The 229,719-nt window shown below is 64.1% G+C and carries 193 protein-coding genes, 1 tRNA gene and 16 pseudogenes (2 of these 210 only partly in view); 137 read left to right on the forward strand and 73 right to left on the reverse strand.

The window, feature by feature from the left end; genetic code table 11:
* Positions 1-571: pseudogene (locus OKW40_RS31010) on the forward strand (transposase) (its annotated part extends 70 nt beyond the left edge of the window); the annotation flags it as partial.
* A 272-nt stretch (positions 572-843) separates the two neighbouring features.
* Here the strand turns inward: OKW40_RS31010 and OKW40_RS31015 are convergent.
* Together OKW40_RS31015 and OKW40_RS31020 are read right to left on the reverse strand one after the other, a co-directional pair.
* The gene (locus OKW40_RS31015) at positions 844-1,461 is read right to left on the reverse strand and encodes a LysE family translocator (RefSeq protein WP_106282940.1); all 618 of its coding nucleotides are present in this window, start codon (positions 1,459-1,461) and stop codon (positions 844-846) included.
* 230 nt (positions 1,462-1,691) lie between these two features.
* Entirely contained in the window at positions 1,692-2,327 is a 636-nt protein-coding gene (locus tag OKW40_RS31020; protein ID WP_429493194.1) for a TetR/AcrR family transcriptional regulator, read from the reverse strand.
* A 93-nt stretch (positions 2,328-2,420) separates the two neighbouring features.
* On the opposite strand from OKW40_RS31020, the gene OKW40_RS31025 reads away from it, so the two are divergent.
* Positions 2,421-3,194: an SDR family oxidoreductase gene (locus OKW40_RS31025; protein ID WP_429493195.1), complete on the forward strand. Its 774-nt coding sequence runs from the start codon at positions 2,421-2,423 to the stop codon at positions 3,192-3,194.
* A 173-nt stretch (positions 3,195-3,367) separates the two neighbouring features.
* On the opposite strand, the gene OKW40_RS31030 is transcribed toward OKW40_RS31025, so the two are convergent.
* The 3 genes and pseudogenes from OKW40_RS31030 to OKW40_RS31040 form a co-directional block, all read right to left on the reverse strand.
* On the reverse strand, positions 3,368-3,547 hold the full coding sequence (locus OKW40_RS31030) for a helix-turn-helix domain-containing protein (protein ID WP_429493196.1): 180 nt from the start codon (positions 3,545-3,547) through the stop codon (positions 3,368-3,370).
* Entirely contained in the window at positions 3,548-3,775 is a 228-nt protein-coding gene (locus OKW40_RS31035) for an AraC family transcriptional regulator (protein ID WP_262413846.1), read from the reverse strand. It lies immediately after the preceding gene.
* Positions 3,752-4,261, reverse strand: a pseudogene (locus tag OKW40_RS31040) (AraC family transcriptional regulator); the annotation flags it as partial. The gene OKW40_RS31035 and the pseudogene OKW40_RS31040, both read right to left, overlap by 24 nt.
* A gap of 168 nt (positions 4,262-4,429) precedes the next feature.
* On the opposite strand from OKW40_RS31040, the pseudogene OKW40_RS31045 reads away from it, so the two are divergent.
* Positions 4,430-5,185 (forward strand): annotated as a pseudogene (locus OKW40_RS31045) (SDR family NAD(P)-dependent oxidoreductase).
* 52 nt (positions 5,186-5,237) lie between these two features.
* Here OKW40_RS31045 and OKW40_RS31050 read toward each other — a convergent pair.
* Positions 5,238-5,759 (reverse strand): LysR family transcriptional regulator, encoded by a 522-nt coding sequence (locus OKW40_RS31050; protein WP_429352731.1) that lies wholly within the window; start codon positions 5,757-5,759, stop codon positions 5,238-5,240.
* A gap of 100 nt (positions 5,760-5,859) precedes the next feature.
* Here OKW40_RS31050 and OKW40_RS31055 point away from each other — a divergent pair, with 100 nt between their 5' ends.
* The 3 genes and pseudogenes from OKW40_RS31055 to OKW40_RS31065 all read left to right on the forward strand — a co-directional run bounded on the left by OKW40_RS31055 (position 5,860) and on the right by OKW40_RS31065 (position 7,968).
* Positions 5,860-6,381 (forward strand): LysE family translocator, encoded by a 522-nt coding sequence (locus OKW40_RS31055; RefSeq protein ID WP_429493197.1) that lies wholly within the window; start codon positions 5,860-5,862, stop codon positions 6,379-6,381.
* Positions 6,378-7,478 carry an NADH:flavin oxidoreductase/NADH oxidase gene (locus OKW40_RS31060; RefSeq protein WP_429493198.1) on the forward strand — a complete coding sequence of 367 codons (1,101 nt, stop codon included), beginning with the start codon at positions 6,378-6,380 and terminating at the stop codon, positions 7,476-7,478. Before OKW40_RS31055 ends, OKW40_RS31060 begins: the two co-directional genes overlap by 4 nt.
* Before the next feature lie 162 nt (positions 7,479-7,640).
* Positions 7,641-7,968 (forward strand): annotated as a pseudogene (locus tag OKW40_RS31065) (cupin domain-containing protein).
* An 85-nt stretch (positions 7,969-8,053) separates the two neighbouring features.
* Here OKW40_RS31065 and OKW40_RS31070 read toward each other — a convergent pair.
* Positions 8,054-8,731, reverse strand: coding sequence for a TetR/AcrR family transcriptional regulator (locus OKW40_RS31070; RefSeq protein WP_187616550.1), 678 nt, complete (start codon positions 8,729-8,731; stop codon positions 8,054-8,056).
* A gap of 311 nt (positions 8,732-9,042) precedes the next feature.
* Between OKW40_RS31070 and OKW40_RS31075 the strand changes: the two genes are divergently transcribed.
* The 24 genes from OKW40_RS31075 (at position 9,043) to OKW40_RS31190 (ending at position 34,650) form a co-directional block, all read left to right on the forward strand.
* The gene (locus OKW40_RS31075) at positions 9,043-9,453 is read left to right on the forward strand and encodes a Zn-ribbon domain-containing OB-fold protein (RefSeq protein ID WP_187616551.1); all 411 of its coding nucleotides are present in this window, start codon (positions 9,043-9,045) and stop codon (positions 9,451-9,453) included.
* Positions 9,450-10,622 (forward strand): thiolase family protein, encoded by a 1,173-nt coding sequence (locus OKW40_RS31080; protein ID WP_429352727.1) that lies wholly within the window; start codon positions 9,450-9,452, stop codon positions 10,620-10,622. The genes OKW40_RS31075 and OKW40_RS31080 overlap by 4 nt, the downstream gene beginning before the upstream one ends.
* A gap of 3 nt (positions 10,623-10,625) precedes the next feature.
* Positions 10,626-11,492 carry an FAD binding domain-containing protein gene (locus tag OKW40_RS31085; RefSeq protein ID WP_429493199.1) on the forward strand — a complete coding sequence of 289 codons (867 nt, stop codon included), beginning with the start codon at positions 10,626-10,628 and terminating at the stop codon, positions 11,490-11,492.
* A 7-nt stretch (positions 11,493-11,499) separates the two neighbouring features.
* Entirely contained in the window at positions 11,500-14,424 is a 2,925-nt protein-coding gene (locus tag OKW40_RS31090; protein ID WP_429493200.1) for a molybdopterin-dependent oxidoreductase, read from the forward strand.
* A 24-nt stretch (positions 14,425-14,448) separates the two neighbouring features.
* Positions 14,449-15,696, forward strand: coding sequence for a CaiB/BaiF CoA transferase family protein (locus tag OKW40_RS31095; RefSeq protein WP_429493201.1), 1,248 nt, complete (start codon positions 14,449-14,451; stop codon positions 15,694-15,696).
* Positions 15,693-17,276: an alpha/beta fold hydrolase gene (locus OKW40_RS31100; RefSeq protein WP_429352723.1), complete on the forward strand. Its 1,584-nt coding sequence runs from the start codon at positions 15,693-15,695 to the stop codon at positions 17,274-17,276. Before OKW40_RS31095 ends, OKW40_RS31100 begins: the two co-directional genes overlap by 4 nt.
* A complete protein-coding gene (locus tag OKW40_RS31105) occupies positions 17,264-17,917 on the forward strand; it encodes an SRPBCC family protein (protein WP_429493202.1) in 654 nt (217 codons plus the stop codon). Before OKW40_RS31100 ends, OKW40_RS31105 begins: the two co-directional genes overlap by 13 nt.
* Before the next feature lie 149 nt (positions 17,918-18,066).
* Positions 18,067-19,353, forward strand: coding sequence for an MFS transporter (locus OKW40_RS31110; RefSeq protein ID WP_187616558.1), 1,287 nt, complete (start codon positions 18,067-18,069; stop codon positions 19,351-19,353).
* Between the two features lie 158 nt (positions 19,354-19,511).
* Positions 19,512-20,657 carry a porin gene (locus tag OKW40_RS31115; protein ID WP_429493203.1) on the forward strand — a complete coding sequence of 382 codons (1,146 nt, stop codon included), beginning with the start codon at positions 19,512-19,514 and terminating at the stop codon, positions 20,655-20,657.
* Between the two features lie 28 nt (positions 20,658-20,685).
* Complete coding sequence (locus OKW40_RS31120) at positions 20,686-21,066, forward strand: BON domain-containing protein (RefSeq protein WP_187616560.1); 381 nt, start codon at positions 20,686-20,688, stop codon at positions 21,064-21,066.
* Between the two features lie 52 nt (positions 21,067-21,118).
* Positions 21,119-22,165 carry an XdhC family protein gene (locus OKW40_RS31125; protein WP_429493972.1) on the forward strand — a complete coding sequence of 349 codons (1,047 nt, stop codon included), beginning with the start codon at positions 21,119-21,121 and terminating at the stop codon, positions 22,163-22,165.
* Positions 22,166-22,185: 20 nt separating this feature from the next.
* Positions 22,186-22,920 (forward strand): dienelactone hydrolase family protein, encoded by a 735-nt coding sequence (locus OKW40_RS31130; protein WP_429352718.1) that lies wholly within the window; start codon positions 22,186-22,188, stop codon positions 22,918-22,920.
* A 140-nt stretch (positions 22,921-23,060) separates the two neighbouring features.
* Entirely contained in the window at positions 23,061-23,342 is a 282-nt protein-coding gene (locus OKW40_RS31135; RefSeq protein ID WP_429493204.1) for a hypothetical protein, read from the forward strand.
* A gap of 250 nt (positions 23,343-23,592) precedes the next feature.
* A complete protein-coding gene (locus OKW40_RS31140; protein WP_429493205.1) occupies positions 23,593-24,948 on the forward strand; it encodes an MFS transporter in 1,356 nt (451 codons plus the stop codon).
* A gap of 35 nt (positions 24,949-24,983) precedes the next feature.
* Positions 24,984-26,201 carry an acyl-CoA dehydrogenase family protein gene (locus OKW40_RS31145; protein WP_184050680.1) on the forward strand — a complete coding sequence of 406 codons (1,218 nt, stop codon included), beginning with the start codon at positions 24,984-24,986 and terminating at the stop codon, positions 26,199-26,201.
* A 20-nt stretch (positions 26,202-26,221) separates the two neighbouring features.
* Positions 26,222-26,743, forward strand: coding sequence for a 4-hydroxyphenylacetate 3-monooxygenase, reductase component (hpaC, locus tag OKW40_RS31150; protein ID WP_429352715.1), 522 nt, complete (start codon positions 26,222-26,224; stop codon positions 26,741-26,743).
* Between the two features lie 2 nt (positions 26,744-26,745).
* Positions 26,746-27,450 (forward strand): EthD family reductase, encoded by a 705-nt coding sequence (locus OKW40_RS31155; protein WP_429493973.1) that lies wholly within the window; start codon positions 26,746-26,748, stop codon positions 27,448-27,450.
* Between the two features lie 50 nt (positions 27,451-27,500).
* A complete protein-coding gene (locus OKW40_RS31160) occupies positions 27,501-28,421 on the forward strand; it encodes a LysR family transcriptional regulator (protein ID WP_184037845.1) in 921 nt (306 codons plus the stop codon).
* Positions 28,422-28,592: 171 nt separating this feature from the next.
* Positions 28,593-29,900 (forward strand): MFS transporter, encoded by a 1,308-nt coding sequence (locus tag OKW40_RS31165; protein ID WP_429352714.1) that lies wholly within the window; start codon positions 28,593-28,595, stop codon positions 29,898-29,900.
* A 136-nt stretch (positions 29,901-30,036) separates the two neighbouring features.
* Positions 30,037-30,939, forward strand: a complete 903-nt coding sequence (locus tag OKW40_RS31170) for a LysR family transcriptional regulator (protein WP_090808166.1) — start codon at positions 30,037-30,039, stop codon at positions 30,937-30,939.
* A gap of 191 nt (positions 30,940-31,130) precedes the next feature.
* Positions 31,131-32,339 (forward strand): CaiB/BaiF CoA transferase family protein, encoded by a 1,209-nt coding sequence (locus OKW40_RS31175; RefSeq protein ID WP_429493206.1) that lies wholly within the window; start codon positions 31,131-31,133, stop codon positions 32,337-32,339.
* Positions 32,336-33,112: an enoyl-CoA hydratase gene (locus tag OKW40_RS31180; RefSeq protein ID WP_187618495.1), complete on the forward strand. Its 777-nt coding sequence runs from the start codon at positions 32,336-32,338 to the stop codon at positions 33,110-33,112. The genes OKW40_RS31175 and OKW40_RS31180 overlap by 4 nt, the downstream gene beginning before the upstream one ends.
* Before the next feature lie 70 nt (positions 33,113-33,182).
* Complete coding sequence (locus OKW40_RS31185) at positions 33,183-33,608, forward strand: hypothetical protein (RefSeq protein WP_429493207.1); 426 nt, start codon at positions 33,183-33,185, stop codon at positions 33,606-33,608.
* 73 nt (positions 33,609-33,681) lie between these two features.
* On the forward strand, positions 33,682-34,650 hold the full coding sequence (locus OKW40_RS31190) for a PDR/VanB family oxidoreductase (RefSeq protein WP_429493208.1): 969 nt from the start codon (positions 33,682-33,684) through the stop codon (positions 34,648-34,650).
* Positions 34,651-34,665: 15 nt separating this feature from the next.
* Here the strand turns inward: OKW40_RS31190 and OKW40_RS31195 are convergent, their stop codons facing one another.
* The gene (locus OKW40_RS31195) at positions 34,666-35,586 is read right to left on the reverse strand and encodes a LysR family transcriptional regulator (RefSeq protein WP_429493209.1); all 921 of its coding nucleotides are present in this window, start codon (positions 35,584-35,586) and stop codon (positions 34,666-34,668) included.
* Positions 35,587-35,761: 175 nt separating this feature from the next.
* Between OKW40_RS31195 and OKW40_RS31200 the strand changes: the two genes are divergently transcribed.
* The 6 genes from OKW40_RS31200 to OKW40_RS31225 are packed head-to-tail and all read left to right on the forward strand — an operon-like array spanning position 35,762 to position 40,401.
* Positions 35,762-37,045, forward strand: a complete 1,284-nt coding sequence (locus tag OKW40_RS31200) for an aromatic ring-hydroxylating oxygenase subunit alpha (RefSeq protein ID WP_429493210.1) — start codon at positions 35,762-35,764, stop codon at positions 37,043-37,045.
* A complete protein-coding gene (locus OKW40_RS31205; protein ID WP_429333124.1) occupies positions 37,042-37,542 on the forward strand; it encodes an aromatic-ring-hydroxylating dioxygenase subunit beta in 501 nt (166 codons plus the stop codon). The genes OKW40_RS31200 and OKW40_RS31205 overlap by 4 nt, the downstream gene beginning before the upstream one ends.
* Positions 37,543-37,595: 53 nt before the next feature.
* On the forward strand, positions 37,596-37,973 hold the full coding sequence (locus OKW40_RS31210) for a hypothetical protein (RefSeq protein ID WP_184073051.1): 378 nt from the start codon (positions 37,596-37,598) through the stop codon (positions 37,971-37,973).
* Positions 37,966-38,496: a nuclear transport factor 2 family protein gene (locus tag OKW40_RS31215; protein WP_429403872.1), complete on the forward strand. Its 531-nt coding sequence runs from the start codon at positions 37,966-37,968 to the stop codon at positions 38,494-38,496. Before OKW40_RS31210 ends, OKW40_RS31215 begins: the two co-directional genes overlap by 8 nt.
* Entirely contained in the window at positions 38,493-39,635 is a 1,143-nt protein-coding gene (locus OKW40_RS31220; protein ID WP_429493211.1) for an amidase, read from the forward strand. The genes OKW40_RS31215 and OKW40_RS31220 overlap by 4 nt, the downstream gene beginning before the upstream one ends.
* Positions 39,636-39,657: 22 nt before the next feature.
* Positions 39,658-40,401: an SDR family NAD(P)-dependent oxidoreductase gene (locus OKW40_RS31225; protein ID WP_429493212.1), complete on the forward strand. Its 744-nt coding sequence runs from the start codon at positions 39,658-39,660 to the stop codon at positions 40,399-40,401.
* Between the two features lie 28 nt (positions 40,402-40,429).
* On the opposite strand, the pseudogene OKW40_RS31230 reads toward OKW40_RS31225, so the two are convergent.
* Positions 40,430-40,759 (reverse strand): annotated as a pseudogene (locus OKW40_RS31230) (response regulator transcription factor); the annotation flags it as partial.
* On the opposite strand from OKW40_RS31230, the pseudogene OKW40_RS31235 reads away from it, so the two are divergent.
* Positions 40,751-40,879 (forward strand): annotated as a pseudogene (locus tag OKW40_RS31235) (4-hydroxyphenylacetate 3-monooxygenase reductase subunit); the annotation flags it as partial. The pseudogenes OKW40_RS31230 and OKW40_RS31235 overlap by 9 nt on opposite strands.
* Before the next feature lie 119 nt (positions 40,880-40,998).
* On the opposite strand, the gene OKW40_RS31240 reads toward OKW40_RS31235, so the two are convergent.
* The 3 genes from OKW40_RS31240 to OKW40_RS31250 form a co-directional block, all read right to left on the reverse strand.
* Positions 40,999-42,645: an NRAMP family divalent metal transporter gene (locus OKW40_RS31240; RefSeq protein ID WP_429493213.1), complete on the reverse strand. Its 1,647-nt coding sequence runs from the start codon at positions 42,643-42,645 to the stop codon at positions 40,999-41,001.
* Positions 42,646-42,691: 46 nt separating this feature from the next.
* Positions 42,692-42,826: a hypothetical protein gene (locus tag OKW40_RS31245; protein WP_018424053.1), complete on the reverse strand. Its 135-nt coding sequence runs from the start codon at positions 42,824-42,826 to the stop codon at positions 42,692-42,694.
* Positions 42,827-43,547: 721 nt separating this feature from the next.
* A complete protein-coding gene (locus OKW40_RS31250) occupies positions 43,548-43,928 on the reverse strand; it encodes a BON domain-containing protein (protein ID WP_187618485.1) in 381 nt (126 codons plus the stop codon).
* Positions 43,929-44,281: 353 nt separating this feature from the next.
* Here OKW40_RS31250 and OKW40_RS31255 point away from each other — a divergent pair, with 353 nt between their 5' ends.
* A complete protein-coding gene (locus OKW40_RS31255; RefSeq protein ID WP_429493214.1) occupies positions 44,282-44,557 on the forward strand; it encodes a hypothetical protein in 276 nt (91 codons plus the stop codon).
* 543 nt (positions 44,558-45,100) lie between these two features.
* Here OKW40_RS31255 and OKW40_RS31260 read toward each other — a convergent pair.
* Complete coding sequence (locus OKW40_RS31260; protein ID WP_429493215.1) at positions 45,101-45,859, reverse strand: SDR family oxidoreductase; 759 nt, start codon at positions 45,857-45,859, stop codon at positions 45,101-45,103.
* Positions 45,860-45,912: 53 nt separating this feature from the next.
* Positions 45,913-46,875, reverse strand: a complete 963-nt coding sequence (locus OKW40_RS31265) for a GlxA family transcriptional regulator (RefSeq protein WP_429493216.1) — start codon at positions 46,873-46,875, stop codon at positions 45,913-45,915.
* Between the two features lie 263 nt (positions 46,876-47,138).
* Between OKW40_RS31265 and OKW40_RS31270 the strand changes: the two genes are divergently transcribed.
* The 5 genes and pseudogenes from OKW40_RS31270 to OKW40_RS31290 all read left to right on the forward strand — a co-directional run.
* Entirely contained in the window at positions 47,139-47,780 is a 642-nt protein-coding gene (locus OKW40_RS31270; RefSeq protein ID WP_429493217.1) for an HD domain-containing protein, read from the forward strand.
* Between the two features lie 67 nt (positions 47,781-47,847).
* Entirely contained in the window at positions 47,848-48,132 is a 285-nt protein-coding gene (locus tag OKW40_RS31275; protein ID WP_090808191.1) for a YlcI/YnfO family protein, read from the forward strand.
* A complete protein-coding gene (locus OKW40_RS31280) occupies positions 48,129-48,437 on the forward strand; it encodes a type II toxin-antitoxin system RelE/ParE family toxin (RefSeq protein WP_187612459.1) in 309 nt (102 codons plus the stop codon). Before OKW40_RS31275 ends, OKW40_RS31280 begins: the two co-directional genes overlap by 4 nt.
* A gap of 21 nt (positions 48,438-48,458) precedes the next feature.
* Positions 48,459-49,379, forward strand: a pseudogene (locus tag OKW40_RS31285) (LysR family transcriptional regulator); the annotation flags it as partial.
* Positions 49,354-49,722, forward strand: a pseudogene (locus tag OKW40_RS31290) (MFS transporter); the annotation flags it as partial. The pseudogenes OKW40_RS31285 and OKW40_RS31290, both read left to right, overlap by 26 nt.
* 393 nt (positions 49,723-50,115) lie before the next feature.
* On the opposite strand, the gene OKW40_RS31295 reads toward OKW40_RS31290, so the two are convergent.
* Positions 50,116-50,847: a GntR family transcriptional regulator gene (locus OKW40_RS31295; protein WP_184037898.1), complete on the reverse strand. Its 732-nt coding sequence runs from the start codon at positions 50,845-50,847 to the stop codon at positions 50,116-50,118.
* Between the two features lie 170 nt (positions 50,848-51,017).
* Between OKW40_RS31295 and OKW40_RS31300 the strand changes: the two genes are divergently transcribed.
* The 4 genes from OKW40_RS31300 (at position 51,018) to OKW40_RS31315 (ending at position 57,513) form a co-directional block, all read left to right on the forward strand.
* A complete protein-coding gene (locus tag OKW40_RS31300; protein WP_429493218.1) occupies positions 51,018-52,238 on the forward strand; it encodes a pyridoxal-phosphate-dependent aminotransferase family protein in 1,221 nt (406 codons plus the stop codon).
* Positions 52,239-52,393: 155 nt separating this feature from the next.
* Positions 52,394-53,680 (forward strand): MFS transporter, encoded by a 1,287-nt coding sequence (locus OKW40_RS31305; RefSeq protein WP_429493219.1) that lies wholly within the window; start codon positions 52,394-52,396, stop codon positions 53,678-53,680.
* A 3-nt stretch (positions 53,681-53,683) separates the two neighbouring features.
* On the forward strand, positions 53,684-54,433 hold the full coding sequence (locus tag OKW40_RS31310) for a 2-keto-4-pentenoate hydratase (RefSeq protein ID WP_429493220.1): 750 nt from the start codon (positions 53,684-53,686) through the stop codon (positions 54,431-54,433).
* A 47-nt stretch (positions 54,434-54,480) separates the two neighbouring features.
* Positions 54,481-57,513, forward strand: coding sequence for an FAD-binding and (Fe-S)-binding domain-containing protein (locus OKW40_RS31315; protein WP_429493221.1), 3,033 nt, complete (start codon positions 54,481-54,483; stop codon positions 57,511-57,513).
* A gap of 39 nt (positions 57,514-57,552) precedes the next feature.
* Here the strand turns inward: OKW40_RS31315 and OKW40_RS31320 are convergent, their stop codons facing one another.
* Positions 57,553-58,428, reverse strand: coding sequence for a helix-turn-helix domain-containing protein (locus OKW40_RS31320; protein WP_429354167.1), 876 nt, complete (start codon positions 58,426-58,428; stop codon positions 57,553-57,555).
* 235 nt (positions 58,429-58,663) lie between these two features.
* Between OKW40_RS31320 and OKW40_RS31325 the strand changes: the two genes are divergently transcribed.
* The 3 genes from OKW40_RS31325 (at position 58,664) to OKW40_RS31335 (ending at position 62,363) form a co-directional block, all read left to right on the forward strand.
* Positions 58,664-59,566, forward strand: a complete 903-nt coding sequence (locus tag OKW40_RS31325) for a DMT family transporter (protein WP_090808208.1) — start codon at positions 58,664-58,666, stop codon at positions 59,564-59,566.
* A 399-nt stretch (positions 59,567-59,965) separates the two neighbouring features.
* Positions 59,966-62,011 carry a hypothetical protein gene (locus OKW40_RS31330; protein ID WP_429493222.1) on the forward strand — a complete coding sequence of 682 codons (2,046 nt, stop codon included), beginning with the start codon at positions 59,966-59,968 and terminating at the stop codon, positions 62,009-62,011.
* 94 nt (positions 62,012-62,105) lie between these two features.
* The gene (locus tag OKW40_RS31335) at positions 62,106-62,363 is read left to right on the forward strand and encodes a hypothetical protein (RefSeq protein WP_184057620.1); all 258 of its coding nucleotides are present in this window, start codon (positions 62,106-62,108) and stop codon (positions 62,361-62,363) included.
* Between the two features lie 108 nt (positions 62,364-62,471).
* Here the strand turns inward: OKW40_RS31335 and OKW40_RS31340 are convergent, their stop codons facing one another.
* The 4 genes from OKW40_RS31340 to OKW40_RS31355 form a co-directional block, all read right to left on the reverse strand.
* A complete protein-coding gene (locus OKW40_RS31340; RefSeq protein WP_184057618.1) occupies positions 62,472-64,202 on the reverse strand; it encodes an FAD-dependent oxidoreductase in 1,731 nt (576 codons plus the stop codon).
* 118 nt (positions 64,203-64,320) lie between these two features.
* The gene (locus OKW40_RS31345; RefSeq protein ID WP_184057616.1) at positions 64,321-65,313 is read right to left on the reverse strand and encodes a DedA family protein/thiosulfate sulfurtransferase GlpE; all 993 of its coding nucleotides are present in this window, start codon (positions 65,311-65,313) and stop codon (positions 64,321-64,323) included.
* Between the two features lie 399 nt (positions 65,314-65,712).
* On the reverse strand, positions 65,713-65,964 hold the full coding sequence (locus OKW40_RS31350) for a hypothetical protein (protein WP_008921056.1): 252 nt from the start codon (positions 65,962-65,964) through the stop codon (positions 65,713-65,715).
* A gap of 460 nt (positions 65,965-66,424) precedes the next feature.
* On the reverse strand, positions 66,425-67,825 hold the full coding sequence (locus OKW40_RS31355) for a GntP family permease (protein WP_018424071.1): 1,401 nt from the start codon (positions 67,823-67,825) through the stop codon (positions 66,425-66,427).
* Between the two features lie 327 nt (positions 67,826-68,152).
* On the opposite strand from OKW40_RS31355, the gene OKW40_RS31360 reads away from it, so the two are divergent.
* Positions 68,153-69,619, forward strand: coding sequence for a sigma-54 interaction domain-containing protein (locus tag OKW40_RS31360; RefSeq protein ID WP_184057614.1), 1,467 nt, complete (start codon positions 68,153-68,155; stop codon positions 69,617-69,619).
* A 99-nt stretch (positions 69,620-69,718) separates the two neighbouring features.
* Positions 69,719-69,982, forward strand: a complete 264-nt coding sequence (locus OKW40_RS31365; protein ID WP_184057612.1) for a hypothetical protein — start codon at positions 69,719-69,721, stop codon at positions 69,980-69,982.
* A gap of 258 nt (positions 69,983-70,240) precedes the next feature.
* On the opposite strand, the gene OKW40_RS31370 is transcribed toward OKW40_RS31365, so the two are convergent.
* On the reverse strand, positions 70,241-70,522 hold the full coding sequence (locus tag OKW40_RS31370) for a hypothetical protein (RefSeq protein ID WP_429493223.1): 282 nt from the start codon (positions 70,520-70,522) through the stop codon (positions 70,241-70,243).
* Here OKW40_RS31370 and OKW40_RS31375 point away from each other — a divergent pair.
* The 5 genes from OKW40_RS31375 to OKW40_RS31395 all read left to right on the forward strand — a co-directional run bounded on the left by OKW40_RS31375 (position 70,522) and on the right by OKW40_RS31395 (position 77,472).
* Complete coding sequence (locus OKW40_RS31375) at positions 70,522-70,725, forward strand: hypothetical protein (RefSeq protein WP_084754379.1); 204 nt, start codon at positions 70,522-70,524, stop codon at positions 70,723-70,725. The two genes, OKW40_RS31370 and OKW40_RS31375, sit on opposite strands and share 1 nt — an antisense overlap.
* Before the next feature lie 143 nt (positions 70,726-70,868).
* Positions 70,869-72,068 carry a serine hydrolase domain-containing protein gene (locus OKW40_RS31380; RefSeq protein ID WP_429493224.1) on the forward strand — a complete coding sequence of 400 codons (1,200 nt, stop codon included), beginning with the start codon at positions 70,869-70,871 and terminating at the stop codon, positions 72,066-72,068.
* A gap of 125 nt (positions 72,069-72,193) precedes the next feature.
* On the forward strand, positions 72,194-72,496 hold the full coding sequence (locus tag OKW40_RS31385; RefSeq protein ID WP_090808223.1) for an H-NS family nucleoid-associated regulatory protein: 303 nt from the start codon (positions 72,194-72,196) through the stop codon (positions 72,494-72,496).
* Between the two features lie 752 nt (positions 72,497-73,248).
* Positions 73,249-74,850, forward strand: a complete 1,602-nt coding sequence (locus tag OKW40_RS31390; protein WP_429493225.1) for a peptide chain release factor 3 — start codon at positions 73,249-73,251, stop codon at positions 74,848-74,850.
* 171 nt (positions 74,851-75,021) lie between these two features.
* Positions 75,022-77,472 carry a GNAT family N-acetyltransferase gene (locus tag OKW40_RS31395; RefSeq protein WP_429493226.1) on the forward strand — a complete coding sequence of 817 codons (2,451 nt, stop codon included), beginning with the start codon at positions 75,022-75,024 and terminating at the stop codon, positions 77,470-77,472.
* Between the two features lie 42 nt (positions 77,473-77,514).
* On the opposite strand, the gene OKW40_RS31400 is transcribed toward OKW40_RS31395, so the two are convergent.
* Together OKW40_RS31400 and OKW40_RS31405 are read right to left on the reverse strand one after the other, a co-directional pair.
* Positions 77,515-78,060 (reverse strand): hypothetical protein, encoded by a 546-nt coding sequence (locus OKW40_RS31400; protein WP_184057604.1) that lies wholly within the window; start codon positions 78,058-78,060, stop codon positions 77,515-77,517.
* A gap of 114 nt (positions 78,061-78,174) precedes the next feature.
* Positions 78,175-78,960: an IclR family transcriptional regulator gene (locus OKW40_RS31405; RefSeq protein ID WP_090808230.1), complete on the reverse strand. Its 786-nt coding sequence runs from the start codon at positions 78,958-78,960 to the stop codon at positions 78,175-78,177.
* A gap of 259 nt (positions 78,961-79,219) precedes the next feature.
* On the opposite strand from OKW40_RS31405, the gene OKW40_RS31410 reads away from it, so the two are divergent.
* From OKW40_RS31410 to OKW40_RS31425, 4 genes and pseudogenes are all read left to right on the forward strand, one after another.
* Entirely contained in the window at positions 79,220-80,260 is a 1,041-nt protein-coding gene (locus OKW40_RS31410) for an aldo/keto reductase (protein WP_429493227.1), read from the forward strand.
* A 7-nt stretch (positions 80,261-80,267) separates the two neighbouring features.
* The gene (locus OKW40_RS31415) at positions 80,268-81,098 is read left to right on the forward strand and encodes an amidohydrolase family protein (RefSeq protein WP_429493228.1); all 831 of its coding nucleotides are present in this window, start codon (positions 80,268-80,270) and stop codon (positions 81,096-81,098) included.
* A gap of 33 nt (positions 81,099-81,131) precedes the next feature.
* Positions 81,132-81,876 (forward strand): annotated as a pseudogene (locus tag OKW40_RS31420) (SDR family oxidoreductase).
* Between the two features lie 52 nt (positions 81,877-81,928).
* Entirely contained in the window at positions 81,929-82,777 is an 849-nt protein-coding gene (locus tag OKW40_RS31425) for an ureidoglycolate lyase (RefSeq protein WP_187612440.1), read from the forward strand.
* Between the two features lie 87 nt (positions 82,778-82,864).
* Here the strand turns inward: OKW40_RS31425 and OKW40_RS31430 are convergent, their stop codons facing one another.
* Positions 82,865-83,299, reverse strand: a complete 435-nt coding sequence (locus OKW40_RS31430) for a PaaI family thioesterase (protein ID WP_429333103.1) — start codon at positions 83,297-83,299, stop codon at positions 82,865-82,867.
* 283 nt (positions 83,300-83,582) lie between these two features.
* Between OKW40_RS31430 and OKW40_RS31435 the strand changes: the two genes are divergently transcribed.
* Entirely contained in the window at positions 83,583-85,205 is a 1,623-nt protein-coding gene (locus tag OKW40_RS31435; RefSeq protein WP_184057594.1) for a methyl-accepting chemotaxis protein, read from the forward strand.
* 133 nt (positions 85,206-85,338) lie between these two features.
* Here the strand turns inward: OKW40_RS31435 and OKW40_RS31440 are convergent, their stop codons facing one another.
* Both OKW40_RS31440 and OKW40_RS31445 read right to left on the reverse strand, forming a co-directional pair.
* Positions 85,339-85,542: a cold-shock protein gene (locus OKW40_RS31440; RefSeq protein ID WP_018424088.1), complete on the reverse strand. Its 204-nt coding sequence runs from the start codon at positions 85,540-85,542 to the stop codon at positions 85,339-85,341.
* A 302-nt stretch (positions 85,543-85,844) separates the two neighbouring features.
* The gene (locus OKW40_RS31445) at positions 85,845-86,978 is read right to left on the reverse strand and encodes an AGE family epimerase/isomerase (RefSeq protein WP_429493229.1); all 1,134 of its coding nucleotides are present in this window, start codon (positions 86,976-86,978) and stop codon (positions 85,845-85,847) included.
* Between the two features lie 274 nt (positions 86,979-87,252).
* Here OKW40_RS31445 and OKW40_RS31450 point away from each other — a divergent pair.
* The 7 genes and pseudogenes from OKW40_RS31450 to OKW40_RS31480 all read left to right on the forward strand — a co-directional run.
* Positions 87,253-87,408: pseudogene (locus OKW40_RS31450) on the forward strand (MgtC/SapB family protein); the annotation flags it as partial.
* Between the two features lie 6 nt (positions 87,409-87,414).
* Positions 87,415-87,564: a hypothetical protein gene (locus OKW40_RS31455; protein ID WP_429493230.1), complete on the forward strand. Its 150-nt coding sequence runs from the start codon at positions 87,415-87,417 to the stop codon at positions 87,562-87,564.
* 151 nt (positions 87,565-87,715) lie between these two features.
* Positions 87,716-89,083, forward strand: a complete 1,368-nt coding sequence (locus OKW40_RS31460; protein ID WP_429493231.1) for a hypothetical protein — start codon at positions 87,716-87,718, stop codon at positions 89,081-89,083.
* A gap of 163 nt (positions 89,084-89,246) precedes the next feature.
* Positions 89,247-89,405, forward strand: coding sequence for a hypothetical protein (locus OKW40_RS31465; protein WP_018424094.1), 159 nt, complete (start codon positions 89,247-89,249; stop codon positions 89,403-89,405).
* A 497-nt stretch (positions 89,406-89,902) separates the two neighbouring features.
* Positions 89,903-90,208, forward strand: a complete 306-nt coding sequence (locus tag OKW40_RS31470; RefSeq protein WP_429352680.1) for a hypothetical protein — start codon at positions 89,903-89,905, stop codon at positions 90,206-90,208.
* A gap of 213 nt (positions 90,209-90,421) precedes the next feature.
* Entirely contained in the window at positions 90,422-91,297 is an 876-nt protein-coding gene (locus tag OKW40_RS31475) for a 3-hydroxyacyl-CoA dehydrogenase family protein (RefSeq protein ID WP_260321026.1), read from the forward strand.
* A 110-nt stretch (positions 91,298-91,407) separates the two neighbouring features.
* The gene (locus OKW40_RS31480; RefSeq protein ID WP_184037964.1) at positions 91,408-92,019 is read left to right on the forward strand and encodes a flavin reductase family protein; all 612 of its coding nucleotides are present in this window, start codon (positions 91,408-91,410) and stop codon (positions 92,017-92,019) included.
* Positions 92,020-92,056: 37 nt separating this feature from the next.
* Here OKW40_RS31480 and OKW40_RS31485 read toward each other — a convergent pair whose 3' ends face one another.
* Positions 92,057-93,496: a polyhydroxyalkanoate depolymerase gene (locus OKW40_RS31485; RefSeq protein WP_429352679.1), complete on the reverse strand. Its 1,440-nt coding sequence runs from the start codon at positions 93,494-93,496 to the stop codon at positions 92,057-92,059.
* A gap of 228 nt (positions 93,497-93,724) precedes the next feature.
* Between OKW40_RS31485 and OKW40_RS31490 the strand changes: the two genes are divergently transcribed.
* A complete protein-coding gene (locus tag OKW40_RS31490) occupies positions 93,725-94,378 on the forward strand; it encodes a glutathione S-transferase family protein (protein WP_429493232.1) in 654 nt (217 codons plus the stop codon).
* A 34-nt stretch (positions 94,379-94,412) separates the two neighbouring features.
* Here the strand turns inward: OKW40_RS31490 and OKW40_RS31495 are convergent, their stop codons facing one another.
* The 3 genes from OKW40_RS31495 to OKW40_RS31505 all read right to left on the reverse strand — a co-directional run bounded on the left by OKW40_RS31495 (position 94,413) and on the right by OKW40_RS31505 (position 99,958).
* Complete coding sequence (locus tag OKW40_RS31495) at positions 94,413-96,386, reverse strand: methyl-accepting chemotaxis protein (protein WP_429493233.1); 1,974 nt, start codon at positions 96,384-96,386, stop codon at positions 94,413-94,415.
* A 192-nt stretch (positions 96,387-96,578) separates the two neighbouring features.
* A complete protein-coding gene (locus OKW40_RS31500; RefSeq protein ID WP_429493234.1) occupies positions 96,579-99,215 on the reverse strand; it encodes a heavy metal translocating P-type ATPase in 2,637 nt (878 codons plus the stop codon).
* Between the two features lie 95 nt (positions 99,216-99,310).
* Positions 99,311-99,958: an FMN-binding negative transcriptional regulator gene (locus tag OKW40_RS31505; protein WP_090808258.1), complete on the reverse strand. Its 648-nt coding sequence runs from the start codon at positions 99,956-99,958 to the stop codon at positions 99,311-99,313.
* Positions 99,959-100,281: 323 nt separating this feature from the next.
* On the opposite strand from OKW40_RS31505, the gene OKW40_RS31510 reads away from it, so the two are divergent.
* From OKW40_RS31510 to OKW40_RS31520, 3 genes are all read left to right on the forward strand, one after another.
* The gene (locus tag OKW40_RS31510) at positions 100,282-101,700 is read left to right on the forward strand and encodes a DUF1254 domain-containing protein (RefSeq protein WP_429493235.1); all 1,419 of its coding nucleotides are present in this window, start codon (positions 100,282-100,284) and stop codon (positions 101,698-101,700) included.
* Positions 101,701-102,140: 440 nt separating this feature from the next.
* Complete coding sequence (gene ltrA, locus OKW40_RS31515) at positions 102,141-103,511, forward strand: group II intron reverse transcriptase/maturase (RefSeq protein WP_429490198.1); 1,371 nt, start codon at positions 102,141-102,143, stop codon at positions 103,509-103,511.
* A 264-nt stretch (positions 103,512-103,775) separates the two neighbouring features.
* On the forward strand, positions 103,776-107,546 hold the full coding sequence (locus OKW40_RS31520) for a DUF748 domain-containing protein (protein WP_429493236.1): 3,771 nt from the start codon (positions 103,776-103,778) through the stop codon (positions 107,544-107,546).
* A 163-nt stretch (positions 107,547-107,709) separates the two neighbouring features.
* Here the strand turns inward: OKW40_RS31520 and acnA are convergent, their stop codons facing one another.
* From acnA to OKW40_RS31550, 6 genes are all read right to left on the reverse strand, one after another.
* On the reverse strand, positions 107,710-110,424 hold the full coding sequence (acnA, locus tag OKW40_RS31525; protein ID WP_429493237.1) for an aconitate hydratase AcnA: 2,715 nt from the start codon (positions 110,422-110,424) through the stop codon (positions 107,710-107,712).
* Between the two features lie 42 nt (positions 110,425-110,466).
* Entirely contained in the window at positions 110,467-111,918 is a 1,452-nt protein-coding gene (locus tag OKW40_RS31530; RefSeq protein WP_184057571.1) for a bifunctional 2-methylcitrate dehydratase/aconitate hydratase, read from the reverse strand.
* A gap of 24 nt (positions 111,919-111,942) precedes the next feature.
* A complete protein-coding gene (locus tag OKW40_RS31535; protein WP_184057569.1) occupies positions 111,943-112,455 on the reverse strand; it encodes a hypothetical protein in 513 nt (170 codons plus the stop codon).
* Positions 112,456-112,556: 101 nt separating this feature from the next.
* A complete protein-coding gene (gene prpC / locus OKW40_RS31540; RefSeq protein ID WP_429352671.1) occupies positions 112,557-113,744 on the reverse strand; it encodes a bifunctional 2-methylcitrate synthase/citrate synthase in 1,188 nt (395 codons plus the stop codon).
* 54 nt (positions 113,745-113,798) lie between these two features.
* Entirely contained in the window at positions 113,799-114,815 is a 1,017-nt protein-coding gene (locus OKW40_RS31545) for an HpcH/HpaI aldolase/citrate lyase family protein (RefSeq protein WP_429352670.1), read from the reverse strand.
* A gap of 191 nt (positions 114,816-115,006) precedes the next feature.
* Entirely contained in the window at positions 115,007-115,990 is a 984-nt protein-coding gene (locus OKW40_RS31550) for a malate dehydrogenase (RefSeq protein WP_429493238.1), read from the reverse strand.
* Positions 115,991-116,529: 539 nt separating this feature from the next.
* Here OKW40_RS31550 and OKW40_RS31555 point away from each other — a divergent pair.
* The 25 genes from OKW40_RS31555 (at position 116,530) to OKW40_RS31675 (ending at position 143,578) form a co-directional block, all read left to right on the forward strand.
* Positions 116,530-117,330: a GntR family transcriptional regulator gene (locus OKW40_RS31555; RefSeq protein WP_184038002.1), complete on the forward strand. Its 801-nt coding sequence runs from the start codon at positions 116,530-116,532 to the stop codon at positions 117,328-117,330.
* A gap of 157 nt (positions 117,331-117,487) precedes the next feature.
* Complete coding sequence (sdhC, locus tag OKW40_RS31560) at positions 117,488-117,904, forward strand: succinate dehydrogenase, cytochrome b556 subunit (RefSeq protein ID WP_090808277.1); 417 nt, start codon at positions 117,488-117,490, stop codon at positions 117,902-117,904.
* A gap of 3 nt (positions 117,905-117,907) precedes the next feature.
* Positions 117,908-118,276: a succinate dehydrogenase, hydrophobic membrane anchor protein gene (gene sdhD / locus OKW40_RS31565; protein WP_184038008.1), complete on the forward strand. Its 369-nt coding sequence runs from the start codon at positions 117,908-117,910 to the stop codon at positions 118,274-118,276.
* A gap of 4 nt (positions 118,277-118,280) precedes the next feature.
* On the forward strand, positions 118,281-120,056 hold the full coding sequence (gene sdhA / locus OKW40_RS31570) for a succinate dehydrogenase flavoprotein subunit (protein WP_429493239.1): 1,776 nt from the start codon (positions 118,281-118,283) through the stop codon (positions 120,054-120,056).
* Positions 120,057-120,082: 26 nt separating this feature from the next.
* Complete coding sequence (locus OKW40_RS31575; RefSeq protein ID WP_090808286.1) at positions 120,083-120,787, forward strand: succinate dehydrogenase iron-sulfur subunit; 705 nt, start codon at positions 120,083-120,085, stop codon at positions 120,785-120,787.
* A gap of 84 nt (positions 120,788-120,871) precedes the next feature.
* Positions 120,872-121,144 carry a succinate dehydrogenase assembly factor 2 gene (locus tag OKW40_RS31580; protein WP_429493240.1) on the forward strand — a complete coding sequence of 91 codons (273 nt, stop codon included), beginning with the start codon at positions 120,872-120,874 and terminating at the stop codon, positions 121,142-121,144.
* A 72-nt stretch (positions 121,145-121,216) separates the two neighbouring features.
* Complete coding sequence (gene gltA / locus OKW40_RS31585; protein WP_184057557.1) at positions 121,217-122,518, forward strand: citrate synthase; 1,302 nt, start codon at positions 121,217-121,219, stop codon at positions 122,516-122,518.
* Positions 122,519-122,837: 319 nt separating this feature from the next.
* Positions 122,838-124,247 (forward strand): 3-isopropylmalate dehydratase large subunit, encoded by a 1,410-nt coding sequence (gene leuC, locus OKW40_RS31590; protein ID WP_090808290.1) that lies wholly within the window; start codon positions 122,838-122,840, stop codon positions 124,245-124,247.
* A gap of 5 nt (positions 124,248-124,252) precedes the next feature.
* Positions 124,253-124,411, forward strand: a complete 159-nt coding sequence (locus OKW40_RS31595; protein WP_184057555.1) for an entericidin A/B family lipoprotein — start codon at positions 124,253-124,255, stop codon at positions 124,409-124,411.
* A gap of 84 nt (positions 124,412-124,495) precedes the next feature.
* Complete coding sequence (gene leuD, locus OKW40_RS31600) at positions 124,496-125,149, forward strand: 3-isopropylmalate dehydratase small subunit (RefSeq protein ID WP_018424120.1); 654 nt, start codon at positions 124,496-124,498, stop codon at positions 125,147-125,149.
* A gap of 90 nt (positions 125,150-125,239) precedes the next feature.
* A complete protein-coding gene (gene leuB, locus OKW40_RS31605) occupies positions 125,240-126,307 on the forward strand; it encodes a 3-isopropylmalate dehydrogenase (protein ID WP_018433950.1) in 1,068 nt (355 codons plus the stop codon).
* A 251-nt stretch (positions 126,308-126,558) separates the two neighbouring features.
* Positions 126,559-127,665 carry an ISAs1 family transposase gene (locus OKW40_RS31610; RefSeq protein ID WP_429493974.1) on the forward strand — a complete coding sequence of 369 codons (1,107 nt, stop codon included), beginning with the start codon at positions 126,559-126,561 and terminating at the stop codon, positions 127,663-127,665.
* A gap of 258 nt (positions 127,666-127,923) precedes the next feature.
* Positions 127,924-129,045 carry an aspartate-semialdehyde dehydrogenase gene (gene asd / locus OKW40_RS31615; RefSeq protein WP_187612203.1) on the forward strand — a complete coding sequence of 374 codons (1,122 nt, stop codon included), beginning with the start codon at positions 127,924-127,926 and terminating at the stop codon, positions 129,043-129,045.
* Positions 129,046-129,183: 138 nt separating this feature from the next.
* A complete protein-coding gene (locus OKW40_RS31620) occupies positions 129,184-131,859 on the forward strand; it encodes a FimV/HubP family polar landmark protein (RefSeq protein ID WP_429493241.1) in 2,676 nt (891 codons plus the stop codon).
* Positions 131,856-132,668: a tRNA pseudouridine(38-40) synthase TruA gene (truA, locus tag OKW40_RS31625; protein ID WP_184057549.1), complete on the forward strand. Its 813-nt coding sequence runs from the start codon at positions 131,856-131,858 to the stop codon at positions 132,666-132,668. The genes OKW40_RS31620 and truA overlap by 4 nt, the downstream gene beginning before the upstream one ends.
* Positions 132,665-133,375, forward strand: a complete 711-nt coding sequence (locus OKW40_RS31630) for a phosphoribosylanthranilate isomerase (protein ID WP_090808304.1) — start codon at positions 132,665-132,667, stop codon at positions 133,373-133,375. The genes truA and OKW40_RS31630 overlap by 4 nt, the downstream gene beginning before the upstream one ends.
* A 60-nt stretch (positions 133,376-133,435) precedes the next feature.
* A complete protein-coding gene (gene trpB, locus OKW40_RS31635) occupies positions 133,436-134,629 on the forward strand; it encodes a tryptophan synthase subunit beta (protein WP_429493242.1) in 1,194 nt (397 codons plus the stop codon).
* Positions 134,630-134,638: 9 nt separating this feature from the next.
* Positions 134,639-135,553: a DNA-methyltransferase gene (locus OKW40_RS31640; RefSeq protein ID WP_184057547.1), complete on the forward strand. Its 915-nt coding sequence runs from the start codon at positions 134,639-134,641 to the stop codon at positions 135,551-135,553.
* Between the two features lie 80 nt (positions 135,554-135,633).
* On the forward strand, positions 135,634-136,446 hold the full coding sequence (gene trpA / locus OKW40_RS31645) for a tryptophan synthase subunit alpha (RefSeq protein ID WP_184036040.1): 813 nt from the start codon (positions 135,634-135,636) through the stop codon (positions 136,444-136,446).
* Between the two features lie 79 nt (positions 136,447-136,525).
* The gene (gene accD, locus OKW40_RS31650) at positions 136,526-137,398 is read left to right on the forward strand and encodes an acetyl-CoA carboxylase, carboxyltransferase subunit beta (protein ID WP_090808311.1); all 873 of its coding nucleotides are present in this window, start codon (positions 136,526-136,528) and stop codon (positions 137,396-137,398) included.
* A 328-nt stretch (positions 137,399-137,726) separates the two neighbouring features.
* The gene (folC, locus tag OKW40_RS31655) at positions 137,727-139,037 is read left to right on the forward strand and encodes a bifunctional tetrahydrofolate synthase/dihydrofolate synthase (protein ID WP_429493243.1); all 1,311 of its coding nucleotides are present in this window, start codon (positions 137,727-137,729) and stop codon (positions 139,035-139,037) included.
* A gap of 29 nt (positions 139,038-139,066) precedes the next feature.
* A complete protein-coding gene (locus OKW40_RS31660) occupies positions 139,067-140,035 on the forward strand; it encodes an SPOR domain-containing protein (RefSeq protein ID WP_429493244.1) in 969 nt (322 codons plus the stop codon).
* Between the two features lie 7 nt (positions 140,036-140,042).
* Entirely contained in the window at positions 140,043-140,594 is a 552-nt protein-coding gene (locus OKW40_RS31665; protein WP_184057541.1) for a CvpA family protein, read from the forward strand.
* 89 nt (positions 140,595-140,683) lie between these two features.
* Positions 140,684-142,234 carry an amidophosphoribosyltransferase gene (gene purF / locus OKW40_RS31670; protein ID WP_090810350.1) on the forward strand — a complete coding sequence of 517 codons (1,551 nt, stop codon included), beginning with the start codon at positions 140,684-140,686 and terminating at the stop codon, positions 142,232-142,234.
* Between the two features lie 147 nt (positions 142,235-142,381).
* Entirely contained in the window at positions 142,382-143,578 is a 1,197-nt protein-coding gene (locus OKW40_RS31675; RefSeq protein WP_429403834.1) for an O-succinylhomoserine sulfhydrylase, read from the forward strand.
* Between the two features lie 112 nt (positions 143,579-143,690).
* Here OKW40_RS31675 and OKW40_RS31680 read toward each other — a convergent pair whose 3' ends face one another.
* Together OKW40_RS31680 and OKW40_RS31685 are read right to left on the reverse strand one after the other, a co-directional pair.
* Positions 143,691-144,479, reverse strand: coding sequence for a helix-turn-helix domain-containing protein (locus OKW40_RS31680; protein ID WP_429493245.1), 789 nt, complete (start codon positions 144,477-144,479; stop codon positions 143,691-143,693).
* 19 nt (positions 144,480-144,498) lie between these two features.
* The gene (locus OKW40_RS31685; protein ID WP_429493246.1) at positions 144,499-144,840 is read right to left on the reverse strand and encodes an FKBP-type peptidyl-prolyl cis-trans isomerase; all 342 of its coding nucleotides are present in this window, start codon (positions 144,838-144,840) and stop codon (positions 144,499-144,501) included.
* 195 nt (positions 144,841-145,035) lie between these two features.
* On the opposite strand from OKW40_RS31685, the gene OKW40_RS31690 reads away from it, so the two are divergent.
* Positions 145,036-145,857 carry a sensor histidine kinase gene (locus OKW40_RS31690; RefSeq protein WP_429493247.1) on the forward strand — a complete coding sequence of 274 codons (822 nt, stop codon included), beginning with the start codon at positions 145,036-145,038 and terminating at the stop codon, positions 145,855-145,857.
* A 91-nt stretch (positions 145,858-145,948) separates the two neighbouring features.
* Positions 145,949-147,292 (forward strand): hemolysin family protein, encoded by a 1,344-nt coding sequence (locus OKW40_RS31695; protein ID WP_184057533.1) that lies wholly within the window; start codon positions 145,949-145,951, stop codon positions 147,290-147,292.
* 40 nt (positions 147,293-147,332) lie between these two features.
* Here the strand turns inward: OKW40_RS31695 and treY are convergent.
* The 8 genes and pseudogenes from treY to OKW40_RS31735 all read right to left on the reverse strand — a co-directional run bounded on the left by treY (position 147,333) and on the right by OKW40_RS31735 (position 167,083).
* Positions 147,333-150,201 (reverse strand): annotated as a pseudogene (gene treY, locus OKW40_RS31700) (malto-oligosyltrehalose synthase).
* Positions 150,198-152,402, reverse strand: a complete 2,205-nt coding sequence (gene malQ, locus OKW40_RS31705) for a 4-alpha-glucanotransferase (RefSeq protein WP_429493248.1) — start codon at positions 152,400-152,402, stop codon at positions 150,198-150,200. Before malQ ends, treY begins: the two are co-directional and overlap by 4 nt.
* Entirely contained in the window at positions 152,399-154,303 is a 1,905-nt protein-coding gene (gene treZ, locus OKW40_RS31710) for a malto-oligosyltrehalose trehalohydrolase (RefSeq protein ID WP_429493249.1), read from the reverse strand. Before treZ ends, malQ begins: the two co-directional genes overlap by 4 nt.
* A gap of 139 nt (positions 154,304-154,442) precedes the next feature.
* Positions 154,443-156,656 carry a glycogen debranching protein GlgX gene (gene glgX, locus OKW40_RS31715; RefSeq protein WP_429493250.1) on the reverse strand — a complete coding sequence of 738 codons (2,214 nt, stop codon included), beginning with the start codon at positions 156,654-156,656 and terminating at the stop codon, positions 154,443-154,445.
* Between the two features lie 115 nt (positions 156,657-156,771).
* A complete protein-coding gene (glgB, locus tag OKW40_RS31720; RefSeq protein WP_429352655.1) occupies positions 156,772-158,982 on the reverse strand; it encodes a 1,4-alpha-glucan branching protein GlgB in 2,211 nt (736 codons plus the stop codon).
* Complete coding sequence (gene treS, locus OKW40_RS31725; RefSeq protein ID WP_429493251.1) at positions 158,975-162,442, reverse strand: maltose alpha-D-glucosyltransferase; 3,468 nt, start codon at positions 162,440-162,442, stop codon at positions 158,975-158,977. The genes glgB and treS overlap by 8 nt, the downstream gene beginning before the upstream one ends.
* Complete coding sequence (locus OKW40_RS31730) at positions 162,439-165,891, reverse strand: maltotransferase domain-containing protein (protein WP_429493252.1); 3,453 nt, start codon at positions 165,889-165,891, stop codon at positions 162,439-162,441. The genes treS and OKW40_RS31730 overlap by 4 nt, the downstream gene beginning before the upstream one ends.
* A 529-nt stretch (positions 165,892-166,420) precedes the next feature.
* On the reverse strand, positions 166,421-167,083 hold the full coding sequence (locus tag OKW40_RS31735; protein ID WP_184057517.1) for a DUF1345 domain-containing protein: 663 nt from the start codon (positions 167,081-167,083) through the stop codon (positions 166,421-166,423).
* A 336-nt stretch (positions 167,084-167,419) separates the two neighbouring features.
* Here OKW40_RS31735 and OKW40_RS31740 point away from each other — a divergent pair, with 336 nt between their 5' ends.
* The 4 genes from OKW40_RS31740 (at position 167,420) to OKW40_RS31755 (ending at position 172,134) form a co-directional block, all read left to right on the forward strand.
* Positions 167,420-168,046: a sugar dehydrogenase complex small subunit gene (locus OKW40_RS31740; protein WP_429493253.1), complete on the forward strand. Its 627-nt coding sequence runs from the start codon at positions 167,420-167,422 to the stop codon at positions 168,044-168,046.
* A gap of 109 nt (positions 168,047-168,155) precedes the next feature.
* Positions 168,156-169,757 carry a GMC family oxidoreductase gene (locus tag OKW40_RS31745; RefSeq protein WP_429493254.1) on the forward strand — a complete coding sequence of 534 codons (1,602 nt, stop codon included), beginning with the start codon at positions 168,156-168,158 and terminating at the stop codon, positions 169,755-169,757.
* Between the two features lie 20 nt (positions 169,758-169,777).
* Positions 169,778-171,208, forward strand: coding sequence for a cytochrome c (locus tag OKW40_RS31750; protein WP_429403827.1), 1,431 nt, complete (start codon positions 169,778-169,780; stop codon positions 171,206-171,208).
* Between the two features lie 188 nt (positions 171,209-171,396).
* Entirely contained in the window at positions 171,397-172,134 is a 738-nt protein-coding gene (locus OKW40_RS31755) for a metallophosphoesterase (RefSeq protein WP_409259238.1), read from the forward strand.
* A gap of 37 nt (positions 172,135-172,171) precedes the next feature.
* Here OKW40_RS31755 and OKW40_RS31760 read toward each other — a convergent pair whose 3' ends face one another.
* Together OKW40_RS31760 and OKW40_RS31765 are read right to left on the reverse strand one after the other, a co-directional pair.
* A complete protein-coding gene (locus OKW40_RS31760) occupies positions 172,172-172,873 on the reverse strand; it encodes an RES family NAD+ phosphorylase (protein WP_090808353.1) in 702 nt (233 codons plus the stop codon).
* The gene (locus OKW40_RS31765) at positions 172,870-173,232 is read right to left on the reverse strand and encodes an MbcA/ParS/Xre antitoxin family protein (RefSeq protein WP_184058011.1); all 363 of its coding nucleotides are present in this window, start codon (positions 173,230-173,232) and stop codon (positions 172,870-172,872) included. Before OKW40_RS31765 ends, OKW40_RS31760 begins: the two co-directional genes overlap by 4 nt.
* Positions 173,233-173,419: 187 nt before the next feature.
* Between OKW40_RS31765 and OKW40_RS31770 the strand changes: the two genes are divergently transcribed.
* Positions 173,420-174,094, forward strand: coding sequence for a hypothetical protein (locus OKW40_RS31770; protein ID WP_429493255.1), 675 nt, complete (start codon positions 173,420-173,422; stop codon positions 174,092-174,094).
* 39 nt (positions 174,095-174,133) lie between these two features.
* Here OKW40_RS31770 and OKW40_RS31775 read toward each other — a convergent pair whose 3' ends face one another.
* Positions 174,134-174,985, reverse strand: coding sequence for a LysR family transcriptional regulator (locus tag OKW40_RS31775; protein ID WP_429493256.1), 852 nt, complete (start codon positions 174,983-174,985; stop codon positions 174,134-174,136).
* 100 nt (positions 174,986-175,085) lie between these two features.
* Between OKW40_RS31775 and OKW40_RS31780 the strand changes: the two genes are divergently transcribed.
* From OKW40_RS31780 to OKW40_RS31805, 6 genes and pseudogenes are all read left to right on the forward strand, one after another.
* Positions 175,086-175,478: a tautomerase family protein gene (locus OKW40_RS31780; protein WP_429493257.1), complete on the forward strand. Its 393-nt coding sequence runs from the start codon at positions 175,086-175,088 to the stop codon at positions 175,476-175,478.
* Between the two features lie 91 nt (positions 175,479-175,569).
* Positions 175,570-175,902, forward strand: coding sequence for an ArsR/SmtB family transcription factor (locus OKW40_RS31785; protein ID WP_018424160.1), 333 nt, complete (start codon positions 175,570-175,572; stop codon positions 175,900-175,902).
* Positions 175,899-176,369, forward strand: a complete 471-nt coding sequence (locus tag OKW40_RS31790) for an ArsI/CadI family heavy metal resistance metalloenzyme (protein WP_184057496.1) — start codon at positions 175,899-175,901, stop codon at positions 176,367-176,369. Before OKW40_RS31785 ends, OKW40_RS31790 begins: the two co-directional genes overlap by 4 nt.
* Positions 176,366-176,887, forward strand: coding sequence for an arsenate reductase ArsC (locus OKW40_RS31795; protein ID WP_429493258.1), 522 nt, complete (start codon positions 176,366-176,368; stop codon positions 176,885-176,887). Before OKW40_RS31790 ends, OKW40_RS31795 begins: the two co-directional genes overlap by 4 nt.
* Positions 176,874-177,971 carry an ACR3 family arsenite efflux transporter gene (gene arsB, locus OKW40_RS31800; protein WP_429493259.1) on the forward strand — a complete coding sequence of 366 codons (1,098 nt, stop codon included), beginning with the start codon at positions 176,874-176,876 and terminating at the stop codon, positions 177,969-177,971. Before OKW40_RS31795 ends, arsB begins: the two co-directional genes overlap by 14 nt.
* Positions 177,968-178,520, forward strand: a pseudogene (locus OKW40_RS31805) (NAD(P)H-dependent oxidoreductase). Before arsB ends, OKW40_RS31805 begins: the two are co-directional and overlap by 4 nt.
* Positions 178,521-178,579: 59 nt before the next feature.
* Here the strand turns inward: OKW40_RS31805 and OKW40_RS31810 are convergent.
* Entirely contained in the window at positions 178,580-178,828 is a 249-nt protein-coding gene (locus OKW40_RS31810; RefSeq protein WP_429493260.1) for a hypothetical protein, read from the reverse strand.
* Between the two features lie 144 nt (positions 178,829-178,972).
* Here OKW40_RS31810 and OKW40_RS31815 point away from each other — a divergent pair, with 144 nt between their 5' ends.
* Together OKW40_RS31815 and OKW40_RS31820 are read left to right on the forward strand one after the other, a co-directional pair.
* Positions 178,973-179,677 (forward strand): SDR family NAD(P)-dependent oxidoreductase, encoded by a 705-nt coding sequence (locus tag OKW40_RS31815; RefSeq protein ID WP_429347847.1) that lies wholly within the window; start codon positions 178,973-178,975, stop codon positions 179,675-179,677.
* 85 nt (positions 179,678-179,762) lie between these two features.
* Positions 179,763-180,608, forward strand: a complete 846-nt coding sequence (locus OKW40_RS31820; RefSeq protein ID WP_429493261.1) for a TOBE domain-containing protein — start codon at positions 179,763-179,765, stop codon at positions 180,606-180,608.
* A gap of 37 nt (positions 180,609-180,645) precedes the next feature.
* Here the strand turns inward: OKW40_RS31820 and OKW40_RS31825 are convergent, their stop codons facing one another.
* The 4 genes from OKW40_RS31825 to OKW40_RS31840 form a co-directional block, all read right to left on the reverse strand.
* A complete protein-coding gene (locus OKW40_RS31825; protein ID WP_187612177.1) occupies positions 180,646-181,356 on the reverse strand; it encodes a sulfate/molybdate ABC transporter ATP-binding protein in 711 nt (236 codons plus the stop codon).
* 1 nt (position 181,357) lies between these two features.
* Positions 181,358-182,032: a molybdate ABC transporter permease subunit gene (gene modB, locus OKW40_RS31830; RefSeq protein WP_184036157.1), complete on the reverse strand. Its 675-nt coding sequence runs from the start codon at positions 182,030-182,032 to the stop codon at positions 181,358-181,360.
* A 22-nt stretch (positions 182,033-182,054) separates the two neighbouring features.
* On the reverse strand, positions 182,055-182,828 hold the full coding sequence (gene modA, locus OKW40_RS31835) for a molybdate ABC transporter substrate-binding protein (protein ID WP_429493262.1): 774 nt from the start codon (positions 182,826-182,828) through the stop codon (positions 182,055-182,057).
* A gap of 190 nt (positions 182,829-183,018) precedes the next feature.
* On the reverse strand, positions 183,019-183,720 hold the full coding sequence (locus OKW40_RS31840) for a phosphatase PAP2 family protein (RefSeq protein ID WP_429352641.1): 702 nt from the start codon (positions 183,718-183,720) through the stop codon (positions 183,019-183,021).
* Between the two features lie 358 nt (positions 183,721-184,078).
* Here OKW40_RS31840 and OKW40_RS31845 point away from each other — a divergent pair, with 358 nt between their 5' ends.
* Together OKW40_RS31845 and OKW40_RS31850 are read left to right on the forward strand one after the other, a co-directional pair.
* On the forward strand, positions 184,079-185,257 hold the full coding sequence (locus tag OKW40_RS31845) for an extracellular catalytic domain type 1 short-chain-length polyhydroxyalkanoate depolymerase (RefSeq protein WP_429333054.1): 1,179 nt from the start codon (positions 184,079-184,081) through the stop codon (positions 185,255-185,257).
* 109 nt (positions 185,258-185,366) lie between these two features.
* Positions 185,367-185,546, forward strand: a complete 180-nt coding sequence (locus OKW40_RS31850) for a DUF3563 family protein (protein WP_090808381.1) — start codon at positions 185,367-185,369, stop codon at positions 185,544-185,546.
* 156 nt (positions 185,547-185,702) lie between these two features.
* Here OKW40_RS31850 and OKW40_RS31855 read toward each other — a convergent pair whose 3' ends face one another.
* The 7 genes and pseudogenes from OKW40_RS31855 to OKW40_RS31885 all read right to left on the reverse strand — a co-directional run bounded on the left by OKW40_RS31855 (position 185,703) and on the right by OKW40_RS31885 (position 190,527).
* The gene (locus OKW40_RS31855) at positions 185,703-186,161 is read right to left on the reverse strand and encodes a TspO/MBR family protein (RefSeq protein WP_429352640.1); all 459 of its coding nucleotides are present in this window, start codon (positions 186,159-186,161) and stop codon (positions 185,703-185,705) included.
* A gap of 57 nt (positions 186,162-186,218) precedes the next feature.
* A pseudogene (locus OKW40_RS31860) lies at positions 186,219-186,694 on the reverse strand (FAD-binding domain-containing protein); the annotation flags it as partial.
* A 209-nt stretch (positions 186,695-186,903) separates the two neighbouring features.
* Positions 186,904-187,323 carry an organic hydroperoxide resistance protein gene (locus tag OKW40_RS31865; RefSeq protein ID WP_184057477.1) on the reverse strand — a complete coding sequence of 140 codons (420 nt, stop codon included), beginning with the start codon at positions 187,321-187,323 and terminating at the stop codon, positions 186,904-186,906.
* Positions 187,324-187,494: 171 nt separating this feature from the next.
* Positions 187,495-187,947 carry a MarR family winged helix-turn-helix transcriptional regulator gene (locus OKW40_RS31870; protein WP_429493263.1) on the reverse strand — a complete coding sequence of 151 codons (453 nt, stop codon included), beginning with the start codon at positions 187,945-187,947 and terminating at the stop codon, positions 187,495-187,497.
* 175 nt (positions 187,948-188,122) lie between these two features.
* Positions 188,123-188,929, reverse strand: coding sequence for a BPSS1780 family membrane protein (locus OKW40_RS31875; RefSeq protein WP_090808390.1), 807 nt, complete (start codon positions 188,927-188,929; stop codon positions 188,123-188,125).
* A complete protein-coding gene (locus tag OKW40_RS31880; protein WP_184057471.1) occupies positions 188,920-189,915 on the reverse strand; it encodes a homoserine kinase in 996 nt (331 codons plus the stop codon). The genes OKW40_RS31875 and OKW40_RS31880 overlap by 10 nt, the downstream gene beginning before the upstream one ends.
* A 216-nt stretch (positions 189,916-190,131) precedes the next feature.
* Positions 190,132-190,527, reverse strand: a complete 396-nt coding sequence (locus OKW40_RS31885) for a hypothetical protein (protein WP_429493264.1) — start codon at positions 190,525-190,527, stop codon at positions 190,132-190,134.
* Positions 190,528-190,718: 191 nt separating this feature from the next.
* Here OKW40_RS31885 and OKW40_RS31890 point away from each other — a divergent pair, with 191 nt between their 5' ends.
* Positions 190,719-192,245 carry an AMP nucleosidase gene (locus OKW40_RS31890; RefSeq protein WP_429493975.1) on the forward strand — a complete coding sequence of 509 codons (1,527 nt, stop codon included), beginning with the start codon at positions 190,719-190,721 and terminating at the stop codon, positions 192,243-192,245.
* Positions 192,246-192,297: 52 nt separating this feature from the next.
* Here OKW40_RS31890 and OKW40_RS31895 read toward each other — a convergent pair.
* The 3 genes and pseudogenes from OKW40_RS31895 to OKW40_RS31905 all read right to left on the reverse strand — a co-directional run.
* Positions 192,298-192,579 (reverse strand): annotated as a pseudogene (locus OKW40_RS31895) (chromate transporter); the annotation flags it as partial.
* A 48-nt stretch (positions 192,580-192,627) separates the two neighbouring features.
* Positions 192,628-192,783: pseudogene (locus OKW40_RS31900) on the reverse strand (chromate transporter); the annotation flags it as partial.
* Positions 192,784-192,982: 199 nt separating this feature from the next.
* On the reverse strand, positions 192,983-193,726 hold the full coding sequence (locus tag OKW40_RS31905; protein ID WP_035471771.1) for a TIGR00730 family Rossman fold protein: 744 nt from the start codon (positions 193,724-193,726) through the stop codon (positions 192,983-192,985).
* A 1-nt stretch (position 193,727) separates the two neighbouring features.
* On the opposite strand from OKW40_RS31905, the gene polA reads away from it, so the two are divergent.
* From polA to OKW40_RS31920, 3 genes are all read left to right on the forward strand, one after another.
* On the forward strand, positions 193,728-196,469 hold the full coding sequence (gene polA, locus OKW40_RS31910; RefSeq protein ID WP_429493265.1) for a DNA polymerase I: 2,742 nt from the start codon (positions 193,728-193,730) through the stop codon (positions 196,467-196,469).
* Between the two features lie 157 nt (positions 196,470-196,626).
* Positions 196,627-197,982, forward strand: a complete 1,356-nt coding sequence (locus OKW40_RS31915) for an NAD(P)/FAD-dependent oxidoreductase (protein ID WP_429493266.1) — start codon at positions 196,627-196,629, stop codon at positions 197,980-197,982.
* Between the two features lie 88 nt (positions 197,983-198,070).
* Complete coding sequence (locus tag OKW40_RS31920; protein ID WP_184057465.1) at positions 198,071-198,943, forward strand: dienelactone hydrolase family protein; 873 nt, start codon at positions 198,071-198,073, stop codon at positions 198,941-198,943.
* Positions 198,944-198,993: 50 nt separating this feature from the next.
* Here the strand turns inward: OKW40_RS31920 and OKW40_RS31925 are convergent, their stop codons facing one another.
* Positions 198,994-199,863 carry a sulfurtransferase gene (locus OKW40_RS31925; protein ID WP_090808405.1) on the reverse strand — a complete coding sequence of 290 codons (870 nt, stop codon included), beginning with the start codon at positions 199,861-199,863 and terminating at the stop codon, positions 198,994-198,996.
* A gap of 125 nt (positions 199,864-199,988) precedes the next feature.
* Positions 199,989-201,095 (reverse strand): aromatic ring-hydroxylating oxygenase subunit alpha, encoded by a 1,107-nt coding sequence (locus OKW40_RS31930; protein WP_429352636.1) that lies wholly within the window; start codon positions 201,093-201,095, stop codon positions 199,989-199,991.
* A gap of 320 nt (positions 201,096-201,415) precedes the next feature.
* Here OKW40_RS31930 and OKW40_RS31935 point away from each other — a divergent pair, with 320 nt between their 5' ends.
* The 4 genes from OKW40_RS31935 (at position 201,416) to folE2 (ending at position 205,649) form a co-directional block, all read left to right on the forward strand.
* Positions 201,416-201,724 (forward strand): exodeoxyribonuclease VII small subunit, encoded by a 309-nt coding sequence (locus tag OKW40_RS31935; protein ID WP_090808406.1) that lies wholly within the window; start codon positions 201,416-201,418, stop codon positions 201,722-201,724.
* Entirely contained in the window at positions 201,721-202,602 is an 882-nt protein-coding gene (locus OKW40_RS31940; protein WP_184057461.1) for a polyprenyl synthetase family protein, read from the forward strand. Before OKW40_RS31935 ends, OKW40_RS31940 begins: the two co-directional genes overlap by 4 nt.
* Before the next feature lie 87 nt (positions 202,603-202,689).
* Complete coding sequence (dxs, locus tag OKW40_RS31945; RefSeq protein WP_429493267.1) at positions 202,690-204,597, forward strand: 1-deoxy-D-xylulose-5-phosphate synthase; 1,908 nt, start codon at positions 202,690-202,692, stop codon at positions 204,595-204,597.
* A 245-nt stretch (positions 204,598-204,842) separates the two neighbouring features.
* Positions 204,843-205,649, forward strand: coding sequence for a GTP cyclohydrolase FolE2 (gene folE2 / locus OKW40_RS31950; protein WP_429493268.1), 807 nt, complete (start codon positions 204,843-204,845; stop codon positions 205,647-205,649).
* Positions 205,650-205,743: 94 nt separating this feature from the next.
* Here the strand turns inward: folE2 and tsaD are convergent, their stop codons facing one another.
* Positions 205,744-206,772, reverse strand: coding sequence for a tRNA (adenosine(37)-N6)-threonylcarbamoyltransferase complex transferase subunit TsaD (gene tsaD, locus OKW40_RS31955; protein WP_184054832.1), 1,029 nt, complete (start codon positions 206,770-206,772; stop codon positions 205,744-205,746).
* 145 nt (positions 206,773-206,917) lie between these two features.
* Between tsaD and OKW40_RS31960 the strand changes: the two genes are divergently transcribed.
* The 7 genes from OKW40_RS31960 (at position 206,918) to OKW40_RS31990 (ending at position 216,068) form a co-directional block, all read left to right on the forward strand.
* Positions 206,918-208,153: an NAD(P)/FAD-dependent oxidoreductase gene (locus OKW40_RS31960; RefSeq protein WP_429493269.1), complete on the forward strand. Its 1,236-nt coding sequence runs from the start codon at positions 206,918-206,920 to the stop codon at positions 208,151-208,153.
* 49 nt (positions 208,154-208,202) lie between these two features.
* Positions 208,203-208,415 (forward strand): 30S ribosomal protein S21, encoded by a 213-nt coding sequence (rpsU, locus tag OKW40_RS31965; RefSeq protein WP_090808416.1) that lies wholly within the window; start codon positions 208,203-208,205, stop codon positions 208,413-208,415.
* A gap of 235 nt (positions 208,416-208,650) precedes the next feature.
* Positions 208,651-209,097: a GatB/YqeY domain-containing protein gene (locus OKW40_RS31970; RefSeq protein ID WP_184057455.1), complete on the forward strand. Its 447-nt coding sequence runs from the start codon at positions 208,651-208,653 to the stop codon at positions 209,095-209,097.
* A gap of 117 nt (positions 209,098-209,214) precedes the next feature.
* Positions 209,215-211,095, forward strand: a complete 1,881-nt coding sequence (gene dnaG, locus OKW40_RS31975; protein ID WP_184057453.1) for a DNA primase — start codon at positions 209,215-209,217, stop codon at positions 211,093-211,095.
* A gap of 91 nt (positions 211,096-211,186) precedes the next feature.
* Entirely contained in the window at positions 211,187-213,577 is a 2,391-nt protein-coding gene (rpoD, locus tag OKW40_RS31980; RefSeq protein WP_184057451.1) for an RNA polymerase sigma factor RpoD, read from the forward strand.
* Between the two features lie 154 nt (positions 213,578-213,731).
* A tRNA-Ile gene (locus tag OKW40_RS31985) sits at positions 213,732-213,819 on the forward strand.
* A 1,106-nt stretch (positions 213,820-214,925) separates the two neighbouring features.
* Positions 214,926-216,068, forward strand: a complete 1,143-nt coding sequence (locus tag OKW40_RS31990) for a porin (RefSeq protein ID WP_429403810.1) — start codon at positions 214,926-214,928, stop codon at positions 216,066-216,068.
* Positions 216,069-216,221: 153 nt separating this feature from the next.
* Here the strand turns inward: OKW40_RS31990 and OKW40_RS31995 are convergent, their stop codons facing one another.
* The gene (locus OKW40_RS31995; RefSeq protein ID WP_429493976.1) at positions 216,222-216,962 is read right to left on the reverse strand and encodes a porin; all 741 of its coding nucleotides are present in this window, start codon (positions 216,960-216,962) and stop codon (positions 216,222-216,224) included.
* Positions 216,963-217,017: 55 nt separating this feature from the next.
* Between OKW40_RS31995 and OKW40_RS32000 the strand changes: the two genes are divergently transcribed.
* Positions 217,018-217,284, forward strand: a complete 267-nt coding sequence (locus tag OKW40_RS32000) for a transposase (RefSeq protein ID WP_429493270.1) — start codon at positions 217,018-217,020, stop codon at positions 217,282-217,284.
* Between the two features lie 18 nt (positions 217,285-217,302).
* Here the strand turns inward: OKW40_RS32000 and OKW40_RS32005 are convergent.
* A pseudogene (locus OKW40_RS32005) lies at positions 217,303-217,969 on the reverse strand (Crp/Fnr family transcriptional regulator); the annotation flags it as partial.
* A gap of 124 nt (positions 217,970-218,093) precedes the next feature.
* Between OKW40_RS32005 and OKW40_RS32010 the strand changes: the two are divergent.
* Complete coding sequence (locus OKW40_RS32010) at positions 218,094-219,728, forward strand: acyl-CoA synthetase (protein ID WP_429493271.1); 1,635 nt, start codon at positions 218,094-218,096, stop codon at positions 219,726-219,728.
* 81 nt (positions 219,729-219,809) lie between these two features.
* On the opposite strand, the gene OKW40_RS32015 is transcribed toward OKW40_RS32010, so the two are convergent.
* On the reverse strand, positions 219,810-220,448 hold the full coding sequence (locus OKW40_RS32015; RefSeq protein ID WP_184057444.1) for a LysE family translocator: 639 nt from the start codon (positions 220,446-220,448) through the stop codon (positions 219,810-219,812).
* 492 nt (positions 220,449-220,940) lie between these two features.
* On the opposite strand from OKW40_RS32015, the gene OKW40_RS32020 reads away from it, so the two are divergent.
* On the forward strand, positions 220,941-221,207 hold the full coding sequence (locus OKW40_RS32020) for an H-NS histone family protein (RefSeq protein ID WP_184057442.1): 267 nt from the start codon (positions 220,941-220,943) through the stop codon (positions 221,205-221,207).
* A gap of 96 nt (positions 221,208-221,303) precedes the next feature.
* Here the strand turns inward: OKW40_RS32020 and pcaG are convergent, their stop codons facing one another.
* Both pcaG and pcaH read right to left on the reverse strand, forming a co-directional pair.
* Complete coding sequence (pcaG, locus tag OKW40_RS32025) at positions 221,304-221,891, reverse strand: protocatechuate 3,4-dioxygenase subunit alpha (protein ID WP_429493272.1); 588 nt, start codon at positions 221,889-221,891, stop codon at positions 221,304-221,306.
* 3 nt (positions 221,892-221,894) lie between these two features.
* Positions 221,895-222,599 carry a protocatechuate 3,4-dioxygenase subunit beta gene (pcaH, locus tag OKW40_RS32030; protein ID WP_429493273.1) on the reverse strand — a complete coding sequence of 235 codons (705 nt, stop codon included), beginning with the start codon at positions 222,597-222,599 and terminating at the stop codon, positions 221,895-221,897.
* A gap of 112 nt (positions 222,600-222,711) precedes the next feature.
* On the opposite strand from pcaH, the gene pcaQ reads away from it, so the two are divergent.
* Positions 222,712-223,665 (forward strand): pca operon transcription factor PcaQ, encoded by a 954-nt coding sequence (gene pcaQ, locus OKW40_RS32035; RefSeq protein ID WP_090808443.1) that lies wholly within the window; start codon positions 222,712-222,714, stop codon positions 223,663-223,665.
* A 162-nt stretch (positions 223,666-223,827) separates the two neighbouring features.
* Positions 223,828-224,955 (forward strand): 4-hydroxyphenylpyruvate dioxygenase family protein, encoded by a 1,128-nt coding sequence (locus OKW40_RS32040; protein WP_429493274.1) that lies wholly within the window; start codon positions 223,828-223,830, stop codon positions 224,953-224,955.
* 57 nt (positions 224,956-225,012) lie between these two features.
* Here the strand turns inward: OKW40_RS32040 and OKW40_RS32045 are convergent, their stop codons facing one another.
* Positions 225,013-225,945, reverse strand: a complete 933-nt coding sequence (locus tag OKW40_RS32045) for a LysR substrate-binding domain-containing protein (protein ID WP_429493275.1) — start codon at positions 225,943-225,945, stop codon at positions 225,013-225,015.
* Positions 225,946-226,069: 124 nt separating this feature from the next.
* Here OKW40_RS32045 and OKW40_RS32050 point away from each other — a divergent pair, with 124 nt between their 5' ends.
* Both OKW40_RS32050 and OKW40_RS32055 read left to right on the forward strand, forming a co-directional pair.
* A complete protein-coding gene (locus OKW40_RS32050; RefSeq protein ID WP_429493276.1) occupies positions 226,070-227,107 on the forward strand; it encodes a DUF1338 domain-containing protein in 1,038 nt (345 codons plus the stop codon).
* Positions 227,108-227,152: 45 nt separating this feature from the next.
* On the forward strand, positions 227,153-229,719 hold the 5' portion of the coding sequence (locus OKW40_RS32055; RefSeq protein WP_429493277.1) for an FAD-binding and (Fe-S)-binding domain-containing protein. Its footprint extends 424 nt past the window's final position; the window shows 2,567 of its 2,991 coding nt (coding positions 1-2,567); its start codon is at positions 227,153-227,155; its stop codon lies off the right edge, out of view.

Below are 229,719 nucleotides of genomic sequence, written 5' to 3' on the forward strand. Positions count from 1 at the left end.
ATGTGGTCACCAACTGCAGTTGCGGATCGCGGCTATTACAAGAGCGAAGAGATACTTGCGTGTCACGAGGCAGGAATAACCGTGTTCGTCCCGAAGACCTTAACATCGAGCGCAACGGCTGATGGCCGCTTCGGCAAGGACGACTTCATCTACAACGCAAAGACGAACGAATATCGGTGCCCGGCAGGCGAGCGGCTCATCTGGCGATTCTCGACCATTGAGCGTGGCCTGAAGATCAGTAAGTACTGGAGTTCAAACTGCCAGCAATGCTCGCTAAAAGCACAATGCACGCCGGGCCCCTCAACGTCGCGTGACGCGCTGGGAGCACGAAGCTGTTCTTGATGAGATGCAGGTGCGACTTGATCATGCGCCCGAGATGATGCGCATCCGGCGACAGACTGTCGAGCATCCATTCGGCACGATCAAGGCATGGATGGGCGCTACTCATTTTCTGACACGGACCATCGAGCGGGTGAGCACGGAGATGAGCCTGCACGTGCTGGCGTACAATATGAAGCGGGTGATCAAACTACTCGGTTCAGAAGCGATTATGAAGGCGATGCGGGCGTGACGCCCGGACGGGCTTGTTGAGCTTCGTGATGCGTGCGGCTGTGATTTGACGTTCGGCTTGCCGCAATCGACAAGCGGCGATCCGCGCCGAGACAGGTTTCGTCAATTCCCAGGGGCCACGCGTTTTGACACGCTCTGGGCCGACCGGTGCCTCATGCGACTTGCATATCGAACTGGCTTCCGCCGCGAAGGCGGACGGCTGTACGCGACCCGCAAGGGACGGTCGCCCACACGCAAAGCGGCCGTTCAGATAGGCTCCGCCGGGCGCTTTTGTTAACGAAATGCCTGCCGGATTCCCAGTGCAATCATGAGCCCTCCACATGTGAGGTCGATCCATGCCTTCGCGCGACGATACGCCGTCGCAATCGCCACGTGCGATAGAACGAGCGCGACTGCTCCGTACCAGCACGTCGCTGATGCACCGACAGTAGCAAGCATTGCGAAGAACGTCGGCATGGAAACGTGGGCGGGCACCGCTGAGGAAAACACTGCCGCATAAAAGGCGATGGACTTCGGGTTCGCGATATTTGTCGCGATACCTTGCAGGAACGCGGCACGAAACAGAGGCGTCTTCGTTGGGTAATGTGCTCCTGACGGGGTTGCCCGTGCCGACACAACGAGCCGCAGCCCGAACCAGATCAGATAGGCCGCGCCAGCAAGCCTTACGCCGGCAGCGAGCCACGGGAAAATAGCGAACACCATTCCGATACCAAGGATGGCGCAAGTCGCCCAGAACAGATTCACCGTCACGATTCCGGCGACAAGCGCGAGCGCATCGGAGCGTCTACCGGCTACCGCCTTGTGAGTGACTGCGACGAAGTTCGGCCCGGGTATAACGGCAGCTGCCGCATAGACAGAAAAGACTGTCGCAATAGCAGACCAATCGACCATTTGTAGCCTCGGTGAATTGTGGTTGTACAAAACGTGGAGTTGCTCCATCGGCCACTATTCTGAAGCAATTCACGACTGACTGCTGTTGGCCGGACTCCGACCCCGGCCGGCCCGGACGGGGTGACCGCAGACCGCTCCGCTGCGGACGCCACCGCTAGGCCCGCGGCCGACCCCGTTGCTTGATTGACTCAGGTACCGCCCATGTCGTGTTTGCCGAAAGTGAACCGCACTCACGAAACCGGGTTCTGGCGATGAGCTTGAGGCCGGGGCCATGCCGACAACGCAACATCAGCCAGCCGCTTCAGTGTTGCCCTGCTTGCCCCGTCACAGGCTTGTGCGGACATGCCTTGCACCACTGCGCCATAAAAGCGTGCGAGCGCTTCGGTGTCGGTGTCAGTGGCAAGCTCACCTTCGGCTACGGCACGGTCGAAGCGTGCCTTGATGGCCTGTAGCCCAAGCTCCCGCCGTGCGGCCACGGTCTGGGCGACGGACTCGCTCTTTTCAGCATGTTGAAGAACAGCAGTCGAAATCATGCAGCCGCGCGGCCTTCCCGGGTCGGTAAAGCGTGCCGCGGCGTCGTGCAGGTAGAACGCTATCGCATCGTAGGCCGGCATGGTTCCGTGCAGCGCTTCCAGCCACTGCTTGTTCTCACGCTCGCTGATATGGTCGAGCGCCTGTCTGTAAAGATCCTCCTTCGAGCCGAACGTTGCGTAGAGGGACGGCGGCGGGACACCCATGGCCCCGGTCAGGTCGGCTATCGAGGTGCCTTCATATCCATGTTCCCAGAACAGCCGCGCGGCGATATCGAGCCCCACTTCGCGATCCAGCAACCTCGGTCTGCCACGTTTCCGGGCGGGTCCGTTCATTTTTGTATCGATTCCTATAAAATGCGTTGACAAGGCTCTTCCGGCGTTATTATTATAACGATCCCTATTCAAATAGTCGAAACGGAGTTGTCAATGTCTGCAAGACTTTCAAACAAGGCAGCCCTTATAACCGGAAGCTCGCGTGGTATCGGCCGTGCTGTAGCACTGGCCATTGCGAGAGAAGGGGCCGCGCTCATCGGCGTGCACTACGGCAGCAATGCCGATGCGGCTTACGACACCATCCGCGAGATCGAGGCTCTCGGATCAAAAGCCATCGCGATCAAGGCGGACTTGAATCGCGGTAAAGAAGCAACGGATAGTATCTGGGAGCAGTTCAAGGCAGCCGCGATCGCCGCCACGGGCGAGCCTTGGCTTGACATTCTCGTCAACAATGCTGGCGTGGCACCGGCAATTCCCCTTTCTCAGACCAGTGAGTCCGTCTTCGACGAGATCATGACGGTCAACTTCAAGGCACCATTCTTCCTGATTCAGGCTGTTGCCGATCACATTCGCGACAATGGACGAATCATTAACGTTTCGACGGGTTTCACGCGTGTCGCGGCTCCGACGCATCCTGCCTACGCCGCGTCGAAAGGTGCCATTGAAACGCTGACGTTGTCGCTTGCCCCTGAGTTCGGTCCGCGCGGCATCACGGTGAATGCGGTCATGCCGGGTGTGACGGAGACTGACATGAATGCGGCGTGGATAACGGTACCGGAGGCGCGCGCCGGCGCGGAGGCTATGTCGGTGTTCTCGCGAGTGGGGCAACCTGCCGATGTGGCTGACGTCATCGCCTTCCTCGCATCGAATGAGGCACGCTGGACTACGGGACAGGTGATCGACGCGACGGGCGGTGCCCGGCTCTAGGCGTTCCCTCCGCCAGATAGAAAGATCGCACCAGCACACCAAGAACGGTGGACGTATCTGTTAGGGATTCTTCTAAACGGGAGGAATCGTGCGACTCGCTCGCATCCCCAAGACACCACCATGGGTGAAGCATCCTGGTGGTGTCTTGGGGATGCGAGTCCTTTTTCTGCCATTTAGGCGTCCGCGCTGACAGCGCTCCTGGTCGCATCGGTGTCTTTGCCCGGCGGTAAACCGAACATTCGTCGGTATTCCCGCGTGAATTGCTGGACGCTTTCATAGCCTACTGAAAACGCCGCGCTGCTGGCTGACACGCCTTCCCACATCATCAGCCTGCGGGCCTGGATCAGGCGCAACTACTTCTGGAATTGCAGCGGCGACAACGAGGTCGCCGCCCGGAAGTGCTGGTAGAACGACGAAGAACTCATGCCGGCCGCTGACGCTAGGCGCTCGATCGGAAGCGATTGTGTGAACTCGGCGCGCAGCAAGGCGACGGCGCGCGCCACGCGCTGGGCGTGGCTTTCCGGCCAGCCGAGCTGGCGAATCACGGAGCCGTGCTTTCCGACCAGCAGCCAGTAGTGCATTTCACGCACGAGTTGCACTTGCAGAACCGGCAGTGCCGTGGGACGCTCGATCAAACGCATCAGGCGCAGCACCGCGTCGGCAACCTCGGAGTCGGACGGTTCGACCCGCACGGATGACCCTTGGGCCACTGGCCCTTACTTCATCTCCACGGCGAGTTCCGCGATGGCCGTCAGGTCCAGATCCAGCACCAGCGAGAAGTACGGTTCGGCGGAGCTGGCGCGCGTGATCTGGCTGACCGTCGGCACGTCGGACGTAATCAGCAGCGAATCGCCTGAGCTGAAGTCGAACGTCTGCGTCCCCATCGTCACTCTCTTGCTTCCTTGCAAGACAAGGCAGGCGAGCGGTCGGGAGATTGCGTAGTCGATCCCGCTCGGCTTCGTCGCCCGGATAGTAGTCAGGCCGGGAATGGGGGTTTGGGCCACGCCGGTCGGGCCAGCATACGCCTCGGCGTAGCGGCGCACCGCGTCAAGTAATATGTCACTCATACCTGCGTATCATGGTCTTTTTTCACATGGCCATCGTAGCGAGTTCAGGCGACTGGAGATACCACCTTCGGAGAAAAAGGCCAAGGACTCCGAGATTTAGGCAAAGGTGGTTGGCGCTCTCAGCAACAAAATGAACGCCTACTTCCACCACCTGCAAAGGAGTTAGCCATGAGCACGGTTTCCCTCGTCACGGGTTCCAGCCGCGGCCTCGGCCGCAATACCGCCCTGTCGATCGCCCGCAAAGGCGGCGACGTCATCATCACCTACCAGAGCCGCGAAGCAGAGGTCACGGCTGTCGTCGCCGAGATCGAGAAGCTGGGTCGCAAGGCGGTTGCCCTGCAACTCGATGCCAGCAACGCATCGACGTTCCCGGCCTTCGCTGAGCGGCTGAAGACCGTGCTGCGCCAGACCTGGCAGCGCGACAGCCTATGACCACCTGATCAACAATGCTGGCCATGGTGACGTTGCGCCGATCGCTGAGATGAGCGAGGTAGCGTTCGACAAACTGGTCAATGTGCACTTTAAGGGCGTGTTCTTCCTCACCCAGAAGCTGCTGTCGCTACTCGCCGATGGCGGCCGCATCGTGAACCTTTCCACTGGTCTGACCCGCGTGTCTGCCGAAGGGTGGTCGGCTTACGCCTCGGTCAAGGGGGCTATCGAAGTGCTCACCGTCTACATGGCGAAGGAATTGGGCCGCCGCAAGATCACGGTCAACGCCGTGGCACCGGGCGCGATCGAGACGGACTTCTTCGGTGGCCTGTGCGTGACACCCCGGAGTTCAACCAGTTCTTCGCGGACATGACCGCCTTGGGCCGCGTCGGCGCGGCTGACGACATCGGGCCGATGATCGCCAGCCTGCTGTCCGGGGACAACCGCTGGGTCAACGCGCAGCGCATCGAAGTGTCTGGCGGACAGGGCATCTGAGCACAAGAATGCCAGGCGCTTGCTGAGTTTCATCGAACGCCTGCTTCGTGAATCAGGTGAGCGGCACTCGCACCCCTTCTAATGCCGCCGCCGCACAGACCACTTCACCTTCGGCTTCGCTCGCGACATATTCGACCAACGACACGTCCACGCGACCGCTATTCACCGCTTCGCTCAGCTCTGGCGACGCCGCGCACACCAACGAAATTTCGACGTGCGGATGCGCGTCGGCGAACGCCTTCATCGCGGGCGCGAGCCGCATCACGAGATCGTAAGGCACGCCCACACGCAAGGCGCCGCGCAACGGCTGGCCGGTCATGTCGGCCCAGATTTCATCGTTCAGCCGCAGCAGCTTGCGCGCCTTCACGAGAAACTGCTCGCCCTGGTGCGACAGTTCCAGGCGGCGTGTCTTGCGAACGAACAGAAGGCAATCCAGCACATCTTCGAGGCGCTTCACCTGCTGGCTCACGGCGCCTTGCGTCATGTGCAGCAGATTCGCGGCGACCGTCATGCTGCCGCTATCGGCGACGGCAACGAAGGTGCGGACCAGATCGAGATCGAGGTTTCGGCTCATCTATGCATTATGGCGCGTAATGTACCGCATCAACATTATTAGCTTTCACGATGCTTCGACGATCCGTACAGTGCAAATTCGCTCATTCGATTTTGCACCGATGACCTCGATTCTGCCGCTTCTGCTCTTCGTCGCCGTCGCGACCGTGACGCCCGGCGGCGCGACCACGCTCGCCATCACCTCAGGCGCACGCTTTGGCTTCGTACGCTCGATACCGCTGATGCTGGGCATCGCGATGGGCCTCGCCTTGCTCGCTGCGCTCGGGCTTGGCGGCCTGCTTCTCACGCTGCCGTCGCTGCAAACGGCGGTGAGGGCGCTCGGCTCGGCGTATCTGCTGTGGCTCGCGTGGCGCATCGCGCGCAGCGGGCCGCCAAACGCGAACAACGGCCCCGCGCGGCCGGTTACGCTCGTCAACGGTTTCCTGCTGCTCTGGCTCAACCCGAAAGGCTGGGCGATGACGGTTGGCGCGGCGGCATCGTCTGACGCCGCGAACCTCGACGACCTCGACCGTGTCGCTGTGGCGGTCAGGAACGAAAAGCGCCTCGTCGACATCAGCGTGTCGCGCGCGGGTTTTACGAAGCACCTCGACGGCGCTAAAACGCGCCGGAAGGAGTTGTTATGAGTCACCCAACGCTGTTCTCGCCGATACAAGTCGGCAACTTGAAATTAGCCAACCGGATCGTGATCGCCCCGATGGCCCAGTACTCGGCCGAAGACGGGCAGATGAGCGATTGGCACCTGATTCACCTCGGCCAGCTGGCGGTTTCAGGTGCGGCGGCGCTAACCATTGAGGGGACGGCGGTCACCCCCGAGGGACGCACCAGCTATGGTGACGTGGGGCTCTTTTCGGACGAGTGCGAAGTCTCCATGGCACGAGTGCTGCAGGGCGTTCGGCGGTGGTCTGATACGCCGATTGGAATCCAGCTCAACCATGCTGGCCGAAAAGGGTCTCGACAAAAATTATGGGACGGCGGCGCACAGATTCCATATGTTCGCGCAAATGGTTGGAACACCTACGGCCCATCCCCGGTCGCTTTTGCGGCCGGCGAGACACCTCCCACCGCCTTGGACCGCGATGGTCTGGCCGCAATTCGCGACGCCTTCGCGGCCGCAGCGCAACGCGCCTCCCGGCTTGAGTTGAATTTCATTCAAATCCTTGGTGGGCACGGCTATCTGCTCCATCAATTCCTCTCGCCTCTCTCAAACCACAGGGACGATGAGTACGGCGGCTCATTGGAAAACCGAATGCGTTTTCCACTCGAGGTTTTCGAAGCCGTGCGAGACGCATTTTCGCATGATCGCCCCGTGACGATGCGGATATCGGCTACTGATTGGGTGGACGGCGGGTGGTCCGTGCAGGACGCGATCGCCTTTGTCCACGCACTGGAGGCTAGAGGCTGTGCCGCGATCAATGTCTCGAGTGGTGGTTCGAACCCAGCCGCGCAAATTCCGATCGGGCCTGGCTATCAGGTTCCCTTCGCGCGGGCAGTGAAGCAGGAGACGACGCTCCCTGTCATCGCCGTCGGCATGATCACTGAGTTCGAACAAGCCGAATCCATTCTCAGCACGGGAGATGCCGATCTGATCGCGCTTGCTCGGGCCGTGCTCTTTGACCCTCGCTGGCCTTGGCACGCTGCGGCTCACTTTGGGGCTCAAGTCAGGGCGCCGAACCAGTATCTTCGCGCTCAACCCAGTCGGCTGCGAAAGGTGTTCGTTTGAATCCGTCTCGTCGAGAAGGGGGCAGTGAATTCGAAGTTCAACAACGTCCCGTTCTTGCAGGTGCCATCTAACGCGAAGACTCCCTAAGTTGAGTCTGGTGGACATGGCTCTGCTTGCGCTCGTGCTGCTCGCCATTTTCGCCTTTCCGACCGGGATATAGTCATGGCAATCCATCCGTTTGCCGAATCGTTCGACCTCGAAGCCGCGTTCGGCGACGTGGTCGAAATACTGGTCACCGAAAGTCGTCACGGAAGTCAACGATCAATACCTGAAAATTGCGAAAGTGCGCGGACATCTGAAGATCGAATACGAAGGCGGACGCGTCGTCGATTTGCAAGCGGGTTCGATGCACGTAGTCCCAAGGGGCACGTTGCGCAATCCGGTGGCCGATAGCGGGTGCTGGATCGTCCTGATCGAGCCCGTGCGGATGAAGCACACGGGCGATGTCGAGTCTCCGTTGACGAGGATAATCGACGAACAGATGTGTTGATCAGGCTGATTGCTGTCTCTATAGGTATCGCGTAAAGGCGGGGCGCCGCCTCGTTCACCGTGGTGTAGGTGTCGCGACGCGTTATTCAATGCGCGTGATAGCGCGTCAGGAACGTGGAGACTGCGCTGCCGATGATCCTTTCAACGTCTTCGTCGGAGATCGCATGATCGATCCGCATTAGACGGGGAAAGTAAAGCGTTTCTCCCAACATGCCGATGAATTCGGCGCGTGCGAGCCGCACGTCGGCAATCTTCAGGCGGCCTTCTTCCACCCGCTTTGTCAACCAGGCGTCCGTTACGTCGCTGAAGAGATCTTTCGCGCGCTGGAAGCGAAGTGCCATGTCGGGAAAGCTTCGCACTTGAGCAATGACCAGCCGCATTGCGGCAATCATGCTGGGCTCGGAAACAAGCTCGTTGTATGCCCGGGCAATCTCGCGCAAGCCCGACTCGACCTCCGGGGGCACGGCGTGATCCTTCCAGCGTGCGAACAACTGATGGAAGAGATGGTCCATCGCATCGCTGAAGAGGATCTCCTTACCGGGAAAGTGCTTGTACAGGGTCGCATATGACACTGCCGCGCGATCGCCGATGGAATCCATCGTGGCCGCGTCATATCCGCTTTCCAGAAACGTTGCAATTGCGACGTCCAGTATCAGCGCGCGCTTTTCCCTGCTAACACGCTGCTGATACCCCTGTACGCCGTCCGGCGCGTGATTCTCTGCCCGCGAGAGGGCCGTCTTCTTTCCTGCCTTCGCTATTGCCACTTATAAGCTCCAAAACTATCGGTCTGCAAGGCATTCTGCCCGCCGTTGGAGAAACTCGCCAGCAAGCGAGGCCGCCGACGATTTTTCGGAATCAGATGGATGAGCAGACTTCGCGGCTCACGCTCTGCACTGACCGGTTGCCGATGCATCGGCAACAGCATATAGCGACGGCGCTCCCGACCAGCAGGCGGCATGTCGATTCTCTCTGAAGGCAACCGCGAGCACCGGGTTTGCCCTACCTTCCTGGCTACCGCTTGCTAGTATAGTGTATTACACACTACACCATTAAAACGTACAGGAGTGGAGTCAGCGTGAACGGTTTCAGACGATTAGGGACAGCCTCAGTTGTAAGAGGCGGGAAGGGCTGGTCATTACTAGGGGTGAAGTGCTCCGATTGCGAAACGCCGATCTATCCGGTACTCACCGTGTGCCCACAATGCGGCGGTCGTGACTTCGTCGCGTCGCCGTTGCCGGCGATCGGCACCCTCTACTGCCACAGCGTGGTGCATATGGGACCACGAGGCGTCGACACGCCCTACACCGTCGGGTATGTGGACCTGAGCGATGGTCTGCGGGTCTTCGGGCGCATCGAAATGCACGTTGGCGCCGTACAGACGGGGCAGCAGCTCGAATTGCGAGTGCAACCAGCAAACAAACAAGCGAGCCAATTCATCTATTTCTTTACCGCGCCCGGTGAAATTTCTCAGCAGGAAAATTCATGAGCGTGACGAACGGTTTGAGGAGTGTGAGCGTCGTTGGCACAGGCATGATTCGTTTTGGACGTTTCCCGGAAGTGAGTCTTTCCCAACTCGCCGCGCCAGCGGTCATCGAGGCACTTGATGAAGCCGGAATCGATCGCCGACGCATCGGCGCAGTCTATTGCGGTACGGTATCCGGTGGTCCGTTGGCTGCCCAACGCATCGCACGGGAGACGGGGCTGACCGGCATCGAAGCGGCGAATTTCGAAAACGCCTGCTCGTCCTCAGCGAGCGCATTTCGGCACGCCTACCTCGCGATTGCCGCAGGTGCGGTGGATTGTGCAGTCGTGGTTGGAGTAGAGCAATTGACTCGTCTCGGAGCCGGGCCACTTGACCTGGGCGATGAGGATGTCGAGGCGGCGAACGGATTGACGATGCCGGCGCTGTATGCAATGCGCGCACAGCGCTACATGCATGAATTCGATTTATCAGCCCGCGATCTCGCGCAGATCGCTGTCAAGGCCAGGGCGAACGGAGCGCTCAACCCCTACGCACAGATCCGCAGCACCATCTCAGTGGATGAAGTGCTCAGCAGCCGGCAGGTGGCCTCGCCGCTGACTTTGCATCAGTGCTGCCCGCTCGGCGACGGCGCAGCCGCAGTGGTGCTTGAAGCCTCCGACCTTCCCATTGCGAATCGGCAAGGCGCCGTGAAGATTCTTGCGTCCCATCTGACGTCGGGCCGTTATATGCAGGGAGGGAGGGATATGACGACTCCCGAAGTCACGATGCGTTGCGCGAGCGAAACCTACGAATCCTGCGGTATCGGCCCTTCCGACATCGATCTCGTCGAGTGTCACGACGCCTTCACCATCGCCGAATTGCTGTACTACGAAGCACTGGGTTTTGCCGCCCACGGAGACGGGGCGGGTTTGATCAGAGACGGTCAAACGGCGCTGAACGGACGGATCCCGTTCAACCCGTCCGGCGGTCTGCTCTGCAGGGGCCATCCGCTTGGAGCGTCAGGGATCGCGCAGATCGTCGAAATAACACGCCAGCTGCAGGGTCGCTGCGGCGCACGGCAGGTCGGGCAAGACGAGCCGCGCGGTCCACGAGTCGGGCTGGCGCACATCACCGGTGGAGGCACCTACGGCTTCGATCACGGTGCGTGCGCGATACACATTCTTGGAAGGTGAGAAATGAAGTCAGCACCCTTTACCTGGCACCGTCCGGAAAGCGTGGCGCGTGCCGTTGAGCTACTCTCCACGCTGGACAACGCACGCATCGTCGCTGGCGGACAGACGCTGATGCCGATGTTGGCCATGCGCTACGCGTATGTGGACCACCTGGTCGACGTGAACGCGATACCTGGCCTCGACGGGATAAAGTTGGAAGGCGACGAGGTCTGCGTCGGCGCATTGGTTCGCCAGCGGGATATCGAGCAATCTCCTTTGATTCAACAATACGCACCGCTGATGGTGGAGGCCTATCGATTGGTCGGCCATATTCAGACGCGCAATCGAGGCACTTTTGTCGGAAGCGTTTGCAATCTCGATCCGGCCTCGGAGCAGCCCGCTCTTGCCGAAATCTTCAATGCGACCATCGTCGCCGTGGGACCCGGTGGAGAGCGGCGCATCCCATTTCAAGAATTCGCGCGCGGCTTCATGACTACTTCGATCGAGCCGGACGAAATGGTGACGCAAATTCGCCTTCGTATCTGGAATCAGCCACACGGATATGCGTTCGAGGAATTCGCGCGCAGACATGGGGACTTCGCAATCGTCGGCGCCGCGGCCATGGTGTCGGTCGACGTAAATCACGCAATCACGCGCGCTGATGCGGTCCTGTGCGGGATGGGCAGCAAACCTTGTCGTCTGCAGCTTGACGACGTCCTCCAGGGACAGCAGCCCAGCGCCGGTCTGGCAAAGGCAGGAGCCAGCAGAGCAAGCTGGATTGACGCCCTTAGCGACACGAGCGCCAGTGCCGCATATCGGAAACGTCTCGCGTGGACCGTGACCGAGCGTGCGCTTGGGCGCGCGTTCGCTCGCGCATTGAACGCAAGCTGAGGGCATCATGGATCAGAAAATCGAAATCGTCGAACAGAGAAAGATTGCCTTCGAACTGAACGGACAGGCAATGACCTGCGACATCGACCCCAGAGTGACGCTCGGCGATTTTCTTCGTCACCAGCTTGGCAAGACGGGCACGCATTACGGCTGCGAGCATGGTGTTTGCGGGGCATGCACGGTACTGGTGGATGGACGTTCCATGCGCTCCTGCCTTCAGCTTTGTGGTCAGGTCGACGGGCGGACGGTCACAACTGTAGAGGGGCTGGCGAATACCGACGGCTCGCTCGGCATCCTGCAGCAGGCGTTTCAGGATCGCCATGCATTGCAGTGCGGATACTGCACGCCAGGCATGTTGACCACGCTAACGGAGTTTCTGCTAGCCAACCCCGACCCGTGCGAGGCCGAAGTTCGCGATGCGATCAGCGGGAACATCTGCCGCTGCACGGGCTACCAGGCCATAGTCGAAGCGGCGCTACTCGCGGCCGCCCGAATGCGCGGCGAGCCCGATCCCGTTTTCGGACTGGTTACCGCATACTCAAAAGACAGCGATCCCCCCTCGGATTCGAGCGTGGGTGCGCGATATGTCGGCAAACCCGTCAAGCGCACCGAAGACCCCGCGCTGCTCAAAGGCGAGGGGCAATTCGTCGACGATATCCACCTTCCCGGAACATTGCATTGCTGTTTCGTGCGATCGTCTCACGCGCACGCCCGCATCAAGCACATCGATACGGAAGCAGCAAAGGCCGTACCGGGCGTACACCATGTGTGGACATTCGCTGACCTGGATGAAGCACATCGGCGGCCAATTCCGGTCTTGGCACCAACGCACATGCTGAATGAGCCGCGCATGTGGTCGCCGTTGGCCGCGGACGAGGTGTGCTACGTCGGCGAGGCGATTGCCGTTGTCATTGCGGAAAGCCGGTACATCGCCGAAGACGCCGCTAACCTGGTGCAGATCGATTACGAGGTACTGCCGGTCGCCAGCGACATCAGGAAGATATTCGACCCGAATGCGCCACGGGCTCACAGCGACGTTCCCACAAACCTCCTCCTCGACATGCCGTTTGCTTTCGGCGAAGTCGACTCGGCCTTCGCGCGCGCCGCGCACGTGGTCAAGCGCGAGATATTCCATCATCGCGGTACTGCGCACCCGATGGAGTGCCGCGCGACCCTCGCGCGGCTAGATGCCGGTACCGGTGATTTGACCGTCTGGAATTCAGGCCAGGCGCCGCACCTCGAGAGACGTCTTCTCGCGCAAGCGCTCGGCTACGACGAAGCGAAGATCCGGGTCATCATGCCGGACGTCGGGGGGGCTTTCGGTCCCAAGGGCATCGCCTATCCGGAAGAGTTGGTCGTGGCCTCGGCGGCACTCAAGCTGGGTGTGCCGGTCAAGTGGACCGAAGATCGGCGCGAGCACTTCCTGTGCATTACCCAGGAGCGCGATCAATTGTGGAATCTCGAGATGGCGCTCGACAAGAACGGAAAGATCCTCGGCGTGCGCGGCTCCGTGGTCCACGATAACGGTGCGTACGTGCCTTGGGGCATTGTCGTGCCGATTATCGCGGTGACCTCGTCGCTGGGTCCGTACGTCGTCCGGGCATTCGACGTGAAGCTGAAAGTGGCGTGCACGAACATGGTGCCCACCACGCCGGTGCGTGGCGCGGGACGGCCCAAAGCGGTATTCGCGATGGAGCGGATGCTCGATGCGGCAGCCGACCAGCTCGGCCTCGCCCGTCTGGAAATTCGACGCCGCAATTTCGTGCAGCCAGACCAGATGCCGTACAAGACTGGCCTGATATTCCGCGACGGTGCGCCGATGGTATATGACTCCGGCGACTATCCGGAGACTCAGGAAAAGGCCGTCGAGCTTGCCGATCTGGATGCGTTTCGCGCCCGTCAGGAGGACGCGCACGCGCAGCATCGGTATCTCGGGATTGGCTTTGCCAACTATGTCGAGGGTTGCGGCCTCGGCCCTTATGAAGGGGCGGAAGTCACGTTGCAAAACGACGGGCGCATACACCTGGACGTCGGTGGTGCCGGTGCGCAAGGACAAGGAATGAAAACCATCTTTGCCCAGATCGCTGCCGATCAGCTCGGCGTCGAGATGGATGCCATTACGGTAGTCGTCGGCGATACGAGCAAGCTCGCAATGGGCATCGGGACATTCGCGAGCCGGATCACCGTCAACGCCGGAAATGCCATCCACATCGCATGCGGCAAGCTCGCTGGAAAAATCAGGGGGCTCGCCGCACACGCCCTTCGTGTTCCGCTGGATCAGATCGAGATCGCACGTGGCACCGCACGCGTGCGAGGTCAGCCGGAAAAGGCGTTGCCGCTTGGGCAAATCGCTCGAATGTCTTATGGGATACCTGGGTTCACGCTACCTGACGGGCTGGATGCGGGCATGACCGTCACGCATTATTTCTCCCCGAAAGCCAGCGTCTACGCCAACGGAACGGCGTTCGCGGAAGTCGAGGTGGATATCGGGACTGGCTACGTAAAGGTCTTGCGCTACGGCGTTGCACACGATTGCGGGACCGTGATCAATCCGATGCTCGTCGAGGGGCAAGTGATTGGCGCTATTTCCCATGGGATCGGAAATACGCTGCTCGAGCGCCACGGCTACGACGAGAATGCCCAGCCGCTTGCGACGAATTTTGCCGAGTTTCTGCTGCCTACCGCACTCGACATGCCATCCCACATAGAGATGGCGCATCTTGTTTCCCCCTCGCCGAACAACCCTCTCGGCGTCAAAGGGGCCGGGGAAGGCGGGACGATTCCTGCATCCGCGGCGATCGTCAGTGCCATTGAGGATGCGCTGAGCCGATGGTCAATTCGTTTTGACGAAACACCCGTGCTGCCTGAAATGATCTTTGATCGTCTGCATGCCGCTGGCGCGTACAGCGACGTCGCCCTCGACACACCTTGAACGAAGAACTTGCTGGATAACGATATGGACTCTGGAAAAACTGGTCCGCTGAGCGGTGTGAGGGTTCTAGACCTCACGCAGTTCCTGTCGGGCCCCTTCGGAACGCAAATCCTCGGTGACCTCGGCGCTGAGATCGTCAAAATTGAGCCGCCCGGCGGCGAGCTCGCGCGCGGCGTACCCCCCCATTTCGTCGAGGGGGACAGCGCTTACTATCTCGCAGTCAATCGCAACAAGAAGAGTGTTGTCATCGACCTCAAGACGGAGAGGGGTACCGAACTCGTTCGGGAGTTGGCCGCGCATTTCGATGTCCTTGTAGAAAACAATCGCCCGGGTGTAATGGAGCGGCTCGGACTTGGTGAGGCGGAGCTTCGCGCGCGCAATCCGCGGCTCGTCTATTGCAGTATCAGCGGGTTCGGACAGACGGGCCCGGACAGTGATCTACCCGCTTACGACATGATCGTGCAGGCGATGTCGGGGGGCATGAGTCTGACCGGGGAGCCCGGCAGGGCGTCCGTTCGCGCCGGCATTCCGATCGGCGACCTGGCGGCCGGCATGTATGGCGTGATGGGCATTCTCGCTGCGCTGGTCGAGCGCCAGACTTCTGGCGAAGGACGGTTCGTCGATGTGTCAATGCTCGACGCGCAAATCGCGATGCTGTGTTATCAAGGTGCTTATTACCTGCTGTCTGGAGACGTGCCGGAACCGCAGGGACGAGGCCACGATTCGATACCGACCTACCGCGCGTTCGAATGTGGCGACGGCGTTTCACTGGTCGTGACCGCCAACACGGAACGCATGTGGGCGGATCTGTGCAAGGCCGTCGGGTTGCCACACCTCGTACACGACCCGCGATTCAAGGATTCGGCCACACGGCTCGTGAACAAGGTGCCGCTATGGGAAATACTGGAGGCGCGCTTCCGTGACGAACCGGCGCAGAGTTGGCTCGAATCGCTGAATTCGGCTTCGATTCCGGCTGCTCTGGTGAAGACAGTTGATAAAGCACTGAATGCCTCCCAGGTCGCGCATCGAGATATGGTCGTCGAGCTTCGCAGTCGAGCGGGATCTCATGTGCGCGTGCCCGGCAATCCAATCAAGTTTGATGATCCGGGGCATGCTGATGCGAGTTACCCACCGCATCTGGGGGAGCACACGAACGTCGTACTCGGGGAGTACATCGGCCTTGATGCCGAGGCACTGAGGACACTTCAGAATCAGGGGGTTGTTCGGCAGTTTGTACCAGGCATGCCATCACCCGGCGTGAAATCGCGATGAACGAGGAGATCGGCATGCATGAAAATCTTCTGCTGAAGATGAAGGGTGATGTTCTGCATATCGCCCTGAACAGTGCTGACGGCAGGAACGAGTTGGATGACGCGATGATGCGAGCGCTCACGCAGGTGATCAGCGATCCTCCCGAGAGTACCGTGGCCATCGTTTTGTCCGGGGAGGGTGAGAACTTCTGCGCAGGGCGAGCCGCATCGCCACCGCCGGCGCTTTCCCCAACGGAAGATCCACGCCCCGCAATCAAGGCACGGGGTGCGGCGCCCATTCTCGCACTCTATGAGGCAATCCGTTCGAGTGAGGTACCTGTTGCCTGTTTCGTCAAAGGGCTCGCTTCGGGTATGGGTTGCGCAATCGTTGCAGCGAGCGACTATGCGGTCGCCGACGTGCGTAGCCAGTTCGAGGCTGATGAACTGGCGAAGCAGTTTGCTCCTGCACTGCTGATGTCCGTTCTCGTCGCGCGTGTCCATGTCAAAGCGATTTCGCGTCTGGTTCTAACGGGCCAGCCCATCGACGCGGCGACCGCTCTGGACTATGGGCTGATCGGCGAAATTGTCGCTCCTTGGGAACTGGACAAAGCGCTGGACGATTTCATCGCCTTCATGAACAGCCGGGCTCCACAGGCATTACGCGGAGTCAAGACCTTCCTGCGCGAGTCGCCCGGTCTGCATTCGCCAAAGCTTGCCACGCTTGCCGCCGACGTTCTGGCGGAATCGATTGCGGCGCGCCTCGACGTGACAGCGCCGTTCGTGCCGTCCCACGAGAAGCGGTTTCTGACCGTCGACGGCGAACGCATTGCCTATATTGACGTCGGCAATGGGCCCGCGGTCGTTTTGCTGCACAGTCTCGGCACATCGAGCGCGCTGTGGGACGACATTCTGCCCGCACTCACCGCGAAATATAGAGTCGTGGCGATAGATGCCCGAGGTCATGGCGACTCGACGAAGCGAAGCGCGTGGAATCCGGACGCTGTCGCCGACGACGTTGTCGCAGTGGCGGAGGCCATCGGCCTCGATTGTTTTGGCCTGGTGGGCATCTCGATGGGGGGACTGACTGCGGTACGCGTTGCCTCGAAGTTGGGTCGACGCGTTGCTGTCATGGTCTTGTCGAGCGCTTACGCAGGCGTTTCAGGACCCGCGGTGGAAAAGCGGCTCGCCGCAGCCGAGGGGATGTTGAATAAACTGCCTATGCATCTCTTTGCGCGCATGTACGTGGAGCAGACCCTCCACAGGAACACCGCGTATCCGAAGCGCGAACGACTTGCCCAGCAGATTGCAGCCATGGCTTCAACGGATTACCTGGAAATATTGCGCGCCATTTCCACGGATGACGTGTCTGGTCTTTTGCGCGACATCGAGGTGCCGACGCTCGTGCTGAACGCCGAACTGGACATGAGCATACCCAGAGCAGTATCGGCGAAGTTGGCACAAGGGATCCCTGGCGCGAAGGAACGAACGCTGGGCGCTGCCGCTCACCTCGCATGTGTCGATACGCCCGATGCGTACGCGGAAGTTTTATTAGGCTTGTTTGAGAAATACACGGATGAAGGTGGGGAAGCATGGAAATCGTAAATCGCTTTTCGGTCGACTCGACTATCGAGAATACCTGGAAGGCACTACTCGACGTGCCGCTGGTCGTGTCCTGCTTTCCCGGTGCGACGCTGACTGACACACTCGGCAAGGATTCGTATAAGGGGCTGATTCGCGTCAAGCTGGGTCCCATCGCGATGGAATTCGCCGGCACGGTCACATTGAGCGCACCGTTGGGAGACGCGTATACGGCGACTGTCACCGCCACATGGCAGGAGACCAAAAACCGGGGATCAGCCACTACGGTGACGACGTTTTCTCTATCGCGACTCAGTGACGTCGCCGGCACTCAGGTCGACGTCCACACCACTGTGAATATGGCGGGGCAGGTGGCGCAGTATGGCCGCGGGGTTGGAATCATCAACGCCGTATCGGAACAGATGGTCCGTCAATTCGCGGCAAATTTGCTGAAGGAACTCGCGGATCGTCCGGCTGCTACAGAGGCATCCTTAGCCAGCGCGGACGCGTTCGCCTCATCGTCCACTGGAGAAAAAAGACCCGTGGCGGCAAGACGCAGCGACAACACTGCGGGCTCAACGAACGAGATTTCGGTGCTCGGCTTGGTGTGGGCAACGGTGGTTGCAAAATGCAGGCAGTGGTTTGCCAGCGCGCATTCATCATAGTTCTCTTCGTTGATTTTTCTTTTCAATTTGGTCGGGTTGGCAAAAGGCAGCAGCTTCTACTGAGCCTTGCGATGCACGGCACACGATGGCATCGAAGTGTTGGCGAGTGCTTCCATAATTATAAGTAGTACGACGAAGGAGATGAGCAGATGGAGACGAACTCGACTCCGTTCGAGTCGACAGACCGCGGGAGCAATGTCGGTGCTTCTGTCGTGGGCAAGGCAGCCTGGATTGTGCTTGCGTCCGCGTTTATAGGGTGGATGTTCGATGCGATGGATCTCTACCTTTTCACCATGATCATGGTGCCGGCCCTTCACGACCTGCTCGGGCCTTCACAAGGCAGCGCCCTGCAGATCGGAGCGCTCATTGTCGGCGCGAAACTGGTTTGCTGGGGCATCGGCGGCATTCTGTTTGGCGTCCTGGCCGACCGATTTGGGCGAGCTCGAGTCATGCTCGGCACGATGCTGATCTACTCGGTATTCACGGCAGCCGGTGCCTTAGCGCAGGACTGGCATCAACTCCTCGCGTTTCAGATGCTTGCGGGTTTTGGAATAGGGGGGGAATGGGCCGCTGGCGCCGCGCTTGTCGTGGAGACCTGGCCGGAAAAACACAGGGCGAAGGCTGTCCAGGTCATGCAGGTTGCCAATGTGGTAGGGCTGATTGCCGCGTCCGCGATTGCGATCCTTCTGTCAGGTGCTGGATGGCGTTGGGTGCTTGGCGTGGGGGCGGTACCGGCAGTTGCGAGCCTTGGCCTGCGGTTCATCACACCGGAATCGGCTAGTTGGGAGCAGTCGCGTGCGACCGGAATTCGTCACGCAGGTCCGAGAATGGGCTCGATCTCCGAGATATTTGGCCGTCAGTTGCGTCGTCGAACCCTGGTGGGCACGCTCATTGCCTCGGCAATGATGATCGGTAGCTGGGGGGCATCCATCCTATTTCCCGCATTGCTGAGAGAGTTCTTCCCATCCGCCGGCAACGCGGAATTCACGAGGCAGACGGGCATCGCGTTCATGGCGACCAACGTCGGCGCGGTACTTGGATTCGCTTCGATTCTGCTCCTCGTCACTTTGATACCGCGTATCTCCAGACGGACCGTCTATGCGGTGTTTTGCGCAGGCGCCTGGATTGCAGGCGTTGCACTTTTTGGCGGTGCGAAAACACTGGGGACGTTTTATGTCGCGATGCTTGGATTCGGCTTTTTCGGATTGGGGGGATTTGGGATAGTCGCGCTGTACCTGACTGAGCTTTTTCCGCTCCATGTTCGCGCCACGGGTCAAGGCTTCGCCTGGAATATGGCACGTCTGTTCACCGCGCTTGGACCGTTGATCGTGTCGTCTGCGTCGGCAAATCTGGGATTTCGTGTGGTGGGAATCGCTCTCGCAACCGTATTCGGAATGGGACTGGCCGCTATATTTTTTGGCCCGGAAACTGGCTGAAAAGACGACGCGGAAATTCGAAGCGCGCCGCTCAACAAGCTTCGCGGATACCGATTAGTGAATGCGCATGATCGTGGATCGGCAATTCGCACGCACTGCGGCCCTTGCGGTGACCACGCTGGGCCCATCCGGCGAAAAAATACAACATTGGAGACAACATGAATTTGAAAGTGATCGTCGCCTCGACGCTCGTTGCTTGGGCGGTCGCGGCACACGCGCAATCATCGGTGACGCTGTATGGCGCCATCGACACCGGATTGCTGTATCAAAGTGCGAATGCGCCCAATTTCCAGTCGAAAGTGAATCTCGGGCACGTGTACGAACTCAAGGACGCGGGGATTTTCACCAGTTTCTGGGGGCTCAAGGGTGCCGAAGACATCGGAGGCGGTTACAAGGTCAACTTCAGGCTTCAGGGGGCATTCACCAGCACCAATGGGAAGTTCGGGCTGTCCGACACGCCCGGCTCCAGCGCAATCTTCAGCCAGCAAGCGACGTTGGGCATCTCAGGTCCTTTCGGCTCGATCGACGCGGGCCGTCAGTTCGTGCCGATGATATTTGCGATGGCCGACACCGACGTACGGGGTGCGCAATTCTTCGGCAGTATCCTCACCGCATGGCTTGGCATGAATCAGGCTGCAGGCTGGCAGGGCACCAGTACAAACGGAGCAATCGGTGCGTTGTACGACTCCAATGCGATTGTTTACCAGTCGCCGAAGTTTCACGGTTTATCGCTCGGTGTCGAGTACGCTCCTGGTGGCGTCGCAGGTCAATTCCAGGGCGGCACGCGCGAGTCTGCCGTGCTCCGGTATTCGAACTACGGCCTGAACCTCTCGGCTGTCTACTACAACGGTCACGACACCAATCCGTTCACGACGACGGCCACCGGCGCGATCATCACGGCGCCATCCACAGGGCTCAATAACAACCGCTTCTACTATTTCGGCGCGATGTACACGTTCCACGACCTGTCAGTGTCGACGTCGTACAGCATCGGCAGGAATCCGGCAAACAGCGGTCAAGTCGACTTCGAGATGATTTCCGGGGGGCTCGGCTACAAGTTCACTCCTTTTCTCAAGCTCACCTCGGGCTTTTATTACCTGAAGGATCGCAACGTTTCATCCAATCAATCGGATTTGTACGCGGTGGGTGCCGAATACAGCTTATCCAAGACCACCATCGCCTACGTGCAGGTTGGCCATGTCAATAACCGGGGCAAGATGAGTCAGACGGTCGCCTATGGCGCGCCGGTTCCTGAGGGTACCTCGAGCACCGCGGCGATGATCGGCATCCGCCACACCTTCTGATCCCGCCACGGCGGAGCTGGAGCATTCAATGAAGAAGAGCAGAGCACGAAAGATCGCTGTTGGGTTACTGGTCGGATCAACATCCATCCACGTCTGGGCGCAAGCCAGCGAGAGCGAAGCGCACAGCGTGTCGGTAGGGACAGTGACCGAAGCTTCTGACAGTTTGACCGCGAAGAGTAACCGGAAGGACAATTTTGCGCTGCGTCGCAAGGTCTACGCGGCGATCGCGCAACACAAGGAAATCAATGCCGGCAATATCAGCGTGATCGTGAGGCGTGGCGCGGTGACGCTCGACGGGACGGTGGCGGATGCCTCCCAGGTCGGCGAGGCGACGGAGATCACGAGGGGCGTTCCCGGCGTGACGTCCGTGACCAACAGGCTGACGGTCAAAAAGCCGTTCGGCAGCTAGTAGGTGCGCAGGCATGACGATGTTTGACCACGTGCCGAAGGAAAATGTGAGCATGAACAGTATCGATTTCGAGGTGCTGGAAGCTGCGATGCGCTGGCTCGATGCAGGCCACCGCATGCTGCTCGTGACGGTGGTGAAGACATGGGGTTCGTCGCCTCGCCCGGAGGGGGCGATGCTTGTCCTGCGCGACGACGGTGACGTGGTGGGCTCCATTTCGGGCGGCTGCATTGAAGATGACCTGATCGACCGGGTGCGTCGGTACGGCGTCGCGCAAAGGACACCGGAAGTGGTGGAATATGGCATTAGCGCCGAGGAGGCGCGTCGCTTCGGGTTGCCTTGCGGCGGCACGATGCAACTCGTGCTCGAACCGATTACGCGGCAAAGTGGTATTCAGGCCCTGCACGAAGCGCTCAGTCGCAGAGACCTGATGGCGCGCACGCTAGACATGACGACGGGTGTCGTCACACTTGGTCCAGCGAGCACGACTGATGGCGTGTACTTCAGCGAGACGCGTCTGACGACGATTCACGGGCCCCGCTACCGTATGCTCGTTATTGGTGCGGGACAGCTCTCGCGTTACTTATGCCAGGTCGCGACAGGACTCGATTATCAGGTGGTGGTGTGCGACCCGCGCGAGGAGTACGTGCACACATGGGATGTGCCCGGTACGAGGCTCGTGCGCACGATGCCCGACGATACGGTCCTGGATATGAAACTCGACGAACGCAGTGCGATGATTACACTTACGCACGATCCAAAGCTCGATGATCTCGCGCTGATGGAAGCGCTGAAGACACCCGCGTTTTACGTCGGCGCGCTTGGCTCGCGGCGCAACAATGCTGCGCGGCGAGAGCGGCTTAAAGAGTTCGATCTGAGCGACGCACAGCTTGCACGATTACGCGGCCCGGCCGGGATCTATATCGGCAGCCGCACGCCACCCGAAATCGCGATATCGATTCTCGCTGAAGTGACGGCGGCGAAGAACAGCGTGTTGCTACCGGCAATCCTCGGGGTCGAGCGTGGGAAGACGGAAAAAGAAGTCACGAATGACACACCGATAAATGCGGGGCATCTCGCTGACGCGCGTTTGGCGGTTTAGCAATCTGGAGTTTTTTCGCAATGCCTTACGAGAAAACAATTGTCCGTACCGACGACGGCGACTGCAACATCCATGTTTTCAGTCCGGTCGGCCCGGGTCCGTGCCCGGGCGTGATCTTTTACATGGACGCAGGCGGGGTCCGTCCGGCTGTTCTGGATATGGCAGGTCGGTTGGCGGATTCCGGCTTTGTGGTCCTGTTCCCCGATCTGTTCTATCGATTTGGATCGTATGGTCCTCTTGTGCCTGCAAATGTGTTCAAGGGCGACGTTATGGCCATCCTCGGCCCCTTGATGGCAACTACGGGGAACGACAAAGCCGCTAGGGACACAGAGGCATTCATCGCGTATCTCGATGGCAGACCGGACGTAAAGGGCAATCGTTACGGCGCTGTGGGATTTTGCATGGGCGGTGGCATGGCAATTACTTCCGCGGCCGCCTATCCCGACCGGTTTGCGGCGGTGGCCAGTTTTCATGGTGGCAATCTCGCGACCGATGCGCCGACCAGTCCTCATCGATTCGCACCGGAGCTCAAAGCCGAGTTGTACATTGCCGCAGCCGATAGCGACGAGCACTATCCTGCAGACATGGCGGAGCGCTTTGAAGCGTCTTTGCAAGAGGTGGGCGTGCGATATCGTGCTGAGACATACAAGTGTGCAGCACATGGCTGGATGATGCCTGACTTCCCGGTGTACAGCCACGAGGCGGCCGAGCGCGGGTGGACCGAATTGTTGACGTTTTTCAGGCGGACGCTATAAACCCCTTCTAGGGTATACCTAGATAACCTTGTAAACAAAACTCCGGTAAGCCTTGCGCTTGCCGGGGTTTTTCATTGTTTACGATTTTCCGATTTTGTACCTATAGTAGGTGTAATCGTGTACCTGAAAAAGTGTAAACAATGTCTTCCGGTTACCGCGTCAAGGCTATTGTTCTCACCTCGGGCGAACGACTTCCGATCTTGCTTGATATGGACGGACACCCGACGCCGCCGCTCGGGACGCCGCCACCGGGCTCCAGTCCTCCGTCACTGGCACTCCTGCCGTTTCGCTTGGCGCAGGCGGGCAATCAGCCAATCACCAGTCGCATGCCCGAGCGCACCGCAACGCTGAAGCCAGCGAAGCACGCGCTGCGCACTTCGATGCACCTCATCCCCATCGCCGTTCCGACGCACACCGCGTGAGCCGTCGCGCATCCCGCCCACCGCTCCCGTAAACCCTCACCGTAGCGCCACCTCCTGGAACTCCTCACCATTCGCGCGTCGCTCGATCCGGGCCTCGCCCATGCACGCCATTCATATCGATCATTTTTGGCCCGAATTTGACCGCGTTTATCGCCGCTCATATCGTGCAGCCATGTCGTCCGGATGTGATTCGCCCCGCTGCGTAGAGCCATCGTCATGCGGGAACCTCAATCTTCGTTCTCCCTGAGCCATGAACTCTGACGCCGTGAATTCCGATCTGAGCGCCCCGCTCGCATCACGCCGATCCGCCGCCGCGACGAGCGGCGTACGACGCGCGGTCACGACCGCTGTGCTGGGTCAAATCCTCGAATGGTATGACTTCTTCCTGTATGGAACGGCCGCCGCGCTGGTGTTCGGCAAGCTGTTCTTCCCCGTCGGCAGCGATCCGCTCACCGGCACCATCGCCGCGTTCGGCGGCTTCACGGTCGGCTTCATCGCGCGGCCGATCGGCGGTGTGCTGTGCGGACATCTCGGTGACCGCTACGGGCGCAAGCTCGTGACGATGCTGACGCTGTTCGCGATGGGCACGGCGACTATGTTGATGGGCGTGCTGCCCACCTACCAGCAGATCGGCCTCGCCGCGCCGGCGCTGCTCGTGTGTCTGCGCATCGTGCAGGGGCTCGCCGCGGGCGGCGAATGGAGCGGCAGCATCCTGCTGATCCATGAGAACGCGCCGCAATCGAAGCGCGGCGCACTCGCCGCATGGAGTCCGTGCGGCGCGGCGCTCGGCTTCGTGCTGTCGACCGGTGCGTTCCTGCTGGTGCAGAACCTGTCGTCTGCCGATTTCCTGAGCTGGGGCTGGCGCATTCCATTCCTCTGCAGCGCCGCGCTCGTCGCACTGGGCTTGTGGATGCGCCGCTCGGTCGGCGAAAGCGCCGCGTTCGCTCGAGCGAAGGCAACGCGTCGCGACACCCGCATGCCGGTGATCGAAGTGTTGCGGCAATGTCCTCGCGAAGTGCTGACGATCTTCGGTTTGCGCTTCGGTGAAGGCGGTGCGTCGTACATCTTCTTCGCGTTCTCGATCGCGTATGGCCAGTTCCTCGGCATCAAGTCGAGCTGGATGCTCGGCGGCCTGACTCTTTCGATGCTGCTGATGATTCCGTTCTCGCTGTTCTTCGGCTACCTGACCGACAAGGTCGGACGCAAGCCCGTGTATCTCGCCGGCGCGATTGCGTTGGTGCTCGTCGCATGGCCGTACTTTGCGCTGCTCGGCTCCGGCGAATACTGGAAAGTGATCACGGCCCTCGTGCTGGCGAACAGCCTCACCCTCGGCATCCTCGAAGGCGCGCAGCCCGCGTTCATCAGCGAACTGTTGCCGGTACATCTGCGCTTCTCGGGGCTTGGCATCGGGCGCGAAATCTCCTCGGTGCTCGGCGGCGGCCTGTCGCCGATGATCGCCACGGCGCTGCTCGCGCACTATCGCAGCGCGACGCCGGTCGCTCTGTATCTCGGCGTGCTCGGTCTGATCACCGTCATCGCGACGCTGCTCGCCCGGGAGACCTATCCGAAAGCGATGCGCATCGAAGCGCATCGGGAAACCGAATGACATCGTTCACATCACTGAATCAAGAGGTAACGCGCATGCACGCCGTTCATACCGCCAGCGCCCGCGCTTGCACCGCCGACGCACCCATCATCGACACGCAGGAGGACTACCCCGAATACACGGGCCCGCTGTCGCTCGATGACCTGATCACCGAAGTCGAGCGTCGCCGCGACGAGTTCGATGCGGTTTCACACGTCCCGCGCGACATGATCGTGAAGATGAAGCGCGCGGGCATCTTCCGCGCGAGCACGCCGAAACGCTTCGGCGGCGACGCGCTGCCGCCGCCACAGTTTCTGGCGATGCTCGAACGCATCGCGATCGCCGATGGTTCGACCGCATGGGTCGCGGCCTTTGGCTCCGCGAACACGTATCTTGCGTCGCTGCCGGTCGAGACTCAGGCCCGCATCTACGCGTCCGGTCCGGACCAGGTTTTCGCGGGCGGCCTGTATCCCCTGCAACCGGCCGAGCGTGCGCCCGGCGGCTACGTCGTGTCGGGTCAATGGCGTTTCGCGAGCGGCTGCAAGGGCGCGGACTGGCTCGGCGTCGGCATCGGTGGCGCGCCGGGCAAGGTCGGCGACGCGAACGCGGGCAAGCCGTTCACGGCCGTGTTTCCGGCGAGCGAAGTCGAGATCGTCGACAACTGGAACGTGGTCGGCATGCAAGGCACCGGGAGCCACGATCTGCGCCTGAAAAACAAGTTCGTCGACGAGCAATGGACCTTCGTGCGCGGCGGCGCGCCGCTGATCGACGAGCCGCTCTACCGCTACCCCGCCGTCGCATATCAGGCACAGGTGCATGCGGCGGTGAACCTCGGGCTCGCGCGCGCGGCGCTCGACCTGCTGGCCGGTATGTCCGGCGTAACCAGAACGACGACCGGCGCGCCGCGTCTTGCCGACCGCGCGTACTATCGCTCGGGTCTCGCGCAGGCAGAAGCGAATCTGCGCAGCGCGCGCGCGTTCTTCTTCGAGTCGGCGCAAACTTCGTGGCGCACGGTCATGGCGGGCGACCCCGTGTCGCCCAGCGAGGCCAATCTGCTGCGGCTCTCCGCGACGCATGCCGCGCATACGTGCGCCGAGGTGGTCATGCAGGCGTACAAGATGGCTGGCATCGGCGCGATCTATCGCGAGAGCCGCATGCAGCGGATGGTGCGCGATTCCATCGTCGTCACGCAGCACGCGTTTCTCGGCGAAGGCACCTACGACGCGTCGGGCGCGCTGTTCGTCGGCATACCGCCGGTCACGCCCTATCCCTGAGCGACGTAGGAGCGACTGTCATGACGCACGACGAAACGCGCACGCACTTCCGCAACGCGATGGCTTGCCTCGGCGCGGCCGTCAACATCATCACGACCGATGGTCCGCGCGGGCGCTGCGGCATCACCGCGAGCGCGGTCTGTTCGGTGACCGATACGCCACCGACCATGCTGGTATGCATCAATCAATCGAGCTATGTGCATGACGTGATGCACGAAAACGCGAACCTGTGCATCAACATCCTTGGCGCGCACTGCCAGGACCTGGCGCGCGTGTTCGCGGGCATGACGGGTTGCCCGATGGACGCGCGTTTCGATCAATGCGCGTGGCAGCCGGGAACGCTCGGCGCTCCGGTGCTTGGCGACGCGCTCGCGAGCCTCGAAGGACAGATCGTCGACAGCAAGACGGTGGGCTCGCACTCGGTGATGTTCGTGCGGATCGAGCGGATCGCCACGCGCGATGACGGCGATGGCCTCGTCTACTTCGGCAGGCAGTTCCACCGGCTTGCGCGTGCCGGTGTCGCGGCTTGCGAGGCGGCATGACGATGCAGGTCTGTCTCTTTCTGATCGGCACGAGCGACGCGCGGCAATCGCTCACGGACCCGCGCGCGCTGCTGCGGGCCGCCACGCAAGTCGCGGGGCTGCGCAAGCTGATCGTGCACGAGCCGATCGCGGGACAGGTCGATGCGCGTATCGCGCCGGCGGCCGATGCGCCGTCGTGCGTGCTGCAGTGGTACTTCGACGAACTCGAGCCGCTCGAAGCCGCGCTCGAACCTGACGGCGCAATCGCCCACGCGTTGCATTCGGCCGCGCGCGCCGAATTCAGCCCGCAAAGCTTCTCGCAGCAGGTGATGGCCGTGCGCATCTTCGCGCCACCGCAGGCTGCGTCGGTCGAAGACAACGCGCAACGCTGCACCTATCTGGTCGCATACGACGGCGTCGCGCAAGACTTCAACGCGTGGCTTACGCACTATCTGGCGCATCATCCGCCGTTGATGCTGCAATTGCCGGCGCTGCGCGAAATGGAGATCTACACGCGCATCGACAGCCGCAGCGGTTTGCCGTTTGCGCGCGCGAGCGCGATGCAACGCAACAAGGTCGTGTTCGACGATGCGAGCGCGCTCACCGATGCGCTCGCGTCGCCGGTGCGCGATGCGATGCGCCGCGACTTCCACGCGCTGCCGCCGTACAGCGGGGCGACGCCGCATTTTGCAATGCGCAGCATCTACGGTAACCTCGCCGCATATTGACCGGCGCGTCGCGCGGCCCAGCGACGTGCCTTAGTTTGCGAGAGCTGCGCATGAACAAGCTGAATCCCGGCATCGCCGATCTGAATCTTCTGCGCGTGTTCCTCGCGATCTGGGACCTGCGCAGTCTGACGGCGGCCGGCGATCGGCTCGGTCTCACGCAACCGGCGGTCAGTCATGCGCTGCGCCGTCTGCGCACTCTGTTCGAAGACCCGCTGTTTTCGCGCACGCCCAATGGCATGGTCCCCACCGATGCCGCGTACCGCCTCTATCCGCCGCTCGCGCAAGCGTTCGCGATCATCAACGAAGCCGTGCAGCAGCTGGCGAAGTTCGAGCCGTCGACCGCGCGACGGGTGTTTCGCGTGTCGATGTCGGACATGTCGGAGTTCTACTTCTTGCCCCCGCTCGCCGCGCTGCTCGATCGCGAAGCGCGCGGCATCCGCATCGAGGTTGCCAATGTGCCGGTCGAGTCGGTCAGCGCGGCGATGCGCGCCGGCGAAGTCGATCTCGCGCTCGGCTATGTGCCGGGTCTCGACGCGGGCTGCGTGAGCCGGACGCTGTTCGTCGACGAGCACGTGTGCGTGGTGCGCGCCGGTCATCCGCTGCGCAAGACGAGGCCGAGCCGCGAAGATCTGAGCGCGCTACGCTACGTGTACGCGAGCACCAATGCGACCGGGCATCGGATGGTCGAGCAATGGCTCGACGAGCTGAACCTGAAGCGCGAGGTCGTGCTGCGGCTGCCGCATTTCGTCGTCGCGCCCGAGATCGTGATGAATACCGATCTTGCCGTGATCTTTCCGAAAAGCATCGCGAAGCGCTTCAACCGCGGCAAGGCGTTCCGGATTCTGCCGCTGCCGTTTCCGCTGCCGCCGATCGAAATCCAGGTGCACTGCCACTCGCAGTTCGCGGCGGACCCCGGCATCGCGTGGCTGCGCGAGACCATCCATACGATGTTTCATCAGCCGGCACGCTGAGCGCCCGTGAGCTTGCCCGCGGGTGCCCGGGCACGCCGGGCATATTAGCTGCACTGATACCCGCCCTGCTTTTCGGCTAATTTGACGCCACTATCTGTCGCCTCGACACTGCGTATCGTGCGAAGCCTTTTCTGAAAGGCCGCCATCCCCCCACTTCAGATGCGAGCAGACATGTCCTCCGTTCAATCCCCGATCGCGGCCGGGCGCGCCACAGCAGAGTCGGATCGCGCACTCAGGAAAATCATCATTGCGTCGGTGGCCGGCAACGCGATGGAGTGGTACGACTTTTTCGTGTACGGCACCGCGGCTGCGCTCGTGCTCGGGCAACTGTTCTTTCCCGCGCACGCGGACCCGTTGATCGGCACGATCGGGGCGTTTGCCGCGTTTGCGATCGGCTTCGTCGCGCGTCCGCTGGGCGGCATCGTGTTCGGGCATATCGGCGACCGCTATGGACGCCGCGCGTCGCTCGTCTGGACGCTGCTGATCATGGGCTTTGCGACCTTCGGCATCGGGCTGTTGCCGACCTATGAGCACGTCGGTCTGGCCGCCCCCGCGGCGCTCGCGGGCTTGCGCTTGCTGCAAGGCATCGCATCAGGTGGCGAATGGGGCGGCGGCGTGCTGATGATCAGCGAGAACGCTCCGCCCGAAAAACGCGGCTATTTCGCGGCGTGGAGTCAGCTCGGCGTGGGCGGCGGCTTCGTGCTGTCGGCGGGCGCGTTCCTCGCGGTGCAAGCGCTGCCGCACGATCAGTTCATGTCATGGGGATGGCGTCTGCCGTTTCTCGCGAGCATCGTGATTTTCGCGCTCGGCGTGTACATCCGTCACAACCTGCCGGAGAGCCGCGACTTCGAGAACGCGGAGAAAGCCGGCAAGACCGCGCATATGCCGGTGCTCGAAGCGATCAAGCGTCACCCGAAAGAGATCCTGATGGCGATGGGTCTGCGGGTCGCGGAAAACGGCGGCGCCTATATCTTTCTCGCGTTCTCGCTCGTGTACGGCAAGTTCGTCGGCATTTCGAATTCGGTGATGCTGACCGGCGTGATGCTCGCGATGGTGGTCGAAATGGGCGCGATGCTCGCGTGGGGCAAGCTGTCGGACCGCATCGGGCGCAAGCCGGTGTATATGATCGGCGCGGTGTCGCTCGTGGTGATGGCGTTTCCGTTCTTCTGGCTGCTCAACACGCAGTCCACGCCGCTGATCTGGCTCGCGCTTTTGCTCGGCACGGCCGTCTGCCACGGCGCGATGATCGGCACGCTGCCAGCGCTCGTCGGCGAACTGTTCAGCACCGAAGTCCGCTATTCCGGCGTGGCGCTCGGTCACGAAGTCGCGTCGATCTTCGCGGGCGGCCTGTCGCCGCTGATCGCGACCGCGCTGCTCGCGCACTACCAGGCCTACTGGCCGGTTGCCGTGTTCCTCATCGTGCTCGGTCTCATCACAGTCGTGACGCTGAAGTTCACGCACGAAACGCGTCAGCCGTAATGCTTCGCCTGCCTGGCGTGCAAGCCTTCGCGCGGTGACGTGTATCGCGCGAAGGCTTCGCTTTGGCCCGCGCAGTCTGAGGTAAAGGAGTGCGGTAACATGGCACTCCCCCAAGACCCGGTCCTCATGTCAGCGCATGAAAGTCGACACCACCACCGTTCGTCTCGTCGTCGCGATGGTCGAAGAGGGCAGCATCTCGCGGGCGGCCAACCGGCTGGGGCTCGCGGTGGCGGCGGCGTCGCGGCGCGTGTCGGATCTCGAGGAGCAACTCGGCACGAAGCTCTTCAGGCGCGTACCGCACGGCGTGGAAATGACCGAGTCGGGTGGCAAGCTGCTCGGCTATCTGCAGCAGGTCGACACGCTGGTGGACCGGCTCGCGAGCGAGGCGCAGGCACTCGTGAGCGGGTTCGACGGACGCATCGTGATCGGCGCGCCGAAAGCCGTGATCATCGAGTTTCTCGCCGCGGATATCGCCGCGATCCGGAATGCGTATCCGGGCATCTCGCTGAAGATCGTCGAAGAGAACAGCCGCATCGTGCAGCAGATGTTGCGCGACAAGATGATCGACATCGGCATCTACGAAAAGAAGAGCGGCTTTCTCGATCTGCCGCAAATGCGCTATCGCGAGGACCGGCTGGTGCTCGTTTATAGCCGCGCACATTTCCATCTTGATCCGCAGCCGATCACGCTCGACGCCTTGCTCGAGCTTCCGCTCGTCAGCCTCGGCAAGGGCTCGGCAATCCTTGCCGCCGTGCAGCGCGCGTTCCACAGCCGCGGCCGCCGCTTCGATTGCGACTATCTGGTCAATGGTTTCGACACGATGCTCGCCGTCGTGCGGCACGGGCTCGGCGTGGGTCTGATGCCGCCCGACGTGCTGCGCAGCTTCCATCCCGAGGACGGCCTCGGCGTCGTCGAGCTCGCGGGTGACTGGCATCAACGTAGCTACGTACTGTCTTGTGTGGAAGGACATGCGCAGGCGCAGACGCTGCGCAACGTCGAAGCCGCGCTCACGGCCGGACGGCGCGTGGCCGGCCGCTGAAGCGCAGGCGCAGCAGTTCCTGCGCTCGACGCCCTCGACTGCAAAGCACCCCTTCGTCTTTTGCGAAACCAGGTATGACCGTCGCATTCTTGCGGCGGCACCCTCGCGTGCGCGACAGTTGACGCACGCCAACACGGTGCTGCAACGGCCGGCCGCGCGACAGCGGCCCGGCAGGAAAAACAGGAGATGACATGACGCAAAGCCACGCACAAACACCATCCAGCGACGACGCGGAAACGAACAACCGGCCTTTGCCGCTACAAGGCATCCGCGTGCTCGACGTCAGCCAGGTGATGGCCGGCCCGTTCGCCTGCATGATGCTCGCCGATCTCGGCGCGGACGTCATCAAGGTCGAACCCCTCGAAGGCGACCAGACGCGCGGCGCCATGGGCTTCAAGATGAAAGGCCCGGACAGCATGGGCTTTCTGAACATGAACCGCAACAAGCGCTCGGTCGCGCTGGACCTGAAGACCGACGAAGGGCGCGAGTTTTTCTACAAGCTGGCCAGGACCGCCGACGTGATCGTCGAGAATTATCGGCCCGGCGTGGTTCAGCGGCTGCGGATCGATTACGAGACGATCCGTGAAATCAACCCGAAGATCGTCTACGCGAGCATCTCGGGCTTCGGTCAGAGCGGCCCGTGGTCGCAGCGCCCCGGCTTCGACCTGATGGCGCAGGCCATGTCCGGCGTCATGAGCGTGACGGGCTACAAAGGCGGCAAGCCCGTGAAGGCCGGCGTGCCGGTGGCGGACATCGGCTGTGCGCTGTTCGCCGTGTACGGCGTGCTTTCCGCTTATATCGGCGCGCAGAAGACCGGGCAAGGGCAACACATCGACGCGTCTCTGTTCGATTCGGCGATGGCCTTCTCGATCTGGGATATGTCGGATTACTGGGGAACGGGTGTCGAGCCGACGCCGCTTGGCACCAGCAACAAGATGAGCGCGCCGTATCAGGCCGTGAAGGCGCGCGACGGTTACTTCGTGATGGGCGCAACCAACCAGAAGCTGTGGTCGCGTCTTTGCGAACTGCTGGAGCGGACCGATCTGCTGACGAATCCCGAGTTCGAGACCGTTTCGCTGCGCCTGAAGAACCGCGAGACGCTGATCGAATCGCTCGAGAAGTCGTTCGGCCAGCGCGACTGCGAGGCATGGATCGAGACGATGCTGGCCGCGGGCATTCCCGCCGGACCGATCCTGTCGTATCCGCAAGCCTTCAGCAGCGAACATGCGCAGTATCGCCGCATGTGCATGGAGATCGACCATCCGGTTGAAGGCAAGGTCAAGAACATCGGCTTTCCGGTCAAGATGCTCGGCACGCCGCAGCGCGTGCGACGCCATCCGCCGCGGCTGGGCGAGCACAACGACGAGCTTTACGCAGAGATCAACGGGGCCGCGAAATGAGCGAAGCGACGAGTGAGAAAGTCAGGCTCGAACGTCTGACGGAGTCGGTCGCGCAGATCGTGATCGACCGCCCCGAGCGGCACAACGCGATGTCGATTCCGATGTACGAGACCTTGCTGGCATTGATCGACCAATGCCGCGCGGACGAAACCGTAGGTTGCATTGTTCTACGCGGCGCGGGCGGCAAGTCCTTTATCTCGGGCACCGACATCGACTACTTCCGCGACTTTACGGCAGGCTCGCAGGGCGTCGAATACGAAGCGCTCGTCGAACAGGTGATCGACGCGGTCGAACGCATTGCGGTGCCCACCGTCGCCGCGATCGACGGTTGGGCCGTGGGTGGCGGACTCGCCATCGCTACCGCGTGTGACTTCCGCATCTGTGCGCAGGGCTCGCGCTTCGGCGCGCCGATCGCAAAGACGTTATCGAACACGCTGTCGTCACGCAATCTCGCGAGGCTCGTGGCGGCATTCGGCGTGCCGCGCGTGAAGAAGATGCTGCTGCTCTCCGATTTCCTCAGCGCCGCCGAAGCGCACGCGTGCGGCTATGTGTATGACGTCACGGCGAAGGAACAGGTCGGCAACGCGGCGTGCGCGCTCGCCGAGCGGCTCGTTGCGCTATCGCCCGTGACGCAGCATGCGGTCAAGGAGAGCTTGCGGCGCATCGTGATCGATCAAAGCCTCGCAGACGAGGATCTCGTCGAGCAGGTGTACGGCAGCCAGCGGTTCCGCGACGCCGTCGCGGCCTTCGGCTCGGGAACGCCGAAAGGCTGAGCGTCCCGGATCGCACGCGCTAGTCGCGTGGCTTCACCACAAAAAATAAACCGCATCTGGAGGACGACACATGAAACGCCCGTCGCTGAAGGCCACCACCACCGTGCTGGTGATGTTGTGCCTGATGTATTTCATCACCTATGTGGATCGCGTCAACATCAGTACGGCAGCGGGGCAGTTCAAGAGCGAGCTCGGCCTCAGCAATACGCTGATCTTCCTTGCCGCGGCGATGTTCTTCAACGAAATGAACGTCGGCCCGATGTGGGCGATTCCGATGGACGTCGCCTACGACCGCTCCGGCACGGCCAGCGGCATCATGAGCGGCACCGGCTTCACTGCGGCGATCGCGAGCCCAGTCATCGCCGGGTTGGTCACCGACCGGTTGCACAGCTGGGATCTGACGTTCGTACTGTCGATCGGCGTGATGCTCTTCGGCATCGGGCGCTTGACACTTCAGCATAAAATAAATCGCATTGATGCAAGCACGGTTTTTTAATCTATTTTGCTTATTCGATGCGGGGCGCTAATCTCGGCATATCGTCCCCCCAGGAATACATCGGAAGGCAATCATGCAAGCGCAAACCCTGAAGGTTCGGGTCGACGCCTTGTGCGAAGAAGCACACGGGGTCCGCTCGTTCAGCATTTCGCGGCTCGATGGGCTGCCGTTCGAGCGCTACGAACCCGGCGCACATATCGACGTCACGAGTCCTTCGGGCGTCACGCGGCAATACTCGTTGTGCGGCGACCCGGAGTGTATCGAGTCGCAGATTTTCGCGGTGAAGAAGGAGGAGCAATCGCGCGGCGGCTCGCGCTCGCTTCATGAAGAGGTGAGCGTCGGCACCGAACTGTCGGTCGGCGCGCCGCGCAACCTTTTTCGTCTCGAAGAAAGCGCGGACGAGCACATCCTGATCGGCGCGGGCATCGGCATTACGCCGTTGCTGTCGATGGCTTATCGGCTCGCCGCGCGGCACGCGCGCTTCACGCTGCACTATTTCGCCCGCAGCGAGGCGCACGCGGCCTTCATGACGCTGCTCACGCGCGAGCCGTTCGCACGGCACGTGAAGCTGCATTTCGGCGTGCAGCCCGAGGAGCTGAAACCCGCGCTCGATGCGTGCCTGCTCGATGCAGGCGCGAACAAGCATGTCTACACGTGCGGTCCCTCGCCGTTCATGGATTTTGTCGTAGCGAGCGCTCAGCAACGCTTGCCCCCGGAAGCGATTCATCTCGAACGCTTCAAGGCGGAGCCGGCTCCCGTGGCCGAAGCGTTGCTCGATAGCTTCGACGTGCAGCTCGCGAGTAGCGGTCAGACGGTGCGAGTCGATGCGAACACGTCGATTGTCGATGCGCTCGCGTCGATCGGTATCGAGGTGGACACATCGTGCGGCGAAGGCGTGTGCGGCACCTGCATGGTGGATGTGGTCAGCGGCGAGCCCGAGCATCGCGATCACTGCCTGAGCAAGGCCGAGCGCGCGAGCAATAGCGTGATCTGCTGCTGTGTGTCGCGCTCGCGCACTCCCGTGCTCGTGCTCGACCTCTGATTCACCTCCGCGCAATCACATCTTCTCGAAGCCCGCGAGGATCTCGGTGATGAGGCCGCGCATCCACGCGATGCCTTCGTCTTCGTGGAAGTGCTCGTGCCAGTGCATCGTCACGGCGGCCTTCGGCAGCGGCACGGGCAGTGCATAGATCCGGAACGCGTCGCCGCGATTGAGGATATGCGCGAGCCGTTCGGGCAGCGTCGCGAACAGATCCGTCGCGGCCAGCACGCCAGGCACCGCGACGAAGTGCGGCAACGCGAACGCGATATTGCGGCCGACGCGTTGCGCGCGCAGCGCGTCGTCGAGCGCATGGTGGCTATGTTCGAGCGAGCGCACCTGGATGTGCGACGCGGCCAGAAACCGGTCGAGCTTCAGCGTGTCACCGCTCGGCAGGTCGCGGCGCTTGCGCGTCATGCACACATACGATTCCTCGAACAGAAGGCTATGCCGCGTGCGCGGCAGCAGCGACGGCAGATTGCCGATCGCGAAGTCCAACCGGCTCGAGCGCAGCGCCTCCTCGATCTCCTCCACCGGCAACGGCTCGACGACCAGCTTCACGCGCGGCGCGGACTTCTGCAGCGCCGCGCACAGGGCGGGCAGATAGGCCATTTCGCCCGCATCCGATAGCGACAGACGAAACGTGCGCGTGCTCGTCGCCGGATCGAAACGTTCCGCGTAACGCAGCGCCTGACGCACGGTGTCGAGCGCGTGGCCGACGATTTCCGCGAGCTCGAGCGCGACGGGGGTCGGCTGCATACCCGCGCGCGTGCGGATAAAGAGCGGATCGTCGAACATCGTGCGCAGACGGCCGAGCGAGTAGCTGACCGCGGGCTGCGTCAGCGCGAGGCGTTCGCCCGCTTTCGTCAGGCTGCGCTCCTCGACGATCGCCTGAAACACTCTCAGCAGATTGAGATCGACGTGGTCGATGGAGGTCATGGCGTCTCTTGTGATATCAGCCGAACTTATTCGGCAACCTGTTTTTAATCGATTTGACGCATGATCGTCGCAAAGCGAGACTGATGTCAACGAGAGGATGCGCTGATGTGTTGCACGCGACTCGTCGCGTCGATGTGCGTCTTCATTCCAACCACGCAACTGTTCCCCGCATACGATGAGTACGCCGATCTATCAAACCATCGACACCAGCGCTTTAGCCAGGCGCGCCGAGGCCGATCGCATCGCGCCTTCCCTCTACTACGATCCCGAGCTGTTCGAAGTCGAACTGGAGCGCATTTTCTACAAGACGTGGATCTGGGTCGCGCATGACAGCGAGCTGCCGAAGCCCGGCGATTTCATCACGACGACGATCGGCCGGCAGCCGGTGATCGTCGTGCGCGACAAGAGCGGCGCGGTCAACGTACTGCAAAACCGCTGCCGGCATCGCGGCGCGACCGTGTGCGAAGAGCACAAGGGCAATGCGAAGGGCTTCACGTGCCCGTATCACAGCTGGTCTTATGCGCTCGACGGCACGCTGCGCGCTCTGCCGTACGGCGACGGTTACGAAGGCGTATGCGAAAAGGGCGATCTGCCGCTGAAGAAGCTGCGCGTGGGCGTCTATCAGGGCCTCATTTTCGCGAGCTTCAACGAAACGATCGAACCGCTCGAAGACTTCCTCGGCGGCGCGAAGCCGTGGATCGACCTGTTCATGAAGCAGGGCGCGGGCTATCCGATCAAGGCCAACGGCGAGCACAAGTTCAAGTTCAAGGGCAACTGGAAGATCCAGCTCGAAAACACGACGGATCTGTACCACTTCCCGGTCGTGCACAAGTCGTGGATGAAGTCGATCGACGACGAAACCGCCGCCGCGATCACCAGCTTCATGACGAGCGACCAGGCGTTCTGCCGCTCGCTCGGCAACGGTCACAGCCTCGCGGTGCTGATGCCCGAGATCGTCGATCTGGACCGCGACGACGGCGCGCCGCTGCCCGAGCGCTTCAGCGAACTCGCCGCGCAACTCGCGCAAAAGCACCCGCCGGAAGAAGTGCGCCGCATCGTGCGCTCGCTGATGGGCGTCGGCTTCAACCTGAACCTGTTCCCGAATCTCGCGCTGTCGATGGCGTTCTTCCGCGTGCTGCGGCCGATTTCCGCCGAGGAAACGGAGATTCGCCACGTCGCGCTCGCGATGGACGGCGGTCCTGAAGAAGCGAACCGCGTGCGCCTGCGCATTCACGAGCACTTCCAGGGCCCGTTCGGCTTCGGCAGTCCCGACGACGCCGAAGCGTGGGAGCGCGTGCAGCGCGGCTCGCATGCGGGACCGGACGTACCGATCCTCGTCAATCGCGGTCTGAATCGCGAAACGACCGCCGCGAACGGCGAGAAAACCGCCCACGCAACCGATGAAACCGGCATGCGCGAAGCCTACAAGCAATGGCGCGCAATGATGGAGCAGGCATGATGGACGACAGAAACGCACTCTTTTCCCACCAGACATTTGCGCGCGCGATCGAGTTCATCTGGCGCGAAGCCGAATTGCTCGATCGACGCGACTATCGCGAGTGGCTTGAGTTGTGGGACCCGGCGGGCCACTACGTGGTGCCGATCGATCCGAACACGACCGATTACGCGGCAACGCTGAACTACGCGTACGACGATCAGCACATGCGCGAGCTGCGCGTGCAGCGCATGACGTCGGGCTATTCGGCATCCGCGTCGGATGCCGCGCGCACGGTGCGCACGGTGTCGCGCTTCACGCTCGCGAGCGATAGCGCGGACATGGTCGAAGTGAAGTCGTCGCAGATCATCATCGCGTACAAGCGCGGCACGTCGACGATCTTCGCGGCCGATCTGACGCACAAGATCAGCATGGCGAGCGGCGAGCCGCGTCTCGTCGAGAAAGTAATCCGCCTGATCGATTCCACCGATGCGCTGAGCGCGATCGGCTTCCTGCTCTGACCGGTCATCATGCCGACACTCGAAGGCTATCAACCGAACCAAGGAACGTTCCCATGAGCGACAACCGAAACCTGCCTTTGCGTGTGCTGTTCTGCTGCGGCGTCTCGCAGAACTTCTTCGACTTGCCGCGCGAACAGATCGGCGAAGTGTGGCAAGCGTACGGCAAGATGCTGAACGCGATCGAAGCGATGGAAAACGTGCGCGTGCTGGGCGTGATGGACGACGATCGGCTCGTGGTCGGCAACGCCGATGGCGCGCCGTGGACGTTCTACATCATGGCCGACGTCGCCGACTTCGATACCGCGGTGGCCGTGTGCAATCTGTATCGGACGACGCCGGTCGGCGACTACAACCTGTGGCGCTACGGCAAGATCGAGGCGCGCGTGGGCCGTGCGCTGACGGTGCCGCCAGCGGTCGCCAACCATGCGTGACGCGATGACCGATCCGGCTATCGACGCGCTGCTCGCGCGCGTCAAAGCGCTAGAAGCACAGAACGCGGTGCGTAAGACGATCGCACGCTACATGGCGCTGTGCGATGTGCCCATGCGCGCGCTCGAAGGCGAGGCGCTCGCCGCGCTGTTCGCCGAAGACGCGATCTGGGAAGGCATCGGCCCGCAGTACGCGAACAAGTTCGGGCGTCTCGAAGGGCCGGCGCAGATCGTCGCGATGCTGCAGCGTTATCTGCCGCCCACGCCGCACTTCGCGACCAATGTCCACTTTCTGACTGCGGAGCACATCGAGGTGAACGGCGACACGGCGAAGGGTCGCTGGATCATGTTGCAGGCTTCGGGTTATGTCGATGCGAAAGCGGAACTGATCGCGGCGCGCCTCGAAGTCGACTTCGTGCCCGCCACTCACGATGCGAGCGCGACATGGCTGATCCGCCATTTCCGTACCGAGCGTCTTTTCGATGCACCGTGGCAAGTCAACCCGGCCCAGGGAGTTTCGGCATGAGCGCATTTCTGCAGACATTCGATCTGAGCGCGACGGACAGCGCCGACGCGCCGACGATCGCGATCAAGGACAGCATCGACGTCGCCGGCTACGCGACGACAGCGGCAAGCCGCGCGCTTGCCGACGCACCGCTTGCATCGGAGCACGCCGAAGTCGTGCGGCGTTTGCTCGACGCCGGCTGGCGCGTCACTGGCAAGACCAACATGCACGAACTCGCATTCGGCATGACCGGCATCAACGACTTTTCCGGCACGCCGGTCAATCCGCAGGACGCGGCACGCATTCCGGGCGGATCGTCGAGCGGGTCCGCGTCGGCGGTCGGGCAGAAGTTCGTGGACGCCGCGCTCGGTACCGACACCGGTGGCTCGGTCCGCGGCCCGGCCGCATGCTGCGGCGTTATCGGCCTGAAGCCGACGTTCGGCCGCGTGTCGCGGCACGGCGTGGCGCCGCGCGTCACGACACTCGACTGCGTCGGACCATTCACGCGCGAGACGGACACGCTGATTCGCGTGATGACGGCGATCGATCCTTCGTTTCGCGCTGACGATGCGCGTCGTGACGTTTCGCAGTTGCGCATTGGCATGGTCGCAGTCGACGCGGATGACGACATCGCCAAAGCAATCGCCGACGCGGTCGGAAAGTCCGAACTCGCCATGCAAGCGATCGAACTCGCGTCGCTGAAGGACGCATTCACGGCCGGCCTCGCGGTGATCAACGCGGAGACATCGCGCGCATTCGGCCATCTGGTGGCAAGCGGCAAGCTCGGCGCCGATATCGAAGCGCGCCTGCGCGCGGCCGCGGCCACGAGCGCCGCCGATCTCGACGCGGCGGAACGCGTGCGCCGCACCTTCACCGACGAAGTGGACCGCGCGCTCGACCGGCTCGACGTACTCGTGCTGCCGACGCTGCCCTCATTGCCGATCACGCTCGAAGCGGCACGCGCCGGCACGTCGGTGATCGGCATGTCGTCGTTGATCCGGCCGTTCAACCTGAGCGGGCATCCGGCGCTGAGCCTGCCCGTTCCGATCGAACGCTCGACGCTGAAGGCGGGCCTGCAAATCATCGGTCGCAAGAACGATGACGAAACGGTGTGCGCGGTCGCCGCGCACCTCGAAGCGCGCCTCGCGCAATCCGTCTGAACGCAATCCAGGAGTCAGCAAGATGTCGAACAGAGTCGCGCTCGTGACGGGCGCCGCGCGCGGACTTGGCGCCGTTGTCGCGCGTCGTTTTCACGACGCAGGCTACAGGGTCGCGCTGGCCGATATCGCGATCGAACCCGCGCAAGCGCTCGCGCATGAACTCAGCAGCGACGGCTCGAGCGCCTGCGCAATCCGGCTCGACGTCACGCGCAAGGCGGACTTCGAGGCGGCGCGCGACGCGTTGCTCGAACGTTGGGTTGGCGTGGACGCGCTCGTCAACAATGCGGGCGCCTCGAAGGTCGTGCCCGTGATGGACATTACCGCCGAGCAGTTCGATCAGGTCATCAACGTGAATCTGCGCAGCGTGCTGTTCGGCTGCCAGGTATTCGGGCAGTACTTCGCGCAGCGCGGCGTGGGCCGCATCGTCAATATCGCGTCGCTGGCGGGGCAGAATGGCGGCTCGGCAACGGGCGCGCACTATGCGGCCGCGAAGGGCGGCGTGCTGACGCTGACCAAGGTCTTCGCGCGCGATCTCGCCGCGTGCGGTGTGACAGTCAACGCGATCTCGCCGGGGCCGCTCGATTTGCCGATCGTTCACGAGAGCGTGGCGGCGGACAAGCTGGCAAAAGTGATCGAAGCGATACCGGTCGGCAAGCTCGGGGCCGCGTCGTATGTTGCCGATGTCGCGGTGATGCTCGCTTCCGGTGACGCTTATTTCGCCAATGGCGCGTGCTGGGACGTCAACGGAGGCCTGTACATGCGCTGATGCGTCTGCAAGGGCCGAGGCGGCCGGGTCATTCCGGCCGCTCGTCCGACGGGCCCCATACTTCGGGCACGCCGCGCACGAGGGTCGGAATCGACGAAGCGCCGAGCTTTTCCTTGATGCTCGCGCGATGCACGTCCACGGTTTTCACACTGATCGACAGGTCCGCCGCAATGACCTTGCTCGGCTTCCCCTCGATCAAACCGTGCAGCACTTCCTTCTCGCGCGACGTGAGCGAGTTGATCCGCTCACGCAGTTCGAGTTGGCGCATGTGTTTCGCGTGACGCTGGGACGCGAGTTTCATCGCGCGTTGAATGCGCTCGAGCATCTGCTGCGAGTTGTACGGCTTCTCGACGAAGTCGGCTCGCACTCGGTCATGTTCGTGAAGACCACGCAGATTCGCGTGCGCGCCGACGGCGACAGCCTGATTTACTTCGACCGGAATTTTCTCCGGGTGCCGCGCGCGTGGAAGGGGCAATGAGTCATTTGAAGCGCTGCCGGCCAGCTCGGGCTCCGGCAGCGCTTACGTTGTCGCTCCGGACATGGCTCCCGTAAAACCTCACCATTGCCCGGACCTCCTGGAACTCCTCACCATTCGCACTACTTCAGCAACGCCATCTGCACGACCTTGACGATCACGAGCGCGATCGCGAGCAGCAGATAGCCGCGCAGCACGCCCATCCATACGCGTTTGGCGAGCGTCAGACGCGGCGGCAGCAGTTCGTCGAGCGGCGGCATGCGCCACGTGTTGCGCGCGTCCTTCGCATAGACCGGAGCCGGCTCGGCCGCGGACTCGCCGCGCAGCTTGCGCATCCCGAAGCTCGCCACATACCCGACGACCGCGAGCAACGTGCCGCCCGCCAGGACTTCGATGATCGTTTCCGCCGCGATGTCCGGATAGATCACCGACGCGGTCAGGACGATCGACAGCATCACGAGCACCCAGATCACCGCGCCGGTAAATAGATTGAGCTTTTTCGAATTGGCCCACGGACCGAGCACCGCGCGATCGTTGCACAGCAGCAGCAGGAACACGGTCGCGCTCGGCAGCAGTACGCCGGCGAGCGTCTGCACCGCTTCTGTCAACAGACCGAGCGGGCTGCCTGGAATCAGCACCAATGCCGCGGCGGCCGCGACGATCGCGAAGTACACGACGTAGAAGCCCTTCGCATCCGACACGCTACGGTGCAGCGAATGGCGGATCTTGAACACGTCGCCGATCGCATAGGCGGTCGATAGCGACACAGCCGCCGCGCCGATCACGCACGCGTCGAACAGCGCGATCGCGAACAGCACGGCCGAGGTACGCCCCGCGTATCTCTCGAGACCAGCGATCACACCGCCCGCGTCCGTGAAGTTGCCGAACCCGGGCCGTCCGTCGAACAACGCCGCGCTGAACGAGATCATCGCGACCGCGCCGATCAGTACGAACACGATGCCGATCCACAGGTCGGCTTTTTCGTAGTTCATGAAGCGCGGCGTGATGCGCTTGTCGACCACATAGCTCTGCTGGAAGAACAGCTGCCACGGAGCAACCGTCGTGCCGACGATGCCGATTACGAGCAGCATCACGTCGGACAGCTTCGAGTGCGCGGGCCAGTTCGGAATGAAGAAGTCGCGCGCGATCTGGCCGACCGGCGGGTGAATCGACACGAGCACCGGCACGAGCAGCAGACTCAACACGCACAGCGCGACCGCGAAACGCTCGAAGCGGCGGAAGTCGCCGGTGCTGACGGCGGCCATCGTCAGCGCCGCGGCGATACACACGCCCGCGATCTTCGAGACGCCGAAGAAGTCGAGCACGAACGTGATGCCGATGAATTCCGTCACGATGGTTAGCGCGTTCAGCATGAACAGATCGACGACGCTGAACGCGCCCCAGAACTTGCCGAAGCGCTCGAAAATAAGCCGCGCGTGGCCCACGCCTGTGACCGCACCGAGCCGCAACACCATCTCCTGATTGACGAACAGCACCGGCACCAGCAACAGCATGGTCCACAGCAACGTAGTGCCGTAGTTCTGGCCGGCCTGCGTGTAGATGCCGAATGCGCCCGCGTCGTTGTCGCCGACCATCACGATCAGACCGGGGCCGAGGATCGCGAGCAGCGTGCGCAGGCGCGCCCACCAGCTCGTGCGTGGCGCGATGTCATGGTGAGCGATCGTGCCGAGCGCGCCCTTGATATCGCCGACGTGTGCCGAATCGAGCACGGCGCTGCGCGCGGAGGAAATGTTCGTCGGAGTAGACATGTCGTTCTCTCCTGGTTGTATTTGTTGAAGGTCGGATCGCGAAACGCTATGCCACGCGCGACATCACGCGACGGCAGAAGGCGATGAACGGATGCGGTGCGTGTAGCACGAGCATGCCGTCGTAATGGGCGCGCGATTCCTGCACACGCGGGAACTGCGAAAGAAGGAGGCCGAATTGCATGAGGGATCTCCGTGCGCCGGTTTCGACGCGCTGGTGGAAAGCCAGCAGACACGGAGGCCGCGTATGTCCGGGCGCGGCGGTGGAGGTCTACTCGCTTTCCTCAGTTGATAGAACGGGGAAGCGGCATAAGGGATAACTGTCACTGTCGGGCATGGCGGCTCCTTGTCGGTGTGTAGCGGGGACTGCGTTCGAGCGTCTGAAGCGTTCGCTACACACGTTCGCTACACACGTGTTTATCCACGCGTTCGCGCGCATTGCGTTGAACTGTTTGCGTTGACTGACAACGCGCGCGCAAACGCGACCGCAAGCGCAAGGCTCGCGATGCGACGCCGTATCGGCGCGGGAACGCGCGTGAACGCGGCGTTCCTGTCATGCGGATACGACGTTACTTTAGGTGCACGGGAAGAAACTGCGGCGCGCACCGTCTGCCAACTGGCAAGACGGCGGCTAATGAAGAGAGCGCGGACGTCCTGCCGGTCAGGCAGCGAATCTGTTCGAAAGTCGGCTACTGCAGGTGTCCAAGGCACGAGCCCCATCGGTGATGATTTTTGAATTCTAGGGTTCGCCTTCCGCCGAGGTCAACCTGTTTCTTAAGCAGAGCAGAAAAAATCTGCGGCGCGCGACGGTGGGCACTTTGAATGACGTGCGGGTCGAGGCCGATATAGGGGGGAAGGTCGAACAGGCGGCACCGATCCGTCCGGCCGATGCCACCACGCCGTGCTCACTGATTGGCGCGCCGTCGCTCGGTCAGCCGGTTATGCACGCTTCTGACGCCGCGAACCGATCGCGCGGCGTTGCCGGCTCGCGCGATTTGCGATTGCCGCGGCACGGTGCCGGTCAGCGTAACGATGCCGTGACGCGCTTCGACACGGATGTTCGCCGAATTGAGGTTCGTGGTGCGCGTGAAAGCGCGGCGGACGTCGCGGACGATTGCGCTGTCGGACCGGTTGTTGTTCCGGTTCGAAGCCGCTGGGACCGACTGGCTTTGCATCGACGCATCGTTCGGCATCTCGCGCGTCTGTGCGTTTGCACAGGTCGCGCAAGTCGCGATGGCCACCGCGAACATTGCACCGAGGATTCTGCTCGCGCCGTTTGTTTTCATTCTTCCTCCTTTGCCGGTTTGTCAGGAACTGCCGTTCGAGCCGCGTGCTGCCAGCGGGGAAGAGGCGGCGCAACGCACTACCGCCTCGCGACGAGTCATCGACCGTCGGCCCCGATTATATTCTGCGGCGCACGCGCCGATACTGATAGGTGAGACGATTCGGGAGCCGCCGAGGTGAGAATATGCGCACCTGTACGCGCACTTCAAAATTGAAGGTGAGGGAATTCGGGAGTCGCCCGGACGGCGCTACAAATTGCGAATGCTTTCCTGAGAAAACTAATATCGCATTCCCAACCTTGCTTCCTTTTCGTCAGGTTCGCCCATGTCGATGCAACGTTTCCGTCAGAGGCGTCATGCGGTCAGGCCGTCTGGCCGGAAGCCGGCGAAGGCGGCGCGCACAAGAGACAAAGGCGCTGCTCGAACCCGAGACGGTCGACGAAGACCGTCGCAATCATCTGATCGCGTTAAGCGATGCCGCACAGGCGCTCGTCCTCGAACTCGCGCAATTGGACGATCAGAACGACGACGAATTTTGCGGCCATCTGCCCGCGCAGGTTAGAACGGCGATCGTCGACGCGATGAAGAACGTCGTCGCGGTGCATGGGCTGAACAACGTGCCAATCGAATGAACGTGGCGCGTGCATCGCGTCAAAGGTGAGGACTTTCGGGAGTCGCGCGCGGGCGGTTCTTTTGCAACTAACCGGCCGGGCCAGGAACGGCACAAACCGCGCGGCAAGAGGCTCGCGGGAATGCGCGCATTTATGCCTGTCAGCCATAGGTGAGGATATTCGGGAGCCGTCGGTGCTGTATCGGGCGACGGCCCGTCGTGCGACGTACAAAACGCGCTTCATGCAGTCGCCAATCATGGCATCCGTCGCGGTGACCGTGCGCCGGCGGTGTAACGTAAGTCGTTGAATGTCCAGGCGATCTGCCGCGTACGCGGCCGGTATCGGCGAAGCGATCCGGCTGCGTTCGATCAAAGGTGAGGGATTTCGGGAGCGGTGTGTGAGCGCCGCAATGCGCTCGCTGAAATGCCTCCTCGAGTCCTCTTTTCACCTCAAAGGTGAGGCTTTTCGGGACAAACGACGACGGTAGCTGACGCCGATCCGCCACTGCTCCGTGCTTGAGGTGAGGATTTTCGGGAGCGCAAATACCCGGCAGCAATAGCCCGTTCAGGCCGATTTCGCGATCTCGCGAATGTCCGCGACCGGCGTCTGCCCGAACGCATCGCAGAGCGCATAGTCGATCAGCTGCGCCGCGCATTGCTCGGGCGTCGACAGTTGGCCGTTGCGCTTCAGCTCGTCGAAGCGCTGGCGCATCGGGAACTGCTCTTCGCCGCTACCGCGAATTTGCGCCTGCATGTCCGTATCGATCACACCCGGCGCGAGGCTGCAGATGCGCAGCGCGCGATTCGCGTCGAGCGCGACGGCGCGCGCGTGATGATCGAGCGCGGCCTTGGTCGCGCAGTAGATGCTCCAGCCCGGATACGCGTTGCGCGCCGCGCCGCTCGAAATGTGCACGATGCGGCGGTCGGTTGCGTCGACGGCCGCGGCGGCGAGCGCGCTCGCGAGCATCAGCGGCGTCGCGACGTTCAGGCTCACCGCGTCCGCGACGCTCGCGGCGTCCTGTCCTTCGATGGGCCCGATCGGCTGCATCATGCCCGCGTTGTTGATCAGCAGCACCGTCTGCGCGCCGCGCACGAAGTTGCTCAGTGCGTCGGTGGCGATCCATTGCGCGACGCGTGCGGGCTCGGCCAGCGGCAGCTCGATCTCTTCGAGCCGCGCGGCAAAGCGCGCCTTCAGCGCGGCATGCCGCGAGCGCGACAGACCCAGCACCGTGACGTTGCGCGCGAGCAGTTGTTCGGCGAGTGCCGCGCCCAGGCCGCGCGTATGGCCGGTGACGATCGCGCGAATCGGAGAAGAGGAGGTCATGTCGTTCCTGGTGATCGTTGACGTGCAGAGTCGACGATTTTCTCACGCCGTATTCACACCGGGCGAAAGCGCTCGCGATACTGCATCGGCGTCACGCCAAGCCGCTTCGTAAACACGATGCGCATGCGGTCGGCGGTGCCGAAGCCGCAATCGTAGGCGATCGTCTTCAGCGCCGCGGCGCTGCTTTCGAGCAGCTTGCGTGCGGCATCCACGCGCGCGCGTTCGACGAATTCATGCGGCGTCACGCCGGTTTCCTGCACGAACACGCGCGCGAAGTTACGCGCGCTCATGCCCGCGACGTCGGCGAGCTGCTTGACGGTGAAGCTGTCATGGATACGCGCCATCACGTGCGCCTGCACTTTCGCGGCGGGCGAGGTGTCGTCGGCGGGCGCGGTCAGATAGGGGCTGAATTGCGACTGACCGCCTTGCCGCTGCGCGAACACGACGAGCCGCTTGGCGACCGCGAGCGCGGTATGCGGACCGTGATCCTCGGCCACCAGCGCGAGCGACAGATCGATGCCGGCCGTCACGCCCGCAGAGGTGACCAGCGGCCCGTCGCGCAGATAGATGCGATCGAAGTCGACCCGCGCGCGCGGAAACTGCGCGGCGAGTTGCGCGGCGTGCTGCCAGTGCGTCGTCACGTGGCGCCCATCGAGCAGGCCCGCGTGACCGAGCGCGAAAGCGCCGGTGCAGATCGAGCCGTAGCGGGCGCAACGTGTCGCGACGTTGGCGAGCCAGTCGAGCAGGCGCGCGTCCGGCACTTCGTTGCGCGGTAGCGCGGGGCCGCCGGCGACGAGCGCGAGATCGAACGGTTCGCGCGACTGCTCGAAGGTCGCGTCCGCCACCAACGTCATCCCGTTCGATGCGCGCAGCGGCGCCGGGTCCGCGGCCAGCAGCTTGACCTCGTAGTGCCGCGTGGGCGCGACGAAGCGGTTCGCTTCGGAGAACACGTCGACGGGACCGGCGACGTCGAGTGCCTGCACTCCTGGGAAGATCGCGATCGCGACGGTGGGCATCGGATGACGTCCTTTGACGGGGAACGTGAAGGGCACGCCGCGGCAGTCAACGCTGTGCGTTTGGCAGTGTTCAACGGCTCGCGGCAATTGTTCGCGGCGCCGCGCTGGCCAATACTGGATCGGTCGGACGCGCGGTCTCACAGGCAGGCGACAGGCATTGACATCACGGCGCGGACCAGCATACCAAAACGCGCTCTGAAGCCGCGGCGCGCGTCCGGTGGATTACTTTCACATTCACGTTCGCATATGAAGGAGTACGCCGCATGACTACGACGATCGCAGGTATCCAGATTCCCGACAGCATGATGGCGCGTGAAGCCACCGAGCTCGTGCGCGACACCGAAACGGAGTTGCTGTATCACCACTCGCGGCGCGTGTTTCTGTTCGGCGCGCTGGCCGGGCAACGCAAGCAGCTGAAGTTCGACCCCGAACTGCTGTACATCGGCGCGATGTTTCACGACATGGGCCTCGTCGCGCCATACAGCAGCGAGCAGGAGCGCTTCGAAGTCGACGGCGCGAATGCCGCGCGTGAATTTCTGCGGCGGCATCGGATCGGCGAGGACGACATCGAGCAGGTGTGGACCGCGATCGCGCTGCACACGACACCAGGCATTCCGCAGCATATGAAGCCGGTGATCGCGCTCGTCACTGCGGGTGTCGAAATGGACGTGCTCGGTCTCGCCTACGACGAATTCAGCGAGCAGCGGCGCGAGGAAGTCACGCATGCGCATCCGCGCGGCGCGCACTTCAAGGAAGGTATCATCGATGCGTTCGCGCACGGCACGATCCACAAGCCGCACACGACGTTCGGCAACGTGAAGGCCGACGTGCTCGCGCTGAAAGACCCGCATTATCATCGCGAGAATTTCTGCACGATGATTCTGGGTTCGGCGTGGAAGTCGTGAAGGGCTGCTTGCGGCAGACATGAGGTAGCGCGATAATGCATCGCTAATGCGATGCATGGAGAGAACGATGAAAAGCGCTACTTTCCCGTCGGTTCGGGTCAAGCCCGAGCTGCGGGCCGCGGCCGAGGACGTGCTGCAGGACGGCGAAAGCCTGTCCAGTTTCGTCGAGCAGGCGATCCGCGACAACATCGCGCGGCGCCTGAATGTGCGTGAATTCGTCGTGCGAGGGCTTGAGTCGCGTGCTGAAGCGAAGCAAAGCGGCGACTACGTATCGGCCGACGACGTGCTCGCCGGTCTCGAAACGCGGCTCCGCGAAGCAAAAACGAAGGCGCGCGCGAAGAAGCACCGATGACGTATCAGGTTCGTTTCACACGCGCAGCGGCGGCGGACCTGCAGAGACTGTACGATTTCATCCTCGAGCGGGACGACGGGGATTTCCCGCTCGCCAAACGCGCGTTGCAAGCCATCCGCGATGGTATCGCCACGCTGCGCACATCGCCGTTCACTTGCCGAAAGGTTCAGCGCGATACGCCGTTTTTGCGCGAGCTGCTGATCCCATTCGGTCGCGCGGGCTACGTCGCGCTGTTCGAGATCGACGACAACCAAACCGTGACCGTGCTGGCGGTGCGCCATCAGCTAGAGGATGATTATCACTGACCGAACTTTCGTCGCCGCGCCATGGTCATCAAAAACCTTCTCCGTAAGCTCGACCTCACCACGCTGCAGCTCTTTCTCGCCGTCTTCGAAGAAGGTACGCTCACGCGTGCCGCCGAGCGCGAGGCGATCGCCGTGTCGGCCGCCAGCAAGCGGCTGGTCGAACTCGAACAGGCGGTCGGCGCGTCGCTATTCCAGCGCAACGCGCGCGGCATGACACTGACGCCGGCCGGCGAAACGCTGTTGCATCACGCGCGCCGGGTGCTGCGCGACATCGAGAGCATCGGCATCGAACTGGCCGGTCATGCTAGCAGCGTGCTCGGCTATGTGCGGATGATGGCGAACCTGTCGGCGATCGTCGAATTTCTGCCTGAAGATCTGCGCGCGTTCCAGTCGTTGCACGAGCGCGTGAAGGTCGATCTCGAGGAGCGGCCGAGCGGCGGCGTCGTCAAAGCCATCGACGAAAGCCTCGCCGATCTCGGCATCTGTTCCGGCGACGCCGATACGCGCGAGCTGCACGTCGAGCACTACCTACGCGATTCGCTCGTGATCGTGATGCGCGACGATCATCCGCTCGCGGCACGCACGAGCATCGCGTTCGCCGAAACGCTCGATGGCGATCACGTCGGCCTGCATTCGGCGAGCTCGATCAACGCGCGCACCCACCTCGCGGCGCCCCAGGCCGGCAAGCCGCTGCGCCTGCGCATCCACGTGCCGGGCTTCGATGCGGTGTGCCGGATGGTTCAGGCTGGCATGGGCGTCGGCGTGCTGCCGCAAAAGGTGTATCAACTGATGGGCCGCCCGCTCGGCCTCGTCGGCATGCCGCTCGACGACGATTGGGCCGAGCGCAGCCTCGTGCTCGTCGCGCGCGACGTCGATGCGTTGTCGCCGGTGAGCCGGCTGCTGTTCGATCATCTGCGCACGGTGCATGGTGGTGGTCGGGCGCCTGTCGGACGCGAGCGGCGAGCGGCGCAAGTTCGTGTTCGGGCTGCTGTTGATGTCGGCGCTCGGCTTCTTCGCCGCGCGATTCTTCGACAAGCAGACCACCTTGCTGGTGGTCGCGCTTGCCATGATGGGCGCGGGCGTGGTCGCGGGCGGTACCGCGTCGATCAACACGCTCGGGCAACTCGGCGGGATCGTGAGCCCGGTGATGGTCGGACGTGTGAAGGATCTGACCGGCAGCACGACGCCGGCGCTTTATGTGACCGGCGCGATGAGCGTGGTGTGCGCGCTGATCGTGCTGTATGGGTTGCCGGAGTCGTTGCGCGGTCGTGAAACGACGCAGTGAAATCGAGGGTGGAGGGCGCGGCCGTTGGCTTGCATCGCGTGAGGTGCCGCGCCGCTGCCCGCTCCCGCATCCGCGCACGATAGGCCTGCCGTATCAAACACTTGGCTGGCCTGTGCGCAGGTTGTCCACAAGCTTGTTCCCAAATTATGTGGACAACTGGACTTCGAGGTCGGCGCGAGTGAAACGGCATCCTTGCGAAGCCCACTCGCCAGTATCACGGACTCCATAGCGACGCTCACTGCCTACGCGTGCACCGCGCGCGGATAGTTCTCATGCTTCAAGCACTTAAGCTCGCTGTGCGAAGGTTGTCCACAGGCTTGCCAACAATTTAGGTGGACAAGTTTTGTTGCCGACGGAGTGGCGAGGAGCGGGATTCGGCATCAGTTGTCCGCATCACGCCTTCAACCCGGAGGCCGAAGCAACCACCTCCTCCTGCACCTGCACCTGCAAAACCGCATCCCGCTTATCGAGCAGATGCTGCCGCAAAATCGCGCTGAGCTTCTTGCCGTCGCGAGCCTCGAGCGCCTTCAGCATTTCATCGTGATCGTGAATCGCGCGGTCCCACTTCGGCGTCTGATAGTTCGAGCGAAAGCGCAGCGCCTGCAGCCGCCGGTTGACCGACACATACGTCTGCCGCAGCGCCGAATTTCTCGCCGCTTCGTTGATCTTGTCGTGGATCGCCTGGTTGCGACTGTAGTAGCCCGGCAGATCGTTCTGCGCACGGCACGCCAGCATCGCGTAATGCAGCGCCTTGATCTCTGCGAGTTCGGCCGCGGTGATGCGCTCGGCCGCGAGTTCGCCGGAAAACGCTTCGAGGCCGCTCATTAGCTCGAAGGTCTCACGCACCTCCGCTTCCGACATCTTCGATACCGACGCGCCCCGGTTCGGCGAAATCTCGATCAGACCTTCGGCAGCCAGCACCTTCAGCGCCTCGCGCAGCGGCGTGCGCGAAATGCCGAGCGTTTCGCACAACTCCCGCTCGTTCAGTTTCTTGCCGGGCTCCAGCGCTCCCTCGACGATAAAGCGGCGAATGTGCTCCACCACCGTGTCGTGCAGGCGCTGACGCTCGACCTTCGGCATCAGCGGGGCAGCGGTCAGACCCGCGTCGAGATCCGAATTTTGCATACAAAAATCCTCAGCTTCACATGGATTGGATTTTATCGGAACCATATCGATTAGTTAATCCATGCGCACACGCGGGTAAACACGGGCCTTAGAGGCCAATTTTCGTCTTGGGAGCGTCACGGTTCATCTGATATAGTTTTTTGCATGCAAAATTCAATTGGAGGACTCTGATGCTGAAGCTAGATTTTCATCCCGCTGGCCGTCACTTCCTGCAGATTCCGGGGCCGAGTCCGGTGCCGGATCGCATCCTTCGCGCGATGAGCTATCCGACCATCGACCATCGCGGACCCGAATTCGGCGAGCTGGGTCTCAAGGTGCTCGACGGCATCAAGAAGATCTTCAAGACGCAGCAGCCGGTCGTCATCTATCCGGCGTCCGGCACGGGCGCATGGGAAGCCGCACTGTCGAATACGCTGAGCCCCGGCGATCACGTGCTGATGTTCGAGACCGGCCACTTCGCGACGTTGTGGAAAAAGATGGCCGAGAAGCTCGGCCTGAAGCCCGAATTCCTGGGGCTGCCAGGCATCGAAGGCTGGCGGCGCGGCGTGCAGCCGCAGATGATCGAAGAGCGTCTGCGCGCCGACACGCAGCATGCGATCAAGGCGGTCTGCGTGGTGCACAACGAAACCTCGACCGGCGTCACGTCCGACATCGCCGCCGTGCGTCGCGCGATCGACGCCGCGGGCCATCCGGCGCTGCTGCTCGTCGACACGATCTCCGGTCTCGCGTGCGCTGATTATCGTCATGACGAATGGGGTGTCGACGTGACCGTGTCGGGCTCGCAAAAGGGCTTGATGCTGCCGCCGGGCATCAGCTTCAACGCGATCTCGCCGAAGGCGATGGCCGCCAGCCAGCACGCGAAGCTGCCGCGCAGCTTCTGGGACTGGGCGGAAATCGTCGAGATGAACAAATCCGGCTACTGGCCGTACACGCCGAACACGAACCTGCTGTACGGGCTGCATGAAGCGATCGAAATGATTCTCGGCGAAGGGCTGGACAACGTGTTCGCGCGTCACGAGCGGCTTGCCGAAGCGACGCGCCGCGCGGTGCGCGCGTGGGGGCTCGAAATCCAGTGCGCCGATCCCGCCGTCTATAGCCCGGTGCTGACGGGCGTGATGACGCCCGACGGTGTCGATGCCGATGCGGTGCGCAAGCTGATCTACGAACGCTTCGACATGTCGCTCGGCACGGGCCTCGGCAAGATGAAAGGCCGCATGTTCCGCATCGGCCATCTTGGCGATTGCAACGATCTGATGCTGCTCGCGACACTGGCTGGCTGCGAAATGGGTCTGCGGCTTGCTGGCGTGCCGCTCAAGGAAAGCGGCATGCCGGCCGCGATGGAGTGGCTGAGCCAGGCACCGAAGACGTCGGGATTGAAGGCCGCGGCCTGATTGTCGGGCGCAGGGAGCGCTTCCCTCATCGAGCCGCGCGCAGAACGCGGCCAGAACAACATGCAATGCGTCCATAGCGGCTCTCGCGGCCGACGGGCGACGGACGCAGCGCGCCACTTCAGGCGCGCCGTCGACACATGCCATGGAGAGAGACGATGAAGCGGTTTCGTTTGACCAGTGCGACCAGTATCGTTCTAGTGATGCTCTGCATCATGTACTTCATCACGTACCTCGATCGCGTGAACGTCAGCACCGCGGCGGCGGGTTTCGGCAAGGAATTCAATCTCACGCATACGCAGGTCGGGCTCGTGTTCTCGGCCTTCGCGTATCCGTATCTGCTGTTTCAGGTGATCGGCGGCTGGGTCAGCGATCGCTTCGGCGCGCGACGCACGCTGCTGTTCTGCGGCGCCATCTGGGGTCTCGCGACGGTGCTCACGGGCTTCGCGGGCGGGCTCGCTTCGTTGCTCGCCGCGCGGCTCGTGCTCGGTTTCGGTGAAGGCGCGACGTTCCCGGCCGCAACGTCGGCGATGTCGCGCTGGGTCGCGAAAGAAAAGCGCGGCTTCGCGCAGGGCATCACGCACGCGGCGTCGCGAGTCGGCAACGCGGTCGCGCCGGCGCTCATCGTGATCGTGATGACCAACTGGGGCTGGCGCGAATCGTTCTTTATCTGCGGCGCGCTGAGTCTGGTGTGGGTGGTCACGTGGGCGGTCACGTTCACCGAGCATCCGAAAGATCATCCGCGCATCACGGCCGAGGAACTCGCGGTGCTGCCCACGCCGAAGCCGAAAGTCTCCGGCCTGCCGTGGGGCAAGCTGTTTCGCCGCATGACGCCGGTCACGATCGTCTACTTCTGCTACGGCTGGACGCTGTGGCTGTTCCTGAGCTGGATTCCGCTGTACTTCCTGCATAACCACAATCTGCAATTGAAGAAGTCGGCGATCTTCGCGTCGGTCGTGTTCTTCGCGGGCGTGATCGGCGACACGCTCGGCGGCATCGTCACCGATGCGATCTTCAAGCGCACCGGCAGCCTCAAACGCGCGCGCAGCTGGATGGTGTCGGTGTGCATGCTGTTCTGCCTGCTGTCGCTGATTCCTCTGATGTTCACGCATGACCTGACGTTGTCGATTGCCTGTCTCGCGTCGGGCTTCTTCTTCGCCGAGATGACGATCGGCCCGATGTGGGCGATCCCGATGGATATCGCGCCGGACTTCGCCGGCACCGCGAGCGGCATGATGAACACGGGCTCGGCGCTCGCCGCGATCATCTCGCCGGTGATGGGCGGCTTTCTGATCGACCGCTTTGGCAACTGGGATCTGCCGTTCGTCGGCAGCATGTTGCTGATGGGCATCGGCGTCGTGCTCGCGTTCCGCATGCAGCCCGAGAGCCGCTTCGAAGTTGGCGCGTCGGAGAAGGCGCACGTTTCCACCCGGATGGGCGTGTAAAACATGACTTCATCATTGAGTCAGCTGCTTGCCGATGCGCGTCGCAATCGCACGGTGCTCGATACGTTGCCGCCGGAGCTGCTTCCTTCCGATGCCGACGCGGCCTACGCAATCCAGCACGAAATCTTGAGCGCGTGCGGCGCGCGAATCGGCGGTTGGAAGATCGGCGCGAAATCGGCGAGCGGACCGATTCAAGGCGCGCCATTGCCCGACACCGATCTGCACGCCGACGGCGCGCGTCTGTCGCGCGAAGGCTTCGCGCCGCTCGGGCTCGAACTCGAAGTCGCGTTCCGTTTCGGCCGGCGTTTCGAGCCGTCCACGAAACCGTACCGCGAGGACGAAGTGCTCGCGGGCATCGGCTCGATCGGCGCGACCATCGAGATCGTCGCGAGCCGCCATGCCGCGTGGCCCGCCATCGACAAACTCGCGCAGCTTGCGGACCTGCAAAATCACGGCGCGCTGATCGTCGGTGAATTCACACGGTATCGCGAGGATTTTCCGTTCGTCGCGCCGTCGCTGCGTTTCGCGTTCAACGGAGGCAATGTCGTCGAAACGACGCCCGCGAATCCGGCCGGCGATCCGCGGCGGCTGTTGACGTGGCTCGTCAATCACGCGAGTTCGCGCGGCATTGCGGTGACGCCGGAGATGGTGATCACCGCCGGTTCGTACACCGGCATGTTCTTTCCGCGCGAGGCGGGCACCGTGAGCGGGCATATCGAAGGACTCGCGCCGGTGCATCTGACGCTGTACTAGGTAATTCGAGCTGCGCGGTTCAGGCGCGCTCCTCACAGGCCGACGAAATGACGAATCCCACTGCGGGCTTGCTCGTCAAGCCGATCCATCTGGTCCCCTCCGCCGCGCGCGCAACGAGTCCGCTCGCGCAGCATCTGCGCAAAGCGCTGCGCGGCGACGTGCTGTTCGATCTCGCCAGCCGCGGCCGCTACGCGACCGATGCGTCGATCTATCAGATCACGCCGGTCGGCGTCGTGGTGCCGCGCGATCAGGACGATCTGCGCATCGCGCTCGAGATCGCGCGCAGCGAGAAAGTACCGCTGCTCGCGCGCGGCGCGGGCACGAGCCAGTGTGGGCAGACGGTCGGCGAAGCGCTGGTGGTCGATACGAGCAAGTGGCTCAACAACATCGTCGCGTTCGATGCCGACGCGCGCACCGTGACGGTCGAGCCCGGCGTCGTGCTCGATCATCTGAACGCGTGGCTGAAGCCGCATGGACTGTGGTTCCCGGTCGATGTATCGACGGCTGCCCAGTGCACGATCGGCGGCATGGCCGGCAACAACTCGTGCGGCTCGCGCTCGATCGAGTACGGCAACATGGTGCACAACGTCGACGCGATCGACGCGATTCTCGCCGACGGCAGCGAAGCGCGCTTCGCGTCGCTGCGCGAGCCGCCGCAAGGTGAGCGCTTGCAGCAGATCGTTGCGGGCGTCACGCGGATCGCGCAGCGCGAGCGTGACGAAATCATCGCGCGCGTGCCGAAGGTGCTGCGCCGCGTCGCGGGCTACAACATCGATCTGTTCGATTGCCAGAATCCGCGCGCCTATACCGATGACGGCAGCGCGAACCTCGCGCATCTGCTGGTCGGCTCGGAAGGCACGCTCGCATTCAGCCGGCAGATCACGTTGAAGCTCGCGCCGCTGCCCGCGCACAAGGCGCTTGGCGTGGTCAACTTTCCGACCTTCCGGCAGTCGATGGCGCTCACGCAGCACATCGTCGAGCTGAAGCCGGTCGCTGTCGAACTCGTCGATCGCACGATGATCGATCTCGCGTTGAGCAATCCCGCGTTTCGGCCGGTGATCGGGAAGGCGCTGGTCGGCGAGCCGCAGGCGATTCTGCTCGTCGAATTCGCGGGCGAGGATCGCGACGCGCAGCTCGCGTCGCTGAAGCAGCTCACGGAGTTGATGGGCGAGTTGGGCCTGCCCGATGCGGTCGTCGAGATGCCGGACGCAAATGCGCAAAAAGCGCTGTGGGAAGTGCGCAAGGCTGGTCTCAACATCATGATGAGCATGAAGGGCGACGGCAAGCCGGTGTCCTTCATCGAAGATTGCGCGGTGCCGCTCGAACATCTGGCCGACTACACGAGCCGGCTGACCGACGTGTTTCATCGCCACGGCACCGAAGGCACGTGGTACGCGCATGCGAGCGTCGGTACGCTGCACGTGCGGCCGATTCTCGACATGCGCCGCGACGGCGCGACGAAGATGCGCGCGATCGCCGAGGAAGCGGCCGCGCTCGTGCGTGAGTACAAGGGCGCGTATTCCGGCGAGCATGGCGATGGGCTATGCCGTGGCGAATGGGTTGCGTGGCAATACGGGCCGCGGCTCAACCAGGCGTTCAGCGAGATCAAGGCGTTGTTCGATCCGGACAACCGCTTCAATCCCGACAGGATCGTGCGTCCGCCGAAGATGGACGACGCGCGCAATTTCCGCTTTGCGCCGGGCTATCGCGAACAGCGCATCGAAACGGCGCTCGACTGGTCGACGTGGAACGTGAAGCGCGACCCGCTGACGGGAGAAGAAAGCGCGCCCGGCAGCGGCGACGATCTGAGCGGCGGCCTCGCGAAAGCGGTCGAGATGTGCAACAACAACGGCCACTGTCGCAAGTTCGACGCGGGCACGATGTGCCCGAGCTATCGCGTGACGAAGGACGAGCAACATTTGACGCGCGGGCGGGCCAACACGTTGCGGCTCGCGATTTCGGGGCAACTCGGCGAAAGCGGGCTCGCGAGCGATGACGTGAAGGAAACGCTCGACCTGTGCGTATCGTGCAAGGGCTGCAAGCGCGATTGCCCGACCGGCGTCGATATGGCGAAGTTCAAGATCGAGGCGCGGGCGGCGCGTGTCAAGACGCATGGGGTGCGGCTGCGCGACAGGCTCGTCGCGTTCATGCCGCGCTATGCGGGCGCGGCGAGCCGCATGCCGAGGCTGCTGGCGCTCGCGGACAACGTGCCGGTGCTGTCGACGTGGTTCAAGCGCTCGCTCGGCTTCGCGACCGAGCGGAGTTTGCCGCGGTTCAAGAAGGCGTTTCTGGCCGATGCGGTGTCCGCGAAGCCTGCACGCAACGCTGCGCAGGCGTGCGCGCTGAAAGAAGTCCTGCTGTTCGTCGATACCTTCAACAACCACCTCGAGCCCGACAACGCGCGCGCCGCGCAACAGGTGCTCGAAGCGGCGGGCTACACGGTCCACTTCAATGCACGCCCGGGAGAGCGTCCCGTGTGTTGCGGCCGCACGTTTCTCGCGGCGGGTCTCGTCGACGAAGCGAAAGAGGAAGCGCGGCGCATGCTCGAGCTGTTCAGGCCGTTCGTCGAACGTGGCGTGCCGGTGGTGGGGTTGGAGCCATCGTGTCTGCTGTCGTTGCGCGATGAATTCCTGCAGTACGGCTTCGGCGAAGAGGCGCAGCGCCTCGCGCAGCACGCGTTTCTATTCGAGGAATTCCTCGTGCGCGAAGAAAAGGCCGGACGATTGCAGCTCGAATTGAAGCCGCTGCCGATGCAGCAGGCACTCGTGCACGGCCACTGCCATCAGAAGGCGTTCGACGCATTCACGCCGGTGCAGACCGTGCTGGAGTGGATTCCCGAATTGAAGGTATCGACGGTCGAATCGTCGTGCTGCGGCATGGCCGGCAGCTTCGGCTATGAAGCGGAGCACTACGCGAGCTCGCAGGCGATGGCCGAGCTGTCGCTGCTACCCGCGGTGCGCAAGCTGGACGCGGCCACGGTGATGGTCGCCGACGGCACTAGCTGCCGGCATCAGATTCACGACGGCGCGGGCGTCGACGCGATCCACGTCGCGCGCGTGCTGGCGATGGCGCTGCGATGACACGGAGCTAACCGCAAAAGCGAAACTCAAACGCGAATCTCAAACACCGATAGCCTGCCGGAACCCACTCGGCGTCACCCCGACAGCCTCGCGAAACCGGTGACTAAAGTGACTCGCGTTTGCATAGCCACACTGCCCGGCGATCTGCGTGAGCGGCAACGTCGTCGTGCGCAGCAGCGTGCGCGCGCGATCGAGCCGCTGCCGCGCGATCCAGGCGGCGGGCGGCAACCCGAACGACTCGCGAAACATCCGCGCAAGATGAAACTCCGACAGCGCCGCGACACCCGACAGCTCCCCAAGCGTCAACGGCTGCGCAAGATGAATGTCGATATAGTCGCGCAGGCGGCGCCGCGTCGCGGCCGACAGCCCGCCTTTCAGCGCCACGTTCGCGCGCCGTACGCCCTGGCCGCGCAATAGCAGGCTCAGCACTTCGTGCGCGGTCTCGTTGGTGCGCAGCAGACCGTCGGGACTTTTCCACTCCTCGTTGACGAGCGACTGACACAGACTCGCAATGCGCGGGTCCTCGAAATAGGTGCGATCGGCGAGCGTCAGTTCGCGCGGTTCGCGGTCGAGCTCCTGCACCGCGCGTCGCGTGAAGTGCTCGGGCAGGAAGTACAGATGCATGAAGTGCATGTGGCCGCGCACCCACCAGCGCGATTCGTGATCGCCGGGCAGTGCGCACAGCCGCGACGGCGCGCCGTAGTGGCCCGGCATTTTCTGGCGCTCGGTGCGATAGCCGCCGTCCAGATAGCACGACAGCGTGTGATGGCCGGGCCGTTCGTAGACGGTCTCGTCCTCCTTCGTGTCGCGAGTCCATAGCGCGATCGCGAGTCCGTCGCCGAGCCACGCGAAGCGGTCCAGATGCGCGTTCGCACTGGCGAGCGTGTGACAGACCGACTGCAGGCCAAAAGGCATGCCGGCGGTGGATATCACGGGGACGGACGGGGTGGGGTTCACGGCGGCGCGCGGAGGTTTTCCGGTGTACGGTGGTGGTTGAGCGGCCAGTATACGGCGCGTCCCGTCAGCCCGCGCATCGGCGCGAAAAAGTGCGCAATTTTGGACAATTGCGGGCGGCGGCGCGGTTCCATAGTCGGGCTTTCTTCCATGCTGCGCGTCATCGCAGTCCGTCATTGCAGTCTGAGGCCCGACCATGAATCTCCTCCTTTATGCCATCACCGTGCTGATCTGGGGCACCACGTGGATCGCAATCAAATGGCAACTCGGCGCGGTGCCGCCACCGGTATCGATTGCATGGCGTTTCTGGATCGCCGCGCTGCTGATGTTCGCACTGGCGCGCATCATGCGCCGCCCGATCTGGCCGCCGCGCGACGCCTGGCGCTACCTCGCCGCGCAGGGTCTCGCGCTGTTCTGCCTGAATTTCCTGTGCTTCTACTACGCCGAACAGCTCGTGCCGAGCGGGCTCGTCGCGGTGGTGTTCTCGACCGCGCCGCTGCTGAACTCGATCAACGGGCGGCTGTTCATGGGCCGGCCTCTGCAGCCGAGCGCGATTGCGGGTGCGTTGCTCGGGCTCGTCGGCATCGTCTGTCTGTTCGTGCAGCAGATGGCCGGGCATCTCGGCGATCACACCGCATGGCTCGGGCTCGGCGTCGCGTTTCTCGGCACGCTGTGCTTCTCGGCCGGCAACCTGCTGTCGAGCCGCATGCAGTCGATGGGCCTGCATCCGTTCGCGACCAACAGCTGGGCGATGCTGATCGGTGCTGCCGTCCTGACGCTCGGTAGTCTGTTCGCCGGCTATTCGTTCGCGGTGGAACCGTCGGCGCGCTATCTCGGTGCGCTCGCGTATCTCGTGGTGTTCGGCTCGGTGATCGGCTTTACGGCGTACCTGATGCTCGTCGGCCGTATGGGCCCGGAGCGGGCCGCCTATTGCACGGTGCTGTTTCCGATCGTCGCGCTCGCGGCATCGACGCTGTTCGAGGGCTATCGATGGTCAGCGCTCGCGGTGGTCGGTCTATTGCTCGTGGTGGCCGGCAATCTGGTGGCGTTCGATCTGACGCGGCGGATTTTCGAGCGTCGCCGGGCGGCGCGGACATGATGAGCGTCTCGCTCAAGGTGAGGATTTACAGGAGCAGAAAAAGCAACTGAATCTCTGATCGGTGAGTCTTTACGGGAACCGGTTTTTACTGGTTTCGTGAAGGAAAGATTGTGTCGGAAACATGATTCGATGCAAATCGAATGAATTGGATGAATCGGCATTCAACAATCATTTTTTCATCAATAAATTTACTATTTTGTATGAGAGGATAAAACGCCAAATCTGATGTGCGCGTCTCGCGCCTCGCAAGGACAGACTGCCGTGAAGCCTTTCTCCCGCGTTGGCTTGGCCGTGGTGTTAATCCACAGCCTGATCTCGCCGAATGTTTCCGCGCAATCCCAATTGAATTACACGACCTCATGGATCGGTAATAGTTTCGGATTTGGCGACGGCAAATGGATGCAGCAGGATATTCAGGCCATTAGCGTCGGCGCCAATGGCACCGTTTATACGAATGCGCCGTGGGACGAAAGCGGGAGTGAAATCGCCGCCTATCGCGCGGGCGACAAGCTCGCGGTGGCCGGTTCGACGCATGGCTGGGGCGCGGCCGGCGGCGACGCGGTGACGGTGAATCACACGTACCTGTACGCGGCGATGTCGATCGGCAACGAGAACAATGCGCTGGTCGGCGCCGACTATCCGCCGGCCAATCAGACCTGGTACGGCATCACGCGACGCACGCTTGCGAATCTCGCGACCGGCGCGCCGTTTTCCGGCGGCATCGGCAATAGCGCGAACGCGACGAAGAACAGTTTCGTCGCGGTCGATACGGTGAAGACTGGCACCGACGCGAGCATTCGCGGCCTCGCCGCAACCGACAGCGAGCTCTACGTGGCCGACACGTACGGCAACCGGATCGCCGTGTACGACGCGCAGTCCATGCAGCCGCTGCGTTCGTGGAGCGTCGCGTCGCCGGCCCGCATCGCGATCGACACCGACTCGACGCTGTGGATCATCAGCGCCTTCGGCACAGCCAATCTGAGCATCCTGCACTACCGCGCCGACGGCACCGCGCTCGCCGGTCCATTGACGCTGCCCGCCGGCACCGTGCCGAGCGACCTCACAGTGACGCCATCCGGCCAACTGCTGGTCGCCGACAACGGCGTTTCGCAGCAGATCCTCGTGTTCAACAAGGGCGCTGGCGGCCAGATGCAGGCGGGCACGTCGATCGGCACGCGCAACGGCATTTTCCACCCGGTGCGCGGCGTGCCCGGCGATACGCGTTTCAACGGCATCACCGGCATCGGCGTCGACGCGGCCGGCAATCTGTACGTCGCGCAAAACGGCGAGGGACCGCGCGCGCTCGGCTCTGCATCCGTAGGGCAGGGCGCAGTGCTGGAGAGCTACGTGTACGGCACGCGCGTGCTCAACTGGCGGCTCTACGGTCTGAGCTTCGTCGATAGCGGCGCGTTCGACCCGGCCACGCCCGCTTCCATCTACACGGGCTCGAAGCGCTTCACGCTCGATTACAGGCAGCCGGTCGGCCACGAATGGTCATATGCGGCGTTCACGCTCGATCGCTTCGATTACCCCGACGATCCCGCCTTTCACGAGCCGCGCGGCGTGCGTGGCGAACCGATGGTGCGCAGATTCGATGGCCAGCGCTTTCTCTATACGCTCGATCCGGGCGCGCACTATCTGAACGTCTATCGCTTCGATGCCGCGCATGGCGAGATCGCGATACCGTCGGGGATGCTCGCGCAGAATCCGCTGCCCGGCGCATGGCCCGCCGCGCAACCGACGTACGGCGAATGGCTATGGCGCGACAGCAATGGCAATGGCGCCGTCGACGCGAGCGAGATCAGCGGCAATCCGTCGACCGGCAGCACGGTCGGCGACGGCTTCTGGTGGGTCGACGAACCCGGCAACGTGTGGCTTGCCACGCCATTGAGCGGCGTGCGCGAGATGCCGCTGCAAGGTCTCGACTCCGCCGGCAATCCGATCTACACGTACGCGAGTGCGAAGATGTTCGCGATGCCCGCGCCATTCACGCGGCTCGCGCGGCTCGTCTACGTCGCAGCGACCGACACGATGTATCTGTCCGGTTTCACGAGTGCGATTCCGTGGGACCCGACGCACTGGAAGGAAGCGGGTCCGGTGCTGGCCCGCTACGACAACTGGAGCAGCGGCAACCCGACGCTGACATACACGGCCTCGTTGCCGTGGAACACGCAAAGCGATCCGCAGACCACCACGGTCGGCGTCGCGGTGGCGGGCAACTATATCTTCGTTGCCGAGCTGTACACCGATCGCATCGACGTCTACGACGCGCGCAACGGCACGGCGGTCGGTTACATGACGCCGGGCGCGAGCGTCGGCGGCACGAGCGGCTGGGTCGACGTGTATCTCGGCATCAGCGCGGTGCAGCGCGATAACGGCGAGTACGTGGTGCTGGTCGAAGACGACGCGCGCGCGAAGCTGCTGATGTATCGCTGGACGCCTTGACGTGGATCGCTGTCGCGCCGAACACGAATAGACGGCGGCGCACGATCGGTATATAACAACTTTACCGATGCACTCAATGGAGCGATGTTCGATCATGACGCAAGACGTTTCTCCCAAGCCGCCCTCCGACGATCGTCCCGAGATCGAGCAGCTCGACGCGGCGCTCAGTCACGTCGATCAACAGGTGTCGTCAGGCGGCATTGCATCGGGCGCCGCGAAAGGCATTGTGTACAGTCTGATCGAAACGCTCGGCGCGCTGGTCGGCGATCCCGATCTGCCGGAGCACGCGCGTTCGGGTTACGAGGGACTGCTGGAGGCCGCGCGCGAGTTGCGCGCGAAGTTGGAGCGCTGAGTGGACCGCTGAACGCGCGGGTCCGCACCGGCGCAGCCATCGTGCCGTCTGTTATACAAAAGCGCACTGTGTAACTCACCGTGCGCTTTTTTTCATGCTCTCTGAGGCTCACGCCCCGAGCGCCACCTCTTCACCGCTCGTCTGCGCCAGCAACTGGTGAATCTGCGCGACCACGGCCGCGCCTTCGCCGACCGCCGCGGCCACGCGTTTCGTCGACCCGGCACGCGCATCGCCTATCGCATAGACTCCTTCGACCGTGGTCCCGAGGTCGCACGCGGTGGCCGAGCCATCCGCGCTGATGCCGGTCAGCACGAAGCCTTTCGCGTCGAGCTGCACGCCGCAGGTACGCAGCCATTCAGTGTTCGGGTCCGCGCCGGTGAACAGAAACAGATGCCGGGTGTCGAAGTGATCGACGCCGCCGGGCAGCGGCCGCTTCAGCGCGACCGACACGAGCCCGTCCTCATCGCCTTCGAGCCGGCCGACTTCCGAATTCGGATGCACGAACACGTTCGGCAGCGAGCGGATGCGGTCGATCAGATAGCGCGACATGGTCGCCTCGAAACCGCTGCGGCGGATCAGTACGTGAACCTTGGCCGCGTGCGTCGCCAGATAGACGATCGCCTGGCCGGCCGAATTGCCGCCGCCAACCAGCACGACCTCCTGGCGCTTGCACAGCTTCGCCTCGACCGGCGACGCCCAGTAGTAGACGCCGCGTCCGTCGAAGCGCTCGAGCCCGTCGAGCGCCGGGCGCCGGTACACGGCGCCGCTCGCGATCACGATCGCCTGCGCGCTGATGTGGCCGCCGCATTTCAGCTCGAGCCGATACGGCGACTGCCCGCAATGCAGCGCTTTCACGTTGACTGGGATCGCCACGTGCGCGCCGAACTTCTGCGCCTGCACGAACGCGCGGCCGGCGAGCGCCTGGCCCGAGATGCCGGTCGGAAAGCCGAGGTAGTTTTCGATGCGCGAGCTCGCGCCCGCCTGGCCGCCCGGCGCGCGGCTGTCGAGCACGATCACCGAAAGCCCTTCGGAGGCCGCGTACACCGCGGCGGCAAGTCCCGCCGGCCCCGCGCCGACGATCGCGACGTCGTACACGTACGTGTCGTCGAGATCGGGCAGCATACCTAAGCGAGTGGCAAGCTCGGGCATGCTCGGATGACGCAGCACCGAGCCGTCCGGGCAGATCACGAGCGGCAGGTCCTCGCGCTGCGCGGCGAACTGCTCGATCAGACGCAGCGCGTCTTCGTCGCGTTCGTCGAGTACCGAATGAGGATGGCCGTTGCGCGACAGGAAGCCTTGCAGCATCACGAGCCGCGCGTCGCTGCTATCGCCGACGAGGATCGGCCCGCCCGCGCCCTTTTCGATCAGCGACACGCGCCGCAGAATCAGCGCGCGCATGATGCGCTCGCCGAGTTCCGCTTCGGCGACGAGCAGCGCGCGCAGGCGGTCGGGCGGAATCAGCAGCGCTTCGACGGCGCCGATCGCGAGGCCGTTCACGAGCGCGGGCTTGCCCGACAGTTGCCCGACCTCGGCCAGAAAATGTCCGGCGCCATGCTCGCCGATCAAGACTTCGCGGCCGATGCCGTCACGCTGATAGACCTTCACGCGTCCTTCGAGCAGAACGAACATGCCGGGCCCGGTGCGCCCGGTCTCGAACAGCAGTTCGCCGGACTTCCAGTGACCGACCTCGCCGAAGCGGCGCAGCCGGTCGATCTCCGCGCAGCTGAGCGCGGGAAACATCTGGTGCATGCGCGTCGACAGCGACGAAAACGGCGCGTCGGCGACGACCCCCTGCTGTCCTTCCACCTCTTGAGTCGAAACGTCCTGAGTCGAAAGCATTGAACCGCTCCTTCGATATTCATTGCACGATTGAACGCGAGGCAACGCGATGCGCGCTCGCACGCCGGGACGAGCCGTGCCGCGCGCGTCAGGCGGACGATGCCGCCGCTGATTACGGCTAAACGGCTTTGGGCGCGATGTCGTCGACCGCGACTTCCGGCGGCGGCATCGCGGGCAGCGCGTCGACCGGCTTGCCCGAATCGCGCCAGGCTTCCATGCCGCCGCGCAGCGGCAGCACGTCGGAGAAGCCGGCTTCGTTGAGCTGCTTGGCCATCCATGCCGCGGAAATCTCGTTCGGGCAGGAGCAGTAGATCACGAGCTTCTGATCGTGCGCGTAGGTGGCGACGATGTCGTCGAGTTGCCGTTCATCGGCGAATTGCGCGCCGGGGATCACGAACGGATCGAGCTTGCGCTTCTCCTCCGAACGGATGTCGAACACGACCGGCGCCCGGTCAGCCGCGAACAGCTTCTCGAGTTCGTCGACCTCGATGCGCGCGGACGCGAGCTTCGCGATCAACTGACGGCGCCGGATCCACCGGTACACCGCGTACAGCACCAGCAACGCGACGACGACGAGCGCCGCCGTGCGCCCGAGCCGCCCGGCAATCGCGAACAGCATGTCGATCTGCCGCGCGAACAGCGCGCCGATGATCAGCCCGGTGCCGGACCACAGCGCGGCGCCGACGCCGTCATAGGTGAGGAAGATGCGGTAGCGCGTGCCCATCGCGCCGGCCATCGGGATCGACACGATCGACAGCCCCGGCACGAACTTCGCGACCGCGAGCACGCGCACGCCCCAGCGGCCGAAGAAGCGCTCGGTCTTTTTCACGCAGGTGTCACGCGACAGCGACAGCCGGCAGATCGTCTTCAGCGTATTGCCGCCGTAGATGCGGCCCGCGACGTACCACGCGCTGTCGCCGATCAGCGTCGCGAAGATCGACAGCACGAGGACCGGCAGCAGTTGCGTGCCGACCGAGCCGGGGTGCATCGCGGCCATCGCTCCGAACAGCACGAGCGACGGCATGGCCGGCACCGGCAGCCCGAGCGCGGCAGCCAGCACATTGAGGAAGACGAGCGCCGGTCCATATTGCGCGACGAGGTCATGTAGCATCGGTTTAACATCCGCGGCCCTTGCGGGCGCAGCGCGGTAAGGAATGCAAAGGGGAATGCAAGGATTATGGACGTATTTTCGAGACGTGCAACCGGCCCGGAAATTGGCCCGTCTTCTGGCTGCGATCAGGTCGCCCTATGTGGCCGCATGCCTCGATACACAAGCGTGGCAACCGCTTGTGACAAGTTGCTGAAGGCCGGGTAAGCGCGCTCGACGAGACGCGAAGACGCTTGCAAAAACCCGTAGGAAAGCGGGGATTGGCGGCGTGAACGGAACAAACGGAAAGCACGGCGACGCGCGCCCAATGCGAATAATCCCGCGCTGACGCGTCGAAGCGCGACGCAACCGGCGCGAGAGGCTGACGAGTCGCGCGACGGTCACACCCGCCGCGCGCCTGTTTCACTGACGATGATTGTGCTGCTCGCCCGGCAACTCGGCGCCATGCGCGCGGATCGCGGCGATCAGCTCCGCGGGCGTGATTTCGTAGCGCACTTCGCGATGTATGCCCGGCTTGCGCTCATCGACCTCGATCAGCAGGATGCCTTTGCCGTCTTCGGTCGATTCGAGGCGCAGCGAGCGAAGTTCGCGCGCCGTTGCGTCGTCGTATTCGGTGAGCAGGGCCATTGACCCGGAGGACCCGGTGATGCGCATCGAAGTTGTCCTTGTTGCGTTGGTGATGGAACCATTGTACGGGGCGGACGGCGTGCCGTCTGCCGCGTCGTCGTGCCGTGTCGCGTCTGCCTCTGTCTCGCCGGGGTTTTAGTCGGGTGTGACGCTGCCGCTAGCGGATTCGCGGTTGCGGAGCGAGCAACCAGTTTAACGCGACTCCTCGTCGCGACGGACGCATTTTTCATGCCCCGCGGTGGCGCGACGTGCGTTCGGGTTTTGTCATGCGGGTGACGCGGGGGCGGGCTAGGAGGCGTTGGGCGCGCGCAAAAAAATAGCCCGTCCGGACAGGGACGGGCCGTTAAACGCCGTTGTTACTCGGGTCAGCCTGCCCTTCTTGCAACATTGGGCGCTGACGACTCCATCCTCGTGCTTCGTTGGCCGGCTGTCGAGGTGGGAGTAATGCGGATCTATCAGATCAAAGTACTGTTTTCCGGTTCGGCGTTCACACGAGGCCGGTCGCGTAATACACCGCGATCACGAAGAACACCGCGAGCGTCTTGATCACGGTGACCGCGAAGATGTCGCGATACGACTGCCGGTGCGTGAGACCCGTCACGGCGAGCAGCGTAATCACCGCGCCGTTGTGCGGTAGCGTATCCATGCCGCCGCTCGCCATCGCGACCACGCGATGCAGTACTTCGAGCGGAATATGCGCGGCTTCCGCACCCTTGATGAACGTATCCGACATCGCGGCGAGCGCAATGCTCATACCGCCCGATGCCGAACCCGTGATGCCCGCCAGCGTGCTGACCGACACCGCGGCGTTGACGAGCGGATTCGGAATGCTTTTCAGCGCGTTGCTGACGACGAGAAAGCCCGGCAGCGCCGCGATCACACCGCCGAAGCCATATTCCGACGCGGTGTTGAGCGACGCCAGCAGCGCGCCCGCCACTGCCGCCTTGGTGCCCACCGCGAAGCGCTGGCTGACGCGACTGAACGCCGTCACGACAACCATCACGATGCCAAGCAGCAGCGCGCCCAGCACGGCCCAAATCCCCACGAGAGCCTTGACGCTCGTTTCGACTGGTGCATGCAGCCCCGGCAGGATGTCCGGGGTGACCGTGAAGGACGGACCGTACCAGGTCGGAATCCAGCGCGTCAGCAGGAAGTTCGCGACGCCGACCATGACGAGCGGCGCGACCGCCAGCAGCGGATGCGGCAGCTGCTTCGACTCGACGCGCTCCGGCTCGTTGACGAGGTCGGTGCCGTAACCCTCGCCGGTCGCCATCGCGGCGCGGCGTCGCCATTCCAGATACGACAGACCGACCACGATGATGAACAGCGAGCCGAGCACGCCGAGCGTCGGCGCGGCCCACGAGGTGGTCTTGAAGAACGTCGTCGGGATGATGTTCTGGATCTGCGGCGTGCCGGGCAGCGAGTCCATCGTGAACGAGAACGCGCCGAGCGCGATCGCGCCGGGCATCAGCCGCTTCGGAATGTTGCTCTGGCGATACAGCTCGGCCGCGAACGGATAGACCGCGAACACGACGACGAACAGCGACACGCCGCCGTAGGTGAGCAGCGCGCACACCGCGACGATCACCGCGTTAGCGCGCGAGCGGCCGATATAGCGGATCGCGGCCGCGACGATGGACTCCGAGAAGCCCGACAGCTCGATCACCTTGCCGAATACGGCGCCGAGCAGAAACACCGGGAAGTACAGCTTCACGAAGCCGACCATCTTGTCCATGAAGATGCTCGTGAAGACCGGCGCGACGGCGGCGGGCTCGGTGAGCAGGACGGCGGCGAGCGCCGCGATCGGCGCGAACAGGATCACGCTGTAGCCGCGATACGCAGCGAACATCAGAAACGCCAGCGCGGCGATAACGATGAGAAAGGTCATTGAGTCTCCATAGCCCGGTTGTTCTACATGTTTGCCGTCCCGATCGAGCGACGGCGCGGCGCGCTCGGAACGCAGGTTCCATGCCATGCCTGCCGTTTTGCTGCTGGCCCGCCGTGGCGCATGGCGCGGCCGCGCAGCGGCGGGCCGAGGCATCGTTGGCGGATTGTACCCAAGCGTCTCCGAAACGGGACTTCCATCCGCTGAAGAACACCTGAAACCAGGGTAACTCATGATGCATAAGGCCTATCGGGTGTCTCAATTTGGAGATAAATTCATCCACCGATTGAGATTGATGCAATCAAAACGATAAGCGGAGACAGCGACAGCATGTTGACCGACTGGACGGGCTTGCCCGCCACCTATGACGACGTGCTTCGTCGGGCGATGGATTCGCTGTTTCGCACGTTCGAAAACTTCAGCGAAGGCACCTTCATCGTCGATGGGCAGGCGCGCGTCGTCTGGATCAACAAGCGGTATGCGGCGCGCTTCGGCTTTGCCGACCCGCAGCAGGCGATCGGCCGCGATTGCGAAGCGGTGATTCCAAACAGTCTGATGCGCGAGGTCGTCAACACCGGCAAGCCGATCCTGCTCGACATCATGGAGACCGATCGCGAGCCGCTCGTCGTCACGCGCCTGCCGCTCAAGGACGATGCCGGCGTGACGATCGGCGCGGTCGGCTTCGCGCTGTTCGACGAGCTGAAAGCGCTGTCGCCCCTCTTTTCGCAGTACTCGCGGTTGCAGCAGGAGCTGATCGCGACGCGTCAGTCGCTTGCGCAGGCGCGCCGCGCGCGCTATACGTTCGGCAGCTTCGTCGGCACGAGCGCGGCGTCGCTCGAAGTGAAGCGCCAGGCGCGGCGCGCGGCGCAGCTCGAAGCGCCGGTGCTGCTGCTGGGTGAAACCGGCACCGGCAAGGAGCTGCTCGCGCATGCGATTCACGGCGGCTCGGCGCGCGCGCACAAGCCGCTCGTCAGCGTCAACGTCGCGGCGATTCCCGACACGCTGCTCGAAGTCGAGTTCTTCGGCGCCGCACCCGGCGCGTACACCGGCGCGGATCGCAGGGGGCGGGTCGGCAAGTTCGAGCTCGCCAACGGCGGCACGCTGTTTCTCGACGAGATCGGCGATATGCCGCTGCCGTTGCAGGGCAAGCTGCTGCGCGTGCTGCAGGACAAGGAATTCGAGCCGCTCGGCTCGAATCGGATCGTGCGCGCGGATGTGCGGATCATCGCGGCGACATCGGCCGATCTGCCGGCGCTCGTCGCGGCCGGGCGTTTTCGCGCGGACCTGTTCTACCGGCTCAACGTGCTGACGATCCATGCGCCGGCGCTGCGCGAGCGTCCGTCCGACATCGAGGCGCTTGCCTACGCGATGCTCGAGGAGCTGGCCGCGCAGGCAGGCGGCGGCAGCCACTTCGAATTGCACGACGACGCGTTGCGCGTGCTGTGCGCGTACGACTGGCCCGGCAACGTGCGCGAACTGCGCAACACATTGGAGCGCGCCGTGATGCTGTCCGACAGCGAGCGCATCGATGCGCGTGTGCTCGCGCCGTTCATCGGCTCGGGGCACGGCGGTGCGATGGCACCGGCGCGGACCCCGACTGTCGCGGCCGCCAGCGTGGACGTGGCCGCCAGCGCCGAACCCACCTCGTGGAGCGACGCGATGGCCGCGTTCGAAAAGCGCTTTCTCTGCGACGCGTTGCGCGCGAACGGCGGCCGCGTCATTGACACTGCGAAACAGATCGGCATGGGCCGCGCGACGCTGTACAAGAAGATCGCCGCGCACGGCATCGACGTTTGACTCGCCGCGCCCGGCCAGCCGCACCACGCCAACTGACGCAGCACGAGAGCAGCGTGGCACAATCGCGAGATCGAAAAACAAGACGTGACCGGGGTCTCCATGAAATGCCATTCCTTCTTCGCGCGCCGCTCGCGCGGCATACTGGCCGTCGCCGCGATCGTCGCGCTTGGCGGTTGCAGCAGCAGCGCGCCGCTGTTCCTGCCGGACGGCCGTGCGACCACGCTCGTGCAATGCCCGGTCGGTTCCGACTCGTGCTCGCAACAGGCGGCCGCCAGTTGCAACGGCGCGTTCGACGTCGTGCGCCAGTCGAGCGAGGGCGGTACGTTGAGCCTGATCTACGCCTGCCGCGCGACCGCGAAGTAAGCACCTGATGCCGTGCCGGTGCAATGCCGGCGCGCGCGGCTGGCCGATCCGTTGGCGGCCTTCGTTTTTTTTCACCTGTTCGCAGTTATTCCCTGCCAGTTCCCGATACGCTCGCTGACCACGCTCGTGCCATTCCGGTTACCACATGGCCGTCATAAATTCATGCGCCTAATGCGTGTCCGATAAGCGGTTTGCATGCGAATTGGGATAAGTAGGCCGCATGCGGCATTTTTACAACGTTGAGTCACCGCGCACCGATTATCCTTTGCGCCCCGACCATGATTTATCTTTACCTTCGGGGCGTCGAACGCAGTCAGTGCGGCAGGCAACGGAACGTGAAATTTGACGGCAGTATTCTTTTTTAAACCGTTGGGATTTAACCCGGCGAGCAGAAATTGCCGGTTTTTTCCGACGCAGAAGAAGTTCAGGAAGGTTTTTCCGCTGCTGGCGGGCATTACTTTGGGCCGCGCGGGCCAACGCGGCTCCATGCTTTCGATTTTTTTGCTTCAACACTAATTCAATAAAATCCGGGGAAAGCAATGAATCATCAGCAACTCGAAAAAGACATCGAGCATCTCGAGCACATAATTTCCCATATTTCCGCAGAAGACCGTATTCCTTTGTCTTACTGGCGTAACCGCCTTCAGCACGTTTCCGGCGCGGTTCTCGTGCCGGCGCAGGCAACCCGCGTCAAACGCCTCGATGCCGCGCTTTGCGCATTGGAAAAACGGCAGAAAGCCTGAATGTCGTCATTGTGTCCGCCAATCGGGATCGGCAATTAGGAAAGCCGTCGTGTGCGCTTTCGCCGGAGAGGTTCTATCTTTCGGTTTGATCGCCCAAAGCGACCGGGCGCGCGCACGTTTTCTTTTACCGACACAGGGTGAACATGCAGATAGCAGGACTTGCCGCGACCCGCCTCGCGACGCTGACCAACGCGATGCAGGGCTATGTGGAGCGGGGCGAAGTGGCGGGGGTGGTGTCGCTCGTATGGCGGCGCGGCGAAATCGGCTACTTCGAACCGGCAGGCCTACGCGACGAAGCCGCGCAATTGCCGATGGAGCGCGACACGCTGTTTCGCATCGCGTCGATGACGAAGCCGGTGACGAGCGCCGCGATCATGATGCTGATCGAGGCAGACCGCCTCGCGCTCGATGCGCCCATCTCGCGGTGGCTACCCGAGCTTGCCGCGCCGCGCGTGCTGCGTGACCCGACCGGCCCGCTCGACCAGACCGACCCGGTACGCGCGCCGATTACGGTGCTCGACCTGCTCACGCATCGCGCGGGCTTCGCGTATCACTTCACGGCGACGGGGCCGCTTGGCGAAGCCTACGCCGCCGCGTTCAACGGCTTCGAGGCGAGCGGCGGCAACAGCGCGTGGCTCGCGCGCATCGCCGCGTTGCCGCTGATGTTCCAGCCCGGCTCGCGCTGGCACTACGGCGTGGCGACCGACGTGCTCGGCGTGCTGATAGAACGCGTGAGCGGCATGACTCTTGGGGAGTTTTTCCGCACGCGCATTTTCGCGCCTCTCGGCATGCGCGATACCGCGTTCTGGGTGCCCGACGCACAGCTTGCGCGCCTCGCCACCGCGTACAACATCGATCCCGGCACGCGGCGTCGTGTGGTCGAGGATCATGCGGCGGCGAGCCGCTGGGCCAATCCGCGACGCTTCCAGAGCGGCGGCGGCGGGTTGGTCTCGACCGCCGAGGATTATCTGCGATTCGCGCAACTGCTGCTCGGGCGCGGCCGCGTCGGCGACACGCGGCTGCTGTCGCATCGCTCGGTCGACCTGATGCGCAGCAATTTCCTGAGCCGCGAGCAGCGCCGCCTGCCTGCCTTCGGTCACGTGATCTGGGCGGGGCAAGGCTTCGGCCTCGGCCTGTCGATCGTCGATGATCCGGCGCAGCAATTGCCGCTCGGCTACCGCTCGCTCGGCTCGTTCGGTTGGCCCGGCGCGTACGGCACCACCTGGTTCGCCGATCCGGTCGAGAACATGATCGGCCTGATGCTGATCCAGCGCCGCTCGATCGACCCCTTCCCGATGGCCATCGACTTCGAACGCCGCGTCTACGATGCGATCGACGATTGAGCGGGGCCGCCGCGCATGCGCTCGGCCGCGCGATTCACTATCCTGTGATTTATTCGTCTGATAGTGTCCGCCAACCATTCATCGCGATTCATCGCAGTGCGTCCAACCGAGGGGGGAACACCGGCATGGCCTCTTACAAACAGCTGACTGCGCAACTCGAAAAACTCCACAAGGAAGTCGCAGCCGCGCGCGAAAAAGAAGTCTCGCAAGCTATCGCCGATATCAAGCAGAAGATTGCCGAATACGACCTGACCGCCGAAGAACTCGGCTTGACGAGCGCCTCGCCGAAGCCGCGCCGCAAGTCGTCGTCGACGACGTCCGTCGCCAAGTACCGCAATCCGAAGACCGGCGAAACCTGGAGCGGCCGTGGGCGCTCGCCGGCCTGGCTCGTCGGCAAAAATCGCGAGCGGTTTCTGATCGAAGGTTGAGCTTCATCGTGGGTGCCGATGCGTCCGTGTTCTCTGAAGTGATGCGTGGTTTGATCCGTTCCGCACCGTTGCAAAGGTCCCGAAAACGCTCACCTTTGCGTGACGCCTGAACGTATACGGCGATATTTACCGATGCATTCGAACCTCGCGGGATGCTTCGGTGAGCCAGGCTTTGTCGCGCGACGCACCTCCGCGGGTGCGAATCGCCATCGTGCCGCCCCGCCCGCGCCGCTCGCCGAAAACCCGCGACAGCCTTTGCTGGCGGGCGTTTCCAGGCGTCGAGCCGGAACCTGTTCATAGCGGCGCGAAGCTTTATCGCCGTTTTCCTGCGCATCGTGTTGGTGGCGCCCGCGACCTGGCAGGTGCGTGCACGCGCTTCGCGATCCTCACCTTTGACCGCAAATCGATATTCGCCGCCGTAAGTCCCGAAAACGCTCACCTTTGCCGGCAGCATGCGCGGCGCGCCGACGCTCGCGCCGTCGCCCCGTCCGGCGCCGGGGCCCTTTCCCCCGGCCGTCGCGCCAGACGTGTATCATTCGCCCCTTGCGCCGTTTTTGCGCCAGCGATTCCCGCATTGTCGAACGCTGGGTCGTGACCCGTTCGCCACCCGTTTTCGGACGCGGCGCGAGCGCCGGCCGATCCGGGCCCGCGCCCGATTCTCGCAGCTCGACGCCGCCGCGCCACGCGCGGCATACCGGCCGCCCACGGCCGCCGGGAACCGCCTGAACCCCTTTCCGTGACCGCCAGACCCGATGTCAGTCTCCGAACTCAAACGCCGCCGCACGTTCGCGGTCATTTCCCACCCGGACGCGGGTAAAACCACGCTCACCGAAAAACTGCTGCTGTTCTCGGGCGCGATCCAGATCGCCGGTACCGTGAAGGGCCGCAAGAGCAACCGCTACGCGACGTCCGATTGGATGGAAATCGAAAAGCAACGCGGCATTTCGGTCGCGAGCTCGGTGATGCAGTTCGAGTACGGCGATTGCGTGATCAACCTGCTCGACACGCCGGGCCACGAAGACTTCTCCGAGGACACCTACCGTGTGCTGACCGCGGTCGACGCCGCCGTGATGGTGATCGACGGCGCGAACGGCGTCGAAGCGCAGACGCTGAAGCTGCTGGAAGTCTGCCGCAGCCGTAAGACGCCGATCGTCACGTTCATCAACAAGCTCGACCGCGAAGTGCGCGAGCCGCTCGAACTGCTCGATGAGATCGAGCAGCACCTCGGCGTGGCGGCGGTGCCTTTCACATGGCCGATCGGCATGGGCAAGGATTTCCAGGGCGTCTACGACGTCCAGCGCGATCAGGTGCGCGTGTTCCGCGCCGGTCAGGACACGGCCGGCGGCGCGGTCGAAACGCTGCAGGCACTGAGCAACGAGGAAGGCGAGCGCCGTTTCGGCCACGCGTGGGGGCGTGCGAAGGAAGAAATCGATCTGATCAGCGGCGCGACGCCCGAGTTCGACCGTGAGCAGTTCCTCGCCGGCCAGCAGTCGCCGGTGCTGTTCGGTTCGGCGATCAACAACTTCGGCGTGAAGGAGATTCTCGACGCGCTGGTCGACCTCGCGCCGCCGCCGTCGATGCGCATGACCGTACAGCGTCCGGTGCAGCCGGAAGAGTCGAAGTTCACCGGCGTCGTGTTCAAGGTGCAGGCGAACATGGACCTCGCGCACCGCGACCGCGTCGCGTTCATCCGCGTGTGTTCGGGACGTTTCGAGCGCGGCATGGCGGTGAAGGTCACGCGCTCGAACAAGACGTTCCGCGCAAACAACGTGGTCACGTTCCTGTCGCAGCGTCGCGAGACGGTGAGCGAGGCGTATCCGGGCGACATCATCGGTATTCCGAACCATGGCACGCTGAGTCTCGGCGATACGCTGACCGAAGGCGAGCAGTTGCAGTTCGTCGGCCTGCCGTTCTTCGCGCCGGAAATTTTCCAGACCGTCGAAGTGGTCGATCCGATGCGCGCGAAGCAGCTCGGCGAAGCGCTGAAGCAGCTCGGCGAGGAAGGCGCGATCCAGGTGTTCCGTCCCGAAGCCGGCGGTCTGATGATTCTCGGCGCGGTCGGGCAACTGCAGTTCGAAGTGGTGTCGCACCGTCTGTCGACGGAATACAAGGTCGTCGTGCGCATGGCGCCGGCGCGTTACCGGCTCTCGCGCTGGGTGACCTGCGACGATGCGGCCGAACTGCGCCGCTTCACCGACTCGTACTCGGCGCGAATCGCGCTCGATGCGTCCGATGCGCCGACCTATCTGGCCTCGCACGTATCGGAGATCGAAGTCGCGCAGAAGGCGTGGCCGAAGATCGTGTTCAACGAGTTGCGCGAGCACTCGGGGGCGCCGTTCAGAAAGGCGATGTAAAACCGCGAGTCCGCTGGTTTCGAAGCAAAAAAGCCGCGTCGTTCGACGCGGCTTTTTACTTTTCCGCCGCAACAACGTCCCGCGCCAGCGCGCGACTTCGCCTATGCTGACGGAACCACCCGCCTCGCCGCGAAGCCGGCTCCAATTCCTGTCCAACCGCATGGAGCGCCCGTGACCGTTCGCAACCTCGACGCCTTGTTTCGCCCGAAATCCGTCGCCGTGATCGGCGCGTCCGAGCGGCTGGGCAGCACCGGCGCGATGGTCTGGGCGCGTGTGCTGGAAGGCGGCTTCGACGGCCCGCTGTGGCCGGTCAATCCGAAGCACGCGACGCTCGGCGTCCATCCGGTGATTGCCGACGTCGGCGATCTGCCGCAGGCGCCCACCGTCGCGGTGATCTGCACGCCACCCGCGACGTGGCCCTCGCTGATCCATAAGCTCGGTGGCATGGGCACGCGCGCCGTAATCATCGTCGGCGAGGTGCGCAGCGATGAAGACCGGCTCGAACTGCGGCACGCGCTGTCGGCGGCGCGGCCGCATCTGTTGCGCATCGTCGGACCCGGCAGTCTCGGCGTGGTGTCGCCGGCGCTCGGCGCGCATCTGGGCGCACCGTCGTGCACGGTCAAGGCGGGCGGCGTCGCGTGGGTGTCGCAGTCGAATGCGCTGACCAACGCAGTGCTCGGCTGGGCACGAGCGCGCGGGCTCGGTTTTTCGCACGCGGTGGCGCTCGGAGCGGAGGCCGACGTCGATGCCGGCGACGTGCTCGATTACCTCGCGAGCGACCCCGGCACCCGCGCGATCCTGCTCGAACTCGACAGCGTGCGGGCGGCGCGCAAGTTCATGTCGGCCGCGCGCGCGGCGGCACGCAACAAGCCGGTGCTCGCGCTGCGCTCCGGCCGCGACGATCCCGCCGACGGTCTCTACACAGCGGCGTTCCGGCGCGCGGGCCTCGTGCGCGTCGACGCGCTCGACGATCTGCTCGACGAAATCGAAACGCTCGGCGTCGGCCGCGTGGCGGCGGGCGCCACCGCCACGCTGATCACTAGCGACCGCGGTCTCGCGACGCTCGCGCGCGACGCGTTCACCGCCGCCGGCGGCCTGCTCGCGCCGTGGCCGGCCGCGGCGTCGGACGCGCTGCGCGAGGCGCTGCCGCTCGCGGTCGGCGGCAATCCGCTGCTGCTCGGCGACGGCGCGCGTCCTGAGCACTTCGGCACCGCGCTGAAGCTGCTCGGCGAGTATCGCGAGACCGGCACCGCCGTCGTGGTGCACGCATCGACGCATGGCGCGCCCGTGGACGACGTCGCGCAGGCGCTGATCGAGCATCAGCGCTTTGCGTATCGCGGGCTGCTCGCGTGCTTTTTCGGCGGTGTCGATGCGACGAGGCGCGACGCGCTGCATGCGCAGGGCATCCCGGTGCACACGACGCCGCAGCGGCTCGCGCGCGCCTTCGCCCGTCTGGTCGATTACCGGCTGGGCCGCGAACTGCTGATGCAAACGCCGGAAGGCCTGCCTGCGCAGATTCCCGAGTCGATCGACGCCGCCCAGGCGCAGGCTCGCGAAGCGTTGGCGGCGGGCGCGAGCGAGCTTGCCGGGGCGGCGGCGGCGCGGTTTCTGTCGCGGTTCGGGTTGCGGGTGGAGGGCGCGCAAGGAGGGGGCGCCCACGCGTCGGGCGCCGATGTGCCGGGCGCCGATGCCGACGGCGCCGCAAAACCCATCGTCGACGTCGCCGTCGAACTGCACGACGACGACAACTTCGGCCCCGTGTTCCGCTTCGCCGCACCGCCGATCGACGGCGTTTCCAGCGGGTTGCACGTGTACGGCCTGCCGCCGCTCAATCCGATGCTCGCGCGCGATATCGTCACGCGTTCGCACTACGCGAGGCTGGTCGCGCCGGAGCCGACGCTCGCGGCGTTGACGGCGGTGTCGCAGGCGGTTTGCGACGTGCGCGAGATCGTCGGCCTGTCGTTGAAGCTCAGGGTCTACCGGGACCGCGTGACGGTGGTCGAGCCCGTGTTGCGGCTCGGCGCGCAGCGCAGCCGTCTCGCGATCGTGCCGTATCCGCGCCGCTTCGAGGAAACGATCGACTGGCAGGGGATGCGTGTAACGGTGCGGCCGATTCGCCCCGAAGACGAAAACGCGCATCGCGAGTTCGTGCAGGCGATGACGCCTGAAGATTTGCGGCTGCGGTTTTTCGCTTCAGTCGGCGCGTTCGACCACTCGCAACTCGCGCGCATGACGCAGATCGACTACGACCGGGAAATGGCGCTGATCGCGACGGTCGACAACGAAGACGGCGTCGCGCAGACGCTCGGCGTGGTGCGTGCGGTGGCCGATCCCGACAACGAGACGGCCGAATTCGCGGTGACCGTGCGCTCGGATCAGAAAGGGCGGCGCCTCGGCCAGTTGCTGATGCAGCGGATCATCGCGTACGCGCGGGCGCGCGACACGCACTGGCTGATCGGTGAAGCGTTGCGCGAGAACACCGCGATGATCGCGCTCGCGAAGGCCAGCGGCTTCACGATCACGCGGACCGATGACCCCGGTGTGGTCGGCTTGCGGATGGCGCTCGACGAAACGGCGGGGGCGGACCCGAAGTCCGCCGCGCAGAACCAGCCGGCGCGTTGAGCGGCTGACGTCGCGAGCCGCTCAACGCATGGCTTCACCGCCTCACGCCGCCAGCTTCTGTGCCGCCTCATCGACCTGCGCGCGCGTGACCGACAGCTCGTCGAGCCATGCCTGCGCATACACGGCGCCGGTTTCGCGTTCGAGCCGCGCGATCGTCGCGGCGCAGCGGTTCGCGTCCTTCAGCGTCGAAATGAACGCTTTCACCGACTCACCGCCCGTGAACGCGTCGAACAGCGGCACGCGAATTTCGTCGGGCAGCGCACGGGTGGTCCATTGGTACGGCTTGCCGTTGAACGTCAGCGACGGCGGCAGCACGCGCTCCTTGCGCACGGCCGGAATCAGGCCGTAGGTGCGCGCCGCTTCGCCGATCTGCTCGGGCGAAAACAGCTCGTCGGGCGTGATGTGGAACTGCTGGATGAAGGTCTCGATGCTTTGCATCGCGGCGGCGCGGTCGTCGCGGCGCTTCTGCGCGTGGGCGACGATGTCGCGCAGTTCGTCGGCTTCTTCGGCGGTGATCGTGAAGCTCGACTGCTTCTGCTGGAGTTCGGAAAAACGCTGGAATTCGGAATCGGTCAGAAGTTTGGCCATTGCTCAATCGATGCGCGCGCATGAGCCCGTCATGCGGCGTTATTTTGGAAGGGCCGCCATTCTAAACCATGTGTGCGTGCGCGCCGCTGCGCAACTTACCGCGCAACTTACCGATCACGCGGCCTGCTCGCGGAACATCGACAGCGCCTGCACCGTGTCGCGCAGCAGCGTGGTGGCCGCTTCGAGCGTCGGCGCGACGTATTCGTCGATCCGCCGCAGATACGGGCAGGTCAGCACCGCGCTCGCCTGTCCCGACGGCGCGAGTATCGGGAACGTCACGTCGGTGACGCCGAAGGTCTGCTGGCTGTCCTTCTGCCAGAAGCCCGCCGCGCGGATGCGCTCGCAGGCCTCCTCCAGCGCGTCGAGATCGAGCGTCACTTCGCCCTTCACCTTCGTGTGCTCCGCCAGCATCTGCTGGCGCTGCTCGACGCTCTGGAACGCGAGCATCACGCGCCCCGAACCGGTGTCGATCAGGCCGACCCGCGAACCGAGCCGCACTGACATGCCCCATGTGCCCGGTCCGTCGACTTGCGCAATCACTAGCAGGTTGCCGCGGTCGTAGACGACGAGGTGGCAAGACTGCTCGGCCGCGTCGGCGAAACGCTGCATCAGCGGCAGCGCTTCTGCGATCAGCCGGTTCATTGGCGGATGACGGTGCGCGAGCGCGAACAGCTTCAGGCTCAGCGAGTAGCGGTCACCAGCCGCCGAGCGCACCACGTACTGGCGCGCGACGAGGCGTTCGAGCATCCGGTACATCTCGCTCGCGTTGCGGCCCAACTGCCGCGTGATTTCGGCGCGCGTGAGTCCTTCCTTCTGCTCGGACAGTAGCTCGAGAATGTCGAGGCCTTTATCCAGCGCGGGGGCGCGATAGCGGTCGTCGTCCTTGTCTTCGGCGTCCATCGTGAGGGTCCGGGAATTCCGTGTGGAGTTTTGATTATCTGGTGTGCGCGGGCGAGTGCGTAGCATTTCGCGAACTGGATGGCCTATGTCCAGGGAAAACCCAGGCATCCGCGCCGCGTAGTTTTCTTGACTTGGAAAAATTCGAATATGAATAATACGTTCATTGGTGAATGAATGCACTTCCCAAGCGGTGCGCGGAGTGTGACCGCCGCACTTCGCCGCCGCATGGTAAAAAGACCAAAAATCTGGAGACACGCTCATGTCGGCATCGATCGTATCGAAAATTGGGCAGCGGCGCCGTATCGGCCGCGGCTCGTTGCAGGTGAGCGGACTGGGGCTCGGCACGGCGCCGCTCGGTGGCCTGTACCGCGACCTGTCCGACGAGGAGGCCCAAGCGACGATCGCCGCCGCCTGGGACGCGGGTATGCGCTACTTCGACACCGCGCCGCATTACGGCAACACCAAGGCCGAGCATCGGCTCGGCGCCGCGCTGCGCCACTATCCGCGCGGCGAGTATGTGCTGTCGACCAAGGTCGGCCGCCGCTTCGTGCCGCGCACGTCGCCATTCGACGACCGCGAAGGCTGGCAGAATCCGCTGCCGTTCGAAGCGATCTACGACTACACGCACGACGGCATTCTGCGTTCGTTCGAGGACAGCCAGCAGCGCCTCGGCATCATCGATATCGACGTCCTGCTCGTGCATGACATCGGTCGCGTCACGCACGGCGACCAGCATCCGCACTACTGGCGGCAACTGACCGAAGGGGGCGGCTTCCGTGCGCTCGAGCGCCTGCGCTCGACGGGCGCAATCAAGGCGCTCGGCCTCGGCGTCAACGAGGGCGCGGTGATCCTCGACGCGATGGCCGAGTGCGATATCGATTGCGCGTTGCTCGCGGGCCGTTATACGCTGCTCGAGCAGACCACCCTCGACGACCTGCTGCCCGCCTGCGAGGCGCGCGGCGTCAGCATCCTGCTCGGCGGCGCGTTTAATTCGGGCATTCTGGCGCGGGGCGTCGAAGGCGATCTGAAGTTCAATTACGGCGCCGCGCCGCCCGAGGTGATCGAGCGCGTCGCGCGTCTGGAGGCGGTATGCCGCGCGCATGACGTGCCGCTCGCCGCCGCCGCGTTGCAGTTTCCGTATGCGCACCCGGCGGTCGCCACCGTGCTGACCGGCGCGCGTAGCGCCGACGAATTGCGCGAGAACGTCGCGTCGTTCGAGCTGCCGATCCCCGCGGCCTTGTGGTCCGCATTGCGCGACGCGGGCCTGCTCGACCCCCGTGCGCCCGCCCCCGAGGACTGATCCGACCATGCCGATCGACGCTCACCAGCACTACTGGGACCCCGCGCGGGGTGACTACGAGTGGCTGACGCCGGAGCTGAAAATCCTCTACCGGCCGTTCGGGCCTGATGATCTGAAGCCGTTGCGCGAACAGGCCGGCATCGAGCGGACCGTGGTCGTGCAGGCCGCGCCGACGCTCGACGAAACCCGCTACCTGCTCGACATCGCGCGTCACGAGCCGTCGATCGCGGGCGTGGTCGGCTGGGTGCCGCTGTTGTTGCCGAACGCGCCCGATCTGATCGAGGTGCTCGCGCGCGAGCCGAAGTTCAAGGGCGTGCGGCCGATGCTTCAGGATCTGCCCGACGACGGCTGGATCGCCAACCCCGATCTCGCGCCGGCGATCGAGGCGCTGATCGCGCACGATCTCGCGTTCGATGCGCTGATCTACGCGCGTCACGTGCAATACGTCGAGATCTTCGTGCAGCGTTTTCCGGCGCTGCGCATGGTGGTCGATCATGGCGCGAAGCCGCCGATCCGCTACGGCCAGGCGGGCTACCCGGTATGGCGCGACGCGATCACGCGGCTCGCCGCGCTGCCGCAGGTGCACTGCAAGCTGTCGGGTCTCGCGACCGAGGCCTCGCCCGGCTGGACCGAGGACACGCTGCGGCCCTACGTCGAGCATCTGCTGAACACGTTCGGTCCCGCGCGGCTGATGTGGGGCAGCGACTGGCCGGTGCTCGAACTGAACGGCGACTATTTGCTCTGGCATTCGGTGGCGACCACGCTCGTCGCGTCGTTGAGCGACGCCGAGCGCGACGCCGTGTTCGGCGAGAACGCCACCGCGTTTTATCGGCTTTGATTTCGTTAGCAGCCCATTCAACTGGAGTCGTAGATGACACAAAGACTGGCCGGCAAAACGGCCCTGATCACCGCAGCGGGACAAGGTATCGGTCTCGCCACCGCCGAACTGTTCGCGCGCGAAGGCGCGCGTGTGATCGCCACCGATATCCGCATCGACGGACTCGCCGGCAAGCCGGTCGAGGCGTGCAAGCTCGACGTGCTCGATGGCGCGGCGATCAAGGCGCTCGCCGCGGAAGTCGGCACGATCGACGTGCTGTTCAACTGCGCGGGCTTCGTACACTCGGGCAATATCCTCGAATGCAGCGAAGAGGACTGGGATTTCGCCTTCGACCTCAACGCGAAGGCCATGTACCGTATGATTCGCGCGTTCTTGCCGGCCATGCTGGAGAAGGGGCGGCGGCTCGATCATCAACATGTCGTCGGCGGCGTCGAGCGTGAAGGGTGTGCCGAATCGCTTCGCGTACGGCGCGTCGAAGGCCGCGGTGGTCGGGCTGACGAAGTCCGTCGCTGCGGATTTCGTCACGCGTGGTGTACGCTGTAACGCGATTTGCCCGGGCACGGTGTCCTCGCCGTCGCTCGAACAGCGAATCGCCGCGCAGGCTCAGGCGCAGGGCGCGTCGCTCGATGCGGTGCAGGCCGCCTTCGTCGCGCGTCAGCCGATGGGCCGCATCGGCAAGCCGGAGGAGATCGCCGCGCTCGCGCTGTATCTCGCGTCCGACGAGTCGTCATTCACGACGGGCCAACTCCATGTAATCGACGGCGGATGGTCGAACTGATTCTGATTGACTGACGAACCGGACACTACTGAACGTAAAGGGAAGTGCAACGATGAAACTGCTTCGTTATGGGCCGAAAGGCCAGGAAAAGCCGGGCCTGCTCGACGCGCAAGGCAAGATTCGCGATTTGTCGAAGGTAGTGGGCGATATCGACGGCGCTGGGCTCGGCGATGAAAGTCTCGCGAAACTGCGCGCGCTCGATCCGGCAACGCTCCCGGTCGTCGAAGGTAATCCGCGCGTTGGACCGTGCGTCGGCAAGATCGGCAAGTTCATCTGCATCGGCCTGAACTATGCGGATCACGCGGCGGAATCGAATCTGCCGGTACCGGCCGAACCGGTCATCTTCAACAAGTGGACGAGCGCGATCAGCGGCCCGAACGACGACATCGAAATCCCGCGCGGTTCGAAGAAGACCGACTGGGAAGTGGAACTCGGCGTCGTGATCGGCAAGGCGGCGAAGTATGTCGACGAAGCAAACGCGCTCGAGCATGTGGCCGGCTACTGCGTCGTCAACGACGTGTCGGAGCGCGAATGGCAGATCGAGCGCGGCGGCACGTGGGACAAGGGCAAGGGCTTCGACACGTTCGGCCCGATCGGCCCGTGGGTCGTCACGCGCGACGAAGTCGCCGATCCCCAGAACCTGAGCCTGTGGCTCGAAGTGGACGGCCATCGCTACCAGAACGGCAGCACGAAGACGATGATCTTCAGTGTCGCGAAGCTGGTGTCGTATGTGTCGCAGTGCATGAGCCTGCAGCCGGGCGACGTTATCTCGACCGGCACGCCGCCGGGCGTGGGCATGGGTGTGAAGCCGAACCCGGTGTTTCTGAAGCCGGGGCAGACGGTGCGTCTGGGTATCGAAGGGCTGGGCGAGCAGACGCAGAAGACTTACGCGGCGGAGTAACGCGCTTTCTCTTTCCGTCATATCGCTGTGAAATGAAAGGCCGTTCCTGTTTTGCGCAGGAGCGGCTTTTTTCATGGCGTCCCGGCTTTAAGCCCCCGCCTCCTGCTCCCCGTTCTCTCCAATCCGATTCACGGTCCCCTGCGCGACCGCCACCAGCTTCTCGCGATTCCCCTCCATCACGAACACGCTGCACTGGCAGGTCGCCTGATGCCTGCCCGCATAGACCACACTGGCGCGCGCGATCAGCGTGCCCTTCACTGCCGGGCGCAGATAATTGATCTTGTACTCACCGGTCACGACTCTCGGACCCAGCGACAGCGCGCCAGCGAACGTCAACGCATTGTCGGCGAGATAGCTGATGACGCCGCCATGTACGAAGCCATGCTGCTGCCGCAGTTCATCCCGAATCGGCAGACATAGGGTGAGCTCGTCGCTGCCGGCGTGCATCAGCTCCGCGCCTAGCAGCATGCTGAACGGCTGGGCGTGCAGTGCGCCGCGCGCCCGGTCGAGTAGGTCGGTCATCGTGGTTCCTTCGTGCAGGGGTCTGGGTAGTGCATCGGTGCAACAAAACATCCGCGCGGCGCGTGCCATGCGGTCCCTACCCACTCTAGGAAGTGCCGCTGCGCTGCGCAAGGTGATTCCTCGCGATGAGCGGCGCATTGTTGCGCAAAACAACCGCAATCGCGACGATCGACGATGAAACCTGCACGTAGAGCGCTTTTTGCCGGAATTGGCCTCAAGCCGCCAATCGGCCTGCCGTTAACCCTGGTGTACCTCCGTTATCCTTTGTTCCCAGGTGTCCACGATGTTCAGCAAGATCAAGGTCGCATCCGGCCTGCTATGTGTTCTGGCCGCGTTCTGCGTCTTCCAGCTCGTCACGGTAGGGTTGGGCTTCTGGTCGCTGACACGCACGCACGACGACGTCGGCGATCTGTCGAACATCGCGCTGAAGCAGGTCGACGCGGTCAATCAGACGACGCAGCGCCTGATGGACGCGCGCATCAACCTGTCGCGTGCCGGCACGCGCATGGTGCGCGGGGGCACCGAGCCCACGGACATCGTGCAGCACGCTCGCGAACAGCTCGCCGCCGCCGATCAGTCTTTCGCGGCCTTCATGAGCGCGCAGAAGACCAGCGACGAAAACAGCGCGCGCGCCGCCGCGCTCGCCGAACGCTACAAGACGCTGCATGGCGCGCTCGCGGAGCTCGCGCAGTATCTCGACTCGAACAACATCCAGGCCTTCCTCGATCAGCCGACGCAGTCGTTTCAGGACGCCTATCTGGCGGAAGTGCACAACTTTGGGCAATTCGGCGACGCCGCGAGCCGCGCGTCGCTCGATTCGATCGATGCGCGCGTGGCGGCGTTTCGCATCGTCAGCGTGGCGATTTTGCTCGTGCTCGTCGCCGGCACGCTCGCCGTCTATACGGCGCTGCGCCGCGGCGTCGTGGCACCGCTCGAGGAAGCGGGCCGCCACTTCGAGCGCATCGCCCAAGGCCGTCTCGATCAACCGATCGCCGCACGCGGCAGCAACGAAATCGGCCGTCTGTTCTCGGGCCTCGCGACGATGCAGGCAAGCGTCGCACGCACCGTCAAGAGCGTGCGCGAGTCGGCCGACTCGATCCATCTTGGCGCCAACGAAATCGCGACCGGCAACGCCGATCTGTCGGCGCGCACCGAAAACCAGGCGGCATCGCTCGAGGAAACGGCATCGAGCATGGAGGAACTCACAGCGACCGTGCGCCAGAACGCCGATCATGCGCGCGAAGCCAATGCGCTCGCCGAGACCGCGCTTGACGCGACGTCGCGCGGCAGTGAAGTCGTCAATCAGGTGGTCGACAAGATGCGCGGCATCGCGCAGAGCTCGGACAAGATCGCCGAGATCATCTCGGTGATCGACGGCATCGCATTCCAAACCAACATCCTCGCGCTGAATGCCGCTGTCGAGGCGGCGCGCGCGGGCGAGCAGGGCCGCGGCTTCGCGGTCGTAGCCGGCGAAGTGCGCGGCCTCGCGCAACGCAGCGCGCAGTCGGCGAAGGAAATCAAGACGCTGATCAGCGAATCGGTCGCGGAGATTCAGGGCGGCTCGACGCTCGTCGAGCGCGCCGGCGAAGCGATGAGTCATGTGTCGGCGTCGATCTCGCGCGTCACGCAGATGATGGCCGAAATCAGCGCGTCGTCGCTCGAGCAGAGCACCGGCATCGAGCAGGTGAATCAGGCGGTCGTGCAGATGGACGAGATGACGCAGCAGAACGCGGCGCTCGTCGAGCAGGCCGCGGCGGCGGCGGCTTCGCTACATCAGCAAACCGAGCAATTGAAACAGGCGGTTTCCGTGTTCGAAATTTCTGAAAGTGTGTTGCGTACGCAACAGCGCGGAGCAATGTCCGTCGCAAACGCAGAATTCGCATTAACCGGAATGCATGCGCTTTAAAGCGGCGACGCTTGAAAACGGACGCAGAAATAGAAAATGGCCCGCGTAAAGCGAGCCATTTTGCATTAGACGCAAGCGCCTGTAGAGGCGCCTATCGTGACGTCCAAGTCTGTCTCAAAGTACCCGAAGGAACTTAGACCGGCTGGATGTTTGCAGCCTGCTTGCCCTTCGGGCCTTGCTTGACTTCGAACGACACTTTCTGGTTTTCCTGCAAGGACTTGAAGCCCGAAGACTGGATTTCCGAGAAGTGTGCAAACAGGTCTTCGCCGCCGTCGTCCGGGGTGATGAAGCCAAAGCCCTTTGCATCGTTAAACCACTTAACAGTACCTGTTGCCATTTTTGATCCAAATAAATGTTGTGTATTGCATCGCGACCGCAATCGCTCCAATGCGAGAGCGAGCGCGAGGGGAGAGTTGTATCACGTCTTTATGACAGACGCCAATCAACCTGCGTCCGGGTATTCCCCGGTTTTGATGTTTTTTCGCACTTTGAGAACGTCTGACGAGAACTTTTTTGCGCCAGGGTTTACCAGCAACATCAAATTTCTCTCGCGACCCGGCGGCGGACATTCGTCCGTGCGTGCCGCACTTTATTGAGGCGATCAAGCGTGGAACTTCATCTATCACTGGCCAAATTCGGCTAAGTTCCCGCTCGAAATTCGGCGTCCACAGGCAGCGCCGCGTAGGCGGTGGCCAGATGATAAGGCGTCGTTGACGGCATGTCCGTACGTGCAATTTCGCCGCTCGATGTCTTGCATTCGAACCAGCCGTGTTCATGCAAAAAGCATCGCTGAAAACGTGCGATGTGTTGTGGCAGCGCCGCGCGCACGGCCGGATCGTCGTGACTGGCGAGCGCGCGCAGATATTCCGTCTGCGCCCAGATCCGCTGGGTCGCGTCGCTGACCTTGCCCGCCTCGTCGAGCGATGCGCACACGCCGCCGTTGTCCGGGTTCACGCCATGCTGCTGCGCGAAGGTGAAGGCGCGCGCCAGCGCGTCGGTTAGCCCTGTGCCGTCGAACAGCGCGCCCGCCTGCCTGACCAGCCAGTACCACTCGAACTGATGTCCCGGCTCCAGACGGTTGCCGCTCGCGCCGATCGGCAATTCGGCGATACAGCCGCTCGGCGCATGCACGAAGTGTCGCGCGACCGCGCCAGCGAGGCGGCGCAACGCGGCGCCGAAGACGTTGTCGCGCGTCGCCTCGCAGGCGGCGAGCCACGCTTCGGTCAGGTGCATCAGCGGATTCTGCAACGGCGTGGCGGTGACCTTCGAAAAGTCGAGGTTGAGCGCGGCGTTGAACAGATCGCCGTCGGCCGCGAAGTTCGACTGGATCAGCGCGGTCGTGCTGTGCACGAGCTTGAGCGCATCGAGGTTGTCGGAGCGCCGCGCGTATTCCGCGCACGCGAACACGACGAACGCGTGCGTGTAGAGGTCCTTGGTCGTGTCGAGCGGCAGGCCGAGCGCGTCGACGCTGTAGAACCATCCGCCGTGATCGGCGTCCCGAAAGGTGCGGGTCAGCGAATCGAACAGCACGCGCGCGTGTTCCATGTCGCCCGCTTGTGCAAACGTGAACAGCTGCCGCGCGCATGCCATCGCCCGATAGCGTTGCGCGGGCAGCGGCTCGCCTCCGGTGGCGTCGAGCGCTTCGTAGGGCAGCTGCAACGCGTGATTGAAGCCGGGCCCGCGCCACATCGGCAGCACCACGTTCGCGAAGTGCTCGCGCAGCGCGGTCGCGGCGGTGGTCGTCGAAGCAGGGGGAGGGGGCGTGCTTGGCATCGTCGGTTGGTTCGGGCGCGCAACGCGCGCAGTGTGTCGAGGCAGCGTTCAGGGCGGCGTTTCAGGATTCGGCTCGCCGAGACTGCTGCGGTGTGCGGCCTAGCATAAAGCAAACGCCTCGCGCTGACAGCTTGGGTCAAGCATCCGAAATTCTCGACGCCGACGCGGGGCGACAGACGCATCAGGCGCGACAGATGCACGAGCCGCATGGAATGGGCAACGCGAGGCGCACTGAGCTGCTGCTGCCGCTCATTTCGGATAAGGAGGAACAACGATGCCCGGTAATCTCGAACTCATCTCCCGTCTCGTGCTGGCCGCGATGCTCGGCAGCGTGATCGGCTACGAGCGGGAGCGGTTGTCGTGGGCGGCGGGCTTGCGCACGCACATGTTGGTCTGCGTGGGCTCGGCGCTCATCATGATCGTGTCCGCGTAATTCGTGATGCAGCAAAGCGACGATGTGAACGAGTGCGACGAAGTGATCATCACGCTGCATCGCGTGTCGAATGCGGAATGCGAGTCGACCTGCGCTCGGCTTCGGCAATGGCAGGGCGTGCGGGAATTCCAGGGCGACGACGCGAGGTCGTGAAAGGCGCGAGGCGCGCGAAAGGGCGCAAATCGACGGGGAATGGCTTCGGCACGGGCGGAGCGCCATGCGACAATGCTGGCTCTAAATATTCCAATGGCAATGACAAGCGGCATCCGGCGCCCCGTTCCTGGCGACGACCGCTTTTTCCTCTATGGCAGATTCCGCAGCATCCCCGCAGTCCATGCGCCCGCGCGTCGCTTCGAAGAAGCAGCGCCAGGGCGCCGTCTCCACCGAAACCGAAAACAAGCTGGCGCGCGCGGCGCGCTCGGCGCAACGCCTCGCGCAACTGAGCGGCGTCGCGCGCGACGACAGCACGCTCGACCTGTTCCCCGACGATCCGACCCGCGCGACGCTCGAGGCGATGAACATCGACGTCCGCCAAGGCACGCTGCACGGCTTCGAACTGCCGGACGTGGTGCTGCAGGCGGTCGGCGTATTCGATGAACCCGGGTCGCTCGACAAAACTGCGCGCCGCGCACCGCGTGCGGCGAAGCTGGATGCGCCGCCGGTGAACGGGCAGTTGAGCGGGTTTGACGTCGAGCCGGTGATGGCGGTTGCGGATGCGTCTGCAAACAAGCCCGCAAACGAGCCCGCGAACGGCGCCCCCGACGGCTCAGCGCCGAACGCCGCAGCAAACACCGACGACAAGCCCGCGGCAACGTCGCGTGAGCCATCCGCGCCGCCCAGCTCGGCGATGGCCGCCGCGACCGTCGCGCGCAGCGTGACCGCGTTGCGCCAGGCGGCCGAAGCGGAGTCGGCTGCGACGGCGGGCGCGGGCAAGCCACAGCAGCGTTTCGCCGCGACGTTCGCGAAAGCCGCGACGGCATCGCGCGATGCCGCAGTTGCTACCGCCCCGGCTTCGCTTGCAACGTCCGCTGCGACCGACGGCAGTAGCATGAGCCAGTCCGCCGACGAGCCCGCGACGCGTACGCAATCCGCCTCGCCAGAGGCCGTGACCACGAAACAGGACGACAGGCTCTCCGCCACCGCGCTGTTGACGACACCCCGGTCCTCGTCCGCAGACAACCACGCCGGATTCGCCACTTCCTCGCGTGACGCGCGCCGCACCGACGCGGCCGCCGCCGCGCTACGCTCGGAGCCGGAACTCGACCGCGCGCGTGCCACCGCGTTCGCCGATACGGTCGATGCGCTCTATGGCGTGATCGCCGATCAACGCCGCGCCGCGACCGATCATTCGCGGCGCGTGAAATGGATGCTGTCGATCGTGGTCGGTGCGCTGCTGGTGACGGTGGCTATCGGCATCGCGCAGACGCTGCTGCTGATGCGCCTCACGCGCGAGACGACGGCGCAGCAACACCGCATCGAACAGATGATGCAGAACCAGCAAGCGGCGATGGTGAGCCTGCTCGACGCGCATGCGGCGACAGCGAACGCCGCATCGGCGCCCGCCGCCACGACCGCCACCGCAGCGCCCCCCGCCGCGCCCCTACAGCCCAGCGCGACGCCGACGCGCGCGAGGCACGCTCGCGCTTCGCACCGGCGGCCGCCGAGTCACTAAATCGGGGACGTTGTCGCGATGCAACGCTTCCCGGCCCAATGACATCGCGGCAACCCGCCGCAGCGAAAATTTGCTGCAGTGCACTAGCTTTTCCCTAGGGAAAACCCCTATAATCACAACTAAGGGAAAACCCTAGCAACGCAGTCACTAACCGGGAGTCGCCATGAGCTACATCTTTGCACTGTTCCAAAAGGTCAGCGACCTCTTTGCGTCGCCCCATCTGCCGCTGGATTCGGACTACTCGTATGCAGCGCGTGCCCGTGAAGCAGAGCGTCTGCGCCGCGCGCAGGCCACGCTGTTCGGCATCAAGCTGACCGACTAAAAACCAGCCGAACCTCCCGAGCGCGCGACAACGCGCCGGGGCGCGCACCTCGAGTGCGCTTCTCATTGAGCCACTATTCGCGAAATGCGGATCGTGGCTTTTTGTTTTTTGGGGCTCTCTTGTCGCGATGCACCATTGCGCGACGAGACAGACGTATCAGCGCCAGGCCTCCAGTGTCTGTCCGACTCCTTGCGAAATATTTCGGGGCCGAAATGAATGTAACCAGCTTTCACGCTGATTCAGCGAGTCGAATGAAAGCATTGCCCGTAAACCTTTGTTGAATGAAGCGCGAAAGCGGCACCGCGCTTCCATCAACAGACCCCATCTATGAAATGCTCGCTTACAAGTGCTAACGTCTTCACGCGATTCGGGCCGCTAAAGTGAGTCTCAAGCGTACGGCGTCTGGTTCGGCTCACAAGCGAAGCGAACGAAGCGAATCGCACGATCCGAGCAAACACGGACGCTGGCCTGGAATAAAACTTTGACGGGAGGTCATTATGAAAAACTTTGGCAAGGCATCGCGCTCGCTGATCGCAACGCTGCTCGCGGGCGGCGCACTCGTCGCGGCTGGTAGCGCATTCGCGCAAGACCGCGTGATCGTCGAACACGGTCCGGCACCAGTCGTGTACGGCCAACCGCATATGATGCCGGTGGGCGTGTCGATCAACATCGGCTGGCACGGCGATCGTTACTGGGACGGCCACCGCTACTGGGAGCACGACGAGTGGATGCGCCGTCATCCGCACGACTACGATCCGCACCACCGCGGCGACGATCACCGCACCCCGCCCCCGCGCTACTAAAGCGCGCCTGATCGCGTCGCAACAGGCGGCGTGAGTCCACGAAGCCGGTCTTCCCTCGAGGGAAAGGCCGGCTTCGTCGCATTTGGGCGTGCGAGTCCGACCGTGGTATTGCGCGTGCTGCGCTATGCTTCGGGGCTTTCATCGACGGCAGCGGGAGCGCGTGTGGACAAGACGACACAGGATGTAGCGATAGGGGTGGTGGGCACGGGACTGATGGGCGTCGGCATTGCGACGCAGGCCGCGTTGCATGGATACCGCACGATCGTTCACGACGTTGATCCGGCGCGACTCGCGAGCGTCGCGCCGAAAGCGCAAGCGGTGCTCGACGAACTGATCGACGCGGGCCGTATCGACGATGCTGCCAAACAGGCGGCGCTCGCGCGCATCGAAACCAATGCGCAACTCGATGCGATCGGGCAAGCGCGCTTCGTGATCGAGGCGATTCCCGAAGTGCTCGAACTCAAACACCGCCTCTACGCGACGCTGACCAGCCTGCTTGCCGATGATGCGATCCTCGCGAGCAACACCAGCGGCTTCCCGCCCGACCAGCTTGCCATCCCGCTGCGCGCGAAAGAACGCTTCGTGATCGCGCATTTCTGGAACCCGCCGCACATGATTCCGCTCGTCGAGGTCGTGCCGGGCACCGAGACCGCGCCCGAAGTCGTGCGGCAAACCGCCGGACTGATGAGCGCGATCGGCATGGAGCCGGTCGTGCTCACGAAGGCGATTCCGGGCTTCGTCGGTAATCGGCTGCAGTTCGCGGTACTGCGCGAGGCGTTGCATATCGTGCGTTCGGGGGCAGCGACGCCCGAGGTCGTCGATCGCGTGATGAAAGCTTCGCTGGGACGTCGCTGGGGCATCGTCGGACCATTCGAGGGCGCGGACATGGGCGGACTCGACACGTTCGTCGACATCGCGTCGCATCTGATGCCGCAACTCGCGAAAGACGAGGACGTGATCGATCTGCTGCGCGCGCAGGTCGACGCGGGGCGTGTCGGCGTGCGCAGCGGCGCGGGGTTTCATGACTGGGATGAAGCGCGCATCGCGCGGGTAAAGGAAGGGCGCAAGCGCGTGATCGGGCGCGGCTAGTGCGGTATAAATAGCCGTTCCGTGCCTGGTACTCCGCCGCTTTTCGCGCTAACTGCCACACGCGCCGCAAGCGAACCTAAATCAACTCCAAGCCAACCCCAAGCCACTTCATGTCTCACTACTTCTACGACCCCGCCGCCGGTCACGGCCTGCCGCACGATCCTTTCAAGGCGATCGTCGCGCCGCGGCTGATCGGCTGGATTTCGTCGCGCGATGCCGAAGGCACGCTCAATCTCGCGCCATACAGCTTTTTCGGCGCGTTCGCGACCTTTCCGCCGATCATCGGTTTTAGCAGCGAGGGCCGCAAGGACAGCCTCGCCAACATCGAGGCGACCGGCGAATTCGTTTGGAATCTCGCCACCCGGCCGCTCGCGGAGCAGATGAACCGCTCGTCGGCGCCGGTCGCGCCGCACGTCGACGAGTTCGCATTGGCCGGGCTCACGCCGGCGCCGGGCCGCAACGTGGCGGTGCCACACGTAGCCGAATCGCCGGCGGCGCTCGAATGCAAGCTGCTGCAGATCGTGCGTCTGCATGATGTCGACGGCAAGCCGATGGACAACTATCTGTCGCTCGGCCAGGTGGTCGGCGTGCATATCGACGACGCGTATCTGAAGGACGGCCTGTTCGACACGCACGCCGCGCAGCCGATCATGCGCGCGGGTTATCGCGCCGACTATGCGCAGATCGGCGAGATGTTCCAGATGATCCGGCCAACGGCCTGAACTCGCCCTCAGCAGCTTCCGCTGATTAGCGGATCGCTCAGGGTGTCACCGGCGGCGGCTTGCGTGGGGACTGCGCGGACGTTTTTGCCGCGGAGTCACTGTTGCCGCTCCCGCTCCCGCCCACGGGCGCATCCACTTCAACCTCGACGACCGCAGCCGCGACCGGCGCGGCCGCCGTGACTTCCGCCGCAATCGCCGCGGGCACCGGCTGGATCGGGCGCGCACGCGAGCTGACGAGCACCGCGCGCGGTTCATTGTCGTAAATCACGGCCCGCACGCGCGGATAAATCTCCCGCTCCCAGCGACGTCCGCTGAACACGCCGTAGTGGCCGACGCCCGTTTGCACGTGATGCGTCTTCAGATACGGCCGCAGACGATCGCACATGTCCTGCGCGGCGAGCGTCTGACCGACTGCGCAGATATCGTCCTTTTCACCTTCCACGGTCAGCAATGCGGTGCGGCGAATCTTCGACGGCTCCACCAGACGCCCCTCGACTTCGAGCGCGCGTAACGGCAGCGCATGCTGCTGGAACACGGTGTCGACGGTCTCCAGATAGAAGTCGGCGGTCAGATCCATCGTCGCGAAGTACTCTTCGTAGAACGTGCGAATCGTGTCGGCTTTCTGCGGATCGCCCTTGCCGCGCTCGTAGTACATCGTTTCGAACGAGTCGGCGTGGCGGCCCGGATTCATCGCCATGAACGCGGCCAGCTGCACGAAACCCGGATACACGCGACGCTGCGCGCCGGCAAACCCGAACGGCACCGCGCTGATCAGATTACGCTCGAACCACTCGATCGGCCGGCTCCTGGCCAGTTCGTTGACGCGCGTCGGATTGATGCGCGTGTCGATCGGGCCGGCCATCAGCGTCATGCTGGCCGGCTGCGCGGGATGGTCCTCGGCGGCCATCAGCGCGACGGCGGCGAGCGCCGCGACGGTCGGTTGACAGACCGCGAGCAGATGCGTGCCGGACCCGATCGCCGCGGTGAAGTCGATCACGTGGCGCACGAATTCATCGAAGCCGAAGCGGCCTTCGCCGAGCGGCACGTCGCGCGGGTTGTGCCAGTCGGTGATATAGACGTCGTGCTCGGTCAGCATCGTGCGCACGGTTGCGCGCAGCAGCGTCGCGAAGTGGCCCGACATTGGCGCGATCATCAGCACGCGCGGCTGCGGCGTTGAAAGCACGGCGTCCTTGCGAAAATGCAGCAGCGAGCAGAACGGCGTGCGCGCGACGACTTCCTCGACCACCGCGACCGGCTCGCCTTCGGTGACGACGCTATCGATGCCGAACGGCGGCCGCTTCGGCGTGAGTCCGCCGAGCATCAGAAGTTCGCACGTCGCGCGCAGCGAGCGTCCGTGCGGCGTAGCGGCGAATGCGGACCATGCATCGAGCGAACGGTTCGCCAGCGCCGCGCCGTGCCGCAGCGGTAGCAGCAGGTCGGCGCAGGCCTGATAGGCAGGATAGGCGAACAGATTCATACTTTCACTCGAATGCGCCAGAAAGACAGGAACTCGAATAAAAGCAAGTGGTGCGCCAGGCGCCGGCGCGCGTTGCCCCTGTGTCGCGTCATATCTGCGTGGGTCGGCATATCACTTGCGTGCGTAGGCGAAATGGGCCGGCCTTGCCGCGCTTTGGTGCGCGCGCGCACCGCGGCGTGCATGGGTGCAGGCACGCGCGGCGCGATGCCCGATCTGGAGGACACACGTATGGGAAATACTACGCTCACGATCAGCAGCAGGAATTATTCGTCGTGGTCGCTGCGCGGCTGGCTGCTGACGAAGTTCAGCGGCTTGCCGTTCGAAGAAATCGTGGTGCCGATCGACGACCCCGCGGCGCGCGCCGAACTACTGCTGCTGTCGCCGTCGATTCTGGTGCCATGCCTCGTGCACGACGGCGTCAAGGTCTGGGACACGCTGGCGATCGCCGAATACCTGCACGAGCTGAAGCCGCAAGCCGCGCTGTTGCCGCACGAGATCCGCGCCCGCGCGCATTGCCGCGCTATCTGCGGCGAGATGCATTCGGGGTTTGCGTCGTTGCGCTCGGCGCTGCCGATGAACCTGAAGGCGCATTTCCCGGGCTTCAAGGTATGGGCGCGCGCGCAATCGGATATCGAGCGGATCGTGACGATCTGGCGTGAATGTCTGAAGGAGTACGGCGGCCCGTTCCTGTTCGGCGAGCGGACCGCCGCGGACGCGATGTACGCACCGGTGGTTACGCGTTTCGTGACCTATGACGTGCAACTCGATCCGGATATGGTCGAATACGGGCAGCGCATCATGGCGCTGCCCGAAATGAGCGAGTGGATCGCGCTCGCGCGTCAGGAGGTCGAGGAGATCGATGAACTGGACGTCGAGTTCTGAGCGCGGTGGCCGCCGTCCACATTAAGCAGATCCGTCAGCCGCGCTCGCCTTCGAGCTTGAACACGCTGACCAGCTGCGCGAGCCGCGCAGCCTGCTCGCGCAACTCGGCCGCCGCGGCTTCCGCATCGACGACGATCGTCGCATTCTGCTGCGTCGCCTCGCCGATCTGCGTGACCGCCAGGTTGACCTGCTCGATGCCGCCCGACTGCTCGCGCGACGCGACATTGATCTCGCTCATGATCGCGCGGACCTGACCGACCTGAGTGACGATTCCCTGCATCGTCGCGCTCGCTTCTTCGGCAATGCGAAAACCGCTGTCGACGTTCGCGCTCGACGCCGCGATCACGCCCTCGATCTCCTTCACCGCCGCCGCGCTGCGCTGCGCGAGCGCGCGCACTTCCGACGCCACGACCGCGAAGCCCTTGCCGTGCTCGCCCGCGCGCGCCGCTTCGACGGCCGCGTTCAACGCGAGGATGTTGGTCTGGAAGGCGATGCCCTCGATCACCGTCGTGATCTCGGCGATCTTCTGCGACGAGCGGCCGATCTCGCCCATCGTCGACACCACGCGCTCGACCGCGCGGCCGCCTTCGAGCGCGGCGTCGGCGGCGTGGGTGACGAGGGTGTTCGCTTCGGTCGCGTGATCGGCATTCTGCTGCGCGGTCGACGTGATCTGCTCCATGCTCGCCGCGGTCTCTTCGAGGCTGCTCGCCTGGGTCGCGATGCGCATCGCGATGTTGCCGCTACCGGTGGCGATTTTCTCGGTGCCCGCCGACATGTCGGCCGACGCGTTGCGCACCTGCGCGACGATGCGCGCGAGGCCTTCGCCGATGCCGTCGATCGCCAGCATCAGGCGGCCGATCTCGTCGGCGCGCGCGCGGCCGTGCTGCGCGACGCGCACGCTCAGATCGCCCGCGGCGAGACGCTCCGACGCACGCGCGGCTTCGTCGAGCGGACGGCTGACGAGCCGCCGCACCGCGACAAGGAACACGATCGCGAACAGGCCGACCAGCGCGAGGCCGAGCAGCAGGAAGGCGTTGCGGGTGCGCACGACCTCGGCCATCACTTCGTCGCGCGGCGCGACGCCGCCCACGAGCCACTGCCACTCCGGCACCGTGACGAACGACACGAACTTGTCGCGCGCGTCGCTCTCGCCGAGCGTCGCGTCGGCCGAGCGGTAGTCGAGCTCGCCCTGCTTCATGTCGAGCATGCGCTGATACGGCGCGTTGGCGTCGTCGGCTTTCTGGCCCGCGGCGGACGGATGCACGAGCAGCTTGTCGCGCTCCGCGCCGCTCGACGCGTCGAGCACGAAGTAATAGCCGCTCGCGCCGATCTTCAGCGCGTGGATGCCGTCCTGGACCGACTGGATCTCCTTGTCCACGTCGACGCCGACGAACAGCGCGCCGATCACGCGGCCGCTCGCGTCGGCGATCGGCCGGTACTGCGTGATCATGCGCTTGCCGAACAGCATGGCGAGGCCGGTGTACGAGCGGTTCGCGAGCAGCGGCGCATACGCTGGCCCCTTGCGGTCGAGCAGCGTGCCGACCGCTCGGGTGCCGTCCTGCTTCTTCAGCGAGGTGGTCACGCGCACGAAGTCGTCGCCGCTGCGCGCAAACACGGTCGCGACCGCGCCGCTGCGTTCGAGGAACTGGTCGGGAATCGTGAAGTCGAGATTCAGCACCTTGCCGCCGGCCTTGAAAGTCGGCGTCGCGGTGCTCCCGATGTCGACTTTCTGCGTGTCGTCGAGCGAGAAGTCGGTGGGCAGGAAGCTCGCGAACAGCGCCATCGACCGATCGACTTCGGCCGACAGCGCCTTGTCGAACAGCTCGATCATCGCGGCGATCGAGCGGTCTTTTTCGGCGATGCGGGCGAGCACCTGGTCGCGCACCTGGTCGCCGGCGGCGCGTGCGAGCGCCCACGCGAACGTGCTGAGAATCAACGCGACCAGCACGCACGAGAGCACGGCAAGCCGCGCGCCGACGCTGGCGCGGCGCAAGAAGAGAGAGTTCATGGGCAGGCGCGAAAAGGGGGACGGGCGACGCGCGCGTCGGGCATGGCCGCGAACGGCATCGATTTACTGGTTTACGGCTCGGGAGACGGCGGCTTTAGGGCGACTGAAAGCCGCCCGTAATAGGCTGAAAGGGGCCACAACGGGCCCCCGAAAGAAGGACGAGGCGGAATGCGAAAGGTGTTGCTGCGTTGCTCAGCGCACCGGATCGACGGTTCGGCCGGGCGCGCTTCGCCACGTCCGCAACAACAACGCATTGGTGACGACGCTGACGCTCGAAAACGCCATCGCCGCGCCCGCGAGCATCGGATTCAGCAAGCCGAACGCGGCCAGCGGAATGCCGATCAGGTTGTAGACGAATGCCCAGAACAGGTTCTGCTGGATCTTGCGCCAGGTTCTGCGGGAGATGTCGATCGCGTCGGCGACGAGCGCCGGGTCGCCGCGCATCAGCGTGATGCCGGCGGCGTGCATGGCGACGTCGGTGCCGCTCGCCATCGCGATGCCGATGTCGGCGGCGGCGAGCGCGGGCGCGTCGTTGATGCCGTCGCCCGCCATCGCGACGATGCCGGCGTGGCGCATCTTCAGGTCGCGGATCACGCGGGCCTTGTCGTCGGGCAGCACCTCGGCGTGGAATTCGTCGATGCCGAGCGCCCGCGCGACGCTCGCCGCACTGCCGCGGTTGTCGCCAGTCACGAGCACGCTGCGGATGCCCATCTGCGCGAGCCGCGCGACGGCCGCGCGCGCGGTCGGCTTCACCGTGTCGCCGAACGCGATCAGTGCGAGCGCTTCGGGGGCGTGAGGCGCGCGCGTCATCAGCCACGACACCGTGTTGCCCGCCGCTTCGAGTTCCTGCGCGCGCGCGGCAAGCGCGCTCGGCAGCGCGATGTCGAGCTCGCGCAGCCAGCGCGTGCTGCCGAGAGCGAGCGTGCGGCCGTCGACGTCGGCTTCGACGCCCCGGCCGGCGACGGCGCGAGCGGCGGTGGCGCTTGGCCCGCCCTCGTGTTCGCCGGCCATTTGCCCGAGTTGAGCCTCGTGCGCGCGCATCACCGCCCGCGCGAGCGGATGATCGCTATGCCGCTGCACCGCCGCCGCGAGCGCGAGCGCTTGGTCGCGGCTCAAGCCGCCGATCGGCTCGAACGCCGTTACCGATGGTTGGCCGAGCGTCAGCGTGCCGGTTTTGTCGAACGCGACAATCGACACGCGATGCGCGATTTCCAGCGCTTGCGCGTCCTTGATCAGCACGCCGTGGCGCGCGGCGACGCCGGTGCCGGCCATGATCGCGGCGGGCGTCGCGAGGCCGAGCGCGCACGGGCAGGCGATCACCAACACCGCGACCGCGTTCAGGATCGCGGTTTCCGCGCCCGCGCCGGCGAGCAGCCAGCCGATCAGCGTCAGCGCGGCGAGCGCGAGAATCGTCGGCACGAAGACTTCGCTGACGCGGTCGACGAGCCGCTGGATCGGCGCCTTCTCGGCCTGCGCGCTTTCGACGAGCCGGATGATGCGCGCCAGTGTCGTCTCCGTGCCGATCGCGGTGGTCGTCACCACGAGCGCGCCTTCGCCGTTGATCGAGCCGGCCGTGACGGCGTCGCCGGTCTGCTTCGGCACCGGCAGGCTTTCGCCGGTGATCAGCGCTTCGTCGATATGCGTGCGGCCTTCGAGCACCGCGCCGTCGACCGGTACGCGCTCGCCCGGCCGCACGATCACGACGGTGCCGACCCGCACCTGCGCGAGCGGCACCTCGCGTTCGCCGGCGCCGTCGCGGAGGCGCGCGCGCTCGGGGCGCAGCGCGTTGAGCGCGCGGATCGCGTCGGTGGTCTGGCGCTTGGCGCGCGCCTCGAGCCACTTGCCGAAGCGCACCAGCGTGATCACGACCGCCGATGCCTCGAAGTACAGATGCATCGTGTCGGCCGGATGCATCGCGAGTTCGTAGACGCTGATTCCGTACGCCGCCGATGTGCCGAGCGCGACCAGCAGGTCCATGTTGCCCGCGCCGGCGCGCACCGCGCGCCAGGCTGCGCGATAGAAGCGCGCGCCGAAGACGAACTGCACGATCGACGCGAGCACGAATTGCAGCCAGGCTGGCAGCATCGCGTGGAGGCCGAACCATTCGCCGAACATCGGTGCGACGAGCGGCAGCGTCAGCAGCGCGGACGCAACGACGCTCGCGAGGTCGCGGCGGGTTTGAATCCGCTTGCGGTCGACGCCGGGGGCGTGGGTCGTGTCGAGGATGTCGCTTTCGTTGCCGGACGCGGCGATAGTGGCCGTTGTCTCGGCTGGAGCGGCAGCAGCGGGCAGCGCGCTCAACGTCGCTTCGTAGCCAGCTTTCCTGACGGCGGCGATCAGCGCGCCGGTATCGGCGGATGCGGTGCCTTGCGGATGAGCGGTGGCGGTTTCGGTCGCCAGATTGACCGACGCGCGCGCGACCCCAGGCACCTTCGCGAGCGCTTTTTCGACGCGCAACGCGCAGGCTGCGCAGGTCATGCCGCCAATCTCCAGTTCAATGGTTCCCGGCGTCGCGGCGGCTGTCGCGGTTTGCGTCGCGCTTGGCGCGGCAAGCTCGGCGTTCGCGACCGGCGTCGCTTCGTATCCGGCCTTGCGCACGGCATCGGCCAGTTGCTGAGGCCCGAGCGTCGCGTCGCTCTCCACGCGGGCGCGCTCGGTCGCGAGATTCACCGACGCGCGCGCCACTCCCGGCAGCCTGGTCAGTGCTTTCTCGACGCGGCTCGCGCACGACGCGCAAGTCATCCCGCCGATATCGAGTTCGACGACGCGCGTGGGCGAAGAAGAAGCGGCAGCGTCGGCGGGGCGCTGCGGGTTGGCAAGTGCGGTCATGGCAGGCGAGGCTCGTGGCGGCATTGGGCCGCATCGTGAATCCAGTATCGACCTTCCCATGACGGGAAGGTCAAGGCCGGATTATGCGGCCGCCGTCAGAACGCCGGCGGCGCATCGAGCATCGCCTGTCCCACCGCCTTCTGTTGATCGCCGTCGCGCGCGAGCAGCGTTTGCGCGGCGCCGCGCCGGTCTTCGGCCGCCTTGTTCTGCCCGAGCTTCCATTTGCCGACGAGCCGCGTTACCTCGATCTCCATACCGACGATCGCGCCGAGCATCTGCGCGATGTAGTCGGCGGGCGCGTCGCCCATCTTCCATGGCACCGGCTCGCCGGCTTCCATCTCGCGCGTGAGTCGCGCGACGAGACCGCGCACGAACGATTCATCGTCATGCACCACGATCCTGCCATGTGCATGCACGACCATATAGTTGTAGGTCGGCACCTGCTTGTGCGTTTCGTGTTTGCTCGGATACCAGCTCGGGGAAATATAGGCGGTCGGCCCCTGGAAGATCACGAGCGCTTCGGGATGGGTCGCGGCTTCCTGCCAGACGGGGTTCGCCCGCGCGACGTGCGCGCGCAGCACCAGACGTGACGAATCCGCCGCATCCGCCTGCGCCTCGAACGGCAGATGATTCGCATCGAGCCCGTTGGGGCCGTGCGTAATCAGCGCGCCGAACGGGTGCTCGGCGATCAGGCGATGAAGAACCCCTGGACGGTTCTCTTCGAAATGGGCGGGCATGTACATTGAAGTATTCCGAATGCAGGACGACGAAAGAGTGGAGGCGAACGGCCAAGCTGTCGGATCGACGAATGCGCGAATCCAAAAAGCATGGCGCGGGAACATAATGTGACAGCGACGCCGATTGTCACATCGGTGACGCGCCTGCGCGCTGTCAGCCAAAATTCCCTGCTTTGTGCTTGCCTGGCTAGCAAGGATACGATACAACGCGATGTTGTCGGAATCGCAATCCGCGGACTCGCTGCGCAGTGTTTCGGGAGAACCGCGCATGCACCAGGCGCTGCACACCGGCATCCCCCATAGGACTGCACGTTCCGCACTCTGAACGAATGATAAAAAATCTCCGAGAACTGTTTTTGCTTCAACGAACCTGCGCGTCGCTCGCGGGTCTGGCACTGCTGGCCAGCTGTGCGTCGACCCCCACCGCGACGCAACAACCCACCGGCTGGATCAAGGACGAAGTCGCCGACTCCTACGTATTCGGCTATCCGCTCGTGCTGATGAGCGCCGCGCGCGATGCGGCGGTCGGCACCGAGCCGGGTCAGGCGCCTTTCAACACGCTGCGTCACGCGCAGGCGCTGCCGCCGATCGGCGCGACCAATCCGCCGCAGCCGAGCCTCGACACGCTCGACTCGACCGGCTGGCTCGACCTTGCCGCCGAGCCGGTGATCCTGGCGCTACCTGATTCGCATGGCCGTTACGTCGATGCGCGCGTGCTCGACATGTGGACCAACGTCGCGTGGTCGACCGGGCCGCAGTTCGCCGCGGGCACGGGCACCGCGAAGGGCTTGCGCGCGCAGACGATCGCGTTCGTCGCACCGGGCTGGAAGGGCGAGCTGCCGAAGGGCGCAAAGCGCGTCGACGTGCCGACGCGCAACGCATGGATCAGCGTGCGCATCCAGTCGAACGGCGCGCGCGATCTGAACGCGGTGCGCAAGCTGCAGCACGCGATCCGTCTGGAGCCGCTGAGCGTGTTCGTCGGCGACGCGGAGCCGGCGGTGCCGCCGCGCGGTTACGCAAGCGGCGTCGCGGGCCCGAGCGGCACGCCGGCGCAGCAGGTCGCCGCGCTCGACGCGAGCGGCTTCTTCGGCCGTCTCGCCGACGCGTTGCCTGACAATCCGCCGACACCGGCCGATCCGCACGCGCTCAAATTTCTCGCCGATCTCGGCGTGACGCCGGGCGATCCTGTGAAGCTGCCGAAGTCATCCGATGCGCTCGCGGCCGGTCTCGCCGACGGTCGCGATCGCCTCGCGACGCCGCCGTCGAATCTGCTGAGCGCGAACGGCTGGAGCTGGTTCGGCGATGCCGTCGGCAACTACGGTCCCGACTATGGGTTGCGCGCGTATGCGGCGAGCACACAGTTGGGCCTCGGTACGAAGGACGACGAAGTACGCGCGTTCGTCACGCAGGACAGCGACGGCAACACGCTGAACGGCGCGAATCGCTATGTGATCCACTTCGCGGCGAACCAGCTGCCGCCGGTGCGCGGTTTCTGGACGATCACCGCGTATACGAAGGATGGCGCGCTGAGCGAGAACGCGCCGGCGCGGCTCGCGGTTGGCGATCGCAATGGCGCGCGCCGCAATCGCGATGGTTCGCTCGACGTGGTCGTGTCGTCGACGCGCAGCCGGACCGGTAACTGGCTGCCCGCACCGCGCGCGGACATGCAACTGGTGCTACGCCTGTATGCGCCGAAGCCGCAAGCCACCGACGGCAGCTGGCAGCCGCCGCCGGTCGTGCGGCAATGATGTGAACGGCGCGCGGGCAAACCGCGCGCCGTCCGGTTTGTGCGCCCAGCATGGGCGCACTCCTGCGGGTGCAAGTCCCGCCATAAGCTGGTCACAGCGAATGAAGTGAAGCGCAACTGCACGAGGGCGACCGGGTGTGGGGAGGAAGCGCGGAGCGTAAATCGTGAGCCGATGAACAAGAACTGCATAGAAGGCGCTGCTGAGCAGGGCGAGCGGGCAAACGGCCGCGAAGCTCTTGTGACCAAGGCGATGCGGCGTAGATGCGGCGGTTGTGCGATGAAGGAGTGCGTTCTTACCTGGGGAGATCTCGCCTCATGCCTGAAAGGGCGACGGTGCTGAACCGGAGCGAGAAGTCAGCAGAGGCCGTAATAGCTGGAAGGCGTGGCCGGGAAGGCTAAAGCCGCCAGCGAAGGGCCGAACGAGTAGGAGGGCCGAAGGCCGTGGTGCTCGGACGTGCAATGCATCCGAATTCCGCGAAGGCGGAGCGCGACGAAAGGAGGCGTGGTGAAGCCGCGCCGGAAGCGTCGCGTGATGAAGCACGGGCGGCGCACGATGAAGCCGGAAGCCTGGGGCGAGACGACCTGCTTGCGCAGGCGTTCGCGAGAGCGAATCTGGTGATGGCGTGGAAACGCGTCAAAGCCAATCGCGGCAGTGCAGGGGTGGATGGGAGGTCGATCGCTGAGACGGCGGCATATCTCAAGACGCACTGGCCCTGGATACGGGAAGCGTTACTGGATGGCAGCTACCGGCCCGAGCCGGTGAGGCGCGTGCAGATACCGAAGCCCGGGGGCGGGATGCGAGAACTGGGGATACCGACGGTGACGGACCGGCTGATCCAGCAAGCCCTGCTGCAAGTCCTGCAACCCATCATTGACCCTACGTTCTCCGAACACAGTTATGGCTTCCGGCCGGGGCGTCGGGCGCGTGACGCGGTGCTGATGGCACAGCGGCATGTGCAGGACGGCTATCGGGTGGTGGTCGATGTGGATCTGGAGAAGTTCTTCGACCGGGTCAATCACGACATCCTGATGGAACGCCTATCGAGGCGGATCGGCGACAAGGCGGTATTGCGTCTGATCCGGCATTACCTTGCGGCCGGAATCATGGATGGCGGCGTGCTCCGCGAGCGATACGAGGGTACGCCGCAAGGCGGGCCACTCTCGCCGCTGCTGGCCAATGTGTTGCTGGACGAGGTGGATCGGGCGTTAGAGAAGCGTGGCCACCGCTTCGTGCGCTACGCCGACGACTGCAACGTGTACGTGCGCAGCCGGAGGTCGGGCGAACGGGTGCTGGAGGGCCTGTGCAGGCTCTATGCACGACTCCATCTGAAGGTCAACGAGGCCAAGACAGCGGTCGCGCCAGCATCCCGGCGCAAGTTCCTGGGCTACACGCTGTGGCACGGGAAAGGCCGGCAGGTGAAATGCGCGGTAGCTGGCAAGGCCTTGGCGAACTTCAAACAACGCATCCGGGAACTGACACGCCGTTCGTGCGGGCGCAGCCTGCCGGAGGTGGCGGAGCGAATGCGGGCGTATATGCTGGGCTGGAAGGCGTACTTTAATCTGGCCCAGACGCCGCGGGTGTTCCGTGAACTCGACGAATGGATCAGGCACCGTCTGCGTGCGCTGCAGCTCAAGCACTGGCGCCGGGGCAAGACAATGTATCGGGAGTTGCGAGCGCTGGGTGCTTCGGAATCAGAGGCCAGGCTGGTGGCGGCGAACAGCCGTCGCTGGTGGCACAACAGCTACCTGTTGCTGAACCGGGCCATGCCAGTTGCTTACTTCGACCGTCTTGGCGTACCCCGCCTCTCATGACCTCAACTGCTCGAACCGCCCGGTGCGGACCCGCATGCCGGGTGGTGTGGGAGGGGATCGGTCAGGCTAACTGACCGCCCCTATCCCGATCGTTATCTGACGCTCGCGAAAATCTCGTTCGCGGGAAAGCCACTCAGTCAGCAGCACGAATCGTCAAGGCGGGCCTGACATTCCTGTCTAACCATTGATTCACGCCTTATACTGCCGCTTGCGGGATCTCTGTTTTTCGCGGCGGGCTTGCCGCCGCATTCCTCCACATCGAGCATGGCAAGCCTCAATAAAGCATCGTTAGCCTCCTCCATACAGACCGTGCGCGCAGTCGCGCAGTCGCGCCGTACGCGACGGATTCTCGTCGGTCTGCTGATCTTCGTCGTCCTGTTCGGCCTGCTCGGTTTTTTCGCGGCGCCGCCGCTGATTCGCCACATCGCCAGCCAGCAACTGAGCAAGCAGCTCGACCGGCCGGCGTCGATCGGCCGCATCGCGCTCAATCCGTACACACTGCGTTTCGAGGCCGACAACGTGCATATCGGCGAGCGCGGCGGCGCGGGCGACTTCGTCGATATTTCGCGGCTCATCGTGAAGCCGTCGTGGAGTTCGCTGTTTCGCGGCGCGCCCATCGTCGACGAAGTGCAGGTCGATTCGCCGCGCTTTCATATCGTTCGCCTCGATGCGCAGCACTTCAATTTCAGCGACCTGATCGAGAAATTCGCGAATCAGCCGGCAAAACCGAATAGCAAGCCGACGCAGTTCTCCGTTTCCAACATTCGTGTCGAAAACGGCCAGATCAGGTTCGACGACCGGCTGCTCGGCACGAGCCACGTGATCGATCAATGGAAGCTCGGCATTCCGTTCATCGCGACGCTGCCGTCGAAGACCGATATCTTCGTCGAGCCGCTGCTGCGCGCGCGCATCGACGGCGACAGTCAGCTCGCAATCGACGGCAGGACCAAGCCGTTCGCGGCGTCGCGCGAGTCGGAAGTGTCGCTGCGCTTCGACGAGCTCGACGTGCCGAAGCTGGTGTCTTACGCGCCGTCGAAGCTGCCGGTGATCGTGCAGTCGGGCAAGCTGTCCGCCGACCTGAAGCTGAACTTCGAGATGTCGAACGACACGCCGTCGCTGCGCGTCGCCGGCACCGTCGATCTGAACGACGTCAACGTGCAGGATCAGGGCAAGGCGCCGTTTTTCGCGGCGCGCGCCGTGCATGTGGCGGCGGCATCGCTCGAACCGTTGAAGAGCATCTATCACTTCGACGATATCCGCATCGACGCGCCGAGCGCGAGCCTCGCGCGCGACAAGGACGGCGTATTGAGCGTCGAACATATGTTCGCGCCCGCGCCGGAAAAAACCACGGCAAAGGAAACCGCGGACGCGAATGCCAACGCCAAAACCGCCGCCGCCGAAAAGGCGGCCCCGCCGTTCGACGTCGCGATCAAACGTTTCACACTCAACGACGGCACTGTGAACGTACACGACGAAGCCGTGTCGCATCCGGTAGAAACCGGGCTGCAAAACCTCGCGGTTACGCTGACCGATTTCTCGACGCTCGCGTCGGCGCCAGCGCACTACACGCTGAACACGAACCTGAAGAACAGCGGCGGTTCGCTCGCCGCCGACGGCACGGTCGGCCTCGCGGCGAAGACGGCGAGCGCGAAGCTCGTTCTGAAGTCGCTGAAGCTGCCGCCGTTGCAGCCGTATCTGGATACCGCGACGTCCGCGCAGGTGCTCGACGGCGCGTTGTCCGCGACGACGAATATCGACGCGAACTGGTCGAAGTCGCCGATGGCGCTGACGGTCGCGGACACGCAGCTGGACATGCAGGCGGTGAAGCTCGCGGCGCGCGGCGGCAAGACGCCGGTGATCTCGCTCGCGCAGGGCAACGTGGTAGTCAAACAGGTCGACGTCGCGGCGCGCACGGCCGACGTGACGAGCGTAGACGTAACCGGTCTCGCGGTCGACGCGCAGCGCCTGAAGGACGGCACCATCAATCTGGACGCGCTCGCGAGGGCGCATCAACAGGCGACGGAGCGCACGGCGATCCACGCGGCGAAACAAGCGCAGGCCGAAGGCCCCGCATGGCGCTACAAGATCGCCGAATTGACGCTCAAAGACGCGACCGCCGATTTCACCGACAACACGACGCCGCAGCCGGTGAAGCTGAGCTTTACGCCGGTGCAGCTGAAGGTGCGGCAGATCAGCGACGACTTGGGCCGTCCGCTGCCGGTCGACCTGCAGGCGACGTTGAACAAGAAGGGCACGCTCGCGGTGAAGGGCGACGTGACCGCGACGCCGCTAAAGCTGGCCGTCAAGATCAACGCGAACCAGCTCGACGCGGCCGCGTTCGAGCCGTACTTCGGCAGCAGCCTGAACGCGACGCTCGCAAGCGCGCTGCTGAACGCGAACGGCGATCTCGCGGTCACCCAGACTAAGTCGCTGAAAGCGAACTTTCGCGGCGACATGGCGCTCGTCGCCGTGCGCATGCTCGACAAGGTGACGTCGGACCCGTTCGCGGGCTGGGGCTCGCTCGCGCTGTCGAACCTGAAGGCCGATTACGACGAGCACGGCACCGTCGTCGACGCGGGCCGCGTGACGTTCTCGAAGTTCTATGGGCGTGTGCTGCTCGACGCGCAAGGCAAGCTGAATCTGAAGGATGTGGTCGCGCACGAGGGCGGTACGACGCAGTCGCTGACGCGCGACAAGAGCGGCTCGCACCCGATTCCGCTGACGCCCGAGGCGGTGTCTGAGGCAGTCGCGGCGTCGGCGCCGGTCGCGGCATCTGCTGCAACGCCCGGCAAGCCTGCCGCCACGGCCGTCGCCAGCGCCACGGCCGCGACGCCGCCAGCAAACCCGGTCAAGATGCACGTCGGGCAACTGGTGTTGCAGCAGGGCCGCGTGACCTATACCGACAACTTCGTCAAGCCGAACTACACGGCGAACCTTGTCGCCATTCAGGGCACGATCGGCGCGTTCGGTACGGAATCGACGACGCCCGCGCCGGTCGACGTGGCAGCGAAGCTCGCGGCCAACGGTCCGCTGACGATCCGCGGCACCATCAATCCGCTGATCGCGAAACCGGCGCTCGATCTGACCGCGAGCGCGCACGACATCGAGCTGACCAACCTGACGCCGTATTCGGCGAAATACGCGGGCTATCCGATCACGAAGGGCAAGCTCAACGTCGATTTGCATTACAAGCTCGAGAACGACCAGCTGAACGCGAACAACCACCTGTTCATCGATCAACTGACGTTCGGCGATCACATCGACAACGACACCGCGACCAAACTGCCGGTGCGTTTCGCGATCTCGCTGCTGAAGAACTCGCGCGGCGAGATCGACGTGAACCTGCCAGTGTCGGGCTCGTTGTCGAACCCCGAGTTCAGCATCGGCGGGCTGATCTGGCATGCGGTGCTCAATCTGCTCGAAAAGGCGGTGACCGCGCCGTTCTCGCTGATCGCGCACGCGTTCGGCGGCAATGGTGAGGACCTCGGTTACGTCGAATTCGAGGCCGGCTCGGCGACGCTCACCGATGCCGACAAGCAGAAACTCGACACGATCGTGAAGGCACTCACCGACAAACCGTCGATCCGCATGGACCTGATCGGACGCGTCGATCCGAAGGTCGACGAGCCGGCGCTGCGCACGCAGTACGTCGATCAGATGGTCAAGCGGCAGAAGATCAAGGACACGGTGGGTAATGGTGAGAGCGTCGATCCGTCGACGGTCACGGTCGATCAGAAAGAGTACGACAAATATCTGACCAAGGCCTACAAGTCCTCCGACTTCAAGAAGCCGCACAACTTCATCGGCATGACGAAGACGCTGCCCGACGACGACATGAAGAGCGCGCTCGCGGCCAACGCGCCGATCGACGACGCGAGCTTGCGGCAACTCGCGCAGCGGCGCGCGCAGAGTGTGCAGCAGTACCTGCAAGGCAAGATCGACAGCAGCCGCGTGTTTATCGTCGCGCCGAAGATGAATGCCGACGACATCAAGGACAAGGGTGCGACGACGCGGGTCGATTTCGGCTTGAAGTGATGGAGGAGTCGCGGCGCGGCGCGGCGCGGCGCGGCGCGCGAGCCGTGGCGTTCGGCGAGCCGATAAAAAAAGCCCGACCTGAGGTCGGGCTTCAAAGTCGGCTGCGCCCTCCACAGGACGCAGCCCCTGCAAAACAGCGAGGCTGTATGCGTTGCCGCGCGGCTTAAGCAGCCAGCAGCGAGCGCAGCACGAACGGCAGAATCCCGCCGTGCTTGTAGTAGTCGACTTCGATCGGCGTGTCGATACGCAGCAGCACCGGAACGTGCTTGTCGCCGTCCTTGCCGTGGATCACGAGCGTGACTTCCTGTTGCGGCTTGAAGTCGTCGCCGAGGCCTTCGATGTCGTACGTTTCTTCGCCGGTGATGCCGAGCGACTGCACGCTATCCGAGCCCTTGAACTGCAGTGGCAGAACGCCCATGCCGACCAGGTTCGAACGATGGATCCGCTCGAAGCTGCGTGCGACCACAGCCTTCACGCCCAGCAGTTGCGTGCCCTTGGCCGCCCAGTCGCGCGACGAGCCCGTGCCGTACTCTTCGCCCGCGAACACGACGGTCGGCGTATCGGCGGCGATGTACTTCATCGCTGCGTCATAGATGGACAGCTGTTCGCCGCTCGGCTGGTGAATCGTCAGGCCGCCTTCGACGCGCGAGCCATCCGCCTTCGCCGGGATCATCAGGTTCTTGATACGGACGTTCGCGAACGTGCCGCGCATCATCACGTCGTGGTTACCGCGCCGCGAGCCGTAGCTGTTGAAGTCGGCCTTTTGCACGCCGTTTTCCTTCAACCAGCGGCCTGCCGGCGAGTCTTCCTTGATCGAGCCTGCCGGGCTGATGTGGTCGGTCGTGACCGAGTCACCGAAGATGCCCAACGCGCGTGCGCCCTTGACCGGCGCGATGCTGGAAGCCGGCGTCATCGAGAAGTCCTTGCCGAAGAACGGCGGCTCGGCGATGTAGGTCGACTTCGGCCAGTCGTAGACCTGACCTTCTTCGCCCTCGATCTTGCTCCACAGATCGCCCTTCTTCGTGAGCTGCGAGTAGTTCTTGCGGAACGCGTCGGCATCCATCGCGTACTTCAGCAGCGCGTTGACTTCTTCGCTGGTCGGCCAGATGTCGCCGAGGTAGACGTCCTTGCCGCCCTTGCCCTTGCCGACCGGCTCGGTCATCAGGTCGCGCGTGATGTTGCCGGCGATCGCGTATGCGACTACGAGCGGCGGCGACGCGAGGAAGTTCGCGCGGATGTTCGGGTGGATACGCGCTTCGAAGTTACGGTTGCCCGACAGCACTGCTGCCGCGACGATGTCGTGCTTCGTGATCGCGTCGTTCAGTTCCGGCGTCAGGTCGCCCGCGTTACCGATACAGGTCGTGCAGCCGTAAGCGGCCAGCGTGAAGCCGAGCTTGTCGAGGTACTTCAGCAGGTCGGTCTTCGTCAGGTACTCGGTGACGATACGCGATCCCGGAGCCAGCGACGTCTTGATGTGCGGCGCGACCGTCAGGCCAGCTTCGACAGCCTTCTTCGCAAGCAGACCGGCGGCCAGCAGCACGCTCGGGTTCGACGTGTTCGTGCACGACGTGATCGCGGCGATCAGCACGTCGCCGTTCTTGACGTCGACGCCGTTGCTCGTCGTGTATTGCGCGTCGAGATCGGCGGCCTTCTTCGCAAAGCCGTTTTCGGCGACCGGCTTCGAGAACAGGTCGGTGAAGGTCGACTTCACGTGGCCGATCTCGATGCGGTCCTGCGGACGCTTCGGGCCTGCCAGCGACGGCGCGACCGTCGCGAGATCCAGCGTGACGACCTTCGTGTAATCGATATCGCCTTCGCCCGGAATGCCGAACAGCTCCTGCGCCTTGAAGTAGTTTTCGAACGCGGAGATCTCCGCGTCCGTGCGGCCCGTGCCGTGGAAGAAGTCGATGGTCTTCTCGTCGACCGGGAAGAAGCCCATCGTTGCGCCGTATTCCGGCGCCATGTTGCCGATCGTCGCACGGTCCGGCACCGACAGCGAGCGCGTGCCTTCGCCGAAGAACTCGACGAACTTGCCGACGACCTTCTCCTTACGCAGCAGTTCGGTGATCGTCAGCACGAGGTCGGTCGCAGTCACGCCTTCGATCAGCTTGCCCTTCAGGTGCACACCGACGACGTCCGGCGTCAGGAAGTACACCGGCTGGCCGAGCATGCCTGCTTCGGCTTCGATACCGCCCACGCCCCAGCCGACCACGCCGATGCCGTTGATCATCGTCGTGTGGCTGTCCGTGCCGACCAGTGAATCCGGGTAGTACACGGTGTCCGCGCCGTCGGCCTTCTTGTGCACGCCCCGCGCGAGGTACTCGAGGTTCACCTGGTGAACGATGCCGACGCCCGGCGGCACGACCTTGAACGTGTCGAACGCCTGCATGCCCCACTTCATGAACTGATAGCGCTCGTTGTTGCGCTGGAATTCCAGCTTCATGTTCAGGTCGAGCGCGTTCTTCTCGCGGAAGTGGTCGATCTGCACCGAGTGGTCGACGACCAGATCGACCGGCACCAGCGGCTCGATCGACTTCGGGTTCTTGCCGATGGCCTTCGCGACGCCGCGCATCGCGGCGATGTCGGCGAGCAGCGGCACGCCGGTGAAGTCCTGCAGCACGACGCGCGACACGACGAACGGAATTTCGTCGACGCGCGCCGCGGTCGGCTTCCAGTTCGCGAGTTGCGTGACATGTTCTTCGGCGACTTTCTTGCCGTCGTAGTTGCGCAGCACCGATTCCAGCACGATACGGATCGAGACCGGCAGGCGGTCGATCTTGAGGTTCAGAGCCTTGCCGAGTTGCGGCAGGGAGTAGAACTTGCCTTTGCCGGAACCGCTGTCGAATTCCTTGAGCGTTTTGTGGAGGTTGTGGGCCATGGTGTTTTCCTTGGTTTGGATCGCGAAACTACAGTACTCAACCTAGATGACGTACAGATCGACGTATTCATTGACCGGCGTCGCTTCGAGCTTGGCCTGGTCGAGCGATACGTCGAGAATCGCCAGTTGTTGCTTGACCGGAAAGCGCCGCGCGAGGTTGGTCTTGAACTTCTCGACCAGCAACGGAATACCGTCTTCACGACGGCGCTGATGACCGATCGGGTATTCGACTACGACTTCACCGAACTTCGACCCGTCGTTGAATTCGATCGTCAGTGCGTTAGCGATCGACCGCTTCTCCGGGTCGTGATAGTCCTTCGTGAACTGTGGGTCTTCGACGCATTCCATCTTCGCGCGCAATGCATCGATACGCGAGTCCTGCGCGACTGAATCTTCGTAATCGGCAGCCGTCAGACGGCCGAAAATCAGCGGCACCGCGATCATGTACTGGATGCAATGATCACGGTCAGCCGGATTGTTCAACGGACCCTTTTTATCGATGATGCGAATCGCCGCTTCGTGGGTGCGGATCGTGATGCGGCGAATGTCTTCGACGCGCCGGCCCTGCGCGGCGAGCTGCACATGCAGCGCGAGCGCGGCTTCCACGGCGGTTTGCGCGTGGAACTCGGCCGGAAACGAGATTTTGAACAGCACGTTTTCCATCACGTACGAGCCGTACGGACGCTGGAACTGGAACGCGTTGCCGTTGAACAGCACGTCGTAGAAGCCCCAAGTTTTCGCGCTGAGCACCGACGGATAGCCCATCTCGCCGGTCTTCGAGATCAGCGCGAGGCGCACGGCGCGCGAGGTCGCGTCGCCGGCGGCCCACGATTTGCGCGAACCGGTGTTCGGCGCATGACGGTAGGTGCGCAGCGCCTGCCCATCGACGAGCGCCTGCGATACCGCGTTGATCAGCTCGTCGCGCGTAAGGCCGATCAGCTGGCCGACCACGGCGGTCGACGCGAGCTTGACGAGCAGCACATGATCGAGCCCGACCTTGTTGAACGAGTTCTCGAGCGCGATGCAGCCTTGAATTTCGTGCGCCTTGATCATGGCGATCAGGACGTCTTTCATCGTCAGCGGCGCTTTGCCGGCTGCGATGGCGGTGCGCGAGAGCCAGTCGGCCGTCGCGAGAATGCCACCGAGGTTATCGGACGGATGGCCCCATTCGGCGGCGAGCCAGGTGTCGTTGAAATCGAGCCAGCGGATCATCGCGCCGATGTTGAAGGCGGCCTGAACCGGGTCCAGCTGGAACGACGTGCCCGGCACCTTCGCGCCGTTGGGGACGATCGTGCCTGCCACGATCGGTCCCATCAGCTTGGTGCAGGCTGGGTAGGTAAGCGCCTCGAGTCCGCAACCGAGCGTGTCGATCAGGCAATGACGCGCGGTTTCCAGCGCGAGCGCGCTGTCGATCCGGTAATCCAGCACGTAGTCGACGATCTCGGCCAGGACGGCGTCCGGGGCGGGTCGTACGTTGGAGATCGGGGCGGACATCGGGGGCTTCCCTGGCGGCGAAAATCAGTTGCCGGTCTTGTTGATCGCGTTCGATTGCGTTGCAGCCGGCGCGCCCTGTTCCATGGCGACCGTCTTGCACTCGTCGGCGAGACGCGAGCTGTCCTTGTCCTGGAACAGCATGGCCTTCGTCGGGATCACGACGAGGTCCATACCGGATGCTGCATCGTGGAAGCGGTCGGCGCCCGTCGTGGTCGCTTCGCGCGGCAGGTTGTAGTTCTTGTTCGCCCAGTGAACCGTGACAATCTGGTCACGCTTCATGTCGCCTTTCATTTCGAAAGCAAGGCCGTCCTTGCACGCCCACTTTTCAGCGCCTTCCGGGATCGGATCGACCTTCGCTTCCTTCGCCGGACTCGGCTTGCGCTTGATCAGGCGGCGCGGCTCCGGGCGCTTCGCGACGGCCTTGGTGGCCGGCTTCTTCGTGGTGGTGGCCGTGTCCGCAGCGGTGGCGTCAGTCGCGACGGTCAGCATCGTCGTGGACAGGGCGCCAATCATGGCGGCGATCATCAGCTTTTTCATGGAGAAAACCTTTCTATCAAAATCAGTTAAACAGTGCGCGGACGACCGGTCCGGCGGCCGCGCGGGTTGAACTGCACGCGCTGTGGAGCGCGCAGCGATCGCTATTTTCTCCTATTTAGCGGCACGTACTTTAAATTCTCGGGTCCGGTGTAATTCGCGCTTGGCCGGATGATCTTGTTGTCGACGCGCTGCTCGATGATGTGCGCGCTCCATCCTGCCGTACGCGAGATCACGAACAGCGGCGTGAACATCGCGGTCGGCACGCCCATCATGTGATACGACACCGCGCTGAACCAGTCGAGGTTCGGGAACATCTTCTTCGCGTCCCACATCACCGATTCGAGCCGTTCGGCAATCGAGAACAGTTTCGTGTTGCCCGCTTCCTTCGACAGCTTCTTCGCGACTTCCTTGATGATCTTGCTGCGCGGGTCCGAGATCGTGTAGACCGGATGGCCAAAGCCGATCACGACTTCCTTGTTCTCGACGCGGCGGCGGATGTCGGCTTCGGCCTCGTCAGGCGTCTGGTAGCGCGACTGGATTTCGAACGCGGCTTCATTGGCGCCGCCGTGTTTCGGGCCGCGCAGCGCGCCGATCGCGCCGGTGACCGCCGAGTACATGTCCGAGCCCGTGCCCGCGATCACGCGGCCGGTGAACGTCGACGCGTTGAACTCGTGCTCCGCGTACAGGTTCAGCGACACGTGCATCGCATCGACCCACGCCTTCGACGGCTCGACGCCATGCAGCAGATGCAGGAAATGCCCGCCGATCGAATCGTCGTCGGTTTCGACCTCGATGCGCTTGCCGTTGTGCGAGTAGTGATACCAGTACAGCAGCATCGAGCCGAGCGAGGCCATCAGTTTGTCGGCGATATCGCGCGCGCCGGGCAGGTTGTGATCGTCTTTCTCGGGCAGTACGGTGCCGAGCACCGACACGCCGGTGCGCATCACGTCCATCGGATGCGCGGCGGCCGGAATCCATTCGAGTGCGGCTTTTACGTTGGCCGGCAGGCCGCGCATCGACTTCAGCTTCGTCTTGTACGCGGTCAGTTCGGCCTGGGTCGGCAGCTTGCCGTGGACCAGCAGATAAGCGATCTCCTCGAATTCGCACGCCTCGGCGATGTCGAGAATGTCATAGCCGCGATAGTGCAGATCGTTGCCGGTCTTGCCGACCGTGCACAGCGCGGTGTTGCCCGCGGTCACGCCCGACAGCGCGACGGATTTTTTCGGTTTGAAGCCGCTTTGCGTTTCGTTGCCGCCTGTTGCGCCAGCGGCTTGCGTCGTCTCGCTCATGTTCCGCCTTCTCCTGTGTGCCGGCTCATCGCTGCCGTTTGAAAAACGCGTCGCTTATGTCACCGACTGTCCGTTGGCGCCCACTTGCGCGAAAAGCGGCGCCGCTTCTTGTGGAACAGCGCGGCCGGTGGTTTGCGCGCGGCGCAGCACCGACCAGTAATAGCGGTAGCTCGCACGGTCGTGCAGCGTATCGCCATGACGCGTCGGGCCCCAATGCGCGGACTGCGCGGCCAGCAGGATTTCGGCGGCCGTCGCGATTTCTTCGTCGCGCGGCGCGAACGCGGCGACGATCGCCTCGATCTGCGCGGGGTGGATGCTCCACATGCGCGTGTAGCCGAACTCGTTGCGGGCGCGCTGTGCGTCGTTCGCGACCACGCTCATGTCGCGCACTTCGGTGCTGACGTTGTGCGACGGCACCTTGCCGAACGCATGGCAGGCCGCCGAAATCTCGAGCTTCGCGCGCCGCACGAGCGGATGATCGAATTGGCCCGGCGAGCGCATCGCGGTATCGGGGATCGCGCCGTCGTGCGCGGAGACGAAGTCCATCAGGCCGAAGCTCAGCGCCTCGACGCCCGGCAGCGCGGCGAGTTCGAACACACGCGTAAGCGCGCCGTGGGTTTCGACCAGCAACTGCACCGGCACCGGCTGCGCGAGGCCGAGCTCGCGCCGCGTCGCCTCGATGAACGCGATCATTTCGGCGGCATCGTGAACATTGCGGATTTTCGGCAGCGTGATGTAAGCGGGTGCTCGCTTTGCGGCGCGCAGAATGAGGCGTACGTCGTCGCGCCAGTGCGCGTGAGCGAAGTCGTGGATGCGCACGCCGACGCGGCCGAAGCGGTCATGCCCGGTGCCCAGTAGCGATGCGACCAGTTCCGCGTGCTCGGCCTCGCGGCCGACCTGCGCGCCGTCTTCGCAATCGAGCGTGATATCGAACACCGGGCCGAGTTGCTGCTGTAACGCGAGCGACTTCAGCATCAGCTTTTCGCTGCCCGCGTAGTGATCGCAGGCAGGCAGCACAGCGGGCGGCGCTTCGCCCTCAAACAGCACTTCGGCGGGTGTGAGAACGCGCATCTTCGGCGTGTGGGGCGTGGTGAAAATTAAGGATGTCGGATTCGGGCGTGCTCTGCGCGAGTGCCGTCGGGCAACGGCAAAGCACGTTCGAATCAGAGGCGAATGGCGATGATCGCACGGCCATTCACACGAAAAAAACCGGAACCCGCCGCGCTGACGCTTCGGAGTTCCGGTTCATCGGCATCAGATGCTTAGCCGAGCAGGTGCTGAACGCCGTCGCGCTCTTCCAGCAGTTCCTGCAGCGTGCCGTCCATCTTTTCGCGCGAGAACGCGTCGATTGCCAGACCTTCGACGCGCTTGTACTCGCCGTTTTCGCAGGTCACGGGCACGCCGTAGATGATGTCTTCAGGGATGCCGTACGAGCCGTCCGACGGGATGCCCATCGTGACCCACTTGCCGTTCGTGCCGAGCACCCAGTCACGCACGTGGTCGATCGCAGCGTTAGCCGCCGATGCCGCCGACGACAGGCCGCGCGCTTCAATGATCGCCGCGCCGCGCTTGCCGACGGTCGGGATGAACGTGTTGCGGTTCCATTCTTCGTCGTTGATCAGCTTGGTCAGGTCCTGACCTTCAGCCGTTGCAACGCGGAAGTCGGGGTACATGGTCGGCGAATGGTTGCCCCACACTGCGAGCTTTTCGATCGACGCGACCGGCTTGCCCGACTTGGCGGCCAGTTGCGACAGCGCGCGGTTGTGGTCCAGACGGAGCATCGCGGTGAAGTTCTTCTTCGGCAGATCCGGCGCCGACTTCATGGCGATGTATGCGTTCGTGTTGGCCGGGTTGCCGACCACCAGAACCTTCACGTCGCGGCTGGCGACGTCGTTCAGCGCCTTGCCCTGAACCGTGAAGATTTCGGCGTTGGCCGACAGCAGATCCTTGCGCTCCATACCCTTCGAACGCGGACGCGCGCCGACCAGCAGTGCGATGTCGGCGTCCTTGAACGCGACCTTCGGGTCGTCCGTGATCACGACGCCCGACAGTAGCGGGAATGCGCAATCATCCAGTTCCATCACGACGCCTTTGACGGCGGCTTGCGCTTGCGGCAGATCGAGCAGTTGCAGGATCACCGACTGGTCCTTGCCGAGCAGGTCGCCATTGGCGATGCGGAATAGCAGGGAGTAAGCGATTTGACCTGCGGCGCCGGTGACGGCAACGCGCTTTGCGGGCTTAGCCATTGAGAAATCTCCAGGACGATGCGTTAGACGCTAGGGAAAACGCCATTCTATATGCGCGTTCAGCGAAGCGTGATGAAACACGGCGGAATTCACTGTTCGCGTGCGGGCTCGGAATTGGCGAGACCGGGCGGCGCGTTACGGTAAGACCGCCGTGCCGGAAAGCTGTACTGCGGAGCGGGACGGGATGGCCCAGGGCTTACGCCGGGCCGGGGCCGCAACTGCACGGTGCGGGCTCCTGCAAACAGCGCGTTTCGGCAAGCGTCGGGCCAGCGGGTGCAACACGGAGACAGCGCGCGAATGCAACGGATGGCGGCGAATCGAAACCTGGACTGCGTAGGGGACGGCATGGTGCAGAGTGGCTGCCGGAGCGTCGCGGCGGTGCATCAAACAGCCGCCGCAAAATCCCGCAAACCCTTGCTCGACAAGGAGTGTAGGAGTCGAAACAGACAAAGTCAACAGTATCTTATGTCTTATATAAGACACATCTATCGCGGGGAAAACCCTAGACGTGTCCCAGCCCTTTATGATGAAATGCGCGCATGAATTCGAACCCGGCGAATCCTGTGAACCCGAATGGCCAAGGGGCCGCCGGCGAAGGCGTATCCGCTGTTTCCGCTGCCGCGTCGCCTACCTTCAGCCCCTTATATCAGCAGATCAAGGGCTTGATTACGCAGAGCCTCGAAAGCGGCGAATGGAAGCCGGGCGAGATCATTCCTAGTGAAGTCGAACTGGCCGCGCGTTTCAAGGTGAGTCAGGGTACGGTGCGCAAGGCGATCGACGAACTCGCCGCCGACAACCTGCTGGTGCGCCGCCAGGGCAAGGGCACATTCGTTGCAACGCACAACGAAGAGCGCGCGCAGTTCCGTTTCCTGAGATTGCTCGCCGACGACGGCGCCGAGCATCCGCACGTGAGCCGTCTGCTCGAATGCCGGCGGCTGCGCGCATCGGCGGAAATCGCGCGGCAGCTCGATCTGAAGCCGGCCGATCCGGTCGTGCTGATCAAGCGTTTGCTGCAGTTCGACGGCGAAGTCACCGTGCTCGACGAAATCTGGCTGCCCGGCGTCGTGTTCCGCGGGCTCACGCTCGAGCGGCTGTCGGAGTACAAGGGTCCCCTCTACGCGATGTTCGAGACGGAATTCGGGACCCGCATGATTCGCGCGACGGAAAAAATCCGCGCGGTCGCGGCGGAGCCTTCCGTGGCGGACCTGCTGCATGTGCCGGCGGGTTTTCCGTTGCTGTCGGTCGAGCGCGTGTCCTATACCTATGGGGACCGGCCGGTCGAAGTCCGGCGAGGTTGGTATGTCACAACCGGGTATTACTATCAGAACGATCTGAGCTGAATCGGGCTGAAACGAGGCGCGGCGTCCCACACGCGTGCCAATCGGAAGGCGCTTTTAATGCGCGCGCCGCAAAGGACCCAGCGTGGTTTTCGCTGCAGCGCGATATAAAAAGGCGCTAAAATTGCGGATTAGTGTGACTACATAGTAGGGGTCTAGCATGGCAGAAGCCGTAAAAAAACCGAGGCCGGAATTCCGGAACATCGGTATTGGGCAAATACTGACGGCATACCGTCTCCCGCTGGCGGGGCGCGTGTCGATTCTGCATCGCGTGAGCGGTGCCTTGTTGTTTCTCTTCCTTCCGTTCCTGCTGTTCCTCTTCGATCAGAGCCTGACTTCCGAACTGAGCTTCGAAGTATTCAAAGGCTTCCTCTCCAACATCATCGTCAAGCTGATCACGCTGGTTCTCGCGTGGGCCTTCCTGTTCCACTTCTGCGCCGGCATCCGTCACCTCGTGATGGATACGAATCATGATGCCGTGTCGAAAGAGAAGGGCAAATCGACCTCCATCGTGGTGATCGTCGTGTCGTCGCTGCTTACCATCGCATTCGCGGCAAAACTGTTCGGAGCATTCTAAAAAATGTCAGCCAATAACCGAATCGGTTCGAAGCGTCTCGTCGTCGGCGCGCATTACGGTCTGCGCGACTGGCTCGCGCAACGCGTCACCGCCTGCGTGATGGCGGTGTACACGGTGATTCTGCTCGCGTGGTTCTTCCTCGCGCGCGACTTTTCGTACGACGGCTGGGCGTCGATCTTCGCGACGCAGTGGATGAAGCTCGCCACGTTCGTCACGCTTCTCTCGCTGTTCTACCACGCGTGGGTTGGTATCCGTGACATCTGGATGGATTACGTGAAGCCCGTTGGCACGCGTCTCGTCCTCCAGGTGCTGACGATCCTCTGGCTGCTCGCATGTGCGGGCTACGCTGCGCAGATTCTCTGGAGAGTATAAAAGCATGGTTGCAATCAAGAATTCTCTGCCGCGTCGCCGCTTCGACGTCGTCATCGTCGGCGCGGGCGGCTCGGGGATGCGCGCGTCGCTGCAACTCGCGCGTGCCGGTCTGTCGGTCTGCGTGCTGTCCAAGGTGTTCCCGACGCGTTCGCACACGGTCGCGGCGCAGGGCGGCATCGGCGCTTCGCTCGGCAACATGAGCGAAGACAACTGGCACTACCACTTCTACGACACGATCAAGGGCTCCGACTGGCTCGGCGACCAGGACGCGATCGAGTTCATGTGCCGTGAAGCACCGAACGCCGTCTACGAACTCGAACACTTCGGCATGCCGTTCGACCGTAACGCGGACGGCACGATCTATCAGCGCCCGTTCGGCGGCCACACCGCGAACTACGGCGAAAAGCCGGTGCAACGCGCCTGCGCGGCGGCTGACCGGACCGGTCACGCGCTGCTGCACACGCTGTACCAGCAGAACGTTGCTGCCAAAACGCAATTCTTCGTCGAATGGATGGCGCTGGACCTGATCCGCGACGCCGACGGCGACGTGCTCGGCGTGACCGCACTGGAAATGGAAACCGGCGACGTCTACATCCTCGAAGGCAAGACCACGCTGTTCGCCACGGGCGGCGCGGGCCGGATCTTCGCGGCATCGACCAACGCGTTCATCAACACCGGTGACGGCCTCGGCATGGCGGCCCGTTCGGGCATCGCGCTGCAGGACATGGAATTCTGGCAATTCCACCCGACCGGCGTGGCCGGCGCGGGCGTGCTGATCACCGAAGGCGTGCGCGGCGAAGGCGGTATTCTGCGTAACTCGAACGGCGAACGCTTCATGGAGCGCTACGCGCCGACGCTGAAGGATCTGGCGCCGCGCGACTTCGTCTCGCGTTCGATGGACCAGGAAATCAAGGAAGGCCGGGGCGTCGGTCCGAACAAGGATCACGTGCTGCTCGACCTGTCGCACATCGGCGCCGAGACGATCATGAAGCGTCTGCCGTCGATCCGGGAAATCGCGCTGAAGTTCGCGAACGTCGACTGCATTAAAGAGCCGATTCCGGTCGTGCCGACCATCCACTACCAGATGGGCGGTATTCCGACGAACATCAACGGCCAGGTCGTCGGTACGCCGCGCGGCCCCGAAGAAGTCGTCAACGGTTTCTACGCAGTGGGCGAATGCTCGTGCGTGTCGGTGCACGGCGCGAACCGTCTCGGCACGAACTCGCTGCTCGACCTCGTGGTGTTCGGCCGCGCTGCCGGCAACCACATCGTCAAGCACGTGCAGGAACTGAAGGAACACAAGCCGCTGCCGGCCGATGCAGCCGACTTCGCGCTGTCGCGTCTGGCGAAGCTGGACAACTCGTCGTCGGGCGAGTACGCACAGTCGGTCGCGAATGACATCCGCGGCACGATGCAGAAGCACGCTGGTGTGTTCCGTACCTCGGCTCTGCTGTCCGAAGGCGTCGAGGCCATCCGTGAAGTGGCGGCACGCGTCGACAACATCCATCTGAAGGACAAGTCGAAGGTGTTCAACACGGCTCGCATCGAAGCGCTCGAAGTGGCGAACCTGATCGAAGTGGCACGCGCCACGATGGTCTCCGCCGAAGCGCGCAAGGAAAGCCGTGGCGCGCACGCGCAGAACGACTTCGAACATCGCGACGACGAAAACTGGCTGCGCCATACGTTGTGGTTCAGCGAAGGCGATCGCCTCGACTACAAGCCGGTTCACATGAAGCCGCTGACCGTCGAATCGGTTCCGCCGAAAGCGCGTACCTTCTAAGGCACAAGTCAAAGGAATTCAGAGAAATGGCCAAGCGTACATTTGAAATTTACCGCTACGATCCGGACAAGGACGCCGCTCCGCGCATGCAGACGTACGAGATCGAAATCGACTCGCACGAACGCATGCTGCTCGACGCGCTCATCAAGCTGAAGGCGCTCGACGAAACCCTGTCGTTCCGTCGCTCGTGCCGCGAAGGCGTGTGCGGTTCGGACGCAATGAACATCAACGGCAAGAACGGCCTCGCGTGCCTGACGAACCTGAACGACCTGCCGCAGAAGATCGTGCTGCGTCCGCTGCCGGGCCTGCCCGTCGTGCGCGACCTGATCTGCGACTTCACGCAGTTCTTCAACCAGTATCACTCGATCAAGCCGTACCTGATCAACGATACGCCGCCGCCGGAAAAGGAACGTCTGCAGTCGCCGGAAGAACGCGACGAGCTCGACGGCCTGTACGAATGTATTCTGTGCGCGAGCTGCTCGACGTCGTGCCCGAGCTTCTGGTGGAATCCGGACAAGTTCGTCGGCCCGGCTGGTCTGCTGCAAGCCTACCGCTTCATCGCGGATAGCCGCGACGAGGCAACCGGCGAGCGCCTCGACAACCTGGAAGATCCGTACCGTCTGTTCCGTTGCCACACCATCATGAACTGCGTCGACGTTTGTCCGAAGGGCCTGAACCCGACCAAGGCAATCGGCAAGATCAAGGAATTGATGGTTCGCCGCGCTGTCTAGTATCAATGAGCTCCGCGCTCCCTGGCGCGCGCTGCCCCCGAGAGGGCGGTCAGTGCGCCCGGGCGCGGCGCGGGGTGTACCGACATGACCGAAACATCGCATCAGTCCGACCCTCTCCGCCGCGCGCGTCTTCGCTGGCGCGCACGGCGGGGCCTGCTGGAAAACGACCTGATTTTCGAGCGTTTTTTCAGCCGATATGAGCATGACCTCAGCGATGCCGACGTGGGCGCACTCACGCGCCTGCTCGAGCTGAGCGATAACGACCTGATGGACTTGCTGCTCGCGCGCAAGGAACCGGAAGGCGATCTGGCCGACCCGGACGTGGTCTGGGTTCTGGAGTTGCTGCGCAACGCTTGAGCGCCGCCAGTCCGTTGTTCCAGGCGTGCAATTATCGAAACCCTGTATCCATACTTCGATTGAGGATGTGCTATGACCCCGTCAGATGTTAAAGCCACGCTATCGTTCAGCGACAATTCGCCGAGCGTCGAAATGCCGATTTACAAGGGCACGATTGGCCCGGATGTGATCGACATTCGCAAACTGTACGGCCAGACCGGCAAGTTCACGTACGACCCGGGCTTCATGTCGACGGCGGCGTGCAATTCGGCGATTACCTACATCGACGGCGACAAGGGCGAACTGCTCTACCGCGGCTACCCGATCGACAACCTCGCGCAAAACGCCGACTTCCTCGAAACCTGCTACCTGCTGCTGAACGGCGAGCTGCCGAACCAGAAGCAGAAGGTCGAATTCGTCGGCACCGTCACGAAGCACACGATGGTGCACGAGCAGATGCAGTTCTTCTTCCGCGGCTTCCGCCGCGACGCGCACCCGATGGCAATTCTGGTCGCCGCGGTCGGCGCGCTGTCGGCGTTCTATCACGACTCGCTCGACATCAATAACCCGCGTCACCGCGAAGTGTCGGCGATCCGTATGATCGCGAAGCTGCCCACGCTGGTCGCGATGGCGTACAAGTACAGCATCGGCCAGCCGTTCGTGTATCCGAAGAACGACCTGTCGTACAGCGCGAACTTCATGCGCATGATGTTCTCGAACCCGTGCGAAGAGTACGAGGTCAACGACGTGCTGGTGCGCGCGCTCGACCGTATCCTGATCCTGCACGCTGACCACGAGCAGAACGCGTCGACGTCGACCGTGCGGCTCGCCGGTTCGTCGGGCGCGAATCCGTTCGCGTGTATCGCGGCGGGTATCGCGTGTCTGTGGGGCCCGGCGCACGGCGGCGCGAACGAAGCCGCGCTGACCATGCTGGAAGAAATCGGCTCGGTCGACAACATTCCTGAGTTCATCAAGCAGGTGAAGGACAAGAACTCGGGCGTGAAGCTGATGGGCTTCGGCCACCGCGTGTACAAGAACTACGACCCGCGCGCGAAGCTGATGCGCGAGACCTGCTACGAAGTGCTCGAAGAGCTGGGCCTGCACGACGATCCGCTGTTCAAGCTCGCGATGGAACTCGAAAAGATCGCGCTCGAAGACGAATACTTCGTGTCGCGCAAGCTGTACCCGAACGTCGACTTCTACTCGGGTATCGTGCAGCGCGCGCTGGGCATTCCGACGTCGATGTTCACGTGTATCTTCGCGATGGCGCGTACGGTCGGCTGGATCGCGCAGTGGAACGAAATGATCGCCGATCCCGAGCAGAAGATCGGCCGTCCGCGTCAGCTGTTCATCGGCGAGACGCTGCGTGAAGCGAAGCCGATCGCACAGCGCTGATCGCTGATCGACCTCGATACGCGCGCTTCGCAGCGGCATTCGTGCCGTGCAAAAGCGCGAAATCCGAGTGAATAAAACGCCTCGACGGGTTTACCGTTGGGGCGTTTTCCGTTTCGGCGGCAGCTAGGCGTCGCGCATGCGGCGCATTGGCGTCGCTGGGGCCAACACTTGCCGGGTAACGACGATACAGGTATTGCCACTACCAGCCAACTCCATGTTTTTTATCGGTTTTTTCGTCGGCTGAGCAGCCCACCGCGGTGCGCAGCGTGGCATAATCAATCGACACAGTCAGCCCGCAGTCACTACTACTCCGCATACCATGGCACAGACTCTCTACGACAAATTGTGGAACACGCACGTGGTCCACACGGAAGACGACGGCACCACGATTCTCTACATCGACCGTCACCTGCTGCATGAAGTGACCAGCCCGCAGGCGTTCGAAGGCCTGAAAATCGCCCAGCGTCCGGTGTGGCGCATCAGCGCGAACCTGGCCGTGTCCGACCACAACGTGCCGACCACGGACCGCAGCCACGGCATCGCCGATCCGGTGTCGAAGCTGCAGGTCGACACGCTCGACGCCAACTGCGACGCCTTCGGCATCACACAGTTCAAGATGAACGACCTGCGTCAGGGCATCGTTCACATCATCGGGCCGGAACAGGGCGCCACGCTGCCGGGTATGACGATCGTCTGCGGCGACTCGCACACGTCCACGCACGGCGCATTCGGCGCGCTTGCGCACGGCATCGGCACGTCGGAAGTCGAGCACGTGCTGGCCACGCAAACGCTGCTGCAGAAGAAGAGCAAGAACATGCTCGTGAAGGTCGAGGGCCAATTGCCGCGCGGCTGTACCGCGAAGGACATCGTGCTCGCGATCATCGGCAAGATCGGCACCGCGGGCGGCACCGGCTACGCGATCGAATTCGGCGGCTCGACGATCCGTTCGCTGACAATGGAAGGCCGCATGACGGTCTGCAACATGGCGATCGAAGCGGGCGCGCGCGCCGGCATGGTCGCCGTCGACGACACCACGGTCGAATACCTGAAAGGCCGTCCGTTCTCGCCGCAGGGCGTCGAGTGGGATCACGCGGTCGAGTACTGGAAGCAGTTCAAGTCGGACGACGGAGCGCATTTCGATCGCGTGGTCGAGTTGAACGCTGCCGAAATCGTGCCGCAGGTGACCTGGGGCACGTCGCCGGAAATGGTCACGCCGATCGACGGCCGCGTGCCGGATCCGGAGCGCGAAAAGGACCCGGTCAAGCGCGACGCGATGGAGCGCGCGCTCAAGTACATGGCGCTCGAGCCGAACGCGCCGATCGAGTCGATCAAGCCGGATAAAATCTTCATCGGGTCGTGCACCAACGCGCGCATCGAAGACATTCGCGCCGCGGCTTACGTCGTGAAGAAGCTCGGCCGTCGCGTCGCGCCGAACATCCGTCTGGCGATGGTCGTGCCGGGTTCGGGTCTCGTGAAGGCGCAGGCGGAGCGTGAAGGCCTCGACAAGGTCTTTACCGAGGCCGGTTTCGAATGGCGCGAGCCGGGCTGCTCGATGTGTCTGGCAATGAACGCCGACCGGCTCGAGCCGGGCGAGCGTTGCGCGTCCACGTCGAACCGCAATTTCGAAGGTCGTCAGGGCGCTGGTGGCCGCACGCACCTGGTGAGCCCCGCAATGGCCGCGGCTGCGGCCATCGAAGGGCATTTCGTCGACATTCGCAAGCTCGGATAAATCGCATGATGAAGAACATGGATCGCATCACTCTATTGCGCCGCTTCGCACTCGGCACGTTCGCCGGGCTCCTGCTCGGTCTTGCCGGCTGCAACACGGTGCACGGATTCGGCCAGGACATGTCGCACCTCGGCAATTCGATCAGCAATCACGCTGAGAAATAAGCGGTTTTTGATTTTTGCCGGCGATACGGCGCGGGGGTTCCAGCCGCCAGTCGCATCGCCCGGTCCTGAACAGGCGCAAGCGTCATGGATAAATTCATCGTACACACCGGCGTCGTGGCGCCGCTCGATCGCGAGAACGTCGACACGGACGCGATCATTCCGAAGCAGTTCCTGAAGTCGATCAAGCGCACGGGTTTCGGTCCGAATGCGTTCGACGAATGGCGCTACCTCGACCACGGCGAACCGGGTCAAGACAACTCGAAGCGTCCGCTGAACCCGGATTTCGTGCTGAATCAGCCGCGCTACCAGGGCGCCTCGGTGCTGCTCGCGCGCAAGAATTTTGGCTGCGGCAGCTCGCGCGAACACGCGCCCTGGGCGTTGCAGCAATACGGCTTTCGCGCGCTGATCGCGCCGAGCTTCGCGGACATCTTCTACAACAACTGCTTCAAGAACGGCGTGCTGCCGATCGTGCTGACCGAACAGCAGGTCGATCATCTGTTCAACGAGACGTATGCGTTCAACGGCTTCGAGCTGACGATCGACCTCGAAGCGCAAGTCGTGCGCACGGCCGACGGCGGCACCGAATATCCGTTCGAAGTCGCGGCGTTCCGCAAGTATTGTCTGCTGAACGGTTTCGACGACATCGGCCTCACGCTGCGTCACGCGGACAAGATCCGCCAATTCGAAGCGGAGCGTCTCGCGAAGCAACCGTGGCTGAACAATCGCCTCGTCCGCTAAGCGAAACCGTGAGGGCGTCAGGGGCGTGAAGTTCGCGCGCCAATGTCGGTTTGCGCCAGAAAGATCCGAAAAAATCATCAAGGAATTCGCATGAAGATCGCAGTGTTGCCGGGCGACGGCATCGGTCCCGAAATCGTCAAGGAGGCCGTCAAGGTCCTGAACGTGCTCGGCGAGAAGTTCGAACTCGAAGAAGCGCCGGTCGGCGGCGCGGGCTACGAAGCGAAGGGCCACCCGCTGCCGGACTCGACGCTCGCGCTCGCGAAGGAAGCCGACGCGATCCTGTTCGGCGCGGTCGGCGACTGGAAGTACGACAAGCTCGAACGCGCGCTGCGCCCTGAGCAGGCGATTCTCGGTCTGCGCAAGCACCTGGAACTTTTCGCGAACTTCCGTCCGGCGATCTGCTACCCGCAACTGACGGGCGCGTCGTCGCTGAAGGAAGAGATCGTTTCGGGTCTCGACATCCTGATCGTGCGCGAACTGAACGGCGACATCTACTTCGGCGCGCCGCGCGGCGTGCGTACGTCGCCGGACGGCCTGTTCGCCGGCGCGAAGGAAGGCTTTGACACGATGCGCTATTCGGAACCCGAAGTGCGCCGCATCGCGCACGTCGCGTTCCAGGCGGCGCAAAAACGCGGCAAGAAGCTCACCTCGGTCGATAAAGCCAACGTGCTCGAAACGTCGCAGTTCTGGAAGGACGTGATGATCGACGTGTCGAAGGAATACGCGGACGTCGAACTGTCGCACATGTACGTCGACAACGCCGCGATGCAGCTCGTGAAGGCGCCGAAGTCGTTCGACGTGATCGTGACCGGCAACATGTTCGGCGACATCCTGTCCGACGAGGCGGCCATGCTGACCGGCTCGATCGGCATGCTGCCGTCGGCATCGCTCGACAAGAACAACAAGGGCTTGTACGAGCCGTCGCACGGCTCCGCGCCGGATATCGCCGGCAAGGGCGTTGCCAATCCGCTCGCCACGATCCTGTCGGCCGCGATGATGCTGCGCTATTCGCTGAACAAGGCGGAGCAGGCCGATCGCATCGAAACTGCGGTGAAGAAGGTGCTCGAGCAGGGCTATCGCACCGGCGACATTCTCACGCCGGGTTGCAAGCAGGTCGGCACCGCCGCGATGGGCGATGCCGTCGTGGCCGCGCTGTAAAACGCGTGCACCGCATGCGCTCGCAGAGCGAAGGCATGCGGTGGTCAGGTCAACGATACTGGCCTTTTAAAAACGCGAATCGGGCCTTGAAACAGGCCGATTTGCGCGTCATACGGCGAAGAACGCAAGGCAATCGCATTAGGACATCGTTAACCGACGGGTCTTAGCAGGTTAGTGCTTGTAAACTTCGGGGTGAAGGGCGTTTACTCTTGATTTTTGGATGAATCGAGATGGAGACGCGCTTGGCTCTCGTGTCATGCCTGAAGGATGTACCCGATCCGCGTCGCGGCAATCGTACGCAATACGACCTCACGGAGATGCTGGTGGTGGCAATTTGCGCGCTGCTCTCGGGCGCTGAAGGGGTGACGGAGATCGCGCAGTGGGGGCGCGCGAAGCTGGCGTGGCTGCGCGAGTTCATGGTGTTGCCACATGGCGTACCGTCGCACGACACGTTTGGGCGGGTGTTGCGGCTGCTCGATCCGGACGTGTTCGAGCAGAGCTTTCGCGCCTGGGTGGGTCAGGTGGTGGGCAAGCTGGACCAGACAGTCGTGGCGCTGGACGGCAAGACGCTGCGCGGCAGTCGGGACGGGGAGAATCGCGCCGTGCACCTGGTCTCGGCCTATGCCAGCGCCTACGGGCTGACGCTGGGCGCGGTGGCGGTGGACGGCAAATCGAACGAGATCACCGCGCTGCCGGAACTGCTCAAGGTGCTGGACGTACAAGGCGCGATCGTCTCGATCGATGCGATGGGCTGCCAGCAAGCGATCGCTCGCCAGGTGCACGCCCAGGGCGGCGACTATCTGCTGGGGCTGAAGGCCAACCAGGGTGCGTTGCTTGAGGAGGTCGAGTACTTCTTCCGCATCGCGCGCGCCGAGTACTGGCACGCCGTACCGCATGGTTATCATGAGACGCTCGAGAAAGATCACGGGCGCATCGAGACCCGCCGGATATGGTGCGTGAGCGCGCTGGAGTGGCTACCGCAGCGGGCGGACTGGCAGGGCCTGCACCAGATCATCATGGTTGAATCGCAGCGCTGCATCGGCGCGAAGACCAGTACCGAGCTGCGCTACTACCTGAGCTCGTCAGCCGGCAGCCCCGAGCGGGTGGCACAGGCCATTCGCAGCCACTGGACCATCGAGTCCCAACTCCACTGGTCGCTGGACGTGACGCTGGCAGAGGACGCGTGCCGGGTACGCAAGGACAACGCCTCGATGAACCTGGCGATCCTGCGCCGCTTCGTGCTGAATCTGCTCAAGCTTGATCCGACGCCCAGGCTGTCGGTGCGCGCCAAGCTCAAGCAGGCCGCGTGGGACGACGACTTTCGCCGCGACGTGCTTGGCATGCGGCCGATGTCCTAATGCGATTGCCCTGGCGAAGAACGCCGCCAGTTTTCCGTTTTCGTGTATATTCTTGTAATGGCTCAGATCTCCCAAATCTCCTCGATTTCCAAAACGCACGGCACAACGTCCCGTGCGATCGAGTTCGCCATTACCATCAAAACCATTACCCCGAAAACGATCACGAAGCGCTGATCGTCCGTCGTGCCCGCCCATCTTCCCCGCGCGGTCACTGCGGGCAAAGACGCGGGGAAGTTTCCATTCGAAGGGTATGAAGTCATGAACGTAGGTCTCGTAGGTTGGCGCGGCATGGTCGGCAGCGTCCTGATGCAACGTATGCAGCAGGAAGGCGATTTCGACTTGATCGAACCGGTGTTTTTCAGCACCAGCAACGCGGGCGGCAACGCGCCTTCGTTCGCCAAAAACGAGACCAGGCTCAAAGATGCGACAAGCATCGACGACCTGAAGAAGTGCGACGCGATCATTTCCTGCCAGGGCGGTGACTACACGAACGAAGTGTTCCCGAAGCTGCGCGCGGCGGGCTGGAACGGCTACTGGATCGACGCGGCATCGTCGCTGCGCATGAAGGACGACGCGGTCATCATTCTCGATCCGGTCAACCTCGACGTGATCAAGAACGCGCTCGTCAAAGGCCAGAAGAATTTCATCGGCGGTAACTGCACGGTCAGCCTGATGTTGATGGCATTGGGCGGCCTGTTCCGCGAAAATCTCGTCGACTGGATGACGGCCATGACTTATCAGGCCGCATCCGGCGCGGGCGCGCAGAACATGCGCGAATTGCTGTCGCAAATGGGCACGCTGCACGGCGCGGTGAAGAACGAACTGGCAGACCCGGCTTCGGCGATTCTCGACATCGACCGCCGCGTGCTCGAAGCGATGAACAGCGACAGCATGCCGACCGACCACTTCGGCGTACCGCTCGCGGGCTCGCTGATTCCGTGGATCGACAAGGATCTCGGCAACGGCATGTCGAAGGAAGAGTGGAAGGGCGGCGCGGAAACCAACAAGATCCTCGGCAAGCCGGCCATGGGCACGCCGGGTTCGATTCCCGTCGATGGTCTGTGCGTGCGGATCGGCGCAATGCGCTGCCATTCGCAAGCGCTCACGATCAAGCTGAACAAGGACGTGCCGCTCGACGAAGTGAACAGCATCCTCGCGTCGGGCAACGACTGGGTCAAGGTTGTGCCGAATGAACGCGAAGCGTCGATGCGCGATCTGTCCCCGGCGGTTGTCACCGGTACGCTGACGGTGCCGGTCGGCCGCGTGCGCAAGCTCGCGATGGGCGGCGAGTATCTGTCGGCCTTCACGGTCGGCGATCAGCTGCTGTGGGGCGCGGCTGAACCGCTGCGTCGTATGCTTCGCATTGTGCTCGACAAGTAAAGTAAACTACGCGCTCACGACGCGTAGACAACTCAAGAAGCGTCGCGCTTGCGCGGCGCTTTTTCATTGTGTGCTCCGATCATCTTGTCTCTTTCCACTCGCAAAAAAGGCTGCGCGCTGACGCGCCCAGGAGTCCCGATGAACTTTCGACGCTCCGCTCTTCGGGCTATGTCCATTCGTCACGAGAAGGTGCGATTCAGCAGCCGTCCGGCGGCGATGGCCGCTTGTGCCACTTTCGCTCTTGCGCTGCTCGGCGGTGGCGCGGGCAATGCGCTTGCCGCGCCGGCTAGTGCCACGAGCGCGCCGGATGCCGCTTCCGCTGTCAGTTCCACTACCGCTGTCGTTGCTGTCGCTGCGGGCTCTCAGTACACCGTACACGCAGGGCAGTCGCTGAACGATGTCGCGATCGCTATTACGCAGTCGCATGACCGGGCGGTACTCGCGCGCGCTACGCACGCATTGTTCGACACGAATCCGGCCGCGTTCATGAATCACGATCCGAGCCGGATGCGTGTAGGAGCGGTGTTGATCGTGCCGGCGCTCGATGCGTCGGGGGCCTTGGCGGTTTCGTCGACTGGGGCCGCGGCAGGGGCGTCGGAGTCCACGGCGGCTGCGCCCGCTTCCGCGCCGACTGCCGCGCCGGCTGCCGCGGCGGCCGCGGCGGCTGCCGCCAGCACGGCGAGTGCAGTCGCGCAGGTCAACGCCGCCGCCGCGAGTGCGGCCAGCGCGGCGGCTCAAGCGACGACGCCAGCCCCATCCACGGTTTCCGGCGCGGCCAGCGCGGCGGTATCGACCGGCGCGGCGGCGGGCGGTGCGGTTTCGTCCGCGCCAGTGGCCGGTTCGGCGCCGGTGGCGACGAGTGGCACGCGGGAATGGGCCGGATCGATTCAACCGGCGGCGAGCGCGCCCGCGGGACAAGCACCGGCGGCCGCGACCGCGGCCGCGCAGGCGGCTTCGCAGCCGCATCCGCAGGTGTCGAGTCTGCAGCAATTGCTGGCGCTGAAAAACCGCGTGCTGATGGAGTTGCAGAAGCACGGCATCGGCGGGGCGCCCGTCGCTTCAGGCCCAACGCCGACGAGCGCTGCGCAGCCGGCACCGGCAGGTTCCGCGGCGACCGTGGCTGTGGCGCCGGAGCATGCAAATGTGACGACGTCGCCGTCGAATGAAGGCGGCATCTCTCAGCGCGATTTGAGCATCGCGGCGGCCGTGGGCGCGGCACTGATCGTTCTGCTCGCTGCTCTGCGCATGGGTCGCCGCAAGCGCGATAAAGAGGCCGCGGCACGGGCTGCCCAGGCAACTGATGCAGAAATGGCGAGATCCGCGCGTGAGGCCGATTCGCGCAATGGCAGCGCGGCGGCGGGGCAGGCGGCGGTCACGGAAGGATCGGACGCGCAAGATCAAGAGGTTGCACGGCAGGCCGCAGCAGCAGAGCATGCGGCTGCGGAACGTGCGGCAGCCGAACAGGCAGCGGCAGAAAGCGCGGCTGCGGAGCGGGTAGCAGCGGAGCGCGCGGCTGCGGAACGTGCAGCAGCCGAGCAAGCCGCAGCAGAAAGCGCGGCAGTCGAACGTGCAGCAGCCGAGCAAGCCGCAGCGGAAAGTGCAGCAGCCGAACAGACGGCAGCGGAGCGAGCCGCAGCAGAGCGAGCAGCGGCCGGAGAACACGCCGCGGCGGAACGCGCAGCAGCGGAACAAGCAGCAGCCGAACAAGCAGCAGCCGAACAAGCAGCAGCACGCGTCGCCGCCGAACATGCGGAAGCGGAACGCATAGCAGCAGAACGCAGCGCATCCGAGCGCGCCGCAGAAGAACAGGCGGCACAGCAAGCAGACACGCCCGAACCTACTGCACTAACGGCGCCACTCGCCAGCATCCCGCTACCCAGCCAAAGCGAACTGTCCAGCGAACCACCGGCGGTCGCACCCGCCCATGACGAGACGCTGCGCTCCGCCGCGACGGCCGCCAATCTCGCCGCCGCGGCAGAACTCGGCGCCGACGCGTTGCCGCTGGGACCGCTCGAACCGGTTGGCGCCGCGACGCAGGACGAGAACGCGCATCGCCTGCAATGGGACGAGGAACCCACAGAAAGTCCGACCGCAGAGAAAACGACAGGCACGACGACAACCCCGAGCCCAAGCGCCGCGGAACCGCCCTCGGCAGCGTCGCACACCGCGACGGCCGAACCGCAGTCCCCCTTGAACGTTCCACCCCCAGTGATCGATTTCACGCAACATCAGATCGAACCGCGCGCCACTACGTCGTTCGGTCAGCCGTTCAGCGACATCCCCGTGCCGACGGAACCCGCGCTGTCCGCACCGACCGAGTTCCCGCGCGAGGCCGTCGACGCGTTCGGCAGCCTCAACATGCCGCTGCCGCCGCGCATCGAAGTGCCCACCGTCGGCGAAGCGGAGCCTTCCACGTCGCTTTCGACGCAACCGGTCGCATCGCCCGACACGACCGCGCAGCAGGCCTTCGGCGTCCATGGCGCGGACGACGACGCCCCGCACATCGCCGACCAGATCGCCGCCGGCACAGCCGGCCACGGCGCCGTCGCGGGCCTCGGCGCGGCCGGCTTCGGCGCGCTGAAGCTCGACTTCGACCTCGAGTTGCCGCCGAGCCCGGCTCAGCCATTGCCGGCCTTCACACCGGCCGATCTCGGCCGCATCGCGCGCAACAAGCTGGAGTTGGCCTCCGAGTACATCGAGCTCGGCGATCTGGCGGGCGCCCGCGCGCTCATCAACGAAGTGATCGAAGCAAACGATCCAGCCACGCGCACCGAAGCCCGCGCGTTGCTTTCGACTCTCGCACCGCTGTCGTGAAGCGCATCGCATTAGGCGTGCAATACGACGGCGCCGCGTTCACTGGATGGCAGTCGCAGCCGCATGGCAACACGGTACAGGACGAGCTCGAACGGGCGCTGCGCGAATTCATGCGCACGCCCGTGCAGACGGTGGTCGCCGGCCGCACCGACCGCGGCGTGCATGGCTTGGGTCAGGTCGTGCATTTCGACACCGACCTCGATCGCCTCGAGATCTCCTGGGTGCGCGGCCCGAACGCGTTTCTGCCGAAGACGATAGGCGTGCAATGGGCCAAGCCGATGCCCGACGATTTTCACGCGCGGTTTTCGGCATTCGAGCGGACCTATTACTACGTGCTGTACGTAAGTCCAGTTCGCTCGCCGATGCTCACGACGCGCGCCGGCTGGGTGCACACGCCACTCGACGTCGACGCGATGCGCTCGGCCGCCGAGCACCTGATCGGCGAGCATGACTTTTCGGCGTTTCGTTCGTCGCAATGCCAGTCGAAAACGCCGTTCAAGCACCTGTACCAGATCGACGTCAAACGACAGGGTAACTTCGTGCATTTCCGCCTCCGCGCGAACGCGTTCCTGCATCACATGGTGCGCAACGTGATGGGCTGTCTGATCGAAATCGGCAGCGGCCGCCGCCCGGCCGCGTGGATGGCCGACGTGCTCGCGAGCCGTAGCCGCGATTGCGCGGCGCCGACCTTCATGCCCGACGGCTTGTACCTCGCGCAAGTGGGCTATCCTGAGCAATTCGGCGTGCCCGATCCGGCGACGGGCAGCGTGCCGTGGAGCAGCGTATGGACCGAACAACCGGAAACATGAAAGCAGCAGAGAACCCCGCCATTCAGACCGACGCCACCGCCTTGCAAGGCGTGCCACATCGCACGCGCATCAAGCTGTGCGGACTGTCGAAACCCGTCGACATTGCACACGCGATCGACCTCGGCGCCGACGCGATCGGCCTCGTGTTCTATCCGCCGAGCCCGCGCTCGGTGAGCGTCGCGCAAGCGGTCGAACTCGTGCACGAGGTGCCGCCGTTCGTGTCGGTCGTCGGTCTGTTCGTCAACGCGACGCCGGAATGGGTTCACGAAGTCGCGAGCAACGTGAACCTGACGCTGTTGCAGTTCCACGGCGACGAGACGCCTGAGCAGTGCGAGGCGCTCGCCGGCGTTGCGGGTTTGCCTTGGTTGCGCGCGTTGCGAGTTGCGGCGGATACTCGAGCGGCCGATTTGGTAAAATCGGCATTCAACTATTCAGCAGCCAGTGGTCTTCTGTTCGACACCCATGTCGAAGGCTACGGCGGCGGTGGGAAGGTTTTCGATTGGTCACTTATTCCAGCAGAGCTCGCGCGTCGGGCCGTTTTGAGTGGTGGGTTGAACGCGCAAAACGTCAGTGATGCGATCCATCGCGTGCGCCCGTACGCGGTCGATGTCTCGAGCGGCATCGAAGTAGCGGGCGCCCGGGGCGTGAAGGATCACGCCCGGATGGCGGCGTTCGTACGCGCGGTGCGCGCTGCGGACGCTGAATGATTCAGGCTCGCGGGCGCTTTCCGATGAAAGCCGCGAGCCATCCTGAGAAAAGTGATCACCATGTACAACTTGCCTGACGAAAGAGGCCACTTCGGCCAATTTGGTGGTGTGTTCGTCGCCGAAACGCTGTTTTCCGCACTCAACGAGTTGCGTGAAGCGTACGAGAAATATCAGAAAGACCCGGAGTTCGTCGCCGAGTACGAGCGCGAATTGAAGTATTTCGTGGGTCGCCCGTCCCCGATTTATCACGCCCAGCGCTGGAGCGAATTGCTCGGCGGCGCGCAGATTTATCTGAAGCGTGAAGACCTGAATCACACCGGCGCGCACAAGATCAACAACGTGATCGGCCAGGCGCTGCTCGCCAAGCGCATGGGCAAGCCGCGCGTGATCGCGGAAACCGGCGCCGGTCAGCACGGCGTGGCCACGGCGACAATCTGCGCGCGCTTCGGTATGGAGTGCGTGGTGTACATGGGCGCCGAGGACGTGCGCCGCCAGGCCGCGAACGTTTATCGCATGAAACTGCTCGGTGCGACGGTCGTGCCGGTCGAATCGGGGTCGCGCACGCTGAAGGACGCGCTGAACGAAGCGATGCGCGACTGGGTCACCAACGTCGAAAACACGTTCTACATCATCGGCACGGTTGCGGGTCCGCATCCGTACCCGATGATGGTGCGCGACTTCCAGCGAGTGATCGGCGACGAGTGCCGCGTGCAGATGCCAGAACTCGCTGGCCGCCAGCCGGACGCCGTCATCGCGTGTGTTGGCGGCGGTTCGAATGCGATGGGGATCTTTTACCCGTATATCGACGATAGTTCCGTGCAGTTGATCGGCGTCGAAGCGGCCGGCGACGGCCTCGAAACGGGTCGTCACGCGGCATCGCTGATCGGCGGTAGTCCCGGCGTGTTGCACGGTAACCGCACGTATCTGCTGCAAGACGAAGACGGCCAGATCATCGAGACGCATTCGGTGTCGGCAGGCCTCGACTACCCGGGCGTCGGCCCCGAGCACGCGTGGCTAAAAGAGAGCAATCGCGCCCAATACGTAGGCATCACCGACGAAGAAGCCCTGAAGGCGTTCCACGATTGCTGCCGCATCGAGGGCATTATTCCTGCGCTGGAGTCGAGCCACGCGCTCGCTTACGCTACGAAACTCGCGCCGACCTTGTCGAAAGACAAGATTCTGCTGGTCAACCTGTCGGGCCGCGGCGACAAGGACATGCACACGGTCGCTGAGCGATCGGGTATCCAGTTCTGAGCCGCGACGATGCGCGACGAGTTCGACGAGCCGCAGCCGGCGATTGAATCCACGAATCCGGCCGCCGAAGTCCCGGCGGCCGCGGCATCCGCACCGCTGCTGGCGCAGGTGCCGGCCGGCGTTCAGCTGTTGAACCGCGATTTTCTAACCGATGTAGCGAACATTCCCGATGAGTCGATCGACCTGATCGTCTGTGATCCGCCTTATGGGTTGGGGAAGGACTATGGCAACGACTCGGACATGCGCACGGGCGAGGAATTTCTCGTCTGGACGCGCGGCTGGCTCGAGCTCGCTGTACCGAAGCTCAAGCCAACAGGGTCGCTCTATATCTTCTGCACCTGGCAATACGCGCCGGAAATCTTCAGTTTCCTGAAGACGAAACTCACGATGGTCAACGAAATCATCTGGGACCGGCGCGTGCCGAGTATGGGCGGCACCACGCGCCGCTTCACGTCAGTGCATGACAACATCGGTTTTTTCGCGGTGTCGAAGGACTACTTCTTCGATCTCGATCCCGTCCGCATCCCGTACGATCCAGTCACGAAGAAGGCGCGTTCGCGAAAGTTGTTCGAAGGAAGCAAGTGGTTGGAGCTTGGCTATAATCCGAAGGATGTCTGGTCGGTATCGCGTCTGCATCGGCAGCATGCCGAGCGCGTTGCGCATCCAACCCAGAAACCTCTGGAAATCGTCGAGCGGATGGTACTGTCCAGTTGCCCGAAGGGCGGCCGCGTGCTCGACCCATTCATGGGCAGCGGCACCACCGCCGTCGCTTGCGTCCGTCATCAGCGCGAATTCGTCGGCTATGAGATCAACGAGAGCTATTGTGCGATAGCGCGCGAGCGCGTCAGCGCCGCTGCTACGCCTGCTGCGCCCCGTCGGACCCGAGCCAGGCCAAAAGTGCAGCCGTCGACCGAAGTGCAGTGAAAAGCGCGAGATGCGCCACTAAGTTCGCTGAAAAGCGCGCGGCAATGGGCGCGCAATAGCCCTAATTCGAGAGTACTTCCATGTCCCGTATCAAGAACACGTTTGCCGCGCTGTCCGCCCAAGGTAAGAAAGGCTTGATCCCGTTCATGACCGCTGGCGACCCGGACCCGGCTCGCACGGTCGAGTTCATGCACGCCCTCGCCGCCGGCGGCGCCGATGTGATCGAACTAGGCGTGCCGTTTTCCGACCCAATGGCAGACGGTCCTGTCATTCAGCAGTCGTCTGAACGCGCCCTCGCGAAGGGCGTGTCGCTACGCCATGTGCTGGCCGACGTCAAACGCTTCCGCGAAGCCGACGACAAAACCCCGGTCGTGCTGATGGGCTATGCGAATCCGATCGAGCGAATGGGCGCCGAGGCCTTCGCGAAAGCCGCGAAGGAAGCCGGTGTCGATGGCGTGCTGGTGGTCGACTATCCGCCTGAAGAGTGCGCAAACTTCGCGGAACAGATGCAATCTGCCGGGATCGATCCGATCTTTTTGCTCGCGCCGACTTCAACCGACGAACGTATCGCCGAAGTCGGCCGCATCGCGAGCGGCTACGTCTACTATGTGTCGCTGAAAGGGGTCACCGGCGCCGCAAATCTGGACGTTTCCAGCATCGCGAGTAAAATCCCGGCCATCAAGTCGCGCGTCCCCCTGCCGGTGGGCGTCGGTTTCGGCATTCGCGACGCGCAAACGGCGCGTGCGGTGGGCGAGGTGGCCGATGCCGTCGTGATCGGCAGCCGTATCGTTCAATTGCTCGAACAGGCAGCGCCCGACGCCGCTGCCGAGACGCTCACGCGTTTCGTTGCCGAGGTGCGCGAGGCGCTCGATAGCGTCGCGACTGCCCGATAACAGTTATTTTTTGTCGCGGTAACGTGAGCGGCGGGCTCGTCCCGCCGTTCGCGCGACTGCTGACCCAGAAGGATTCCCTATGAGCTGGCTCGATAAGCTGCTGCCGCCGAAAATCAAACAAACCGACCCGAAAAACCGCAAGGGAATTCCGGAAGGCCTGTGGATCAAGTGCCCGTCGTGCGAAGCCGTGCTGTATCGCAACGACGTCGAGGCCAATCTGCATGTTTGCCCCAAGTGCGACCATCACATGCGCATCGGCGCACGTGAGCGGCTCGACAGCCTGCTCGATCCGGAAGGCCGCTACGAAATCGGCCAGGAAATCGTTCCGGTCGACGCGCTGAAGTTCAAAGATAGCCGTAAGTACCCTGAGCGCATTAAAGAGGCGATGGACGAAACCGACGAGACCGACGCAATGGTCGTGATGGGCGGCGCGATTCACACGCTGCCGGTCGTCGTGGCGAATTTCGAGTTCTCGTTTATGGGCGGCTCTATGGGTTCGGTGGTCGGCGAGCGTTTCGCGCGCGGCGCGCAGAACGCGCTCGAACAGAAAGTGCCGTTCATCTGCTTCACCGCTTCGGGCGGCGCGCGGATGCAGGAAAGCTTGCTGTCGTTGATGCAGATGGCAAAGACCACCGCGATGCTCACGAAGCTGGCGGAAGCCAGGCTGCCATTCATCTCGGTGCTGACCGACCCGACGATGGGCGGCGTGTCCGCGAGTTTCGCATTCCTCGGCGACGTCGTGATCGCCGAACCGAAGGCGCTGATCGGCTTTGCTGGTCCGCGCGTGATCGAACAGACCGTGCGCGAGAAACTGCCGGAAGGCTTCCAACGCGCCGAGTTTCTGCTGCAAAAGGGCGCGATCGACATGATCGTCGATCGTCGCAAGCTGCGCGAAGAGATCGCGCAATTGCTGGCGCTGTTGAGCCATCAGCCAGCGGACGCGGTCGCGTAAAAGCCGGGCAGCACCGCATTTGCCGCTCTTTCGCCGCGCTGTCGAAGACGCGGCGGAGCCAGAGAAGCAATCAAAAAAATAGCGCGCCGCGTGAGCAATCAAGCGGCGCGCTGTCATTTCCTGGATAATTACCGTCGCCTGCGATGCGGCAGCGGTCGAAGCCGAAGCTGGCGCGGCTCAAGGCGCGGGTTTGTGCGCATAAACCGCGCAACGGCCTACGCCCATGACCGGCGACCCGCGACCCTCGACCCTCGACCGCAACCGCCTGACCAGCACCCTTCGCAGCACTGCCGAACCGAACTACCGCGACTCACTCAAGATTCACCCGATGACGACATTCCCCACTCTCGACGCGTGGCTCACGCACCTTGAATCCGCGCATCCGGTCGGCATCGACATGGGTTTGGGCCGAATCTCCCAGGTGCGTGATGCAATGCAACTGTCGTTTGCGTGCCCGATCATCACGGTCGGCGGCACGAACGGCAAAGGCTCGACCTGCGCGATTCTCGAAGCGATCCTGCTGCGCGCGGGCTATACGGTCGGCTGCCACACGTCGCCGCATCTGCTGTCGTTCAACGAGCGCGCACGCATCAATGGGGCAATGGCAAGCGACGCAGATCTGCTGCCGCACTTCGAAGCCGTCGAGGCCGCGCGCCAGAGCCTCGCCCAACCGGTCACGCTGACCTACTTCGAATTCACGACGCTAGCGATCATGAGCCTGTTCGCGTCGCGCGGCCTCGACGCGGTGATTTTCGAAGTTGGCCTCGGTGGCCGTCTCGACGCGGTCAATATCCTCGATACCGACTGCGCGATCATCACGAGCATCGATATTGACCACACCGACTATCTCGGCGACACGCGCGAAAAAATCGCGTTCGAAAAAGCCGGTATCTTCCGTCCCGGCAAGCCCGCGATTTGCGCGGACCCGGTGCCGCCGCAATCGTTGATCGATCACGCGGAAAAGATCGGGGCGCAATTGTGGTTGTTCGGCCGCGATTTCCGTTACGAAGGCCAGGCCGGCAGCGAGCGACAGCAGTGGAGCTATGTCGGCCCGACGCTGCGGCGCTCGGCGCTCGCGTATCCATCGCTGCGCGGCGCGAATCAGCTGATCAACACGTCGGCGGCGCTGGCTGGGCTCGAAGCTTTGCGCGACCGACTGCCGGTGTCCGCGCAGGACATCCGGCTCGGCATCGCCAACGTGGATCTTCCGGGCCGTTTCCAGGTACTGCCGGGCAAGCCGTCCATCGTGCTCGACGTCGGCCACAATCCGCATGCCGCCGCGGTGCTCGGGCAGAACCTCGGCAACATGGGCTTTTTCCCGTACACGTACGCGGTGTTCGGCGCGATGCGCGACAAGGACATCGCCGGCGTGGTAAGTCATCTGAAAGGCGAGATCGATCACTGGTGCGTGACCGATCTGCCGACCCCGCGCGCCGCGTCCGCGCAAGAGCTGGAAACCGTGTTGCGCGAGCTGGGCGTGGAAGACGGCGCCGACAGCAGCGTCATGCGTTATGCGACGCCGGCGCAGGCTTTTCAGGACGCGCTAAAACGTGCGTCAGAGAATGATAGAATCGTCGTTTTCGGCAGTTTCTATACGGTAGCGGGTGTGATGGCCTACCGGAAATCGCAGCAACACTGAGCGGGCACCAGGCTCGAACCAAGCGATTCATGGGAATTTTCTCGTTCGGCAAGAAAGACGACGCGCCCAGCCGGCGCGGCGCAAACACCAGTTCCAATCGGGCCACCCGGGGTGAACGCGTCGAGCGGCGCACCCGCCGCACCGAGCGCACCGTCGATGCAGATGCAATGCTGCTCGACCCCACGCTGCCGGAAAAGCAGCGCGCGCGCCGCCGGCTCGTCGGCGCAATCGCACTGGTTGTCGCGGCGGTGATCATCCTGCCGATGGTGTTGGACTCGCACCCCAAGCCCGTCACCGACGACATCTCGATCGACATTCCGAACCGGCCCGCGCCGAAGCTCTCCAGATCCACCGCCAACGAAGACATGCAGGCCGGCGTCGCGCCGGACAGTCCGCCGGCCGCCGACACGGGCGTGGCTGCGTCCGGCCTCGCGCCGGCAACGAGCGCGGCGACCACGGCGGCCGCCTCGGCCTCCGCCGCCAAATCGACGCAATCGTCGCAATCGTCGCAATCGACCGCAGCGAAACAAGGCGCGACCCCCTCCGCCGCAACTGGCGCTGTTACCGCCGCGACGCCGAAGCCCGCCGCGAAGCCGCAAACGCAATCGCTCGCAGCCAACACCGCGCCTGCTGTCCCCGCCAAACAGACGAAGGCACCCGCCACCACACCGTCGGCGTCGACCGACGACGAAGCGAACACGGCCACCGCCAGCGCCAGCGCCGACGCGAACTCCGGCACGCCGGCTTCGCCGCCGGGCAACCGTTTCGCGGTGCAGCTCGGCGCCTTCTCGAACGAAGCGAACGCGCGCAATTGGGCCGCGAAGTTGAAAGCAGCAGGCGTGCCCACATATACGGAACATAGGAAGCAAGCCGACGGCTCGACGCTGACATTGCTGCGTGCAGGCCCGTTCGCCGACCGCGCCGCGGCCACCGCCGCTGTCGCGAAGGTCCGCGAGGCGGGCCTCGTGTCGGGCTCGACCGGCGGCAGAGCGCAGTAAGCGAGCGATGTTCACTGCCTTCGACTACGCTGTAATGGCGGTGATCGGTTTGTCGGCGCTGCGAGGCGCCTGGCGCGGTTTGCTGTCGGAAGTGTTTGGTTTGATCGGCTGGGTCGCGGCGTTTTTCATCGCTTGCGAGTTCGTGGGCTACGTGGTCCCGTATATCCCGTCTACCTGGCCGGGCGGCGCGTTGACGCAGTGGCTGCTGGCTTTTTCGCTCGTGGTGATCGGCGTAGTGCTGGTCACGAGCGTGGTGAGCGCGCTGCTCAGCCGCCTCGTGCAGGTCACGGGACTGGGTGGTGCGGACCGCTCGCTCGGTTTGATGTTCGGCCTCGTGCGTGGGGTCGTTCTGGTGCTGATTCTGGTCGCCCTCGCAGGCTTGACTAAACTGCCCAAAGAGGAATTCTGGCGCAACGCGCTGCTTCGTCCGTATGCGGTTGCGGGCGTACGCGCAATGAAACCGCTGCTCCCCGAGGCGCTCGCCGCTTACGTCCATGTGGACGATTCGGGCGCCCCGAGCAATGCGCAACAGGACTCCGGCGCATACCGGCTGCCTTGACGTCGTAGCGCGTGCCGTCGCATGAAAGCGCGGGCGCGGTCGCAGGCACCGGTCGCCATCACGAATTTCGTACCTTTGAAGGACATGCCATGTGCGGCATCGTAGGCGTAGTTTCCCATTCCCCGGTCAACCAGCTGATCTATGACAGCCTGCTGCTTCTGCAGCATCGCGGTCAGGACGCCGCCGGCATCGCAACGGCGAACGGCAGCAATTTCCACATGCACAAGGCCAACGGCATGGTGCGCGACGTGTTCCGCACGCGCAACATGCGCAGCCTGCCGGGCACGACGGGCATCGGCCAGGTCCGTTACCCGACCGCCGGTTCGGCGTCGAGCGAAGAAGAAGCGCAGCCGTTCTACGTGAACGCGCCGTTCGGCATCATCCTCGCGCATAACGGCAACCTCACCAACTGGCAGCAGCTGAAAGATGAGATGTTCCGCATCGATCGCCGCCACGTGAACACCAATTCCGATACCGAAGTGCTGCTCAACGTGCTTGCGCACGAGCTGCAACTGTCGAGCTCGGGTCTGCAGCTCGATCCTGCCGCGCTGTTCAAGGCGGTGTCGGGTGTGCATCGGCGGGTGCGCGGCTCGTATGCGATCGTCGCGTTGATCGCTGGCTACGGCCTGCTTGGTCTCCGCGACCCGTTCGGCATCCGTCCGCTGTGCCTCGGCAAACGGGAAACGGCTGACGGCGTCGAGTGGATGCTGGCGTCGGAATCGGTGGCGATCGAAGGTGTCGGTTTCGAATTCGTGCGCGACGTGCAGCCGGGCGAGGCGATTTTCATCGACGCCGAAGGCCAGCTGCATTCGCAGCAATGCGCGACGACCACGAGCCTGAACCCCTGCATCTTCGAACTCGTGTATCTGGCGCGTCCGGATTCGGTGCTCGACGGCGTGCCGGTCTACAACGTGCGTCTGCGCATGGGCGACTACCTCGCCGAGAAGATCAGGCGCGAGCTGCCCGACGTCGCAATCGACGTGGTGATGCCGATTCCCGATTCGTCGCGCCCGGCCGCGATGCAGGTCGCGAAGAAGCTCGGCGTCGAGTATCGCGAGGGCTTCTTCAAGAACCGCTATGTAGGCCGTACCTTCATCATGCCGGGGCAGGCGGTGCGCAAGAAGTCGGTGCGCCAGAAGCTGAACGCGATGAACATCGAGTTCAAGGGCAAGAACGTGCTGATCGTCGACGACTCGATCGTGCGCGGCACGACGTCGCATGAAATCGTGCAGATGGCGCGCGATGCGGGCGCGAACAAGGTGATTTTCGCGTCGGCGGCGCCGCCGGTGAAATTCCCGAACGTCTACGGCATCGATATGCCGACGCGCGGCGAACTGGTCGCGCACGGCCGCTCGGACGAGGAAGTTGCGCGCATGATCGGCGCGGACCACCTCGTGTATCAGGACGTCGATGCGCTGAAGCAGGCGGTGCGCGATATCAATCCGGCACTGAAGGAGTTCGAGGCTTCGTGCTTCGACGGCAACTACGTGACCGGCGACATCACGACCGAATACCTCGACCGCATCGAAAGCGCGCGTCTCGCGCCGTCGTCGCAATCGGATCGCGATGCCGCGAGCGAAGCGATCGACGGTGGCGGCCCGGCGCGTTCGCAGCTGCATCTGCAACTGTCGGTGGGTTGAGCGGACACGCGACAGTCGTCCGCCCTGGCTCCAGCCTCCCCGTACATGAAGCCCGCTTATGCCGACGCAAAAGTGGGCTTTTTCTTTTTTGTTGCTGCCTCATTTAGGCACGGAAGCAGCCACGGAAACCTGGAGACCAGAACCAACATGGACGACTTCCACGACTTTGACTTCGACACGCTGGCCGTTCGCTCGGGCACCGTGCGCAGCGATTTCAACGAGCACTCGGAAGCGATCTTCCTGACCTCGAGCTTCGTGTTCGCGAGCGCCGCGGACGCCGCCGAACGCTTCAGAAACTCCGAGGACTATTTCACGTACTCGCGCTTCTCGAACCCGACCGTGTCGATGTTCCAGGACCGTCTGGCCGCGCTCGAAGGCGGCGAGGCCTGCATCGCGACGGCTTCGGGCATGGCGGCGATCATGTCGGTCGTGATGTCGACGTTGCAGGCGGGCGATCACCTCGTCAGCTCGCGGGCGCTGTTCGGCTCGACGCTCGGCATGTTCTCGCAGATCTTCAGCAAGTTCGGCATTACGACTACATTCGTCGATCCGACTGATTTGAACGCGTGGAACGAAGCGGTGCGTCCCGAAACGAAGATGTTCTTCCTCGAAACGCCTTCCAACCCGCTGACGGAAGTGTCGGATATCGAAGCGATCGGCAAGATCGCGAAGGCCGCGAATGCGCTGTTCGTCGTCGATAACTGCTTCTGCAGCCCGGCGTTGCAGCAGCCGCTGAAGCTCGGCGCGGACGTCGTCATGCATTCGGCGACCAAGTTCCTCGACGGCCAGGGCCGTGTGCTCGGCGGCGCGCTGGTCGGTTCGAAGAAAATCATCATGGAAAAGGTGTTTCCGTTCGTACGCAGCGCCGGGCCGACGCTGTCCGCGTTCAACGCGTGGGTACTGTTGAAAGGCATGGAAACGTTGTCGCTACGCGTCGAGAAGCAGTCGGCGAATGCGCTCGAAATCGCGCGCTGGCTCGATTCGCATCCGGCCGTCAATCGCGTGTTCTATCCGGGGCTCGAATCGCATCCTCAGCACGCGCTCGCGATGCGTCAGCAGAAGTTGGGCGGCGCGATCGTGTCGTTCGAATTGAAGGGCGACACGCCCGAGCAGATGCGTACGAACGCATGGCGCGTGATCGACGGCACGAAAGTCTGCTCGATCACCGGCAACCTGGGCGACACGCGTACGACGATCACGCATCCGGCGACGACCACGCACGGCCGCATTACGCCCGAAGCGCGCGCGGCGGTGGGCATCAGCGAAGGTCTGATCCGGCTTGCGGTGGGGCTTGAAAACGCGGGCGATATCCGTGCGGATCTGCAATGTGGGCTCGAAAGCTGACAGGCAGGGCAAAACCTGTTCGCGGCATACAGGCTTCAAATGGCCTCAAAGGCCTCAAAGGCCTCAAAGGCCTCAAAGGCCTCAAAGCGCCTCCGCGCCACCTCCGTCACGCTCAGTGCCGCAACGCGCGCCACTGCCCGGGCGCCAGCCCGAAACGCCGCGTGAACGCGTGCGTGTAAGCGCTCTGATCGCCGAAGCCGATCTCGAGCGCGATATCGATCAACGAAAGACGCGGGTCCGCAAGCAGCGTGATCGACGTGTCGAGCCGCAGCCGCTGCAAATAGCGATGCGGCGTCTCGCCGAACACATCGATAAACAGTTGATGAAAACGCCGCATGCCGAAACCGCAGTGCGCGGCGAGGTCCGCGATCTTCAGCGGCTCGGACAGATGCGCGCGCAGCCAGCGGTCGATGCGCGCGAAATCGAGGCGAACGCCTTCGCTTTGCACACCGGCTAGTGCCCCGGAATCGGCGACAAGCGCGGCGCCCAGGCGTGCCGCAGCATCCCAATGAAAGCGACGGTGACCGAAGGCATTATCTTGCGCTTCGCCCACGCCGCCCGCAGCATGCGCGGCAATCGCGTGCACGAGCTGTGCGAGCGATGGATCGACGGCCACGGCGCGCGCGCGCTCGAACAACCGCTCGGGCACCGCCAGCGACGCCGCAGGCAAATCGAGCACGAGCTGCCGGTTCGTGCCGACACCCGCATAATCGTGCCGCGCGCCGGCCGGGATCAGCCATGCGGAGCCGGCGTCGATCTGCTCGGCGACGCCGTCTACCGCCATCACCATTGCGCCGTCGAGCCCCAGCACGACCTGGTGGAAGTCGTGCACGTCCGACGCTTCGATCGCGCCATAGCAGCGCAGCGAAACGTTGGGGGCGGTGACGGCGGCGTGGCTCACGACAATACTCAGACGTGACTCAGACTTCGAGCAGTTCGACTTCGAACACGAGCGTCGCGTTCGGCGGAATCACCCCGCCCGCGCCGCGCACGCCGTAGCCGAGTTGCGGCGGAATGGTCAGCTTGCGCTTGCCGCCGACCTTCATGCCTTGCACGCCTTCGTCCCAGCCCTTGATGACCATGCCGCCGTCCAGCACGAACGCGAACGGGTCATTGCGGTCCTTGCTCGAATCGAACTTCTGGCCGTCGGTCAGCCAGCCCGCGTAATGCACGGTCACGGTCTTGCCGGCCACGGCTTCGGCGCCGGTGCCTTCCACGAGATCTTCGTACTTCAGGCCGGATTCGGTCGTCACAGTCGACATGCGTTGCTCCTCAGATCAAAACGTAAAACCGACATTGTAGGCGCGTTGACGTCGATCGCCGAGTCTGGTCCGGTTCCGCGCATGGCATGCGGATTGCGTCCCGCGTCGCGATTCGGCCTCGACTGGTCGGTCCGAACGGGATGCCTATAATGAGGCTTCCCCCCATCATCCAGCATTGCCTGAGAGGACTCGATCGTGACTACGTCACCCAACGGGACTGCTGGCGCCCAGCCGGCGTCGGCCGGCTTTGTCATCACCGAACGCAGCGCGCTGCTGCGCGCGGAAACCGCGTTGTTCATGCGCGATCACGTGCTGTCGCTGGTGTCGCACGACCTGCGCGGTCCGTTGAATGCGATTCATAGCTGGGCGTACGTGCTCGAGCGCAAGCTCGACGCGAACGATCCCAATTCGCAGCGCGCGATCACCGGCATTCGCAGCGGCGTCGATCAGCAGGTGAAGCTGCTCGAGACGATCGTCGATGCGACGCGCGCCGAAACGAAATCGCTCGCGCTCACGTATGAACCCTTTCCGCTGCATCCGCTGCTCGACGAAACCGTCGAGGAAGTCCGCGCCGGCCTCGCCCGCGCGCGCGGCGTCGAAGTGCGGCTCGACTCGCAGATCGCCACCGAGCAACTGAACGGCGACCGCGCTCGGCTCGCCGCCGCGGCGTGGCTGATGCTGACGTTCGCCGTCGAAGCGAGCGCGCGGGGCACCGAGGTCGCACTGGCCGCGCGCGCGGACAACGGCACATGGCATGCGAGCGTCACGTACGAGCCGAACGAGGCCGCGTTGAACGACGCCGCGCTGCCGCATGTGCTCGAAGCGTTCGCGCGCAAGCAGGCGAGCGAACCGCGCGAGGCGAAGCGCATCGCGTGGGTGTTCGCGTTGTGCAAACGCGTCGCGGAGGCGCACGGCGGAAGCTTCGAGCAAAGCGATACGACGGAAGCGGACGGCGTCACCGCGACCCCCGCCACGCTCGTGCTGCGCGTGCCGTTCAGCGCGGCGGCGCCGAAATGAGCGTCGCGCGCGAATGCGTTGGCGCACAATCAAGAATTCATCGAGCTTTCAGCGCCTATACTGACAACTTTTGTTGCCGGAGCCCGTCGCTTTGATCCAGGTTGTCGCTCTTATCGGTGCAATGTTTCTGGTTGCACTCAACGGCTTTTTCGTCGCCGCCGAATTCGGTCTGGTCAAACTGCGACAGACCCGCGTGCAAAGCCTTGCCACCCAGCATGGCATGCGCGGACGTCTGCTCGCGAAGGTGCACGGACAGCTCGACGCGTATCTGTCGGCGTGTCAGCTCGGCATCACGCTCGCGTCGCTCGGCCTCGGCTGGATCGGCGAACCAGCGTTCGCGCAACTGCTGATGCCGCTTTTCACCGTGATCGGCGTCGAGTCCGAGAAGCTGATGCATGGCATTTCACTGTTCTTCGCGTTTTCGTGTATTTCGTTCCTGCATATCGTGGTCGGCGAACTCGCGCCGAAGTCGCTCGCGATTCGCGAGGCGGAGAAAATTTCGCTGTGGACCGCGACGCCGCTGTACGGTTTCTACTGGGCCATGTACCCGGCCATCTGGCTGCTCAACACGAGCGCGAACGCGGTGCTGAAGGCCGCGGGGCTCGATACCGACCAGGGTCACGACTCGCATTACTCGACCGAGGAACTCAAGCTGATCCTGCGCGGCCGCCGCGCGAACGTCGCGAGCGAACTCGGTGCGTCGACCGGCGCGTACAGCCAGGACGAATGGAACACGATCGCGCACTCGCTCGACTTCTCGCGAATGACCGTATCGGACCTGATGCGGCCATCGCATGAAATGGTGTGCCTGCGGCGCGATCTACCGTTGCGCGACAACATGCAGGTGGTCGCGCGGCACCGCTTCAGCCGCTATCCGCTGTTCGAGGATGCATCCGGCGAACGCGTGGCCGGCATGATCCATCTGAAGGACCTGCTGCTCGCGCGCCAGGCGGGCAGCACGCTCGACGACCTGTCGCGCTACGTCCGCCCCGTGCAGTACGTGAAGCCGGACATGCCGGCTCTCGATCTGTTCCGGCGCTTTCGCAAGGGCGCGCCGCACTTCGCGCTGGTCGGCCACAAGAACGCGAAACCGATCGGCTTCCTGACGCTCGACAACCTGCTCGGCGCGCTGGTCGGGCAGATCCACGATGAATTCCGCCAGGGCGACGCCGACTGGACCCGCATGGACGACGGCACGCTGATGGGCAAGGGCAGCTTGCCGGTGGTGTCGCTCGAACGCGCACTGGGTATCGACATCGATGAAGGCAAGGCCGAATCGGTGGGCGGGCTCGTGATCCAGGCGCTCAACGATCTGCCGAGCGAAGGGCAGCGCGTCGAGTTCGAAGACTTCGACGTCGTGGTCAAGAAGATGAAGGGACCGCGCATCGTGCTCGTGCGCGTGTATCCGAAGCTGTTCGACGACGAGGGCGGTTGAGGGCCGAGCCAACCCGAAGCCTCAACCCTTTTTAGCCGCCTCAGCTTCGAGGCACCCCATCCTCCACCAACACCGCGACCGGCATCGCGGCGAGCGCGTCGCGCAGATACAGCAGCCCGTGATCGTCGACTTTCGGCGCGGCGGGGCTCAGCCAATCGAACAGCGCACGCGCCGACAGATCGGGCGGCATTTCGATGGCCGTATCCGCCCATTGCGCCGGCTCGACGAGCGGCAGACCAGCATCATCGCCAAGCAGTCGCGCGGCCAACCGGCTGGCAATCACCACGGCCCACGCATTGCCATGCCGCCGCGCGAACGCGATCACACTCGACGCATGCGCGCCGCGCACCGTGAGCGGCAGATACGCGCCCTGACTCAGTAGCTCCGGCAGATGCGCGCGCAACGCCAGCACGCGCTGGATCACCGCGAGCTTTACGCGCCCGTCGCGCCAGTCCGCCAGAAATTCCGACGGCGGCGTTTGCGTCTGCGGCAGCCACGCCTCGCGTTTCGCGAAATCGACGGGCCGCCGATTGTCCGGATCGACGAGGCTGAAGTCCCACAGCTCGGTGCCTTGATAAAGATCAGGGATCCCAGGCGACGCCACGCGCAACACCGTCTGCTGCAGGCTGTTGAGCGCGCCCGCGCGACCAATGCGCTCGACGAACGCCGACAGCTCCTTCAGAAAGGCGTCGCGCCGCTGCGGCGCAAGGATGCCGAACAGGAATTCGCGGCAGCCGGCTTCGTAGGCTTCGTCGGGCGCAAGCCAGCTGGTTTGCAGCTTCGCCTCGCGCAGCGCCTTCAACTGCCATTGCGCGACGCGCTCGGCCAGCTCCTTGATGCCGGCTTCGTCGTCGGCGCGCAGCGGCGGCGGCCAGCAGCCCACCAGCGTTTGATACAGCATCGCCTCGGCGGCGGGGCCGGGAGCCCATGCGTCGCTCTTGTCCTGGCTCACGCTGTTGATCGGCGTGCCGTCGAGCGCTCGACGCTGCGGCGCGTTCAACGTCGACCATGCACGCAACGTCGCGCCCCATTCGTCGGCGATCTCGCTGAGCACCGCGAGCCGCGCGCGCACATCTTCACCGCGCTTGTGATCGTGCGTGGCGGTCGCAAGCATCGCATGAGGAAAACGTTGCGCGCGCTCGAGATTGCCCGCATGAAACTGCTCCACCGACAGCGCGAACTCGCCCGGGTCCGAGCCGACTTCGTTGCGCGACAGCAGACGGCCGTAGCGATAGCACGCGGTGTCCTCGATCGCCTTGGCGGCGAGCGGCGCGGTCAGCTGCGAAAACAGCGTTTGCGCGCTGCGCCGGGACGAGCCCGCATGCGGCGACGCTCCGCCGCCTTGCGCCTGCTGCTGCGACTGCGCGCCGGGCCGCGCGGGCGGGGCCTCTTCGGCGCTGCCGCCGAGCCACGCATTCACGCGCTCGAGCGCCGCATGGTCCGAGCGCGGCAGCGAAGCGCGCGCGCCCGCGAGCGCCTCCTCGAAATAGACGTTGTCGGCGGCGCTGCGCAGTCCGCCCAGCGGATACATGCGGTACACGGGGAAATGCACGACCAGTTCGGTCAGCACGCGGCGCAGCGCCGGGTACGTGAAGTCGCGCGTGCTCAGCGAATCGCGTGCGATCCGATGCAGCGCGCGCGCCGCGCGGTCCAGTTCCGCCGAGAAGTTTTCCGCGAGAATCTTGCGCCGCGCCGCGTGGCGCTTCATCGGCGAAGCGCGCGCTGCGGCCGGTGAGCTCGGCCCACGTACCGGCGAGCGGGTCCGCGCCGGCCGGATCGTGCAGCAGCGCGCCGACGTCGTTCATGAAGTCGTAGCCGGTCGTGCCGTCGACGGGCCAGTCGTCGCGCAACGGCTCGCCACGGCCGAGAATCTTCTCCACCACCACATACGGCGCGGTGTCGCGCAACTCGCTGAGCCGTTGGCGCAAACGCTGGCAGTATTCGCGCGGCTCGGCGAGCCCGTCGATGTGATCGATCCGCAAGCCGTCGACGAGCCCTTCGCGATAGAGGCGAAAGATCAGCGCGTGCACCGCCTCGAACACCTCGGGTCGCTCGACGCGCACGCCGGCGAGCGTCGAGATGTCGAAGAAGCGCCGCCAGTTCACTTCGTCGGAGGCGGTGCGCCACCACGCGAGCCGGAAATGCTGCCGCTCGATCAGCCGATGCAGCCGGTCGCGCGTGACCGGATCCTCAGGCGCGTAAGTCTCCAGCACGAACTCGATCGCCGACTCGCCTTCGCGCGCGACGAACTCGCGCAGCGCGTCACGCGCCTCGGCGGCGCGCGGCTGATCGGCGGGCTGCGTGGTGAGCCCCTGAAAGCGATTCGCGAGCGCGCTCAGATCGGCGCGGTCGGCGCCTTGCAGGATCGCCGCGTAATCGACCGGGCAGATCGGGAACACGTGCGGACCGTAGCCGATATGAAAGCGTCCGCTGTCGGCCTCGAAATGCAGCCCGATGCGGCCCGCCGCCAGTTCTTCGCCGTACGACGCGCCGAGCGTCGGCAGCAGCACCTTGCCGCGCAGCGCGGGATCGGGCGAATGCCAGTCGACGTCGAAATGACGCGCATACGCGCTGTGGCGGCCCCATTCGAGGATGTCGAGCCACCACGCGTTGCTCGACCCGCCGACGCCCATATGATTCGGCACCATGTCGACGATGAGCCCCATGTCGTGCGCGCGCAGCTTGTCGACGAGGTGCTTCAGGCCCGACTCGCCGCCGTATTCGGCACTGACCTCGGTGTAGTCGACGGTGTCGTAGCCGTGCATCGAGCCGGGCTCGGCCGTCGTGATCGGCGACGCGTACAGGTGGCTGATGCCGAGCGCGGCGAAGTAGTCGATGTGCCGCGCGGCGTCGTCGAACGTGAAGCCTCGATGGAACTGGAGGCGCAGTGTGGAGCGTGGAACGGTCATGGCGTGTCAGGCTCCGCGGAAGTGTTGGATGAACGCGCGGCGGCGCGGCGCGCGCCGTCGACGGCCAGCAGGCGGTCGGTGAACACGGGGTCGTCGAACATCGCGTCGACGGGCAGCGTCATGCGGCGGCGCCAGTTCGGATGTTCGTCGATCGAGCCCGGCAGGTTCGGCTGCTCGTCGAGCGCGAGCAGGTCTTCGAGCGGAAACGTGACGAGCGGCCCGGGTGTCGCGGCGACGAATGCGAGCGCTTCGTCGACCGGCGCGTTGTCGGCGTCCGGCGGCGCGACCTCGGGCGCGGCCACGCCCGCTTGCTGGAACGCGCGCCACAAGTCGGCGCGCTGCTGCGCGCGCTCTTCGAGCGCCGCTTCCTCGGGATCGCGCCCGTCGGCGCGCGCCATCGTCTGGCCGATGCGGTTGCGCCACATGATGTCGCTGCCGCGCCACCAGCCGGCGACGGTCGGCAGATCGTGCGTGGTCGTCGTGCCGACCGCGTAGCGGTCCCAATCGGCCGGCGCCTTGAAGCCGTTGCCGTCGGCGGCGCCTTCGAACCACAGCACGCGAATCCCCTCGATGCCGTGCTCGTCGAGCCGCTCCCGAAACCCGGACGGCACGGTGCCGAGGTCCTCGCCGATCACGATCGAGCGATGCCGCCACGATTCGAGCGCGATCAGCCGCAGCAGGTCTTCGAACGGATAGCGCAGATATGCGCCATTGCGCGCGCTTTCGCCTTCGGGCACGAGCCACAGACGCCGCAAGCCGAGGATGTGATCGATGCGGATGCCGCCGGCATGCGCGAACGCCGCGCGCAGCATGTCGATGAACGCGGCGAAGCCTTGTGTGCGCATCGCGCGCGGCGAAAAGGTCGTGAGTCCCCACGACTGGCCGGCCTGATTGAAGAGATCGGGCGGCGCGCCGACCGACACGCCCTGCAGCATGTCGTCGGGATAGGACCACGCATGACTGCCGGCGCTGTCGCAACCCACCGCGAGATCGGCGATCAGGCCGACCGCCATGCCGGCTTCGCGCGCGGTGTGCTGAGCGTGCAACAGCCCGCGCGATGCCAGCCACTGCAGGAACAGATGAAAGTCGACCTCGTCGCGATGCGCGGCGGCGAACGCCTCGACTTCGGGGCTGCGTGGGTCGCGCAACGCCTCGGGCCAGTTGCGCCAATGGCCGTCGCCGCCTTGCGCGAGCTGCGCGGCCTGCAGCGCTTCGAAGCGCGCATGATCTTCGAGCGCGCGCCCCGCGCGTTCGCAGAAGCCGTGAAATTCGAGCGCGCGCGGCGAGTGCTGCGGGCGCTCGTTGGCGCTGAACTGCTCGTACAGCGCGCGCAAAACCGTGAGCTTCAGCGGGGTCGCGTGCGGCCAATCGATCAGAGGCAGCTCTTCATATTTGGACCACGCGTTGCCGGCCTGCGCCGATGCGGACGCGGACGCATCCGCGCCGAACACCGCGGCCGGATCGATATGCGTGACGTTGAGCCATAAACGCGACGACGGCGCGTACGGGCTGAAGCGCTCGGGCTGCGCGCTGAACATCGCGTGGGTCGGACTGACGGCGAGCGCGTGCGCGCCGCGCTGCGCGCCGTGCCGCGCAAGCTGCGCGAGCGCCGTGTAGTCGCCGATGCCGCCGTCGCCGGTGCGGCGCAAGCCATACAGTTGCGCGGCGATGCCCCACAGTGGCGGCGCGGGCGGCGCGGCTTCGCGTTCGCCTTCTCCGTCGCCGCCGTGCAGCGTGCGCCACGCGTCGGCGACGGTGTAGCAGCGCGGCGGCGCGACCGCGAGCGTCATGCGCTGGTCGTTGATTACGAGCGTGTGATAGCCGGTTTCGTCGATCGGCGCGAGCAGCGCTTCCTCGCCTTTCGGCGCGGTGAAGCGGCCGTCGATGATCGAGCCGCTCTCCAGCTCGATCCGGTAATGGCTGCCCGACCTGACCGCGGCCGCGGGCAGCGCGATGCCACGACCGATCACCGCGGTCATCAGCGGCGGCAGCCGGCGGCCCGATAGTTCGGCCTCCAGAGCAGCGGCGCTGTGGCGGATATCCGTGGCGTTGCCGCACGGCAGACCCATGCGTTCGAGCAGCGTGCCAAGAGTCTTCTCCGGCACGTGCTGCGTATGATGGTGCGCGTCCTGCCACTCCACCTCGAAGCCTGCGCGGGTGGCGAGCGCGGCAAGCCTGTCGTTGGGGCGTCGGGTCGTCACGCGCGCTGCTCCTCGTGCGATGCGATGCGCGCATCGTGGCGGCTCGCGAATTCGTTGATGTCGCCGGTCAGCCACGCAATGCACGCATGCGCGGGCAACACCCGCGCGTCGGCCTGTTCGCGCGCGCGCGGCGGTGTTTCGAAAATGATCTTGCCGTCGGGGATGGCGTCGAACGCGACGTTCTGCTGCGACAGATTCACCGCGATCGACAGCGTCTCGCCATCGCCGAGATTCCAGCGCGCGATCAGCGCGTTCGCGTCGCCGCCACCGGTATCGCGCAGCACGGTCGCGCCGCACGCCTTCGTATGTTTCAGGCGCGGCGTGATCAGCTTCGCGCGCACCGCGAGCGCGGACTTGTAGTAATGCATCCAGTCGAGCCGATCCGGCGTCGGCTGTACATCGGGCGCGGGTGGCGACGAGGCGGCGAAGGTCTGGGCATCGTTCGGATCGGGAATCTGCGCGCGGCGTTTCTCATCGCTGAACGCGGCAAAGCGCGCGAATTCACGGCGTCGCCCTTCGCGCACGGCGTCGGCGAGATCGCCGGTGTAATCGGTGAAAAACAGGAACGGTTGCGTCGAACCATGCTCCTCGTCCATGAACAGCAGCGGAATTTGCGGCGACAGCAACAGCAACGCGGTCGCGGCGCGCAGCGCGTCATCCGAGGTCAGCTTGCGCAGACGTTCGCCGAATGCACGGTTGCCGATCTGATCGTGGTTCTGCAAAAACATCACGAACGACGTCGGCGGCAGATGCGCGCTCGCTTCGCCACGCGGCGCACCATCGTGCAGCGGCGATGGCTCGCCCTGATACGCGAAGCCTTCGGCCAGCACTCGCGCGAGCCGGCGAATCGGTTCGTTGGCATACGCGTGGTAATAGCCTTCGGTTTCGCCGGTCAGCAGCACGTGCAGCGTGTTGTGCGCGTCGTCGTTCCATTGCGCGTCGAAATGCGCGCCGAGCAGGCTCGCGCTGTTGTGCTCGTTTTCGACCACCAGATGCACGTGACGGCCCTGCTGCACGCGCGCGCGGATATGGTCCGACAGCTCGCGCAGCCACCCGGGATTGTCGATCGCATGCACCGCATCGAAGCGCAGTCCGTCGAAGCGGTACTCGTTGATCCAGTAGACGGCGTTGTCGGTGAAGAAGTCGCTGACTTCGCTGCGCTCGAAGTCGATCGCGGGGCCCCACGGCGTGTTCACGCCTGCGCGGAAAAACGGCTCCGCGTAACTATGCAGATAGTTGCCGTCCGGTCCGAAGTGGTTGTAGACGACGTCGAGAAACACCATCAGGCCCACACCATGCGCGGCGTCGATCAGCGCCTTCAGTTCTTCGGGGCGGCCGTATGCGGAGTCGGGCGCGTACGGCAACACGCCGTCGTAACCCCAGTTGCGACGACCGGGAAAGTCGTTCAACGGCATCAGTTCGATGGCGGTGACGCCGAGCGCGGCGAGCTCGGGCAGGCGCTTTTGCACGCCCGCATACCCGCCCATCGCACCGACGTGCAATTCGTACAGCACCGTTTCTTCCCAGGGCCGGCCGTGCCATTCGGTGTGTTCCCAATGGTAGGCGCGCGGATCGATGACCTCGCTCGGGCCGTGCACGTCCCGCGGCTGGAACCGCGAGGCCGGATCGGGCACCGCCTGCCCGTCGTCGAGCTGGAACCGATACAGCGTGCCCGCGCCGCTCTCCACGGTGGTCTCGAACCAGCCGTTGCCGGTCGGAGCCATGTCGTGCGTGCCTTGCGCGGGGCCGTTTTCGACGACCACCTGCACGCTGTCGCACGACGGTGCCCAAAAACGGAACCGCGTGCGCGGTCGCGTGCCGCTCGCGCCGATCAACTGCGCGCTGAACGGCAGGCAGTGCGCGTAATGATGCGTGTGAGGATCAATCGGACTTTCAGACATGTCTTCACCATTCGAATCTGCTAACGAGCCTGGACGGCAATGCGACGCAACGCAAGCAGGCATTGCGTCGCAACATTCTTGCCACCCCGGCTGCGGCGCGATCTGTCCACGCTCGAACCAGGTCGCCGCAGTGCATCGTTCATTGCGAACCAACATCGTTTGCGGTCTGCGCGCCCGGATCGGGCGGCAGCGCGGTCAACAGCCGCGGCCCGTGCTGCGCGCCAGCCACCCAGCCGGCTTGCCAATCCGCTTCACCGGTCGGTTGCGCGGCGAGTATCACGAGGCCGTGCGCGGCGACCTCGAGTTCGGCCGTCGCGAGCCGCTGCGGCGCGCGTTCCGGATCGGCCGTGTCTAACAGCACATGCCATTCCAGGTGCGGCGCGGGAGGCGCGAACTGCAGCGGTTCCTCGTGAGCGTTGAGCATCAGTAACAATACTTCGGTTTCGCCATTCAGGCCCGGACCCGCGCGACGCAACGTGAACGCGCGTCCCTCCGGGTCCTGCCACGCTTCGATCGTCAGCGGATCGCCGTGTTCGTCGAACCAGCCGACGTCGAACAGGCCGGGCAGCACTTCGCGGTCGCCGAACAGAAAGCGCGTTTCACGCAGCAGCGGATGGCGCTTGCGCAATCCGATCACGCGCGCGACGAACTCGGTCATGCGCTGACCTTCCGGCGAATCCGCGAGGTCCCAGTCGATCCAGGATAGGTCGTTATCCTGACAGTACGCATTGTTGTTGCCGCGCTGCGTGCGCAGCGCTTCGTCGCCGGCCAGCAGCATCGGCGTGCCGAGCGTGATCATCAGTGTCGCGATCAGCGAGCGCGACACGCGACGGCGGGTCGCGAAGATCGCGGGGTCGTCGGTCGCGCCTTCGAGACCCCAATTGCGGCTGCAATTCTCGTTGTGGCCGTCGTTGTTGTCTTCCAGGTTGGCTTCGTTGTGCTTCTGCTCGTACGCGGTGACATCGGCCAAGGTGAAGCCGTCATGCGACGTGACGAAGTTGATCGACGCCCACGGTTTGCGATGCCGCCGGTTGAACAGATCGGCCGAACCGGTCAGGCGCGCGGCGAGGTCGGGCCGCAGGCCGGCATCGCCACGCCAGAAACGTCGCACCGTGTCACGGAAACGGTCGTTCCATTCGCTGAATCCCGGCGGATGATTGCCGAGCTGATAGCCGCCAGGGCCGAGATCCCATGGCTCGGAAATCAGCTTGCGTTGCGATAGCACCGGGTCCTGGCGCAACGCGTCGAACAGGCCCGAGCCCGGATCGAAGCCGTGGCTTTCGCGCCCGAGCGTCACGCCGAGATCGAAACGAAAGCCGTCGATATTGAACGCGGTCGACCAGTAGCGCAGTGAATCCATCACCATCTGCAGCACGCGCGGATGCGGCAGATTGACCGTGTTGCCGCAGCCCGTGTCGTTGATATGGTGACGCTCGTCGCCGGGAATCAGCCGGTAATAGCTGGCATTGTCGAGGCCGCGCCATGAAATGGTCGGGCCCATCTCATTGCTTTCGCAAGTGTGGTTGTAGACCACGTCGAGAATCACCTCGATGCCGGCCGCGTGCAGCTGGCGCACGGCGATGCGCATTTCGTCGAGCCGGTGCGTGCTCAGATAGGTCGGCTCCGGCGCGAAGAACGCCGCCGTGTTGTAGCCCCAGTAATTGCGCAGGCCGCGCTCCACGAGGAAGCGGTCGTTCAGAAACGCGTGCACGGGCAGCAGCTCGACCGCGGTCACGCCGAGCTTCAGCAAATGCTCGATGAACTCCGGCGACGCGAGCGCCGCGAACGTGCCGCGTTCATGCTGGCGCAGATCGGAGCGCAGCATCGACGCGCCGCGCAAGTGCGTTTCGTAGATCACGGTTTCGCCCCACGGCACGTCGGGCCGCCTGTCGTGCGACGAGTCGAACGCCTCGTCGATCACGACGCACTTGGGCATCGCGGGCGCGGAATCGCGCCGGTCGATCGAAAGGTCCGCGCGATTCGAATGCACGCGATAGCCGAACAGCGCGTCGGACCAGCGAAACTGCCCGACGAGCTTGCGCGCATACGGGTCGAGCAGCAGCTTGTGCGGATTGAAACGATGCCCGAAATGCGGCTGATACGGCCCATGCGCGCGAAAGCCGTACGCGGTGCCCGGATGCGCGTTCGGCAGATAGCCGTGCCAGATCTCGTCGGTGCATTCGGGCATGGTGAAGCGGCGAATCTCCTTGCGGCCGGTTGAGTCGAACAGGCATAGCTCGATTTTCTGCGCATTGGCCGAGAACACCGCGAAGTTGACACCCAGCCCATCCCAGTTCGCGCCGAGCGGATACGGCGAGCCGGGCAGCAACCGCTCGGGCAACGCATGCGACATGATTTCCCTTTCCTGTTCTGATTGTCGAGCTGGAGCTCGGGTCTGCCTGGGTCTTCATGCAACGGGCGCGCGGCGGCTGCCTGTGCGCCGCGCGCCCGCGTTACGGCACGTTTTCTCAGTCCGCGCGCAATACGATCGTCGCGAGCGGGGGCAAGATCAGCGCGGCGGAATGTGGCCTGCCGTGGCTCGATACATGGTCGGAATGAATCAGCCCGCCGTTGCCCATGTTCGAGCCGCCATACACGCCTGCATCGGTATTCAGCACTTCCACCCAGCGTCCGCCGCGCGGCATGCCGAGCCGATAGCCGAGCCGCGGCACCGGCGTCATGTTGCACACCACGACGAACTCCTGGCCCGCGCCGTCGGTGCGCCGATAGGCGAACACGCTGTTGCCGCTGTCGTCGCCGATCAACCATTCGAAGCCGCCCGGTTCGCTGTCGAGCAGATGCAGCGCGGGCTCGTTGCGATACAGATGGTTCAGGTCGCGCACCAGTAATTGCACGCCGTGGTGGTTCGAATCGTCGAGAAGATGCCAATGCGGCGAGCCGTCATGGTCGAACTCCGCCATCTGGCCGAATTCGCCGCCCATGAACAGCAGCTTCTTGCCTGGGTGCGTCCACATGAAACCGAAGTACGCGCGCAGATTAGCGAAACGCTGCCAGCGGTCGCCGGGCATCTTGCCGAGCAGCGAGCCCTTGCCGTGCACCACCTCGTCGTGCGAAAGCGGCAGCACGAAGTGCTCGGAATATGCGTACACCATGCCGAACGTCATGTTGTGGTGGTGATACTGGCGATACATCGGGTCTTCGTGCATGTAGTGCAGGGTGTCGTGCATCCAGCCCATGTTCCACTTGAAGTCGAAGCCGAGGCCGCCGTCCGCGAGGCGCGCGGTCACGCCCGGCCATGCGGTCGATTCTTCGGCGACCGTGATCGCGCCGGGCGCGCCCGGCACATAGCGGACCTCGTGATTCAACCGCTTCAGGAACGCGATCGATTCGAGATTCTCGCGGCCGCCATAGATGTTCGGCACCCACTCGCCGGCCGCACGGGAGTAGTCGCGATACAGCATCGACGCGACCGCATCGACGCGCAGGCCGTCGACGTGATAGCGCTTCAACCACGCGAGCCCCGACGCGATCAGGAACGCGCTGACCTCGTTGCGGCCGAGGTTGTAGATCATCGTGTTCCAGTCCTGGTGATAGCCTTCGCGCGGATCGGCATGCTCGTAGAGCGGCGTGCCGTCGAAATCGATCAGGCCATGCGCGTCGTTCGGGAAATGCGCGGGCACCCAGTCGAGAATCACGCCGAGGCCTGCTTCGTGCGCGCGATCGACGAAACGCGCGAACTGCTCGGGCTTGCCGAAGCGCGCGGACGGCGCGAACTGCCCGAGCGGCTGATAGCCCCACGAACCGCCGAACGGATGCTCGGCGATCGGCAGAAATTCGATGTGCGTGAAGCCCATGCTCTTCGCATAGGGGATCAGCCGCTCGGCGAGCTCTTCCCAGACGAGACCACGCTGGCCTTCCTCGGCGACGCGCAGCCACGACTCCGCGTGCACTTCGTAGATCGTGATCGGCGTGCGCGCGGTCTGCTTGTCGGCGCGCGACTGGATCCACTCGTGATCGCTCCACGGAAACTGCTCGATCTCGTCGACGTGTGCGACGATCGATGCGGTGCCCGGCGGCTTTTCCGTCTGCATCGCGCACGGGTCGGCCTTCAGCGGCAGCGGATGGCCGTCGCGCGACAGCAGCTCGTACTTGTAGCGCGTGCCGGCGCCGACGCGCGGCACGAACAGCTCCCACACGCCCGCCTGGTGACGCAGCCGCATCGGATGGCGGCGGCCGTCCCACGCATTGAAGTCGCCGACCACCGACACGCGCCGCGCATTCGGCGCCCACACCGCAAAGCGCACGCCCGGCACACCGTCGACGTCGACCGGTCGCGCGCCCAGACATTCGAGCACCGCGTACGGATCGCCGCGCGCGAGACGTTCGAGCGGCTCGTCGCCGAGCACCGGAGCAAACGAATAGGTATCCTCCACTTCCTGCACCACACCATGCCAGTCGATGCGCAAGCGATACGGCATCGCCGACGTGATGCGGCCCGCGAACAGGCCAGGGCGCAGTTGTTCGAGTTCGCCGAGCGTCGCGCCATCAGCGCGCGAAATCACGGTGACGTGCGCGGCGTTCGGCAGCAGCGCGCGCACGATCGGCCCCGCGTCCGTCTGATGCAGCCCGAGCTGCGAAAACGGATCGGGGTGACGCGCTTCGACGAGCGCGTCGATATCGACGGGTTGAAGGCCTGCGGCCGGATCATGCTCACTCATAGTCGCCCTCGGCCGGGTTAGGCGGCGTGGCCGCGCCAGGCGCCTGGGTTGACGGATCGTGGTGCGGCGGCCTGCCGGTGTCGCCGAGCAGCCGGCTCACGAGCGCCGCGAGGCCGCGCACCGGCAAGCCGAGCCACGCCGGTCGGTTGGCCGCTTCGTAGCGGATTTCGTAGGCGGCCTTCTCGATCAGGAACAGATCGAGCAGCGCTTCCTCGGATTCGGGCGCGACGAGCGGTGTCGGCGACTGCGCGGCGGCCGCGCGATATTCCGCGAGGAACGCGCTGGTCGCGTGCGCGCGGAAGCGTTCGAACAGCGCGCGCTTGCGATCGGCGGTCTGTTGCGGCGCGCCTTCGGTGGTCGATTGCGCGGCTGCGCTCGCATACGAGAACGAGCGCATCAGACCGGCCACGTCACGCAACGGGCTCGATTTCTGGCGACGCTCGTCGAGCGAACGCGCGGGCTCGCCCTCGAAGTCGATCAGGTACGCGTCGCCGTGCGCGACCAGTACCTGGCCGAGATGGAAGTCGCCATGGATGCGGATGCGCAACGCGCCCGCGTCGCCCGGCACCAGCTTGTCGACGGCCTCGACGAGCGCGGCGCGGCGATCGATCAGACTTTGCGCAAGCCCCTTCGTGTCCGCGTCGCTCATGTCCGCGATGCGCGGCGCGAGCAGATCGAGCGCGGCCGCGAGCATCGTCTTCGCCGCCTCGACCCATGCCTTCACCTGTTTGGCGTTGGCCGGTTCCGGCGCGAACGCGGGGTCGTCGCTCGGCGTGGCGAGCGCGACGTGCAACTCGCCGAGCCGGCGGCCGATGATGCCCGCGAGTTCGCCGTAACCGTCCAGCAGAATCGACTCGTTCGTGCGATCGGGTACGGTCTGCGTTTCGGTGTCGATCGCGATCGCGAGTTCGTCGACCGAGCGGCGCAGATAGTCGAGCGACCAGTTCCACGCATCGCCCTGATTGTCGATAAAGCCCTGCAGGATCGCGAGCGTATGCGGCACGCCCTCGGGATCGACGCGCACCACTTCGCCATACAGCGGCGCGGTGTTCGCATAGCCGAGCTGCGTCAGATAGCGGCTGATTTCCGCTTCCGGATGGATGCCGCTGACGAGCCGCCGCACCAGCTTCAGCACCGCGGCATCGGCGACGATCAGCGAGCTGTTGCTTTGTTCGGCCGCGAGCCAGCGAATCTCGGGCCGCTCGCCGAGAGCGTCGAGTTCGGCGAAGCGCTCGGTCGGCAGGAACTTGATCTCGCTCTTCTGCACGGTCGGCACGACCGCGCGCTCGCGCAGCTTGCGCAGCACGTTGTGCGCGAAGATCGGCAGCGAGAACGCGTCGGTCAGATGGCCGACGGTGCGGCCGCGCCGCACGCGCGCAAGCGCCAATTGCAGGAACAGCGGCGTGGTGGTTTCGCCGCCCCATGTGAGCGCGATCGGTACCACGTAGCGTTCGGTGTGGTTGCCGACGTCCACTTCGATTTCGGTGAACGCGAAGCCGCCGTTCGGGATCGTGGTCAGCGCGGCGAGCCGCACCGCGTGCATCTTCTGATCTTTCGACGCGAACCAGCGGCGCCGGCTCAGCCACGACGGCAGCACCTCGGATTCCAGCAGCCGCACGTTTTCGGGAGTCGGCCCGGATTGCCCTTCGCGGATCACGATCGTGACGAACTCGGGCAGCGGCACGGAATGCGCCTGCGCCCATGTCGGCCGCCCGCCGCCTTCGCACAGCATGAACCACAGGAAGCCGTAGGGCGGGAACGTCAGCAGATAGGTCAGCTGACCGATCGCGGGGAACACCGAATCGGCGGTCATCTCGATCGGCACGAAGCCGTTGAATTCTGACAGTTCGAGCTCGACCGCCTGCGGCGCGCGCGACAGATTCGCGACGCACAGGATCGGCGCCGCGCCGGGCATCTCGCGCAGATACGCGAGAATCTTGCGGTTTTCAGGCTTCAAAAAGCGGATCGTGCCGCGTCCGAAGGTCTGCTTCGCGCGCCGCGTCGCAAGCATGCGGCGGGTCCAGTTCAGCAGCGAATGCGGGTCGCGGCTCTGCGCTTCGACGTTGACCGCGTCGAAGCCGTACAGCGTACCCATCACGGGCGGCAGCACCAGTTGCTCAGGGTCGGCGCGCGAGAAGCCGCCGTTGCGATCCGACGACCACTGCATCGGCGTGCGCACGCCGTCGCGGTCGCCGAGGTGGATGTTGTCGCCCATGCCGAGTTCGTCGCCGTAGTAGATGACCGGCGTGCCGGGCATCGACAGCAGCAGCGAGTTGATCAGCTCGATGCGGCGGCGGTCGCGCTCCATCAGCGGCGCGAGACGGCGGCGAATGCCGAGATTCAAACGTGCGCGGCGATCGCTCGCATAGGTGTTCCACAAATAGTCACGCTCGGAATCGGTGACCATTTCGAGCGTCAGCTCGTCGTGATTGCGCAGGAAGATCGCCCACTGGTTCGATTCGGGGAGTTCCGGTGTCTGCTTCATGATGTCGGTGATCGGGAAGCGGTCTTCGCTCGCGATCGACATGTAGATGCGCGGCATCAGCGGGAAGTGGAATGCCATATGGCATTCGTCTTCGTTGCCGAAATACTCCTTCACGTCCTCGGGCCACTGGTTCGCCTCGGCGAGCAGCATCCGGTTCGGGTACTCGGCGTCGATGGTCGCGCGAATCCGCTTCAGGACCTCGTGCGTCTCAGGCAGGTTCTCGTTGTTGGTGCCTTCACGTTCGACGAGGTATGGCACCGCATCGAGCCGCAGCCCGTCGATGCCCATGTCGAGCCAGAAACGCATCACCTGCAGCACCTCTTTCAACACCGCCGGATTGTCGAAGTTCAGATCGGGCTGGTGCGAGTAGAAGCGGTGCCAGTAGTACGCGCCCGCAACCGGATCGTGCGTCCAGTTCGACGGCTCCGAGTCGATGAAGATGATGCGAGTCTCCGGGTACTTCTGATCGGTATCGGACCACACGTAGTAGTTGCGATAGTTCGAGCCGGGCTTCGCGCGCCGCGCGCGCTGGAACCACGGGTGCTGATCCGACGTGTGGTTGATGACGAGCTCGGTGATCACGCGGATGCCGCGCGCGTGCGCTTCCTGGATGAAGCGCCGCACGTCCGCGAGCTGACCGTAGTCGGGATGCACGTTGCGGTAGTCGGCGATGTCGTAGCCGTCGTCGCGGCGTGGCGACGGATAGAACGGCAGCAGCCAGATCGCGTTGACGCCGAGCTCGGCGATGTAGTCGAGCTTGGCCATCAGACCGGGGAAATCGCCGACGCCGTCGTTGTTCCCATCGAAGAACGACTTGATGTGCACCTGATAGATGATCGCGTCCTTGTACCACAGCGGATCGTCGCTGAGGGCCGCGGGTTTGCCGCGGCGGCGCGTGCGTACCTTCGCCGCGGTGCCGACGGCCACGGCCGTTTGCGCCTCGTGCGCGGTTTGGGCTGGATCGTCGCGCTTCATGTTCCACCTTCCATCCAGGTTGGGTTGACAGCGTCTGCGTGAGGAGCGCTGTCGGGATCGTGGTCGCTGTCCTCGGGGCGATCGGCGGGCAGGCCGCCTAGCGGCGCGATGCGCCAGATCGAGAACGGTTGGCCCGAGCCGAGCCGCACGTGTTGCCAGCGTCCGTGCCATTCGAAGCGTGCGCCGGTCATCTGGTCGATCACTTCGAGCGTGGCGTGATCGTGTAGATGCCAGCGCTGGAACGTGTCCCACGACAACTCGATGTCCGCGCCCTGTTCGTTGAACGGATCGAGATTGATCGCGACGACGATCACGTTGTCGCGCGATTCGGTCGCTTTCTCGAAGCACAGGATGTGGTCGTTGTGCGCGGCGAGGAACGTGAGACCGAGATGCGTTTGCAGCGCCGGATTCGCGCGACGGATGCGGTTCAGTGCGGTGATCTCGCCGACGATATTGCCGGGCCGGTGCCAGTCCCACGCCCGCAACTGATACTTTTCGGAGTCCAGATACTCTTCGCTGTTCGGCAGCGCGGTGGCCTCGCACAGTTCGAAGCCGCTATACGCGCCCCACAGGCCGGCCAGTGTCGCGGCCAGCGCCGCGCGGATCAGAAAGCCCGTGCGTCCCTGCGATTGCAGATGGCGCGGGTTGATGTCCGGCGTATTGACGAAGAAGTTCGGCCGATAGAAATCGCGCGCGCCGGTCTGCGTGAGTTCGCCCATGTATTCGGTGAAATCGCGCTTCGACTCGCGCCACGTGAAGTACGTGTACGACTGCGAGAAGCCGATCTTGCCGAGCCGGTTCATCATGCGCGGCCGCGTGAAGGCTTCGGCGAGAAAGATCGTGTCGGGGTGGCGCGCGCGCACGTCGGCGATCATCCATTCCCAGAACGGCAGCGGCTTGGTGTGCGGATTGTCGACGCGGAAGATGCGCACGCCTGCGTCGACCCAGAACAGGATCACGTCGCGCAATGCGAGCCACAGGCCGGGCTTGGCGTCGTGCGCATAGAAGTCCGGGTTGACGATGTCCTGATACTTCTTCGGCGGATTTTCGGCGTAGCGCAGCGTGCCGTCGGGGCGCCACGCGAACCACGTCGGATGCTCCTTCAGCCATGGGTGATCGGGCGAGCACTGGATCGCGAAGTCGAGCGCGATCTCGAGGCCATGCGCATGCGCGGCGGCGAGCATCGCCTTGAAATCGTCGAGCGTGCCGAGTTGCGGATGCACGGCGGTGTGACCGCCCTCGGCGGCGCCGATCGCATAGGGACTGCCCACATCGCCCGGCTGCGTGGTCAGCGTGTTGTTGCGGCCCTTGCGGTTCGCGAGGCCGATCGGGTGGATCGGCGGGAAGTACAGCACGTCGAAGCCCATGTCGCGGATGCGCGGCAGCTTCGCGCTCACGTCCGCGAACGTGCCGTGGCGCGACTCGTCGTCGCTCATCGAGCGCGGGAAGATCTCGTACCAGCTCGCGAAATAGGCGGCCGTGCGTTCCGCGTCGATCTTGTAGATCACGGGGTCGCGGCTCAGAAACGGGCGATGGCGCGCGGCGGTCATTGCCTTCGCTGTGGCGGGCGCGAGAATCACTGCGAGCTTCTGTTCGGCGTCGGCCTTCTGGAAGTCGCGCACGATGTGTTCGAGCGGCTCCTTGTCGGCGCCTTCGGTCGTCTCGACTTCGGCGAGCACGAGCGCGAACAGATGCGCGGCTTCGTCGAGTTCTATCTCGACGGTCTGGTTCGCCTTCAGCTTCTTCTGGATGTGCTCGACGAGCGACGCGAAGTCGTCGCGCCACGCGATCACGGTGAACTCGTAGCGGCCGATCCGCTCGAGCGGAATGCGCGCGCTCCACAAGTCGAGCCCGGCCGGCGGCGCGGGCGACATCAGTTCTTCGTGCCACGCGGTTTCGTCGGCCGCGCGCCACAGCACGGCAGCCGCGATCTTGTCGTGACCTTCGGCGAAGATCGCCGCGCGAATTTCCGCGCGCTCGCCGACGCTGCGTTTCGCCGCGAAGCGGCCGTTTTCCACGGACGGCGACACGCTCTCGATCGCGACGCGCGGCGCTTCGATCGCGTCGAGCACTGTCTTGCGGCCGCTGCGCTTGCTGTTCGCCTTGTCGATCGGCGGCGCGAGGCAGATCGGCTGCTCCGCGAACGCGCGCAGCAGCCGCACCGCACCGGGCGCGAGCGCGAACGGCACGAGTGCCGCGGGTTCGGTTCGGCCGCGCGCGTCGAGCGGCGCGAAGCGCGTAAAGCTGCCCGGCACGCCCGCGAGGAAGCGCGCGGGATCGACACGCACTGGCGCACCGAGCTCGGGATTCACGACGATCAGAACGGCTTCGCCGGCGTCGCGCAGATCGGCTGCGTCGCCGCGTAGCAGAACCGCGGCCGATGCGCCGGGGCCGCTCAATGGGCGCAATTCACCGTTCGCGTGCAGTGTCGGCGTGTTGCGCGCGAAGTCGTTGGCCTGGGTGACGGCGGCGCTCAGATCGAAGCGGCGCGACTGCGCGGCGCGGGCGAACTGCGCGGCGTCGCCGCGCGTTTGCGACATCGGTTCGGCGATGCCGTATTCGAAGCCCATCGGCATCATCCAGCCGCTGCCCAATGCAACCGACGTGAACAGCGCGCGTCGATACGCCCGCTCGACGATCGCCGCATCATGCACGTCGCTCAGCTCGGCGGCGAGGCGCGCACCGTACGGCGCTTCGGGAAAGGCGATCGGCGCACCAACGCGCGCGAGCGCCGCATGCTCCTCGGCCATCCAGCTCGAACGGAAATCCCACCAGCGCACCGACGAAAACGCGCTGTCGAAGCCGGCTGCTTCGAGACCGGGCAGATCGCCGCGCGACAGGCCCGGCGTCGCCGCGAGAAAGCGCCCGCGCGGATGCTTCGCGCGCACTTCATCGCCGAGTTGCCGCCATACGGCAACCGGCACGCGATGCGGCGAATCGAAACGGAAGCCGCCGACACCCGCCTCGGCGAGCGCGAGCAGTTGCTGGGTCCACCAGACGCTCAGCGAGGCACTCGTCGCGGGGTCGTCGAAATTCGCGTAGGCAACGTTGTCTTCGCGATGCACGTGGCGCGGATCGAGCCGTGCAAGCTCGGACTCACGCGCGTGAAACCAGTCCGAATGCTCGCTGTACAGCACGCCGTCGGCGGCCATGCGGTCGATCACGAGATCGACCAGCAGCGTCAGGTTGTTGCGGCGCGCGGCATCGGCGAGCATGCGCACGGCGTCGTGCACCGAATGCTGCGCCTCGAACACCGGATGCAGCCGAGCGTGATTGCCGACCACCTGGCCATGGCCGGCCTGGCCGGGCTCGAACAGCCCGCCGATCAACGCATGATCGAAGCCGAGCCCGGCCGCATGAGCGAACTGCGCGGGCCAGGCATCGAGGGGCCCGACGAGAAGAGAATGAAAAAAGTAAATCCGCGGCGCGTACCCGTTTGGAGATTCCATCGGTCGTTTCCAGAGTTGTCCTGCTGCGGTGTGGATGCACTTGGCATGCGATCACAGCGCTCATTGGGCTTCCCGAGCCGGATACCGCGCGATGCGTCAGCGGGGGCACGTACTGGTCAATGTAATGCAAAGATCGTCGCGCCGCTGGCCAGTCGCGGGTGCTTTGACGCCAGACGCCGGTCTCGCGGGACTGGTCGTCACTCGTCGCGGAAAGGAGCAAACCGTGTGCCAACGCGGGCAGCCGGGCACCGCGCTAGCGCGGAAACGGGGAGGTTACGGTGAGATGGCGGGTGCCGAAGGTGCGCGCGCGCACGGAGCGCGCGCAATAATGCGGGCATTGTTACGCACGCCGCGGGTGGCCGGCATGTAAAACGGGGTGGTGTGGGGCCGGTTTTACACGGGCGGCCCCGCGTTGCACGGAATGCGGTTCAAGCGGACGCGTGAAGCCTGGGTGCCGCTCGCGTGGCAGCCATGTGGCACGCGCGTGGCATTCGCATGAAATTCATCCGAACGCCGCCCAGTGGCCGTGTCACGAACCCAGCAGCCCCGCCGCGATGTTCACGCACAGGCCGAGCACCGCGACGTTGAAGTAGAACGACAGGACCGATTGGGCGAGCGTCGCGCGGCGAATTTCGCGTGAGCGCAACACGACATCGGAAGTCTGCGACGCGACCGCGATCGTGAACGAGTAGTACAGGAAGTCCCAGTAGTTCGGCAGCAAATGGTGATCGGGAAACTTCAACGCGGTCTCTTGCGCGTCCGTGTCGAAGTAGAGGCGCGCGTAGTGCAGCGTGAAGATCGTCGGAATCAGAAACCATGCGCCGATCAGCGTCAGACCGGTCAGCAGGTAGTGCCAGACGGTCGTTGCGCCGCCCGCGCCCTTGGCCGACGCGAGTTCGAGCACGATCGCGGCGACGCTCGCGATCGTCGCGACGCAGATGACGACCAGCACGACGCCCGCGTTTTCGTCGTCGCGCATCGCGTATTCGCGCACGCGGTGCTCGTCGGCAAGAGCCATATGCGCCCAGATCATCAGCAGGTAGCTCCAGATGGCCGCGTCCCAGCCGATCAGTGTGCGGGCGATCGGACTCGTATGACCGGGCACGAGGAACGCGACGACGATCCCGATCACGAGGCCGATCACCGTGCGGGGCCGATTGCGAAGAAGCTGGGGATAGTAGTTGATGGACATGGACTCGATGAACGACGAAGTGTGGGGCAGCCGGTGTCGCGGATTCTACGCGTGCAACGCGGACCGATTGTCGAATGGTGGGTCACAGGCTATAGTCTTTCGCGGCGGCCTTGCGCGCCGCTTTCAGTTGAAAGGCGATTGGTAGATAACGGCAGCAATCGTTGCGATCATGCATGCAACTCCACACATGCGGCGCGCGTGAATCACGCGCACGGATACGAGACCGCTGAAGCGGCGTAAGACCAGGTTTGGGGAAGAGCAAACGAAGCGGCAGGCGAACGGCATCATGCCCTCGCCGCGCTGCTCGTCGAGAACGACTCATCATCTGGAGCCCCCATGACAGATGTTCCTGAGGATAACGATGCGCATCCCCACGTGACGCATCGGCAAGGAGCGAAGTCTCATCGCAATGCCACACGGTTCACCGGCTTGCCACCGTCGTTTTCCGCTTCGCGCAGGGCCTGGGTGCTCGGCTCGTGCGCAACGGCCGCGGCGCTCGCGTTCGCCGGCGCGAGCCGTTCGCTGTCGTGGATCGCGCCCGCCTTCGCCGATACGCGGCCAGCCGGGGGCGGACTCGATGCCTTCCTCGCGCTTTCGCAACACCTCACCGGTCGTAGCAGTTTCGATACCGTGCTTGGCCAACGTGTCTACGATGCGCTGTCGCGTGCCGATAACCAGTTCGCGCAGAACGTCGCGGCGCTGAACACGTGGCTGCAAGGCCACGGCGGCGTGCCGTCCGATACGGTCACACAGGCGCTGCAGACCGACCAGCCCGCGCTCGCGAAAACGGTCGGCGCAATCATGCGCGCGTGGTACCTGGGCCTCGTCGGCGACATGCCGCACGTCCAGGTGATCGCGTATGAAAAGGCGCTGATGTTCGAGCCCGTGCAAGACGTGCTCACGATTCCCTCCTATTGCCGCGACGTGCCGTTCTACTGGACGCAGAAGCCGACGCCCGCGTGAGCCGCGCGAGCCCGCGTGCGGGCCACGCCAGCAGCGCAACCAGCACGCCGGACCCGCAAGCGTCGCACGAACAAAGCCCGCAACAGGCAGGGCATCGAAGAGAGAAACGATGGCAAACACACAATCCGCCGATATCGTCGTGGTCGGCTCCGGCGTCGCCGGCAGTCTGGTTGCGCATCAGCTGGCGCTGGCGGGCGCGTCGGTGATCCTGCTCGAAGCGGGGCCGCGCATTCCGCGCTGGCAGATCGTCGAGAACTTCCGCAACTCGCCGGCGAAGTCCGACTTCGCGACGCCGTATCCGTCGACGCCTTACGCGCCGCATCCCGAGTACGCGCCCGCGAATAACTACCTGATCCAGAAGGGCGATTATCCGTACAACTCACAATACGTGCGGCTGGTCGGCGGCACGACCTGGCACTGGGCGGCCGCCGCGTGGCGGCTGCTGCCGTCGGACTTCCAGTTGCGCAAGCTGTATGGCGTCGGGCGCGACTGGCCGTATCCGTACGAAACGCTCGAGCCGTGGTACGTGGCCGCCGAAGTGCAGCTCGGCGTGTCCGGTCCCGATAGTTCGATCGATCTCGGTTCGCCGCGCTCGAAGCCCTATCCGATGCAGCAGCTGCCACTGTCGTACATGGATCAGCGGTTCAGCGACGTGCTCAACGCGCAGGGCTTCAAGGTCGTGCCCGAACCGGTCGCGCGCAACAGCCGGCCGTTCGATGCGCGGCCCACCTGCTGCGGCAACAACAACTGCATGCCGATCTGCCCGATCGCGGCGATGTACAACGGCGTGATTCACGCGGAGAAGGCCGAGCAGGCCGGCGCGAAACTGATTCCCGAAGCGGTCGTGTATCGCATCGAAGCGGACGACAAAGGGCTCATCACCGCGGTCCACTACAAGGACCCGAACGGCAATGGCACACGCGTCACCGGCAAGCTGTTCGTGCTCGCGGCGAACGGCATCGAAACGCCGAAGCTGATGTTGATGTCGACCTCCGACAAATTCCCGCACGGCGTCGGCAACAGCTCCGATCAGGTGGGCCGCAACCTGATGGACCATCCGGGCACCGGCGTCACGTTTCTCGCCAACGAACCGCTGTGGCCCGGCCGTGGCCCGATGGAGATGACCTCGATCGTCAACTTCCGCGACGGCGCATTCCGCTCCGATTACTCGTCGAAGAAGCTGCATTTGTCGAACGGCGTGCCGACGATGGGCGTCACCGCCGACCTGCTGAAAAAAGGCCTGACCGGCGCCGAGCTCGACCGGCAGATTCGCGACCGCGCGGCGCGCACGCTGAACATCAACAGCTTTCACGAACATCTGCCGGAGCCGCAAAACCGCATCGTGCCGTCGGCAGATCACAAGGACGCGCTCGGGAATCCTCAGCCCGAGATCTACTACTCGATCAACGACTACGTGAAGAAGAGCGCCGCCAATACGCACGAACTGTATGCGCAGATCGCGACGCTATTCGGCGGCACCGAGGTCTCGTTCGACGACAGCTTCGCGCCCAACAATCACATCATGGGCACGACGATCATGGGCAGCGATGCGGCGAGTTCGGTCGTCGACGCGGACTGCCGCACGCACGATCATTCGAACCTGTTCATCGCGAGTAGCGGCGTGATGCCCACCGCCGCGTCGGTGAACTGCACGCTGACGATCGCTGCACTGTCGCTGAAACTGGGCGACAAGCTGAAGCGCGAAATCTGAGCGCCGACCGGAGAGCCACAATGACGAAGAAAACCTGTCGCGCGCAGCCGAACCCTGTGCTGATGCACGTCAACCAGCGCCGCCGCTTCGGCGGCGCGGCGCTCGCGGCCGCGTTTTCGCTGCTTGCGCTGTCGATAGCGTGGCACGAATCGCACGGCCCGGACGCAGACTCGACCGACGAAATGCCGATCACCCAGGCGCGCGCCGACGACGCGGCGCAGGCTGCGGTCGGCGGCCCGGCCATGCTCGCCGGCAAGGCCGCCAATGGCGAACTCGTGAAGCGCGGCCAATACCTGACCCGTGCTGCCGATTGCGCGGCCTGCCATACGGCGGACAAGTCGCGCCCATTCGCGGGCGGCCTGCCGATCAGCACACCGTTCGGCACGATCGTGACGCCGAACATCACGCCCGATCCCGACACCGGCATCGGCCAATGGAGCGACGCCGATTTCATGCGCGCGATGCACGAAGGCATCGGCAAAGGCGGCGAGCGGCTCTATCCGGCGTTCCCGTACACCGCCTACACACGCGTGACCGAACAGGACGTGCTCGCGATTCGCGCGTATCTGAACACGCTCGCGCCGATTCACTACACGCCGCCCTCGAACAGCCTCAAGTTCCCGTTCAATCAGCGCTGGCTAATGGTGTTCTGGAACCTGTTCAACTTCACCGAGGGGCGCTTCGTGCCGGACCCGAAACAGAGCCCCGAATGGAACCGAGGCGCGTATCTGGTCGAAGGGCTCGCGCATTGCGAGGAATGCCATACACCGCGCAATTTCATGCAGGGGCTGAAGTCGAGCGCGCGTTTCTCCGGTGCGGTGCAGGCCGGCTGGCATGCGTTCAATATCACGCCGGACAAGCTGAGCGGCGTCGGCGACTGGCGCGACGACGAACTCACGTCGTATCTGTCGACCGGCGCGGCGCCGAGCCGCGCAAACGCGGCCGGCCCGATGGGCGAAGTGGTCGCGAACAGCACGCAGTTCCTGACGCCGGTGGATCTGCGCTCGATCGTCGTGTTCTTGCGCTCGGTGCCGGCCGTGAGCGGCGGCGACGCGCGTCCCCGTCATCAATGGGGCAAGCCGGCCAGCGACGTCACCGCCATGCGCGGCACCGCGATCACCGGCGTGAACGGCGCGCAGCTGTTCGTCGCCAATTGCGCGACCTGTCATGGCTGGACCGGGCAGGGCGTGGGCGCGAGCGCGCCGGGCGCGTATCCGTCGCTGATCCACAACTCGACGGTCGGCGCGAACGACGCGAACAATCTCGCGTTGGTCATTCTGCACGGCGTGAATCGCACGACCGCGCACGCGGACGTGCTGATGCCCGGGTTCGGCGGCCATCTCGACGACGAGCAGATCGCGGCGATCACCAACTACGTGACGAAACAGTTCGGCAATCCGCAGGCGACGATCGCGGCCGACCAGGTGGCGAAGCTGCGCACGCTGCAATAGCGCGCGGGACGACTCGGGCGCGCGCCAGGAGTGACTCGCGCAAACGTGCATTTCCGGTAACGCATACCGCAAATGTGCCGTTTCAGCGTCATTTTTGCGTCGTTCGATGTCTTTCTTGCTCGATGAAGCGTGCGGATACGATAGGCACCCCGCATACGCGTGCGCGTCGGCCGCATTATCATGGTGGAATGAATTCCACCCCCGCCAACTTCGTTCAGCATCACGACGCCAACGAGGCCGGCCGCGATTTCGTGGTCGGCGATCTGCACGGCTGCGTCGACGCTTTGCGCTACCTGCTGCGTCAGATCGCGTTCGATCCGACGTGCGACCGGCTGTTTTCGGTCGGCGATCTGGTCGATCGGGGCGAGCACTCGGAGCAGGCGCTCGCGCTGCTCGAGAAGCCGTGGTTCCATGCGGTGCTCGGCAATCACGAGGACGCGCTGTGCGCGGTCGCCGACGGCCGCTTGCGGCGGCAGTGGTGGTACGGCATCGGCGGCGCGTGGGCGGCCGACGTGCCCGACGAGCGTCTGCGCTATTACGCCGAGCATCTGCGCACGCTGCCGCTCGTGCGCGTGATCGGCAGCGGCAAGGCGCGCTTCAACGTTCTGCACGCCGAATTTTTCGGCTCCGACGCCGAGCTCGACGCGGGCAATTATTCGGCCGAAACGCGCCAGCAATTGCTGTGGGGTCGCGAGCTCGCGCTGGGCAACGGCGATCCGCTGCGGCAGCGCGGGCTGTCGCTGACTTATTGCGGCCATACGCCGGTGCGCGACATCACGCAGATCGGCTCGCAAGTGTTCATCGATACGGGCGCGTTCGGGCCGGACGGCACGTTGACGATCGTGCAGCCGCAGGCGTTGCGTCGTTGGTCGATCTCGGTCGAGGCCGCGCGCGCGGAAGGGGCGGCGGAATTGGCCTTGCCTTGAACGGCTGAAGTCCCCGCGCTGCTTCGCCGCTCTTCTGTCACCCGACCTGATTCAACTCGAACACCATATCGACGCTCCTGCCGTTCCAGTTGTATTCGAGGTATGCCGCGTGATGGCAGTCGCGCAGCAGCATCGTGCGGAAAGCGGCGAGGCATTCGCCAGCGCTGTCGCGCACCGACGGATACACGATGCCCGGCGCGCCCGCCGCGCGTACCGCGCGCCCGAGCGCCTGTCCGGGAAGGTAGTCGTCGGGCGACAGCACGGCGGGATCGAACTCGGGGTCGCGACGCAAGTCGACCACGCTGCCTTGTGCGACTACCGTGTAGAGACGCATCTGTTGACGCATCGGCGGCTCGGCGGTCGCCTGGAGAAACTGACCCGTGTGATAGCGTGTTTCGGCGATCGCCGTCGCGCGTGAACGCGCGCAATAGAACACGCCGTAGGTGCCGTCGGAAAAGCGGCTGCCGAGCGGATTCAGATGCGTGAGCGCGGCCATGATCGGCCCGTAGCCGGGCCCGAAACGGCGCTCCTCGCGCGGCACCAGATCGAGTTCGCCGATTTCGGTGCGCAGACGGTCGTTGGTCATCGCTTCGAGCGCGTACAGCGCGTCGAAATCCTCCGGCGATGCGACCCTATCGAACAGGTTGATGGCCGGAAAGCGCGTCGGAATCACGCGATACGCGGGCGACCAATCGAGCGCTGCGCTGGTCCAGCGGTCCTGCCATTGCGGTTGCGTCACGCCCAGCCGCCTCGCATTGCGTCGAGATACTGGCGCACGGCCACGAGATCGCTGATGTTGCCCGCCAGCATGCGGTCCAGCGCGCGTTTGCCGCCGAACGGCGGCGCGCTGTTGGGGCGTTTGACCCAGGTGTCGGCGGCGCTCGGCTGCGGCAGCAAAATCTGCAGCGCCTTGTAGATGCCGAGCAGCAGCGACAGTCGCTCCAGCGTGTCGTGGCTGAGGCGCGCGGTCTCGGGCGTCGCCCTCCACTTGAAGAACGTCGAGCGGCCCGGCTTGCCGAGCAGCACGATCTGCTCGTCGGCGCTCAGGTTCCAGTCGCGCGCGATGTTGAAGAACGCACGCAGACCGGCCGCGGACATCTGCGTCAGCGTGGGTTCCGAAAGCGATCGTCGCGGCGATGCCTCGGGCGAGGAAATTCGGGCAGCGTGAGTCATTGCGGGTAAGTCCCTATGTGTACTTTTTAATGATATTAGTCCAAAAGTGGATTTTTGCAAGAGAATATAATCCCGGCTCGTTTTGGCAGTCGTCGATCAGGAGAAGCAGCAGATGCGGGTTCGAGCAGTAGCAGCGGCGCTGGCCGTGTGGTGTGTGTCGGAGGTGGCGTTGGCTGCCGGTTATGCGGAAGTGTGGAATCCGCCGGAGGCGAGCGGGCATATCGCGAGCGGACACGTTACCCGGCAGGCGCATGCGCGGAAAAAACCCGAGGCGGTGAAAGTGAAGCCGGACGCCAAGGGCGGAATCAAGACCAAAGCTGGTGCGCATGCGCGGCAGACGGCGAGCGCCCGGCACGCGGCAACCCATGTCGCGTCGGCCGGCGCGGCCCACGGCGGCAAACTCGCGGCGCATGGGAACGGCGAGAAACATCTCGTGGCGGGCGGGAACGTGAAAGGCGGTACGAAGGCCGCGGCGTCGGGCCCGAACCGGTCGCACGCCACCGTGACCGCGCAGACCACGACGCACGCGCAGCCACATGTGCAACTGGCGCACGCGAAGCCGGCTCGGGGCAAGGTCGTGCACGCCGATTTCGCGGCGGCTCACACCGCGCGTCCGCATGTGGACAAGGTCGCGGCGAAGCCCGCGATTTCCCGTGCGAATCTGATCAAACCGCCCGTGCGGACTTCATCGGACGCGTCCGCAAACGTTAGCGACATCGCGCCGATGGGCTCCGTGCCCAATCCGGCGACCGCCAGCAGCGGTTCGCTGCCGCCGATCATCCACTAAGGCTGCTTCGAGCGGCGCGGTGTGGCATCGGTCGTGGCGTCACGCCGTGGCGAGGCCGTTTGCAAGCAGCCGCAGCGTTTCCGCCGAGCGGGCCTCGCGCACGCGCGAATGCAGCGTCACACGCGATTCCGGCAGCGTCGGCAAGCTGAGCCGCGCGCCGACGTCGATCAGACCGCGCGGCGCAACCCGACGCGCGAGCGGCGACACGGCGAGCCCAGCGGCCACAGCCGCGCCTACTGCAGCGACGCCACCACCCACAAACACCTCCTGCCAGGCGATCCCCGCCGCCGTCAGCGTGCGCAACGCGACCTCACGCACGTTGCACGGCGGGCTCAATAGCGCGAGCGCTAGCGGCTCACCGACTCGCGGCAGCCATGTCGGCGTCGCGAGCCAACCGAGCGGTTCGCTGAACAGCGTCTGCGCGTCATCGCGCGGCGGTTCGTCGGCGCCGTAGCGGACGATCGCCGCATCGAGCCGGCGTTCGTCGAACTGCGCGAGCAACGCCGCCGACGTGCCCATATGCAACTCGACCACGAGGCCCGGATCGTGTGCGTTGAGCCGGCCGAGCAGGTGCGGCAGATCGGAGCCCGCAACGTGCTCGCTGAGCCCGAGCACGAGCCGCCGCCGCTCCACCGACAGCGCGCCGAGCGCGCGCTCGTGCGCGTTCAGCAACTCGCGCGCGGCGCCGAGAAACGCGTGGCCGTCGGCGGACAGACGCACGATGCGCGGCGTGCGCTCCAGCAACTGCTTGCCCAGGTGCGCCTCCAGTCGCTTCAGCTTCAGGCTGACGGCCGATTGCGTGGTGTCGAGCGCGTCCGCGGCGCGCGTGAAGCTGCGCAGATCGGCGACCAGCACGAAGGCGCGCACCGCATCGAGATCGAGGACTTTCATTTCGGATGGAAATGGATGAAATAGACAAAGATATCTGTTTATTATGATTGAGCGCGCCTAAGCTGTGTTCAACCCAACACCGCAAACAAAGGAGCCCATCATGCCGCTCACCCGGATCTCACTGCGCGCCGGCAAGCCGGCCGATTACCGCCAGGCGCTGAGCGCCGGCATCCAGCGCTCGCTGGTGGACACGTTCAACGTGCCGAAAGATGACATGTTCATGTTGATCACCGAGCACACGCCCGACAACATGATCTATGACCGGCAGTACCAGAATATCGAGCGCGGCGACGATCTCGTCGTGATCCAGCTGACCGTTAGCAACACGCGCTCGGTCGAGCAGAAGAAGGCGCTGTATCGGCGCATCGTCGATGAACTCGGGAAGTCGCCGGGCGTGCGGCCCGAGGATGTGTTCATCAATCTCGTCGAGGTCGAGAAGGAGAACTGGTCGTTTGGGAATGGGATTGCGCAGTACTCAAGCCGTCCCGACTAGCGCCATGCGTCATCAAAGAGCGAACCACCGACTAAGTTGCGACATTTCAACAAATATTGAAATATAACGATGAAGTGGATATAGTGTCTTTATGGACACGATCAATGCCGTACGCGCGCTGGGCGCGCTCGCTCACGAATCCCGTCTCGCGATCTTTCGCCAGCTCGTCGTTGCCGGCCCCGAAGGCATGGCGGCTGGCGAAATAGCGCAGCAGTTAGGCATTTCGCCTTCCGGCCTTTCATTCCACCTGAAAGACCTGACACACGCCGGACTGGTGAGTCCGCGACAGGAAGGGCGCTTCGTCATCTACACCGCAAACTTCGACGCGATGACGTCGCTGATCGGCTTCCTCACCGAGAACTGCTGCTCCGGCGCATCGTGCGCCGCGAGCGACCTTTCCAACTGCTGCCGAGACGAAACATGAAACGCATGCACATTCACGTGGCTGTGGACAATCTTGCCGACAGCATCCGCTTCTACAGCGCGATGTTTGGCAACGTCGAGCCGACGGTCATCAAGAGCGATTACTGCAAGTGGGAGTTGAGCGACCCCGTCGTGAACTTCGCGATCTCGCAACGCGGGGCGAAACCTGGCGTCGATCACATTGGCATCCAGGTCGAAACCGATGAAGAACTGGCAGAGATGAACGCGCGCTTCGCCGCCGCTGAAGTTCCCGTGCAGCATCAGAGCGGCACGACATGCTGTTACGCGAAGTCGGACAAGGCGTGGACCGTCGATCCGCAAGGCGTGGCCTGGGAAACCTTTCTGACCCTCGAATCGGCTCCCATCTATGGGCAATCTCATACCCAGGAGGCATTGGCAGCAAACGAATCCGCGGCAGCCTGCTGCGCTCCGTCCCAGACAAGCATTTCATTTCGGAGCCGCACGTGAGCGGCAAACCGTATTCCGTACTGATTCTCTGCACCGGCAACAGCGCACGCAGCATCATGGCCGAAGCGCTGTTCAACGTGCTCGGCAAAGGACAGTTTCGCGCGTACAGCGCGGGCAGCCATCCATCCGGCGCAGTCAATGCGTTCGCGATCGAGAAATGCGCGGCACTGGGCTACGACACCGCCAGGATGCGCAGTAAGAGCTGGGACGAGTTCGCAACGCCCGACGCGCCGCAGATGGACTTCGTCATTACCGTATGCGATCAGGCCGCGGGCGAGGTCTGCCCGATCTGGCCCGGCAAGCCGATCAGCGCGCACTGGGGCTTTGAAGATCCCGCAGCCTGCCAGGGAACCGACGACGAGAAGCGCGAAGTTTTCGACAAGGTCTATCGACAGATCATGAATCGCGTGAGCCAGTTCGTGAACCTGCCGCTGCACGCGCTCAACCACGACGCAATCCGGCGCGAAATGCGTGCCATTGGCGAGCGTCCGGCAGAGGAAACCAATGAGTCGCGCTGAGGCTCGTGCAGCAGCGCGCCCGGCTATCGGCTTCTTCGAGCGCTATCTGACGGTGTGGGTCGCGCTGTGCATCGTGGCAGGCGTGATACTCGGCCAGTTGTTGCCGGGCGCATTTCAGGCGCTCGGGCGCATGGAACTCGCGCACGTCAATCTGCCCGTCGGCGTGCTGATCTGGGTGATGATCATCCCGATGCTCATCAAGATCGACTTCTCGGCGATGAAGCAGGTCGGCAGCCAATGGCGCGGCATCGGCGTGACGCTCGCGGTCAACTGGCTCGTCAAACCGTTCTCGATGGCCGTGTTGGGCTGGGTGTTCATTCGTCACGTGTTCAGGCCGTGGCTGCCCGTCGAGCAACTCGACAGCTACCTCGCAGGTCTCATCCTGCTCGCCGCCGCGCCGTGCACGGCAATGGTCTTCGTGTGGTCGCAGCTGTGCAAGGGCGACCCGTATTTCACTCTGTCGCAGGTCGCGCTGAACGACTCGATCATGGTCGTGGCGTTCGCGCCACTCGTCGCGTTGCTGCTCGGGCTGTCCGCGATTACAGTGCCTTGGGACACACTGATCGCTTCGGTTGGCCTTTACATAGTGATCCCGGTCATCCTCGCGCAACTGCTGCGCCAACGCTTTCTTCGAAAGGGCGAAGAGCATTTCCGTAGCGTCGTTGCCCGTCTCGGTCCCTGGTCCATCTGCGCCTTGCTCGTGACGCTGGTCCTGCTGTTTGCGTTTCAGGGTCAGCAGATCGTTGAGCAGCCGCTGGTGATCGCGATGCTCGCCGTGCCAATCCTCATTCAGGTGTTTCTGAACTCGGGACTGGCCTACCTGCTCAACCGCCAGCTGGGCGTCGCACATTGCGTCGCTGGCCCGTCGAGTCTGATTGGCGCAAGCAACTTCTTCGAACTCGCCGTGGCCACCGCAATCAGCCTGTTCGGCTTTCATTCGGGTGCCGCACTGGCGACGGTGGTTGGGGTTCTGATCGAGGTCCCCGTGATGCTGCTCGTCGTGGGGGTCGTGAACCGTTCGCAAGCATGGTACGAATCAGGGCAGCAGAAAGTCGCGCCCAACTTGGGGAGAAACGGATCGTGATGAGTGATCTGCCGAACGTCAGCCCTATTCACCTCGATATACCGGACGTGGACAAGCTGGCACCCGTGACCACTTCAACGCATCCGCCACGCATCCTGCTGCTTTACGGGTCGCTGCGAGCAACGTCGTATAGCCGGCTGCTGACGCTCGAAGCCGAGCGCATCCTCCGTCATTTCGGAGCGCAAACGCGGGTATTCGACCCGCACGGCCTGCCGCTCGCCGATAGCGTTCCGGCAGATCATCCGAAGGTCGTCGAACTGCGCAAGCTGTCCGAGTGGTCGGAGGGGCAGGTTTGGTGCAGCCCGGAACGCCACGGCAATCTCACGGCCGTATTCAAGAATCAGATCGACTGACTATGATCGCGTGGTCGACGTGATGGAAGAGTTGTTCAAGTTCACGCTGCTCGTGCGGGACCGTTCGGACTATCTGACCGATCGATACAGCGAGCGCAAGGAGGCCGCGCCCCCGCAAGCGAGCGTACTTGCAGGCTCGGCGATGCGACACGAAATCGACTCCAATGCCGACACCGACGACAGCGAAACCGAATGAACCCGACCACCTGCATGCCCGGCTAGAGACGTGGGTGCTGGCGTGGCTGAGCGGACTTGCTAGTCCTTACCCCACCGCCAGCGCGGCGGCTCGCCTTTCAGCCAGCACACGACCACGAGAGCCACGGTTAATAGGGCGACCAGCAAGGCGAACGTGAGCGGATGACCCGCGGGTTGAAACCGGAAAACGACCACCCCGAGCGACACGAAATACGCGAGCAGCGTCACCCATCCTTGCCAGCGCACGGGAAGGCCCCAACCCCAGCCATAGCGTTTGGCTGGGAACCAGTATTCACGAGAGGGTGACATCGCGCGGTCTCCTGATTCGTGCGCTTGCTCATTGTCGACGATTCACGGTCGGTAAGTGCAAGCATTGCATCTTCCGCGCTGTATCACGCGGGACTATATTTCCTGGACCGGCTTCAACCCGAGTCCATCGACAGGAAACGTTCCATGCAACCCGCAAACCAGCAAAAAACCGTGCTTCTGATCGGCGCCTCGCGCGGCCTCGGCTTCGCGATGGTCGAGGAGTATCTGAAGCGCGGCTGGCGAGTCATCGCGACCGGCAGGCAAAATTCCACGACCAGGCTCCTTCAGCTTGCGACGGCGTCACATGACGCACTCGAAGTCGAAACGGTCGACATCACGATGCCCGAACAGGTCGCCGCGTTGCGGGGCCGCCTCGAAGGACGTCCGATCGACCTGCTGTTCGTCAACGCCGGCGTCAAGAACGACGATAGTGAAACGATCGCGGATGTATCGACCGACGAATTCGTGCGCGTAATGGTGACGAACGCGTTGAGTCCGATGCGGGTCGTCGAGGCCTTGCAGGATCTCGTTCGGCCGACTGGCACGATCGGCGTGATGTCGTCGGGGCAGGGCAGCGTCGCCAACAACGAGAATGGTAACTACGAGGTCTATCGCGGCAGCAAGGCCGCGCTCAACATGTTCATGCGCAGCTTTGCCGCACGTCACCGAAGCGATACCAGAACCCTGCTGCTGATGGCGCCCGGCTGGGTGCGAACCGACATGGGCGGGCCGGACGCGCGTCTGAGCATCGACGAAAGCATCCCGAACCTGGTCAGCACGATCGACGCATACGACGGCCGTGCCGGTTTGCATTACCTCGACTACCTCGGCAGAGTCGTGCCATGGTGAGCGGCAAGCGTAGAGGCCAGCGGCGAAAGAGCGCGTCGCTATAATGATTCGCCGCCCTACCACGTACCCTCAACCACTCTCTGCCATGACCGTCGACCGCCCCGATCCTCGCCGCGATGCCCTCGAACTCGGCGGCTCCGTCTGGTTTCAGGCGGGCACGCAGACGCTCGGCGGCGCGGCCCGCATCGCGCTGCTTGCGGCGATTGGCGAGACCGGCTCGATCACCAGCGCGGCGAAGGCGGTCGGCATCAGCTACAAAGGCGCGTGGGATGCCATCGACACGATGAACAACCTCGCCGGCGAGCCGCTCGTCGTGCGTCTGACCGGCGGCAAGGGCGGCGGCGGCACGACGCTGACGCCGCGCGCGGTGAAGCTGATCGAGACGTTTCGCGCGGTCGAGCGCGAGCATCGGCGCTTTCTCGAACGCGCGGGCGCGGCGATTGGCGAGGGCTTCGCGACGGACTGGGACCTGATCGGCCGCATCGGCGTGAAGACGAGCGCGCGCAATCAGTTCTACGGCACGGTGTCGGCGATCGAGCGCGGCACCGTCAACGACGAAGTGTCGCTCGGGCTGCCCGGCGGCCACACGATCGTCGCCGTGCTCACGCACGAGAGCACCGAAGCCCTCGGGCTCGCGGTCGGCGTGGCGGCGTTTGCGCTGATCAAGGCGTCGTGGGTCGTTTTGCTCGTACCGGGTGATGGCGATCGCGATGCGCCGTTGAACCTGTCGGCGCGCAATCAGTTGCGTGGCACCGTGCACAGCGTGAAGCGCGGCGCGGTGAACGCGGAAGTGTCGCTCGGGCTCGAAGGCGGCGCGGTGGTCACGGCGGTCGTCACCAATGGCAGCGTCGAGATGCTCGGTTTGCAGGAAGGCGCGAGCGCGGTCGCGGTGTTCAAGGCGTCGAGCGTGATACTTGGAGTGAAGGATTGAGGTTGCCGGGGCGCAACGAAGGCGCAATGCCACCCGCTCAACGAGGTGACGCCTCGCTGCGCGCATATCCTGCGAACGGATGATCCTCGCGCACGCGGCCGTCGCTGACCTGCACGACCTGATCGCCGAATGCGGCGACGTCGTCCGGATCGTGCGTGATCAGCACCATCGGAATATCGAGCCGCGTTTGCAGGTCCGATAGCTCGCGTCGCATGCGCTGGCGCAACTCACTATCCAGTGCGGAAAACGGCTCGTCGAGCAACAGCAGGCGCGGCTGCGAAACCAGCGCGCGCGCGAGCGCCACACGCTGCTTCTGCCCGCCCGACAGCTGCGCCGGGTGATTGCCCGCCAAGCCCCTCAATTCGAGCGCATCGAGCCAGTAATCGACCTGCGCATGCGCGCCGCGCGCACGCGGATTGAGCCAGCCCCGGTGCAGCCCGAAGCCGATGTTCTGCCGCACGTTCAGATGCGGAAACAGCGCGTAGTCCTGAAACAGATACGCGATCTTGCGCGCCTGCGGCTTCTGATCGATGCCGACCGCGCTATCGAACAAGGTGGTGCCGTGCAGCGTGATGGTCCCTTCATCGGGACGCAGCAAGCCGGCGATCGCCTGCAAGGTCAGGCTCTTGCCCGCGCCCGACGGCCCGAACAGCACGAGCCGCTGCGTGCTCGCGCTGAACGCGACGTCGAGCGTGAAGCGCCGCTCGGCGGTCTCGAAGGTCTTGCGGATGGCGACGTTGAGCGGCATGTCAGCGGGCTCTCAGAAGCGTGTGCTGCGGCACGAGACGCCCCGCGAGCAGCAGGATCGTCACGCACGCGACCGATGTCACGAGCACGAGGAAGTTGGCGGTGCTGTCGTCGCCGGCCTGCACCGCCGAATAGACCGCGACCGACAGTGTCTGCGTGCGGCCTGGCAGATTGCCCGCGATCATCAGCGTCGCGCCGAATTCGCCGAGCGCGCGCGCGAACGCGAGCAGGCCGCCCGCGAGGATGCCGCGCGCGGCGAGCGGCAGCGTCACGCGGAAAAACACCGCAGCTTCGCTGACGCCGAGCGTGCGCGCCGCGCGCTCCAACTGCGGATCGACGCCCTCAAAGGCGGCGCGCGCGGACTTCAGCACGAGCGGAAACGCGACCACCGTCGACGCGATCACCGCGCCCTGCCACGTGAAGACGAGCTGGATGTCGAAGCGGTCGAGCCACGCGCCGATCACGCCGCGTCGGCCGAGCAGCACGAGCAGGTAATAGCCGAGCACGGTGGGCGGCAGCACGAGCGGCAGCATCAGCAGCGAATCGATCACGTCGCGCGCGCCGGAGCGCCAGCGCGACAGGCCGAACGCGGCCGCGACGCCGAGCACGAGAGTGAGCGCGGTGGCCCAGCCTGCGACCTTCAGCGATAGCAGCAGCGGAACCCAGGCCTGTTGCATGAGCGTGTGCTCTCCCCGTGAATCAATGCGCCGGCCTGAAGCCGTACTTCGCGAGCACCGCCTGGCCGGCCGGCGACAGCACGAAGTCGATGAAGGCTTGCGCGTCGGCCGCGTGATGGCTGCCTTCGACCTGCGCGATCGGATAGCTGATCGGCGTTTGCGTCGGCAGGTTCAGCGCGACCTTGACCTTGTCGGGCATGATCGCGGCATCGGTGCCGAACACGAACCCGGCGTCGACTTCGCCGCGCGCGACGTAATCAAGGCTCTGACGCACGTTCGACGCGAGCACCGCCTTCGCGCTGACCGCGTCCCACACGCCGGCGGCCTGAAGCGCGCCCTGCGTGTAGCGGCCAACCGGCACCGAAGCCGGATCGCCGAACGCGACTCGCTTGACGTTCGCGGTCGTCAGCGCGTTGAGGTTGGCGGGCGCGAAATGACTGTCGGCTGGCACGATCAGCACCAGCGAGTTGGCGGCGAAGTCGCGCCGCGTCGACGGCACGATCACCTTTTCGGCGGCGGCCTTGTCCATTGCCTTCTGATCCGCGGACGCGAATACGTCGGCGGGCGCGCCTTTGACGATTTGTTGCATCAGCACGTCGGACGCGCCGAAGTTCAACAGAACCTTGGTGCCCGGATGCTGTTGCTCGAACGCGTCGCCGACCGCCTTGAACGCATTGGTCAGGCTGGCGGCGGCCGAGACCACCAGTTCATCGGCGTGGGCATTGACGCTGACCACGACGGCGACGGCGGCTGCGACGCACAGCGCGTACTGCTTCAGATGGCAAGAGAGTGTCATGAAGGACCTGGAGTCTGACGTGAACGGGAAGCAGTAGCTTAAAAACGCTATCGTAATATATGCGCGGTTATAGCGGTGCGCGAAACGGTCGATTCGGCGCAGCGCTTCACGTATGGCGTGAAGCGAGGGAAGTGCTACGAAACTGTAAAAGGAAGCTTGAAAACGCGGCGGGAGGGCCGGCGCAGCGTGCTCAGATGTCCGACGCGCGCATCGGCTCGAGCGTATTGCGCGTTTGCGACAGCGGCGCGGCCGACGGTCGAATGTCGCGCGGGGACAGCCATTTCGCTCGAATGAACGGCCGGTCGTGGCCGGACACCTTCAATGCGATATGCGTGACCCAGCGCTGCGTGGGCACGTGCACGCCGTGCATCAGGATTGCCAGCACCATCAGGCTGACGGTGACCGGGAGCGCCGACAGCCGGCCCGGCTCCGCATTCCACGCGATGCGCACGAACACGAGCGCGGTGAGCGCGCCGACGAGGCAGCCAGTCACGGCTTCGGACGGCGAATGCGCGCTCAGCACCACGCGCGACAAGCCCACCGCCAGGCCGGCGGCAAGCCCCCCGAGCACGCCGAGCAGCCGGACGGCGCGGCGCGCGGGCAATAGCATCAAAAACAGCGCGACCGGATAGACGGCCGTGGACAGCATGGAGTGACCGCTGACGCCGGTGAAATCGAGCTCGCGCACGCCGACGCCCCAGCCGAGGAAGGCGAGCTTGGTCAAGGTCACGACGCCGATCGCCGTACCGAGTAGCGCGAGCCAGCAGGCCGCGAGCCGCCACGAGTAGCCGACCGCCAACCACAGCGCGATGGCGAGCGCGAGCGGCAGCGTCAAGCCGGCGCCGCCGAGGCTGGTGATCGAATACCACAGGTGGATCGGTAAATCGGGCATGGCGGGAGCGCGACGCGGGTCGCGTGAAATCGGGTTGGTGGAAATCGGCGCGCGGCCGGCACGAAACGCCGATGCGGCCCGGATCGACAGGTCGGGAGATCAACCGCCAGTATAGTCGGGTGTCGCGCGACGGTCTTGCGGCGCACAGCGCTTTTGCACGCCGAATGTGGGCTGCCGAACGGCTATCGACGTGGTTTGACGACAGGGCCCCGGCAAGGTTCGCGACGATCGAAATGGGGCACGAAGAGCGGCGCTGTGTTCAGCACCGCAGGAAAAATGATGTTATTGTGCATTGCACAACTTCATCTGATCCGCAGTTTTGGGGTCCGCATTTGTCTCTTTTGCGAGGTTATCGCCGATGGCAAAAAGCCTGTCGAAAATCTGGCTGCGTGGTTTCAAGCGCCTGCTCGCGATCCAAACCGAACACGCGCAAAAAACCGCCAAGCGAGCGCAGGCGCGACCGGTTCGCGCCGCCACCACCAAACCGTCGAGCAAGGCTCATCCACTGAAGCCGGCTGCCGCGCTACGCACGCCGATGAAACGCGAAGCGCCGCGCGAGTCGCGCGTGCGTCCACGCGCGGCAGCGTGGGCGAGCGGCGCGTGGACGCGCTCGTTCCATTCCGCGCCGGCCGCGCCGGGCCGGCTGGTCAATCACCTGCAGTACGGGCTCTATATCCCGTCCGGGCACGCGCACGAGGCGATGCCGCTGGTCGTGATGCTGCATGGCTGCACGCAGTCGATCGACGAATTCGCCGAGGGTACGCGCATGAACCTGCTCGCCGACCGCCACGGCTTCGCGGTCGTGTATCCGGAGCAGTCGAAGCACGCGCACTCGCACCGCTGCTGGCATTGGTACGATGCCGGCGATAACGCGGGCGGCGCGGAAGCGCGCGCGGTCGTGTCTCTGGTGGATTCGCTGGTCGAGCAACACGGCTTTGACCGCGCGCGTGTCTACGTGGCGGGGATTTCGGCGGGCGCGGGGCTGACCGCGCTATTGGCCGTCAAGTACCCCGGGCATTTCGCCGCGGTCGCGCTGCATTCCGGCCCCGCTTTCGGCGAGGCGCGCTCCGGCATTACCGCGATGGACGTGATGCGGCGCGGCGCGCGTCGCGAGCCGGCGGAACTCGTCGACGAAACCACGAACGTCGCCCAATACCCGGGCATGCCGGCATTGATCGTCCACGGCGATGCCGACCATGTGGTGGCGCCGGTCAACGCGGACCAGTTGGCGACACAGTTTCTGCGTCTGAACCGCCTCATTGACGCAAACGGCGCGCGCAAAGCCGGCGAGACGCGCGAGGACCGCAAAAATGGCGTCGTGATGCGCGACTATCTGCGCGGCGGGCGGCGCGTGGTGCGGGTTTGTCGTGTGCAGGGGCTGGGCCACGCGTGGGCCGGCGGCGACGATGCGCTGCCCTTCCACTCGTCCAAGGGCCCGGACGCGAGCGCCATGCTGTGGGAGTTTTTTCGGCATCAGCGTCGTGCGGACGCGGGCCGCATCGCGGAAGGATTGGCGGCATCGTCGGTCGGGCGCTGACGTCCGAGCAACACCTCGAAAATGAGCAGTGGCATGTAATCAGGGTTTTCCCTATAATACGGGTTATCCCTTAGGCGTAATCGCCTAGCTATCATTGCCGAGGTGAACCATGTATCTGATCAGCCGCCTGTTCCTGTTTCTGACCAAGTCGCCGGACCAGCTCGCGAAGGAGCGCGCTGACGCCTATCTCGCTGAAGCGACCGATCTCTACGATCTCGAATTCCGCATGCGCAAGCTCGATCAAGAGACGAACGCGCGTCCGTCGTGGATGAGCCAGCACTACGGCTAAGCCGACTGCCTGTAATCGGCATCAGGCCGTCAGCAATCGGCACATCGGCGCGTGGTGAGGCGCTGGTGTTTGGGGTTGGCCATCAAGGCTAGTACTCGTAACGCGCATTCCCCTTTACTCATCGCGCGGCCTTCGCGCCCGCTTGGCAGACCCCACTCAAGCAGCCGGATTCAACTGCCACAACGCGTAGTTCAAAAGCGCGGCGTACGCGACCCACACGACATACGGCACGAGCAGAATGCCCGCGAGGCGATCGCGCCGCCAGAACACATACGTCAGCATCACGATCAGTAGCAGCAGAATCAGGATGTCGATCAGCGCCGTCTCCGGCCGATGCAGGCCGAAAAACAGCCACATCCACGCGGCGTTGAACACCAGCTGCACGACCCACAGTACGATCGCCGCGGTCAGGCCGTCGCGCTTCCACACGCGCCACGCGGAAAACGCCATCAGCACGTAAAGTACGGTCCAGACCGGTGGGAAAACCCAGTTCGGCGGATTGAACACAGGCTTTTGCACGCCCGTGTACCACGCGTCCGGCAGAGACAGACTCGCGGCCCAGCCGGCCGCCAGCGTCAGGATCAAAAACACGAGCAGCGACGGTAGACGGCGCATCTTCGCCCCCTTCAGACCTTCTTATTCAGTAATGTGAGCAGGCACTCACTTTCCGTATCAGGCCAGTGTGCGCTCGCGGGCCTGTGCCTGGTCGACGATCCGTTCGGCATAATTCCCGCCCCGTACCATGCACCGAATTCCGCGAGCCGCTCCGCGCCGGCCAGCCACCGCGCGTGAATCCATTTTGCCGGCAAGTTCGCGAGCTGCGGTAGATATCGTTTGATAAAGCGCCCGTCGGGATCGAATTTTTCGGATCGCGTGAGCGGATTGAAAATACGGGAGTAAGGTTGCGCGCCGTAGCCGGTCGAGGCGGCCCACTGCCAGCCGCCGTTGTTCGCCGAGAAATCGAAGTCGTTCAGCAAATCGGCGAAGTATCGCTCGCCGAGCCGGCAGTCGATGCCGAGATCCTTCGCGAGGAAGCTTGCCGTGGCCATCCGCAGACGGTTGTGCATATAGCCGGTCTGGTTCAACTGCAGCATCGCGGCATCGACGACCGGATAGCCGGTGCGGCCGTCGCACCAGGCGGCGAACGCTGCAGGCGGCGGGCGCGTGTCATCGGGAGAGGCAGTCGGGCTGAAGGTGGTCGAGGACCGGCTACGCAGGATGCGTGCCGTGCGCGCGAAAACAATCAGCGCCCGGCCCTATTGTGCAGGGTGCGGGCGCTGCTCGCGACGGCGCAGGGTAATGCGCCGTGAGCGGTTCTTCTTGAGCATTGCTGATCGGCGCAACGGCCGACCTGACCTCAAGCGACGTGCAGACGAACCGCGACGTTGTTACGCGTAGCGTTCGAGTACGGGCAGACCTGGTGCGCTGCATCCACCAGTTCCCTGGCAGCGTCCGCAGCCAGACCCGGCAGAGTGATACGCAGGTCGATGTCGAGCGCGAAGCCGCCCTTGTCGTTCGGACCGATGCCGACGTCGGCGGAAACCTGCGCGTCGGCCGGCAGGGCCTGTTTGCGCTGGCCGGCGACAAACTTCATGGCGCTCAGGAAACAGGCCGAGTAGCCGGCTGCAAACAGCTGTTCGGGATTCGTGCCTGCTGCGCCATTTCCGCCGAGTTCACGCGGTGCCGCCAGCTTCACGTCCAATGCATCGTCCGACGATACGGCGCGGCCGTCGCGGCCGCCGGTGCTCGTTGCGCTTGCCTTGTAGAGGATGTTCATGGTGCGGTTCCTAGTCTGGGGTGTCAGGGTTGGCTTGTTTGCCGCTGGCTGCCGGTTCGCCGGTCTGGCGAAGCGCTAACGAAGCGGCAGGTGACCGAGATAGTACACAAATCATTTGCATGCAAATGAATTTTTCGATGGAACCGGAACTAGTCCTTTTCAGTTATCGCCCTACTGGTCCATGAAGTCGTTGAGCGTCGTGCGCAGGCGTGTGAGGTCGTCGCGCAGACGTAGCAGGAAGTCCGCCGTCTGCTGCGTCGCGCAGAAGATTTCGCCGGGCACGTCGCGCGCCTGACGCTTGAGCGCCTTGCCCGCGCCCGTCAGGCGAATGTAGACGAGGCGCTCATCGTCGGTGCCGCGCGCGCGCTCGACGAGTCCCTGCGCTTCGAGGCGCTTGAGCAGCGGCGTGACCGTCGCCGGATCGAGATTCAGGCGCGCGGCCATGTCCTTGACGGTGACGTCGTCGGTTTCCCACAGCACGAGCATCGCCAGATACTGTGGATACGTGAGTCCGAGCTTTTCGAGCAGCGGCTTGTACGCTTTCGTCATCGCGAGCGAGGTCGAGTAGAGCGCAAAGCACAGTTGCTCGTCGAGCGTGAAGGGGAAAGCGGGGCGCTGGGTCATGATTCATCTCGGCAAAAAGAGCGTGCAAATGGATTGCACGCAAACCATTGTGCCGCAAGTCGATTCAGGATGCCGAGCGTCGGGATCAGGTGTGTCGACAGAGACGTCGGGAAGGTGTGCGCGGAACACGCGGCGCGCGCGGGCGCCAGAACGGCTCCCGCGCGGGAACGACGGATCAGGCCGCCGGCGTGGTCGGCAGATCCGGCGTTTGCGGCGTCTGCACGCCGAAGCAGCCGCGATAGGTCGCGTAGAACGAGCAGTACAGCATGGTCGTGACGATCATCGTCGCGGGCATCAGGATCGCGAACGCGAAGTCGGCCGCGCCGAGCGCCTGCATCAGCACCGACAGCCCGATCGACACGACTGTTGCGACTGCGAACCACAGCGCCGCGAATACGACGAAAGCGCCGCGATTGCGCCAGCAACTGACCACGCTGAAGAACATGGCCTTGACGGGCGGCACGTCGTGCCAGGCGGCGAGGATGGGCGAGAACCAGAACAGCATCGCGACTGGTATGTAGAACGCGAGCGCGGTGATCACCGCGAGCGGGATATTGCTGTTGGCGATCGTGTTCTCGTCCATCGACGCGTTGCCGAGCATCACCTTCAGCAGCATGCCGCCGTCGGCGAGCGCCGAGCCGGCCAGCACGAGCGCCATGGCGATGACATACAGCACGCCGAGCACGAGCAGCCGCCGCGCGACCACCGGGCCGTACGAATGAAAGCCGTCGACAAGGATGGTCGGAAACACCGGTTTGCCCGCGATCGTGTTGCGGCATGCGGCCATGAAGCCGACCGCGACACCGGGAATGAACAATAGCGGCAACACGCCGCCGACCACCGGAATCTGCGACACGAGCGTCATCACCAGCAAATAGGTGAAGAACAGCGTCAGAAAGGCGAGCGGATTCTTGCGGAACAGCCAGATACCCTGGCGGAACCACACATAGCCGGTTTTCGCGGGGACTTCGATCAGTTGCATGAGGTATGGATGCCTGGATTCGCGACGCCGTGCAGGCGCTCGCGCAGAATGCGTTCGAAATGACCGGGGTCGTGCGGCTTCAGCAGTTCGGCCGCGCGCGGCAAATGAAAATCATACAGGCGCGAGACCCAGAAACGGTATGCGCCCGCACGCAGCATGTCGCCCCAGTGATGGTTTTCCTCGACGGTGAACGGCCGCACCGTCTGATACGCGCGCAACAGCGCCTCGGTGCGCTCGGCGTCGAGCTTGCCGGTCGCGAGGTCGACGCACCAGTCGTTGACCGTCACCGCGACGTCGAACAGCCACTTGTCGCAGCCGGCGAAATAGAAATCGAAGAAACCACCGAGCCGCACTTCGTGGCCGGTGTCGGGCGCCGCGTGAGCGAACATCGCGTTGTCGCGGAACAGGTCGGCGTGGCACGGGCCCGCGGGCATTGCCGCGTAATCGGCGGAGGCGAAGAACGCTTCCTGATGCGCAAGCTCGGACGCCAGCAGATCGCGCTGCTCGCCTTCCAGATACGGCAGGATCGTCGGCACGGTTTCGCGCCACCAAGGCAGGCTGCGCAGGTTCGGCTGATAGCGCGGATAGTCGCGGCCCGCGAGGTGCAGGCGCGCGAGCATCTGGCCGACCTCGACGCAATGCTCGACGCCCGGCGAGAGTTCGGGCGCGCCTTCGAGCTTCGTCACGATGGTCGCGGGTTTGCCGAGCAGCATGCCGAACAGCGCGCCGTCGAGACGCGGCATCGGATCCGGTACCGGCACGCGATGCGCGGCAAGATGCCGCATCAGGTTCAGATAGAACGGCAGTTGTTCAGCTGTCAGCTTTTCGAAAATCGTCAGCACGTATTCGTCGCGCGTCGTCGTCAGAAAGAAGTTGCTGTTTTCAATGCCGGACGAAATGCCGCGAAACTCGACGACATCGCCGAGATCGTAGTGACTCATCCATTCTGCGAGTTGGGATTCGTTGACAGCGGTGAAGACGGCCATGCGGAAACGTCGGATCAGGTTGTTCGGGCTGGCGCGGTGCGGCCAGTGCGAGGTGAGACAAACGAATGTGGGCGGAGCGGGCGACGAATGCGGAACGGCGAAGTGCAAGCGTCGCCGCATTCAGCGCGGGTTCATCGCGCAGCGGCCGCGATCGGGTTGAGCGGGGGCGCGGTCGCGCCGCGGCCCGCCGTTGCCGGCGTGCCGCTTTCGTAACGATCAATAGTGGAGATTCACCGATGGCAAGCGCGTACTGGGTTTGCCGCTGTCGTGGACGGTGGGCGACGTGTCGGGCGACGCGCTCATCTGGTAGCGGGTGCCGAAATTCGAATGCACGTCGATTTCGACCGGCTTGCCCTTGTCGCGGAATTCGGTGATTTCGGTGCCGTTCGGGCTGACTTCGTGAAAGCTCGGCGTGCGCGGAACGTTGATGTCGACCTTCGAGCTGACCTCTGCGGCCGGACGATTGATCTTGTCCAGGTCCGGCAGACCGGCCCGTTCATTGGCGGACTGGGGCGCGCCGGCGGCCGGCGGTTCGTCGACGGGCTGGGCAGCCATCGCGGCGTTGCCGAAGGCCAGAGCCAGCGCAACAGCGATGGGAAGGAGCAGCTTCATGGTGATTCTCCGATTGGGTGCCCGGATTCTAGCAAATCCGGTCTGACGCACGGGCGCGAAGCCTTATTTTGCGCCGCTTTCGCGCAACCTGCGCGCGTTCTCGCGGGCGCTGTTGCAAGCGTCGCCGCCGACATTTGGCAACAGCGGGTTCCGTGGTAATGTCGTCTCATCAAAAAGGGTGGACGATGATGATCAACAACGATATCAATCAGCGCACGGTGCAGACTCCCGCCAACAGCTTCCCAACCGAAGGCTTCGACGACGCGGCCGAGGCCGTCACCCGCCTCGCCGCGATCTACGAGGCGAACACGTCGTTCCTGCGCGATGCGTTCGCGCGCTATCGCCGCAACGAGCAGTTCGACCATCGCGTGCGCGCCTGCTATCCGTTCGTGCGCGTGCGTACCGAGGTCAACACGCACGTCGATTCACGTCGCTCGTACGGTTTCGTCGCGGGGCCGGGCGTGTTCGAGACGACCGTCACGCGGCCAGACCTGTTCGGCAACTACTATCGCGAGCAACTGCGGCTGCTGGCGAAGAATCATCACGTGCAGATCGAGGTCGGTGTGTCGGACCAGCCGATTCCGATTCATTTCGCGTTCGCCGAGGGCATCCACCTCGAAGGCGATCTGGACCGCGAGCGCCTGTTCCTGATGCGCGACATCTTCGATATACCGGACCTCGCGCTGCTCGACGACCGCATCGTCAACGGCACGTACGAGCCGCTGCCGGGCGAGCCGCATCCGCTCGCGTTGTTCACGGCGGCGCGCGTCGATTTTTCACTGCATCGGCTGAAGCACTACACGGCGACCTCGCCGACGCATGTGCAGAACTACGTGCTGTACACCAACTACCAGTTCTATATCGACGAATTCGTCAAGCTCGGCCGGGGCATGATGGCCCGTACCGACGACGAGGAATTGCGCACCTATCGCAGCGAATACACGTCGTTCGTCGAGCCCGGCGACGTCATCACCTACAACGAGAATCTCGGCGAGCAGGCGCAGGAGGGCACGCTGCCGCCACGTCTGCCGCAGATGCCGGCCTATCACCTGAAACGCGCGGACGGCAGCGGCATCACGATGATCAACATTGGGGTCGGGCCGTCGAATGCGAAGACCATCACCGATCACATCGCGGTGCTGCGTCCGCATGCGTGGATCATGCTCGGCCACTGCGCGGGACTGCGCAACACGCAGCGTCTCGGCGACTACGTGCTCGCGCACGGCTATGTGCGCGAAGATCATGTGCTCGATGCCGATCTGCCGCTGTGGGTGCCGATTCCGGCGCTCGCCGAAGTGCAGGTCGCGCTCGAGCGCGCGGTCGCGCAGGTCACGCAGCTCGACGGCGTCGAGCTGAAGCGCGTGATGCGCACGGGCACGGTGGCGAGCGTCGACAATCGCAACTGGGAGCTGCGCGATCATCGCGAGCCGGTGCAGCGGCTTTCGCAAAGCCGTGCAATCGCGCTCGATATGGAAAGCGCGACGATCGCCGCGAACGGCTTTCGCTTCCGCGTGCCTTACGGCACGTTGCTGTGCGTGTCGGACAAGCCGCTGCACGGCGAGCTGAAGCTGCCGGGCATGGCCGATCAGTTCTATCGCGCGCAGGTCGATCAGCATCTGCAGATCGGCGTGAAGGCGATGGAACTGCTGCGGATGAATGGGCTGCATCGATTGCATAGCCGCAAGCTGCGCAGTTTCGCGGAAGTCGCGTTTCAGTAACTCAGGCCGAGGCACTGATAAACAGCCCGCTTACGCTGGATGTGCCGCTTTGAAGATGGCTCGCGAGCGACGTCGGCCCGAACTTCGCAATCGACGTGACGAGCATGCCGGCCCAGCGGGCCACATGCCAGCCGATCAGCGTGACGATCATCTGGTTCGGGCCGGGCGCGGCTTGAGCGAGCGCGAACAGCGCGCTGAACTCGCTGGCCGGCATCCAATGATGCACGTCGACCACCTGCCGCTGCATCTCCGGAGGGATCGTATTGCCGCCGCCGAACGCGAGCAGCGACAGCTGACTAAAAATCGCCGCAAGGGAATCGAGCATGTCGTTCATCGCGCGCTCCTTGCAGCAAGATAAATGCTGAGCGGCGTGAGCACGAGCATCGTCGGCAGCAGCGGCAGTCGCAGCATCGACGAGTGCACGGCGCGCGAGCGGCAACGCGCCGCCGAATGAAATGAGACCGGGGCCGAGAAAACCGCTGAAGATCTCACGCAACGTCGGCGCGAGCGCGGCTTCGGGTGAGGTGAGTTCGTTCAGATTGCGAGCTTCGAGTACCAGCTGAGCACGTTAGCGCCGGACGGCAAGCGTGCAAACGATTTGTTCGCCAATCCGGTTGACAGTCAGCGCGCCGCAAACTGGCCTGCAAAACGAAAGCGGGCAGCCCGAAGGCTGCCCGCCATGTGCGCGACGATAGGCATCGTGCTACGCGCAATGCGAGGCGCGCAGCCTCTTGCCATCACAGGTAGAACATCCGGTCTTCTTCCGACTTGACCGGATGAACTTCGCCTTCCTCGCGGTCTTCGTAGAACTTGAGCACCGCTTCGAGCACCTGGTCCGGATTGTCGATCACCTGCATCAGATCGATGTCGGTCGGATTGATCAAACCCATCGGAATCAGAGCGCTCTTGAACCACGCGAGCAGACCTTCCCAGAACTCGGCGCCGACCAGAATGATCGGCACATGGCGCGACTTCTTGGTCTGGATCAGCGTGAGCACTTCGGCCAGTTCGTCGAGCGTGCCGAAGCCGCCGGGCATCACGATCACCGCGTCCGAGTTCTTCACGAACGTGACCTTGCGCGTGAAGAAATGGCGAAAGCGCAGCGAGATGTCCTGCCACTGGTTGCCCGACTGCTCGTGCGGCAACTCGATGTTCAGACCGACCGAAGGCGCCTTGCCCGCATGCGCGCCCTTGTTGGCCGCTTCCATGATGCCGGGGCCGCCGCCGGAGATCACCGCGAAGCCAGCATCCGACAATTTGCGCGCGATCTGCGTGGCGAGTTTGTAGTACGGCGAGTTCGGTTTCAGGCGCGCCGAACCGTAGATGCTGACCGCCGGGCGAATCTCCGACAGGTACTCGGTCGCCTCGATAAACTCTGCCATAATCGTGAACATCTGCCACGATGCGCGGGCTTTCTTGGCCGTTGCGCGCTCTTGATCTGCGAGCGATCGCAGACTCGGAATCACTTTTCTCTTAGTCATAATGCCTGAAGAACGAAGCCTTGAAGGTAAGACCCTGCTGTTGGTCGACGGTTCGAGTTATCTGTACCGGGCCTACCATGCGATGCCTGATCTGCGCGGTCCCGAGGGTGGCCCGACGGGTGCGCTCTACGGGATGATCAACATGCTGCGGCGCATGCGCAAGGAAGTCACAGCAGAGTATAGCGCGTGCGTGTTCGACGCCAAGGGCAAAACGTTTCGCGACGACTGGTATCCGGAATACAAGGCGAACCGTCCGTCGATGCCGGAAGATCTTGCCCGTCAGATCGAGCCGATTCACGTCGCGGTGCGTGCGCTCGGCTGGCCGCTGCTGATGATCGATCGCGTCGAAGCGGATGACGTGATCGGCACGCTGTGCACCGAAGCGGAAAAGCTCGGCATGAACGTGGTCGTGTCGACCGGCGACAAGGACCTCGCGCAGCTCGTGTCGAACCGCGTGACGCTCGTCAATACGATGACCAACGAAACGCTCGACCGCGACGGCGTGGTCGCGAAGTTCGGTGTGCCGCCGGAGCGCATCATCGATTATCTGTCGCTGATCGGCGATACCGTCGACAACGTGCCGGGCGTCGAGAAGTGCGGTCCGAAAACCGCGGTCAAATGGCTGACGCAATATGAGTCGCTAGATGGCATCGTCGGGCATGCGAGCGAGATCAAGGGCGCGGTCGGCGAGAATCTGCGCCGCGCGCTGGACTTTTTGCCGATGGCGCGCAAGCTCGTCACAGTCGAGCGTCATTGCGATCTGACCGGGCACATCGTGTCGATCGAGGAGAGTCTGCCGAGCCTTCCCGAATCGCGCGAAGAGTTGCGCGAGGTGTTCACGCGCCACGGCTTCAAGACGTGGTTGCGCGAAGTCGAAATCGCCGATGCGGTCGAAGGTCCGGAAACCGACGTGCCCCCCGCGTTGTCCGTCGATCACGAGCGCCACTACGAGACCGTGCAAACATGGGAGCAGCTCGACGCGTGGCTCGACAGGATCAATGCGGCCGAGCTGACCTCGTTCGATACCGAGACCACGTCGCTCGATCCGATGATCGCGCAGATCGTCGGCTTGTCGCTGTCGGTCGAAGCGGGCCGCGCCGCGTATGTGCCGCTCGCGCATCGCGGCCCCGACGCGCCGGTGCAGCTGCCGCGCGACGAAGTGCTCGCGAAGCTCAAGCCGTGGCTCGAAAGCGCAGGCCACAAGAAGGTCGGCCAGCATCTGAAGTACGACGAACAGGTGCTCGCGAATTACGGCATCGAAATGCGCGGCGTCGAGCATGACACGCTGCTCGAGTCGTACGTGCTCGAATCGCATCGCACGCACGACATGGACAGCCTCGCGCTGCGTCATCTCGGCGTGAAGACGATCAAGTACGAAGAGGTCGCGGGCAAGGGCGCGCAGCAGATCGGCTTCGACGAAGTCGCGCTCGACAAAGCCGCCGAATATGCTGCCGAAGACGCAGACATCACGCTGCGTCTGCATCAGGCCTTGTATCCGCAGATCGCCGCGGAGAAGTCGCTCGACCATGTGTATCGCGAGATCGAAGTGCCGACTTCGCGCGTACTGCGCAAGATGGAGCGGACCGGCGTGCTGATCGACGCGGAGAAGCTGCGTCAGCAGAGCAGTGAGATCGCCACGCGTCTGATCGAACTCGAAGGCAAGGCGTACGAACTGGCCGGCGGCGAATTCAACCTCGGCTCGCCAAAGCAGATTGGTCAGATTTTCTTCGAGAAGCTCGAACTGCCGGTCATCAAGAAGACGCCGAGCGGTGCGCCTTCCACCGACGAAGAGGTGTTGCAGAAGCTCGCCGAAGACTATCCGCTGCCGAAGATTCTGCTCGAACATCGCGGCCTGTCGAAACTGAAGTCGACCTATACCGACAAGCTGCCGCGCATGGTCAATCCGCACACCGGCCGCGTGCATACGAACTACGCGCAGGCCGTCGCGGTGACGGGGCGGCTCGCATCGAACGATCCAAACCTGCAGAACATTCCGGTGCGTACCGGCGAAGGTCGGCGCATCCGCGAGGCGTTCATCGCGCCGCCCGGGCACAAGCTCGTCTCCGCCGATTATTCGCAGATCGAATTGCGCATCATGGCCCACATCTCGGGCGACGAATCGTTGTTGCGCGCGTTTTCGCAGGGCGAGGACATTCACCGCGCCACCGCGTCGGAAATCTTCAGCGTGACGCCGCTCGAAGTGTCGAGCGATCAGCGGCGCGTCGCGAAGGTCATCAACTTTGGGCTCATCTACGGCATGAGCGCGTTCGGACTCGCGTCGAACCTCGGCATCACGCGCGATGCGGCGAAGATTTATATCGACCGCTACTTCGCGCGCTATCCCGGCGTCGCGCGCTATATGGACGAGACGCGTTTGAGCGCGAAGGCGAAGGGCTACGTCGAAACGGTGTTCGGCCGTCGTCTGTGGCTGCCCGAGATCAACGGCGGCAACGGTCCGCGCCGCCAGGCCGCGGAGCGGGCCGCGATCAACGCGCCGATGCAGGGCACCGCCGCCGACCTGATCAAGCTTTCGATGATCGCCGTGCAGAACTGGATCGAAGACTCGAAGATCGGCACGCGGATGATCATGCAGGTGCATGACGAACTGATTCTCGAAGTGCCCGACGCTGAGTTGTCCGAAGTCCGCATGCGCCTGCCAGAACTGATGTGCGGCGTCGCCGCGCTGAAGGTGCCGCTCGTCGCCGAGGTCGGTGCGGGCCTGAACTGGGAGGAAGCGCATTGACATGCCCGTGACATGCGCACGATAACGTCGTGCGCATGTCACACATGGGTTTTGGCGACTTGTGACTTCCCAGGCGGGTCGAGGACAATCGGTTCAGGACGGCGCATTCATGCGCAGCGTCGCGACAGATAATTCATCGGCTACACGGAGAAGTGCAATGCATCGATTTATCGTCGTTGGCGGAGGTGCGGGAGGATTGGAACTGGCCACGCGTCTTGGCGATCGCTATCGGGCCGACAAGAAGGGGCGCAGCGCGCAGGCCCAGGTCACGCTGGTCGACCGCTATCCGACGCATATCTGGAAGCCGCTGCTGCACGAGGTGGCGGCGGGCAGCATGGACCCGTTCACGCAGGAGCTCCCGTACGCGGCGCAGGCGCGCTGGCATGGCTTCGCATTCCAGCAAGGCGACCTGACCGCACTCGACCGCACGAACCGACGCATTACGCTCGGCACCGTGCTGGACGACGACGGCGCTGAACTGCTGCCCGAACGCGAGCTCGAGTACGACACGCTGATCATCGCGATCGGCAGTACCACGGCCTTCTTCGGCGTCAAGGGAGCGGCCGAATTCTCCTTCGCACTGGATACGGTTAGCGAGGCAGAGCGTTTCCGCAAGCGCCTGATAGCGGCGTGCGTGCGCGCCGAGCATCAGGCGCACGAACCCGTCGAGTCGAGACCGGGACCCGGCACGTGGACGTCGAGCGAGCCGCGCATTCAGGTGGCGATCGTCGGCGGCGGCGCGACGGGGGTCGAGTTGTCGGCGGAGTTGCGCAATACCGCGCAGGTGTTGTCCGCGTATGGCTTGCACAAGCTCGATCCGCGGCATGACGTCGGCATCGTGCTGATCGAGGCGGGGCCGCGCATTCTGCCCGCGTTGCAGGAGCGCGTTTCCACGGCCACCGCCGAATTGCTGACCAAGCTCGGCGTGAAGCTGATGATCGGCGAGACGGTGGCCGAGGTCGCGCCGGGCTACATCCGCACCGCGAGCGGTCACACCGTGCGGGCCGATCTGACCGTGTGGGCGGCGGGCATCAAGGCGCCGGCGGTGCTCGGTCAGCTCGACGGCTTGCCGGTCAACCGGCTCGGCCAGCTGGTCGTGCGCCGTACGCTGCAAACCGGGATCGACGACAACATCTTCGCGCTCGGCGACTGCGCGGCGTGCGAGTGGCCGGGCAACGAGCGCAACGTGCCGCCGCGCGCGCAGGCCGCGCATCAGCAGGCGAGCTTTCTGATGAAAGGACTGGCGGCGCGCCTCGACAACAGGCCACAACCGGAATTCACTTATCGCGACTTCGGCTCGCTGGTCTCGCTCGGCCACTTCAGCGCGGTCGGCAATCTGATGGGCGGGGTGATTGGCGGCAATATGCTGATCGAAGGGCTGTTCGCGCGCTTCATGTACATGTCGCTGTACCGGCTGCATATCGCGGCGCTGCACGGCTATCCGCGCATGGTGCTCGACACCTTCGCGCATTGGTTGCGCCGTACCACGCTGCCGCGCGTCAAGCTGCACTGACGCGCGCGGACGATCTCCTCAGTTGAATGTGCAACGGGATGCGCAAGGCGTATCCTGTTGCCTCTAACAATTCTTCGAGGAGCGCCACATGCTGAAGCCTGAGGTCGACTGCCTGGTCCCGCACGTTCCCTTCGATCGGCGCACCTTCATCAAGGCGGCGCTGGGCACCGGTTTCGCGGCGGCGGTGCTGCCAGTCTCGGCGCAAACCATTCATACCGACAGCGACGGCCTCGAAGCAGGGGAGGTGGCGTTTCATTCGCTCGGTACGCTGATACCGGCCTACCGCGCGCAGCCGAAGGGCAAGACGCATCTGCCGGTGATCCTCGTCGTGCATGAGGCTTTCGGCGTGCACGAGCATATCGCGGACGTCTGCCGGCGCTTCGCGAAGCTGGGCTATCTGGCAATCGCGCCGAACCTGTTCGAGCGCGAGGGCGATCCGACCGTCTACACGAGCATCCAGCAACTGAGCGAGCAACTGCTCAGCAAGGTACCCGACGAGCAGGTGCTGGCCGACCTCGACGCAGCCGTCGCGTGGGCCGGCGAAAACGGCGGCGACCTGAACCGGCTCGGCGTGAACGGCTTCTGCTGGGGTGGGCGCATCTCGTGGCTCTATGCCGAACACAATCCGCGCGTGAAGGCGGGGGTCGCCTGGTACGGTCGCGTGACCGGCGCGAAGAATGCGATGACGCCGGCCAATCCGATCGATCTCGTCGCTGACCTTCATGCGCCGGTGCTCGGCCTGTACGGGCGCCAGGATCAAAGCAATCCGCAGGACACGCTCGAGCAGATGAAGCAGGCGATCGCGCAAGGGCCGCAAGCAGGACGCGGCTCGCAGTTCGTCGTTTATGACGACGCGGGTCACGCGTTTTTCGCCGATTACCGTCCGAGCTACAGGAAGGCCGATGCCGAGGATGGCTGGCGTCGTACGCTCGTGTGGTTCAAGCAGCACGGCGTGGCTTGAAGCGCTGCTCGAATTCCTCGCGTCTGGTTACGACTTGCGGCGGCTCGCGCTCAAGGTTTCGCCCCCGTCGCCACCGGCCGTTTCGGATCGGAACTCCATTCGCTCCAGGAGCCCGCGTACAACGCTGAACCATGCAGGCCGGCAACCTCCATCGCAAGCGAATTGATGCAGGCGGTCACGCCCGAGCCGCATTGCAGCACCACGTGTTCGGGCGGCGTGTCGCCGAGCAGCGCGTGGAATTCCTCACGCAGTGTGTGCGCCGGCTTGAAGCGGCCGTCGGGGGTCAGGTTGTCCTTGAAGAAGCGGTTCAGCGCGCCCGGGATATGGCCGCCGACGCGGTCGAGCGTCTCGTTTTCGCCGCGATAGCGATCGGCCGCGCGCGCATCGACGACGATTCGCTCCTTCGAACCGAGGTTGCGCTCGACCGCCTGGGTATCGATAGTCACGGCGAGCGGCGCGGCCGCCTTGAAGTCGCCGGTGTTCTGCGCGGGCACGTCCTGCGTCAGCGGTTGGCCAGCCGCTTCCCATGCCTGCAGCCCGCCGTCGAGCAGCGCGACCGCGTCGTGACCGAGCCAGCGCAACAGCCACCAGACGCGCGCCGCGTACATGCCGCCTTGTGCGTCATATGCGACGACCTGTTGACCTTGCTTCAGTCCCCGCGACTCCAGCGTTTCGACGAGCCGCGCGCGATCGGGCAGCGGATGCCGGCCGTTCGAGCCGTTCTTCGGCCCGGACAGATCGCGATCGAGATGCAGATAGTGCGCGCCCGGCAGATGGCCGGCCAGCCAGGCTTTCTCGCCCGCGTCGGTATCGGCGAGGTCGAACCGGCAGTCGATCACGAACACGCTGCCCGGCGCGGCCGTGAGCCGCTCGGCAAGATTGGTCGCGGAGATCAGGGTGGTGTAATGAGTGTGGGGCATGAGCGTCTCCTCGATACGGGCGATGGCGGCTGGCACATGGCCGGTCTATATCGGTAGTCTAAACAAAAAAAGACGGGTCGAAGCCCGTCTTTCCTTGAGTCGATCGATGCGCCACGCGGCGCGGATCAGATCGTGCCGAGTTCGCGCCGCAGAAACTCGTGGAAGTGCTGCATACCGTCTTCCATCGGGCTCTGATACGGTCCGACCTGTGATTCGCCGCGCTCCATCAACGCGAGGCGGCCGGCGTCCATGCGCTCGGCGATCTCGTCGTCTTCGCGGGCTGTCTCCATATAGGCGGCGCGCTCGGCTTCGACGAAGTCGCGCTCGAACAGCGCGATTTCCTCGGGGTAATAGAACTCCACCACGTTGGTGGTCTTCTGCGGACCGCGCGGAATCAGCCACGACACGACCAGCACGTGCGGATACCACTCGATCATGATGCCCGGGTAGTACACCATCCAGATCGCGCCGAACTCGGGCGGATTGCCGTCGCGAAAGCGCAGCACTTCGTCGTGCCACTTGCGATACGTCGGGCTGCCCGGTTGCTCGAGCGCCTTGTGCACGCCGACCGTCTGCACGCTGTACCAGTCGCCGAACTCCCACGTCAGATCGTCGCAATTGACGAAGCTGCCGAGGCCCGGATGGAACGGTGCGACGTGATAGTCCTCCAGATAGACCTCGATGAAGGTCTTCCAGTTGTAGTTGCACTCATGGACTTCGACGTGATCGAACATGAAGCCCGAGAAATCGAAATGGCGCTTGGTGCCGAGGCGTGCGAGATCTTTCGCGACGTCCCGACCTTGGGCCTCGAACAGCAGACCCTGCCAGTTCCGCAGTGGCGTGGCGCCGAGATTCAGGCACGGGTTGTCGGCGAAATGGGGCGCGCCGAGCAGCTCGCCCTTCAGGTCGTACGTCCAGCGATGCAGCGGACAGACGATGTTCTGCGTCTGGCCGCGGCCGTTGAGCATGATGGCTTGCCGGTGGCGGCACACGTTCGACAGCAACTCGACTTGCGACTGCTGGTTACGGACGAGTACCCGCCCCTCGCGTTCGCTGGGCAAGGCAAAATAATCCCCCGCTTCGGGCACCATGAGATCGTGGCCGATGTAGCGAGGACCTTTCTTGAAAAGGGTGTCGATTTCGCGCGTAAGAAGCGCTTCGTCAAAGTAAGCCGTGACTGGCAGCTGGCTATGAACAGACCGCAACTGCAATGCATTGCTCAGATTGGACATTCCCACTCCCGATGAAGACGTGAAAGCAGTGAACAACCCAACCATCGAAGATTCGATTTAGGGAGCCCGCAATTATACCCGTTTCCCTGTGACAGGGGCACTTAAGTCCCTGATTTGGGTTAAAAATGTCAAGAAAGTTCGGCATTTTCGCCGCAGACCTCAAGCTTTTTTTCTGCGAGACTTCAGGGTCGAAGCGGGGCAAGGGTGGGCATCGGACAGGCTCGAAGCGAGACAGCACGGCGGGGCGCAGGCCGGCGGGCGGATCGAAAATGTCGCTTTTGCCGTAGAATGTCCGACTTGTTTTAATTTTGCGACTATTCATGGCGAAGACCGCATCGAACGATTCCGCCGCCGCACCAGCCGAAAGCGGCGATAGCGCGCCGCTGCCGGAGAACTACGAGGCCGCGCAGACCGAACTGGAAGAGCTCGTCGCGCGCATGGAAGGCGGCAGTCTGAGCCTCGAGGAATCGCTGGCCGCTTACCGTCGCGGGGCGGCACTTGTCGCATTCTGTCAACAGCAGCTCGAAAAGGTCGAGCAGCAGGTGCGGGTCCTCGATGGCGAGACCCTCAAGCCGCTGCCCATGAATACCGCAGGAACAGCCGCGACTGAGAGCGGGGACGACCTATGACATTCGAACAATGGACGCGCTCGGTGCTCGAACGCGTCGAAACGGCTCTGGAACACTATCTGCCGGCCGAGACGACCGAACCCGCCAGGCTGCACGAGGCGATGCGCTATGCGGTGCTCGGCGGCGGCAAGCGGGTGCGGCCGCTCCTGTGCCACGCGGCCGGCGAGCTGACCGGCGCGCGTGCCGAATGCCTCGATGCGGCGGCGGCGGCGCTGGAAATGATTCACGTGTACTCGCTCGTGCACGACGACATGCCCTGCATGGACGACGACGAACTGCGCCGCGGCAAGCCGACGGTCCACGTCAAGTATGACGAAGCGACCGCGCTGCTGGTCGGCGACGCGCTGCAGTCGCAAGCATTCATCGTGCTCACGTCCGACGTACTCGGCCGGCCGCAGCAGGCCTCGCTCGTACGCGAACTCGCGCTCGCAAGCGGCTCGATCGGCATGTGCGGCGGCCAGGCCATCGATCTGGCGAGCGTCGGCCACACGCTGACCCGCCCGCAGCTCGAGACCATGCATCGCATGAAGACCGGCGCGCTGCTGCGCGCGGCCGTGCGCATGGGCGCATTGGCCGGCGAGACGCCGGACGCGCAGGGTCTGGCGTCGCTCGACGCCTACGCCGCCGCGGTCGGTCTTGCGTTTCAGGTCGTCGACGACATTCTCGACGTCACGACCGACTCCGCAACGCTCGGCAAGACCGCCGGCAAGGACGCGAAGGACGGCAAGCCGACCTACGTGTCGATTATTGGGCTCGACGCGTCGCGCGCGCTCGCGGCGCAACTGCGCAGCGACGCGCACGCCGCGCTCGCGCCGTTCGGCGCGCGCGCGCAGCGTCTTGCCGAACTGGCCGACCTGGTGGTGAACCGGGTCAGCTGAACGCGAAAGCCCGCCGCCGCGCACCCTCCATCCCCGGGGTGCATGTATGAAGTGCGGGCGCGTAAGTTTTCCTACAATGGAACGACGATGTACGACTTGCTGAAAACCATCGACGACCCGGCAGCCCTGCGCCGCCTCGATCGCCGCCAATTGCACCCGCTTGCCGACGAGTTGCGTGCCTTCGTGCTCGACAGCGTATCGCAGACGGGCGGCCATCTCTCGTCCAACCTCGGCACGGTCGAGTTGACCATCGCGCTGCACTATGTCTTCGATACGCCGCACGACCGGATCGTCTGGGACGTCGGCCATCAGACCTATCCGCACAAGATCCTGACCGGTCGTCGCGACCAGATGCACACGCTGCGTCAGTTGGGCGGCATCTCGGGCTTCCCGAAGCGCGACGAATCGGAATACGACACCTTCGGCACCGCGCACTCGAGCACGTCGATTTCGGCCGCGCTCGGCATGGCGATCGCGAGCAAGCTGCAAGGCGACAACCGCATGGGCATCGCCGTGATCGGCGACGGCGCGATGACGGCCGGCATGGCCTTCGAGGCAATGAACAACGCGGGCGTCGAAGACGACGTGCCGCTGCTCGTGATCCTCAACGACAACGACATGTCGATCTCGCCGCCGGTCGGCGCGCTGAATCGCCATCTCGCGCGTCTGATGTCCGGGCGCTTCTATGCGGCTGCGCGCGCGGGCGTCGAGCGCGTGCTGCGCGTCGCGCCGCCGGTGCTCGATCTCGCGCGCAAGCTCGAGGAGCACGCGAAGGGCATGATCGTGCCGGCGACGCTGTTCGAAGAGTTCGGCTTCAACTACATCGGACCGATCGACGGTCACGATCTCGATTCGCTGATTCCGACGCTGCAAAACATCAAGGAACTGCGCGGGCCGCAATTCCTGCACGTGGTCACGAAGAAAGGCCAGGGCTACAAGCTGGCCGAGGCTGATCCGGTGCTGTACCACGGCCCCGGCAAGTTCAATCCGGCCGAGGGTATCAAACCGGCCGCGACGCCCTCGAAAAAGACCTACACGCAGGTGTTCGGCGAGTGGCTGTGCGACGCGGCCGAGCTCGACTCGCGCGTGATCGGCATTACGCCGGCAATGCGTGAAGGCTCGGGCATGGTCGAGTTCGAAAAGCGCTTCCCGGATCGTTACTTCGACGTCGGCATCGCCGAGCAGCACGCGGTGACGTTCGCGGGCGGCCTTGCCGCGGACGGCATGAAGCCTGTCGTCGCGATCTATTCGACCTTTCTGCAACGCGCGTATGACCAGCTGATTCACGACGTCGCGCTGCAAAACCTGCCGGTGGTGTTCGCAATCGATCGTGCGGGTCTCGTTGGTGCGGACGGCGCGACGCATGCGGGCGCGTACGACCTCGCGTTCATGCGTTGTATTCCGAACATGACCGTGATGGCGCCGTCTGACGAAAACGAGTGCCGCCAGATGCTGTACACCGCGTTGCAGCAGTCGCATCCGACCGCTGTGCGCTACCCGCGCGGCGCGGGTACCGGGGTCGCAACGGTCAAGCAGATGGCCGCGTTGCCGCTCGGCAAGGGCGAAGTGCGTCGCGAGACGTCAGCGCCGGCCGGCAAGCGCATCGCGATTCTCGCGTTCGGCACGATGGTCGCGCCGTCGCTCGCGGCCGCCGAGCAACTCGACGCCACCGTCGCGAACATGCGCTTCGTGAAGCCGCTCGACACCGAACTCGTGCGCAAGCTGGCCGAGACGCACGACGCGATCGTCACCGTCGAGGAAGGCTCCATCATGGGTGGCGCGGGTTCGGCGTGCGTCGAAGCCCTGCTCGCAAGTGAGGTTATGCGTCCCGTACTACAATTGGGCCTCCCCGATCGGTTCATCGATCACGGGGACCCGGCCAAGCTGCTCGCCGCGTGCGGTCTCGACGCCGCGGGTATCGCCCGGTCGATCCGCGAACGCTTCCTTGCGAGCGGCGCGGTCGGCGGTCAGTCGTCCGTGAAGCGCGTCGCGTAAAGCGCTGTCGGCTGTCGTGCCGTCGTAGGTTCGACTCACGCCGCCGTCATGCGACGGCGGCTTCGGCAATCTCCAGTTTGAACCGACGGGTGTTGTGGGCCGTCACCCAACGCCGGCGCGAGCCGGCGTTCGCCGTTGCGCGCACTGATCCGCATGGCCGATGGGTGCCTCGCACTCGCTGCGCGATAGTCGCCGATGCAGCGAAACCTTGGCGCAGCCCGGCGCTTTCCAGAAAGGACAAAAGAATGAATCAGATGAATCCCGCTTTCGTGATGCCCGACGTGCAAAGCACCCCCGACACGCGCCAGATTCCGATCCAGCGGGTCGGCGTGAGGGGCGTGCGTCATCCGTTGACGATTCGCACGCAAGGTGGCGAAGTGCAGCCGTCGGTCGGCACGTGGAATCTCGACGTGCATCTGCCGGCCGAGCAGAAGGGCACCCACATGTCGCGCTTCGTCGCGTTGCTCGAAGAGAACAAGGAGCCGCTCGAACCGGCCACGTTCCGCACGATGCTCGCGGCTATGCTCGAAAAACTCGAGGCGGAGGCGGGCCGCATCGAAGTGTCGTTCCCGTACTTCGTGAACAAGACCGCGCCGGTGTCGGGCGTGCAGAGCTTGCTCGATTATGAAGTCACGCTGACCGGTGAGACCCGCCATGGCGCGACGCGGGTGTTCCTGAAGGTGCTGGTGCCGGTCACGAGCCTGTGCCCGTGCTCGAAGAAGATCTCGCAGTACGGCGCGCACAATCAGCGTTCGCACGTGACGATCGATGCCGAGCTGAACGGCGACGTCGCTGTCGAAGAGTTGATCCGTATCGCCGAGGAAGAAGCGTCGTGTGAACTGTGGGGCCTGCTCAAGCGCCCGGACGAGAAGTTCGTCACCGAGCGCGCGTATGAAAATCCGAAGTTCGTCGAAGACCTCGTGCGCGACGTTGCCCAGCGTCTGAATGCCGACGAGCGCATCGTCGCGTATGTGCTCGAAGCGGAGAACTTCGAGTCGATTCACAATCACAGCGCGTATGCGGTGATCGAGCGGGACAAGCGCTTCGCCTGATACGTTCCTGATCGCTCCACGCCGTTTCGTTTCGAAGGCATTGAAGCAAAAAAGCCGCTTGTAAAGCGGCTTTTTGTCCTCTTGGGGCGGCGGTTCAGTGCGCGAGCGACGTCAGATCCCAACGCGGCTTCACGGTGAACGCGTAGTCGTGGCCGGCCTGTTCGGGCCAGCGTTGCAAACGCAGCGCGCCGGCCAGCGCGATCATCGCCCCGTTGTCCGTGCACAGCGACAGGTCCGGGTAGTGGACGTAGAAATTGCGCTTCTGCGCGGCGGCCGACAGCGCTTCGCGCAATTGCCGGTTCGCGCCGACGCCGCCCGCCACCACCAGCCGGTTCAGCTTCGTGCGCTTGAGCGCCGCTAGAGATTTCGCGGCCAGCACGTCGACGGCGGCATCGACGAAACCGCGCGCGAGGTCGGCCTTGGCCTGCTCGCAGATGTTCGCGCCGCCCAGCCGGTTCGCGTGCGTGAGCACGGCGGTCTTCAGGCCGCTGAAGCTGAAATCGAGGTCGCCGGAATGCAGCATCGGGCGCGGCAGCACGACTGCGCCGGGTGTACCGAACTCGGCCATGCGCGAGACTTCGGGGCCGCCCGGATAGCCGAGGCCCAGCAGCTTGGCGGTTTTGTCGAAGGCTTCGCCGGCGGCGTCGTCGAGCGTCTCGCCGAGCGTCTCGTAGAAGCCGACGTCCGTCACACGCATCAACTGCGTGTGGCCGCCCGAGACCAGCAGCGCGACGAACGGGAACGGCGGCGGCTCGTCGACGAGCAGCGGCGACAGCAGATGCCCTTCGAGATGGTGAATGCCCACGGTCGGCTTGTTCCACGCCATCGCCAGCGAATTCGCGACGCTCGCGCCGACCAGCAGCGCGCCCGCGAGCCCAGGCCCTTGCGTGTAAGCGATCGCGTCGATGTCGCCGCGCGCGACGCCGGCGCGCTCCATCACCTCTTCGAGCAGCGGCAGCGCGCGGCGGATATGGTCGCGCGATGCAAGCTCCGGCACGACGCCGCCGTACTCCCGATGCATCGCAATCTGCGAATGCAGCGCGTGCGCGAGCAGGCCGCGCTCCGTGTCGTAGAGCGCGAGACCGGTTTCGTCGCAGGAGCTTTCGATGCCGAGAACGAGCATGATGAATCGCTTGAGACGGGCGCGCGCGACGCGCGTCCGGAAGTGAAAGGTAAGCCTGAAAGTATACCAGCGCGGACAGGCGGCCGCAGGCGGCCCGCTGAGCACGGGCATGGACGCGTGGGCCCGGCAGGTACAATGCGGCCCCATGGAATCCTTCGATATCGCAGTGATCGGCGCGGGCGCGGCCGGCATGATGTGCGCGGCCGTGGCCGGTCAACTCGGCCGGCGTGTGGCGCTGATCGACCACTCGCAGCGTCTCGCGGAAAAAATCCGCATTTCCGGCGGTGGCCGGTGCAACTTCACGAATCTGTATGCGGGGCCGGCCAATTATCTGTCGGCGAATCCGCATTTTTGCCGCTCGGCGCTCGCGCGCTATACGCCGCGCGATTTCATGGCGCTGCTGAAGCAGCATCGCGTGACATGGCACGAGAAGCACAAGGGCCAGCTGTTCTGCGATCAGTCGAGCGACGCGGTCATCGACATGCTGAAGAACGAATGCGACGCCGGTGGGGTTGCATGGCGCACGCCGCTGTCGGTCGAAGAGGTGCGCCAGGACGCCGAAGGACAGTTCCTGCTCTGCACGACGGCGGGCACGATCGCCGCCCGTGCGCTCGTGATCGCGACGGGCGGTCTGTCGATCCCGAAGATCGGCGCGACCGATTTCGCGTACCGGATCGCCAGGCAGTTCGGCCACAAGTTGATCGACACGCGTCCCGCGCTGGTTCCGCTGACCTTCGCTCCGGCCGACTGGGAGCCGTTCGCGGCGCTATCGGGCGTGTCGCTTGAAGTAGAGCTGTCGACTGGCAATACGAAGACCGGCGCCGAATTCACCGAAGATCTGCTGCTCACGCACCGCGGCCTGTCGGGCCCAGGCGTGCTGCAGATCTCGAGCTACTGGCAGCCCGGCGAGCCGATTCACATCAATCTGCTGCCGGAGCGCGACGCCGCGACTGCGCTCATCGACGCGAAAAGCGGCACGAAGCGGCAGATCGCCAATCTGCTATCGGAATGGGTGCCGCAGCGGCTCGCGCATGTGTGGCTCGACACTCACCGGATGGCCGCCGAGGCCCGCGTCGCCGATCTGCCGGACAAGGCGCTGCGCGGCATCGGTGAGGCGCTGTCGCGCTGGACCCTCACGCCGAACGGCACCGAGGGTTATCGCAAGGCCGAAGTGACGCGCGGCGGGGTCGATACGCGCGGTTTGTCATCGACCACGATGATGAGCGCGCGGGTGCCGGGCCTCTACTTCATCGGCGAGGCGGTCGACGTGACCGGTTGGCTCGGCGGCTACAACTTCCAGTGGGCGTGGGCGTCGGGTGTCGCGGCGGGCGAGGCGGCGGCCGAATATGCCCGGGGGCTTGACGGCGCAATGGCTTTGTGAGAAAGCTCTGCTATACTCCTGAACCTTTACAAAGTTCCGTTATTGAAAAATGACGACCGTCCGCGTAAAAGACAATGAGCCGTTCGAAGTCGCCATGCGCCGTTTCAAGCGCACCATGGAGAAAAACGGCTTACTGACGGAACTTCGCGCTCGCGAGTTTTACGAGAAACCCACAGCCGAACGCAAGCGCAAGAAAGCGGCGGCAGTGAAGCGTCATTTCAAGCGTCTGCGTGGCCAGATGCTGCCAAGGAAGCTCTACTGATTCTGGCGTTGCCCCGCTGTACACGGCGCGGCAGCATCCAAGCCGATGGCGGCACGACAGGTGTCATCATGGCAAACCCGGCCCATCGGGCCATCCGGCAGGGTCGCATCCACTACGCAAAATTGCGCCAACCCGCTTGAGGAAGACGTCCCAAGCGGGTTTTTGTGCTGATGCGGCAGTATCGCCGCCGTCGACCGGCCGGTTTTTCAACTTTTCAACGCAATTCAGGTGAGTGATGAGTCTCAAGGACCGGATCAACGACGATATGAAAGCTGCCATGCGGGCGCGCGAGACCGAACGTCTCGGGACGATCCGCCTGCTGCTCGCCGCGATCAAGCAGCGTGAAGTCGATGAGCGGGTCACGCTCGACGATGCCGCCATAACCTCCGTCATCGACAAGATGATCAAGCAGCGCAAGGATTCGATCAGCCAGTTCGAGGCCGCAGGACGTACGGATCTTGCGGACAAGGAAAAGGCCGAGTTGGCTATTCTTTCCGCGTACATGCCTGAGCAGATGTCCGAAGCGGAAATCGTTGCCGAGGTGCAGGCGGCGGTCGCGCAAACCGGCGCTGCCGGCCCGCAGGACATGGGCAAGGTGATGGGCGTGCTGAAGCCGAAGCTGGCCGGCCGCGCCGACATGACCGCCGTCTCCGCACAGGTCAAGGCCGCGCTCGCTAAGTAACTCTGTCGATTTGTCCGGGTCGCGCGCCTCCAGAAGGCGAGGCGCGGGACCCGGGCGCGGTGTCGAGCCCGGGCTCCGGGCTTGGATTTTGAAGCTTTCCAGGCAGCGTCATTTACTGTGATCCCACCGTCATTCCTGCAGGACCTGCTCAACCGCGTCGATATCGTCGACGTGGTCGGCCGGTATGTGCAGCTGAAAAAGGGCGGCGCGAACTTCATGGGGCTGTGTCCGTTTCACAACGAGAAGAGCCCCTCGTTTACGGTTAGTCCGACTAAACAGTTTTATCACTGCTTCGGCTGCGGTGCGCATGGTACGGCCATCGGTTTCCTGATGGAACACGTGGGCGCGTCGTTTCCCGAAGCGGTCAACGAGCTCGCGCAATCGGTGGGTCTCACCGTACCGCACGAGGCTTCTCCCGGATATGGCGGCGGCGGTGGAGGCGGAGCTGGCGGCGGCTACGCGCCGGCGGCATCGAAGGCCGTGACAACCGCGCTGTCCGATCTCATGCAGACCGCCTGCGACTACTACCGTAAGCAACTGCGCGGTGCGCCGGGCGCGATCCAATATTTGAAGAAGCGCGGCCTGACCGGCGAAGTCGCCGCGCGCTTCGGTCTCGGCTATGCGCCGGACGGGTGGCAAAACCTCGAGGCGGCGTTCCCGAACTATCGCGACGACGCCCTGGTCGAAGCGGGTCTCGTGATCGTCAGCGAAAAGTCGGACGCGCAGGGTCAGAACCGCCGCTACGACCGCTTTCGCGAGCGGATCATGTTCCCGATCCGCAATGTCAAAGGACAGGTGATCGGCTTCGGCGGCCGCGTGCTCGACGGCGGCGAGCCAAAGTATTTGAATTCACCGGAAACGCCGCTATTTAACAAGGGCAGCGAGCTGTACGGGCTGTTCGAGGCGCGTCTTGCGATTCGAGAGCAACATTACGTGCTGGTCGTCGAAGGTTATATGGACGTGGTCGCGCTGGCCCAATTGGGCTTCCAGAACGCCGTCGCGACCCTCGGCACCGCTTGCACGCCGATTCATGTGCAGAAACTGATGCGCCAGACCGATACGGTCATCTTCAGTTTCGACGGCGACGCGGCCGGCCGGCGCGCCGCGCGTCGCGCGCTCGATGCGTGCCTGCCGCACGCCGCCGACAACCGGACGATCCGTTTCCTGTTCCTGCCCAGCGAGCATGATCCCGACAGCTACGTGCGCGAGTTCGGCACCGAGGCTTTCGCCGAACAGGTCGAACGGGCGATGCCGTTGTCGCAGTTCATGCTCAACGAGGTGTTGACCGGCAAGGAGCTCGATCAGCCCGAAGGCAAGGCCCGCGCGCTGTTCGACGCGAAACCGCTGCTGCAGGCGTTGCCGGCCAATGCGCTGCGCGCGCAGATCATGCATATGTTCGCAGACCGGCTCGATGTGCCATTCAGCGAAGTCGCGGCGCTTTGCGAGGTCGACGCGCGGATCGCGGCCGCGTCGCGCAAGGCGCCGGCCCGCAAGGACCGGCGCAGCGTGACCGGCATCGAGGAAAAGACGCTGCGCAATCTGGTGATGTATCCGCGCACGGTCGCGATGCTCGACGAAGCGGCCGAAGAGGCGCTGCTCACCGTGACCCGGCACGGCGAACTGTTCGCGGAAGTGACGACGCACGCGCGAGCCCTCGGCGATTCGGCAGCGTTCCAGTTGTTGTCCGATCTCTTGCGAAATGGCGCGAACGCCCCAACTTTCGAGGAAATCTTTCGCAAAATTCTAGACTATGATGAAAACGTCCGGGATTTGCTGCTGAAAGACCCGCAGGACGCGGCCGTCATCGAGGAACGGCGCGAGCAGGAACGAATTGTCGGCGAGGAGCTGAAAGCCGCGATTTTGAAGATGCGATACGACGCTTATTGCGATCGTCTCGAACAGCTTTCGCGACAGTCGCGGCATACGCCGGAAGAGTTTGCCGAGTTTTCGGAGCTCAACCGGAAGCGGGCCGACATGAAGCGTCAACTCGGGCTGTAGCGGCGAGGCCGAAACATCGGATGGTATAATCAAAAGTTTCTAGCGGTTTGTTTTTTCAAGGGTTTTCCTAGCAAAGGCGAAAGGCGATGCGATGGCAAAGACGACAGGCGGAAATCATGCAACGGGCTCACGCGCTAAAGAGCGCACCGGAAAAGTTACCGAAGCCAAGCTGACTGCATCCGCCAGAAGAACGTCTGCTGTCAGCGTTGCACCGGCTGCCGGGAAGAAGTCGTCGACCACTGCGGCCGCGCAGGCCGCACCGGTTCGGGCGGCGAAAGCTGTAGCACCGCCGGCTGCCAAGCGGGCGGGTGTCAGAAGCGCAAGGGAAGCGGCTGCCGTTCAGGACGATGCGGTAGCGCGCGTGACTTCAGTATCCACGGTTCAACCGGCTGTTGTCCAACAGCCGGGGATCGAGACTACAGCCGGTACGGCGAACTCCATGACGAAAAAGCTGAATGAAGTACCCGTCGATGACGATGCAACCCAGACCGAAGAAACCGCTGCCGCCGCACCGGGCAAGCCGGAGAAGGTCAAGGCTCGCGACCGTCGTGCAAAGGAAAAAGCGCTGCTGAAGGATGCGTTCGCGTCGTCGCAGCCTGGCACGGTGGAGGAACTCGAGGAGCGTCGCTCCAAGCTGCGCGCCCTGATCAAGCTCGGCAAGGAGCGCGGCTTCCTCACATACGCTGAAATCAACGATCACCTGCCGGACAACTTCACCGAGACCGAGGCGATCGAAGGCATCATCAGCACGTTCAACGACATGGGCGTCGCGGTCTACGAACAGGCCCCGGACGCTGAAACGCTGCTGCTCAACGACAACGCGCCCGCGGCTTCGTCAGACGACGAAGTCGAAGAGGAAGCTGAAGTCGCGCTGTCCACCGTCGACTCCGAATTTGGCCGCACCACCGATCCCGTGCGTATGTACATGCGCGAAATGGGCACGGTCGAGCTGCTTACGCGTGAAGGCGAAATCGAAATCGCGAAGCGCATCGAAGACGGCCTGAAGCACATGGTGATGGCCATCTCCGCGTGCCCGACCACGATCGCCGACATTCTCGCGATGGCCGAGCGCGTCGCCAACGACGAAGCGCGCATCGACGAACTCGTCGACGGTCTGATCGACGCCGACGCGGCAGACGCCGACGGCTTCTCCGCGCAGGAGGCGGAAGCGATCGAGAATGAAGACGAGGAAGCCGAGGAAGAGGACGAAGAGGACGAGGAAGAAGACGATGGCGCGGCGCAAGCCACCGCCAACGCCGCGCAGCTCGAAGCGCTGCGGCGCGCGTCGCTCGAAAAATTCGCGTCGATCAGCGAATGGTTCGACAAGATGCGTCGCGCGTTCGAGAAGGAAGGCTACAAGTCCAAGTCGTATCTGAAGGCGCAGGAAACCATCCAGAACGAGCTAATGACGATTCGCTTCACCGCGCGTACCGTCGAGCGTCTGTGCGACACGCTGCGCGCGCAGGTGGATGAAGTGCGTCAGGTCGAGCGTCAGATCCTGCATACGGTCGTCGACAAGTGCGGCATGCCGCGTGCGGAATTCATCGCGCGTTTCCCGGGCAGCGAGACGGACCTCGAATGGGCCGACAAGATCGTCGCCGAAGGTCACGGGTATAGCGCGATCCTCACGCGCAACATTCCGGCGATCCGCGAACAGCAGCAACGTCTGCTCGATCTGCAGGCGCGCGTGGTGCTGCCGCTGAAGGACCTGAAGGAAACCAACCGTCAGATGGCGGCCGGCGAGCTTAAGGCGCGCCAGGCGAAGCGCGAGATGACCGAGGCCAACCTGCGTCTCGTGATCTCGATCGCGAAGAAGTACACGAACCGCGGTCTGCAGTTCCTCGACCTGATTCAGGAAGGCAACATCGGCCTGATGAAGGCGGTGGACAAGTTCGAATACCGTCGTGGCTACAAGTTCTCCACGTATGCGACGTGGTGGATCCGCCAGGCCATTACGCGTTCGATCGCCGACCAGGCGCGCACGATCCGGATTCCGGTTCACATGATCGAAACGATCAACAAGATGAACCGCATCTCGCGTCAGATCCTGCAGGAAACCGGTCTCGAGCCGGATCCGGCGACGCTGGCCGAGAAGATGGAAATGCCGGAAGACAAGATCCGAAAGATCATGAAGATCGCGAAGGAGCCGATCTCGATGGAAACGCCGATCGGTGACGACGACGATTCTCATCTGGGCGACTTCATCGAAGATACGAACACGGTCGCCCCGGCGGATGCGGCGTTGCACGCGAGTATGCGCGACGTCGTGAAGGACGTGCTCGATTCGCTGACGCCGCGCGAAGCGAAGGTGTTGCGCATGCGTTTCGGTATCGAGATGAGCACGGATCACACGCTCGAAGAAGTCGGTAAGCAGTTCGACGTGACGCGTGAGCGAATTCGTCAGATCGAGGCGAAGGCGCTGCGCAAGCTGCGTCATCCGAGCCGTTCGGACAAGCTGAAGTCATTCCTCGAAGGGAATTGACGGCGACGGCCGCGGTTGGCCGCAAATGATGCGATCAAAGGGGCCTCCCGGTCGTTTCGCCGAAGCGAAGCGGTTGCGGAGGCTCCTTTTTCGTGTAGTATGTCGGCCAATCGACGAAACGGGCCCGGCCTTCACGACCGGGTCTTTTTTCTTGGGGCTGGACGCCGTGTTGGTTGCAGGCAGTGGACTCATAATCCACCTCCGAAAGGACATCGTGGGTTCGAACCCCACCCGGCCCACCAAAGCATCGAAAAAAAGGGTTCCGAATTCCGGAACCCTTTTTTGTTTTTTGGGCGGCCTTCGGCTGCCTCAGCTGGGCGACCCAGTGCCAGCCGCAACCCCGGCGAGCGGCGTCCGTTGCCCCACACACCGCCCGACACCGACCCGCTCGCGCCAGGGCTCCTCGCCCGCGGACGAGGAGGCGCTTAAGCGCGCTCCGCGCCAGCCATAAGCGGTGATCACGCGTAATCAGGGAAACTCCGTGTAAAAGCGGGCGCAACCCCGCCGTTAGTTGAATGCGGAAGGCTTGTTGATGCATGCCGTCCGCTTTCAGCGCGGGTCTTGTCACGCGGTGGCCGGCGTCGCAATTCACCTCCGGGCAACGTCCGTGCTGAAGGCTTTTTCGAATCGCGCGCGCATCTTATAGAGACGTGACAGAGGGTGCTCACTAAAGCGAGAAATCAGAAGACCGCCGCAATGGCAGTGTCTCAATACTGAATGCTGATTCGACGCGGTGGGCTCGAACCGTTGCGCTGCCCGGGGGCGGCAGCGATTGCTTGCCTCGGTCAATAAAGATTAGGTGAATAAGCCGTCTTGGTGATTCGACGAGTTAATCGCCCCGCCGGAAACCATTAATTGGCGGTTACGCGAGGAAGACTGCATTTAACTCTATTAAGTTCCGGCGCTCCAAAAATAAATCTCAAACGACGCGGAAAACCGTCACTTCAACCATTTGATTACAAAAAATATCGGCCGGTCTTTTCGTCAATTTGCTCCGACCCGATTACGTCACGCGTATTAAAGCACTGTTGCAAACGCGCAACTTAGAATATTGACGCGTTGCAAATTCGTTTTGGGTGGAGCTGGCGATCCGGCACCTTGATCTTGCAATAAACGGTGGAAAAACAAGAAGTTATCCCCATCGGCTGCAACATTGTTGCGAATTTCGAAAAATCCTGTTGCGTGAATTGCCTGCGTCGGTACCAGGGTGTCCCCCTACACTCACGCTTCGCTTCAAGGGTGCCCGGTCGATCCCCACGGTTCGGCCAAGCGGGCGGCGGCAAATGCGATGCATCGGCTGCTGAAGCAGGTCCTGCTCCCCGTATAAATTTTTCGAATTGGAGTTCCCATGAAAAAGAGTCTCATCGTCGTTGCGGCTGCCGCATCGTTCGCTTCGGTCGCTCACGCACAAAGCAGCGTGACCCTGTACGGTCTGCTCGACGCAGGTCTGACGTACACCAGCAACGTTGCCCACAACTCCAAGTGGGCAGCAGGTAGCGGCGGCATCAACCAGAGCATGTTCGGCCTGCGTGGTTCGGAAGATCTGGGCGGCGGTCTGAAGGCAATCTTCACGTTGGAAAGCGGCTTCAACATCAACAACGGCAAGTACGCTAACAACAACGGCATGTTCAACCGTCAGGCCTTCGTCGGTCTGTCGAGCTCGCAATTCGGTACGGTCACGCTGGGTCGCCAGTACGACGCAGCGCAGGACTACCTCGCACCGCTGACCGCAACGGGCAGCTGGGGCGGCACGTACTTCGCGCACCCGTTCAACAACGACAACCTGAACACCAACGGTGGTCTGTCGGTCAACAACTCGGTCAAGTACTCGAGCGCTAACTACGCTGGCTTCACGTTCGGCGGCACGTACGGCTTCTCGAACCAGGCTGGTGGCTTCGCAAACAACCGTCAGTACAGCTTGGGCGCCGCATACCAGTGGCAAGGCCTGCACCTCGGTGCTGCCTACGCTCAGCAAAACAACCCGGCTGCTAACGCAAGCGGCGCATCGGACGGCGTTCTGGCGAACACCGCGGGCGTGCTGCAAGGCGACTTCCGTCAGCGTCAGTTCGGCGCAGGCGCTTCGTACGGCTTCGGCCCGGCGCTGGTTGGCGTGGCATGGACGCAATCGCGCGTCGACAACCTGGTTGGTGAAGCTCCTGGTCAGCGTCAAGGCCACACCAACAACTACGAAATCAACGGCAAGTACAACGTGACTCCGGCTATGGCTCTCGGCGTCGCGTACACGTTCACCGACGCGCGCGGCTACGGCATCAACGCCGACGGTAACGACATGAAGACCCGTTACCACCAGATCGGCCTGCAGGCTGACTACTCGCTGTCGCGTCGCACCGACGTCTACGCTCAGGCTGTGTACCAGCACGCAATGGGTGACGGCGGCGTGGCTTCGATCTACAGCGGCGACAACACGGTTCCGACCTCGTCGTCGAAGAACCAGACGGCTGCTACGGTCGGTCTGCGTCACCGCTTCTAAGCTTCAGCAGAAGCTGCCTGTAGTACAGAAAGGTGCCGTTCGCGGCACCTTTTTTTATGCGCGCGGCAGACCGGTGAGCCGGTTTCCGTATGCGAGGCGAAAAAAACGGGCGTCCCTGGGGACGCCCGTTTTGCCATGACGACGTGAAACGATTCAGAAAACTGTCCGCAAACCGAGCGCAACGCCGGTCTGGTTGTCGCGGCCCGGCAGTTCGACCGTCGCCGCGCCCGACACCTTGTCGAAATCGACGGTGCCGTACACCTCGGTGCGCTTCGACAGCGCGTACTCGGCCAGTGCGACGAACGTGTAGCGATAGCCACTGCCGAGCTGACCAGCGCCGATCGCCGCGTTCGACATGTCCGACAGCGGACCCGCCATGTACGACAGCGTGAGGCCGTACATGTTGCCCGCGCCGAGATGGCCTGGCACCTGGCCCGAGAAGCCGCCGCCGCCGGTCGATTCCGAGTTCGTGCCGAATGAGTACATCGCGGCCACCGTCAGGCCTTTGAACGTGCCCGTGTACCTGATCGCGTTATCGGCGTAAAGCCCCGCGCCGAGCGCGCCAAGCAGCCACGAGTTCTCGGTGTAGTTGCCGACCGTGAGCGGGTCGTAGGTGTCGCCGAGCAGGTCGAACAGCGGCGTCTTCTGGCGACCGAGCGTCAGCGTGCCGTACGGACTGCTGACGCCGACATACGCGTTGCGGTTGAAAATGCGCCGGCTATCCGAGGCCGAGCCGTCCTGCAGGTTGATGCCGCTTTCCAGATCGAAGATCGCCTTGAGACCGCCACCGAGGTCTTCCGAGCCGCGCAGACCCCAGCGGCTGTTGGTGATCGCGCTTTGTGCCGAAGCTTGTTCGGACGTCACGGCAACGGCGCCGCCGCCGGGCGCGCCGATGATAGATCACCGTCCGTGCCGCGCCGTCGCCGCTCTCGCGCGATGACCTATTGCCATGTTTGACAATTATGATGACGGCCCGCGCCGTGGTCGTCCGCCGATCGAAATTCGCCACGTGCTCAATAGCGTGATGTGGGTGCTGCACGCGCGCGCGCCGTGGAGCGCAATGCCCGAGCACTACGTCCCGTACCAGACCGCGCATCGCTACTATCTGCGCTGGAAAAAAACGGGCGTGTTGAGCGCGATCATGCTCGCGCTGTTCAAGACCGACGACGCTCTCGAAACGCGCGCGACGCGCAAGGGCGGCGTGCGCGCCCGGTAGCGAGCGCCAGTCGCGTCGCTAGATCTGTTCCCGCCCGTACGCAGCCAGCCGCTCGAGATCGAGCACCTCGATCCGGTTATACGACAGTCGCAAAATCCGCAGTTTCTCGAGGGCCTGCAGCGCCTGATTGATGCGCTGCCGCGACACTCCCGCGAGCAGACCGACTTCTTCCTGTGAAAATCGCCAGTGTGGGACCCGCGTCCGGATACAGATCCGGGGTGAACAGCTGCGCGAGCGATTGCGCGACGCGTGCGTCCACGTCGAGCAGCCGGGTGTTCTGGATCGACGCGATGAGTTCCCCCATCCGGTTGTTCAATTGCCGGATCACGAAGCCCGTGAACGGCAGACTCGATTCGAGCAACGCATGGAAGGTCGCGGACGGCACGAACATCACGAGCGACAGCTGGATCGCGGCCACGTCGTATTTGCGCAATTCGCGCTTGATCACGCTGCCTTCGCCGAACCAGCCGCCCGGCGGCACGCCCGACAGCGTGCAGCTGCGGCCCGAGGCGTTGTAGATAGCGAGCTTGACGAGCCCCGAGTGCACGCCGATCCAATAGTCGGACGGTTGCTGGCGGCGGGCGATCCACGCACCGCCTTCAAAGTGCTCGGCGTGTGCGCTGGCGAGCACCATCGCCTGATGATCGGCGGCGAGCGCGCGAAACCACGCGCACGCGACGAACAGTCGCGCCACCCTGTCATTTGAATGACAGACAGTTCATGACGACAATTGCTAGGCTTGACCCTGGTTCATTCATAGAACACGGTCAACAATCGGCGGCGCGGCTCGCGCCTCAGGAGACGAATCAATGACACAGCACATGTTCGACGAAGGCCTCGGGCGGCGCGAGGCCAATTATGTCCCGTTGACGCCGATCGATTTCCTCGTGCGCGCAGCGCAAGTGTATGGCGAGCGGCTCGCGATCGTCCATGGGGAGATCCGCCGCAACTGGCGCGAGACCTATGAGCGTGCGCGGCGGCTCGCGAGCGCGCTGCACGAGGCCGGCATCGGCCGCGGCGAGACGGTCGCCGCGCTGCTGCCGAACATCCCGCCGATGGTCGAGGCGCACTTCGGCGTGCCGATGGCCGGCGCCGTGCTGAATACACTGAACACGCGGCTCGACGTCGCGACGCTGCTGTTCATGCTGCGCCACGGTGAGGCGAAGGCGCTGATCGTCGACACCGAATACGGCGAGTTCGCGCATCGCGCGGCGCTAGAATTCCCGGAGCTCCGCGTGATCAGCGTGGCCGACGCGCAGCCCGCCGACGCCGCGCAGTTCATGCGCGCGACGGACTACGAGCAGTTCCTGCAAACCGGCGACCCTTCCTTCGAGTGGACTCCGCCCGCCGACGAATGGGACGCGATCGCGCTGAACTACACATCGGGCACGACCGGTGACCCGAAGGGCGTCGTCTACCATCACCGTGGCGCTTATCTGAACGCGCTGAGCAACATCCTCGAATGGGACATGCCGAAGCACGCGGTCTATCTGTGGACGCTGCCGCTGTTCCACTGCAACGGCTGGTGCTTTCCGTGGACGGTGGCCGCCCGCGCGGGCGTCAACGTCTGTCTGCGCAAGTTCGACGCGAAGATCGTGTTCGAGTTGATTCGCCGCGAACACATCACGCATTACTGCGGAGCGCCGATCGTACAGAGTTCGCTCGTGAATGCGCCGGCCGAATGGCGCGGGGGCATCACGCATCGCGTGTCGACGATGGTCGCGGGCGCCGCGCCACCGCCCGCGGTGATCGCGAAGATGAAGCAGATCGGCTTCGATCTGACACACGTGTACGGGCTCACCGAAACCTACGGGCCGGCGGCTGTCTGCGCAAAGCAGGACGAATGGGACGTGCTCGACGATCAAATTCGCGCCGACCTGACCGCGCGCCAAGGCGTGCGTTATCACCTGCAGGCGGCGGTCGCGGTGCTCGATGCGGACACGCTCGCGCCGGTGCCGGACGACGGCGAAACGATCGGCGAGATCATGTTTCGCGGCAACATCTGCATGAAGGGCTATCTGAAGAACGAGCGCGCGACCGAAGCGGCTTTCGAAGGCGGCTGGTTCCATACCGGCGATCTCGGCGTGCGCACGGCCGACGGCTATATCCGCATCCGAGACCGCAGCAAGGACATCATCATTTCGGGCGGTGAGAACATTTCGAGCATCGAGGTTGAGGACACGCTGTACCGGCATCCCGCGGTGTCGGTGGCGGCGGTGGTCGCGATGGCCGATCCGAAGTGGGGCGAGGTGCCGTGCGCGTTCATCGAGTTGAAGGAAGGCGCGCAGGTGACCGAGGAGGAAATCATCGCGCACTGCCGGCTGTTTCTGGCCGGCTACAAGTTGCCGAAGGCGGTGCGCTTTGGCGAGTTGCCCAAGACGTCGACGGGGAAGATCCAGAAGTTCGAGTTGCGCGCGCGGATCAAGGCGGAGGGGAAAGGGTAACGCGCCGCGATCACCGCTGATTCAGGGCGGCGCGAGTGGCGCGCATCGAGTCACGACGGTGCGCGCCGCTTCGGGTTGCCGTCAAATTCCCACCTTGTGCGCGTTAAAAATCAGCCGCAGGCCCAGCGCGGTCACCGCGCTCGCGGCGATGCGATCGATCCACCCCTTCCAGCGCAGATAGATTTCGCGCGGCCGTTGGCTCGAAAAGCACAGTGCGACGATCGTGTACCAGCCCGCCTCGATCGCGAAGATCGCCGGCGGCAGCGCGAAATAGCACCACACCGGCGGATGTTGCGGCAGCAGCGCAGCGAAGATACTGCCGTAATAGACAGCCGTTTTCGGATTGCTGAGCTGCGTGCTCAAGCCGATCCAGAACGACTTGCGCGGATTGCCGCCGCTGCCGGTTCGCGTTTCGCTGAACGCGAGCGGCTTCGCGGCGCCGCGCCAGATTTTCGACGCCAGATAGACCAGGTAGACGCCGCCGGCCACTTTCAGCCCGACGTAGAGCCATTCGACCGTCGCGAGCAGCGTATAGAGCCCGAGCAGCGCGATGCCGCTAAAAAACACACCGCCGATACCCATGCCGAGCGCTGTCGCGAGACCGTCGCCGCGCGACAGACCGATCGCATTGCGTGCGACGATGACGAAGCTGGGCCCCGGACTCATCGCGCCCAATAGCAGCGCGGCGAGGATCGTGAGGATGGCGGTCGAGGCGGGCATGGTCGTGTCTCCTGATGTCGGGCCGATGCCAGAAGTTCTGGCGAATACAGAGTCTCGCATTGTCCGCCAATCGCGCGGCGGAAGCCACGAATACCGAAAACTCGGAAGTCGCGCAAGCAGTGCAATTAGAAAAAGTTCTTTGCTGCGGCCAAAATACATCGAATGCTAGAATGACTCTCCATACGCGGAAGCTCCCTCGTCACGACGAGGCGACGCACGACGCGAAACACGGGCGCAATTCGAGCCACGCCGATTTTTCGAGTAGCCGATTCGCCTGATCCCAGCGCTTCAACTCAGGCGCTTTACTTCAGGCGCTTTAATTCAGGATCTGACAGGCATCTCTTGCAAATGCGGGTTTTCACGCATTTGCATGGATCGCGTGAATTCGTCGAATTGCTTCCATTCAAATTGAATTACGCACGACGAGCCTCGCGTTGCTATGCGAGTTGCCCGTTTGTCTAATGCCAGCAAGAGCTGCGACACCAATACGTTATGAAACAACGAGAAGGACAACAACGACTGTTCGAACGCCACGAGAACCTGCGCGAGCGCATGATCGCGTGGATCCGCCGACGCATGGACGACCACGGCATCACATTCGAAGCGCTGGCCGAATCGCTCGAAGCCGATGCGAACGCCGTGGCCGCGGTGCTGTATCGCGACGCGTTCGGTAACACGTGGGACGGTCGCGGCGATAAACCGGCGTGGCTCGCGCGCGCGATTCACGCCGGACAAAGCATCGATCATTTCCGCTGCTGAGCGCGCGCAGGCGCACCGCGAAACGCCCGCGCGAAAAAAAGCCCGCGCAAGGCGGGCTCGATCTTTACTGCTCGGAGTCTCGCGACGAATCGCGCATCACAGGTCGAAAAACACGGTTTCCTGATCGCCCTGCATGTGGATGTCGAAGCGATACACGTTGGCCGTACCGGCAACGCGGCGCGCGATCAGCGTATTACGGCGCTCGGCCGGCACCGACGCCAGCACGGTGTCCTGCTCGTTCGCCTGCGCTTCGTCCTCGAAATAGATGCGCGTGAACGTGTGCAGCAGCATGCCGCGCATCGTCAGGATTACGTCGATGTGCGGCGCTTCGTCGGGATTCGCGCGGCCCGGCTTCACCGTCTCGACGATGAAGCGCTTGTGCGGATCCGTGCCCGTACCGACGCGCGCAAAGCCGTGAAAGCCGGTCTTCAAAATTTCTTCGCGCGATTCCGGATAGTGGCTGTTCGAGTCGACTTGCGACATCTCGATCATCGCGTCGCCGATCACCTTGCCGTCGCCGTCGAACACCTGACCGACGATCGTGATGTGCTCGCCGGCCGCTTCCATGTCGGCCAGAACGTTCGTGAACAGGCTCTTGAAGTCGAAATCGTATTGCTGCGGGCAAAGACCGTAGGCGAAGTACGGACCAACGGTTTGCGAAGGCGTTTGCTTGAGAGTCGTCATGGCTTAGCGCTCCATCGGGGTTTCGTTCGGGCCGCGCAGCACGATGTCGAAATCGTAGCCGAGCGCGTAGGCCTCTTGCGTGGTGTCGAGCGAGAACTTCGAGACCATGCGCTCACGGGCGTGCCCGGGCGTGCCCTGGTAGATCGGGTCGAATGCGAGCAGCGGATCGCCGGGAAAGTACATCTGCGTGACGAGACGCGAGCCGAAGTGGTCGCCGAACAGCGAGAAATGGATGTGCTGCGGACGCCAGGCGTTCGGATGGTTGCCCCACGGATACGCGCCCGGCTTGATGGTCATGAAGCGGTAACGGCCTTCGTTGTCGGTGATGCAGCGGCCCGCGCCGAGGAAGTTCGGGTCGAGCGGCGCGTCGTGCTGGTCGGCCTTGTGCACATAGCGGCCGGCGGCGTTCGCTTGCCAGACTTCCACCAGCGTGTTGCGCACCGGGCGGCCGCCTTCGTCGAGCACACGGCCCGTCACGATGATGCGCTCGCCGAGCGGTTCGCCATTGCGCACCGCGTTGCGGGTCAGGTCGCTGTCGAGCGGGTCGAGGTCGTCGGTGCCGTAGACCGGTACGCGCTGGTCGCGCACCCGTTCCTTCAGCGGAATCAGCGGATGCGACGGACCGCGTTTGACCGACGAACCGTACGGCGGATAGATGTACTCGGGATGGGACGCGAAATCTCGCGGCGAAAGAATTGAATCTTCCATGAGGTGTCTCCGTTGGAGGAATCGGGGGGATGCGACGTTATGACTCGCACTTTATACAAAACGTGCGGTTATGAAAAATGACGTTTTTGCCCGTTTCGTATAACCTTCCGTTATGCAACGCAGTCTCGCGGATAGCCGCGTCAAATTCCGTCATCTCCAGTGCTTTCTGGCCGTCGCGCAGTTCGGCAGCGTCCAGCGGGCGGCGGACAGTTTGTCCATCACGCAGCCGGCGGTATCGAAGACGGTCGCCGAGCTGGAGACCATTCTCGGCGTGAAGCTGTTCGAGCGCGGCCGTCACGGCGCAGTGCCGACGCGCGAGGGGCAGCTTTTCATGCCGCACGCGAGCGCCTGCGTGAGCGCGCTGCGCCAAGGCGTCGATCTGCTTGCGCGGGCCGAGGGCGCGGCCGCCGCGACGCTCGAAGTCGGTGTGCTGCCCACTGTCGCCGCGGTGCTGGTACCGCCCGTGCTGAGACAGTTCGCGACGCAGTGGCCGCGCGTGATCGTGCGCCTCGCGACCGGCGCAAATCCGGAATTGCTCGAACGCCTGAAAGCGGGGTCGATCGAATTCGCGATCGGCCGCCTCGCGGACCCGGAGCGGATGGTCGGCCTGAGTTTCGAGCAACTGTTTACCGAGCCGCTGATCGCGGTCGTGCGCGCCGGGCATCCGCTGGCGCAAGGGAAGGCCTTGCCCGCCACGTCGCTGGAGGAATTTCCGATCGTGCTGCCGCCGTTCGGCACGCTGATCCGCCAATCGGCCGAGAGCCTGCTCGGCGCGTGGGGCGTGCCGCCGTTGTCGGCGTTCGTCGAGGTGTTGTCGGTATCCACGGGGCGCGCGCTGACGCTCGAAAACGGCGCGGTGTGGTTCGTGCCGCAAAGCGCGGTCGAATACGAACTCGCGCACGGCATGCTGGTGCGCTTGCCGCTGCCGTTTGCGGGCACCGGCGAGCCGGTGGGGCTGATTCGTCGCTCGGATACGCAGCCGTCGACGGTGGGACGCGCGTTCATCGAGGCGGTGCGCGAGGTCGCGCGGGGCAGACGGTTGCGAACGCCCCGCGACCCGGTGTAAAAACACGGTGCGAAAGCCGCCGCAGACCGTTGTTCCTGCGGCACGCCGCGTGCGCGCCACGAGCGAGCACGCACCACGCAGCCCCTCGCGAACGACCGGAACACTTCGCGCCGAACCCGGAAAGACCGGCCCCGCGTCGAAAGACCGTACAAGGAGATTGCCATGCCCAGCGACTTGCCCACTCCAGAGGCCGCGCAGCGCGCCGTATTGGCGCCGCAGCACAATCCGCTCGGCACGGCCGGCCTCGAGTTCGTCGAGTTCGCCGCGCGCGATCCGCAGGCGCTCGGCGAGACTTTCACGCGGCTCGGCTTCAAGGCGATCGCGCGTCATATCAGCAAGGATGTGACGCTGTATCGCCAGGGCGAGATGAATTTCCTGATCAACGCGGAGCCCGATTCGTTCGCAGCGCGCTACGCGGAAGAATACGGGGTCGGCATCTGCGCGATCGGGATTCGCGTCGCCGACGCACAGCGCGCGTTCGAACGCGCGGTGGAACTCGGCGCGTGGGCGTTCGAAGGCGAACGCCTCGGTGCCGGCGAACTGCTGATTCCGGCCATTCAAGGCATCGGCGATTCGCACATCTATTTCGTCGATCGTTGGCGCGGGCGAGGCGGTCAGCGCGGCGGCCTCGGCGATATCTCGATCTTCGACATCGACTTCCGGCCCATCGAAATCGACACGGCCGCAGCCGATCTGAATCACGCGGGCAGCGGCCTGATCGCGGTCGACCATCTGACGCAAACCGTTGGCGAAGGCCGCATGCAGGAGTGGATCGACTTCTATCGCGACCTGCTGAATTTCCGCGAGATCCACGAGCTGCACGCCAACTGGCATGTGTCGGCGGAATCGCGCGTGATGGTGTCGCCGTGCGGCGCGATCCGCGTGCCGCTGTACGAGGAAGGCACGGGCCGGACTAACCTGATGCACGAGTATCTGCCCGATCATCCGGGCGAAGGCGTGCAGCACATCGCGCTCGCCACCGACGACATCTTCACGTGCGTCGAGCGTCTGCTCGGGAACGGCGTCGAATTCGTCGAGCCGCCGCCGCGCTACTACGAGCAGCTCGATGCACGTTTGCCGGGCCACGGGCTCGATGTCGAGCGACTGCGGCGCACGCATGTGCTCGTAGATGGCGAGATTGGTACGGACGGCGTGCCGCTGCTGTTTTTCCAGACCTTCGTGCGCCGCCGCGCCGGCGAGATTTTCTTCGAGATCGTGCAACGCCAGGGACATCATGGCTTCGGCGAAGGCAATCTGGCCGCATTGGCGCAGGCACGCAGCGGCAGCTGAACACTGCGCGTAGTCGCATGTGTGATTGGATCGCTCACGCATGCGCCTTTCGTCGCGTCACGCCCCCTCGGGCCGCTCCACCAACTCCGGATAAATCGCGCCGTATGCGGCGGCCTCACGCAGCAGCCACTCGCGGAAACTCGCGAGCGGCTTGCCGTGACTCAACTCGGTCGGATAGACAAGGTAGTACGCGGCCTCGGCGAGCGCGGGTGTGTCGAACGGAATCACGAGACCGAACTGCTGCAACTGCGTGTCGACGAAAAAGCGCGGCACCAGCGCGATGCCGAGTCCGGCCGCGGCAGCGCTGATCAGCATCGTGTGCAGTTCGTAGCGCACGCCCTGCATCGTGCGGTTGTCGTCGACGCCGAGATTCGAGAACCAGCTCGCCCAGCCGTCGGGTCGCGTCGTCGAATGCAGCAGCGGATAGTTGAGTAGTTCGGCGACGTTGCGGACCGGCCGCTTCAGCAGACTCGCTGCGCAGACCGGCACCACTTCCTCGCGGAAGAGAAAATCGGCCGACGTACCCGGCCACGTCGGCTTGCCGTAATGAATTGCCGCTTCGAAATGCGTCTCGGCGAACGGGAACGTCGCGGTACGCACGCCCATGTTCACGCGCACGTCCGGGTATTGTTCATTGAATGTGGCCACGCGCGGAATCAGCCATTGCGATGCGAACGTCGGCAATACCGCGAGTTCCAGATAGCCGCCGCCGCTGCCGTGCGCGATGATCGATAGCGTGTCGCGATCGAGGTGTTCGAGCGAGCGTCGCACCTGCGCGCTGTAGACCTTGCCCGCGCGCGTCAGCACCACGCGTTGCTTGACGCGCACGAACAGCCGCACGCCGAGATTGCTTTCGAGTGTATTGATCTGTCGCGACACCGCGCTTTCGGTGAGGAACAGTTCGCGCGCCGCATGCGTGAAGCTCTGGTGCCGCGCGGCGGCTTCGAACGCGAGCAGCGCGCCCATGTTGGGAATCTTGAACTTTCGCACGTTAATTCCAAAAACGCATCAAGTGGCGAGTTTATCTCGCTTTACGGGGCGCAGCGCATTTTGAATAATCTCGCCCGTTATGAGGCGCGCGTGCAGCGCTCAACGTATAGCGTGGAGAAGCCGGATGCGAAACTTGAAGAATGCGAACGTCGAACAACTGCTGGTGAAGCTACTGGGCGCGCAGAAAGCCGCGCGCCTGTTTGCGACGCTGAATCATCCGCGTGTGTTGAACGAGTGGGAAAGCGGCAGCGTCACGCGCGCCGAACTCGCACAGGCGATGAACATGGCGCTGTTCGACGATCTGCTCGCGCGCTCGGAAAACGGCCGCCGCTATACGGAGGAAACCGTCGCCGGCGGCGGCAGTGTGTACTTCGATCATGGCGCGCTGCGCACCGTGCGCTGGCCGCACAGCGGCGCGCTGCCGCCCGGCGAGGCCGCGTTCGCGCGCATCCTGCGGCCGCTCGGCTTTCGGATCAACGGCCGTTACCCGCTCGATCGTCTCGGCATGACCGGCCGCGCGTGGGCGCATGAGGACGCCGCCGACGAGATCGCGCAGTTCTTCGTCAGCGAACTGCACCCGGAGCGTTTTTCCGCGGCGTTCCAGCAAGCGGTGACGAACCTGATCGGTGCCTCGCGCGATCCGTTGACGCCGCGCGCCCATGGCCTCTTGTGGGAACTCGAACGCGATGGCGTGCTGCCGCTCGATGCGGCGCAGGAGTTGCTACCGGTGATCGTCGGTGCGTTCGCGCGTCAGCACGAGATGCCACGCGAAGCCGATTACGAAGTATTGTTGAAGGAATCGGCGGAGATGGCGTGGATCGCGACCGAAGGTAACGCGTTCAATCACGCGACCGATCGCGTCGCGGACGTCTTCAAGCTGTCGGACGAACAGAAGGCGAAGGGTCGGCCGATGAAGCCCGAAGTCGAACATTCGCGTTCCGGGCGCGTGTTCCAGACCGCGTATCGCGCGGATGTCGTGCAGCGTGAATTTCGCGCGGCCGACGGCAGCGTCGTCACGCGCGACGTGCCGGGCTCGTTCTACGAATTCATTACGCGCAAGCGCAGTTTCGATCAGGACGCGCGCCGCTGGGAAACGGACCTGCGTTTCGACGCGGGCAACGCACAGGGCATCTTCCGGATGACCGCGAGCCAGGCGGCCTGAGCGCATACGGCGGCGCGAGCGCCGGCATCGCAGACGAGGTGCGCAGTGGGGACGTCATTGTCATTGGATGAAGAGCAGCGGCTTGGCGCGCAGCGGGGCGCTTTGCATGAACCGCGTGTCGCCACGCCTTTCTCGGCCAGCGCGGAGCTATTGCAGGCGCTCGAAAGCGACCTGCGCCAGCACGTGCGCGGCGAGGTGCGATTCGATCAGGGTTCCAAAGCATTGTACGCGTCGGATGCGTCGAACTATCGGCAAGTCCCGCTCGGTGTCGTGGTGCCGGCCGATATCGACGATCTGCTCGCCACGCTCGCCGCATGCCGTCGCAACGACGTGCCGTTTCTCGCGCGCGGTGGCGGCACGTCGCAGAACGGCCAATGCGTGAACGTCGCGGTCGTGGCCGACGCGAGCAAGTATCTGAACCGCGTCGTCTCGATCGATCCGCTCGCGGGGGTCGCGGTCGTCGAGCCGGGCGTGGTGTGTGACTCCTTGCGCGATGCCGCCGAACAGCACGGCCTCACGTTCGCACCCGATCCCGCCACGCATAGCCGCTGCACGCTCGGCGGCATGATCGCGAACAACTCGTGCGGCGCGCATTCGGTGATGGCCGGTAAGACCGTCGAGAACATCGAAGCGCTCGAAATCGCGACCTTCGACGGCGCGCGTTTCTGGGTCGGCCCGACCTCCGCGGAAGAACTCGAACGCATCATCGCGGCGGGTGGCCGTCAAGGCGAAATCTACGCGGCGCTCAAGCAACTGCGCGACACGTACGCCGAACGGATTCGCGCGAAATTCCCGCAGATCAAGCGGCGCGTGTCAGGCTTCAATCTCGATCAACTGCTGCCGGAAAACGGCTTCAACGTCGCGCGTGCGCTCGTCGGCAGCGAAGGCACGTGCGCGGTCACGTTGCAGGCGAAAGTGAGGCTCGTGAAGAGTCCGGCCAGGCGCGTGATCGTCGTGGTCGGCTTTACCGACATCTATACGGCGGCGGACGCGGTGCCGCATTTCATGCGCTGCGGGCCGATCGCAGTCGAGGGACTCGACCGCGCGATCATTCGCGGCTTGCAGGCGCGCGGCCTGAAGAAGGACGAGATCGCACTGCTGCCCGAAGGCGATGCGTGGGTCGTGCTCGAATTCGGCGCGGATACGCAGGACGAGGTGCTGCAACAGGCACGCGACGCCGCCGCGTATTTCCAATCGGGCGCGGCCGGGCCGCAAATCTCGACGATGCTCGTCGAAGATCGCGCCTTGCAGGCGAAGGTGTGGTCGATTCGCGAGACGGGGGCGTCGGCGGTCGCGTTGTCAGTGGATCGCGACAAGCCCGATCCGGTCGTCGGCTGGGAAGACGCGGCGGTCGATCCGCTGCGGCTCGGCGATTATCTGCGCGCGTTTCAGGCGCTCGTCGATCGCCATGGCTACGAGACGAGCCTGTACGGCCATTTCGGCGACGGCTGCGTGCACGCGCGCATCACGTTCGATCTGCGCAGCGCGGAAGGTATCGCGAGGTGGCGCGGGTTCTTGCGCGAAGCGGCGGAACTGGTGGTCCAATTTGGCGGCTCGCTGTCGGGCGAACACGGCGATGGCCAGGCGAAGGCCGAGTTTCTGCCGATCATGTACGGCCCCGAGCTGATGCAGGCGATGGAGCAGTTCAAGGCGATCTGGGACCCGGCGAATCGTCTGAATCCGGGCAAGGTCGTGCATGCATACCGCGCCGACGAAAACCTGCGCATGGGCCCTGCGTACAAGCCGGTGACGCTGCATACGAGGCTCGCGTTCGCGAGCCAGGAAGGCGACGGCTTTCAGCGTGCGATCGAACGCTGCATCGGCATGGGCAAATGCCGCTCGCTCGAAGGCGGCACGATGTGTCCGAGCTATCGCGGCACGCGCGAGGAACAGTACTCGACGCGCGGGCGCGCGCATCTGTTCTGGGAAATGCTGCAAGGCGACGTGATCGCCGATGGCTGGAACAGCCGCGAAGTGAAAGAAGCGCTCGATACCTGCCTCGCATGCAAGGGCTGCAAGTCCGATTGCCCGACGCATACGGACATGGCGTCGTACAAGGCGGAGTTCCTTTCCCACTACTATGAGAACAATCGTCGGCCGCGTCAGGCGCTGTTCATGGGACGAATCGGCGAATGGGCACCGTGGGCCGCGCGTTTTCCGCGCGCGACGAACTTTCTGACGACGGCGCCCGGTTTGTCCGTGCTCGGCAAATGGATCGCGGGTGTGGCGCAGACGCGTGCGTTGCCGCGGTTCGCCGCTGCAACTTATAGACGGAGTGCGTCGTCGCAAGCATCCGCGATTCATGCGCTCGGCGGCGACGCAAAGAAGGTGATCCTGTGGGTCGATACATTCAACGAGCACTTCACGCCCGAGATCGCGCAGGCCGCCGCTGAGGTGCTCACGCAACTCGGCTGGCACGTCGTATTGCCGAAGCAACGTTTGTGTTGCGGGCGTCCGCTGTACGACTTCGGCCTGCTCGAACGCGCGCGCGAGCTGCTCACGCATATCGTCGACGACCTCGCGGACGACATCGCCGCCGGCGTGCCGCTGGTCGGTCTGGAGCCTGGCTGTCTATCGGTGTTCAAGGACGAGTTGCTGAAGCAACTCCCCGA

The organism is Paraburkholderia sp. RAU6.4a (genome assembly GCF_050435625.1).
Taxonomy (GTDB): Bacteria; Pseudomonadota; Gammaproteobacteria; order Burkholderiales; family Burkholderiaceae; genus Paraburkholderia; species Paraburkholderia tuberum.

Excerpts from the sequence above, each read along its gene's own strand:
- OKW40_RS31015 (WP_106282940.1), bottom strand. The coding sequence starts at position 1,461 with ATGGTCGATTGGTCTGCTATTGCGACAGTCTTTTCTGTCTATGCGGCA.
- OKW40_RS31020 (WP_429493194.1), bottom strand. The coding sequence starts at position 2,327 with ATGAACGGACCCGCCCGGAAACGTGGCAGACCGAGGTTGCTGGATCGC.
- OKW40_RS31025 (WP_429493195.1), top strand. The coding sequence starts at position 2,421 with ATGTCTGCAAGACTTTCAAACAAGGCAGCCCTTATAACCGGAAGCTCG.
- OKW40_RS31035 (WP_262413846.1), bottom strand. The coding sequence starts at position 3,775 with ATGCACTACTGGCTGCTGGTCGGAAAGCACGGCTCCGTGATTCGCCAG.
- OKW40_RS31050 (WP_429352731.1), bottom strand. The coding sequence starts at position 5,759 with ATGAGCCGAAACCTCGATCTCGATCTGGTCCGCACCTTCGTTGCCGTC.
- OKW40_RS31055 (WP_429493197.1), top strand. The coding sequence starts at position 5,860 with ATGACCTCGATTCTGCCGCTTCTGCTCTTCGTCGCCGTCGCGACCGTG.
- OKW40_RS31060 (WP_429493198.1), top strand. The coding sequence starts at position 6,378 with ATGAGTCACCCAACGCTGTTCTCGCCGATACAAGTCGGCAACTTGAAA.
- OKW40_RS31080 (WP_429352727.1), top strand. The coding sequence starts at position 9,450 with ATGAGCGTGACGAACGGTTTGAGGAGTGTGAGCGTCGTTGGCACAGGC.
- OKW40_RS31085 (WP_429493199.1), top strand. The coding sequence starts at position 10,626 with ATGAAGTCAGCACCCTTTACCTGGCACCGTCCGGAAAGCGTGGCGCGT.
- OKW40_RS31090 (WP_429493200.1), top strand. The coding sequence starts at position 11,500 with ATGGATCAGAAAATCGAAATCGTCGAACAGAGAAAGATTGCCTTCGAA.
- OKW40_RS31095 (WP_429493201.1), top strand. The coding sequence starts at position 14,449 with ATGGACTCTGGAAAAACTGGTCCGCTGAGCGGTGTGAGGGTTCTAGAC.
- OKW40_RS31100 (WP_429352723.1), top strand. The coding sequence starts at position 15,693 with ATGAACGAGGAGATCGGCATGCATGAAAATCTTCTGCTGAAGATGAAG.
- OKW40_RS31105 (WP_429493202.1), top strand. The coding sequence starts at position 17,264 with ATGGAAATCGTAAATCGCTTTTCGGTCGACTCGACTATCGAGAATACC.
- OKW40_RS31110 (WP_187616558.1), top strand. The coding sequence starts at position 18,067 with ATGGAGACGAACTCGACTCCGTTCGAGTCGACAGACCGCGGGAGCAAT.
- OKW40_RS31115 (WP_429493203.1), top strand. The coding sequence starts at position 19,512 with ATGAATTTGAAAGTGATCGTCGCCTCGACGCTCGTTGCTTGGGCGGTC.
- OKW40_RS31120 (WP_187616560.1), top strand. The coding sequence starts at position 20,686 with ATGAAGAAGAGCAGAGCACGAAAGATCGCTGTTGGGTTACTGGTCGGA.
- OKW40_RS31125 (WP_429493972.1), top strand. The coding sequence starts at position 21,119 with ATGAACAGTATCGATTTCGAGGTGCTGGAAGCTGCGATGCGCTGGCTC.
- OKW40_RS31130 (WP_429352718.1), top strand. The coding sequence starts at position 22,186 with ATGCCTTACGAGAAAACAATTGTCCGTACCGACGACGGCGACTGCAAC.
- OKW40_RS31135 (WP_429493204.1), top strand. The coding sequence starts at position 23,061 with ATGTCTTCCGGTTACCGCGTCAAGGCTATTGTTCTCACCTCGGGCGAA.
- OKW40_RS31140 (WP_429493205.1), top strand. The coding sequence starts at position 23,593 with ATGAACTCTGACGCCGTGAATTCCGATCTGAGCGCCCCGCTCGCATCA.
- OKW40_RS31145 (WP_184050680.1), top strand. The coding sequence starts at position 24,984 with ATGCACGCCGTTCATACCGCCAGCGCCCGCGCTTGCACCGCCGACGCA.
- hpaC (WP_429352715.1), top strand. The coding sequence starts at position 26,222 with ATGACGCACGACGAAACGCGCACGCACTTCCGCAACGCGATGGCTTGC.
- OKW40_RS31155 (WP_429493973.1), top strand. The coding sequence starts at position 26,746 with ATGCAGGTCTGTCTCTTTCTGATCGGCACGAGCGACGCGCGGCAATCG.
- OKW40_RS31160 (WP_184037845.1), top strand. The coding sequence starts at position 27,501 with ATGAACAAGCTGAATCCCGGCATCGCCGATCTGAATCTTCTGCGCGTG.
- OKW40_RS31165 (WP_429352714.1), top strand. The coding sequence starts at position 28,593 with ATGTCCTCCGTTCAATCCCCGATCGCGGCCGGGCGCGCCACAGCAGAG.
- OKW40_RS31170 (WP_090808166.1), top strand. The coding sequence starts at position 30,037 with ATGAAAGTCGACACCACCACCGTTCGTCTCGTCGTCGCGATGGTCGAA.
- OKW40_RS31175 (WP_429493206.1), top strand. The coding sequence starts at position 31,131 with ATGACGCAAAGCCACGCACAAACACCATCCAGCGACGACGCGGAAACG.
- OKW40_RS31180 (WP_187618495.1), top strand. The coding sequence starts at position 32,336 with ATGAGCGAAGCGACGAGTGAGAAAGTCAGGCTCGAACGTCTGACGGAG.
- OKW40_RS31185 (WP_429493207.1), top strand. The coding sequence starts at position 33,183 with ATGAAACGCCCGTCGCTGAAGGCCACCACCACCGTGCTGGTGATGTTG.
- OKW40_RS31190 (WP_429493208.1), top strand. The coding sequence starts at position 33,682 with ATGCAAGCGCAAACCCTGAAGGTTCGGGTCGACGCCTTGTGCGAAGAA.
- OKW40_RS31195 (WP_429493209.1), bottom strand. The coding sequence starts at position 35,586 with ATGACCTCCATCGACCACGTCGATCTCAATCTGCTGAGAGTGTTTCAG.
- OKW40_RS31200 (WP_429493210.1), top strand. The coding sequence starts at position 35,762 with ATGAGTACGCCGATCTATCAAACCATCGACACCAGCGCTTTAGCCAGG.
- OKW40_RS31205 (WP_429333124.1), top strand. The coding sequence starts at position 37,042 with ATGATGGACGACAGAAACGCACTCTTTTCCCACCAGACATTTGCGCGC.
- OKW40_RS31210 (WP_184073051.1), top strand. The coding sequence starts at position 37,596 with ATGAGCGACAACCGAAACCTGCCTTTGCGTGTGCTGTTCTGCTGCGGC.
- OKW40_RS31215 (WP_429403872.1), top strand. The coding sequence starts at position 37,966 with ATGCGTGACGCGATGACCGATCCGGCTATCGACGCGCTGCTCGCGCGC.
- OKW40_RS31220 (WP_429493211.1), top strand. The coding sequence starts at position 38,493 with ATGAGCGCATTTCTGCAGACATTCGATCTGAGCGCGACGGACAGCGCC.
- OKW40_RS31225 (WP_429493212.1), top strand. The coding sequence starts at position 39,658 with ATGTCGAACAGAGTCGCGCTCGTGACGGGCGCCGCGCGCGGACTTGGC.
- OKW40_RS31240 (WP_429493213.1), bottom strand. The coding sequence starts at position 42,645 with ATGTCTACTCCGACGAACATTTCCTCCGCGCGCAGCGCCGTGCTCGAT.
- OKW40_RS31245 (WP_018424053.1), bottom strand. The coding sequence starts at position 42,826 with ATGCAATTCGGCCTCCTTCTTTCGCAGTTCCCGCGTGTGCAGGAATCG.
- OKW40_RS31250 (WP_187618485.1), bottom strand. The coding sequence starts at position 43,928 with ATGAAAACAAACGGCGCGAGCAGAATCCTCGGTGCAATGTTCGCGGTG.
- OKW40_RS31255 (WP_429493214.1), top strand. The coding sequence starts at position 44,282 with ATGCGGTCAGGCCGTCTGGCCGGAAGCCGGCGAAGGCGGCGCGCACAA.
- OKW40_RS31260 (WP_429493215.1), bottom strand. The coding sequence starts at position 45,859 with ATGACCTCCTCTTCTCCGATTCGCGCGATCGTCACCGGCCATACGCGC.
- OKW40_RS31265 (WP_429493216.1), bottom strand. The coding sequence starts at position 46,875 with ATGCCCACCGTCGCGATCGCGATCTTCCCAGGAGTGCAGGCACTCGAC.
- OKW40_RS31270 (WP_429493217.1), top strand. The coding sequence starts at position 47,139 with ATGACTACGACGATCGCAGGTATCCAGATTCCCGACAGCATGATGGCG.
- OKW40_RS31275 (WP_090808191.1), top strand. The coding sequence starts at position 47,848 with ATGAAAAGCGCTACTTTCCCGTCGGTTCGGGTCAAGCCCGAGCTGCGG.
- OKW40_RS31280 (WP_187612459.1), top strand. The coding sequence starts at position 48,129 with ATGACGTATCAGGTTCGTTTCACACGCGCAGCGGCGGCGGACCTGCAG.
- OKW40_RS31295 (WP_184037898.1), bottom strand. The coding sequence starts at position 50,847 with ATGCAAAATTCGGATCTCGACGCGGGTCTGACCGCTGCCCCGCTGATG.
- OKW40_RS31300 (WP_429493218.1), top strand. The coding sequence starts at position 51,018 with ATGCTGAAGCTAGATTTTCATCCCGCTGGCCGTCACTTCCTGCAGATT.
- OKW40_RS31305 (WP_429493219.1), top strand. The coding sequence starts at position 52,394 with ATGAAGCGGTTTCGTTTGACCAGTGCGACCAGTATCGTTCTAGTGATG.
- OKW40_RS31310 (WP_429493220.1), top strand. The coding sequence starts at position 53,684 with ATGACTTCATCATTGAGTCAGCTGCTTGCCGATGCGCGTCGCAATCGC.
- OKW40_RS31315 (WP_429493221.1), top strand. The coding sequence starts at position 54,481 with ATGACGAATCCCACTGCGGGCTTGCTCGTCAAGCCGATCCATCTGGTC.
- OKW40_RS31320 (WP_429354167.1), bottom strand. The coding sequence starts at position 58,428 with ATGCCTTTTGGCCTGCAGTCGGTCTGTCACACGCTCGCCAGTGCGAAC.
- OKW40_RS31325 (WP_090808208.1), top strand. The coding sequence starts at position 58,664 with ATGAATCTCCTCCTTTATGCCATCACCGTGCTGATCTGGGGCACCACG.
- OKW40_RS31330 (WP_429493222.1), top strand. The coding sequence starts at position 59,966 with ATGCAGCAGGATATTCAGGCCATTAGCGTCGGCGCCAATGGCACCGTT.
- OKW40_RS31335 (WP_184057620.1), top strand. The coding sequence starts at position 62,106 with ATGACGCAAGACGTTTCTCCCAAGCCGCCCTCCGACGATCGTCCCGAG.
- OKW40_RS31340 (WP_184057618.1), bottom strand. The coding sequence starts at position 64,202 with ATGCTTTCGACTCAGGACGTTTCGACTCAAGAGGTGGAAGGACAGCAG.
- OKW40_RS31345 (WP_184057616.1), bottom strand. The coding sequence starts at position 65,313 with ATGCTACATGACCTCGTCGCGCAATATGGACCGGCGCTCGTCTTCCTC.
- OKW40_RS31350 (WP_008921056.1), bottom strand. The coding sequence starts at position 65,964 with ATGCGCATCACCGGGTCCTCCGGGTCAATGGCCCTGCTCACCGAATAC.
- OKW40_RS31355 (WP_018424071.1), bottom strand. The coding sequence starts at position 67,825 with ATGACCTTTCTCATCGTTATCGCCGCGCTGGCGTTTCTGATGTTCGCT.
- OKW40_RS31360 (WP_184057614.1), top strand. The coding sequence starts at position 68,153 with ATGTTGACCGACTGGACGGGCTTGCCCGCCACCTATGACGACGTGCTT.
- OKW40_RS31365 (WP_184057612.1), top strand. The coding sequence starts at position 69,719 with ATGAAATGCCATTCCTTCTTCGCGCGCCGCTCGCGCGGCATACTGGCC.
- OKW40_RS31375 (WP_084754379.1), top strand. The coding sequence starts at position 70,522 with ATGAATCATCAGCAACTCGAAAAAGACATCGAGCATCTCGAGCACATA.
- OKW40_RS31380 (WP_429493224.1), top strand. The coding sequence starts at position 70,869 with ATGCAGATAGCAGGACTTGCCGCGACCCGCCTCGCGACGCTGACCAAC.
- OKW40_RS31385 (WP_090808223.1), top strand. The coding sequence starts at position 72,194 with ATGGCCTCTTACAAACAGCTGACTGCGCAACTCGAAAAACTCCACAAG.
- OKW40_RS31390 (WP_429493225.1), top strand. The coding sequence starts at position 73,249 with ATGTCAGTCTCCGAACTCAAACGCCGCCGCACGTTCGCGGTCATTTCC.
- OKW40_RS31400 (WP_184057604.1), bottom strand. The coding sequence starts at position 78,060 with ATGGCCAAACTTCTGACCGATTCCGAATTCCAGCGTTTTTCCGAACTC.
- OKW40_RS31405 (WP_090808230.1), bottom strand. The coding sequence starts at position 78,960 with ATGGACGCCGAAGACAAGGACGACGACCGCTATCGCGCCCCCGCGCTG.
- OKW40_RS31410 (WP_429493227.1), top strand. The coding sequence starts at position 79,220 with ATGTCGGCATCGATCGTATCGAAAATTGGGCAGCGGCGCCGTATCGGC.
- OKW40_RS31415 (WP_429493228.1), top strand. The coding sequence starts at position 80,268 with ATGCCGATCGACGCTCACCAGCACTACTGGGACCCCGCGCGGGGTGAC.
- OKW40_RS31425 (WP_187612440.1), top strand. The coding sequence starts at position 81,929 with ATGAAACTGCTTCGTTATGGGCCGAAAGGCCAGGAAAAGCCGGGCCTG.
- OKW40_RS31430 (WP_429333103.1), bottom strand. The coding sequence starts at position 83,299 with ATGACCGACCTACTCGACCGGGCGCGCGGCGCACTGCACGCCCAGCCG.
- OKW40_RS31435 (WP_184057594.1), top strand. The coding sequence starts at position 83,583 with ATGTTCAGCAAGATCAAGGTCGCATCCGGCCTGCTATGTGTTCTGGCC.
- OKW40_RS31440 (WP_018424088.1), bottom strand. The coding sequence starts at position 85,542 with ATGGCAACAGGTACTGTTAAGTGGTTTAACGATGCAAAGGGCTTTGGC.
- OKW40_RS31445 (WP_429493229.1), bottom strand. The coding sequence starts at position 86,978 with ATGCCAAGCACGCCCCCTCCCCCTGCTTCGACGACCACCGCCGCGACC.
- OKW40_RS31460 (WP_429493231.1), top strand. The coding sequence starts at position 87,716 with ATGGCAGATTCCGCAGCATCCCCGCAGTCCATGCGCCCGCGCGTCGCT.
- OKW40_RS31465 (WP_018424094.1), top strand. The coding sequence starts at position 89,247 with ATGAGCTACATCTTTGCACTGTTCCAAAAGGTCAGCGACCTCTTTGCG.
- OKW40_RS31470 (WP_429352680.1), top strand. The coding sequence starts at position 89,903 with ATGAAAAACTTTGGCAAGGCATCGCGCTCGCTGATCGCAACGCTGCTC.
- OKW40_RS31475 (WP_260321026.1), top strand. The coding sequence starts at position 90,422 with ATGGGCGTCGGCATTGCGACGCAGGCCGCGTTGCATGGATACCGCACG.
- OKW40_RS31480 (WP_184037964.1), top strand. The coding sequence starts at position 91,408 with ATGTCTCACTACTTCTACGACCCCGCCGCCGGTCACGGCCTGCCGCAC.
- OKW40_RS31485 (WP_429352679.1), bottom strand. The coding sequence starts at position 93,496 with ATGAATCTGTTCGCCTATCCTGCCTATCAGGCCTGCGCCGACCTGCTG.
- OKW40_RS31490 (WP_429493232.1), top strand. The coding sequence starts at position 93,725 with ATGGGAAATACTACGCTCACGATCAGCAGCAGGAATTATTCGTCGTGG.
- OKW40_RS31495 (WP_429493233.1), bottom strand. The coding sequence starts at position 96,386 with ATGAACTCTCTCTTCTTGCGCCGCGCCAGCGTCGGCGCGCGGCTTGCC.
- OKW40_RS31500 (WP_429493234.1), bottom strand. The coding sequence starts at position 99,215 with ATGACCGCACTTGCCAACCCGCAGCGCCCCGCCGACGCTGCCGCTTCT.
- OKW40_RS31505 (WP_090808258.1), bottom strand. The coding sequence starts at position 99,958 with ATGTACATGCCCGCCCATTTCGAAGAGAACCGTCCAGGGGTTCTTCAT.
- OKW40_RS31510 (WP_429493235.1), top strand. The coding sequence starts at position 100,282 with ATGATAAAAAATCTCCGAGAACTGTTTTTGCTTCAACGAACCTGCGCG.
- OKW40_RS31520 (WP_429493236.1), top strand. The coding sequence starts at position 103,776 with ATGGCAAGCCTCAATAAAGCATCGTTAGCCTCCTCCATACAGACCGTG.
- acnA (WP_429493237.1), bottom strand. The coding sequence starts at position 110,424 with ATGGCCCACAACCTCCACAAAACGCTCAAGGAATTCGACAGCGGTTCC.
- OKW40_RS31530 (WP_184057571.1), bottom strand. The coding sequence starts at position 111,918 with ATGTCCGCCCCGATCTCCAACGTACGACCCGCCCCGGACGCCGTCCTG.
- OKW40_RS31535 (WP_184057569.1), bottom strand. The coding sequence starts at position 112,455 with ATGAAAAAGCTGATGATCGCCGCCATGATTGGCGCCCTGTCCACGACG.
- prpC (WP_429352671.1), bottom strand. The coding sequence starts at position 113,744 with ATGAGCGAGACGACGCAAGCCGCTGGCGCAACAGGCGGCAACGAAACG.
- OKW40_RS31545 (WP_429352670.1), bottom strand. The coding sequence starts at position 114,815 with ATGCGCGTTCTCACACCCGCCGAAGTGCTGTTTGAGGGCGAAGCGCCG.
- OKW40_RS31550 (WP_429493238.1), bottom strand. The coding sequence starts at position 115,990 with ATGGCTAAGCCCGCAAAGCGCGTTGCCGTCACCGGCGCCGCAGGTCAA.
- OKW40_RS31555 (WP_184038002.1), top strand. The coding sequence starts at position 116,530 with ATGAATTCGAACCCGGCGAATCCTGTGAACCCGAATGGCCAAGGGGCC.
- sdhC (WP_090808277.1), top strand. The coding sequence starts at position 117,488 with ATGGCAGAAGCCGTAAAAAAACCGAGGCCGGAATTCCGGAACATCGGT.
- sdhD (WP_184038008.1), top strand. The coding sequence starts at position 117,908 with ATGTCAGCCAATAACCGAATCGGTTCGAAGCGTCTCGTCGTCGGCGCG.
- sdhA (WP_429493239.1), top strand. The coding sequence starts at position 118,281 with ATGGTTGCAATCAAGAATTCTCTGCCGCGTCGCCGCTTCGACGTCGTC.
- OKW40_RS31575 (WP_090808286.1), top strand. The coding sequence starts at position 120,083 with ATGGCCAAGCGTACATTTGAAATTTACCGCTACGATCCGGACAAGGAC.
- OKW40_RS31580 (WP_429493240.1), top strand. The coding sequence starts at position 120,872 with ATGACCGAAACATCGCATCAGTCCGACCCTCTCCGCCGCGCGCGTCTT.
- gltA (WP_184057557.1), top strand. The coding sequence starts at position 121,217 with ATGACCCCGTCAGATGTTAAAGCCACGCTATCGTTCAGCGACAATTCG.
- leuC (WP_090808290.1), top strand. The coding sequence starts at position 122,838 with ATGGCACAGACTCTCTACGACAAATTGTGGAACACGCACGTGGTCCAC.
- OKW40_RS31595 (WP_184057555.1), top strand. The coding sequence starts at position 124,253 with ATGATGAAGAACATGGATCGCATCACTCTATTGCGCCGCTTCGCACTC.
- leuD (WP_018424120.1), top strand. The coding sequence starts at position 124,496 with ATGGATAAATTCATCGTACACACCGGCGTCGTGGCGCCGCTCGATCGC.
- leuB (WP_018433950.1), top strand. The coding sequence starts at position 125,240 with ATGAAGATCGCAGTGTTGCCGGGCGACGGCATCGGTCCCGAAATCGTC.
- asd (WP_187612203.1), top strand. The coding sequence starts at position 127,924 with ATGAACGTAGGTCTCGTAGGTTGGCGCGGCATGGTCGGCAGCGTCCTG.
- OKW40_RS31620 (WP_429493241.1), top strand. The coding sequence starts at position 129,184 with ATGAACTTTCGACGCTCCGCTCTTCGGGCTATGTCCATTCGTCACGAG.
- OKW40_RS31630 (WP_090808304.1), top strand. The coding sequence starts at position 132,665 with ATGAAAGCAGCAGAGAACCCCGCCATTCAGACCGACGCCACCGCCTTG.
- trpB (WP_429493242.1), top strand. The coding sequence starts at position 133,436 with ATGTACAACTTGCCTGACGAAAGAGGCCACTTCGGCCAATTTGGTGGT.
- OKW40_RS31640 (WP_184057547.1), top strand. The coding sequence starts at position 134,639 with ATGCGCGACGAGTTCGACGAGCCGCAGCCGGCGATTGAATCCACGAAT.
- trpA (WP_184036040.1), top strand. The coding sequence starts at position 135,634 with ATGTCCCGTATCAAGAACACGTTTGCCGCGCTGTCCGCCCAAGGTAAG.
- accD (WP_090808311.1), top strand. The coding sequence starts at position 136,526 with ATGAGCTGGCTCGATAAGCTGCTGCCGCCGAAAATCAAACAAACCGAC.
- folC (WP_429493243.1), top strand. The coding sequence starts at position 137,727 with ATGACGACATTCCCCACTCTCGACGCGTGGCTCACGCACCTTGAATCC.
- OKW40_RS31660 (WP_429493244.1), top strand. The coding sequence starts at position 139,067 with ATGGGAATTTTCTCGTTCGGCAAGAAAGACGACGCGCCCAGCCGGCGC.
- OKW40_RS31665 (WP_184057541.1), top strand. The coding sequence starts at position 140,043 with ATGTTCACTGCCTTCGACTACGCTGTAATGGCGGTGATCGGTTTGTCG.
- purF (WP_090810350.1), top strand. The coding sequence starts at position 140,684 with ATGTGCGGCATCGTAGGCGTAGTTTCCCATTCCCCGGTCAACCAGCTG.
- OKW40_RS31675 (WP_429403834.1), top strand. The coding sequence starts at position 142,382 with ATGGACGACTTCCACGACTTTGACTTCGACACGCTGGCCGTTCGCTCG.
- OKW40_RS31685 (WP_429493246.1), bottom strand. The coding sequence starts at position 144,840 with ATGTCGACTGTGACGACCGAATCCGGCCTGAAGTACGAAGATCTCGTG.
- treZ (WP_429493249.1), bottom strand. The coding sequence starts at position 154,303 with ATGTCTGAAAGTCCGATTGATCCTCACACGCATCATTACGCGCACTGC.
- glgX (WP_429493250.1), bottom strand. The coding sequence starts at position 156,656 with ATGTCGCATGCGTTGCCCGAGCGGTTGCTGCCCGGCTCGCCGTATCCG.
- glgB (WP_429352655.1), bottom strand. The coding sequence starts at position 158,982 with ATGAGTGAGCATGATCCGGCCGCAGGCCTTCAACCCGTCGATATCGAC.
- treS (WP_429493251.1), bottom strand. The coding sequence starts at position 162,442 with ATGAAGCGCGACGATCCAGCCCAAACCGCGCACGAGGCGCAAACGGCC.
- OKW40_RS31730 (WP_429493252.1), bottom strand. The coding sequence starts at position 165,891 with ATGGAATCTCCAAACGGGTACGCGCCGCGGATTTACTTTTTTCATTCT.
- OKW40_RS31735 (WP_184057517.1), bottom strand. The coding sequence starts at position 167,083 with ATGTCCATCAACTACTATCCCCAGCTTCTTCGCAATCGGCCCCGCACG.
- OKW40_RS31740 (WP_429493253.1), top strand. The coding sequence starts at position 167,420 with ATGACAGATGTTCCTGAGGATAACGATGCGCATCCCCACGTGACGCAT.
- OKW40_RS31745 (WP_429493254.1), top strand. The coding sequence starts at position 168,156 with ATGGCAAACACACAATCCGCCGATATCGTCGTGGTCGGCTCCGGCGTC.
- OKW40_RS31750 (WP_429403827.1), top strand. The coding sequence starts at position 169,778 with ATGACGAAGAAAACCTGTCGCGCGCAGCCGAACCCTGTGCTGATGCAC.
- OKW40_RS31755 (WP_409259238.1), top strand. The coding sequence starts at position 171,397 with ATGAATTCCACCCCCGCCAACTTCGTTCAGCATCACGACGCCAACGAG.
- OKW40_RS31765 (WP_184058011.1), bottom strand. The coding sequence starts at position 173,232 with ATGTCCGCGGCCGGTCTGCGTGCGTTCTTCAACATCGCGCGCGACTGG.
- OKW40_RS31770 (WP_429493255.1), top strand. The coding sequence starts at position 173,420 with ATGCGGGTTCGAGCAGTAGCAGCGGCGCTGGCCGTGTGGTGTGTGTCG.
- OKW40_RS31775 (WP_429493256.1), bottom strand. The coding sequence starts at position 174,985 with ATGAAAGTCCTCGATCTCGATGCGGTGCGCGCCTTCGTGCTGGTCGCC.
- OKW40_RS31780 (WP_429493257.1), top strand. The coding sequence starts at position 175,086 with ATGCCGCTCACCCGGATCTCACTGCGCGCCGGCAAGCCGGCCGATTAC.
- OKW40_RS31785 (WP_018424160.1), top strand. The coding sequence starts at position 175,570 with ATGGACACGATCAATGCCGTACGCGCGCTGGGCGCGCTCGCTCACGAA.
- OKW40_RS31790 (WP_184057496.1), top strand. The coding sequence starts at position 175,899 with ATGAAACGCATGCACATTCACGTGGCTGTGGACAATCTTGCCGACAGC.
- arsB (WP_429493259.1), top strand. The coding sequence starts at position 176,874 with ATGAGTCGCGCTGAGGCTCGTGCAGCAGCGCGCCCGGCTATCGGCTTC.
- OKW40_RS31810 (WP_429493260.1), bottom strand. The coding sequence starts at position 178,828 with ATGTCACCCTCTCGTGAATACTGGTTCCCAGCCAAACGCTATGGCTGG.
- OKW40_RS31815 (WP_429347847.1), top strand. The coding sequence starts at position 178,973 with ATGCAACCCGCAAACCAGCAAAAAACCGTGCTTCTGATCGGCGCCTCG.
- OKW40_RS31820 (WP_429493261.1), top strand. The coding sequence starts at position 179,763 with ATGACCGTCGACCGCCCCGATCCTCGCCGCGATGCCCTCGAACTCGGC.
- OKW40_RS31825 (WP_187612177.1), bottom strand. The coding sequence starts at position 181,356 with ATGCCGCTCAACGTCGCCATCCGCAAGACCTTCGAGACCGCCGAGCGG.
- modB (WP_184036157.1), bottom strand. The coding sequence starts at position 182,032 with ATGCAACAGGCCTGGGTTCCGCTGCTGCTATCGCTGAAGGTCGCAGGC.
- modA (WP_429493262.1), bottom strand. The coding sequence starts at position 182,828 with ATGACACTCTCTTGCCATCTGAAGCAGTACGCGCTGTGCGTCGCAGCC.
- OKW40_RS31840 (WP_429352641.1), bottom strand. The coding sequence starts at position 183,720 with ATGCCCGATTTACCGATCCACCTGTGGTATTCGATCACCAGCCTCGGC.
- OKW40_RS31845 (WP_429333054.1), top strand. The coding sequence starts at position 184,079 with ATGGCAAAAAGCCTGTCGAAAATCTGGCTGCGTGGTTTCAAGCGCCTG.
- OKW40_RS31850 (WP_090808381.1), top strand. The coding sequence starts at position 185,367 with ATGTATCTGATCAGCCGCCTGTTCCTGTTTCTGACCAAGTCGCCGGAC.
- OKW40_RS31855 (WP_429352640.1), bottom strand. The coding sequence starts at position 186,161 with ATGCGCCGTCTACCGTCGCTGCTCGTGTTTTTGATCCTGACGCTGGCG.
- OKW40_RS31865 (WP_184057477.1), bottom strand. The coding sequence starts at position 187,323 with ATGAACATCCTCTACAAGGCAAGCGCAACGAGCACCGGCGGCCGCGAC.
- OKW40_RS31870 (WP_429493263.1), bottom strand. The coding sequence starts at position 187,947 with ATGACCCAGCGCCCCGCTTTCCCCTTCACGCTCGACGAGCAACTGTGC.
- OKW40_RS31875 (WP_090808390.1), bottom strand. The coding sequence starts at position 188,929 with ATGCAACTGATCGAAGTCCCCGCGAAAACCGGCTATGTGTGGTTCCGC.
- OKW40_RS31880 (WP_184057471.1), bottom strand. The coding sequence starts at position 189,915 with ATGGCCGTCTTCACCGCTGTCAACGAATCCCAACTCGCAGAATGGATG.
- OKW40_RS31885 (WP_429493264.1), bottom strand. The coding sequence starts at position 190,527 with ATGAAGCTGCTCCTTCCCATCGCTGTTGCGCTGGCTCTGGCCTTCGGC.
- OKW40_RS31905 (WP_035471771.1), bottom strand. The coding sequence starts at position 193,726 with ATGACTAAGAGAAAAGTGATTCCGAGTCTGCGATCGCTCGCAGATCAA.
- polA (WP_429493265.1), top strand. The coding sequence starts at position 193,728 with ATGCCTGAAGAACGAAGCCTTGAAGGTAAGACCCTGCTGTTGGTCGAC.
- OKW40_RS31915 (WP_429493266.1), top strand. The coding sequence starts at position 196,627 with ATGCATCGATTTATCGTCGTTGGCGGAGGTGCGGGAGGATTGGAACTG.
- OKW40_RS31920 (WP_184057465.1), top strand. The coding sequence starts at position 198,071 with ATGCTGAAGCCTGAGGTCGACTGCCTGGTCCCGCACGTTCCCTTCGAT.
- OKW40_RS31925 (WP_090808405.1), bottom strand. The coding sequence starts at position 199,863 with ATGCCCCACACTCATTACACCACCCTGATCTCCGCGACCAATCTTGCC.
- OKW40_RS31930 (WP_429352636.1), bottom strand. The coding sequence starts at position 201,095 with ATGTCCAATCTGAGCAATGCATTGCAGTTGCGGTCTGTTCATAGCCAG.
- OKW40_RS31935 (WP_090808406.1), top strand. The coding sequence starts at position 201,416 with ATGGCGAAGACCGCATCGAACGATTCCGCCGCCGCACCAGCCGAAAGC.
- OKW40_RS31940 (WP_184057461.1), top strand. The coding sequence starts at position 201,721 with ATGACATTCGAACAATGGACGCGCTCGGTGCTCGAACGCGTCGAAACG.
- dxs (WP_429493267.1), top strand. The coding sequence starts at position 202,690 with ATGTACGACTTGCTGAAAACCATCGACGACCCGGCAGCCCTGCGCCGC.
- folE2 (WP_429493268.1), top strand. The coding sequence starts at position 204,843 with ATGAATCAGATGAATCCCGCTTTCGTGATGCCCGACGTGCAAAGCACC.
- tsaD (WP_184054832.1), bottom strand. The coding sequence starts at position 206,772 with ATGCTCGTTCTCGGCATCGAAAGCTCCTGCGACGAAACCGGTCTCGCG.
- OKW40_RS31960 (WP_429493269.1), top strand. The coding sequence starts at position 206,918 with ATGGAATCCTTCGATATCGCAGTGATCGGCGCGGGCGCGGCCGGCATG.
- rpsU (WP_090808416.1), top strand. The coding sequence starts at position 208,203 with ATGACGACCGTCCGCGTAAAAGACAATGAGCCGTTCGAAGTCGCCATG.
- OKW40_RS31970 (WP_184057455.1), top strand. The coding sequence starts at position 208,651 with ATGAGTCTCAAGGACCGGATCAACGACGATATGAAAGCTGCCATGCGG.
- rpoD (WP_184057451.1), top strand. The coding sequence starts at position 211,187 with ATGGCAAAGACGACAGGCGGAAATCATGCAACGGGCTCACGCGCTAAA.
- OKW40_RS31990 (WP_429403810.1), top strand. The coding sequence starts at position 214,926 with ATGAAAAAGAGTCTCATCGTCGTTGCGGCTGCCGCATCGTTCGCTTCG.
- OKW40_RS32000 (WP_429493270.1), top strand. The coding sequence starts at position 217,018 with ATGTTTGACAATTATGATGACGGCCCGCGCCGTGGTCGTCCGCCGATC.
- OKW40_RS32010 (WP_429493271.1), top strand. The coding sequence starts at position 218,094 with ATGACACAGCACATGTTCGACGAAGGCCTCGGGCGGCGCGAGGCCAAT.
- OKW40_RS32015 (WP_184057444.1), bottom strand. The coding sequence starts at position 220,448 with ATGCCCGCCTCGACCGCCATCCTCACGATCCTCGCCGCGCTGCTATTG.
- OKW40_RS32020 (WP_184057442.1), top strand. The coding sequence starts at position 220,941 with ATGAAACAACGAGAAGGACAACAACGACTGTTCGAACGCCACGAGAAC.
- pcaG (WP_429493272.1), bottom strand. The coding sequence starts at position 221,891 with ATGACGACTCTCAAGCAAACGCCTTCGCAAACCGTTGGTCCGTACTTC.
- pcaH (WP_429493273.1), bottom strand. The coding sequence starts at position 222,599 with ATGGAAGATTCAATTCTTTCGCCGCGAGATTTCGCGTCCCATCCCGAG.
- pcaQ (WP_090808443.1), top strand. The coding sequence starts at position 222,712 with ATGCAACGCAGTCTCGCGGATAGCCGCGTCAAATTCCGTCATCTCCAG.
- OKW40_RS32040 (WP_429493274.1), top strand. The coding sequence starts at position 223,828 with ATGCCCAGCGACTTGCCCACTCCAGAGGCCGCGCAGCGCGCCGTATTG.
- OKW40_RS32050 (WP_429493276.1), top strand. The coding sequence starts at position 226,070 with ATGCGAAACTTGAAGAATGCGAACGTCGAACAACTGCTGGTGAAGCTA.